Here is a 174,142-nt window from a genome sequence, read left to right as displayed (position 1 = left end):
ATGCCACGACGGCAGACGAGTCCAGTGAGCGCCTGGATTACACGTACACACGGTTGTCATCGCACGTCCCGCAGGTGAACGCGGGAGCGTACATCGACCCTTCCCAGTCACGCTCTCGCGGACTGGTGCATCAGTCTGACTCTACTCTTCGTTCCCCCGGAGCACACTTAACACGCACGATGTCGTTTCCCGGAGACCGGAGGGGCCGATCCCGCCTCGGCGTTCGGGTTCCGCGGCGTCCGCCTCTCGTCAACCGTGTGGCTCGTATCGGTCGACTCGAAGCGGTGCTGACGCCGTGGCTTCGAGGATGGGCCGTTAGCTTAACACACTACAGACCGTAGTTCGAGGCAGTTCTCGTGGAAGACGCGCACACGAATCCGGAACGTGGTCGGCGGGCTTTCCGAGAGGCCGTCGAGAGCACCGGTCACGCGATTTACTGGACGGACACGACGGCGACGATCGAGTACGTCAATCCCGCGTTCGAGGAGCAGACGGGCTACACGGCGGCGGAGGCGGTCGGAAGCGACGCCAGCATCCTCCAATCGGGCGTCCACGACGAGCGGTTTTACGAGCGGCTCTGGGACACGATCCTCGGCGGCGAGATCTGGGAGGGCGAGATCGTCAATCAGCGCGCGGACGGGGAGCGCTACGTCGTCGAGCAGACGATCTCCCCCATCGCCGACGACGGGGGCGAGATAGTCCGGTTCGTCGCGGTCAACGAGGACGTTACCGAGCGCCGGGAGTACCGGGACCGGCTCGAACGAGAGCGCGACCGGTTCGCGTCCCTACTCAACGCCGTGCCCGTCCCGCTCGTCCTCATCGCGTTCGACCGCGGGGACCCGTGCGTCGAGCAGGTCAACCGGGCGTTCGACGAGACGTTCGGGTTCGCGGCCGACGAGCTGGAGGGGGCGGCGCTCGACCCGCACATCGTCGACGACGCGAGACGGGAGCAGGCCCGCGAGATAAACGAACGCGTCCGGCGCGGCGAGCAGGTTCGACGGGAAGTCGTTCGCCGAACGGCGGCCGGCGAGGAGCGGACGTTCCTCCTCACGGCGACGGCGCTCGACGGCGAGTCGTCCACCGAGTGCCTCGCGACGTACTTGGACATCACCGAACGGGAGCGCGCTAGGGCGGAGCTCGAGCGGCGGACGGAGGATCTCGAAGACTTCGCCAACGTCGTCAGCCACGACCTCCGAAGCCCGCTCAACGTGGCGAGCGGGTATCTCGATCTCGTCGCCGACGAGCACGACAGCCCCCACATCGACACGGTCCGGAGCGCCCACGAGCGGATGCGAGAGCTCATCGAGAACGTCCTCACGCTCGCTCGACAGGGAAAGTCGGTCGACGAGACGTACCCCGTCTCCATCGCGGACGTCGCCACGGACAGTTGGTCCACGGTCGAGACGGCGGACGCGACGCTCGACGTCGAGACGACGCGAACGATCGACGCGGACGAGGCCCGGTTGCGACAGCTGTTCGGCAACCTCGTTCGGAACGCGGTCGAACACGGCGGAAGCGACGTGACGGTCACCGTCGGCGACCTCGCGGACGGCTCGGGGTTCTACGTCGCCGACGACGGTCCCGGCATCGACCCGGCCGAGCGCGAACGGGTATTCGACCGCGGGCACACGAGTACCGAAAGCGGCACCGGCCTCGGGCTCTCGATCGTCCAGGAGATCGTCGACGCCCACGGGTGGGAGATCGTCATCACCGAGAGCGCGGCCGGCGGCGCGCGCTTCGAGATCGCCGGCGTCGAACGCCCGGACCGTTGACGGTAGTGACACCGCAAACGGAGTCCCTCCCCGACCCCTTCTCTCGATGACCCTCGAAGGATCACACTCGACGCGACTGCCGGGGGTTCATACGCCAGCGCGCTCCCCGATAGACGTCGGACGCTGTACGCGCCGGCTTACTGGCCGACGACGTCGTCTTTCAGGGCCGCGACCTCGTCGATGACCGCATCGATATCCTCCTCGGGCACGCCGTTCTCGGCCATCGCGGCGGCGAGGTAGTCGGCGACGCGGTCGAACGCCTCTGCGGTGATACCCATTCCCTCGTGCGCGGTCTGCATGTCCGCGCCGTCGTACTCGACCGGCCCGCCGGCGACGGCGCTCACGAACTGTACCTGGTGTGCGAAGAGCTCGTTCATGTCGGTGTCCTCGAAGTACGGTTCGAGAACCGGATCGTCGAGAACACGGTCGTAGAAGTCGTCGACGACGGACTCGACGGCGTCCTTGCCACCGATCTCGTCGTAGATGGATTCGGCCTCAGACATCACCCGGTCGTTGTCGCCGGTGATGCATCCGCTCTTGGGCGAACGTGTTCGCCTACGTTTTGGCCGGAAACGCACTCAGCGTGACGGTCGTCGAGACGCGACGGAGTCGGTACATCGCTCGTGGGAGCCGTGGCCGCGGCTCCGACGAAGGTGTTCGTGAGTAGATAGATGTCCTTTACTGTATCCCCGCAGTAATGCCACCGAACCGGAGATAAAGCTCCGGTTCACTGGCCGCGGCCAGCGTTCCGACGGTGCGTCAGCCCTCCCCCCAGAGGAGCTGATCGCGTGGCCAGATTTCCGATCCACCGGGCTGTCTCCCCACGCGGGGAGGTCCGGTGGTCGTCGCCTCTAGCCGTGGGCACGTTCACCTTCCCACGTGGGACATAATGACCTTACGGCCTGGATATGACCGTGTCTCCGATCGACGAACGGACGCGTCGCCGGCAGGCAATCGATCGGGAACGGCGTGGCGAAACGACGCGGGCCACGCGGGAGTATCGCTGAGTGGTGTGGACGTGCGAGACAGAGTACGAACTACGTGTCAATCACCGACGCCGAAGCGAATCGCCGCTGAGTCGAAGCGAGTCGCTATCGAATTCGCGAACCGAGAGAAGTGCTCCGGCAGGGATTCGAACCCTGGTCCTTGCCGTGAGAGGCCTCGCTTTTCCGACTGGCGACCGCACGACTGGAGCACCCCCGGGCCCGCTCGATCAGCGGTCTGGGCTGCTACTGAGAGATACTATGTGCTCCCATGTACATAAAGCATCCAGCGCGTTGGCCACCGGGCAAAGCCGGTTCGAAGGATGATTCGCAACGATACGGTCGCATTCCGAGCTACGGGTACGATGGATCCCCTCGAACCCAGCACTAAAGAGGGAGCCGGTGCGCCATTCCGCAACCGAGAAGGTCCTGCCGGGGAGATAGCATCGTAGATGGCGAGCGACCTCCCGACCGCGCGTGACATCCTCGACACTCACGACGAGGTCGTCGACCACTGGGATCTGAAATATCCCGGAGCTCGCGTCGCAGCGCCGCGCCTGAAGTTCAAACGCCTCCTCGGAGACATCCCCGAAGCGAACACTGACGACGAGGCGTACCAGTCCGCGGCCCTCCTGCTGCGGAACATCACGACGTCGCACTACTTCGAGGACGGGAACAAACGGACGGCGTGGCTGACGATGCGGACCTACCTCGACCGGAAGGGCCTGGAGCCGGCGGAGCGGGGTGAGCGCGCGGAACGCGTGATGCGACGCATCCGCAGGTTCAGTCCGTCCGAGCTCGCGGACTGGTTGCAAACGGGCGATATCGACGAGGATCGTCTCACACCGTGACGCGAGGGGAAGACTGAAGCGCCTGGTGGTAGTAGTAGTCAACATGAGTCTGGAGCCAGAGGCAGACGACGCCGACCGAGAGCGTCACCGCGAGCGGGTTCGCCGGTTCATCGAGGAGGACGGAGACCTCCTCGACGCGCTGCACGACTGAGGTCGCCTTCAGCAGCTGGCACGTTACCGATCTCTCGTTGAGAGAGTGTATCGACGACCCGGAGCGTCAGCCGTGAGTTTCCTGCGCTACCCGTGACACCGCCGACGCGATATCTCGACTGTGCTGACCGCGTCGGTCTGGTTCCTCGGCCACCGGTATCGGAGCAGGGAGACGAGCATGTACAGGAACCCGCAGACGATCACGAGCGACAGGACCATCATCACGGCCTGTACCGGCCACGACGCGTTGTCGAGCGACGACGCGCCGGACAGGACGCCGATGACCCAGAAGACGCCGAACAGGACGAGAACGAGCGCGCCCATCCCGGAGACTTTCTCCTCGACGTCCAGATCCTCGTTCACGGCGACGAGCTCGCCGATACCGACGGCCGCAACGCCGACGACGAGAAGAGATAACACCGGATGCGCTTGGGTCACACCGGCAATCGCGTTGAAGACGTCGCGGAGGAGGTAGAGGACGCCGACGAAGACCAGCAGCCCGCCGAACAACAGCGCGATTTCCGGTGGGAGTGACGGCCCGTCACCGCTCCCGCGGCCCCAGAGATAGCCCGCCCAGAAATCACTCACCGCGACCACCCCGAGCCCCGCTCGCTCGACGGAGACGCTTTTCGCCGATGAACGCAGTCTCGTACAGGGTTCCACGATGGCAGCCATACTCGATAACGAGAATGCAGACAGGGAACCGTTAACAGAAGCTGAGAGGGTCCGTCTTCGTATGCTACAGAGAGAGGCGGAGGTAGAGGTCCACCGCGCGTATGGGCATCGGAATAGAGTTACGCCGGAAACATCGAAACAAGCTCGCTAACGCGGTTTCAGACGCGATCAGTGCGCTCGGATCGATAGTTCCCTGGTGATGAGCTTCTCTGGACCTAGCTGATGGCAACGACGGGAAGAGGGACGGGCAGTAAAACCGGCTCCGCCCGTCACAGGAGGCCGTTTGTTAGCCCATCCGGTCCAGTGCGTCCTGGCGGTCCTCGACGGGTGCTCGGTCGTACTTCATCGTGGTCTCGGAGCTCTTGTGTCGGAGTTGGGCTTGTGCGGCGGCGAGGTCCTCCTCGCGGGTCATGTAGGTGCCGACGGAGTGCCGGATGGCGTACCAGCTCATCGAGCGGTGCGTCGTGTCGATGTCGGCGATCTCGCAGAGCCGCTGGAGGAGATAGCGGAGCGACGAGGTCTGGTAGCGATTGGAGTTCCGGGTGAGCCAGACGGCGTCCGTGTCGTCGTACGCCGGGTACGCGTCGCGCTCGTCGAGCCACTTCGACAGCGCCTCGGCGGTGCGCGAGGAGAGCCCGACGACCCAGTGATCTCGGTTCTTCGAGCTGTCCTCCTTCGGGATGCGGAGGACCTCGTTGTCGGTGTCGATCCAGCTAACTGTCGCCCGCTCGACTTCGACGGGGCGGAGGCCCGCGTCGAGACTCGTCCAGACGAGCGAGGGGGTCTTCCAGCCGTTCGCGCGCTCCCAGTCGGCGGGGGCGACGTCCGATTTGGGCTTCTCGAATCGCTGGGCGAGGTACTGCTTCCAGCGGTCGCGTTCGGCCGGCGCGAGGTTGTTGTAGTTCGGGATCGCGCCGTACTCTAAGGCGGCTTCGCGGACTTTCCCGCGCTCCTCGCGGGTGAGGTAGTCGTGGGGGTTCGTACTGGAGTCCGGGGAGAAGGTGATCTCTGGGTCCCACTCGCCGAGGCCGTGTTCGTGGTGTCGCCACTTGAACAGCATCTTGATCGACTTCTGGCAGTTGCGCTTGTGGGTGGCGCCGACGTCGCGCTTTGCGAGGTGGGTCATCCACGCGTCGGCGTGGTCGTGGGTGACGTTGGCGGTGTAGCCGCCTTCGAGTTCCTCCCAGACGTACCGATAGAAGCGGTCCATGCGGTAGCAGCGCGGTTCGACGGTGCCCTCGGCGTAGCCGGTGGCCGTGTCTGGGTCTTTCCCGAAGGTGAGGAGCCACTCGATGCAGGATTCGCGTTCGGCCTCGTAGTCGAGTCGTTGGCGCGGGTTGAGGAACTCGTCTGCGGGTTGGGTGACGAGCGGGAACTCGTCGAGGTCGATCATCGATCCCGCTTCCGTCTACGGGTTTCCCCGCTTTTGGTGCGTCCCTCGAACCGGATTGGTGCGACAAACGGACTAATCGCAAGACGGCGTCGGGGTGGCCGAGTCCGTCTGACTTCGTTGCCCTGGAGCAATGGTGATCACACTCATTGTTCACAGACCAGAATCGCAAGACGGCGGGAGGGAAGGAGTGCTCCGGCAGGGATTCGAACCCTGGTCCTTGCCGTGAGAGGGCAAGATGATTGGCCGGACTACACCACCAGAGCACGGTGGCCGACGCATCACGCGTCTGCATTGATTCGAAGGAGCGGGTCGTATAAAAACTCGTTGAACCGGACCCGTCGTGGGAACCCCCATCACACGGACCTCGGCACGGTACACGGACGTGACGACTGTCCGATCGGTCCGTCTTGTCGGGTATGTGTAGTGAACACCGACGAGCGCCGACGACGTGGGTCCGTTCGACGCCGACGATTCCCTCGGGGTCGACGAGTGACGCGGCGGCAGAAACGGATCGGAACTCCGCGCGGTCGGGGCACGTGCGACGCGATGTGAGAGAGCGTATCGATCGCTGTCGCGGACCGCGGTGGCCGAAGCCGTCTCAGGGCGCGAGTCGGTTCTTGCGGTTCTTCATCGACGACTCGTACTCCTCGAAGGTGATGGGGCACCACTCCGCGGCGCGATCGAGGAGGTCCTCGGTGAATCCGCGGATCTCCCACTGGGCGTCGGCGGCGGCGCGCATGTCCGCGACGTGCATGAGCATGCGGGCGTTGAGGCTCATGACGACGTTGACCTTCGTGCCGATGGGGAGGACGAAGCGGGCGTCCTCCGGGGGCATCCCGAGATCGAGCAGTTCCTGGTAGTCCGCGACGGCGCGCTCGACGGAGTCCGCGAACACCTCGCGGCGCTTCTCGACCGTCTCCTCGTCGACGGCTCCGCCCTTCTGATTGCGGCCGATCCAGTCGGGGTCGGTGGCGGAGGGCGGCGTGACGACGAGTTCGCCCTCGCGGACGTCCGCGGGGTCGACGTCGTCGAAGGCGACGTAGCGCATCGACTGCACGTCGAAGGAGACGTGTCGGTGTCGCGTGATCTGTGCCATACAGGACCGGCTCATCTCCTTCACGTGGAAGGTGGCCTGGGCGTGCTCGAACGGTCCGAAGTGGCCGTGCGCCATCAGATTCGAGATGAGGGTGCGCTGTTTCTCTTCGGTCGTCTCGCCCTCGATTCCCGCCATGACCGCTTCGAGGGACTTCTCGGCCCCGTACTCGCTCATATAGTCGTTTCGCGCGGCGCGGCAGATCACCTCCTCCGGGTTCGGCGTCGCCTCCAGCAACTGAACGTCCATGCGTGGGCCGAGGACACCGGGCGTCAAAAAGGCGTCGCGGGGCCGGTCGCGTCGCCCGCGATGGCGGACACGTTGAAGTGAGCGGCGACGCCACACTGACACGTGACGTACACGAAAGCGACAGCCGCCGACGCGGAATCGGTGCTCCCGGACAGCGTCGCGGGCGAGATGTGGATGATGCGCGACGTCCTCGACGCGGAGACCCTCGGCTTCACCGTGCTCGCCCTCGAAGCCGGCGAGGAGACGATGAGCCACGACCACGTCGACGACGACCTCGAGGAGGTCTACTACGTCGTCGAGGGCGGCGTGGACGTCGACTTCGGCGACCGGACGGTTTCCCTCGACGCCGAGGAGGCGATCCGCATCAGCCCGGACGAGGAACGGATCATCCGCAACCGCGACTCCTTCTCGAAGCTCGTGCTCGTCAGCGCGCCGGTCTGAGCGCCCCGCGACCGCGCGCTTTTCACCCTCGCGCGCCGAGAACGGGCATGATCACGAACTGCTCGGCGGGCGTCAGCGCGTTCACGGCGAACGCGTATCTCGTCACCGGCGAGCGCACGGTCCTGATCGACGCGGGCGCGAACTACGACGTCGCGAGCGCCGTCCGCGAACACGTCGACGGCCTCGACGCGGTCGTCCTCACCCACACCCACTCGGATCACGTCGAGAACGTGCCGGCGCTCCGCGAGGCGTTCGGCGTCGAGACGTGGGGGTTCGATCCCGGGCACGAACGCGTCGATCACGGGATCGCGGACGCCGAATCGGTGACTATCGGCGACCACGAGTACGACGCGCTGCATACGCCCGGCCACAGGGACGACCACCTCGTCTTCCGCTCCCGCACGGCCGGCGTCGGCTTCGTCGGCGACCTCGTCTTCGCCGGGGGCTCCTTCGGCCGCACGGATCTGGAGGAGGGAGACGCGGAACGGCTCGTCGAGAGCGTCGAGCGCCTCCGGGCCGCACTCGATGACGGGGAGGTCGAGACGCTCTACGCGGGCCACGGACCCGCGATCGACGACCCGATCGACGGCGTCGCGGCGTCGCTCCGCGCGGCCCGATTCGCGCGCTGATCATCGGGCATCGCCTCAGACGTCGTCGCCGGTCTTCAGCCCGTAGTAGCCGGGGTCCTCGTCACTCGGTGGCTCGGCGACGACGAGCTCGTCGCCGTGGTAGAGCACCCACGGGATCGCCCAATCGAGGAGGACGTCCTCCGTCCCGGCCTCCAGTTCGGCGTCCGGATCGAGGTCTTGGAGGAGACGGGCGATCTCGTAGACGGTGTACATCGCGTCGTCGTCGAGCAGTTCCGCCGGCGCGTAGAAGTCACAGGGGTAGAGCGCGTCGAACTCGCTCTTCGGGCGCGGCATACCCGAACGACGGCCGCGGAGGGCAAAAGCGCCCGGTCTCGGACACGGCGCTCGAAACGGACTCAGTAGTTATACCCGACGGCGGGGAACCGTGTGGCCGATGGCAGTAGAGCACCGCCCGGACGGAACGAGCGACGGGGACGCACTCGTCGAAACCGCCCGGGAGTACGGCGCGGCATTGCGGGGCTGTTGGACCTTCGATACCGAGGGGTACGAGACGCGATACATCCGCAGCGACGTCGCCGACGGGGTGACGGCCACGGACGTGGAACGCTACGTCGAGAACGAGCGCTACGCCTTCGTCACGCACGACACCTACGATCGCGTACACCCCGCCCCCTTTCGTTACACCGTCCGGGGGTACGACGGCTTCGAGGTGTTCCGACTCGTCTTCGACGATCACGTCGGCGTCCTGTGTAGTTTCGACGGCACGAGCGGGCGGGACTACGGCGCGCTCGCGGACGCCATCGACGCGCTCGCGGACGGGCGACGCAATCGGCTCCGGCCGGCCTGAGCGGTCGCTCCACGACGCGTTCGAAAGAAAAACGGACGATCGCTACGACGCGGTGCTCGGCTCGTCGGTCGTCTGGTGCGACTTACTCGAAGCGCGCCACGGCCTCTTCGTAGCGGTCGGCGGGCGTCTCCCAGTCGACGACGTCGAAGAACGCGTCGATGAAGTCGCCGCGGGCCGGACCGTAGTCGTAGTAGTACGAGTGCTCCCAGACGTCGAGTGCGAGGATCGGCTGGGCGCCCCAGAGCGCACCCTGGTCGTGCTTGTCCACGACGAGGTTCCGCAGCTGGTTGCTGTGCGTGTCGTAGACGAGGAGCGCCCAGCCACCGGCCGCGGACGCCGCCGCCTCGAACTCGCCCTTCCACGCCTCGTAGGAGCCGAAGTCCTCCTGGATGCGCGCGGCGAGCGCGCCGGCGGGCTCGTCGCCGCCGTTCGGGCTCATCGACTCCCAGAACAGCGTGTGCAGCACGTGCCCGGAGCCGTTGTGCGTCACGTTCCGGATCGCACCCGCCGAATCCGAGAAGTCACCCTCCTCGCGGGCCTCTTCGAGGGTCTCCTCGGCCGCGTTCCACCCGTTTACGTATCCCTGATGGTGCGTGTCGTGATGCCAGTTCAGCACCTGCTCGCTGATCGATGGTTCCAGTGCGTCGTACTCGTACGGCAGCGCCGGCAGCTCGTAATCAGTCATGGTGAATCTCCTCGACTGGAACTCCGGCCGGCGTACTGTTAAAGGTTGAGGAGGGGGCGGATAGCGCGCGACACGGTGGGGTTTACGAGGGCGGGCCGCGAACTCGGACGACGTGTCGTACGCCGCCGCGTTCGTCGACCTCGACGGAACCGTCTGGCGCGGGCGAAGCGCCATCCCCGCCGCGAACGCGGGCCTGCGCGCGCTCCGTGATGCCGCCGTCCCGATCGTCTTCCTCACGAACAACACCGGCGTCCGCCGCGACGAGGTGACGAGCCGGCTCGACGCGATCGGCATCGACTACGAGGGCGAACCCGTCGTGACCGCGGCGTGGGCGACCGCCGCCTACCTCGCCGAGCACCGCCCGGACGCGGACGTCCACGTCATGGGGCAGGACACCGTCGAGGCCGAGATCGAGGACGCGGGTCTGACGCTCTCGACGGAGGGACGGGCGGACGTCGTCGTGGCCGGCTACGACGACCGCGTGGACTTCGCGCGCCTCACCGGCACGCTCCGCGCGTTCGGGCCGGGGACGGTGTTCGTGGCGACGAACCGCGACCGGACGACGCCCGAGGAGGACGGTCCCGTCCCGGGCGCGAACGCGTTCGTGAGCGCGATCGAGGGGATGGTGGACCAAGAGCCGGTCGTGGTGGGGAAGCCGGAGACGCGGATGGCGGATCTCGCCGCCGCCGAGGTCGGCGCGGACGTCCACGACTGTTTGATGATCGGCGACAACCTCGAAACGGACGTCTTGATGGGCGAGCGAGCGGGGATGGACACCGCGCTCGTCTGCTCGGGCGTCTCGGCGCGCGAGGACGTCGCCGCCTCCGAGATCGAGCCGACGTACGTCGTCGACGACCTCGGCGACGTCGCGTCCCTCCTCTGAGCGCGGGACGCGGACGACCGCTCGAGCCGGCGGCGCGGCGCGCTACTCCTCGCCGCGCGCGGTCTCGAAGGCCTCGATTGCGGCCTCGCGACGCTCGCCGTGATCGACGATCGGGGCCGGATAGTCGGGTGCGAGGTCGGCGCGTTCCGCGGCGTCGAGTTCGGGCCACTCGTGGATCTTCGCCGCGGGAACGTCCGCGAGCTCCGGGACGTAGTCGCGGATGTACGCCGCGTCGGGGTCGTACTTCTCGCCCTGCGTCTGGGGGTTGAAGATCCGGAAGTAGGGCTGGGCGTCCGTCCCCGTCGAGGCCGCCCACTGCCAGCCCCCGTTGTCGTTCGCCGTGTCGTGGTCCACGAGGTGTTCGCGGAAGTGCGCGTAGCCGACGCGCCAGTCGGTGAGGAGGTCTTTCGTCAGGAACGAGGCGACGATCATCCGCACGCGGTTGTGGACGTACCCCTCGCGTTTCAGTTGGCGCATCCCCGCGTCGACGATCGGGTAGCCCGTCTCGCCAGCCTTCCACGCCGCGATCTCGTCGGCGTCGTTTCTCCACGGGATCGGGCGTTCGTAGTCGTCGTAGTTCTCCGAGACCACCTCGGGGTTGAAGTAGAGGACCTGCGCGTAGAACTCGCGCCACGCGAGCTGGCTCTGGAACTCATCAACGCTCTCGCGTTCGCCCTCGTCGTCGGCACCGGTCATCGCCTCGGCGGTCCGCGCGTACGCCTCTCGCGGGCCGAGCGTCCCGTACGCGAGGTCCTGCGAGACGCGCGCCGTCCCCTCGCGCGCGGGGTACTCCCTGCCGTCGGTGTAGTCGTAGACGTCCGCGTCGCAGAAGCGATCGAGGCGCGCCGTCGCGGCGTCGTGACCGGCGCGCGGGAGGTCGATGTCCGGTTCGTCGAAGCCGAGCGCGTCGATCGCGGGGAGGTCGTCGCCCGCGACCGCGGCGAGCGAGTCGGCCCCCGGCGCGTCGAACGGGTCGGGCTTGTCCCGATCGCGCCACTTCTTCCAGAAGTAGGTGTAGACCTGATAGGGGTCGCCCGCGTTCGTCCGGATGTCGCCGGGCTCGTGGATCACCGCGTCGTGGTGCCGGTGAGTCTCGACGCCCGCCGCCGAGAGCGCGTCCGCGCCCGCCTCGTCGCGCTCCTGTGCCAACCCCGAGTAGTCCGCGTTCCAGTGGACCGCGTCGACGTCGCGTTCGAGTGCGAGGTCCGGGAGCACCCCGGAGGGATCGCCGCGGCGCACGAGCAGGTCGCTCCCGCGAGCCCGGTAGGCGTCGCGCAGTTCGGCGAGCGCCTCTAGCATGAACGCCACGCGCCGATCGCTCCCGTATGCGAGCACGTCGTCGTCGAAGACGAACACCGGAATGACCGCCTCGCCCTCGGCGGCGTCCGCGGCCGCCGCGAGCCCGCGGTTGTCGTGCAGGCGGAGATCCTGCCGGTGCCAGAACAGTTGCACGGGTGGGGAGTCGGCCGGCGTCGGCATAACGGTACTGTCCTCGGCTCAGCGATCGGGCACCTCGTACGTGTTCGGCGTCCCCGTGATGCGGACGGACTGGCCGTCGACGAACGAGGCCGCGTCGCTGGCGAGGAAGCGCACGAGGTCCGCGACCTCCGCGGGCGTCCCCCACTTCCGGTCCGCGTTCCCGCGATCGATCTCGGCGTCCAGCCCGAAGTTCTCACGGAGCTTCTCCGTGGCGATGAAGCCCGGCGAGACCGCGTTCGCGCGGACGTCCGCGTCCGCCCACTCGCGGGCGAGCGATCGCGTGAACGCGATGACGCCGGCCTTCGCGGCGCCGTACGGGCCCATGTTCTCGACGCCGTACTCGCCGGCCATGCTGGCGACGTTCACGACCGCGCTCGGTCCGCCCGCGCGCAGCGCGTCCGCGAAGGCGTGCGTGACGTTGTAGACGCCCGTGAGGTTGACCCCGATCGTCTCGTCCCAGAGTCCGGGTTCGTACTCCCCCGTGGGAGCCATCGCGGCGTTCCCGCCCGCGTTGTTCACGAGGACGTCGACGCCGCCGAACGCCCCTTCGGTGGCCTCGGCGAGCGCCGCGACGTCGTCGCGATCCGTTACGTCCGCCTCGACCGGTTCGACGTCGCCCGGGAGGGCCGCGAACGCGTCCGAGACGGCCTCGACGTCACCGAGCGTACGCGAGCAGACGACGACGTCCGCGCCGTCCGCCGCGAAGACCTCGGTGATCGCGCGTCCGATCCCCGCCGACGCGCCCGTGACGACCGCCGTCTTTCCGTCCAGACCGCTCCGCGATCGCACCGCGTCCGTGGTCTCGTTCACGTCCGAGTCGAAGCGCCGACCCGCGGTTAAAGCCCGAGACCGCGGAGAGGGTCACGGGTTCCGACGGTCAGGGGAGCCAGTCGAGGTCCCGGTGACCGTCGAGGATCGGATAGCGCTCGTCGCGGCGATCCTCCAGCCACGTGAGGAGGCGCGCCGCCCACCGGAGCTTGCGGCGTTTCGCGTCGTCCGGGGCGTCGTCGAAGTCCCAGCCGGCGAAGCGCAACCGCTCGGCGCCGACGGCGTCCGCGAGGAACGCCGCCCGGTCGCCGTCGGTGAAGCCGCCGAAGTTCCGGACGCCGTCGACGGGCCGGGCTTGCGTCGTGCCGAGGACGTTCGCGCCGTCGAGTTTCGGCACCCACTCGGCCACGAGGTCGCGGTTGTCGCCGTGGGCGTGCGCGGCGACCGGCGTCCCCTCGCGGGCGAGCTCGCGGCTCGTCTCGGGGTTCTTGTCGAGGTCGGTGACGTGGACGTCGACGGCGAGACCGCGTTCGCGCAGGACGTCCGCGGCGGTCGAGGCGGCGAAGACGCGATCGGCGTCCGCGACGGCGTCGAGGTCGTCCGGGAGCGCGGGCGCGGCGCCGACGACGGCGACCGTCTCGCCGGTCGCGTCGAGGCGCGAGACGTCGAAGTCACTCACGAGCGCGGCGAGCTCGTCACGCGCGGCCTCGTCGCCGTCGCGGTCGTAGCCGAAGTCGCGGAGGATCGCCTCGTAGGCTGGTTCCCACGTATGGAACTGCACGGGTGACTAGTCGGCGTGGGGGCGCGAGAAATTTTTCGGGTCGCGGTGGTTCGAGCCGAGCCCCCGCAGTTTGTAGTGTACTCCTACCAGCGCGGAGCCTCGGCCTCCAATCCGGGGTTGCGGGGCTTCCGGCATAAGCTTTCTCGTTACTCCACGCTCGACCGGATCTCCCCGGCAATCCCCGCGAGCGCCTTCGACGCGCTCGTTATCCGGTCCGCGAAGGCCTCCAATTCCGTCGTCGTGCCGGCGACGAAGAGCGTCTCGTGGCCCGTGCAGACGACGTCCGTGTCAGACGCGGCGCTGACAAGCGTGTGACGCATGTCCGCGGGTGGCCGAACCTCGTAGGCGTGCGCGACCGCGTCCTCGGCGGCCGCGGCGTTCCCGCCGAGACGGGCGATGTGGCGCTCGGCCTCCCGGACGGTCGTGACGTCGAGTTCCTCGACGGCCCGGTCGCGGTGGCGCTCGCGGGTGAAGGCGTGGCCGACGAGGGCGGCGTCGCGGGTCTCCGCGACGTCGTGCGTTCGGATCACGTGCGCGCCGCGCTCGACCGCCATCGACGTCGCGGCGAGCGAGACGGGGAGCGCCTCCTCCGTCGAACGACCGGCGATGTCGCGCAGGAAGTTCTTGCGGTTGATCGAGACGAGGATCGGGCGACCGTATCCGCGGAACTCCCGGAGGCGCTCGAAGGTCTCCCGATCGTCGGCCAGCGTTTTCGCTTCGCTCCACCCACCGAAGGCCGGATCGAGGATCGTCTTCTCCGTGAACCCGTTGCGCGCGAGCGCGTCGTAGATGTCGTCGACGTCCTCGATCGCGCCGGGGCGTTCGAGGTCGGGCGGCGACGCCATCTTCACGACCGCGGCGTCGTGTTTCTCGCAGACGGCGGGCATCTCGGGGTCCGCGAATCCGCAGACGTCGTTGACCATGTCGAACCCCGCTTCGAGGGCCGCGTCCGCGACCGCCGCGTAGCGCGTCTCGATGCTGAAGGTCACGTCGTCGGCGCCGTCGACGCGCTCGATCGTCTCGATGGCCGTGTCGAGGCGTTCGAGCTCCGACGCCTCGTCCAAGACGTCGAGGCGCTTGTTCGCGGATTCGAGGCCGACGTCCACGATGTCGGCCCCCTCCGCGACGAGCTCCGACTCGACGTAAGCGGCGGCCTCGTCGGGGTCGTCGAAGACGCTCGGCGAGTACGGAGACTCCTTCGAGACGTTCAACACCCCCATGATACGCGGGGGGTGGTCGTCGCCGATCCGCAGGCCGGCGGCGTCCACGGTGTGCATACGTGAGCCCGCGGCGGCCAACGCTATAGAACCCGCGGTCCATCGTGCCGGCGGTGCGCGCCCCTTTTGTCGACACGGCGGCTATCGGGTGGCGATGGGAGCCAGCCCCCCCGCCGTCGCCGTCGTGGACGCCGAGACGTCCGGGAACGTCGGCACGATCGCCCGCGCGATGAAGAACTTCGGCTTCGAGGACCTCTACCTCGTCGACCCGCCGGACCTCTCCCGGGGGTCGGAGGCCTACGGTTACGCCGGGCAGGCGCGAGAGGACGTCCTCCCCGAAGCCGAGGTGGTCGACCTCGACTTCCTCGTCGAGACCTTCCACACCGTGGGCTTCACCGCGATCACGAACGAGGACGCGACCAAGCACGTCCGCTTCCCGTTCCGAACGCCGGACGAGCTCGCGGGGAGCCTCCGCGACGTCGAGGCCCCGACGTGTCTCGTCTTCGGACGCGAGCGCGTCGGCCTCCACAACCGCGAGATCGAGCGCTTCGACGAGGTGTGTTCGATCCCCGCGAGCGCCGACTACCCCGTCCTGAACCTCGGGCAGGCCGCGACCATCGCGCTCTACGAACTCCGCGACCTCACCGTGGACGAGACCCAACTGCCGGACGTCGCCGTCCACCGCGCGACGGAAGACGAGATCGAGGCGTTCTACGATCACTTCGACGACTTCCTCTCGCTCGTTGACTACCCCGACGAGAAACAGGCGAAGACCGGCCGGATGCTGCGTCGGATCCTCGGGCGCGCGCACCCGACGGGCCGCGAAATCAACACCCTCCACGGGATCCTGCGCCGCGCACGCTGGCACATCGAGGGCAACGGCCGGAAGGACTCCGTCGACGACGACGGCTACTGACGTCGGGTCTCGCGCTTGACGCGTTCGCGATAGACGGAGAGACACCCCCAGACGACGAGCGCGACGGCGAAGCCGTACGCGGCGATCTTCGGGACGGTGTAGGGGTCGGGGACGCGCTCGGTGGCGACGGTGCGGACGAGCGCGTAGCCGTCGTCCGTCCGGAGGACGGCCGCGGGGTACGACTGCCTGCTCGTCGCGTTCCCGTCGAGGGCGTCGCGGATCGGCGCGGGAGCGTCGGCGGGCGCGACCGCGAGGTCGGCGGCGACGGCGCGCGCCGAGACCGGCGTCGCGTTCAGCGTGAACGTCTCGCCGTCGATGCGGGCATCGAGGCGGTAGTACTGGTCACCACGGTCGTCAGCGAGGAATCGGACCTCGGTGAGACGTTCGACCTCCGGCGGAACCTCGTCGACGGGCCGGGTGACGGTGTCGTTCGCGGCCTGTCGGACGACGGTTAGCTGCGAGTCGACGCCGTACCCGACCGCTGGAAGGTGGTAGAGTGAGTGGACGGCTTCGCCGTCGTCAGCGCCGAACGGCGTCGCTCCGTAGGTGTACTGCGTGTCGAGGCCGGGCGGGTCGCCGACGACGGGCTGCGTGAGGATCGCGAGGCCCACGAGGAGCGCGAGAAGGGTACGTGCGGAGACCATACCGAACCGAACGGGCGCGCGCCCGATAATACGATCGGCGTCGCCCCACACCACGCTCCGTTCGCGTCTCCGTGCCTCCGACGGGGCGGACGCGTCAGTCGTCGGCGCGCTCGTAGCCGTGCCGGCCGCTCGACGGGACGTGCTCGCTGTGGACGAGGCGGACGTAGGCGAGCCGGGCGCGCTCGCGGGCGTCGTCGAAGACGGCGAAGCGGTCGCGTTCGACGACGACGAAGCCGGTGAAGACCGCGAGGAAGCCGACGGCGGTCGTGGGGCCGACGCCTTGACCGAGCAGGGCGACGCTCATCACGGTGGCGACGACCGGTTCGAGGTAGCTGACGAGGTGAACGGTGCTCGGACCGGCCCGATCGAGGAGCTCGAAGTAGAGGAGGAAGGCGAGCACACCCGAGATGCCGGTGAGGTAGGCGAGGGAGGCGATCGATCCGGGGGTCCAGTGGATCGCGGCGAACGACTCGCCGCGGAGGCCCGCGCCGCCGAAGAGCAGCGCGGCGCCGACGAGCATCGTCCACGCCTGCATCGACCGGAGGGGGAGCGACGTGGCGAGCGGGCGAGTGAGCACGCCGCCGAGCGCGAAGGTCGCGGTACCGAGGACGACGAGGCCGACGGGCACGAGGCCGACGCCAGCGAGCGCGCCACCGCCGGGTGCGGCGATCGCGACGACGCCGAGGATCCCGAGGCCGAACCCGACGAGTTCGACGCCGCCGATCGAGTCCTCCGAGAGGACGAGGCTGGCGAAGACGGCGGTGAGGATGGGTGCGAGCGAGACGATGACGGCCGCGACGGCGCCGGGGACGTGACGCTCGCCGAGGTAGAGGAGCCCGTGATAGACGGCGATGACGAGGACGCCGCCGATGGTCACTTGGAGCCACTCGGCGCGCGTCCGCGGGAACCAGCGCGCGGTCGTGTAGGCGGCGTAGCCGAGGACGACGAGACCGGCGATCCCGAAGCGGAGGGCCGCGAAGAGCAGCGGCGGGAAGGCGTGGAGGCCGGTCTGGATGGCGACGAACGACGTCCCCCAGAACGCCGCGAGCGCCACGAACATCGTGGCGGTGGCGCGGGGGCCGTGGAGGGTATCTGCGAGAGACATCTGTCTACGAACGGGTAGTGGACGAGCGGTGTTAAACTTGTCTACAAAGACTTCAGTATAACTGGGATATTCCTCTAACCTAATGCATTACGATGAGAAATGTACGGTATCACGGCGCACGTCGGTGGCGCCTCCGGTCGGGTCGAGCGGTCGCGCCGTCCCGGTGGAGTATTACGGCGGTCGCGCGATCGGTCCCGTATGGACGAACGGGACGTGCGCCTCCTGAAGGCCATCTCCGACCTCGGTACCGGAAGCCCCGAGCGGCTCCACGAGGAGACGGATATCCCCGTCTCCACCATCCACTACCGGCTGAACAGTCTCCGCGAGGAGGGAATTATCGAAAACGACCTCTACGATCTCGACCTCGACGCGCTCGGTCTCGGCGTCACGGTCGTCATCGAGGTGTACACCTCTTACAGCGGGAGCTACCGCGGCGTCGCGGCCGAGCTCGAGGAGATCGAGGGCGTCACGCAGGTCTTCTTCACGATGGGCGAGTACGACTTCATGGTCCTCGCGCGCCTCCCCGACTCGGACGCCGTCGAGCGCCTCATCACCGACTTCGAGGCCATCGAGGAGGTCGACCGGACGAACTCGACGTTCGTCACCTCGCGGACGAAGGACACGCCGCGGCCCCTCCAGGCCTACTCGCTCGACACGCTCGTCGACGCGCTCGTCGACGAGTCGGAGTGATCTCTAAAACGCCGTCGGAACCTCGGGCTCGGTTCAGCTCCGCTTCTGTATCTCCTCGCGCAGCACCTCGCTGACGAGATCGCCCTCCGCCTTCCCGCGGAGCGCGCCCATGGCCTCACCCATCAGACCGGAGAACGCCCCCATGCCCTCCGCCTCGATCTGTTCGGCGTTTCGCTCGACGACGTCGACGACGGCCTCGCGCACGACATCCTCGTCCGCCGAGCCCAGACCCGCTTCCTCCGCGGCTTCCGCGGCCGTCCGATCCGGCTCCTCGGCGAGCGTTTCGAGCAGTTCGGGGACGCCCTCCTGGGTGATCTCGTCGTCGGCGACGAGATCGAAGACGCCGTGGAAGTGCTCGTCCGCGAGGTTTTTCACAGGTATGCCGTCGCGCCGGAGGCTCGTCACCGTCGACTCCACGGTGCGTGCCGCGAGGTTCGGGTCCACGCCGCGTTCCACCGCGTCCTCGAAGAGCCGCCATCGCCGCCCGTAAGCGACCTGCTCGGCGACGTCCTCGGTCAGGTCGAACTCCGCGACGTAGCGCTCGACCTTCTCCGTGAGGAGCTCGGGGACCTCGATCTCGCTCGGGTCGGGCTCGACGGGCGGGACGTCCGTCTCGGGATACATCCGCGCCGCGCCGGGGAGCGGACGGAGGTACTCCGTCGTCCCGTCCTCGTTCGCCCCGCGGGTCTCCTCCGGGACGCCCTCGATCGCGGTCCGCGCGCGGTCGGCCGCGGCCTCCGTCGCGCCGCGAGCCACGTCCGCCTCCGCGGCGACCATCGCCACGGCGTCCTCGGGGCCGGCGTCGACCGCCTCGCGCAGGGCCTCGACCTCGTCTTCGGTGACGCCGTACGCCGGCAGTTCGTCCGTGTGGAAGATGCCGCCCGCGCCGTGGCGTTTCGCGTGGTCGGAGAGCTCCGTCCCCAGCCGACGGTCCGGCTGGAGCTCCCGCCCGACGATCCCGTCGAAGCCGTAGAGTGGCACCGCGAAGACCAACCCACCGGCGTCGAGCGCCCCGCGGACCACCGAGGACTCCGTCTCCGCGAAGACGTCCGTGACGTCCTGGACCTCGCCGACGCTCGCGTCCCGCCCGTCGAGCTCGTCGGCGATCTCCAGGAGTCGGACCTGCCGTTGCACCTCGAAGCGCACCAGGTCGTCGATGTCGTCGAGGCTCTGGACGCCCTTCATCTCGACGCGCGCGCCCTCGGCGATGGAGACGTTCACGTCCTGTCGGATCGTCCCGAGGCCGCGTTTGACCTGTCCGGTCGAGCGCAGCAACATCCCGATGCGCTCGGCGGCCTCGCGGGCCTGCTCGGGGCTGCGGATGTCGGGCTCCGTGCCGATCTCGACGAGCGGGATGCCGAGCCGATCGAGCGCGAACGTCGCGCCCGAATCGCTCTCCTCGACGCGCGCTGCGGACTCCTCCTCCAGCATCATGTCCTCGATGCCGACGGGTCCCTCGCTCGTCTCGATCTCGCCGCTTTGCGCGACGAGCGACGAGCGCTGGAAGCCGCTCGTGTTCGACCCGTCGATGACGACCTTGCGCATCACGTGGGCCTGATCGAGCGGCGTCATGTCCATCAGCGCCGCGACCTCGAGGGCGACGTCGAGCGCCTCCCCGTCCATGCGGTGGGGGGGCTCGTCGTCCTCCTCGACGAGACACGTCGTGTCGAAGCCGAGGTACTCGAACTCGCGTTCGACCTGCGACTCCTCGAGGGCCGCCTCGTCGATCTCGCCGAGCTCGCTCTTCGTCGGGTGGAGGTAGCGCGTGAACGTCCGCGTGTGTTCTTCGGGTTCGCGTCGCGTCGTCGGGCACGCGCAGAAGAGCTTCGTCGCCGTATCGAGCTGCTGGTGGATCTCGAGGCCGGCGACCAGCCCCAGGTCCTCGTAGTCGAAGTCGCCGTCGGTCATTACGTCAGGATGTGCGGCCGAACCGTAAAAAACCGTTCAGTGCGAGTCGTCCGCGTCGCGTCGCGCACCGACGGCCGCCCACGCCCGTTCTACGACGCGATCCCGGATCTCCCTCGCGCGCGCGGCGTCGTAGTCGGGCGCCACCGCGTCGCCGCCCGCGGTGTCGATCGCCACCGACGCGAGGTCGCGCCGCCGCTGGAAGAGCGTCGCGCTCACCGCGGCCGTCTGAACCCGATCGTGCGGGAGGACGCGCGTCCGGCGCGTCCAGAACCCCCGGCGGACGACCGCGTGGTCGTCGGTGAGGGCGACGCCGACGTTCCGCCACTGCAGGTGCGCGGCGACCGGTGCGAGGACGAGGAGGAGCGCGGGCGCCCACGCGTACGGAACCGGCGTGAAGAGCGCGTCGACCGCCGCCGTGAGCGCGAGGAGACCGCCGACGCCGAGCGCGTAACGGATCGCGTACCGCTCTCGCGCGCGCGTCGGCGGGCGCTCCATCGCCACGTCCGCGAACGGTTCGAGGTCGCGGGCGAGCGAGAAGACGTCAGCCCGGGTCGCCAGGGGCACCGCGGCCGCCGACCCGCCGGTCGTGTTCGACCCCACGGATCCGGCGGTCACGACCGACAGCGACGCGTACCCGAACGCGCGTTCGAGCGCCGTCTCCTCGACGGCGAGCGTCTGGAGCTTCTCCAGCGGGATCGTCCCCGTGTAGCGTCGGCCGAGCCCGCGTTCGTACCGGAGGTCGTCGCCGGCGCGCACGAGGCGGAACGCGTAGTAGCGCGCGAACGTCCGGGCCGCGCTCGCCAGCCAGAGTCCGACGGCGGTGAGGAGCGCCACGAGGAGCGCGACGACGGTCGTGACGCCCGCGAGGTCGCCGACGAGCGGGGCCAACAGCGGCTGGACGACCGGCTGGGCGACGAAGACGACCGAGAGGAGCCGCACGTCGAAGGAGAGCGCGCTGGCGAGCAGCAGCCGACGGTGCCCGAGATCGAAGATCACTTCGCTCGCGTCGTCCATCGCGCCCCCCACCACGTCGCCCGTCGAACCCGCCGTCCCGCCGGCGCGCACGCCGTTCGAGCCCTCGGTCACCCCGTCCGCGTTCGCGGCCGCGGCCGCGCGCTTCAGCCGCCTGAGCTCGGTCTGGAGGTCCTCGGCCGCCGCGGCGCTCACGCACTCCAGCACGGCCTCCGTGTCCCCCCCGCCCGCCGTCTCGACACGGACGGTGGCGAGTCCGAGCACCCGCTGCCCGATCGTCCGCGAGACGTCCACGTTCTGGACGCGCTCGATCGGGATCTCGCGTTCGCGCCGCGACAGCACGCCCGATCGGAGTTCGAGCGTCGTCCCCGCGAGGGCGTACGTGAAGCGCCGGTAGCGTGCGACCTCGTAGCCGACGAGGACGAGGAGGGCGAGCGCGAGCGCGACCACGATGAGTCGCCGATCGACGAACGGGATCGAGGCCGCGCCCGCGAAGCCGACGACGACCCCCCAGCCGAGATTCACGGCCCGCCGGCCGATCCGATAGACGACGGTGAGCGGGTGGAGTCTCATACGGCGCCGGTGGGTTCGCTCTCGATGGCGAGATCGCGCAGGCGTTCCTGCAGGGTGGTCGCGCGCTCGGCGGCCAGCCCCGGGATCGAGACGTCCGCGCCGCGCGACCCCGCGGTGTAGACGACGACCGTTCCGAGCCCGAGGAGGCGTTCGAGGGGGCCGCGCTGGCTGTCGACGTGCTGGACGCGGACGTACGGGACGATCGTCTCGACGCGCGTGAGGACGCCGCGCTCGATGTAGAGCGTGTTCGTGCGGACCTCGTACCGCCACGAGCGATACCGGAGGCCCGCGTAGGCGACGCCGAGGACGAACACGACGCCGAAGGCGGCGCCCGCGACGACGAGCGGTGGGAGGGCGAGCGAGAACGGGTCGACGAACGCGATCGCACCGGCGACGACGGCGACGACGGCCGCGGTGACGAGCGCGCCGGCCGACCACTGCGCGAGGACGCGGGTGTGGAGGCGCTCCATACCTCGGCGTTCGGGCGCGCGATGAAAGAACTCGGGGGTCGCGACCGAGCGCGCCAGCCTGCTGTCGAGGTCGTCGTCCGTCGGCGTGTCACGCGGCCCCCTGAGGTGTTCCCCCGCTATCACGCGATGGCGCGGCCGTCTGACGGTCCGCGTGGCCTACTCGCGCCTTCGATCGATCAGCGCTCGTGTCCGGTCAGACCGGCCAGCGGTCGGTCTGACCTACTCCTCGTCGCCGAGGATCCCGCGGTGCGTCATCTTCTCCGGGTCGAGCACCTCATCGGCCTCCGCCTCGGTGAGGTAGCCCTCCTCGACGGCGACCTCACGGACGGTCTTGCCCTCCGCGATGGCCGTCTTGGCGACCTTGCTGGCCTTGTCGTAGCCGATCGCGGGGTTGAGCGCGGTGGCGAGGGCCATCGAGCGTTCGACCTGCGCCTCGCAGTGCGCCTCGTTCGCCTCCAGTTTCGCCACGAACTTCTCCGCGAACGCCTCGCTCCCGTTCGCGATCAGCGTCGCGGATTCGAGGAAGTCGAAGGCGAGCACGGGCTTATAGAGGTTGAGGTCGATCTGACCCTCCGCGGCCCCCGAAGAGATCGCGGCGTCGTGGCCGACGACCTGCTTGTGGACCTGATTGATCGACTCCGCGACGACCGGGTTGATCTTCCCCGGCATGATCGAGGAGCCGGGCTGATTCTCGGGCTGTTCGATCTCGCCCAAGCCGTTGCGCGGGCCGGAGGCGAGCAGTCGGAGGTCGTTCGCGATCTTGTTCAGGCTCCCCGCGACGGTGCGGAGGGCGCCGTGGGCCTCGTTCATCGCGTCGTGGGCGGCCTGCGCCTCGAAGTGGTTGTCCGCCTCGCGGAACTGGACGTCCGTCTCCTCGCTGATGTACTCGGCGGCGCGCTCGGGGAACTCGGGATGGGTGTTGAGCCCCGTCCCGACGGCGGTCCCGCCGAGGGCGAGCTCGCGGAGGTGCGTCTTCGTGTTCTCCACGCGAGCGAGCCCCTTCTCGATCTGGGCGCGATAGCCGCCGAACTCCTGACCGAGCCGGACCGGCGTGGCGTCCTGCAGGTGGGTGCGCCCGGTCTTGACGACGCCGTCGAACTCCTCCTCTTTGGCTTCCAGGGCGCCGACGAGCGTTTCGAGGGCCGGACCGACGTCCTTCTCGACGGCGACGAGCGCGGCGACGTGCATCGCGGTCGGGATGACGTCGTTCGAGGACTGCCCGAAGTTCACGTGGTCGTTCGGGTGGATCTCCCGCGTGCCGACCTCGCCACCGTAGATCTCCGTCGCGCGGTTGGCGATGACCTCGTTGGCGTTCATGTTCGTCGAGGTCCCGGAACCCGTCTGGAAGACGTCGACGGGGAACTGATCGTCGTGCTCGCCCGCGATGACCTCGTCCGCGGCCGCGATGATCGCCTCGGCCTTGTCCTCGGGGACAGTGCCGAGATCGCGGTTGGCCTGCGCGGCGGCCTTCTTCACGGCGCCGAGCGCGTGGACGAACGCGGGCTGAAAGCCCCGCCCGCTGATCGGGAAGTTCTCGACGGCGCGCTGGGTCTGTGCGCCCCAGTAGGCGTCCGCGGGGACTTCCATCTCGCCCAGGCTGTCCGACTCGATCCGGTAGTCTCCGTCGTCGCTCATGGGCGGTGGGTCGCGCGGCGGCGCGTAAAACCCACCGGTCCGCTCCGGCGTCGAAACCCACCGACGCGCTACGTCCGCTGTCATGACTGACTCGGACTGTTGTTAATAATAACTATTTTGTAGCTGAGCGACCCAGCTCCTAACGAGCACACCATGACAGAAAACGATTCGGACGAGCGGCTTTCGCGGCGACACTACCTGACGGCAGCGGGTGCGACGGGCGTGGCGGCGCTGGCGGGCTGTGCAAACGGCGGGGGCGGGGGCGGGAGCGGAGGCGGCGAAGGTGGCAGCGGCGGGTCGAACGAACTGGAGATCCTGCACGGATGGACGGGCGGTGACGGGCAAGCGGCCTTCCAGAGCATGCTGGAAGGGTTCAAGCAGGCGTACCCGGACGTCACGGTCAACGACAAGGCGATCGGCGGCGGCGGGAACACGAGCCTGAACACGCGTATCAACGTTCGGCTCGGCAACGACAACCCGCCGAGCTCGTGGGCGGAGTGGCCCGGGAAGAACCTCCTCCAGTTCACCGAAGCGGGCCTCCTCGGCGACATCGAGGAGTCCGTCTGGAGTCAGAACGACATGAAGGAGGCGTACGTCTCCGGGCCCCAGGAGGCCGCCAAGCCCGACGGTATGTACGTCGCCGTGCCGACGAACATCCACCGGATGAACAACCTCTTCTACAACCCCTCGGTCGTCGAAGAGGCCGGTGTCGACGTCAGCGCCATCGAGACGCCGAGCGACCTCACCGACGCCCTCGCGCAGGTCGAGGAGAACACCGACGCCGTCGGCATGGCCCAGTCCAGTCAGTCCCCGTGGACGACGCTGCAGCTCTGGGCGGCCATCTACCTCGGTCAGGCCGGCTGGGACACCTACCAGCGCTTCATGGCCGGCGAGGCCGACGTCGGCCCCATCGCCGACGCGTTCAAGACCCTCAACGCCTACAGCGACTACTTCAACTCGGACGCCGGCACCGTCGGCTGGCAGGAGGCCAACAACCTCATCATCAACGGCGGCGCCGCCTTCTTCCACCAGGGCGACTGGGCCGCCGGCATGTACGCCGGCACCGACGACTTCGAGTACGGCACCGACTGGGACTGCGTGACGTTCCCCGGGACGGACGGGCTGTACGCGCTGAACATGGACTCGTGGGTCTTCCCGTCGAACAACCCCTCGCCGGAGGCCACGGAGAAGTGGCTCACCTACGTCGGCACCAAGGACGCCCAGGTCCGTTTCAACACGGAGAAGGGCTCCATCCCGCCGCGCAGCGACGTCTCCATGGACGAGTTCGGCGAGTTCCAGACCAACCAGTACAGCGACTTCCAAGAGTCCACGGCCCAGCCCCCGAGCGTCGCGCACGGGCTGGCGACGACGGCGGAAGTCCTGAGCAACCTCCAGACCGCTATCAGCCAGAGCTACTCCGGCTACTCCGATTCGGCGGCCGAGGAGACCGCACAGGCCTTCGTCGACGCCTTCGACAACTGAGCGAGCGATGCGTGGAAAGCTCGCAGCGTATCTCGGCCGGCTCGTCCGCCGGAACCGGATTCGCGCCGACGGCGGCGAGGTGAACGCCACCCGCGACAGCGGGCTCGTGAGCGACGAGTTCACCTCGTCGCTCCCGTACTGGCTCCCGCCGTTCGTCGTGATGGGGCTGGCCGTCTACGGGGCGATCCTCTGGAACTTCTTCCTGAGCCTCACGGACTCCTCGGGGTTCGGCGCGCCGGACTACGCGAACCTCGACTTCGAGATGTACGCGAGGGCGTTCGCCGATCCCGTCTTCATCGGGGCGTTGCGAAACACCTTCGCGCTCCTCGTGGCGTTCACCGTCCTCTGTCTCGTCGTCGGCCTCGTCGTGGCCGTCCTCGTCGATCAGGGCATCCGCTACGAGAACACCTTCCGGACGATCTACCTGCTCCCGATGGCGCTCTCGTTCGTCGTCACCGCCCAGTTCTGGCTCTGGATGTACAACCAACAGAACGGGCTGGTGAACATCATCCTCGGCGTCGTCGGCCTCGGCCCCTACGAGTGGATCGGGAACCCCTCGCTCGTGCTCGGCGCGGTCGTCTTCGCGCTCATCTGGCAGTTCAGCGGCTACGCGATGGTCGTCTACCTCGCCGGCCTGCGCGCGATCCCGACCGAGCAGTTCGAGGCCGCGCGCGTCGACGGCGCGACCACCCTCCGCATGTACTGGCGGGTCATCATCCCGCAGCTGAAGGGTGCGACCATCTCGGCGTCCGTCGTCCTGATGGTGTTCGCGCTGAAGGCGTTCGACTTCCTCTACTCCCTCACCGGGAGCTACTACCCACCGAAGGGGTCGGACATTCTCGCGACGATGATGGTTCGGCAGGCGTTCGTCGCCAACAACCGGGCGTACGCCGCCGCGATCGGGATCATGCTGTTCGCGCTGGCGCTGGTCGTCGTCGCACCGTACCTCCTCTACCAGTACCGCGCAGGTGAACTATGACAGATACGAACACATCCTCCGGACGGAGTTGGCGCTCGACGGCGCTGTACGCCGTCCTCGTCCTCCTGGTGGTCTTCTACCTGCTGCCCCTCTGGACGGGGCTGATGACCTCCATCAAGGCGGACGTTCTCGCGACCGCACCGTTCCTCCCGCCCGCGCCCGCCGGTTTCACGAACATCCACTGGACGCGCGCGATCAACGCGCTCGCGGGCGGGTTGGTGAACAGTCTGATCCTCGCCATCCCGGCGACGATCCTCTCCGCCCTCCTCGGGAGCATGGCGGCCTACGGGCTGACGACCCTCGATTGGCGCCACCAGGTGCCGATCCTGATGCTGTTCATCGCCGGGATCTTCATCCCCTATCAGGCCGTCCTCATCCCGCTCTCGAAGTTCTGGGCGTCCGTCGTGCCCGTGAGCGACCTCGTCGGCTACGTCGGACTCGCCGGCTGGGTCGGCGATCTGATCGGCCTCATCCTCTCGCACGTCGCGTACGGGATCCCGATCTGTACGCTGCTCTTCCGGACCTACTACAAGGACTTCAACGGGGAGATGATCGAGGCCGCGCGGATCGACGGTGCGACGACGCACACGATCTACCGCCGGATCATCCTCCCGCTCTCCGTGCCGATGTTCGCGGTGACGCTCATCTATCAGTTCACCCAGGTCTGGAACGACCTCCTGTTCGCGCTGGTGCTCGTCGGCCCGGGGGCGGGTGCGCCCGTCACCGTCCCGCTCAGCCAACTCGGTGCGAGCCTCTCCGAGGTCGGCTTCGGGATCCGGATGGCCGGCGCGTTCGTCGCCGCGCTCCCCACGATCATCGTCTACGTCCTGTTCGGCGACCAGTTCGCAGAAGGGGTCTCCACCTAACACACTATGGCTAGACTCGAACTCGACGACATCACGAAGCACTTCGACGACGACGGCGAGACTATCGTCGCCGTCGACGACGCCAGCATCGACATCGACGACGGCGAGTTCCTCGTCCTCGTCGGCCCCTCCGGGTGTGGGAAGTCCACCACCCTCCGGATGATCGCCGGCCTCGAAACGATCACGGAGGGCGAACTCCGCATCGGCGGCCGACGCGTCAACGAGGCCAAACCCCGCGACCGGGACATCGCCATGGTGTTCCAGTCGTACGCGCTCTACCCGCACATGACGGTGCGGGAGAACATGAGCTTCGGTCTTGAGGAGTCCACCGACCTCTCCGAGGCCGAGATCACCGAGCGCGTCGAGTCCGCGACGGACACGATGGGCATCAGCGACCTCCTCGATCGGAAGCCCTCGGAGCTCTCCGGCGGCCAGCAACAACGCGTCGCGCTCGGGCGCGCGATCGTCCGCGAGCCCGAGGTCTTCCTCATGGACGAGCCGCTCTCGAACTTGGACGCGAAGCTCCGCGCGCAGATGCGCACGGAGCTCCAGCGTCTCCAGGAGGACCTCGACACCACAACCGTCTACGTCACGCACGACCAGACGGAGGCGATGACGATGGGCGATCGCATCGCCATCCTCAACGACGGGATCCTCCAGCAGGTCGCCACGCCGCTCGAAGCCTATCACGCGCCCGCGAACCAGTTCGTCGCGGGGTTCATCGGCGAGCCGTCGATGAACTTCTTCGACGTCGACCTCGAGGGCGACTCGGTCGTCGGCGACGGCCTCGACTACCCCGTGAGCGACGACGTCCGCGCCAAACTCGACACCGACGCGCTCGTCCTCGGCATCCGCCCGCAGGACATCGAGCTCGTCGACGCGGTCGAGTCGGGTCACGACGTCGCCGTCACCGTGGACGTGGTCGAGCCGATGGGCGACGAGAACAACGTCTACCTCACGTTCTCGGACACCGCGGGGAACGAGACGTTCATCGCCAACGTCGACGGCCGGACGCTCGTCGACGAGGGCGACGACATCGTCGCGCGCATTCCGGAGGAGGCGGTCCACTTCTTCGATCGTCGGAGCGGAGAGGCGCTACGCAACCGCGAGTTCGACGGCGACGCCGACGTCGACCTCTCGCTCTAAGCGCTCTCGTCTCCACGCGCCTCGACGGCCGGTATCGGTGTGACCTTGTACGGGCCGACCCGCGTCGTGGTTCGGAGACGACGCTCCCCGGCGCGTCTTGCCGACACATCGTCGCTTAGATCGGGAACGGTCGCCCCCGAGCCGACCCTGTTACCGTCCCGCACCGTGTGAATAGACCGGGAGCCATCGCCGATCCGAAGACCTCATCAAGTGAGAAAGACACCCCGCGATGCGGTCGCCCTTTTCGATGACGTGTGGTTCGTTCTCACCGCGGACGAGCCGATCTCGGGACACCGGCGGGGAACGGTGGCGATGAGACCGGCGTATCAGTCCTCTTCGGTGACCAAGCCGTTCTTGATGCCGCTGACTATCTCTTCGAGGTCCTCGGAGTCCGCGTCGATGTCGATGTCCAGTGAGAGCGCGTGAGGTTCGGACGCCGGACCCGATTCGTTCGCGGCGCCGTTACCGGTGACGCGCGCTGCCGCGTCCTGTGCCTGCTCTGCCGCCTCGCGGGCCTCGCGAGCGGCCTCTCTGGCTTCCTCGGCCGTCTCGGCGATTTCCGTGACGAGTTCCCCGACGGACTCGACGTCCGAGAGGTCTTCGAGTCCGCCCGCAGCCGCCTCTGCGGCCGCGTCCTCGGTTTCCGCCGCGACGGCTTCGGCTTCCGAGGCCGTCTCTTCGGTCCCGGCGGCTCCCTCCTCAGCAGCCGCTTCGACTCCGTCGGTCGTCTCTTCGACTGCTTCGTCGCTCGCCTCATCGGCCTCTTCGCCCGCCGCCGGCTCTGCCTCGCCGGCTCTCTCCGTGGCTTCTCCCTCCGTCGTCTCCGACCCCTCCTCGGCCACCGCCTCTTCTGACTCGTCGGACGGCGACTCCGCAGTCCCCTCGTCGGATTCCGCGGTCTCCTCCGCGGGCTCGGTCGCGTCCTCCGGTTCCTCGTCGAGGGAGATCGTGATTCCCGGGCCCGCGCCGATGTCGATCCGGACGGTGTCGTCCTCCTCGGAGAGCTCGACCGAACCGCCGTCGGGAACGGGGTCCCCGACACCACCGTCGGCCTGTAGGTCGTCGGACCCGGACGTTTCGCCGCCTTCGTGGCCCGAACTCCCTGTGTCGATTTGGATGCCGTCGGGAAGGTCGACGTCCCGTAAGTCGGCGTCGCTATCGAGGCTGATTTCGGTGCCGGACTCCTCGTCGACGGTTATCTCCACGCTCGGCTCGTCGCCGACCGAGATCTCGATCTTCCCGGCGTCCTCTAGGAGGTCACGCGTCACCTCCTCGGCTGCCTCCGCGACGTCCCCACCGGTCCCCTCCACGGCCTCGGTGAGCGCCTCTTCGGCCTGTGACGCGGGCTCAGGGACGTCCTCGGCCGCTGGCTCGTCAGCTTCGGCCTCCTCGGCACCGTCCTCCGCGGCTCGGGCGGCCGCCTCCGTGGCTGACTCGGCGGTCGTCGTCTGAGCGCTCTCGGCGAGGTCCTCGACGGTTTCGGCGGCGTTCGCCGCGGTCTCGGCGGCGCGTTCCACCTCGTCCGCGGCGTCCTCGACGACCTCGCGGGCGGTTTCGGCCGCGGTCTCCCGTGCCGACGTTCGAGCGACCTCACGCGCGGTCTCGCGGGCGGTTTCCGCCGCGGTCTCTTCGATCGACTCCTCATCGACGGTCTCCGACTCGACCCGCTCCGCGACCCGACGTGCCGTCTCGGCGGCCTCCTCGGCGGTCGTCGCGGTCGTCTGCAGGTCGTCGGCCGTCCTCTCGACCACGTCGGTCGCGGTTTCCTCCGCGAGGTCGCGAGCGACGTCCGTCGCCCGTTCCTCCGCGACGTCCGCGGCGGTGTCGGCCGCGACGTCCGTGGCGACCTCTTCGGCAGCCGACGCGGCGGTCTCTTCGACCACCTTCTCGGCCGTCTCCCTCGCCGCTCGGCTGGCCGCGGCCCGTGCGGTATCGGTCACGACCCGTTCGGCGATGTCCTCGATCGTCTGCTCGATCCGTTCGGACGCGTCCGCCGCCCCGGTTTCATCCGTCGCGTACTCGGCGGCAGAGGCCGCTCGATCGGCGACGCCGGCCGCCTCTTCGGCGGTTTCCCTGGCCGTCTCGACGTCGGCAGAGACGCGTTCGGGAGAAGCCTCCTCGGCGGACCCGACGGGCCCGTTCGCTTCGCTCCCGGCGACCTCCCCGCCGGGGGCTTCTCCGGACTCTCCCGTCGGCCGGTCCGTCGCCTCGACTGCGTCCTCGGACGTCTGGTCGGCCACCGCGGACGCGGAGGACTCAGGGAGTCGGAACCGGTCGTCCTCGTCGCGCTCCAACAGGCCCGCCCACTCGTAGAGATCCAGTAGCGTCGTCACCCCCGTCCTGACGCGGCTGGTCTCCAGATCCTGACCGGCCAGGTCGGCGACGATCGGTACGAGCTCCGCTGCCGTCGTGGGGTTCCTGTCGAGGACTCCCCGGACGTCCTCGGTGAGTTCCCAGTCGGACAGGAGATCCCGCATTCGCTCGCGGCTCCGCTCCCCCTCGCCCTCGGTCAGCGCTGCGGCGATCTCCTCGCCGGCGTCGGTCAGTCGGTGCTTCTGCCGATGGGGCTCGATGATCCCGAGCTCCTCCAGAAATCTGGTCTGGCGCCCGACTGCGTCGGAGACGCTGGTGACGTCCGCGACGTCCGAGGTGTAACGGGGCTCGTCGTCGGCGCCGGCCTCGGCCCACCCGCCGATGATCTCTCGGAGGGTGTCGAGACTGACGCCCTTCGGAATGTGGTGTTCGGTCATCGGCCGAACGTTTCTGAGGATTCATCAAAGATTCAACGGCCGGAACGGTCGGGGCGAATGGCCGGCCGTCGGTCCGCGAGACCGACACGGCGCTTCGAAAACGAAGCGCGGACCGGTCGCGTTCGCACGGAAGCGGCGGATCTGAACAGGCCCCCGCGTCTCGCCGCGGATCGCCGTCCCGCGGCCCTCGTCGACGCTACTCCTCGGGCGTCTTCGTCGTCAGTTCGAGCGCGTGGATCTCCGTCGTCATCGCGTCGCCGAGCGCGTCGTACACCTGCTGGTGTTGATCGACGATGGTCTCGCCCTCGAAGGACGGCGAGACGACGGTCGCGGCGAGGTGGTCGTCGTCGTGTTTCCCCCGCGCACGGGTGACGTCGGCGTCGCACTCGGGCAGCCCGTCCTCGATCCGTCGCTGGACTTCCTCTGGACTCATGGACGGAGAATGGGCGCGCGCGGACAAAAGGGACGCGGAGACGCGAGCGATCGGTCGTCGCCGGCCCGCGATTGCCTCAGGTCCAGCGGTCGAGGCCGGTCTGCGTCACGGACTCCTCGATACGCTCGAAGGCGCGCTCGATCTCGTCCGCGGCGATCCCCCAGTCGTCGACGAGGTAGTCGCGCGCGGCGTCGAGGTCCGGGTCGACGTCGTCGTCGTAGTCGTAGTCGTCGGTGACGTCGGGATCGAGGAAGAGCTCGCGGATGCGATCGGCGTCGTCGATGTACTCGTCTTCGTCATCGAGGACGGCCCAGAGGTCGCCGTGCTCTTTGACGGCCTTCAACGCGGTCTTCGGGCCGTAGCCGGAGAGTCCGTCGTTGAAGTCGGTGCCGCAGAGGATGCCGACGTCGACGAGTTGCTCCCACGTGACGTCGTGTTCGGCGAGAGTGGCCTCGAAGTCCATGCGCTCGACGTCGCCCGTGCTCGTGAGCTGGCGCAGCGTGAGGGGCGCGCCCAAGAGCAAGCAGTCGTAGTCGTCGCTGCCGACGTAGCGGACGTCCTCGTCCGTCCGGGCCATGTGGGAGGCCTGGGCTTCGCCCTCGGCAGGCGCCTCGATCATCGGGACGTCGAGCAGGCGGAGGAGTTCGCGCGTCGTCTCGTGGATGACGTCGGTGAGGCGCTGGGTCTGCGAGTCGAGGCGCGCGACTTCGAGGGCGTCGCCCGCCTCACGGGCTTCTTCGAGCTTCGCCTCGCGCTTCTCGCGCTCCTCGCGGCGCGACTCGACCTCCTCGTCCTTCAGGCCGACGACGCGGCCGTCGAAGACGAAGACCGGCGTGAGATCGTTCTCGAAGAACTTCGGGAGGCCCCGCACGACGCCGATCAGGTTCGGGACCTCGGTCCCGTCCGCGGTCGTGTACGCGTCGTCGCGGGTGAACCTGACGGTCGTCGTGAGGTACTTGTAAAGCCAGTTGTGGGCGTCGACGGCGACCGCCCCGTCGAGCTCGTCGAATCCGACCTCCTCGATGACGGCGAGCTGCCGGAGGTCCGCGTTTCCCATACCCGCCCTATCGGCGCGCGGGCCTTAACGCTCGCCTTCGCCGGCCGGCGCGTCGACGATCGGCGGCGGACCGTCGCGCGAGTTGACGAAGGCCCGCTCGTCGTCACTGAGGTCGCGTTCGCGGTAGACGTCGAGGCCGGCCGCGTAGCGCGCCTCCCGTTCCTCGCACGGCCGTTCGAGGACGAGCTCCGCCAGTCCCGCCCGCTCGCCCGTGTAGCCGAACCCCGCCTTGTGGAGCGCCTCGTAGGCGTAGGGGTTGTTGACGTCGATGCGGACGCGCGCGTAGTCGTCGCGGAGGTGGTCGGCGGCGAACGCACAGAGGCGCGCGCCGATCCCCTCGCCGCGCCGGTCGGCCCGAACGGTGACGTAGCGGAGGACGGCGGCGTCGGGATCGGCGTGGTGTCGATTGAACGAGACCGCGCCGAGCACGCCCTCGGCCTCGGCCTCCCGGGCGTCGGGCGGCCATCCCTCGCGGTCGAGCACCCCGTCCGCGACGGCGACGGCCGTCCCGGCGTCGCCCGTGACGAACTTCCCGGCGTAGGCGAAGCGCCGCCAATCGAGTCGGAGGCGGGGGGCGTCCGGGGGCCGTCCGAGCAGGGCGAACTCCATGCCCGTCGTGGGGGCCCGACGCCCTTGTGGGTGGCGTCGCTTCGGGCGAACCGATACGGGAAAGCCCCGACCGACCCAAGCGCGAGTATGTCGCTCCTCGACGTCGATCGCCGGACGGTCCGAACGTTCGCTCTCGCCGACCTCGTCGCCATCGTCGCGTTCGTGCTCGTGGGCGAGTACCAACACGGGATGCTCGTCTACACCGCGACGCACCCGCTTCGCTTCCTCGGCGTCCTCGCGCCGTTCCTCGTCGGCTGGATCGCCGCGGCACCGCTCCTCCGGGCGTACAGCGTGCGGACGCACGACCCCCGCGGACTCGTCGGCTGGACGCTCGCGTCGTGGCTCGCGGCCGACGTGCTCGGACAGGCCCTCCTCCTCTCGGGCGCGTTCCCGATCGGCTACGACCCGATCTTCGCGGTCGTGGTCGCCGTCTTCGGCTCGCTGTTCCTCCTGCTCACGCGCGGCGTGGCGTACGCGACGCTGCGCCGCTGAGCGCGTGCCGCTTCTCGTCGGTTTCGACCGATACTATCGAATCAGCCGATCTATAAGTTATAGGTTGCGTACCCAGTAGTAACAGATCAACTATTCAAAACACTTATATTTGATCTCTGCATAGTATGGAATACATTATGACGAGTTATTACGACCACATCTTGGGCCTGATCCCCCTCGCGTTCGTCGCCGTCGCCGCGGCGGTCACCATCTTCGGCTACTCGACGACGGTCGCGATACCCGCGGCGGGTGGTGTGGGCGTCGTACTCGTCGGTCACGCGCTCTTCGTCCGGGGTCCCACGGACGAGTCCGCGGGCGTCTCCGCGAGCGCGAGCGCGAGTACCCCCGTGGCACCGGGCGCGTCCCCGGACGACCGATCCCCGATGCCGGCCGCCGAGTAACCCCTCAACCCTTTTCCCCGCGGTCGTCTAACCGTCTCGTATGACCGACTGCCTCTACCTCGGGAGCGGCGACGTCGCCGACCTCGCAGAGCCCGCCGAGTACGTCGCCGCCGTCCGCGACGCCTACCGTCAGCGCGGCGAGGGCGCGCCCGCCGAACCCCGAACCAAGCTCGTCAGCGAGGAGCCGCCGGGGATGTTCACGACGTACGCCGCGGTGCTCCCCGAGACCGGCGCGATGGGCGGCTACATGTACGGCGCGGGCTTCGGCGAGCGCGACGCGTGGTTCGTGGCGCCGGTCTTCGACGCCGAGAGCGGCGAGCCGCTCGCGCTCCTCGATGGCGCGAGCATGAACCCCTTCAAGACCGGCGCGGTCGGTGCCGTCGGGACGGACGCGCTCGCGCGCCGCGACGCCACCTCGCTCGCCATCATCGGGAGCGGCGCGCAAGCCCGCGGGCAACTGCGCGCCATCGACACCGTCCGGGACTTAGAGACCGTGTGGGTCTACTCCCCGACGAAGGAGAACCGCGAGGACTTCGCGGGCGAGATGAACAAGCGCCTCGACGCCTCCGTCGCCGCCGTCGCTTCCTCCGCGGCCGCCGTCGAGGACGCCGACATCGTCGTCACCGCCACGAACGCGTCCGAACCGGTCTTCGACGGCGACCACCTCGAACCCGGGGCGCACGTCACCGCGATGGGACAGTACGACCCCGAGAAGCGCGAGCTCGACGCGCGCACCCTCGAACGCGGGACGTACGTCCTCGACCTCGCGGCGCGCGCCGAGACGGACGCCGGCTCGTTCATCCAGGCGAAAGCGGAGGACGCGGTCACCGACGCGGACGTCTACGGCGAGCTCGGGGACGTCCTCGTGAACCGACTGCCGGGGCGCGAGGACGACGAGGAGATCACGATCTTCGACTCCGGCGGCACCGCCATCGAGACCGTCGCGGCCGCGCACATGCTCTACGAGCGCGCCGCCGAGGCGGATCGCGGACAGACGATCGACTTCGCGCCCGCGAGCGAGGCGCTCACCGGCGAGTGACGATCACTCGTCGAGGCGAGCGACGACGCGCTCCCTGATCGACTCGCGCGTCCGGTGACTCCGTTCGGCGTCCGAGGTCACCTCGATCACTTGCGTCCCGTCGCTCGCGAGGCTCGCGCGATAGGCGTCCGCGAAGTCGTCGCCCGCCCCGACGCGAACGTAGTCGAAGCCGTAGAGCGCCGCGGTCGGCGCGAAGTCGAGGCCGTGGGGCGTCCTGAACTGCCCCTCGAACGGCGGATCGAAGGCCTCGATGGGGAGCATGTGGAAGATGCCGCCGCCGTCGTTGTTGACGAGGACGATCGTGGCGTCGACCCCGCAGCGTTCGAGCGCGAGCAGTCCGTTCGCGTCGTGGTAGTAGGCGAGGTCGCCGATCAGGAGGACGAGCGGCTCGTCCGTCGCGCTCCCCGCGCCGAGCGCCGTGGAGGTGATCCCGTCGATCCCCGACGCGCCGCGGTTGCCGAGGACGGTGAGAGCGGCGTCGCGGGGCGCGGCGAAGCGATCGACGTCGCGGACGGGCATGCTGTTCGAGACGACCAGCGTCGCGGGGTCCGGGGCGTCCGCGACGACGCGGCGCGCGATCGCGCCCTCGAAGCGTCCCTCCGCGGCCGTGACTTCGGCCGCGTGGACGCGTTCGGCGCGCTCGAACCCCGGCCAGTCGGCGCTCTCCGTATCGAGGCGTTCGGCGAGTTCGACGGCGAGCAGTCCGGGGTCCGCCGTGACGAGATCGGTCGCGTGGAACGTCGCCTCGCGCCACTCGCCGGCGGGGTCGACGACGAACTGTCGCGCGCCCTCCCGAGCGAGATAGCGACGCAGGGGCTTCGAGGTCGGCGACGCCCCGGTTCGAACGACGACGTCCGGGGCCGGCCAGGCCGCCGTGACGCGCTCGTCGAGGTAGCCGTCGTACGCGCCGTAGACGGGAACGTCAGCGGTGTGCGGCCCGTAGCGGAGCCCCGAGAGCGGATCGGCGAGGATCGGGAAGCCGCTCGCCTCGGCGAGCGCGACCAGCGCGGGCGCGTACCCCCGGTCGGTCGGCCCGGCGACGAGCAAGCCGCGCTCCGCGTTCGTGATCGCCTCCGAGAGGGCGGCGAGCGCGCTCTCGTCGAGCGCCATGCGTCCCGCGGTCGTCGTCACGAACGGACCGTCGCGCCCGCGGGCGGCCAGCGGGTGGTCGTCCGCCCACCCCTCGGGGACGGCGTGTGGCGAGTCGTCCGGCACCGCGGTCGGTTCGAGGGGTTTGGCGAACGGGACGTTCAGGTGGACCGGGCCGGGGTGCGTCCCCGTCGCGGCCGTCACGGCCCGATCGACGCGGACGCGCAGCGAGCGCAGCGTGCGGTCCTCGACGGCGGGCTCGGGGAGGTCGTCGTAGTAGCGGACGGCGTCGCCGTAGAGCTTCTCCTGATCGATCGTCTGGTTCGCGCCGCTGTCGCGGAGCTCGGGCGGGCGGTCCGCGGTCAGGGCGACGAGCGGCACGCGGGCCTGACTCGCCTCGATCACGGCCGGGTGGAAGTTCGCGGCCGCCGTCCCCGACGTGCAGACGAGCGCGACGGGGTCGCCCGCGCGCTTCGCGCGCCCGAGCGCGAAGAACGACGCCGAGCGTTCGTCGAGGTGAGAGAAGACGACGAGGTCGGGGTGCGCGTCGGCGGCGACGGTCAGCGGCGTGGATCGGCTCCCGGGCGCGACGCAGACGGACGACACGCCGGTCTTCGCGAGCTCGTCGACGAGGACGCGCGCGTGGAGCGTCGCGCGGTTGGGCGCGCTCACGCGTCGCCGCCCCCCGAGCGCGCGTCCGTTCCGTCGTCTCCGTCGTCCTCGAAGACGTCGAGAATCGGTCGGTACTTCAACTGGACCTCGTCCCACTCGGTGTCCGGGTCGGAGTCGGCGACGATGCCCGCGCCGGCGAACGGACGGACGCGCGTCTCGTCGGCGAGCGCGGAGCGGAGCGCGACCGCGAACGTCCCGTCGCCCGACCGGTCGAACCACCCGACCGGCGCGGCGTACCACCCGCGATCGAACGTCTCGGTCTCCCGGATCACGCGGAGCGCGGCGTCCGGCGGGAGCCCGCCCACCGCGGGCGTCGGGTGGAGCGCCTCCACGAGGGTGAGGACGTGCGCGTCGCTCGACGCCGTGATCGGCGTGAAGAGGTGCTGGACGGTTTCGAGCTTGCGGACGCGGCGCTCGCCCGTCTCGACGGCCGTCGCGACGTCGTCGAGCTGGTCGCGGATCCGCTCGGCGACGACCTCGTGCTCGTGGCGGTACTTCGACGACGAGCGGAGGTCGGCCGCGAGCTGCTGATCCTCGTCCGGCGTCCCGCCGCGCCCGACCGTCGCCGCGAGCGCGCCCGTCCGGAGCGCGTCGCCGTCGCGGGTGACGAGGCGCTCGGGCGACGCGCCGAAGAACGCCGCGCCGTCCGTCGGCCGGAGCGCGAAGCGAAAGCACGAGGGATAGGTGTCCCCGAGGCGCGCCATCGCGTCCGGGAGCGAGAACGCCCCGCCGAGCGTCACGTCGAGCGCCTGGGCGAGCACCACCTTCTCCAGTTCGCCCGAGCGAATGCGGCCGGTCGCGGCGCGCACCTGCTCGCGCCACTCGGCGCGCGACGTCGTGCGCTCCGTCGCGACGACGCCGGGGGGCGACGCGGCCGCGCGCTCGTCGGGCGCGAAGCGCTCGGTCACGTCCCGAAGCGTCCGCTCGACGGCCGACTCGCTCGCGTTCTCCCCGTGCGCGTTCACGGTCAGCCACGTCTCGCCGGCCCCGGTGACGACCTGCACGTGCGGGAGGACGAACGCGGCGGTCGGGAAGCCGTCCCACGGCCCCGTCCCCGCGTGGCCGTCGTGAAAGGCGAAGCCGCCGAGGAAGCGCGGCCGGGCCACCGCGGGGGCGTCCGCGGGGCGGTCCGGCGACGCGAGCACGTCGTCGGCGCGTTCGCGGACCGCTCCGAAGCGTTCCGCACCGTCGGCGGTCACCTGCGCCGCGGCCCCGTAGCCGACGACGCCGGGTTCGTCAGGCGCCGTCCACACGGCGTTCGGCCGCCCGAGCGTCCGCAGTACGCCCGTCAGCGACGCGTCCGGCAGGCGGACCGTCCGACTGACGAGCCGTGCGGTGTCGGCCCGTGCGATACCCTCGCGTGAATCCATCTACTACGGACTCGGAGTGCGCGCGCCTTAGCCCCTACGACCGACGACGCGTCGGCGCGCTCGACCGCGGGCGCCGCCGCCCGACGAACCGATCGAGGGCGGCAGCGTCACGAGTAGCGCTCCTCGCTCCACGGATCCGCGGTCACGGAGTACCCCCGCTGCTCCCAGTAGCCCCGCTCGGGCTCGGTGAGGAGCGTGACGCCGTCGACCCACTTCGCGCCCTTGTAGGCGTACTTGTGCGGAGTGACGACGCGCAGCGGTCCGCCGTGTTCTCGCGGGAGGGCGTCGCCGTCGTACCCCCACGCGAACAGCACCTCGTCGCGCGCGACGGCGTCGAGCGGGAGGTCGGTCGTGTAGCCGTCGAGGGCGTGGAACATGACGTGCACGGCGTCGGACTCGACGCCGACGGCGTCGAGGAGCGACGTCGCGGTGACGCCCGTGAACTCGCAGTCGAACTTGCTCCAGCCGGTGACGCAGTGGAAGTCCTGCCGTTGCGTCTCGCTCGGGAGCTCACGGAACTCCTCCCACGTGAACGACCGGGGCCGCTCGATCGCGCCGCCCACGTCGAACGACCACGTCTCCGGGCCCCAGTCGGGCGTGCCCCCCATCGAGAGCACGGGGAAGCGTTCGACTTCGCGCTGGCCCGGCGGGAGGCGCTCGTCGCCGAACTCCCGATAGAGGGCCGTGACGTCGCGCACGTCCGTTTCGTCCATACCGACCGACACGTCCCGAACGCCCCTGAGCGTACCGGTACCGGGAACCAGCGCAATACGGAGAGGAAACTATGTTTTCGGATACAGTAATGATAATTCCTCTAATAGTCAAATCGCCCCGCCAAGCTTATACCAAGCGACGCCAAACCTCGGAGTAGACGAATGCCAAAGGTCGAAATCAACATCCCCGACCACATCGAGATGCAGATCGCCCAGCTCGTCGAGCAGGGCGAGTTCCTCACGCGGGAGGACGCGATCAAGGACCTCCTCTCCGCCGGTATCAAAGCGTACAAGACCAGCGGGCCGATGGACGAGGACGAGCCGGGCCTCGAGGACGAGGGCATGATGGGCCACGACGACGAGTACGTCTTCTAACTCGCCTTTTCACGTGTGTGACCGGCTGGCGAGCAAGGTTTAACCCTCGCTGTGTCCAATTCGCGGTATGCACAAGGACGAACTGCTCGAACTCCACGAGGAGATGGTGGAGATCAAAGAGACGTTCTCGGGGTACGAGGGCGTCGACGCGAGCGTCTTCGAGCCGTACGAGGAGCTCGACATCGACCCCTCACACGTCCACAAGTCGAAGAGCGAACACAAGCACGCGGTCTTCGTCCTCGGTAACGCGCTGGCGGTCGCCATGAGCGAGGACGAGTTCTCCAACGCCGGTCGGATCTCCAAGCGCATGGAGGAGCTCGCGGACGACGCCGGCGGCAAGCTGTAGGTCTCCGGAAAACGTTTTACGTCGGTGCCGCCACGGGGGGCGTATGCAGACACGCACGGCCGAGCGCGTCGAGTCGTGGGACGCCCGTCCCTACGAGGGCGGTGCGGACGCGCTCGCCCAACTCGCGGCCGCGGACTTCTCCGGCGTCGTCGCCGTCGGCGGCGCGCACCTCTTCTTCGTCAACGGCCGCGCCGTCGCCGTCGCCGACGGCACCGTCGCGGACGTCGTCGAGGGGTCGGGCGAGTCCCGAAGCGCACCGGAACGGTCCCTCTCCCTCCTCTTGGCGATGCACGAATCGGACGGCGAGACGCGCGCACGCTACTACACGAACGAGACGCCGCTCGCAGAGACCGACGAGGCGCTCCGCGACGCGGGGTTCACGGGCTACGTCGAGCTCTCGGAGAACGTCCTGAGCGGCGACTATTACGTCGCCTACTACGGCGGTCGCTCGTTCCCCGTCGCCTTCGTCGGGAACGTGCCGACGGTGCTCACGGGCGAGGAGGCGTTCGAACGCGCGGCCGACGAAGTCGGCGTCTACGACGTCGTCTCGGTCGACTTCGACTTCCCGGACCTCCCGGAACCCGAGGAGTCGGTCGACGGGACCGACGGTGCGGCGGCCGGGGCCGGCGGCGACGACGCGACGAGGGCCGGAGCGGACACCGAGGTGCGCGGCGACGACGCGGCGACCGTCGGTGGCGCGGCGCTCGCGGACGAGAACGACAGGGTCGACGACGAGGACGCGCACGAGAGCGACGACGCCGGTGGAGAGGGAACTCGCGAGCGCGACGTCCCCGACGAGCTCGCCATCGCGGCCGCCGGACCCGCGGACGACGAAGGGGCCGACGCCGACGGTGGCGCAGGCGGAACCGGCGACGAGAGCCCGGGCGAGGCTGACGACGAGAGCCGGGACGGGACCAGCGACGAGGACGCGGACGACACCGACGCCGGGGATTCCGGTGGCGAATCGGACGCCGCGGCGCTGGAATCGCTCGGGGCCGGTAGCGACTCTCCGGTCGACGCCGACCGCGACGACGGAGCGAGCGATCGACGGGGGGACGTGACGAGCGAGCGTGACGCGCCGACGGCCGACGCCGAAGAGACCGACGCCGTGCAAAGCGACGGTGAAAGGACTGAGACCGCGGAAAGCGACGACGGGGTTGACGTCGGGGCGACGGCGGACGCGCGGACGACGGGACGCGACGCGCCGACGGCCGACGACAGACCCACGGGGGACGACGAACGCCCCGGCTCCGTCGGGGCCGACGAGACGTCTCCGGCGGATTCGGGGCCGGACGCCGATGACGCGGGCGCGGACGGCGACGGGGTCAGAACCGGAACGAAAGCCGACGACGACGCCGACGCCGACGCTGACGGACCGGCGCCGGAGAACGGGACGGAGCGCGTCGGGGTGGCCGAACGCGAGGTGCACGTCGCGGAACTGCGGGAGGCGATCGAGGAGCGAGAAGCGCGCATCGCCGACTACGAGGACCGCCTCGCCGAGCGTGCGGAGCGAGTCGAGACGCTGACGGAGCGGGCCGAGACGGCCGAGGCGGCGGTGGAGGAACGCGACGCGGAGCTCGATCGGCTCCGCGCGGAGCGCGACGACCTCCGCGAGACGGTAGCGACGCTGGAGGATCGCGTCGCGGAGCTGGAGTCGGCGCTCGACGCCGCGGGCGGGCGGGTCGATCCCGCGACCGAGCTCGACCCCGAGACGGCACTCGCGGGGACGAACCTCTTCGTGCGCTACGAGTCGAAGGCCGAGCCGACCCTGGACGCGCTCGGGGAGGCCGACCCCGAGGCGATCGACGCGAACCTCCGGCTCGAACACCACACGAGCTTCGACGCGGTTGACGCCACGGTGTCGGGCGACGACTATCGGACGTTCCTCGAAGCGTCCGCGCCCTATCGGTTCGTCTCGTGGGTCGTCCGCGACCTCCCGTTCGAGATAGACGAGACCGGGCACCGGACCGGCCTCGCGGAGCTCTACGAGGCGATCCCGGAGATCGACCGCGCGGAACTCGACGGGACGGTGGCGGTCGGGACCGAGAGCGGTGAGACGGTGACGGAGTCCTTCGACGTCGTGTTACGCGACGGCATGGGCGATCCGCTCGCCGTCGCGGCGCTGAACACCGGCCGCGGCCCCGTCGACGGCGACGAGATGGAGGCGTTGACGGCGGCGGCGTCGCGGATCAGCGAGGGCGTGGAGACGCTGACGGCGGCGTTCTACGTCACGGCGTCGTTCTTCGAACCGGACGCGCTGGAAGCGGCGAACGATGCGACGTCGGACGGCAGCTTCCTGCGGCGAAGCGAGAAGGAGAGTTACGTGAGAGTCGCTCGCAAACGCGGCTACCACCTCTGTCTCGTGGAGGATCGCGCGGGATCGTTCCACGTGACCGTGCCCGGGCTCTAGTTCTCCGCTTCGGCGGGGGCCTCGATCTTCATCGACTGGAGCTTCTGGACGGTCTCGTCGACCTTCTCGTCGAGTTCCTCGACGAACTCGTGGGTGTGGTCGGTCGTGATCGCGCCCTGACTGGAGGGCTCGATGAGGTTCTCCTCTTCGAGGACGCGGAGGGAGTAGCGGACCTTGTGGTGCGGGTAGCCCGTCTCGTTGGACATCTTGACGATCCCGATGGGCTCGTTCTCGATGACCATCCGGAGCACTTCGAGATGGCGTTCGAGCATATCGACCTCTTTCTCAAGCCGGTCTATCATGGCATTTGTTAACTCGTCGGGACAGCGTTTAAAGGTTGTCCTACGCCCCGGAGAGTGCGGGCGTGTCCCGTGGTTTCACACGGGGAGGGCTTACGTCTTTCTGCCCCGATTAGTGGGCCCGTACGTGGGTAGCCAAACGAGCTCGATACCGCGACGTGTCCACGTCTGTGTACATCTCGGGAACGGGGACCGTAACGAGTTTCACCGAGGGGGCGAAACGTCCGGCGTATGACCGTCACCATCGTCGGCTCGCAGTTGGGCGACGAGGGCAAAGGCGGCGTCGTCGACATCTTCGGCGACGCCGTCGACGTCGTCGCCCGCTATCAGGGCGGCGACAACGCCGGCCACACCGTCGTGCACGAAGGCGAGGAATACAAGCTCTCGCTCGTGCCAAGCGGTGCCGTCCGCGGCAAGACCGGCGTCCTCGGCAACGGCTGTGTCGTCAACCCCGCCACGCTCTTCGAGGAGATCGACGCCCTCCGCGAGCGCGGCCTCGACCCGGACGTCCGGGTCGCGCGTCGCGCACACGTCATTTTCCCGTACCACCGCGTCCTCGACGGCATCGAGGAGGAAGCCAAGAGCGAGGACGGCGAGGAGGTCGGCACCACCGGACGCGGCATCGGCCCGACCTACGAGGACAAGGCCGGCCGGCGCGGCATCCGGGTGGGCGACCTCGTCGACCCCGACCTGCTCCGCGAGAAACTGGAGTACGTCGTCCCGCAAAAGCGCGCGCTCGCCGAGGACGTCTTCGGCGTCGAAGTGGACGAGGCGTTCGATATCGACGCCCTCCACGCCGAGTATTCCGAGTACGCCGAGCGACTCGTCGAGGAGGGCATGCTCGTGAACGCCGGCGACTTCCTCGCCGACCGCCTCGACGACGACGCGAACGTCATGTTCGAGGGCGCGCAGGGCACCCTCATCGACATCGACCACGGGAACTACCCCTACGTCACGTCCTCGAATCCGACCGCGGGCGGCGCGTCGACGGGGACGGGTCTCGGCCCCGGCGTCGTCGGCGGCGACGACGGCGACGTCGTCGGCATCGTGAAGGCCTACCTGACGCGCGTCGGAAGCGGCCCGCTCCCCACCGAACTCGGCGGCGTCGAGGGCGACACGCCGGACTACACGCCGGGCGAGGGTCGCGAGGAGGAGCTCGCCACGTACATCCGAGACGAGGGCGGCGAGTACGGCACCGTGACCGGCAGACCGCGCCGCGTCGGGTGGCTCGACCTCCCGATGCTGCGTCACGCCACGCGCGCGAACGGCTTCACCGGCGTCGTCATCAACCACCTCGACGTGCTCGCGGGGTTGGACGAGGTGAAGGTCGGACGCGCCTACGAACTCGACGGCGAGACGGTGTCGACGATCCCCGCGACGACGGAGCGCTGGGCGGCGTGCGCTCCCGTCTTCGAGACCTTCGACGGCTGGGAGGCCTTCGACTCCGAGGTCGTCGCCGCGGAGGGATACGACGCCCTCCCCGCGAACGCGCGCGCCTACGTCGAGTACGTCGAGGACGAACTCGGCGTGCCCGCCTACGCGCTCGGCGTCGGACCCGGCCGCGAGGAGACGGTCGTGCGGACGAACCCCTTCGAGGCGTAACGCGCGCAGGAAGCGGCGGGCCGTCACCGACGACCGCGGAAAGTGAGGAAGGCTTTTGGGTGGCCGCCACCCACCCACGAGGCATGAAGCGGGACCTCATGGACATCATCTGCTGTCCGCTCGACAAACACGACCTCGACCTCGACGTCGAGTCCGAGGAGGACGACGAGGTCGTCGCCGGGACGCTGACGTGCACGGACTGCGGCGAGACCTACCCGATCGAGGACGGCATCCCGAACCTCCTCCCGCCGGACATGCGCGAGGAGACCCCGGCGTAGCCCGCCGAAGCGGACGAAGCTTTTTGCTGTCGGGCATCGTCTCCCCGGCCGCACGTGCCCCTGACGCTCACGGTCGACCTGAACGACGGCCGCGCGCACGCGTTGGCCGCCTCGCCGGTCCCGTTCGAGGCGGACGGGTCGTTCGACGTCGAGATCCGTAACCACGGCGCCGGGAGCCACGTCCACATCCACACCGACGAGGCTCTCTCGCGGGTCGCGCGTCCGGCGGGCGGCAACTACTACGTCCCGCCCGAGTCGCGCGAGCGGATCACCGTCTCCGTCGGAGAACCCGGCCCGCGTCCGGTCGAGGGGACGCTTCGGATCGCCGCAGGCTACGGGGCCGAACGCCTCGAGATCCCCGTGCGGATCGTCGAGCGCGACGCGCCGGACACGGTCGAGGTCGACGAGTCGCTGGGGGAGGTCACGACGCCGGAGGAGCGCGACGACGGACCGGACCCGCGGGCGTTCGTCCCCGCGGCGATCGCCGTGGTCGGCCTCGCGCTCGCGGTGCTCGCCGTGTTACTTCTGAGTGAACTCGTCGGGGTCGTGGTCGGCGCGCTCGCGCTCTGCTGTGGCGTCGCGGCCTGGTACGCGCTCCGCTAGGAGTCGATGCCGAGGTCGCGGCCGCGCTTCGCGCGCAAATAGCGCACGCGATAGCGGTTCGCACCGTCGTCGAGGTCGGCCTCGCGGACCTCGTCCACGCGGTCCTCCGCGACGGCGTCGACGAGATCGCCGAGGCCCTCGACCTCGCTCTCCGAGAGCGTCACCTCGTGGGTGTCCTCGGGCTCGCCTTCGAGTTTCGTGAACTCGCGGGCCGCCGCGACGAACAGCGAACACGGCTCCCGGCAGGGGAACTCGCCGTCGCCCCGCGGAACGTCGAGTTCGGTGCCGGCGTCGTGGTCCCACTCACGGCGCTTCAGACACTGACTGTCGACGCAACAGGCCTCGGCGGCCCACGTGAGCGCCTCGGTCGGGAGGTCGGAGACGAGGCCGTAGATGCCGGTCTGTCGCGCCGCCGTCTCGCGCCAGTGGGTGACGTCGAGGTCCCCCTCGCGCTCGCGGTGCCAGTTGGCCACCGTGGCCGGGTAGACGAAGTCGACGGTATCGACGAGGGCGTCGCCGTCGAGTTCGACGAACTGCCAGCCGTGCGGGAGCGAGGGCGCGGTGGAGAGCGGCCGGTAGCGCCCGCGGTCGTCGTACTTGACGAGGTCGTGGGCCGCCCCCGGATCGCGGAACGCGTCGAGGTCCCGCGGGTCGGCGGCGGCGTCGTCCCGGTGGCGGACGTCGTAGACGCGCTCGCCGCCCGCATCCGCGAGGCGAACGCGGATGCGGAGCTCGCCCCACGTCCGGGCGCGGCCGCCGTCGCGGAGAGCGGCGAGGCGCTCGCGGGCGTCGACGGTCGCGTCGTCGCCGCCTTCGTCCCCGTCGGTGTCCCCGCGCTGCGCGCCGTCGCCTCGTCCCGCGTCGCTGTCCCCCTCGGTGTCGTCGCCATTTTCGGCGTCGTCAGTCCCCGCGGCGTCCGCGCCCTCCAGCCACCGGAGGAACGCCCGCCGTGCGGTGCCGCGCCCGCCGACCGTCTCCGCCCAGTACCGCCAGTTGGCGACGTACGGATCCCCGTCGGCGAGCGCGGCGAGCTCGCTCGTGTCGATCCCGCGCTTCGAGACCTCGGGCGTCTCGAAGCGGTAGCCGTAGGCGGTGTCCTCAACGACGAGACCGTCGAAGTCGATCCCGTCGCCGGCCGCCTCGATCAGGGCGGCGACGTCGCCCGTCATCGCGATCGCCCCGTCGCCGTCCCGGTGGTCGCCTCCGGCCCGCTCCGCGTCCGTTCGCGCACGGCCGCGATGGCGTCGGCCACGTCCGCGCCCGCGTCGGCCGCGCGTTCGAGGACGACGTCCGCGACGAGCGGTTCGGTGCCGACCGCGCCGGCGTACCAGATCCGGACGCCATCGACGGCCGTCGGGACGTCGTACCCCCTCCGATAGTCGTCGGTGAGGCCCAGGTCCTCGGGGATGTCCTCGCGGGTGTGGAAGCCGTCCGCGACGAAGAGCGGCACGACGACGACATCGTCGGTCTCGAAGAGCGTCGCCACGTCGTCGACTTCTGGCTCCTCGTCCATGAACACGGCGCGGACCTCCGCGAACAGCCCGCTCCGGCGGAGGCGATCCGCGTGGTAGTGGATGGCCTTCGCGGAGTTCTCGTTTCGCTCGGTGCCGTGGCCGACGACGGCGAGGCCGAAATCGGCGAGGTCACGGTCCTCGGTGATCGAGCGCGCGCGCTCGACGATGACGTCGCCCATCGCGTCGTGCGTCCCGACCGGCCCGCAGTAGTGGACGGTCTTCTCGACGTCCGCGGCGCTCAGCGTGGCGTGGTCGGCGTCGGTGCCGTCCGACTCCCAGTCCGAGACGTTCCACCCCTCCAAGCGGAGCTCGCGCGGGATGACGCGCTCGGTGAAGTAGCCCTCGGAGACGAACAGCGGCACGACGTACACCTCGTCGGATTCGAGGGTTCGCAACACCTCGCGGAACGACGGTTCCTCCTTCCAGAACGCCTCGCGGACCTCGTCGAACGCGCCGGTGGCGCGAATCGTCTCGGCGTGCGCGAACGTCGGTTCGCTCGACCCCGGGTTGAGGTGCGAGCCGTGGGCCGCGATGACGAGCGCTTGCATGTCCCGCAGTTGGCTCGCGCCGACCTTAGGACCACCGTCTCTCCCGACCCTCGCCCGGGGACGTACCCGAGGCGGAATCGCCGCGGCGTCGTCCGGCGCGCGTCCGCACGAGAAGAGTTACCCCGTCGCCGTGTCTGCGGTGTGGGTATGACCGAGACGCTCGCCGAGCGCGCACGCGAAGCGCTCCGGGATCACCCGTTCCTCGTCACGGCGCTACGCGCCGGCGTCGTGAACTACGCCGCCGCGGCGCGGTTCCTCGACCTCGACTCCGACGCGGACGTCGAGGCGGCCGCGACGGCGCTCCGACGGTACGCCGACGACCGCGAGGCGTACGCCGTCGAATCGCGCGACGCCCGCGTCACCATGGAGAGCGGCCTCGGGCGCGCGGAAGACGCACCCGACGGCCTCCTCTCGGTGAACGGCGTCGGATTCGCGCCGGGGGAAGGGACGCTGACCGGCGTCATCGCCACCGGCGACGTGGACGCGGCCGCGCTCGGGTCCGTGCTCGGTCGTCTGGCGACTGACGGCATCGAAATCGAGGCCGCCGGCGTCGCGGGCGACGGCCTCCTCGTCGTCGTGAGCCGTCGCGACGGCCCGGACGCCCTGCGCGCGGTCGAGGCGGCGCTCGCCGCCGTACCGACGACGGCGTGACGGCAGCGAGAGCGATGGTTTAACCACCGGGGTCGCCCTATCCGGCGACCATGACGCTGCGCGTGCGCAACACGCTCTCCGGCGAGACCGAGGAGTTCGTCCCCCAGGACCCCGACGACGTCCGCCTCTACTACTGTGGGCTGACGACTTCCGACCCGCCGCATCTCGGCCACGCACGCTCGTGGGTGCACGTCGACGTGATGAGCCGGTGGCTCCGCCACCTCGGCTACGACGTCCACCACGTCGAGAACTTCACCGACGTGAACGAGAAGATCGTGGCGCGCGTCGGGCGCGACGGCGACGACGAGAACGACGTCGCCGAACACTACATCACGGAGATCCTCGACTCGATGCGCGCGCTCAACCTCGAACGCACCGAGGTCCGCCCGCGCGTCTCCGAGCACATCCCGGAGATCGTCGACCTCGTCGAGACGCTCGTCGAGACCGGCCACGCATACGAGTCGAACGGCTCCGTCTACTTCGACGTCACCACCTTCGACGACTACGGGAAACTCTCCAATCAGGACTTAGCGCACATCGAAGAACAGGGCGACCCCGACGAGCGCTCCGAGAAGCGCAACCCCGCGGACTTCGCGCTGTGGAAGGCAGGCGGCGTCGACACCGACGCCATCGAGCGCCACCGCGGGCACGACCACCCCGGGACGCCCGCTCACCCCGAGGGACAGACGTGGGAGTCACCGTGGGGCGAGGGCCGTCCCGGGTGGCACATCGAGTGCTCCGCGATGAGCATGACGCACCTCGGCGAGACCCTCGACATCCACGTCGGCGGGCGCGACCTCGTCTTCCCGCACCACGAGAACGAGATCGCCCAGTCGGAGGCCGCAACCGGCCACACGTTCGCGAACTACTGGCTCCACTGCGCGCTCTTCGAGATGGACGAGGAGAAGATGAGTTCGAGCCTCGGGAACTTCATCACGGTGCGAGACGCCGTCGACGAGTACGGCCCGAACGCCCTCCGCCTGTTCATGGTCTCGGGCACCTACAACAGCAGGCAGACGTACTCCGAGGCGGCCATCGACGAAGCCGTCGAGCGCTGGGAACGCCTCTCGCGGTCGTACGACGACGCGGTCGCCGCCCTCGACTCCGTCGACGCGCACACGAAGGCCGTCGACGACGAGCTTCGCGAGGCGGCCGAGACGGCGACGGCGGACTTCGAGGCCGCGATGAACGACGACTTCAACACCCGCGAGGCGCTGCGCGCGCTCTCCGATCTCGCCTCCGCGCTCAACGTTCACCTCGCCGAGCGCGACGACTACGACTATCGCGGACTCCGCGAGGCCGTCGAGGCCATCGAGACCTACGGCGGCGGCGTCCTCGGACTCTCCTTCGGCGACGAGCCCGGCGGCGACGTCACGCTCGCCGAGGACCTCGTCGAGCTCGTGGTGGACCTCCGGGAGGAAGCGCGCGACGCCGGCGAGTACGAGCGCGCCGATCGCCTCCGCGACGAACTCGACGCGCTCGGTGTGACCGTCGAGGACACCGACAGCGGGCCGACGTATCGTCTCTGACGGCCGATATCCTTTTTCCCGGATGGCGTGTAGGCGGGTTCGGACATGCGAGAACGTATCGTCGCGGTCGCGGGAGTGGTGTTGCTCGTCGCCTTCGCCGGCTGTTCGGCGCTCACCGGGGGACCGGTCACGTTCGGCGCCGATAAGGCCACGGTGAGCGAGCAGGCCCTCTCCCAGACCGGTTACGAGGAGCAGTCGGTGAACGAGTCCGTCATCACGCGGAACGTCAGCGCGGCCGACCAGTCGAAGACGGTGAAAGTGACGAACTGGATCGCGCAGTACGACCGGTCGATAGACCTCGGGCCGCTGGGCTCGCAGCGCGCCGCGGTGTTCAGTACCGTCGCCACCCCGCAGGTGAACGTCCTCGGCCAATCGTTCAACCCGATCGGCGACTACCCACGCGAGCAGCTCGTGATGATGCTCCAGTCGCGCTACGAGAGCATCGAGAACGTACAGCCCGTCGGGAACTACTCGACGACGATGCTCGGGCAGAACACCACCGTCGGGAAATTCAGCGCCGACGCCCAGCTCGTCGGCGGGGGGTCCGTCGACGTCTACGTCCACGTGACGCGCGTCCAGCACGGCGACGACTACGTCCTCGCGATCGCCGTCTATCCACAGCGTCTCGACGACAGCGAATCCGAGCACGTCCGGACGCTCCTCGACGCCGTCGAACACGCGACCGAGAGCGAGTAGCGAGGCGACGACAACGCTTTTGCTCGGCCCGGTCGACCCACGCGGTATGGATCGGATCGCCGGGGTCGGCCTCGCCCTCAGCGCGCTCGGCGCCCTCGGATACGTCGCGGGCGTCCTCTACGCCTACCCCGGCCGCGCGTTCACCATCACGGCGGTCATGGTCGGGATCACGCTCTGTGCGATCAGCGAGGGGCGTCTCGTCGGGGGCGGTGAATGACCGTCGAGGCCGTCGTCTACGCCGCCGGCGGGGTGACGACCTACGACGACATCGACGCCGCGAAGGCGGCCGCCGGGACGACGTGGGTGCGGTTGTTCGACCCGACGCCGGACGAACTCGAACACGTCGCGTCCGTCTACGGCCTCCATCCGCTCACCGTCGAGGACGTCCAGAAGGACATTCGACCGAAGGTCGAGGAGTTCGACGACCACACGTTCGTCCTCGTGAAGGCCGCCCGCCTCGCCAGCGGCGACACCTCGTTTCGCGGCGAGCTCCTCACGAACCCCATCGGACTCTTCCTCGGCGAGGACTGGCTCGTCACGTACGCGACCGACGACTGCGCGGCCGTCGAACGGACGTGGCGGTTCGTCCGCACCGAGGACGACCGCGTCCTTCAGCGCGGCCCGGACTTCACCGCCTATCGGATCGTCGACGCCGTCGTCGACGACTACTTCGGGGCGCTCGACGACGTCGAGGACCGCCTCGAATACGTCGAGGACACCGTGCTCGACGAGACGGAGGCCGACGTCCTGACGGAGATCAACGACGCCCGCCGCGAACTGCTCGCCCTCCGCAAGCTCCTGTGGCCGACCCGAGACGCCATCGGCGTGCTCTCCCGCGGTGACCCGCCACAGGTGCGCGCGGAGACGGAGAAGTACTACCGCGACGTCTACGATCACCTCGTCCAGCAGGTCGATCTCGTCGAAACGTACCGGGATCTCGCGGCCGGCGCGCGCGACATCTACCTCAACACGCTCTCGATGAGCACGAACGAGGTGATGAAGAAGCTCACCGTCGTGGCGACGATCGTCCTCCCGCTCACGCTCGTCGTCGGCGTCTTCGGGATGAACTTCGCCGACACGCCGTGGAACATGCCCGAGCTCGCGTGGCCGTACGGCTACCCCGCCGTCATGATCGGGATGGGACTCGTCTCCCTGATCCTCCTCTGGTACTTCCGCCGCGAGAGCTGGCTCTAAGCGACGAGGAGCGGGACGATGAGCACGCCCATCAGGTGGACGCGACGCGCGCCGAAGTGCGGCGGGACGAACCCGAGACCGGTCGCGCCGGCGAGCACCGCGAGTCCGGTGGGGCCGGCGAGAACGACGCTCAGTGCTGCGACGAGGACGCACGCACCCGCACAGACCCACGCGGTCGGGAGCGACGCCACGGCGGCGAGATAGCGTTCCCCGATAGCGACGACGAGGACGACGCCTACGGCGGCGGCGAGGAGGAGGCAGGCGACATAGAGCGAAAGGTCGAGCGGGGCCGCGCTCCGATCAAGCGCGACGACGACGCCGGTGTGCGCCTCGCCGAGGGCGACGAACGCGAAGAGAGCGAAGATCGTATTACTAGTATTGACGCCGCTCGTGGCGACGAGGAACGCCCGATCGCCGGTCTCCTCGTCGAGTCCGGGGAGCACAGCGAGCGCGACGACGGCCGCGACGGCGCTCGACACGCCGGCGACGTAGCTCACCGCGGCGCCGGCGACGGCCCCCGCGAGCGCCGCGAGCGACGTGATCGGTTTCGGTGCACGGATCGCGGCGTCCGTCTGCGCGGGCGGCCCGCGACCCCGCAGCGCCGCGAGCAGCACGGGCAGGCCGAACAGCCCCGCGAACGCCGGCATCAAGAGGTCCCCGTCACCGAGCAGCGGGTTCGTCTGGAGTCCGAGGGCGACGAGTCCGAAGGCCCCAGTGAGCGCGAACGCGAACGCGGCCCCGACCCGCCGGCGGCGCGTCGGCTCGGTGCACACGAGGAAGACGACGACGGCGGCGAGGAGGAGGGGGAGGTGCGCCCGGACGGCGGGCGCGAGCGGGCGAACGAGGAGCGTGATCGGCCACCCGAGGACGCACGCGAGCAGGGCGGCCGCGCCACTCCCGAGCGCCGAGAGCCGGAGCGCCTCGCGTCCCCGACCGTCGAGGACGAGGCGGTGACCCGGAAGCGTCGACGGCGCCATCGCGGCGTCGGGCACGCCGAGCGCGAGCGCCGGCACGACGTCGAGGATCGAGTGGACGACGCCGGCCACGAGTATCGCCACCGCGACGCCGCGTGCCGGCCCCGGTACGAGAGGCGCCGCGGCCGCGAGCAACACGGCGAGCGTGTTCACGTGCAGGCCGGGCGTCAGCCCCGAGCACGTCCCGAGGCCGATGCCGACCGCGACGCAGGCCAGCGCGGCCGCCGTCGACTGCGTTTCCAGACCGAGGCGGACGCCGAACGCGTACATCGGACCGGAGTGGGCGCGCCCTCGCACTTGAACGCGCGCCACCGCTGGCACCTTCGGGGCCGTAGAGCCGAGGTATCGCGCAGTCCCGTCGAGGTATCGATTGGACGCCGGGTACTCTCTCGATTGGACTGCACGACGCCGTCGCTACGCGGCGTGCCGTCGAAAGAAAGAACGTGATTCGAGTCGCGGACGGTTAGCCGAAGAGGTCGCCGAGACCCTCGCCGGAGGCCTCCTCGTCCTCTTCGTCGCCGCCTTCGTCCGCCTCGTCGGCGGCCTCTTCGTCCTCGGACTCCTCTTCGGTGTCCTCGGACTCCTCCGCGGAGCCGCCGGACGCGGCACCACCGGAGGCGCCGGCGGCCGGGACGGCCGCGGCGGACTCGATGGCCTCCTCGATGTCGACGTCCTCCAGCGCGGCGACGAGGGCCTTGACGCGGGACTCCTCGACATCGACACCGGCGGCCTCGAGAACGGCCGTGACGTTGTCCTCGTTGATCTCGTCGCCCGATTCGTTCAGGATGAGCGCAGCGTAAACGTATTCCATTGTTCTAGGGGTGTTGTGGGTGTGGTATAGTCAGTCACCGAACATGTTTCCGAGGCCTTCCGCGCCGTCGTCCTCGTCGCCCTCGTCGTCGGGCTCCGCGGAGTCGGAGTCGGCTTCGTCGGTCTCGGTCTCGTCGGCGTCCGATTCGTCGTCGTCGGGCTCCGCCGCGGGCTCCGCGGGCGCTTCGACGCCGCGGAGCTCCTCGGGGAGCGCGTCCTCGTCGTCGATGTTGGCGGCGAGCGCGCGAACCTGCGCGTCGGCCGTGCTGACGAGGTCGTCCATCAGGTCGGGGCTCTCGATCGCGGCCTCCAGACCGACGCTCTTCGCCTCGCCCGCGGCCGTCTGCAGCATGGCCGGGACGGTGGCGGCGGTCGGGTACTCGGCGTTGATCGAGAGGTTGCGCGCCGAGGCGACGGCGGACTGGATGTCCGCGCGGTACTCCTCGACGTCGATCGCGAGGTCCTCGGGATCGAAGAGGACGCCCTCGCTGTAGACGCTCCGGAGATCGAGACCGACCTCCTTGGGTTCGATACCGAGCTCGCCGAGGACGTTGGCGACGTCGTCCGAGACGACCTCGCCCTCCTCGGTGACGACCGAGTCGGAGAGCACCTGAATGGAGCCCTCCTGGATGCGCGCGTCGGCACCGATCTGCTGGAGTTCGCCGACGAACGGACCCGGATCGATCCCGGTGTCACCCTCGGGGATGACGATGTCATTCGGGGCGACCTCGCCCGCGTTGATCGGCGCGGGCGTCTTCGAGGCCTCGAGCTCCTTGTAGAGACCGAACGGGTTGTCGTTCGTCCCGACGAGCCCGACCTGGCCGGTGAGGAACTCGGAAAGCTGTTCGAGGCCGTCGTCGACCTCGTCGAGCGCGCGAGCGAGGAGCGTGTTCCGGCTCATCCGGAGTTCGGCGCTCCCGTGGAGCTCGCGGCGCATGTCCTGGAGCTGGCGCGAGGGGATGCCCGCGACGTTGACGACGCCGACGGAGTCGTAGGAGCGGAGGAACTCGGTGAGTGCCTCGACCTCCTCTTTCTTCCACTCGGGGATCGTCTCGGTGGTACGCTCGGATGCGGACATTTAGGCCACCTCTACGGACGGGCCCATCGTCGTCTTCACGTAGATGGAGTCGACGTTGAGCGGGCCCTTCTCGAGGTTCGCGTGCAGTCGGCGGACGATCACGTCGATGTTCGACGCGATCTCCTCCGCGCTCATGTCCTCCGCACCCACGCGGGTGTGGAAGGTGCGCCGGTCGCGCGAGCGGAGCTGCACGGTGTTTTTCATTCGATTGACGGTCTCGACGACGTCGTCGTCGGGCTGGAGCGGGGTCGGCATCTTCCCGCGGGGACCGAGGACGGTACCGAGGTAACGACCGATGTCCTGCATGAGGGAGGCTTCGGCGATGAAGAAGTCCGTCTCATCGGCGAGGTCCTTCGCAGCGTCATCGTCGTCGCCGAGGTCTTCGAGGTCGTCCCCACCGAGGACGTCGTCTGCGACGTCCTCGGCGCGAACGGCCGTCTCGCCTTCGGCGAATACCACGATGTTCGTCTCCTGTCCGGTGCCCGACGGCAGCACGACGCTCTCGTCGACGCGGTTCGACGGGTCGTTGAGGTCGAGGTCACGAAGGTTGATCGCGAGGTCGACCGTCTCGCGGAAGTTCCGCGGCGGTGCCTCGTCGATCGCGTTCGCAACTGCCTCTTCTATGTTGTCTGCCATCTTTCACCTCCGTAGTGTGTCTGCCCCCGTCAGGGGAGCTGCTACGGGTCAGTGAAACAGGCTACGCCTGTCTCCTCTGAAGGGAAGCGGATGCGACGCATAAAAGCGTCGTTTCAACGGCCCCGTGGGCCGGTCTCACGTCCGCACGGGACGGCGTCGCGAGGCGGTGAGCCTATGCGTCGCACCCCCGTTCGACGACACATGCGAACGCGACGCGACGTGCTGGCGACGGCGAGCGCACTCGGCGCGGGACTGCTCGCGGGTTGTACCTCTAGCGGCGACGGCGAGTCGACCGGGTCGGGCGGCTCGACCACGACGCGGGACCTGCTCGACGTCGACGTCCCCGACGACCCGGACGTCGAGACGGTGGACTCGCTCCCGACGCCGGTTCGGGGCGACCCGGACGCCGCCGTGACCGTCCAGGCCTTCGAGGATTACGCCTGCCCGCACTGTGCGACCTACTCGAACGAGGTCGTCCCGCGGCTCGTCGAGTCGTACGTCGATCCCGGCGAGGTCCGCTACGAGCACCACGACTTCCCGCTCCCGGTGAACGAAGAGTGGTCGTGGGCGGCGGCGAACGCGGCCCGCGCGGTGCAGGACGCCCTCGACGACGCGGCGTTCTTCGAGTACGCGGCGACGCTCTTCGCCCATCAGGACGCGTACGTCGGCGCGGGCGCGACCGGCTACGACTACCTCGGGACGGTCGCGGACGACCTCGGCGCGGACGCGACGACGGTCGTCCGGGCCGCGAAGGGCGGCGCGTACGATCCCGTACTGGAGGCCGACCGGCAGGCCGGCCGCGACATGGGCGTCCGGGGGACGCCGACGGTGTTCGTCGACGGCACCGCGACCGACGACCCGGGGTACGACGCGATCAGCTCGGCGATCGACGACGCGCGCTCGGCCTGACGGGCCGGCGCGAGACCCGAGAGCGATCACCGACCGACACGCGTTTTCTCGCGCGCGGGCTAGGGCGCGTGTGCGACGACGAACGTATCTGTCCGGCGTCGGTGCACTCGCCACGACCGGACTAGCCGGCTGTGGTAGCGATGCGTCTACGGCGTCGACATCGACGACGCCGCTCCCGCCCGACACCGTCCGGTGCGCGCTCGTCGACTACGCCTTTCGGCCGGGGACCGACGAGCCGTTGGTGATCGACGCGGGGACAACCGTCCGTTTCGTCTGGCGGAGCAACGGCCACAACGTCGTGCCGACGGAGAAGCCCGCCGGGGCCGACTGGACGGGCGAGCCCGAACTCCGCTCGCGCGGTCACACGTACGACCACGAGTTCACCGTCCCGGGCACCTACCACATCGTCTGCGAGCCCCACGTCAACCTCGGGATGGTGGGGGACATCGTCGTCACGGAGTCGGGGGGCGCGGCGACGACCGGCGGCGCGAACGACACGCGGGAGTGACTCACACCCGCGTGATGGCGGATCGGATGCGGAGATATCTACCGGAGACGCCCCGTACCACCGTTGTGTGCCGAAAGAGACCTATATCCGACTGGGCAAAGGGCTTAAATCTATCGGTGTCATTGGTCATCATACATGGCACGCCGCAGCCGCCAGCAGGAGCGAGACGTCGAGGCGGAGACGACCGACGGGGAGCAGGAGGAGACGCGCACCTGTCCGGAGTGCGAGTCTTCCAACCTCTCGGTGAGTGCGGACCAGGGTGAGCTCATCTGTGAGGACTGCGGCCTCGTACTAGAGGAGGACAACGTCGATCGGGGGCCGGAGTGGCGCGCGTTCAACCACTCCGAGCGCCAGCAGAAGAGTCGGGTGGGCGCGCCGACCACCCAGACGATGCACGACAAGGGGCTGACGACGCAGATCGACTGGAAGGACAAGGACGCCTACGGTCGCTCGATCTCCTCGAAGAAGCGATCGCAGATGCACCGTCTGCGAAAGTGGCAAGAACGCATCCGCACGAAGGACGCCGGCGAGCGAAACCTCCAGTTCGCGCTCTCCGAGATCGACCGGATGGCCTCGGCGCTCGGCGTCCCGCGCTCGGTCCGTGAGGTCGCGTCCGTCATCTACCGCCGCGCGCTCAAGGAGGACCTCATCCGCGGGCGCTCCATCGAGGGCGTCGCCACGTCCTGTCTCTACGCCGCCTGTCGAAAGGAAGGCATCCCGCGCTCGCTTGAGGAGGTGGCCGAGGTATCCCGCGTCGACCAGAAGGAGATCGGGCGCACCTATCGGTACGTCGCCCAAGAGCTCTCCTTGGAGATGGAGCCCGTCGACCCCAAACAGTTCGTGCCGCGCTTCGCCAGCGAGCTCGAACTCAACGAGGAGACGATCGCCAAGGCCAACGAGATCATCGACATCTCCGCCGAGCAGGGCCTCCTCTCTGGGAAGAGCCCGACCGGCTTCGCCGCCGCCGCGATCTACGCCGCCAGCCTCCTCTGCAACGAGAAGAAGACCCAGCGCGAGGTCGCCGACGTCGCGCAGGTGACCGAGGTCACCATCCGCAATCGCTACCAGGAGCAGATCGAAGCGATGGGCTTCGAGTAACGGCGCGGTCGAAACGGGGACGACGGGACCGACGCGTACGATCCGCCGAACTCCACAGGACACGGTCCTGCGTGCTCGACGGCTCTACGACCCGTCGAACGCGGCGAAATCTATCGTTCTCGCGTGCCCGGCGTTTACGCGTCGGACTCGGCCTCGACCCGCACCACCTGCTTTCCGACGTTCTCGCCCTCGAAGAGGCCGACGAAGGCGTCGGGTGCGTTCTCCAATCCGTCCACGACGGTCTCGCGGAACGCGACGTCGCCGCTCTGCACCCATCCGACGAGGCGTTCGGTCGCTTCGGCGAACCACGGGGCGTAGTCGCCGACGAGGAACCCTTCGACGCTCGCGCGCTTCTCGACGAGCGTGTGGAGTTTCCGCGGGCCGGTCGGGACGCCCTCGTCGTTGTAGAGGGCGATCTGTCCGCAGACGGCGACGGACGCGCGGACGTTCAGGTGGTCGAAGACCGCGTCCGTGATCGGGCCGCCGACGTTGTCGAAGTAGCCGTCGACGCCGTTCGGGGCGGCCTCGGCGAGCGCGTCGGCGACGTCCGCGTCGGCGTAGTTGATCCCGGCGTCGAAGCCGAGGTCGTCTTCGAGGTGCGCGACCTTCCCGTCGCTCCCGGCGATCCCGACGACGCGACAGCCGTTCAGTTTCGCCAGCTGGCCGACGACGCTTCCGACGGCCCCCGCGGCCGCGGAGACGACGACGGTGTCGCCGGGGTCGGGGTCGAGCACGTCAGTGACGCCGAAGTACGCGGTGCAGCCGGGCATCCCGAGGACGCCGAGCGCCGCGGAGTCCGAGACGTCACCCGTATCGACGCTGACGAGGTCGTCGCCGTCGGCGACGGCGTAGTCCGCCCACTGGAGGTTCCCGGTGACGGTGTCGCCCGCCGCGAAATCGGGGTGGTTCGACTCGACGACCTCGCCGACGACGGCACCCTGAAGCACGTCGCCGACGGCCCAGGGGTCGGCGTACGACTCGCCCGCGCGCATCCGGCCGCGCATGTAGGGGTCGACGCTGAGATAGCGGGTACGAACGAGCACCGCACGCGGGCCGGGGTCGGGGACGTCCGCCTCGACGAGTTCGAAGTCGTCGTCGGTCGGTTTCCCCTCGGGGCGACGCGCGAGTACGAACTGCCGGTTCGTCACCATACGTCGGTACTGGGTGTCGACCCGGACGTGCGTTGCGGTAGCGGCGCGATCCGTCGCGGGCCGGCCGACTCAGCGCTCCGCGGGCCGCCAGGTTCCGCCGTCCCACTCGACGCGCCCCTGCGTTTCGAGGCGGTTCAGACAGCGTTCACAGAGCTGCATTCCGAATCCGTCGGTCGTCACGTCCGCGTGTGCGGCCAGGTCGCGCAGTCCCCAATCGTCCTTCTCGGCTACCGCGAGCAGCGCCTCGTAGATGTCGTCCTCGACGTCCGAGCTCGGCATGCGTGTAGGTGACACCCCGATAACACATAAACGATGTGCCTGCTCCGCGGCTCAGAGCGTGACGCGCTCTCCGGTGGCGGCCGCCTCGGCGAGCGCGTCGATCGCGCGCATGTTGGCGAGCGCGTCCGCGCCGTCGGTGCGAGGCGTCATGCCGCTCTCCACGCAGTCGGCGAAGTGTTCGGCCTCGCGGGCGTACTGATCGACCGGCTCGAACGTCTCCGTGACGGTGCGCCCGTCGCGGCCGTAGCGGAGTTCGGCGGACGCGTCCGCGGGGACGTTGAACGCCGGGGTCGCCTCGATCCAGCCGTCGGTCGTCTCGATCCGGTAGCGCTGGTGTTCGGGGGCGTCGAACCAACAGCGGAGGGTGGCGCTCGCGCCGCCCTCGTACTCGAACGTCCCGGCGAGGCGGGTATCGACACCGCAGTCGCGGCTGTCGTACGTCGTCGCGGTGACGGCGTCGGGTTCGCCGAGGAAGGTCCGGAGGGCGTTGACGGGGTAGCACCCGACGTCCATGAGCGACCCGCCGGCGAGCCCGGGTTGGAGTCGGACGTCCGCGGGATCACCGCGGAGGGGGAAGCCGAACGACGCGGACGCGGAGACGACGTCGCCCATCGCGTCGAGGAGGCCGTGGACGCGTTCGGTGCGCGGGTGGTAGCGGTACATGAACGCCTCCATGAGGGTGACGCCCCGGTCGGCGCAGTAGTCGACGACGTCGCGGGCCTCGTTCGCGTCGCGCGTGAGGGGTTTCTCACAGAGCACGTGGAGTCCGGCGTCGGCGGCGCGCGTCGTCCACTCGGCGTGGAGGGCGTTCGGCAGGGGGTTGTAGACGGCGTCGATGTCCGCCTCGAGGAGTGCGTCGTAGCTCCCGTAAGCGTCGGGAATGTCGTGTGCGGTCGCGGCCGCGGCGGCGCGCTCGGCGTCGCGCGAGGCGATGGCCGCGACCTCGTGTTCGGTCCGGGCGACGCCGGGGACGAAGGAATCGAGCGCGATGTCCGCGGTGCTGAGGATACCGAAGCGCATACCGGCCCGTCGCGGGGCCGACACGAAAAGCTGTCCGTCGCCCCCGCCCTCAATCGCTCCCGGCGTCGAGGGCGTCGACGTCGTCCGCGACCTCGACCTCCCCGTCCCACTCGTCCATGCCGCCGGCGACGCTGTAGACGTCGTCCGCGTCGCCGTACTCCTCGACGAAGCGAGCGGCCTGCTGGGAGGACTTGCCGATGTAGCAGAGGAACGCGACGGTGTCGTTCCACTCGCGCTCCTCGACGGTCTCTTCGAGTTCCTCGAGGGTGAGGTTCTCCGCGCCGGGGACGTGGCCCTCTTCGTAGGCCTCGGGGTCGCGGATGTCGACGAGCGTGAAGTCCTCGTCGTCGAGTCGCTCGCTGGTCTCGGCGGGGCTGAGTTCTGCGGGCATGATCAGTTCTTCCGGAGGTAGATGCGGTAGACGCCGTCGCCGCTGCGCCAGACGGTCGCTTCGGCGTCGTCGCCGACGGCCTTCGGGACGTTCTCCGTGCAGGGGACGTGGTCCGTCTCCTGAACGAGGAGTTCGTCCGATTCGAGCTTCTGGAGGCCCTTCTGCGCCTCGACCTGCGGGTACGGGCAGACCTCGCCCATCATGTCTTGGGTGCGGTCGGCGTTCTCGTAGAGTTCCTGTGCGGTCTCGTCGTCCAGTTCGTCGGGGGAGTCAACGACGTCGTCGATGGATGGCATTGGTGTGTCGTAGTCGGTGGAGGGGTGTCTGTCTGACGGTTCCGTTAGATCGCGCAGCCGACCTCGCGGTAGATCCAGTGCGTCATCACGTAGACGCCGGCGATGATGCCGACCGTCGCGATGAACGAGTGGACGGAGAGCTCGGCGAGCCCGGAGTAGATGTTCCCGATGTTGCAACCGGGGGCGAGCCGGGAGCCGGCGCCCATGGCGAACCCGCCGAGGACGGCGTTCGGGAGCCGACGCTTGCGCGGCATGCGAAGCGAGAAGTCGCCGCTCCAGTACGCGGCGAGCGCGGAGCCGAGGACGAGGAAGGCGATCATCACCATGTCGACCGTGACGCCGACGCCGGCGCCGCGGAAGAGGACTGACCCCCAGTAGGCGAACGAGCCGGCGTCGACGCCGGCGAGCGAGAGCAGATAGCCGCTCCAGCGGGCCTCGGGACCGGTGACGCCGACGATCGAGACGCTCGTGAACCAGATGAGCGCGAAGACCGAGATGCCGAGCGCGGCGGTCCGCGGGTCCCACGGGCGCTTGCTCGCGGCGACCGGATCGGCCCACGCGTCGCGGAGGCCTGCGGCGTACGCGCGCGTGCCGGCGGCGAGGCGCTGGAGGCCGACGACCGGCGTCCCGACGATCGTCGCGGGACGGGCCTCGGCGGCCGTCGCGCGCTCGCTCCCGCCCGCGTGCTGGCGACCGAGGACGGTCGCGTAGGCGAGCGTGGCGACGACGGCGACGGCGATGGCGAGGAGGCCGGCCGGGACCGGGGAGATCTCGAACAGCGAGACGCCCTCACCGAACGTCAGCGAGGCGAAGTACGTGGACTGGAGCGACGGGAACGCGATCACGAAGGCGACGTACCCGACGCCCATGAACAGCAGGGTGAGCCAGTACTGGACGTACCCCTCGCCGGCGCGGTAGAGCGTCCCCGAGGCGCAGGCCCCGGCGTACGTCATCCCGACGCCGAAGACGAACCCACCGACGAGGCCGGTGAGCCCCCAGCCGGGGGTCCAAAAGCCCTGGAAGTAACCGAACTGATAGGCGGTGCCCCAGAACACCATCGTCACCAGGACGGCGGCGATGACGCCCTTCGTGACGCGGGTGTCCTTGTACGCGAAGAGGTCGCGGAAGGCGTTGACGAAGCAGAACCGGCCCTTCTGGAGGCAGGCGCCGATTCCGAGGCCGACAACGGCCGCGATGAGCAGTTGTGATACCACGGGTGACCCCCGCTATCGGTTTCAGTGGGATAACTGGCCGCATTACGGTACGACTGTACCGTCACCGGTGACGCTCCGTCGAGAGCGTCGGCAACGGATTCCGGTTATTCGATGACGATCGATGATGCGCTACGACGCCCGCGCGTGCCGGGCGTCCGACGCCGAGCGCGTCGCCAGCGAGACGACGCCCGCCGCGCCGCCACCGGTGCCCGCGGCGCGATCGGCGAGGACACCACCACTGACCGGGGTCACGTTGGCCACCGGAGTTAAACGGCGTTCGATCTTCCGTTTGGACACGCGATGCACGACCTCACCGGCTTTCAGCGCGACCTCCTCTTCGTTACCTGCGGGCTGGACGAACCCAACGGGCTCGACATCAAGGACGAACTCGAGGAGTACTACGGGACGGCGATCAATCACGGCCGACTCTACCCGAACCTCGATACGCTCTGCGAGAAGGGGCTCGTCGATAAGCGCAAGCAGGACGAACGGACGAACGCCTACTCGCTGACCAGACGGGGTCGGCGCGAGATCATCGACCGCGAGAGCTGGGAACACCAGTACATCTCCGCACTCCTCGAAGAGGAGGCGGAGCGCGCCCGGTGACGGCCCGTCCCTCTTTTCAGCGTCGGCGCAGCCGGTCCTCGGCGGCGTCGAGCGCCGCTCGCGTGTTCAGGTTCGTGAACGCGCCCGGAGCCGCGTGCGTCCCGATCGCGGCCTCCCGGACGGCGCTCGCGTCGAGGGCGTCGAGCGCCGCGTCCGCGCGGCGTCGCCCCCCGTCGAGCGCGCGCTCGATCGCGTCGAGGGCCGGTTCGACCTCGTAGACGGCGTGGAGCGGTTCGGGGTACCCCTCGCGGTACGGCACCGCGGCCTCGCGCGCCGCCGCCCGATCGAAGAGGTAGCGGACGAACGCGGGGTCGACGAACGGCACGTCGCAGGCGACGACGAACGCGCGCTCGGCGTCCGTCGCGCGCAACCCCGCCCCCATCCCGGCGAGCGGCCCCTCGCCCGCGCGGTCGGGCGCGTCGAGGGCGTACGTCACCGGCCGCGGGTAGTCGGCGAGCGCGTCCGCGATCGCGTCGCGCTGGGCGGGCCGGCAGTTCACGACGAGCGACTCGACGGGGCCGGCGAGCCGGTCGGCGACCCGGCGGATCAGCGGCGTTCCGGCGAGCGACGCGACGGCCTTATCGCGCTCACCGAACCGGGTCGAGCGACCGCCCGCGACGACGACGGCGGCGTGCACGCCACACCGTCGGTGCGCCGCGTACAAGAACGCTCTGACGGCCGAGGGGGTAAGGTTAACCCCACGCCGCGTCACACGGACACGTATGAACGAGGAAGCCGAGGCGTTCGTCGACGCGCTCCGGGACGCCGACGTGGGTCGGATCCGGCGTGCGATCGCGTACGACGGGGAGGCGTACGATCACCTCTACACCCGCGACGACGTCGCGGACGCCCAGACGCCCGAGGAGATCGAGGAGACCACGAAGAACCTCATCCTCAAGGGCTTCGACGACGAGCTCGATCAGCCCGAGTTCTCCCGCTTCGGCCACCTCGACCTGAGCGTCCGGTGGTTCCACGAGGTCGTCGTCCTCCAGGTGCCCCTCGGGCAGTGGAGCGGCGTCATCGTCTCCTTCGATCGCGACAGCGTCGTCGACACGGGCGCGTTCACCGACATCGCGCTCGACTACATCGAGAATCCGGCGAGCGAGCTCCGCGAGTCCGAGGGCGAACCGGAGGGCGAGGAACTCGACGACGCCGTCGAGGAGCAGTTCTCCTGACTCAGTAGGGGATCCACTCGGTCGGCGACGACGTCACGCCGACGACGCGGAGCTGGCGCTTGCCGTCCTCGTTCGTCCGCGTCTGCACCATCCCGTCGAAGAGCGGCGCGAACCGATCGAAGGCCTCCCGGTCGCCGAGTTCGATGAGCGCGAACCCGAGCTGTCCGGCCGACTGGATCCGGCCGGTGTAGACGTGGAGGAACCGGAAGAGCCGGCGCGGCTCCGTGTACATCAGCATCGTCGGGATGGAGACGAACCCGGAGCGGACGCGCTCGACGCCCCCTTCGTCGAGCGCCTGAAAGAGCCCCGCGGAGCGGATCCCGATGTCGGTCACGTCGCCCGGAGAGGACGCGTATCGGATCCACCGCTTGTCCCGGACGTCCTCGCCGCGCTCGCGCGTCACGCAGTCGACGACGCCCGCCCGTCCCTCCGCGACCGCGTCCGCGAGCGGTGCGGACTTATCGAGCAGCCGCTCCACGTCGTCGCGCATCGTGACGACGAGCGCGCCCTCGCCTCGACGGCAGCCCGACTCGACGAGCGAGAGCGCGAGGTCACGTTTCCCGGTCATCGGCGGCCCGCCGATCATCAGGTTCGTGCCCGCCGGGATCTCGTCGATCGGGAGGGCGTCGCCCACGTCGTAGCTGTCCCCCATCGGCCGACACGTTCGATCGACGGGCGTTAAAACGTACCGACCCCCGCGCCGGGCGCGACCCGTCCCCGCTCAGGCCTCGCGCTCCGCGCGTATCTCCGCCGCCAGCTGCTCGGTCGCTTTCCTGACCGCCTCGTCGCTCGACTGACTCGGCTCCCACCCCAGCGCCGCGAGCTTCTCGATCGAGAGGCGCATCTTCGGGACGTCGCCCGTCCAGCCCCGATCCCCGCCCGTGTACGCGTAGTCGGGGTCGCAATCGAGGACGTCCGCGACGACGTCCGCGATCCGATTGACCGACGTCGTCGTCCGCGTCCCGAGGTTGTACGTGTTCACGTCGCGATCTGCGTGCTCGACGACGTACTCGATGGCCTCGACGCACTCATCAACGTGCATGTAGGACTTCTGCTGGCGGCCGTTTCCGAGGATCTCCAGCTCCCTGGGGTCTTCGAGGAGCTTCTCGATGAAGTCCGGGACGACGGTCCCGCGCTGGCGCGGCCCGACGATGTTGGCGAACCGGAAGAGCCACACCTGGAAGTCGTAGGAGTGGCCGTAGACGGAGAGCAGTCCCTCGTCGGCGAGCTTCGACGCGCCGTAGATACTGATCGGTTCGAGGGGCGCGTAGTCCTCGGGCGTCGGCATCGGCGCCTCGCCGTAGACGGTCGATGAGGACGTGAACGCGATCTTCGAGGCCCCGACGTCCGCCATCCGTTCGAGGACGTTGTACGTCATCGCTTGGTTCTCCTCGAAGAGCGTCCGGTCGTCGTCGAAGTTCGTGTCCGTGTACGCCGCGAGGTGGAAGACGACGTCCGTGTCAGCGGGGATCGTGTCGGCGGTCTCCGCCGCGTCGCGGAGGTCGGCTTCGACGAAGTCGACGCCCTCGGGCACCGCCGCGCGCTCGCCCTTCGAGAGGTCGTCGACACCGATCACGCGGTTGTCAGCCGTCAGTCGCGCGGCGAGGTGCGAGCCAACGAGGCCCGCAACGCCCGTTACGACGACGGTCCGGTCCGTGAGGTCCATGGATCATCGAACGCGAGGCGGTGCAAGTGCCTTTTCCTTTCTCACCCCCCGCGCCGCGTTCCGTAAGCCGTTACCCACCCACGCCCCTCGAATGCGGTATGCAGGACGACCCCGAAGTCGCCGTGCTCCGGTTCGGCCACCGACCGGGACGCGACGACCGGATGACGACGCACGTCGGGCTCACGGCGCGCGCGCTCGGCGCGGACCGCGTGATCCTCCCGGACAACGCCGGCCAATCGCTGGAGACGATCCGCGACATCACGACGCGCTTCGGCGGCCCGTTCGACGCCGAACTCGACGACTCGCAGGCGGCGACGATCCGCGACTGGGATGGCCGGGTCGTCCACCTGACGATGTACGGCGAACGCGTGCAGGACGTCGAGGGCGAAGTCCGCGCGGCCCGCGAGGAGACCGACGAGCCCCTTCTGATCGTCGTCGGCGGCGAGAAGGTCCCCTTCGAGGTGTACGACGAGGCCGATTGGAACGTCGGCGTGACGAACCAACCCCACTCGGAGGTCGCCGGCCTCGCCGTCTTTCTCGATCGGCTCTTCGAGGGCGACGAACTCGAACGCGAGTGGACCGACGCCGAGCAGGTCGTCGTCCCGGAGGAGACGGGCAAGACAGTCGTCTCGCCCGACGAGCTAGAGGAGTGAGTACCGAAGGCGGGAGAGCGGGTCGGCGACGCGCTCGGCCAGTCGGACGGTGAGCGTGAACGGATCGAACGCGTCGCCCGCGAGCCGATATCGGCCGTCGTCGTCACGCTCGACGGTGCCGCGGGCGTCGAGGACGGCGAGCGCTTGCCGGACGCGTGCGGTCTCGACGCCGAGGCCGTCCGCGAGCGCGGCGGGCGCTCGGGGTTCGTCGCGGAGCGCGCGCAGGCACTCGCCCGCGAGGTCCGCGTCCGCGAAGGCGTCGGGATCGACGCCAGTCTCGTCGACCGCCCGGGGCTCGTGGGATCCGCGCGCGGTCTCGGTCGCGCGCGGCGTCGCGCCGGACCGCCGGGCAAGCGCGTCGAGGGCGAACCAACACGCGAGCGGGACGGCGACGAGGGCGACCCAGCGCGCGCCCCGCACGAGCGCGAGCGCGGCGAACGCACCCGATACGATGGCGAGCGTCGCGTGCCGGGCCGCCGTCGCGGCGTCGTACCGCTCGCCCGCGGCCTCGGCGAGGCCGACGGCGAGCGCGGCGAGGCCGACGGCGAGTGCTACCGGGTACTCGAAGCCGATGGCGAGCGCGAACCCGCCGAGGACGGCGGCCTCGGCGGCGCGCCAGCCGAGGGTGCGCGTCTGCATCACGGGCGGGTTTCGACGCGTCGCGCGAAAAGCGCCCCGGTCAGCGGCGGCGTGGCGTCACGCCGCGTCCGACCGGTCGCGGAGGGCGCGAACGGCGATCAGGGTCCCGGCGAGCACGAACCCGGCCGCGAGGAGCGTCATCAGCGGTGCCGACGAACCCGCGTACGCGTAGAGGCCGGCCGCACCGAACGCGACCGCACAACACCCCCCGACGACCGATCGGACCCACGCGGGAACGCCGAACGCGGCGGCGACGGCCGGTGCGATGGACGCCGCAATGAGGACGGTAAGGAGGAGAGCAAAGCCGGCGACGGACCACCCGATGAGGACGGTCAGCACGGCAGCCGTAACGACCCAGAACGCGACTCTACGGGCGAGTTCGCGTTCGTTCGCGGCCGTGCGGAACGACGGAGGGACATGTGAGAGACGTCTGCTCTCGAACGCTAAACCGTTTCGCCGTTCACACGGCGGTCCAGGTCTCGGAGGGCACGAAACAGCCCGCGCACGCCCACGACAGCGGCCCCGACGCCGACGAGCACCAAGAGGACGGCGTGCGCGTCGACCCCCCAGTCGGCGATAGCGACCCCGAGGGCACAGAGAGTGGCGCCACTGGCCGCCTTCCTGGACCGATACGGAACGTCGAACGCGTCCGCGAGGGCGGCCGAGAACGGGACGGCGACGCCCGACGCCGCGAGGACGGTGAAGCCGCCGAGCGACTCGCCGCTCCAGAACGTGACCGCGACGGCGACCACCAGCCAACCGGCGAGGACGCCCGCGTTCGTGTGCTCGCGAAGGGCGTCGGGGAACTCGTGAAGTGACACGGGCGAATGATTGGTCGCCTGACTGCTAAGCCGTTTTCGTCGGCGCCGTCACGTGGCGGCCACCGGCGAGTCGCGAAACGCGCTGGCGAGGCTCACGAGACCGAGGAGCACCAGCACGACGGAAGCGACCGTGGCGCCGAGGCCGGCGCTCCCCGCGTCGAGGAGGAGGGCGGCCGCGCCCATCGCGATCACGCAGATCCCGACGACCGCCTGTCGGATCCACCCGGGGACGCCGAGGACGACGGACGCGACAAAGAGGAGTTCGACCCCGAGCATCGCGGCGTAGCAGAGGACGAACCCGACGGGCGACCAATCGTTGACGACCGTAAGGGCGAGGGCGACGACCGCCCAGAGGAGGGCGTGGCGGACGAATCCGCGCTCGCGAGTGGCTTCTCGGAACTCTCGGAGGGACACGTTGACGAGTCGACACCGGGGCGTGATGAATCCTCGGTGCGCCTCGACGGCGTCTCAGGACTCGCGGCTCGGTCTCACTCCCCGCTCGTGTGTACCGAGACCTCGCTGCGCGCGGCTCACACATCGCTCACGGTCGTTCGCTCCCCGCTCGCTCTAAACGCGGCGTCACCGGAACGCACCGCGTTCCGGTTGGCGCACGAGACGCAGTGCGTCTCGTGAACGCCCTCGCCATCGCTCGGCCCCGCGTGCATCGTACCCGATGGTATTAAGGGTCGCTCGGCCCCGAGTTTCACGCATCATGGCTTTCGAGGGGTTGTTGGAGGACCCAGTCGTACAGAAATACCTCCACGAGCTTGTCGGACCGAAGGGGATGCCGGTAGCGGCGGCACCGCCGGACGGCGAGGTGACGGACGAGGAACTCGCGGAGCGCCTCGACCTCGAACTGAACGACGTCCGCCGGGCGCTGTTCATCCTCTACGAGAACGATCTGGCGACCTATCGGCGGGTGCGAGACGAGGACTCGGGGTGGCTCACCTACCTCTGGACGTTCCACTACGAGAACGTCCCGGGGAACCTCCACGAGGAGATGGAGCGACTGCGCGAGGCCTTAGCGGAGCGTCGGGAGTACGAGCGTGACAACGAGTTCTACCTCTGTGAGGTGGACTCGATCCGCTTCGAGTTCGACGAGGCGATGGACTTCGGCTTCGAGTGCCCCGAGTGCGGTTCGCCCCTGGAGGCGATGGAGAACGACGAGATGGCCGAGGCCATCGACGAGCGTCTCGAAGCGCTCGAAACCGAACTGGGTATCGTCTGAATGGTCGTTCTCGCGACGAAAGTCTACGTCGAGGGCGACGCCCGCGAGCGCGCGCTCGACTCCCTCGGATCGCTCGTCGGCAACGCCCTTGGCGACCTCGACGTCTCCTTCGACATCGGGCTGCGCCACGACGGGTTCCCGTCCGTGACGCTCGACGGGGACGACGCGCCCGTCGCCCGCAACGTCCTCCGCGAGGAGTGGGGGACGATCACGCCCGAGTTCGCCGACGGCGAGACGTACGTCGGTACCCTTGAGGCGTGGGACGACGACGGCTTCGTCCTCGACGCCGGTGAGGAGGTTCGGATCCCGGCCGACGGCATCGGCCTCGGTCCCGGGACGCCCGAGCAGGTCCGCACGCGCTTCGGGCTCGTCCAACACGTCCCCCTGCGCTTCGTCTACGACGCGACGGACGGCCACGAGCTCGCGGACGCGGAACGCGACCGACTCTACGACTGGACGCGCGCGGAGTCGGGGCGCGTGAACGTGAACTCGGCGACGCGCGCCGAAGTGCGCGCGACCGTCAACCGCGCGGGTCACGCCCGCGACATCGTGACCGTCGAGCGCCTCGGGCTCCTGGAGCAGAGCATCGTCTGCCGGGAGGACACGGACGCGCCGGGGCTGCTCGCCAGCATCGGTGAGTACGTCCCCGCGGAACTGCTCTGCGTGGTCCCCTGACGATGCGACGGCGCTGGCTCCTCCTGCTCGCGGCGGTCGGCCTGCTCGCGGTGAGCGCCGGCTGTCTCGGCACGAGCACGGTCAGCGATCAGCAGCTCAACCAGAACGCGACGTACGAGTGGAACGCGACCCAGGCGCAGAACGCCTCGGCGGTCGTGAACGCAACCGGCGGGCAGTACCGGGCGGTGTTGAACGTGACCGGAACGAACGGGAGCGCGATGCGCTTCTCGCAGACGAGCCAGTTCACCGGCGAGCGGCCGATCCCGATCCGCGCGATCCAGTTTCGCTACCCGAACGGAACGGTGGTGAACGCCACCGCCATCGACGTCTCGCAGTCGCGCGACGCGGTGACGGTGACGCCGCCCGGTGATCGCGGGCAGTTCGCGTACACCGCGCCGATGGGCGATCGGTCGCTCGACGTGCCCGTTGTCCTCCCGGAGCGGTCACACGAGGTGATCCTCCCCGCGGGGATGCGCGTTCGCGTCCCCGTCTTCGGGAGCGTCAGTCCCGGCGGGTACGAGCGGACCATCGTCGACGATCGCGTGCACGTCCGCTGGGACAGCGTGGACGCCGAGTCGCTCAGCCTCCAGTTCTTCTTGCTGCGCGACGTCTACCTCTTCGCGGGACTGCTCGCGCTCGGCGGACTCGTCGCCGTCGGCGGGATCGTCTACTATCGGCGTCAGATCCGTCGCCTCGAACGCGAGCGCGCGGAGAGCGGCCTCGACGTCCGCGAGGAGTGAAGGCAGGGCGGACCCGGTGATCGCCGCCCGGCTCCCCGTCCCCACCGGCGTCGACGACGGGCGCTTTTTTCCCACCGCGGTGCGGTGATCGGCTCATGGACGTGGCCGTGTTGACCGTCGGCGACGAAGTGCTCGCGGGAGAGACGACGAACACGAACGCGGCGTGGCTCGGCCGCCAACTCACCGAGCGGGGCGCGACGGTGGCGCGCGTCGTCGTCGTCCCCGACGAGCGCGAGACGATCGAGACGACCGTTCGCCTCCTCTCGACGGGCTACGACGCCGTGATCGTCACGGGCGGCCTCGGGCCGACGCCGGACGACGTGACGATGGCCGGGGTCGCGGCGGCGTTCGACCGCGATCTGATCGCACACCCCGACGCAGTCGCGTACTTCGAGACGCGCGACGGCTACTCGAACGCGGACGCGGACGCGACGGCCCTCCCCGAGGGGGCGCGGTTCTTGGCGAACGACGCGGGCGTCGCGCCGGGTGCGGTCGTGGCGAACTGCTACGTGCTCCCGGGGGTGCCCGACGAGATGCGAGCCGTCTTCGAGCGCGTCTCCGGGGAGTTCGGGGGCGAGACGCGCGTCGTCGAGACGGTGTACGCCGCCGAGCCGGAGAGCGCGCTCGTCGATCGGATCGAGGGCGTCCGCGAGCGCTTCGACGTCACCGTCGGGAGCTATCCGGGGGACGGCGTCCGGGTTCGGATCCGCGGCGCGGACGCGGGGGAAGTGAGCGAGGCGGCCGCGTGGCTCCGCGAGCGCGTCGACGGCGGCGAGGAGTAGCGGACGCGGTCAGCGGACCTCGTAGGCCCACCAGGCGGCGGCGAGGACGATGCCGAGCACGAGGACGATCCAGCTCACCGCACTGAGGGGGAGCGCGGTCTCCGCGAGGGGTGCGAACATACGCGATCGGTTCTGCGGGCGCGCCCTTAACCGTTTAGCATCGCCGTCGCGGTCGTGGCGAACGGGCTTTACGCGGGGCGCGCGAAGCGGGGGCGAATGCGCACGATCGGCGTCGTCGTCAACCCGATCGCCGGGATGGGTGGGCGCGTCGGCCTGAAGGGGACGGACGATCGGGTCGAAGAGGCGCGCGAACGCGGTGCGGAGCCGCGCGCACCGGAGCGCGCGCTCGCGGCGCTTCGAGCGCTCGCGGACGCGGCCGACGCGACGGACGCGGGGGACGGACACGGAATCGCCCTGCTCGCGTACGGCGACGCGATGGGCGAGAACGCGGCCCGGGAGGCCGGCTTCGCCCCGACGGTCGTCGGTCGACCAGCGGGTGCGGAGACGACGGCCACTGACACCCGCGACGCGGTGCGCGCGTTCGTCGAGCGCCGCGTCGATCTCGTCCTCTTCGTCGGCGGCGACGGGACCGCGACGGACGTCGCGGACGCGATCGATGAAGCGGGGAGTGAGACGCCGATGCTCGGCGTCCCCGCGGGCGTGAAGGTCTACTCGTCGGTGTTCGCGCGGACGCCGCGCGACGCCGGGCGGATCGCGGCGACGTTCGAGCGGACGGAGCGCCGCGAGGTGAACGACATCGACGAGGACGCGTACCGCGCGGGCGAGGTCCGCGCGGAACTGCGGGCGGTGGCGACGGTGCCGGTCGCCCCGGCGCTTCAGTCGGGCAAGCAGCGCACCTCGGGGAGCGTCGACACCCTCGCGGCCGGGTTCGCCGCGGACGCCGAGGCGGGCGTAACGTACCTCTTCGGGCCCGGCGGGACGGTCGGCGCCATCGAGCGCGCGCTCGGAATCGAGGGGTCCCCGCTCGGCGTCGACGCCTGGCGCGACGGCGAGCTGCTCGTCCGCGACGGGAGCGAGGCCGAGCTCCTCGACGCCCTCGGGGAGCGCACCGTCGTCGTCGTCTCGCCGATCGGCGGACAGGGGTTCGTCCTCGGACGGGGGAACCAACAGCTCAGCCCCGCGATCGTGCGCCGATCGGAGCTCGCGGTCGTCGCCTCGCCGGAGAAGCTCGCGGCGACCGGTGTCCTCCACGTCGATACGGGCGATACGGCCCTCGACGCGGACCTCCGAGGCTGGATCGAGGTCCGGACGGGTCGTCACACCCGCCGGCTCGTGAAGGTCGAATAACGTCCTTAAGGACGTAAGGCGATGGTATACACGGAGAGCACCGCGGCCGTGAGGCGTCTCTACGCGCATCGGTGCGGAATCGTCGAGTCGTTCGGGAGCCCTGTTCGGCGCATCGGGTATTCGAAGCAAGTTCCTTAGAGAATATAATGTGTCGAGCGCAAGATTAAGGTAGTGCAGTGGCTACGGTCGAGATATGGAGAGCCGAAAGGTGCAGCGACTCGGGCCGTCGACGCTGGCGATGACGCTTCCCGCGCAGTGGGCCCGATCGCAGAACGTCGAGAAGGGGGACGAGGTCACGGTCCGCGAGAGCGGGAAGGGGACGCTGACGGTGACGCCGGCGTCGGCGAGCGACGACGAGAGCGAGGCGACGATTCACGCCGAGACGTTCGACGCCGCGGCGGTGGAGCGCGCCATCGTCGGCCAGTACGTCCTCGGTCGACGCGTCATCCACGTCACGGACGAGGACACCCTCGACAGCGACCACATCAACGCCGTCTACAAGGCCGAGACGCAGCTGATGGGACTCGGCGTCGTCGAGGAGACCCCCGAGCGAATCACCATCCGCTGTTCGGTCGACCCCGAGGACTTCACGCTCGACAACCTCCTCCAGCGACTGGAGAACACGGGGAGCACGATGCGCGGAGAGGCCGTGAAGGCGCTCGCGCACGGCAACCCCGACCTCGCCGAGCGCGCGCTCAACCGCGAGCGGCAGGCGAACAAGATCTTCGTCCTCCTCCTCCGACTCATCTTCACGGCCTACGAGAACCCGAACCTCGCGCGCGCCGTCGGCCTCGACGACGGGTTCTCGCTCATCGGCTACCGGTCGGTGGCGAAGAACCTCGAACTCACCGCGGACAACGCCGAGGACATCGCGGAGATCGTCCTCGAATCCGACGGCCACACCCTCGACGTCGACAACGCGACGATGCGCCAGATCCGCGAGTTCACCGACGAGGTCGACGAGCTCACGCGCCTCGCCGTCGAGGCCGTCGTCGAGCGCGACTACGCGAAGCACGTCCAATGCCGCGAGCGCTTCGCGCAGGTCGCGGACCTCGAAACCGAGATGCTCGAAGCGCTCCCCGAGATGGAGAACCTCCGCCTGCTCCGCGTGCGGGACGTCCTCGTGAGCCTCCAACAGATCGCCGAGCTCGCCATGCGGAACGCGGAGATCGCCGCGAACCTCGCGCTCAACGAGCAGTCGGCACACACGACCCTGGAGTGATCAGGGCGCACCGAGGGCGAGCAGGCCGTCGGTCGTCGTACCTCTCGTCGTCGTACTCGTCGTATCCCCTCCCGCCGACGTCTCTCCCGCCGTCGACGTCCCTCCCGTCGTAGTCGTTCCTTCCGTCGTCACCGCCGTCGTGTTCTCCGTCGTCGTTCCTCCCGTCGTGCTCTCCGATGTCGTCGCCGTGTCGGTCTCCGTCGTACCGCCGTCGAGAACGCCGCTGAGACCGTCGCTGGTCGTCGCGTTCGGTCCGTCGGAAACGAAGCCGTCGCGAGAACTCCCGTCGGCGGATTCGTTCGCGGACGCGTTCGACGAGTCGGGCGCGCCCGTCCCGCCGGCCGATGCGTTCGCGCTCGCGTTCTTCGTCCCGAAGATGTCCGTCTCGATCGTCTCCCGGTACGTGAGCCCGTGCAACGGCACGCGTACCCCCTTCGCCCCGTCGACGGAGAGGCGCGCGTAGAAGTCGATGGCGACGTCCGTCTTTTGGTTCCGTCGGAGGTGCGTCACCCACCACTCGTCGATCCGCTCGGTGTCGATGACCGTCTCGGCGCGCACGGTCCGCGTCCCCCCGGGCGGGATGACGACGGTGTGCTCCGTCTCGCCGCTCCCCACCGCGACGTCGTTCATCGTCACGTCGTACCCGATTCCGCCGATGGCGACGGGGACGGGCTTCGGGTTGTGGACGACGAACGAGGTCTCCAGGGGCGTCGACTCGTTCGTCACGTTCCCCCAGTGCGCGCGCGTCTCGTCGACGACGAGGACGGGATCGCTCACGAGCGGGAGGCTGGCGTTCACCGGCCGGTCGGCCGTCGAGTTGAACTGATCGCTGATGTTCGTGGTCACGGTCCGCGTCACGGGAACGACGTGGACGGTGCGTCCGAGGGTGCCCGAGGTGACGTCCGCGGCCACGGAGACCGTCGTCTCCTCGCCGTTCCGGACGTGGCTCGTCCACCACGTCGGGATGCGCTCGTTGCGGATGTAGCTCTCGAAGCGCAGGGTCGTGTTCCCGGTGCTGACCGCGACGCCGCGCTTCTCCCCGCGCGCCAACCCGACGCCGTTCATCGAGACGGTGTAGTCGACGCTCACGCCGCCCAGACGGACCGCGAGCGGGTTCGGGTTGCGGATCGTTAGCGCGGTGTCGACGGTCGTCGTCGTCTCGTCGACGTCCGCGAAGGTGTTCTGCGTCGCCGCGACCGACGGCGCACCGATCCAGCCGAGGGCGACGGCCGCCGCGACGACGCCGACGACGGCGATGAGACCGACGGCGACCGAGCGGCGACGCGTCCCGAACGCGAGCGCGCGGATGTCCATGCGCCGTGAGCGGCCGCGACCGTCGAAAGCCTTGCGTCACGGGACGGGGACCGCAGGCGCTAAGTCGCGGGCGTCGGTATGCGGACGCGTGACAGAGACGACCACTGATGAGGGAATCGGAGTCGGACTGGTCTGCGGTGCGATCGCGACGCTCGGCGCGCTCGGCGTGCTCACGGGGGTCGCCGTCTCGACCGGGTTCGCCGTCGCGGTCGCGTTCGCCGCCCTCTCCGTCGCGGCGTTCCACGCGTTCGCCTGAGGGTCCCGGGACCGGAAACGGTTAAGCACGCGAGCCGTTTACACAGACCCATGACGGAGTACACCGAGGACGAACGCCGCATCCTCGCTTACCTCAACGAGAGCGTCGCGGCCGGCGAGCGGTACTTCCGGGCGAAGACGATCGCCGGCAACCTCGGCCTCACCGCCAAACAGGTCGGGGCGCGCCTCCCCCGGCTCGCCGAGAAATCGGAGGACGTCGACATCGAGAAGTGGGGGCGTTCGAAGTCGACGACCTGGCGCGTCGAACCGGCGTGAGTCGAACCGGCGGTTTTTTGCTCGCGCTGCTTCACCTCCACGTATGACTGTCCGGGTCGAACGGACGTTCGAGTTGGACGTCCCCGCGGCGGACGTCTGGGAGTTCATCGCCGACCCGACGAAGCGCGCGTCGGCCATCAGCGTCGTCACCGGCTACGAGCGCCGTGGTGACGTCACCGTCTGGTTCGTCGAACTCCCCGTCGTCCGGCGGACCATCGAAGTCGAGACGCGCGACGTCGATCGCCGCGAGGGCGAATACGTCGAGTTCGTCGGGAAGTCCTCCGTGCTGAACGTCACCGGAGAGCACGAGATCGAGCCGACCGAGGACGGCTGTCTGCTCCACAACACCTTCGTCGTCGAGGGGAAGTTCCCCGGCGTGGAGTCCTTCTTCAAGCGCAAGCTCGACGACGAGCTCGACAACCTCGAACGGGAGCTCGGCTCCCGGGAGTCGTAGCCCGCGATGCGCCTCGCACTCGCCCAGTTCGACCCCGCGGCGGGCGACGTCACGGCGAACGAGCGGGCGGCACGCGACGCCGTCGCGGCGGCGGCCGACCGCGGGGCGGACCTCGTAGCGCTCCCCGAGCTGTGGGACGTCGGGTACTTCTCGTTCGACGACTACCCGAGCGCCGCCCAGGGTCTCGACGGCCCTCGACTCGACGCCCTCGCCGACGCCGCCGCGGACCACGGGATCGCGGTTCTCGCGGGGAGCGTCGTCGAGGACCTCGAAGCGAGCGCCGCCGCCGGGTTCGAGACCCCCAGCGCCGACGGCTACGCGAACACGAGCGTGCTCTTCGACCGGACCGGCGAGCGCCGCCTCGTCTACCGTAAACGGCACCTGTTCGGGTACGACTCGCGCGAGGCCGACCTGCTCGCGCCGGGCGACCGACTCGACACCGCGGACGTCGGCGGCTTCACCGTCGCGGCGACGACGTGCTACGACCTCCGTTTCCCCGAACTCTACCGCGACCTCCTCGATCGGGGCGTCACGCTCGTCCTCGTTCCGTCGGCGTGGCCGTATCCGCGCGTCGAGCACTGGCGAACGCTCTCGCGGGCGCGCGCCGTCGAGAACCAGTGGTACCTCGGCGCGGTCAACGGCGTCGGCGAGCAGGGCGAGTCACGGCTGCTCGGGCGCTCGACCGTCTACGACCCGTGGGGGACGCCGGTGGCGAGCGCCGGCGACGAGGCGACGCTCGTTGTCACCGACATCGACCCCGAGCGCGTCCGATCGGTCCGCGACTCGTTCCCCGCGCTCGACGACCGACGGTCGTGAATCGGCCGTCGGTAGATAACTTTTTACGCGCGGAGGGCGAATGAAGGGATGCCGACGCGAGACGCTTTTCTCGTCGCGTGTTGGCACTAACGCCCGCACCTCGTCTCCACGCCGACCCCGAGTCGTCCGGAATCCCGCGCCGGACGACCACCGGCCCCTGCCGACAAGGTGGGGCCACCCCCATCGCCTCCCACCGTTCCCCGCATCCGACAGCTCAGTCCGACTCCTCGTCTACGTTCACGTCGATGAGGAGGTCCTGTAGCGCGCTCCGAAGCAGGTAGCGCGTTCGGTCGTTCTCGGCGTGCTCTAAGGCCTCCTCGAGTTTCTCCTGTACCGTCACGGACCGCTCGTCCCCCTCCATGGTCGTCGCGTTCCGAATCGGGACGTATAGGTATGGCGGAGGCTGCGGGAACCGCCGGGCCGAACGGGGGCACGTCGCTACCCGTCTCGATCGCTGGCCGCGCCTTCGAGTTCACCGCGGAGCGCGGCGGCGTCGAAGTCGTGATCGGGGCGGATGGCGACGAAGTCGAGGAACTCCCGGGCGGCGAGCAGCGCCTCGACGTCGAAGGCCGAGCGGGCCGCGCGCACGGCGACCTCCGCGCCGACGAGCGGTTCGAGGACGGCGAGCGCGCACGCGAGGTCGTACGCCTGCGCGGAGCGTTCGACGTCCGCGTCCTCGCGGACCCGCGTCGCATCGATGAAGTAGAGGTCGCCGCGGTGGACGAGGACGTTCTCGGCGCGGAGGTCGCCGTGTGCGAGGCCGTGGTCGTGCATCGTCCGCAACGCGGCGAACAGCTCGGGCGCGCGGGCCTCGATCCCCGCGGCCGGGAGGTCGTCGAGGGTCTCGAAGTCCGGGAGGTACTCCATGACGAGGACGCCGAGGTCGTCGACGGCGAACACCTCGATCGGCTCGGGGACGTTGAGGCCCGCCTCGCGCATCCGTCGCGTCGCCGCCAGTTCGTGTTCGGCCATCTCCACGGGACCGTCGAACGGCTCGAAGAACCCCTCCGCGCCCGCAGAGAAGATGCCGAGGTTCCGCATCCCCGTGAACAGCGAGTGGACGAAGGCGTTCTGCGGGGAGACGATCTTACAAAACCACCGGTCGTTCACGACGGCGGGCGTGGAGAACCAGTTGTCCGCCTCCAGGAACGTGACGCGCACGCGCTCCTGGTCGTAGCGCTCGGCCATCTCGCGGGCGACCGCTTCGAGCGACGACCACGGGACGGTGCCGCGGACGAACTGCCGGAGGCTCATACGCACTGCAACGCCGCTCCGCGTATAGTCCCTTTCGCCCCACACCCGTGGCCGCGACGGCTCGTCCGCGTCGCCCCCGGACTTTTCGGTCGGGCGGACACAGCCGATCGGGTAGGCGTCATGTCGAGCGAACGGGGCGGCTCGGAGACCGGACCGGCGTGGGGATCGAGCGCGATCGGTGACGCGATCGGTGGCGCGTTCGAGACGCTCGAAGCCGAGATCGAGAGCGCCGAAGCCGCCGCCGCGGACGCGCGAGCGATCGCGCTCTCGCGTTCTCGCGACCCGCTCGAACGCACGCTCAAGGAAACCGCGTGAGCGGCCTACCCGTTTTCCTTCCGTCGGGCGACTCCGCGGGCGCCGTGTCGGACTCCACCGACGGCGCTCGTGACGACGCGAACGCGGCCATCGACACGGTGGCCGACGGGTCGCGAACGCACGTCGACGAGGCGACGTACGACGCGACGGTCCGAGTAGGCACGAAGAAGGGAGCCGCCGGGCATGTCGCGCCCGGAAATGGACCTCAGGGCCAGTTCCCGTTGCCCGTGTAGGCGTCGACGACACGCTGGATGGCGACGACGTACGCGGCGACGCGGAAACTCGGGAGGTCGAGCGTCTCCACGGCCTCGACGAGGTCGTCGAACGCGTCGACGATGACGGTTTCGAGCTCGTCGTTGACGCGCTCCTCCGACCAGTAGAAGCGCTGGCGGTTCTGCACCCACTCGAAGTAGCTCACCGTCACGCCGCCGGCGTTGGCGAGGATGTCCGGGATCACCGGCACGTCGCGCGCTTGGAAGACGTCGTCGGCATCGGGAGTGAGAGGGCCGTTGGCGGCCTCGACGATGGCGTCGGCCTGCACGTCCGCGGCGAGATCACCGTCGACGGCGTTTTCGAGCGCGGCGGGGACGAGGAGGTCGACGTCGAGCGTGAGCAGGTCCTCGTTGGTGATGTTCTCGCTTCCCGCGTAGTCGGAGACGGTCCCGGTGTCGTTCTTGAACTCCTTGACCGCCCGCGGGTCGAGGCCGTCCGCGTCGCGGATACCGCCCGATGAGTCGGAGACGGCGACGACGGTCGCACCGAGGTCGGCGATGAGTTCGGCCGCGACGGAGCCGGCGTTGCCGTACCCCTGCACGGCGACGGTGGCGTCGTCGACGGGCGTATCGAGGTAACCGAAGAGCTCGCGCGCGGCGAGCATCACGGAGCGACCGGTGGCCTCCACGCGCCCTTCGCTCCCCCCGTTCTCGATGGACTTCCCGGTGACGACGCCGGGTGCGGTGGTGCGTTCGAGCGTCTCGTAGGTGCTCTTGATCCAGTTCATCTCGCGCTGGCCGGTATTGACGTCGGGGGCGGGGATGTCGCGGTCCTCGCCGACGAGCGGGCGGATCTCCTCGGCGAACGAGCGCGTGAGGCGTTCGAGTTCGGCGGCGCTGTACTCACCGGGATCGACGACGATGCCGCCTTTCGCCCCACCGTACGGGACGTCGACGACGGCGCACTTGTAGGCCATCCAGCCGGAGAGGGCCTTCACCTCGTCGCGCGAGACGTCGGGGTGATAGCGGACGCCGCCCTTGTACGGACCGCGATCGCCGTTGAACTGCGAGCGGTAGGCCGTGAACGTCTCGAGGGACCCGTCGTCCATGTCGACGGTGAGGTTCGTCTCGAGGACGCGCTCGGGGTGCTTGAGCCGCGTGAGGACGTCGTCGTTGACGGTGGAGGGGAGGTACGACGCCGCGTCGTCGATCTGTTCTTGGAGGTTCGTGAACGGGTTCTCGTCGGAGGCCATACCCGGACGTGTATCCGGTGACCGAAGAAAGATGCGGCCCGCCGATCAGGAGACGATGCGTTCCGCGCGATCGATGAGCGCGTCGTTGCCGAGGTAGATCGGCGTCCGCTCGTGGAGGGTGTCGGGTTCGACGTCGAGGAGGGAGCGCGTGCCGTCCGTGGACGCTCCGCCGGCGGCCTCGACGATGTACGCCATCGGGATGGCCTCGAACTGCGTGCGAAGCTTGCCCGTCGGCCGATCGCGGAGGCCGGGGTAAGCGAAGACGCCACCGTACGTGAGCACCTGATTGACGTCGGCGACCATCGCGCCGCTGTACCGGAGTTTCAGCTCGTCCTCGACGCGACGGGCGTAGTCGGTGAACGCCGCCGTCCAGTCGGGGACGCGACCGCCGAATCCGTAGACGGTCGGGTCGTCGGGGAGGACCGCGGGTTCGTCGTCCCGTCGCCCGTCGGAGGTGATCGCGTACCGCGTCGCGCCGTCGTCCGTTGCGGCCACCATCGTCGTGAGCGGGCCGTAGAGGACGTAAGCGGCGGCGACGAGATCGCGTCCGGCCGCGGGAAGCGGCGCGTCGTAGACGCCGACGATGGTGCCGGTCGGGTTGTTCGCGCTCAGGTTCGAGGAGCCGTCGAGGGGATCGACGCTGACCGAGAGCGGGCCGGATCCGACGTCGCTGACGTCCTCGGCCTCCTCGCTGGCGTACTGGCCGACGGCTTCGAGCCCGCCGAGACGCGCACGCAGGATGTCGTCGGCGTGGATGTCCGCGTGGAGCTGCCGGTCGCCGGTCGCGTTACGGTCGTCGGTCTCACCGGCGCGTCCCGCGAACCCCGCCCGTATCTCTGGCGCGGCCGCGGCGAGCGCGTCGAACACGTCCGCTACCGGCACCGCGTCGGACATCATCATCGGTTCACTATGGCCGTCCTATCGACTTAACCCTTTCCGACAAGACGGCGTTTTCGAGCGGTATAGCGCCCTATACGCAAGATTTGAAACTACACTCCGAGTTAATAATGCCGGGTCAGTCACTCGTCCAGCCGATAGGAGCGCGCGGAGTTGGCGACGACGAGGAGACTGGACGCCGCCATGGCGATCGCCGCGAGCAGCGGGTCGACGAGGCCGAGCGCGGCCAGCGGGAGCGTGATCACGTTGTAGCCGAGCGCCCACGCGAAGTTCTGCCGGACGCGCGAGCGCGTCGTCGTGGCGATCCCGAAGAGCCGCCGAACGGAGCGCAAGCCGCCCTCGGTGACGGTGGCGTCGGCGGCCTCCGTGGCGAGCTCGGTGCCGGAGGCGAACGCCACGCCGAGGTCGGCGGCGGCGAGCGCCGGCGCGTCGTTCGTCCCGTCGCCGACCATCGCCACCGTCCCCTCCGCGCCGCGCAGTCGTTCGACGACGGCGGCCTTCGCTTGCGGGAGGACGCCCGCGAAGACGTCGGCGACGTCGGGGTGCGCCTCGAACTGCGACACGCGAGACTGGTCGTCGCCCGTCACGACGACGATCTCCCGGCCGTCGCGGGCGAGCGCCTCGACCGTCTCCCGCCAGTCGTCGCGGGGGGTGTCGCGCGCCGCGAGCACGCCGCGCGCCCGTCCGCCCCAGCCGACGACCGTGGCGATCGCACCGTCGTCCTGCGCGCTCGTGACGGCGCGCGAGACGGCGCCGGGGACGGTCCAGTCCTCGCCCGCGAACAGGTCGGGGTGTCCGACGAGGACGCGCGCGCCGTCGACGGTCCCGATCGCCCCGCGTCGCCGCTCCTCGAAGTCCGCGACGCGGAGCGAGTCCGCCGCGGCGTCACCGTCGTCCGTCGCCCCGTCGGTGACGGCCGCCCCACCGTCGCTCGCGAGCGTGCGCTCGCCGGACGTGCGCACGCCGCGCTCGTCTGCGTGGCCGACGACGGCGTCCGCGACCGGATGGTTCGCCTCGCGCTCGATCGCGGCCGCGTACCGCAGGACGTCGCGCTCGGTCGCGTCGTCGACTGCGACGTCGGTGACGCGCATCCGCCCCTCGGTGAGCGTCCCGGTCTTGTCGAAGGCGACGACGTCGACGTCAGCGAGCGACGCCACGGCGTCCGTGTTCGTCACGAGCACGCCGTCGTCGGCGGCGCGACTCACGCCCGCGGCGACGGCGACGGGGGTAGCGAGGCCGAACGAGCACGGACATGAGACGACGAGGACCGAGACGCCGATCGTGAGCGCCTCGCGGACGGGCGCGCCCGTGAGGAGCCAGCCGCCGGCGACGACGAGCGCGAGCGCGAGCACGAACGGCACGAAGAGCGCGGCGATCGTGTCCGCGAGGCGCTGCGTGCCGCCCGAACCCGACTGGACGTTCCACAGTTGCGCGAGCAGGCGGTCGTACGTGCTCGCCGCGCGCTCGCCCACGCGGACGACGAGGCGGCCGTCCGTGGCGACCGACCCGCCGATGACCGCGTCGCCCGGTCCCCGCGTTTCGGGGACGGATTCGCCCGTGACGAGCGCCTCGTCGACCGCCGCCTCGCCGTCCACGACCGTCCCGTCGAGCGGGACGCGCTCGCCGCGCTTCACGACGACTTCGTCCCCGGGTTCGAGGGCGTCCACGTCCACCTCGTGCGTGCCCGCGGCGTCGCGGACGCGCGCGCTCCTCACGCGGTCGAAGTCGAGATCGCCGATCGAGCCGAGCGCGCGGCGCTTCACGCGGCGCTGGACGAAGTCGCCGAGCGTCACGACGGCAACGATGGCGACCGCGACGTCGAAGTAGATGACGACGCCGCCCGTGGCGACGACGTACATCGAGTAGGCGTACGAGGCGAGCGCGCCGCCGGCGATCAGCACGTCCATGCTCGGCGTTCCCGCGCGTAAACTGACGTACGCCGATCGGACGATCGGATAGCCGACGAGGAAGACGACGATGGTCGAGAGCAGCGGGATGGGGACGAAGACGATCACGTGCGTCGCCGGTTCGTAGAGGAAGGACTCCGAGTAGATGCCGAGGTAGCTCGGGTAGAGGAAGAGGACGTAGATCATCATCACCGACATCGCACCGAGGACGCCGAGAACGGTGCGCAGTTCGTCGCGCCCGAAGCGTTCCTCCTCGGCGGCGGCCGTCCCGACCTCCGGGACGCTCGCCCGATAGCCGAGGCGGCTCACCGACTCGGCGAGCGCCTCCTCGTCCGTCTTCGAGCCGTCGTAGGACACCTTCAGCATCTCCGTCGTGTAGCTCGCTTCGGCGTCGTAGACCCCCTCGCCGGCCCGCGCCGTGGTCTCCAGGAACGCCTCGCAGGCCGTGCAGTGCATCCCGTCGACGGCGAGGAACGCCGTCTCGGCGTCCTCGGGGACGTCGCGTCGGTCCGCGTCGCCGTCGCTCGCGTCTTCGAGGTCGTCTGCGGACACCGCCTCGGGGTCGGCGTCGCCGAGCGTGCGATACACCTCGAGACAGCCGCGACAGCAGAACGTCTCGCCGGCGGCGTCGGTCGCGTCCGTCTCCGACTGGCTCGCGGCGCCGTCGCCGTTCGCGTCGTCGTCGGCCGTCACGGGATCGCCGCGGATCGGGAGGTCGCAGAGGGTGCAGGTATCGGTCGTGTCGGTCATGGTGTCGTGTTACGGCGTCGCGGTGTAGTGTGGGATGTGGAGGTGCGGGACGGGGACGCCGAGCAGGCCGAGGCCCGCGAGGAGCGGGATGAGTCCCAGCAGGACGAACGCGCCGCCGAGGACGCGATGGGCGGCCGCGCGCCGCGCGGCCGGAACCGACCCGAGGACCGTCCCGTAGAGGAACAGCGTCGGAACGGTGCCGACGCCGAGCGCCGCGAGGTTCAGCGCGCCCGCGACGGGCCGTCCCTGCCCGAGCGCGTAGACGAACGCCGGGTAGAGGAGCGGGCAGGGGAGGAAGGCGTGGATCGCGCCGAGGAGGGCGATCCTCGGGCCGGTGGCGTAGTCGTCGATGCGCGAGCTCGCGTACCCGGCGACGCGCGAGAAGACCGCGCTCGTGCCGAGCGAGACCGGGAGGAGCCCGTGGAGCCGATCGCTGCCGAGGACGCGCGTCAGGCCGACGGCGATCACGACGACGCCGACGGCGACGCCGACGACGCCGCGCAAGAGGTCGCCCACACCGCCGAACGCCGCGCCCGCTCCCGCGTAGACGGTCGCGCCGACGAGGCCGAGCAGGCCGCCGACGAGCGCGTAGCTCGCCGTCCGTCCCGCGTTGAACAGCGCGTGTTGACGGAGCTCGAACCACGACGGCCCGCGATCGTCCGAGGGCATCCGCTCGGCGTACGTCGTGACGAGCGGCCCGCACATCCCGAGACAGTGTGCGCCGCCGAGCAACCCCACGAGCGCGAAGAGCGCGAGTTCGGTCGGCGCGACGAGCGGGGGCATCTGTGTACGCGGACCTACGGCGCTCGGGCCTAAACCCTCACCGGGTTCGGCGTCGGCGGTCGGCCGCGATCCCCGCGAGCCCGGTGGACTTTACACCGCCGCCGGCGGACGGACGAGTATGGACGCACTCTGTGTCTACTGCGGATCGAGTCCGGGCACCGACGACGCGTACCGCGCCGCCGCGGAGGCGCTCGGGCGCGAGCTCGCCGCGCGCGACGCGACGCTCGTCTACGGCGGCGGCCGCGTCGGCCTGATGGGCGCGCTCGCGGACGCGACGCTCGACGCCGGCGGCGAGGCCCACGGCGTCATCCCGGAGTCGCTCGAAGCGAAGGAGATCGCCCACCACGGGCTCACCGAACTCGACGTTGTCGACTCGATGCACGCGCGCAAGGCCCGGATGGCGGAGCTCGCGGACGGGTTCGTCGCGCTCCCCGGCGGCTTCGGCACGCTCGAAGAGATCGTCGAGGTGCTCACGTGGGCCCAGCTCGGCTTCCACGCGAAGCCGTGTGGCTTCCTCAACGTCGCGGGCTACTACGACGAGCTCGCGTCGTTCTTCGACCACCAGGTGTCGGCGGGGTTCGTCGAGTCGAAACACCGCGAGATGGTGACGGTCGCGGACGACGCCGCGGCCCTCCTCGACGCCTACGAGTCGTACGACGCCCCGTCGGTGAAGTCGGTGCTCTCCGAGGCCGAGGAGACGTGACGCACCGGACCGCGTCGCGACGCGCGAGCGGCGAGCCGACAGCCTCACTTACCGGGCGCGAGAACCGCCGACGATGACCGACACGGACGCCGACACCGCGGAGGCCGACGGTATCACGGCGCGCTACCGCGAGACCGACGCGGAGCGCGTGCTGGAGTTCGAGCGCGACGGCCGGAGCGCCTGTATCGCGCAGAACCGCGAGGGGTACGCGATGTTGAAGGTGCGCCCGAGCGTCGACGGCGACGAGCTCGAACGCTACTACGGCTTCGACATGGCGCTTGACCACACCGCCGAGCTCCTCGGTTGCGACCCGAACGACCTCCCGGTCCCCGAGCGCGCCGCGGACATGGGGATGTAGGCCGAGACGGGACGGCGACGCGGACGGGACGGCCGCGACGCGAAGCGTACAGGATAAGGCGCGCGCACGGCAATCCGGCGTATGAACGTACGCGGCGCGGTCCGCGCCCGCCCACGGTGGGTCACGGCCGTCGTCTCCGTCGTCGGCTACGCGCTCGTCATCGGGACGTTCGCCGGCGTCGTGCCGATCTTCCCCGAGATCAGTCGGGACACGGTGTTGCTCTTCTCCGACCTCATCGCCGTCGTCAACACCTGCGCGCTCACCGCGCTCCTCGTCGGCTACTACTGCATCCGAAACGGCAAGGTTCGCGCGCATCGGACGGCGATGTTGACGGCGTTCGCGCTCATCATGGCCTTCCTCGTGCTCTACCTCTGGAAGGTCGGGGGCGGCTTCGAGAAGCGCATCGTCATCGAACAGGGGCAGTTCCTCTGGCAGTACGCGGACGTCGTGCACGTCGCCTACCTCGCCATGCTCGCCGTCCACATCCTCCTGAGCGTCGTCTCCGTCCCGGTCGTCCTCCACGCGGTCGTCCTCGGGCTCACCCACGACACGGACGAACTGCCGAACACGTCGCACCCGACCGCGGGGAAGATCGCCGTCGTCGCGTGGACGCTCAGCCTCGGCCTCGGCGTCGTCACCTACTGGATGCTGAACCACGTCTACTCGTGGGTGCCGATGGCGCGCTAACGCTCGGTCCACGGGAGCAGCCACGCGCCGAGGGCGAACGCGACGACCGCGAGGACGAGCAACACCGCGTAGTCCGCACCGACGGAGCCCGGCCAGCCGGCGTGGTTCCCCGGGTAGGTCGCCGCGCGCACGCCGTACGCGAAGTAGCTGAGCGGCGAGAGGTCCGTCACCGGACGGAACCACGCGGGGAGCGACGCGGGCCCTAAGAAGGTGTTCGAGAGGAACAACAGCGGGAGCGCGACGCCGTTCGACGCCGTGATCGCGCCGTCCTGGCTGTCGGCGAGCGCGCCGAGGATCGCGCCGACCCCGCAGAACAACACCGAGCCGGTGAGGACGAAGGGAACGAGCCACGGGGAGAGGCGGAACTGCGCGCCCGTCGCGGCGAGGAGCGCGAGCAGCGCGGCACAGGCCACCGCGATGAGCGCGGTGTTGATGGCCGTCTGGGCGATGAGCCACTCCCAGCGGCGCATCGGCGACGCGGCGAGCTTCTCGAAGCGATTGCCCTCGCGGAAGCGCGCCACCTCGCTACCGAGGCGCGAGAGCGGCGTGAAGAGGACGACGACCGCGAGGTACGCGGGAACGTAGTAGCCCGGCGGCTGACTGAACAGGCCCGTGCCGCCCCCGCCGGTGCGGACGAGCCCCGCGAAGATGACGATCAGGAGGATCGGAAAGAAGAACGTGAAGAAGACCGCGACCCGCCGCCGGACGAACGACTTGTAGGCGGCGCGCGCCTCGGCGGCGATCCGCGCGGACCGACTCACGCGACCCACCTCGACGTGCGGGCGTCGGTCGGGTCGCGCGACGCGAGACGGCTCACGCCGTCACCTCCGTCTCGTCGGCCCCGGCGGCGCCCGGACCGTCGGCGAGCCGGAGGTAGACGTCCTCCAAGTCGGGCTCCGTCCACGAGAGGGCGTCGAACGGGACGCCGCGGGCGTCGAGCGCCGCGGCGACGTCGCCGATGGCCTCGGGCGGGACGCCCAGGACACGCAGTTCGTCGCCCGCGCGCGTGACTTCGTAGCCGAGGTCGTCCACCGCACCGGGGTCGGCGTCTGTCTCGACGGCGAGGTACTGCTCGCCGCCGTACGCGGCGATCAGATCGTCAGGCGTCCCGGTGGCGACGAGCGAGCCGTCGGCGAGGAGACCGACGCGGTCCGCGAGGCGCTCGGCCTCCGCCATGTAGTGCGTCGTGAGGAAGACCGTGGTGCCGGCGTCCGCGAGGTCCTCGAAGACGTCCCAGAGCGCGCGCCGCCCCGCGGGATCGATGCCCGTCGTCGGCTCGTCAACGAAGAGGACGTCGGGGTCGTTGGCGAGCGACGCCGCGACGCACGTGCGGCGCTGCTCGCCGCCGCTCATGTCGCCGTACCACGTGTCGGTGTCGGGGTCCATCCCGACCGTCCGGAGGAGGGAGTCGGGAGCGCGCGCGTCGTCGTAGAGCCCCGCGTAGTAGGCGACGAGCTCGCGCGCGCTCAGCCGATCCGGCGGGTCGAAGTCCTGCGGGAGCAGGCCGAGACGCTCCCTTGCGGCCTCGATCGGCGGGCTGCCGAGCAGTTCGACTCGCCCTCCGTCGGGCGTCCGCGTGCCCGTGAGACAGCGGGTGAGCGTCGTCTTTCCGGCGCCGTTCGGCCCGATCAGCGCGAACACCTCGCCCGCCTCGACGGCGAGCGAGACGCCGTCGAGCGCGACGGTGTCACCGTAGCTCTCGGAGACGTCGTCGGCGACCACAGCCGGAGCCATCACTACCCGAACGTGGGCGCGGCTGTGCGGTAAGGGTATCGCTCTCGCGTCAGCGCGTCGGCCGCCACGTCAGCGCGATGACCGAGACGACGAAGACGACCGTCGAGACGCCGTACGCCCGCGTCATGGCGATCGACGAGAGGGCCGACGCGCTCCCGAAGAGCCCGGTGGCGAGCGTGGCGAGCACCGGCCACGTACAGGAGACACAGGAGACGAGGCCGACGAGACCCGAGAGAGCGGACGCCGAGGCGTCCCGGACGGTGACGGAGACGAGGTAGGCGAGCGCGACGTACCCGACGACCTTGAACGGCATGAGGACGAGGGTGAACGCGGACGCGCTGTAGACCGGCGTCGGCCCCCACCCGGGCGGGAGCCAGTGCGTGGAGAACCCGAGCCCCGCACCCGAGAGGTGGTAGAGGCCGCCGGCGTAGCCGACCAGCAGGAAGTACGCGACGCCGACGATGGCGGCGGCCCAGCGGGCGCGCCGCGACGTCGGCGTCGGTCGGACGCGCAGGACCCCCCAAACGGCGACGTTCACCCACACCCACGGGTAGACGTAGATCAGGGGGTCCGTCGGGGTGTTCGGGGAGAGGACGACGTACGCGAGTGTCACCAGGATCTCCGCGTTCACCACCGCGGCCCAGCGGAGCAGCGTCGCGGCGTCGGGCGTCGGGACGGCGCGATCGATGAGCCGGTACATCGGTTTCAGAGTACGAGCGCGTCGACGAGGACGGCGACGAGCGTCGCGCCGAGGAACGCGTTCGAGGCGTGGAACGCGCGCATCGCGGCCGCCCGATCGCGCTCCTCGTGGAGACGGACGACCATCCAGAGGAAGACGCCGCCGAGGGCGACGACCGTCGCGGCGTACAGCCACCCGAGGTCAGTCACGGCGGCGAGGGCGGCCGCGCCGACGAGCGTCGCGCCGAGCCAGCCGACGATGTGCTTGCGCGTGACCGCGGCCCCGCGAACGACGGGCATCATCGGGAACCCCCCGCGCTCGTAGTCGTCGCGGTAGGCGAGCGCGAGGTTGTAGAAATGGGCGGGCGTCCAGAGGAAGATGAGGCCAGCGAGCGCGAGCGCGGGGAGCCCGATCGAGCCCGTGACGGCCGCCGAGCCGATGAGCGCCGGAAGCGCGCCCGCTATGCCGCCGATGACGGTGTTCTGGACCGTGTTCGGCTTCAGCACGAGCGTGTAGACGACGGAGTAGAAGACGATCGCGGTCAGCCCGAGGAAGGCTGTGAGGAGGCCGAGCTGAGAGAAGACCGCGAGCGAGGCGAGCGCGAGGAACGCACCGAAGGCGAGCGCGTTGCGCTTCGGGATCGCGTCGTTCGCGAGCGGGCGGTCCGCGGTGCGGTTCATCTTCCGGTCGACGTCGCGCTCCAAGACGTGGTTGAACGTCCCGCTCGCGCCGATCGAGAGGACGCCACCGAGGAGGGTGAGGACGACCGTTCGCACGGTGAGCGCGGGACCGGCCGAGAGCGCCATGCCCGCCGAAGCGACGAGACAGAGCAGCCACATCAGCCGCGGCTTCATCATCCGGAAATAGGCTCCCGCGAGCGCCCACCACCCGAGGTCGTCGGGCGACGACGCGGCCGACGCCGGCGCGGGATCGCTCCCGTCCTTCGGTTCGCCGTCCCACTCGGCGGAGGGCTTGTGGGCCGTCCGCGATTCGAGCGCCCACGCGAGCGCGACGACGAGCGCGGAGAAGATCGCGACTCCCAAGCCGAGGTGGATCGCCGGGACGTACGCGACGGAGTCGGTCGCGGCGAGCGCGCCGACCGCCACCTGGAGGGGATAGCAGACGAGCGCGACGCCGATCGCGGCGAGGACGCGGGTGTCGGCGTCTTGGACGTACGCGAGCCCGATCGTGCCCACGAGGAGGAGAGCGACGAGGGCCGCGAGGAGGCGGTGCGCCCAGACGACCTCCAGCGGGAAGGAGGTGAGTGCGAACCACTGACCGTCGCAGGCCGGCCACGTCTGGCAGGCTGCGGCGGCGTCCGTCAGCGCCGTCGTCGCGCCGACGACGAGGAGTGCGTAGACGCCAAGGACGGCGACGACGAGCACGTGAGAGAGACGGGGACGTATCGGTCGCACGATGACTCTATCGGAGGTTGGGTCGGGGCGTACTTATCCCCCCCGACTCCCGCCTACGGAGCCCGAGTCGGTAGTTACTTGTCCGGCACTTCCCAACGATCGGGTAGCAATGTCCCGGAAGCGGCTCTCGTCCGTCCTGACGATGGGGCTGATGGGGCTGGTGCCGTTCGTCGTCGCCGCACAACCGGCAGCCGCGGCGTCGTCCGTGACGAGCCAGTACATCGACAACGTCAGCAACCTGCTGCTCGCCGTCGCACTCCCCATCACGATCATCGTCGAGGGGGTCCTCTTCTACGCCATCTGGAAGTTCCGGAAGGCCGACGAAGCGAAGCCCACTCAGGAGAACCGTCGCCTCGAGATCACCTGGACCGCCGCGACCGCGGTCGTCCTGCTGTTCGTCGGCCTCGTCGCCTACGGCGCGATGGGGTCGCCGTACGTCCTCGCCTCTCAGGAGGACTCCCAGCAGATGATGGAACAACCCGACACGACCGTCGTCCACGTCGACTCCTACCAGTGGTCGTGGCAGTTCCACTACCAGCACAACGGGACGAACTTCACGTCCGAGAATCTCGTGCTCCCCGCCGAGAAACAGGTGGTGTTACGAATCACGTCACGCGACGTCCTCCACGCGGTCCACATCCCCGCGCTGGGGCTGAAGAAGGACGCCTTCCCCGCCCGGACGACGTACATCGCCACGGAGATCAACGAGGACTCCGTCCGCGAGGAGCCGTACGTGCTCTACTGTGCGGAGTTCTGTGGGGCCGGCCACTCCAACATGCTCGCCGACGTCATCGTGAAAGACCAGTCGGAATACGAGCAGTGGGCGAGCGAGCAGGCCCAACAGGCCCGAGAAGAAGCGAGCGGATCGAGTAGCGACGAGTCCTCGAACGCGACGGCGACGGCCACGAACGAGACCGCGATGAACGCCACGGCGACCGACGAGACGGCAGCGCTCGCGGCCCCGTCTGTCTAACGCCGCTCCCTTCCGTTCTCACCGTTTCCACCCGAGTCCGTAGCGATCGGTCTCGACGTCGCCGGCGGAGCCAGTTGGGAGGTTTTTTATCGTATCCCGCGTTACCCGCCAGTATATGGCTACGGAGGAAAGCGAAGACCACGGACACTTCTTGCCCGCCGTCCGCGACTGGCCGCGCGGCTACGGCGAGGCGAGCTGGTGGCCGTTCGTCACGGCCATCGGGCTCTTGGTCGTCTACACCGGCGCATCGCTCTACGTGATCGGACGCGGTACTGACCTCGTCTCGTCGAGCGTCGGCCTCGGTGCGTTCGTCGCGGGCTGGGCCGTCACGATCCTCGGGATGTTCGGCTGGATCTATCAGGCGTTCGTCGTCGACTTCTGGGACCGGGGCTCGCACAACGGCGGCGCGTCGCTCCGCCTCGGGATGTTGCTGTTCCTCGGGACCGACATCGCCACGTTCGGCGCCGGGTTCGCGTACTACTTCTTCATCCGCACCGGTGGCTGGCACACCGAATACCTCCCCGAGAGCGGCATCCTCACGAGCGTCCTCGTGATCAACACGGTCCTGCTCGTGTTCTCCAGTTTCACCATCCACTGGGCCGAGGGCCACCTCCAGAAGGGGAACCACCAGCGGTTCGTACAGGGGCTCCTCGTCACCTTGCTCTGCGGGATCGTCTTCATCGGGGGGCAGATCTACGAGTACTACGAGTTCATCGTCCACGAGGGATTCACTCTCACCTCTGGGGTCTTCGCCAGCGGCTTCTTCGGGCTCACCGGCATCCACGGGATCCACGTGTCCTTCGGCGTACTCCTGCTCGCCATCCTCCTCGTGCGCGGGCTTCGCGGGCACTACGACGCCGATCGGCACGTCTCCGTCACGACCGTCTCGTGGTACTGGCACTTCGTCGACGCCATCTGGCTGTTCCTCGTCGCCGTCGTCTACATCGGCTCCGTCTTCGGGACGGAGTTCAGTCCCTTCTGAGACGCGGCGATCCCGGAGCGATACGCTTCTTACGTCCGCGCCCCAACGCATCGGTATGGAAGAGCAACCGGGCCTGAGCGAACAGTACACTCGCGCGAGCCCGTGGCCGGTGTTCGTCGCGCTCGGACTCGTCCTCACCGAGTTCGGCGTGTTCCTCGGCAACTACCTCCTCCCCGTCGGGGTCGGTGGCGTCCTCCTCTTGGAGGCGAGCGTCGTCGGGATTCTCCGGGAGTCCGGGTACGTCGACTCGCTGTGGCCGTCGTCGCTCGGTGTCGGGCTGTTCGTCGGCGGGGTCGGCGCCGCGCTCCTCACCGTCGGACGGTTCAACCGCGGGGCCGCGCTCGCCGGCGCGGGCGGGATCGCGGTCCTCGCCGCCGTCGGGTTCTGCTGCTACGAGCGGGGCTACCTCTGAGGGAAACCCTCAACATATATTTGCTCGGGGACCGCACGCTCACGCAATGAAGGCGAAATCCAGCGTGTTCGAAAAAGAGGTCCTCCTCGACATCGCGGTGAACATCATCCCGCTCGCCGTGATCGTCGTCTTCGCGGCCGTCTTCCTTGTCGTCAACCCGTGGGCGAACGACACGACGTTCAGCCGCGTGCTTCAGTACGCACTGCTCGTCCTCCCGTTCATCGGACTCTCGATCCTGACGTACGCCGCCGCGCGCCGGATCGAGGTGGAAGAAGACATCGAAGTCGGGCCGTAATCGGCGGACAGTTCGTCGCCGTGCGACGGGCGAACCCGTACCTTTCTTTACCGTGGGACCCCCACTGCCGAACATGGCAGTCTCCCCCGAACTCGTATTCTCGGTGCTGATGGGGCTGCTGCTCCTGGTCGTGGCGGGGTGGCTGACCCGCCTCGAAGACTGGCAGGCGTACACGCCTGTCGGCGGGGGCGGCTACGGCGAAAGCACCGGGCACGGGCACGAAGAGAAACCGGCTGGACTGACTCGGTGGCTCACCACCGTTGACCACAAGGACCTCGGCATCCTCTACTCGCTCTTCGGCATCGTCGCGTTCGCCTGGGGCGGGATCACGGCGATGCTCATGCGCGTCGAGCTCACGACGCCGGGGATGGACTTCTTGGCCTCGTTCGGCGGGGTCGGGCTCTACAACGCCCTGCTCACCACGCACGGCATCACGATGCTGTTCCTGTTCGCCGCCCCGCTCATCTTCGGCTTCGCGAACTACATGGTGCCGCTGCTCGTCGACGCCGACGACATGGCGTTCCCGCGGATCAACGCCATCGCGTTCTGGATCCTCCCGTTCGCCACGATCCTGATGTGGGCGGGCTTCTTCCTGCCGCTCGTCGGAATCGACATCCAGGCCGCGAAGACGAGCTGGACGCTCTACACGCCCCTCTCCAGCACGATGCAGGGGACGGGCGTCGACGTCTTCCTCCTTGGGTTCCACCTCTCCGGGTTCTCGACGACGATGGGCGCGATCAACTTCATCGCCACCATCGTCGCCGAGCGCGACAGCGTGAACGTCCCGTGGAGCAAGCTCGACATCTTCAGCTGGACGATCCTCACGCAGGGTGGGCTCATCCTGTTCGCCTTCCCGATCCTGACCGCCGCGGTCACGATGCTGCTGCTCGATCGGAACTTCGGGACGATGTTCTTCGCCGGCGAAGGTGGGGGCGCGATGCTCTGGCAGCACCTCTTCTGGTTCTTCGGCCATCCGGAGGTGTACATCCTCGTCCTGCCGCCGATGGGGCTCGTTAGTCTCATCCTCCCGAAGTTCGCGGGCCGCAAGCTCTTCGGGTTCAAGTTCATCGTCTACTCGACGCTCGCCATCGGCATCCTCTCCTTCGGCGTGTGGGCGCACCACATGTTCACGACGGGGATGAACCCGCGACTCACCGCCTCGTTCATGGCGATCTCGTTGGCGATCGGGATACCCTCCGCGGTGAAGGTGTTCAACTGGATCACGACGCTGTGGAACGGGAAGCTGCGGATGACCGCACCGATGCTGTTCTCGGTCGGTTTCGTCCAGAACTTCATCATCGGCGGCGTCACCGGCGTCTTCCTCGCCGCCGTCCCGTTCGACCTCGTGATGCAGGACACCTACTACGTCGTCGGGCACTTCCACTTCATCGTCTTCGGCGCGATCGGCTTCGCGCTCTTCGCGGCGATGTACTACTGGTTCCCGATCATGACGGGTCGGATGTACGACCGGCGCCTCGCGCTCTGGCACTTCTGGCTTTCCATCATCGGCGGGAACGTCACGTTCATCGCCATGCTGATCCTCGGCTACGGCGGGATGCCCCGCCGGTACGCGACGTACCTGCCGAAGTTCATGACCTGGCACGCCGTCGCCACCGTCGGTGCGTTCATCATGACGTTCGGCGTGGTCGCCTTCGTCTGGAACATCTGGCAGTCGGCGCTGTACGGTAAGCGAGTCGACTCCGGCGACCCGTGGAACCTCAAGCAGTCCGATCAGTTCAGCAACGAGTGGAAGTGGTACGAGGGGAAGCGACAGACGATGCTCGCCGACGGCGGTGAGGAAGACGCGGACGACGCCGAGCGGAACGCGGCCGACTGACGGACGCGCGACTCGCCGTTTCGATTCCGGTCTCGGCTTCGGTCTTCAGTTCTCGAGTTCGACGTCGACTCGTCGTTCGTTACGTGATGACGACGAGGAACGTGGCGACCATCATCGCGGTGGCGACGCCGTACAGCGTGAGCAGCAGTTTCTCCTTCTCTTCCATACGGGGACGAACGGTCGGCGACGGCAAAGGCTAATCGCCTCCGGGACCGATGACGGGGTGTGAGTACGCTCGCGTCTATCGCCGGTCGTCGCGTCGTCTTCCTCATTGCCGCTGTCGCGGTAGTCGTCTCTGCGCTCTTCGGCTACATCCTCGGCTACGTCGTACAGCCGAACGCCCTCGACGGCACCGTCGGCTCGCTCGGGCCGATCACGTTCGCGCTGACGCCGCTGAACCTCGCGATCTACGGTGCGGTGATGGTCGGGCTGTCGTTCGGCGTGGTGTTGGCGCTCGTCGCGTACGCCTCCCGGTACGACGACGCGACGCCGGCGGACGCGGAGCCGAACGAGGAGGGATAACGGCGATCAGAGCACGTCGGCGAGCGCGACGAGGTCCTCGACGACCACGTCGGCGTCCCCGCCGACGCGCTCCGCGGGGTCGTTGTCGCGGTTCACCCACGCCGTCGCCATGCCGGCGGCGCTCGCGCCCGCGACGTCCCAGCCGTTCGAGGACACGAGCCGACAGGCGGGGAGCGGGCGATCGAGTTCGCTCGCGACGTGTTCGTACACCGCGGGGTCGGGTTTGAGCGCGCCGGCGTCGTCCGCACTCACGAGCCCGTCCACGCGCGCGTCGATCCCCGCGTTCGCCGCGAGCCGATCGAGCATCGCCGGCGTACCGTTCGAGAAGACGACGGCGTCGCGTTCGTCGGTGAGCCTATCGAGGGCGTCGAGCACGTCGGGATACGGATCGAGATCGTCGTACGCGGAGAGGAGGGCGTCCGTCGCGGCGACGTCGAGTCCGTAGTAGTCGAGGGCGTACCCGAGCGCGTCGCGCGTCACGACGTCGAACGGCTCGTAGCGATCCATCGCCCCACGGTGATACGCGTACTCGATCTGTTTCGAACGCCAGAGCGCGTCGACGTCCGCGGCGAGTCCGCCCGGAATATCGAGTTCGCGCTCAATCGCGTCCGCGACGCTGGAGACGTCGCAGAGCGTGCCGTACATGTCGAAACAGAGCGCCTCGTCGGCCATACTCAGAACAGTTGGACGGCCGGCTCCCTAAACCGTGTGGCCCGGACGGGGGCCGTGATCGCCGCGTCAGTCGTCGGACTTCGAGCGGATGTCGTCGACGATACCGGGGTTCTGAAGCGTCGAGGTGTCGCCCAGCTCCTCGTCGTTGGCGATGTCCTCGAGGAGGCGGCGCATGATCTTCCCGGATCGGGTCTTCGGGAGCTCGGGCGTGAAGACGACCTCCTCGGGGCGTGCGATGGGACCGATGGCGTCCTCGACGCCCTCGACGATGGCGGCGCGCATCTCGTCGTTTCCTTCGTAGCCGTCTTCGAGGATGACGTAGGCGTAGACCGCTTCGCCCTTCAAGTCGTGGTCGCCGCCGACGACGGCGGCCTCGGCGACGCCGTCGACGCCGACGATCGCGGACTCGATCTCCATGGTCCCGAGTCGGTGCCCGGAGACGTTGATCACGTCGTCGACGCGGCCGAGGACGGTGATGTAGTCCTCGTCGTCGACCTTCGCGCCGTCCTCGGGGAAGTAGACCCAGTCCTCGGGGTCGTCAGAGTCGGTGTCGGAGTACTCCGCCCAATACTCGTCGATGAACCGCTCGTCGTTCTTGTAGAGCGTGCGCAGCATCCCGGGCCACGGCTTCTGGACGGTCAGATAGCCGGCGCGGCCGGGCTCGACTTCCTCGGCGTTCGTGTCGACGATCTCGACGTCGAGGCCAGGGAGCGCGGGACCGGCGCTCCCGGGCTTCATGTCGTTAACGCCGGGGAGCGTCGTCACCATGTGACCGCCGGTCTCCGTCTGCCACCACGTGTCGACTACCGGGCACTCCTCGCCGCCGATGTGCTTGTAGTACCACTTCCACGCGCGGGGGTTGATCGGTTCGCCGACCGTCCCGAGCAACCGCAGCGAGGAGAGGTCGTTGTTCGCGGGGTATTCCGCGCCCCACTTCATGAACGATCGGATGGCGGTGGGGGCGGTGTAGAGTTGGTCGGCTTCGTACTCCTCGATGATCTGCCAGAGGCGCTCGCGCGTCGGGTAGTCCGGCGTCCCCTCGTACATCATCGACGTCGTCCCGAGGGCGAGGGGGCCGTAGACGATGTAGGAGTGGCCGGTGATCCACCCGATGTCCGCCGAGCAGAAGTAGGTGTCCTCGGGTTTGACGTCGAGGACGGCCTGCGAGGTCCACGCCGTCCACGCGAGATAGCCCGCCGTCGTGTGTTTCACCCCCTTCGGTTGGCCGGTGGTCCCGGAGGTGTACATGAGGAAGAGCATGTCCTCCGCGTCGCGCGCGACCGGCTCGACCGTCGCGCCGGCGTGGTCGGCCACGAGGTCGGCGTAGTCGTGCTGATCGGCGGCGAGGTCGTGGCCGAAGTCGTCGCCGTTCGGGCCGAGGCGATCGACCACGACCGTCTCGACGTCGTGATCGACGTCCGCGAGCCCCTCGTTGGTCTTGTCGAGGTGATCGAGGGGGTCGCCGCGCCGGTAGTAGCCGTCGCAGGTGACGAGGTACTCGGAGTCGGCGGCGTTCATCCGCGTGGCGAGCGCCTCGGCCGAGAAGCCGGCGAAGACGACCGAGTGGGGCGCGCCGATACGCGCGCAGGCGAGCATGGCGATGGGAAGTTGCGGGATCATCGGCATGTAGAGGGTGACGACGTCGTCCTCGCCGACCCCGAGATCGCGGAGAGCGGCGGCGGCCTCGTTGACCTCCCGGTGGAGCTCCTCGTAGGTGATCGAGCGATTGTCCTCCTCGACGGGCTCGCCGATCCATTCGAGGGCGGCCTCGTCGGCGCGCTCGGGCAAGTGTCGGTCGATACAGTTGTAGGAGGCGTTCAGCGTTCCGCCGGTGAACCACTCGTAGAACGGCGGGTTCGAGTCGTCGAGCACCTGATCGTAGTCGTCGTCCCACGAGAGGAGGTCCGCGGCGCCCTCCCAGCACTCGGGCCAGTTCTCCTCGAACTCCTCGTAGATTCCCGCGTCCGTGACGTTGGCCTGCTCGACGAACGATTCCGGCGGCTCGAAGACGCCCTGATCGGCCAGTCGTGCTTCGAGCTCCACGTCGTCCGCGGGATCCTCGTCAGCCATAGTTCGTGTGTACGATGAACTAATCTGAGTATAAAACTTACCAAAGGATCGTGAGGGTTTATAGGCCGTTTCGCGTCGCGGCTCGGGGAGCAGAAATGTATGATTATGGAGTGGCTGGAGACGGGCATACGCCCGCGGCCGCGGACCGACGGGGCTGAAGCTGTCGACGAGCATAGCGCGATCGACGTCCGTCCTCCGAGAAGAGACCGTCCCCCGCCGGGTGCGATGTGCACTGGACCGCGTCGTCGACAGACCGTAACTCGGCTCTCGACGCCCGCCGAAGTTACTGGAAGCGTTCGGTCGTCTCGACGAGCGGGTGGCGCGCGTAGTCGACGACGTTCACGTCCTCGACCGACTCCAAGCCCTCCTCGCTGGCCGTGCGCGCCATCCCGAGATCGACGCGCGTGCCGAGGACGATGACGTACGCGTCCATCGTCTCGACGTCCATCGTGTGTGCGGCCATCGCGCGGTGGTGGCCGTCCGCGAGCAGGAGGTCGCCGCCGTTATCGATGACGACGAGGGGTTCCGTGAGGCCGTGCTCGATCTCGTAGCGTCGCCCCTCCAGTTCGTCGGCGTACACTTTCCCCTGCGTCGGCACGAGGTCCGCGATCGCCACCTCGCGGCGCTCCTCGCTCGCGTCTACGTCGTGGATCGTCTCCAGCGTTCGCAGGAGCTTCCCGACCTTCTCGGGGGTCGCGCGTTCGATCTGGGAGCGGATGACGTCGGCGTTCGAGATGATGCCGACGAGCGTTCCCGCGTCGTCTACCACCGGGAGCTTCTGGATGCCCGAGCGGAGGATGACGCGCGCCGCGTCGTTGACGTCCATCTCCGGGTGCGCGACGAGCAGGTCGTCGGACATCACGCGGAACATCGGCGTGACGTCGTCGGCGAGGAGCAGATCGCGCGCCGTGACGAACCCCTCGACCTTCCGTCCCTGCGTCACCGGGAAGCCGTTGTGGCCGTCGCTCTCGACGATACGTCGCGAGACGTCGGCGACGGTGTCCTCCGGCGCGACGGTAGCGACGTCCCGCGTCATGTAATCTCGGACCCGTGGTTTCCCACCGGCGTCGACGTCGAGCGGTTCGTCCATCGTGTCGGTTCGATGCGGTCGACGGACAAAAACGCGTTGCCACATCGAGACCCCCGGCCGACCTCCGGCCCGTCGGCGTCGCCCGACGCTACTCCGCGGTCGCGTCGCCCACCGGCGCCAGCCCGTCCCCGCTCGCCGCGTCGCGCACCGCCTCGAAGAACCGCGGCGTGATCGCGCCCTCGAGCACCGACGCCAGCGTCTCCCCCTCGTCCTCCTGAACGGCGTCGAAGACGCCGAGCGGGAGCTGTGCGCCCGCCATGTCGGTGTGCCCGCCCGCGCTCCCGACGCCGTCGAACGCGACGCGGAGCACCTCACCGAGATCCACGTCGTTGCCCCGCCCGCGCGCCGAGGCGTAGATCGTCCCGTCCATGAAGCCGTAGACGAACGTGATCGTCACCCCCTGGATGGCGAGCAGGCGGTCGGCGGCCTGTGCGATCGCGTCCCGATCGGAGATCGCACCGACGCAGGACGTGAGCACGTCGCCTTCGACCTCGCGGTTCCGGATGCCGCGCGCGACGACCTCGAAGGTGTCCGCGCTGATCGACGGGCTCTCGATCCGCTCCAGGACGTCGACGGCCGCGTGGGGGAGGAGGGCGGCCGCCGCCGAGAAGTCCTGCTGTGTGATCTCGCGCTTGAAGTCCTTCGTGTCGATCCGGATGCCGTAGAGGAGCGCCGTCGACAGCGCCTCGGTGTACTCGATGCCGAACCAGTCGAGGTACTGCGTCATGATCGTGCTCGTCGCACCGATATCCTCGCGGATGTCCGCGAACGGCGCCGTCACGTCGCCCTTCGGCGGGTGGTGGTCGATCACGATGTCGACCGCGGTCTCGGGGTCGAGCTGGTCGTTCACACCGGGCGCCGAGTGATCGACGAGCGCGACCGCGTCGAAGTCGTGTGCCTCGTCCGGGTCGAGGCGCGTGAGATCGAGTTCGAGGAGATTGACGAACGCGCGGTTCTCCTGGTGGCTGATGTCACCGAAATAGCACGGTTCGGCGTCGATCCCGAGCGCTTCCGCGATCCGACAGAGCGCGATCGCGGCCGCGATCGCGTCCGGATCGGGATTGTCGTGAGCGAGCACCGTCAGTCGCCCGTCCACGGATTCGAGCGTCTCCCGGAGGTGACGCGCTCGGGCGTCCGTCCCGCGCTCGACGCCCGCCTCGACGTGGTCGACGACGGCGCCACCCGCCGAACACACCCGATCCGCGGCCGCCCCCAGCCGCGTCCGGTCATCGGCGGTCGCGCCGGTGCCGGTGTACGCGACGAGGTAGGCGTCGGGGAACGCCGTCGCCGCCGCCTCGGCCGCGCGGGCGTTCATCGCGGCGTCGTCGCTCGCGACGAAGACGACGTCGGGACCGTCCCCGTGTTCGAGGAGCGCGCCGGGGTCGGTGACGTCGGCCGTCTCCGCGGCGACCTTCTCGTTCCGTAGCGACTCGATGCGGCTCTCGTCGGGGTCGAGAACGAGCAGGTCGCCGGGGCGCTCGCGGATCGCTTCCAGGACGGTGTGCGCGACCGTCCCGCTGCCGAGCACCAGACGGGATACCATCTGCCCTAGCTCTGTGCCGACGGGCAGTAAAGCCTGCCGTCTCCGTCGCTTACGCGCTCACGAGCGCGCGTGCCGCCGCGTCCGCCCACGAGAAGACGAGGTCGGGGGCGACGAGGAGCACGACGGTGACGACGGTGGCGACGACGACGGCGGCGTAGATGCCCGTCGGGCGCTCGCGGGCGACGCCGGTCTCGTCGGGGGCGTCGACCCAGACGGCCTTGACGAGCCGACTGTAGTAGAACAGCGAGAGCGCGCTGTTGACGATCCCGACGGCGGCGAGCCACCAGAGACCGGACTGGACGGCGCCGAGGAAGAGCGCGTATTTCGTCCAGAAGCCACCGCCGACCGGGAGGCCGGCGAGGCCGAAGAGCAGGACGGCGAGCGCCGCCGAGGCGACCGGCGCGGAGCGCCCGAGACCGGCGTAGTCCTCGAAGGTGCGCCCGACGCCCCAGCGCTCGGCGAGCGCGACGACGAGGAACGCGCCGGTGTTCGTGAAGCCGTAGACGAACAGGTGAGCGAAGCTCGCCCCGACGACCGCGATGTCGCTCGACGCCGGCCCGGAGAGGGCCGCGAGACCGATGAGCGCGTAGCCCGCGTGCCCGATGCTGGAGTACGCGAGCATCCGCTTGACGTTCGTCTGCGTCGCCGCCGCGACGTTGCCGAGCGTCATCGTGAGGACGGCGAGCACGGCGAAGACGAGCGTCCACGGGATGCCGAGCGCCTCGAAGGCCGCGAGCGGGAAGGCGAGCAGGAAGACGCGGAACGCGAGCACGAAGCCGGCGGCCTTCGACGCCGACGAGAGGAACGCGCTGATCGGCGCGGGCGCCCCCTCGTAGGCCTCGGGGGCCCAGAAGTGGAAGGGCACGCTCGCGGTCTTGAACGCGAAGCCGCCGATCAGCATGACGACGCCGGCACCGAGCACGGTGACGTGTGCGTTCCCCTGTACGGCCGCCGCGAGCGCCTCGAAACCGAAGACGCCCGTCGCGGCATAGACGAGGCTGATCCCGTAGACGAGGATCCCCGAGGAGAGCGCGCCGACGACGAAGTACTTCAGCCCCGCCTCGGCGCTCCCCGCATTGCGCTTGAGGAACGCGACGAGCGCGTACGCCGGGAGGCTGACGAGTTCGAGCGCGAGGAACGCCGTAACGAGCGAGTTCGCGGCCGCCATGACGCTCATCCCGGCGGTGGCGAACAGGACGAGCGCGTAGTAGGCCGACTGATTGGGTTCGTCGCGGACGTAGTCGTAGCTCGCGGCGGCGACGAGCGCCGCGACACAGCCGAAGACGGCCGTGAAGAACGACGTCGAGGCGTCGACGGCGAGCGCGCCGTCGAAGAGCGTCGTCCGCCCCGTCCCGCCCGCGAAGAGCCACGCGGCGACGCCGGCGCTCACCACGCCCGCGAGCGCCGTGACGCCGGCGAGCAGGCCGTTCTTCCGCGACGTCGGCGCGAACGCGTCGACGACGAGGACGAGCAGTGCGGCGAGACCGAGGACGTACTGCGGGGTGAGTGCGGGAAGCGCCATTTAGAGACCACCTCCGAAGACCGCGACGAACGCACCGACAGCGTCCTGAATCGCCCCCATCAGCGTCCCGGGGGCGACCCCGAGGTAGATCGAGAGGAGGACGAGGGCGACCGCGGGCGCGAGGTCGCGCCGCGAACGCGGCGTGACCGTCGTCGGCGCCTCGAACGGACCCATGAGGACGCCCTGGAGGAGCCGCAGGAGGTAGCCGGCGACGACGACGATCCCGAACATCGCGGCCGCGGTGACGAGCTGCGCGTGCGGGTACGGCGCGGCGAACGAGCCCGTGAAGACGAAGAATTCGCCGGCGAAACCGGACATGAGCGGGAGGCCCATGTAGCCGAACGCGCCGGCGACGAGCACCGTCGCCGTCACCGGAAGCCGATCGGCGAGCCCGCTCAGCTTGTTGATCATGCGTGTGCCCGTCGCGTCCTCGACGTAGCCGACGGCGAGGAAGAGCACGCTCACGAGCAGGCCGTGGCTCACCATCTGGAACGTCGCGCCGGCGAGCCCGTAGTTCGTCGCGGCGACGCTTCCGAGGAGCACGAAGCCCATCGACGGGATCGACGTGTAGGCGACGAGCCGCTTGGCGTCGCGCTGTGCGAGCGCCGCGAGCGAGCCGTAGAGGACGGTGAGCACGGCGACGAGCGCGAGCGGGAGCGCCCACTGCCGGATCAGGTCTGGGAACATCGTGACGTTGAACCGCAACAGCGAGTACGTCCCCATCTTCGTGACGACGCCCGCGAGCAGCACGGTAACGGGCGTCGGAGCCTCCGTGTACGCGTCCGGGAGCCACGTGTGGAACGGGACGAACGCGCTCTTGACGGCGAAGCCGAAGAAGAGCGCGAGGAACGCGACACCGGTAAGCGTGCTCGCAGAGAGGCCGAACGCACCCGTGACCGCGCCCGATCGGACCGCCTCGGCGACGGCCGCGAGGCCGAAGCTCTCGACGGGCGTCGCCACGACGAGCATGACGAAGCCGACGAACAGCACGAGGCTCGCCACGTTCGTGTAGACGAAGAACTTGATCGCGGCGTAGCGCCGCCGCGGCCCGCCGTACACCGCGACGAGCAGATACATCGGCACGAGGACGAACTCCCAGAAGACGAACCAGAGGAAGAAGTCGAGCGCCGAGAAGACGCCGATCAGGCTCGCCTCCGTGAACAGGAGGAGCGCGTAGAACAGCGAGCGCCGCTCCCCGATCTCGCCCCGCGCCGCGACGATGGCGACCGTCGTCAGCACGGCGGTGAGCACGACGAGCGGGAGGCTGATGCCGTCGAGACCGACGTGCCAGTCGATGGCGTAGCCGCCGATGTCGACCCACGGGACGACCGTCTCGAAGGCGGGCGTTCCGCCGAGCAGCGCGTTCTCCGTCCCGTCGAACGCGGTGTAGGCGTAGAAAATCCCGACGAGCGGGACGAGACTGAGCACGGCCGCGAGGCGACCGGCGTACCGTGCCGGTGCGAGGAGGACGGCGAACGCGGCGACGAACGTGACGGCGAGTAGGGCTTCTACGAGCATGTCAGAACCACCCCCCGAGGAGGAGGACGATGAGGAGCAAGACGACGAGGCCGAAGACGAGCTGGGTCGTGTACGTCGTCACGACGCCGGTCTGGACGCGCCGCAGGCGATCGGACGCGACGAGGCTCGTCGAGGAGACGCCGTTCACGACGCCGTCGACGACGCTCGCGTCGAAGACGTCCACCGCGTTGGCGAGCGGTTCGGTGACGCCCGTCGCGAGCCACGTCTGGAACTCGTCTTGGTAGTAGTTGTTGTACAGGACCGTCTTCGCCGGACCGAGGGCGTCCGTCTTCTCGACGGGCTCGGGGACGTTGTACCACGTCCACGCGAGCGCGACGCCCGTGAGCGCGAAGACGAGCGACACGACGGCGGAGACGACGGGGCTGACGGTCGCACCGTGGAACCCCGCGACGTCGACGACGAGCTCATGATAGTGCTCGGCCGTCGCACCGGCGAGACCCGGTAGCGGCCCGTTCAGCCAGCGTTCGAGGAACAGCAGGCGTTCACCGACGACGCCCTTCAGCGGGTCGACGTTGACGAGCCCGACGACCGCGGCGAGGACGCCGAGGATCGCCACCGGAACGCGCATGTTCGCCGAGGCCGCGTCGGCGTCGCGCGCCGTCTCGGAACGCGGTTCGCCGTGGAAGGTGAGGAACACCATCCGGAAGGTGTAGAACCCCGTGAACGCGACGGCGACGAGCCCCATGAGGTACGCGAACAGCACGAGCGGCTGGCCGCCGAGACCGACGGTGAGCGCGTGATGGAGCACGGCGTCCTTCGACCAGAACCCCGCGAACGGCACGATGCCGGCGAGCGCGAGCGACCCGGAGAGGAACGCCCAGTAGACCGTCGGCATCCGATCCTTGAGCCCGCCCATCTTCCACATGTCCTCGTCGTGGTGCATGGCGATGATGACCGCGCCGGCGCCGAGGAACAAGAGCGCCTTGAACGTCGCGTGGGTCAGCAGGTGGAAGACGCCCGCGACGTAGCCGCCGGAGCCGAGGCCGAGCATGATATACCCGTATTGACTGATCGTCGAGTAAGCGAGCACCTGCTTGATCTCGCGCTTCACGAGCGCCATCGTCGCGGCGAACAGCGCCGTGAACCCGCCCACGAGGGCGATGACGGTGAGGGCCGTCGGCGTGAGCGCGTAGAAGCCGTACAGCCGGGCGACGAGGTAGACGCCCGCGGCGACCATCGTCGCGGCGTGGATGAGCGCAGAGACCGGCGTCGGGCCCTCCATCGCGTCGGGAAGCCACGTCTGGAGCGGGAACTGCGCGGACTTCCCGATCACGCCGCCGAGGATCAGGAGGCCGAGGATCGTGAACCACGTCGCGGGATCGACGCCGAACGTGTTCACGCTCGCCTCGCCTTCGAGGGCTGCGTGCGCGAGCGCCGGGAAGGACGCGTCGCCCGCGAACGCGGCCGTTCCGAACGTCCCGAGGACGCCGACGAGGCCGACGAGCAGGAAGTAGTCGCCGAAGCGCGTCACGAGGAACGCCTTCTTCGCGGCCGAGGCCGGGCCGGGCTCGCGGAACCAGTGGCCGATGAGCCACCACGAGCAGAAGCCGACGAGCTCGAAGAAGACGAAGGCCTGCAGGAGGTTCGACGCGAGCGCGAACGCGAGCATGCTCGCCGTGAACAGTCCGAGGCCGGCGTAGTACCGCGCGAGCCCGGTCTCGCCCTCGTCGTTCATGTAGCCGAGGCTGAAGACGTGGACGAGCAGGGAGACCCCGGAGACGGCGACGACCATCAGCGCCGACAGCGGATCGAGGAGGAGCCCGAACGTCAGCGCGAACGAGTCGTTCGCGGCCGGGACCCACGTCCAGACCTGCGAGACCGTCGCTCCGCCCGCGCCTACCGTGAGGAACGCCCACACGGAGAGCACGAGCGAGATCGCGGTCGCGGCGATCCCGGGAAGCGCGCCGCCCTTCGGAAGGGCGCGGGGCGCGTAGTGGCCGACGAGGAGCGCGACGAGGAACGCCGCGAACGGCACCAGTGGAATCGCGGTGACGGCTGCGGTTACGTCCGCCATCTTACCACCTCATACTCGTCGGATTCGTGATGTCGATGTCTTTGAACTTCCGGTACGCGACGAGGACGATCCCGACGCCGACGGCGACTTCCGCGGCGGCGAGGGCCATCGTGAACAGGCTGAAGACCTGCCCGCTGATCGTCCCGTAGTGCGCGCTCGACGCGACGAAGACGACGTTCGCGGCGTTGAGCATGAGCTCGACGCTCATGAGGTAGACGAGCGCGTTCCGGCGCGCGAGGACGCCGAAGACGCCGATGCAGAACATCGCCGCCGAGAACAGCAGGTAGTATTCGAGGGGGACCATCAGCGCTCACCTCCGTCCCTGCGCGCGAGCGTGATCGCGGCGACGACGGCCGCGACGAGCACGACGTCGACGATCTCGAACGCCGCGAGGAAGCCGTTCGAGAGGAGCGGCGTCTCCCCGGCGAGGCCGATGAGCGCGTAGCCGATCCCCTCGGTCATCGGGGCGTCCGCGGGGAACCACGCGGCGCTCCCGAAGTCGGCGGCGAGGAACGCGCCGGCGAGCACGACGAAGAGGGCGAGCGCACCCACACCGCGAGCGAGGTTCGCGTCCGTCGCCAGCTCGGGGCGAGACGTCATGCGACCACCTCCTCGTTCTCCTCGTCGCCCGCGTCGTCGGTGAGCATGACGGCGAACGCCAGCAGGACGAGCACGCCGCCGACGTAGACGAGCACCTGCATCGCGGCGACGAACGCCGCCTCGAGCATCACGTAGTGGACCGCGACGCTCAACAGCGCGCCGCCCAGCGAGAGCGCGGCGTGCCACGCGTGCTTCGAGAGGACGACGCCGGCGCTGAAGCCGAGCGTCACGAGCGCGAACGCCGCGAACGCCGCGAGTTCGAGCGTGCTCACTGGTAGTCGACCTCCCCGTCGCCCTCACCGACCCACGCGCCGCGATCCGGTTCGCGCGACGCGAGGGGGTCGATGTCCTTGTACCACGGGACGTTCCCGAGCTGTTCTTTGTTGTAGACGAGATCGTGTTTCGTGTCGCCCGTGAACTCGAAGTTCTCCGTGAGGAGGATGGCGTCCACTGGGCAGACCTCCTCGCAGAGCCGGCAGTAGATGCACTGCGCGACGTGGAGGTTGTACTGTTCGCCCTGCCGTTTGTCGTCGGTGACGATCTGGATGGTGTCGTTCGGACACACCTTCTCGCACTGGCGACACCAGATACAGCGCTCCTGGCTGAACTTGTGGATGCCGCGGAACCGCGGGGAGACGTCGGGGGCCTCCTCGGGGTACTCGACGGTGAACGTCTTGCCGTCCAGTGCGTGTTTCATCGTCGTCGCCATCGACTTGAGGAGTCCGATCATGCTATCACTCCCACGATGATGGCCGTGAGCACCAGGTTCGCGAAGGAGAGGACGAGGAGTCCTTTCCAGCCGATCTCGAGCATCTGGTCGATGCGGACGCGCGGGACGGCCGCGCGACACCACTGCGTGAAGAGGAAGACCGCCCAGATCTTCACGCCGAACCAGACGATGCCGAGCCACGCCGGGCCGGGCCCGGCGGGGCCGCCGAGGAACAGCGTCGTGAGCACCGCGGCGCTGAGGAAGATGTGGAGGAACTCGCCGAGGAAGAAGAGGACGAAGTAGATGCTTGAGTACTCGGTGATGTACCCGCCGACGATCTCGGTCGGCGCCTCGCCGATGTCGAAGGGGTTGCGCCCGACCTCCGCGAGGCTCGCCACGAGGAACAGCGCGAGCGCGAAGGGGTTGAGGAAACCGTACCACGCCGGGATGGCGATTGGGCCGAGCGAGACGAGCGTGCCCTGTTGGGCCGCGACGATGTCGCTCAGCCGCAGCGTCCCGGCGAGCAACACGACCGAGGCGGCCGTGATGACGAGGGGGATCTCGTAGGCGATGCTCTCCGCGACCGAGCGCATCGAGCCGAGCAGGGAGTACTTGTTCCCGGAGGCGTACCCGCCGACGACCATGCCGACGCTGGCGATGCTGGAGACGGCGAAGACGTAGACGAGGCCGATCTCCGGGTCCGCGAGCTGGAGGCCGCTCCCCATCGGGATGACGGCGAACCCGAGCAGCGCGGACAGCGGGAGGACGGCCGGCGCGATGTCGAACGCCGGCCGGTCCGCGCCGTCGGGGATGATGAGCTCCTTCGACATCAGCCGGACCGCGTCGGCGGCGATCGTGAAGATCCCCGCCGGACCGTTACGATTGATGGCGATCCGATCGGTGAACATCGCGGTGATCTTCCGTTTCGCCCACGGGCCCGCGAGCGCGGACGTCGTCAGCATGACCGTGACGACGACACCGGAGACGACGGCGGCGAGGACGATCTGCAGCCAGAGCGGCGCCGTCGCGTAGCCGAGCCACTCGGCGATCGAAACCGGCGTCGTCGCCATCAGCGGTCCACCTCACCGAGGATGATGTCGAGGCTCCCGAGCGTGGCGACGAGGTCCGGAACGTACTCGCCGCGCGCCATCTCCGGGAGCGCCTGGAGGTTGCTGAAACAGGGGCTCCGGATCTTGAAGCGCGCGGGCTTGTCCGTTCCGTCAGAGCGGATGTAGATGCCGAGTTCGCCCTTCGCGCCCTCGACGGCGCGGTAGACCTCGGCGTCGGGTTCGGGGTTGAGCGTCCGCGGGACGTTCGCCTGGATCTCGCGCTCGTCCTCCGGCCACTCCTCTAGGAGATCGACGCACTGCTGGATGATGCGCGCGGACTGCTCGACCTCGCGCATCCGGACGAGCAGGCGCGAGTAGTTGTCGCCGCCGTCGTCCGTGATCACGTCCCAGTCGAGGTGTTCGTAATACCCGTAGGGGTCGTCGCGCCGGAGGTCGTAGTCGATCCCGGAGGCGCGTGCGACGGGACCCGTGACGCCGTACTGCTTTGCGGTCTCGGCGTCGAGGACCCCCGTCCCGACCGTCCGGAGCTGGAAGAGTTCGTTCTCCGTGATGAGGTCGTGGTACTCGTCGACGCGGCTCGGGAGTTCAGTGAGGAACTCCCGGACCATCTCGAAGAACTCCTCGCGGGGTTCGGGGAGGTCCCAGACGACGCCTCCCAGACGGAGGTAGTTGAACATCATCCGCTGGCCCGTGAGCTCCTCGAGGATGTTCTGAACGACCTCCCGGTCCCGCATCGCGTACATGAAGATGGCGGTGAAGTCGCCGTAGATGTCGAGGCAGAACGTCCCGAGCGCCAGCAGGTGAGCGGCGATCCGACAGAGCTCGGCGCTCATCGTGCGGACGACCTGCGCGTACTCGGGGACCTCGATGTCGTTTAAGTCCTCGGCGACGCGCGCGTACGCCCACTCGTTTAGGATGCCGGCGGAGCCGTAGTCCCAGCGGTCGGGGTAGGGCATGATCTGGTGGCGATACGTGCCAGATTGGGCCATCTGCTCCTCGCAGCGATGCAGGTAGCCGATGTCGGGTTCGACGTCGAGGACGGTCTCGCCGTCGAGGACGGTCTCGAGGTGGAGGACGCCGTGCGTCGCCGGGTGGTGGGGGCCGATGTTGACGAGCATCGTGTCGGACTCCCGGTGGTCGTCGGCGAGCGGATTGACGTTCTCCTCGAACTCGACGATCTGGGGTTTGTCCTGGTTGTAGTCGCGCCCGAGCGGGTGGCCCTGCCACGTCTCCGGGAGGAGGATGCGACGGAGGTCGGGGTGCTCATCGTAGTCGATCCCCACCAGATCGTACGCCTCGCGCTCGTGCCAGTCGGCGGTTCGGAAGACCGGCTCCGCGCTCTGACTCACCGGGTCGTCCCGGGGCGTCGGCACGACGACGCTCACCTCCTGCGTCGGGTCGTCGTACTTCTTCAGGTGGTAGATCGACTCGAAGCGGTCGTGGTACTCCTGCGCGGAGACGTTCGAGAGGTGATCGAAGCCCGCCTCGACCTTGAGCGTCGAGAGGGCGTCCTGCACGCGGTCGGCGCGGACGACGAACGCCTCGGCGTTGAGGTGGCTCTCGCGGCGCACGACGGCGTCACCGAGCAGCGCCTCGAGCGCGTCGTAATCCACGGCGCCGACCGGCTCGGTCGCCTCCGGCTCGGCGTCCTCCGCCGGCTCTTCAGTCTTGCTCATGGCGAATCGGCCCAATTGTACCGCATGACGAGGGTCTCCTCGTCGATGTCGTCGGCGAGCTTCTCCACGAGTTCGTCCTTCTCGAGGTCGCCGAACTGTTCGAGTTCGTACGGCTTCACCGTCACGGGCGACGTCTCGCCGTTCTTGACGCGCTCTTGGAGTTTGGCGATGCCGTAGACGAGCGCCTCGGGGCGGGGCGGACAGCCCGGGATGTGGATGTCGACCGGGATGACCTCCTCGGCGCCCTTCACGACGTTGTACCCCTGCTGGAAGGGACCACCGGAGGTCGAACAGCTGCCCATGTTCACGACGAACTTCGGCTCGGGCATCTGATCGTAGACGCGCTTCATCCGCGGGGCGAACTTGGAGACGATCGTTCCGGGGACGATCATCACGTCCGCCTGGCGCGGCGACGCGCGCGGGACGCCGGAGCCGAAGCGGTCGAGGTCGTGTTTGACCGCGTACGTGTGCATCATCTCGATGCTACAACACGCGATCCCGAACTGGAGCATGAACATCGAGGAGCCCCGGACCCAGTCCATGAACGCGTCGAACTTCGTGAGGACGAACGGCGTCGAGCCGAAGGCCTCACGCAGGGTCGAGTTGAACCGCGAGTCGACCTCGGACATGCGGTCCTCGCGGGTCTTCGTCTGCGGTGCGGTCGTGTCGATGATGTCGTCGCGGGGGTGATCGCTACTCATGTGTTGAACTCCGTGTTTGCGCTCGACACCCAGCGGATGACGCCGGTGCGCCACGCCCAACCGAGCCCGACTACGAGGACGGCGATGAAGACCAGCATCGGGGCGAGCGCCGACCCGAGGCCGGCGGCGCCGACGGCGTCCTGATAGACGACGGTCCACGGGAAGATCAGGACGGTCTCGATGTCGAAGACGACGAAGAGGAGCGCGACCATGTAGTACTGGATGTTGAAGTTGAGCCGCGTTCCGCCCGTCGGGACCTCACCGCTCTCGTAGACGGTTTCCTTCCCTTTCTCCGGCACGCTCGGCCGCAGCAGCCTCGACGTGCTCACCATCACGGCGGGTATCGAGGCGGCGACGACGGCGAACACGCCGACGGCGATCCATTCGTTCATCGTTCCGTATCACGCCGGACTTCACCCCCCACGCGTATAAGCGTTGATTCTTTACGATACTGCCGAAACCCGATAATACGTGCCTTTCAGACTCTCTAATCGAATTTCTCGGTGCCGAGTTCGTGCAGGCGACGCGAGACGTCCGCGACGCCGTCGCGCCGGTCGTCGTGGAGGGCGACGAGTCGATCGCGCAGCTCGTCGTGTTCCCGTGACAATACTTGTGCGGCGGAGAGCGCGGCGTTGTAGGACTTCCCCGCGTCGACGGCCGTGAGGGGTGCGCCGGTCGGCATGCCGATGACGGAGTCGACGGACTTCTCCTGCACCGGCACGCCGATGACCGGGACCGGGAACGCGATCGAGGCCGTCATGTTCGGGAGGTCCGCGGACTTCCCGCCCGCGCCCGCGATGATCACGTCTAGGCCGCGCGCCTCGGCCGTTTCCGCGTACGCGTACAGCAGGTCGGGCGTCCGGTGTGCGGAGACGACGTACGACTCGAAGGTGAATCGTTCCTCGGGCGGGTCGTCGTAGTCCGTCACCTCGGCGAACCCCAACGCCGTGAGCGCCTCGGACGCGCCGCGCATCGCCGGGAGGTCGGAGTCGCTCCCCATCACGATTCCCACGTCGGGCGTCCGCTCGCGCTCGCGCTCGGCCTCCTCGTAGAACTCCTCGCAGAGCTGGGCCACCGCGTCCGTCTCGTCGTGGTCAGTCGTCGTCACGTTCGATCACTCGAATCCGAGGGCGTTACGCGCTTCGTTCGCGCGCTGGCTGGCCGCCTTGGCGTCCTCGCCGAGCGCGGTGACGTGTCCCATCTTCCGCAGCGGGCGCACGTCGTGCTTCCCGTACCAGTGGAGCGCGGCGGTCGGCACGGCGAGCGCCTCGGGAACGCCCAAGAGGTCCGCGGGCTTGGTCTCCGCGACGTCGCCGAGCACGTTCACCATCGCCGTCGGGTCCCGCAGGCTCGGATCGCCGAGCGGGAGACCGAGCACCGCGCGAACGTGCTGCTCGAACTGCGACGTGACCGCGCCCTCGATGGTGTAATGCCCTGAGTTGTGCGGGCGCGGCGCGATCTCGTTCACGAGCACGTCATCGTCGACCTCGAAGAGCTCGACGCCGTAGACGCCGCGTCCGCGGAGGACGTCGAGCACGTCGGAGACGATGCCGCGCGCCTCGGCCACGACGTCGTCGCCCGCCGCCGGGGGCACGCGCGTCTCCCGGAGGATCTCGTCCTCGTGGACGTTCTCGACGATCGGGAACTGCGTCTCCTCGCTCGCCCCCTTCGCGCCGATCGCGGAGAGCTCGCGCTCGAAATCGAGGAGCTCCTCGGCGACCAACCCCTCCAGGTCGTCGAAGTAGTCCTCCGCGTCCGCGACCGTCTCCGTGACGTGGTTCCCGCGGCCGTCGTAGCCGCCGTGGCGGGCTTTCAACATCAGCGGGGCACCGAGGTCGTCGAAGGCCTCCTCCAACGCCGCGGCGTCGTCCACGCGGCGATACGCGGGCACGGGCACGCCGGCCTCGTCGAGGGCCTCCTTCTCCGCGAGCTTGTCCTCGGTCGTCCGCAGCGTCCACGGCTTCGGGTGGACGGGGACGTCGACGTCGGCGAGCAGCTCCGGGTCCGCGAGCTCGATCTCGAAGGTGAGCGCGTCCGCGCGCTCGACGAGTTCGGCGAACGCCTCGGGGTCGTCGAAGTCGCCCAGGACGTGGTCGGCGGCGGGAGTCGCCGCGGGGCAGTCGGGCGTCGGGTCGAGGACGACCACGTCGACGCCGAGCGGCGAGGCGGCCTCCGCGAGCATTCTGCCGAGTTGGCCGCCGCCGACGACGCCGAGCGTGGTTCCGGGTGGCGTCTGCATACCCGATGGGTGTCGAGGGGAGTGCATAAGGGTTGCCGAATCACACGCCAAGTGTTCACGAACGTGCTGTCGTCGCGGCTGGCGACGTGCGCGTTACCGGCTCGCGGTCGTCGCCCTCGCCGGGGTCGCCTCGCCCGACGGCGACCGGACGGTCGCGGCGTCGACGCTCCCGGCCCCGCTCGCCGTGTCGTTGCGCACGAAGAACACCGTCGGCGTGTCCGTCGCGGTGAGCCGGTACGTCGTGGCCTCGTACCCCTCCAGCTTCGGGGCGACGACGTCGTAGTTCCGCGCACGCGTGACGACAACGGGCGCGGTCGTATCGTTCAGCGCGTCGGGATGACCGACGCTCGCCGTCTCGGCGCCCATGGCCTCGAAGTACCACGGGAGGGGAAGGCGTCGCGTCCAGTGGCCGGGCTCGGAGAACGACTCGTCCGGCGCCGCCGACGGCTCCGAAGCCGCGTAGAAGTGCCCGCCGTAGTAGAGGACGTCCGGACCCGCGGCGTTCGCGTTCGCCGCGACCGCGCCGTCGATCTCGGCGAGCGTGTCGGTCATCTCGGCGTTCGGCTGGCCGTACTGGACGAGCGGGCCGGGCTGTTGGGGGTGGACGAACGCCGCGCCGACGCCCGTGGCGACGCTCCAGCCGAGGAGGGCGACGATCAGGAGGACGGCGACGACCGCCCCGGCGTCGACGGCGCGCACCCGCCGCCTGACGTCTGCGTCCGCCGGCCACGAGAGCCCGGAGACGAGCAGGCCGCCGCCGACGGCGGCCGGGACGGCGAGCGGGACGACGACGTGAATCATCGCCCACGGCGCGGTGATGTCGGAGATGGCGGGGTAGATGACGAGCGACGCGCCGCCCCAGTAGCCCGCGAAGGCGACGAGCGGCCGCGGGCCGTCGCCCGTGTATCGGTCGTGGAGGAAGCCGACGACGGCGAGGCCGGAGAGCACGAGCGCGCCCCCGGCCAGCGTCCCGAGGTCGTGGACGAAGAAGTGGACGTAGCTGTGCGAGTGGCCGCCGACCCACGTGTCCGCGAACTTCCCGACGGACCCGACCGTCGCCCGCGCGATGACGTCGGGAAGCAACGCGGGGTTCGCGAGCGCGTGCCCGAACTCGGGGCGGGGGGCGTAGAAGACGACGAGGACGACGGAGAAACCGACGACGGCGCCGACGAGATGGCGCGTCCACGCCCGCAGGCCGCGCCCGACGGCGACGCCGCGCTCGGCGAGAACGGCGACGGCGCTCCGGTCGCGGACGCGCGCCCGGACGAGGACCCAGTCGAGCAGGAGGCCGAGCGCGCCGACCCAGCAGGCGGCGTAGACGAGGGCGTTCTCCTTGGTCGTGAAGGCGAGGCCCAAGGCGAGCGCGCCGGCGTACAGGTGTCGGCGCAGACCGGTGTCGTACGCGCGGACGAAGAACGCGAACGCGGCGAACGCGAACGCGGCGACGAGGACGTCGCTGCGCATGAACCGAGAGTAGTAGAGGAGGAGCGGGTTCGCGGCGAACGCGACGGCGAGCGTCACGGTCTCGGCCCCGGAGAGACGCTCGCGGAGGAGCCACGCCGTCAGGGGGAGGAGGCCGCCGGTGACGGCGACGACGGCGCGCATCGTGAGGTCGCTCGCGCCGAGCGTCTCGAAGACGACGCGGTTCACGTGGAAGAGGAACGGGCCGTGGACGATCGGGTGATAGGTGTACGCGCCGGTCTCGGCGTAGCGCAGCACCCAGTAGCCGACGCGCCCCTCGTCCCAGTGAGCGACGCGCGCGCCGAGCGAGGCGAATCGGGCGACGAGCGCGACCGCCGTCACGGCGAGGACGGTGACGGCGACGCGACGATCCGAGTCGGACATCTGTGCGGAGCCTCGTGGCGGGCCGGGGTAACTGTTTCTGAAGCCGACGGCGACGGGGGCGTGCGGGCGCGCCGCGCACGCGAGAACGGTACCGTTTTGCCGGCCCGGGTGGACGGTTCGCACATGGTGTCCCTGGGACTGGTCGTCGCCGAGTTCAACCGCAGCGTCACCGAGGGCATGGAGGAGGCCGCGCGCGACGCCGCCGCCGACGCGGGCGCGACGGTCGCGGAGACCGTTCACGTACCCGGCGCGTACGACGCGCCGCTGGCCGCGGACCGGCTCGCCCGGCGTGCCGACGTCGACGCCGTCGCGGTGCTCGGCGCCATCGTGACCGGTGACACCGACCACGACGAGGTGATCGGCCACGCCGTCGCCTCGACGCTCAGCGAGGTGAGCGTCGATCGCGACGTGCCCGTCACCCTCGGCGTCTCGGGCCCGGGGATGTCCGGTGCCGAGGCCAGAGAGCGGATCGAGAAGGGCGCCGAGGCCGTCGAGAGCGCCCTCGCACTCGCGGACACACTGGAGGACCTCTAACACATGGAATTCGCAGATCGAATCACGCGTGTCGAACCGAGCGCGACGCTCGCGGTGAGCAACCTCGCGAAGGAACTCGAAGCGGACGGGAAGGACGTCGTCGACCTCTCGGTCGGCGAACCCGACTTCGACACCCCGGCGAACATCGTGGAGGCGAGCGAGACGTCGCTCGAACGCGGCGATACGGGGTACGCGCCGTCGAACGGCGTGCCCGAACTCCGCGAGGCAATCGCGGCCAAGCTGCAGGACGACGGCCTCGGCTACGAGGCGGGGAACGTCATCGTCACGCCCGGCGCGAAGCAGGCGCTCTTCGAGACCTTCCAGACCGTCGTCGACGAGGGCGACGAGGTCGTCCTCCTCGATCCCGCGTGGGTCTCCTACGAGGCGATGGCGAAGATGGCCGGCGGGGACCTGACGCGCGTCGATCTCGCCGGACACGGCTTCCAGCTCGAACCCGCGCTCGACGACCTCGCGGACGCGGTGAGCGACGAGACGACGCTCCTCGTCGTCAACTCCCCGAACAACCCGACGGGCGCCGTCTACAGTCGGGAGGCGATGGAGGGCGTGCGCGATCTCGCCGTCGAGCACGACGTCACCGTCATCTCCGACGAGATCTACCAGCACATCAACTACGGTGCGGAGCACGTCAGCCTCGCCGGCCTCGACGGGATGTACGAGCGCACGGTCACGATCAACGGCTTCTCGAAGGCCTACTCGATGACCGGGTGGCGCCTCGGCTACCTCGCCGCGCCCGACGACATCGTCGACGAGGCGGGGAAGATCCAGTCGCACTCCGTCTCCTCCGCGACGCACTTCGTCCAGTACGCGGGCGTCGAGGCCCTGGAGAACACCGACACGGCCGTCGAGGAGATGGTCGAGGCGTTCAGCGAGCGCCGCGAGTTCCTCCTCGACCTCCTCGCCGAGCACGGCGTCGAACCCGCGACGCCCGACGGGGCGTTCTACATGATGCTCCCCGTCGACGACGACGACCAGTCGTGGTGTACGAACGCCCTGGAGGACGCGCACGTCGCCACCGTCCCCGGGTCCGCGTTCGGCGCGCCCGGGTTCGCCCGCGTCTCGTACGCGAACAGCAAGCAGCGCCTCGCCGAGGCCGTCGAGCGCCTCGACGCCGAGGGCTACCTCTGACCCCCGCGCTTTTGCCGCCGGCGTCCGTCCCCAGCGGGACGTGAGCCCCGGCACGTACACGCTTCTCCTCTCGCGTTCAGCACCCGCGACGATCGCCTTCGGCGCGGCCGGCGAGCGCCGCCTCGATCGGGGCTGGTACGCCTACACCGGCTCGGCGTTCGGCCCCGGCGGCCTCTCGCGCGTCGAGCGCCACCGCCGCGTCGCGTCGGGCGAGCACGACGTCCGCCACTGGCACGTGGACTACCTCACCGGCGACCCGGGGACGCGCCTCGACGCCGTCTTCGTCACCGAGGACGCGGACCGCGAGTGCGACGTCGCCCGGGCGCTGGCCGACGCGGGCGAGCCGGTCCCCGGCCTCGGGGCCTCGGACTGCGATTGCGGGACGCACGTCGCGTACGCGGCGGAGCGCGAGACGCTCGCGGCCGTCGCGAGCGAGGAACACGAGTCGGTGCGGTGAGACGCGGACCGGTGCGGTGTGCGGATCAGGACGGTTCGTCGGTCGCTCGACGTGACGCGGCGATCGCACTCGGCGGCAGAGAGGAGGAGAGAGGGAGTAGCCACGTCGGTCAGTCGAGCGCGATCCAGTCGGTGGGCGTGTCGGTGACGCCGCGGGCGCGTGCTTCGCGGCCGCCGCCGTCCGCGAGGCGGATCTCGATGATCCCGTCGAAGAGCTGGCTGATGGTGTTGACCTCCTGTTGGTCGTGGCTGTCCGGGTCGATGGCGAAGAGGCCGAGCCAATCGCGGCTCTGGATCTGACTGGTGAAGACGTGGAGGAAGCGGAAGAGCCGCTGGAGGTCGACGTACATGAGGAGCGGGGAGAGCGAGTCGAAGCCGACGCGGACGCGTCCGAGATCGGCCTCCTCGGCCTCGCGGGCGATCTCTGAGAACTCGATCCCGATACCGGTGAGGTCGCCGGGCGAGGAGACGTCGTGGACGCGTACGCCGTCGACGTTCGTCTCGGAGCCGACGCAGTCGATGATGCGGAAGAAGTCGTGGCCGTCGCTCGGTCGGACGCCCCGGTAGGCGTCGACGACGTCGTCGGCGGGGTTCCGCGAGGTGACGACGACGGAGCCCTCGCCCTCGCTCTCGCCGCGGGCGAGGAGCTTCAGCAGGAGCTGTCGCTTGCCCGACATCGCCGGGCCGCTGACGAGCAAGTTCGTGCCGGGTTCGACGTCCGTAAGCAACTCCGGCGGGAGGGCGCCGTCGATCTTGTATGGCATGTCTGCTGGGTGTACCGACATCTCCTCTCGATGCTGTCCTTGGGTCGTCTATGCCCAGCCAACATAAGTATGTGCGGGATAGCGGCCAAACGCTGGATGACTCAGTCGTCGACGATCGCTTCGGCGGCGCCGACGGAGCCGGCGAACTCGTTGAACGAGGCGACGTCCTCGTCGGTTCCGGCGACGATGAGGCGGTCGTCGGCGCGGAACTCGAAATCGGGCGGGAGGGCGGTCCGAACGTCGCCGTCGCGCTCGACGGCGATGACGGTGCAGCCGGTTCGATCGCGAACGTCCGCGCCGGCGAGCGTGCGCCCGGCGAGGTCGGGCGCGACCGTGTTGACGATCGTGACGCCGGTGTCGAGGCTCATGACGTTCTCGCCGAGAACGGTGTCCGCGAGCATCCGGCCGCTGACGGTGGCGAGCGCCATGACGTAGTCCGCGCCGGCGGCGTACACCTTCGGGGCGGCGTCGGCCTCGTCGACGCGGGCGACGATGTCGAGATCGATCTCCGCCTCGCGCGCGACGAGCGTGGCGAAGACGGTGTCCGCGTCCTCACCGAGTGCGAGAACGAGCGCGGCCGCCTCGTCGACGCCGGCCTCGTCGAGGACGCTCGGGTCCGAGACGTCACCGACGACGTCGACCGCGCGCGCGTCCTCGGCGTCGACGACGGTGTTCTCGACCCCGCGTCTGTCGAGGACGTTCTTGACGGTCGAGCCGACCTCACCGTGGCCGGCGATGACGACCGGGTTGTAGGCGTGCGATCGGTGCTCGGCGATCGTCTCCCCCTTCAGCGATTCGAGGTCCGACTCGGCGCCGGCGACCAGCAGGATCGTGTCGCGGCTGATGGACCGCTCGGGGTCGGGACCGCCGACGAACTCGCCCTCGAACCACGCGCCGACGACGTGGGCGCCGGCGCGCTCGCGGATCCCGCTCTCGGCGATCGTCACGCCGTCGAGGTCGCTCCCGGACTGGATCGGCATCTCGGCGATGACGAAGTCCTCCCCGATGGTGACGGTCTCGCCGAGGTCGGCGCTGACGGTCGCGGTCACCTTGTCCGCGAGCGAGCGCCCGAGGATGTCGTGCGGGCTGAGCACCTCGTCCGCGCCCGCGTATTCGAGGTACGTCTCGACGTCGGGGTCCTCGGCGAAGCTGACGATCCGCACGTCGTCGTCGACGGCGCGGACGGAGAGCGCCATCATCGCGTTCGCCTCGTCGGTGTCGTCGAGGACGACGCTGCGCGCGGCGCTGACGTTGGCGGCGGCGACCCCGTCGGTCGTCTCGGGGTCGGCGAAGACGACGGAGCGCCCGACCTCGTGGTGGCGGCGGGCGGCCTCACGGTCGTCGACGAGGAGGACGTACGGGACGCCGGCGGCGGCGAGCTCGTCGATGAGCGTCTCGCCGCGCGCGGAGAAGCCGGCGATGACGACGTGGTCGGTGAGGTCGCTCGACGTCGGCGGATCGACTTCGAGGCGGCGCTCGACCCACGGCGCGGCGAACAGCGGGAGCGTGAGCACGAGGAGGACGAGCCCGGCGAGCTGCATCAGTATGACGAGCACGTGCATCGGCGCTGTCGCCCATGGGGCGTCCTCGCCGTATCCCGTCGAGGTGAACGACTAGACGGTCACCTCGAGGGCGTGGATAAGCGTCACCGGGCGCCCCTCGAGGTACGCCATCCCCCACTGGTAGGCGAGGGTGAAAGTGACGGTGACGGTCACGAGCAGAGCGACGTAGCCCGCGGCCCGTCGCTGTTGGGCGTTCATCCGAACCGGAATAGCGGCGGCAGTCGTATAACTCCGTGCACTCGCCGCGGCCCACAACGCCCTAAGGGCTGCCGGTCCAAGCGGTGGTATGGTCACGAAACTCCGCGTCCGCGGAATGGGTTGCGACGGCTGTGTCGACATCGTCTCCGGCGCGCTCTCCGAGGCGTCGGGTGCGGGCGACGTCGACGTCGATCTGGCGTCGGGCGAGGCGACGGTCGAGGGCGACGTCGATCCCGACGAACTCGTCGGGAAGGTCGAGCGCGCCGGCTACGAGGCCGAGGTCACCGGCGCCGAGCCGGTCTCGGATGACGACGAGGAGTAGGGCGACCCGCGCCGCGACCGACCGCGATTTCTCGGAGGCACGACGCCCGCCCAGCGACGGCCATCCGGACCGCTCGATGCGGGGGTGGACGGGGGACGAGTCGCGGCGCGGCCGGCGGGACGCGCCACCCCAGATACCTGCAGGTAACCCCCTCACGCAGGCGTTACCGAGGTACTATAGTGGTGGCGCACCTTCCATCGAACACGATGAACGAAGAGACGGTCCAAGACCTCCCGCCGAGCGCGAAACTCGTTCTGAAGGTACTCGAGTACAACGGTGGGCTGACGCAGAAGGAGATCGTCGAGAAATCCCGTCTCTCCCAGCGGACCGTTCGAGACGCCCTCGAACGACTGCAGGAGAGCGACGTCGTCCAGAAGGACATCTACATCCCGGACGCTCGACAGAACCTCTATCAGCTCGACGTCGAGACGGAGGCGGACGCGGACGCGGCGGACGAACAGAGCGCGGCGCTCCTCGATTAAGGCGTCGCTTCGGTTCCGGCTTCGAGGTGTTCGTCGCCCCACTCGGCGAGCGCCAGCACGACCGTTTCGAGCGATTCGCCCGTCTCCGTGAGCGAGTAGCGCACGCGAACCGGCTTCTCCTCGATGACTTCCCGGTCGAGCAGGCCCTTCGCTTCGAGGTCGTCGAGGCTCTCGGAGAGCACCTTACTGGAGATCCCATCGACCTCGTCCTGTAGCTCGTTGAACCCCGCCGGCCCGTTGACGAGCAGGCGGTGGATGATGACCGGGTGCCACTTCTTGCCGATGAGCGTCGCGGTGGCGGTGATGGGACACCAGTCGTCCCCGGGACATTGGATCTCGAGCCGCTCGGTCTTGCTCACACGTACGCTGGAGACCCCGACGGGAAAAAAGGTTACCTCTAGAAAGGGGGTTACCCGTCCGTAGCCGACCGGGCGAAGCACATCGTTCTTATTCGCGCATCGCCACGTGTACGTATGGAGAACGTCACGGACCGGACGAGCAACCCGTTCGGGATGCGGCCGGACGCGGAAGCGTACGTCCCGGGCTACGGCGACGCGAACGCCGACTTCCACGTCGTCGGCGATCACCCGGGTGCGCACGGCGGCGCCGACACCGGCGTCCCGTTCACCGGGACCGACGCGGCCGTCCGCCTCCAACACGCCCTCGCGGCCGTCGACCTCGTCGCCGAACCGGGTGACGAACCGACCGTGGACGACCTCTTCGTCTCCTACCGCCACATGGGGGTGGTCGACGGCGAGCCGAGCGCCGCTGACTACGCCGAGATGGAGCCGTTCTTCGACGCGGAACTGCGCGCGATCACGGCCCACGTCCTCCTCCCGGTCGGCCGCGCGGCGACCGAGCACGTCCTCGCGGAGTACACGGCCCGCCTCGGGAAGGTGGACACGGACGACATGGCCGCGCGACACGGCGAGGAGATCCACGGTAGCGGCTTCCTCGTCGTCCCCGTCCGCGATCCCCGGGAGTGGGAAGAGGGGGACGACGAGGCGCTCGCGGCCGCGCTCGCTGACCTCAAGGCCCGCGACTACCGGCGCGAATCCGACCTCGGGCGCTTCCTCACCGGCCCCGACCCGTACCTGGTGCGATAGCCCGACCGGCCGGTTTTTTGTGCCGGCCCGCCGCAGGGCGTGGCGTGCAACGTGGGTACGCCGCGCTCTGTCTCGCCGTCGGCTGTGCGATAGCCGGCAGCCTCGCACTCGACGCCGGCGGCGCGCTCGCCGGCGCGATCGGCTACGGCTACACCTACGGCGAGCTCATCGGACGCGCGTTCCTCGCGTGCGCCGTCGGCTGCGGGTGCTATGGCGCGTACGTCCTCGTCGGCTCGTTCCTCGCCCACCGCACCGCCGATAAGGTCGAGCGACACAAGCTCCGCTCGATCCTCCGATTGGCCACCGCCGTCGTCGGGACGATCGCGGTGCTCGGCGTCGTCACCGACCGCTGGGTGCCGGCGCTCGTCTCACTCGGCGTCGCCGGCTTCGCCGTCACGTTCGCCCTCCAGCAGCCGCTGCTCTCGCTCTTCGGCTGGGTCTACATCATGGCGAAAGAGCCGTATCAGGTGGGCGATCGGGTCGCCATCGACGACGAGATGGGCGACGTGATCGACGTGGACTTCCTCGTCACGACGCTGTGGGAGATCGACGGCGGGCTCGTCACCTCGAATCAGCCCTCCGGGCGACACATCACCGTCCCGAACAGCGTCGTGCTCTCGACGGGCGTGACGAACTTCAGCCGCGAATCGTTCCCCTACGTCTGGAACGAGGTGTCGGTACAGGTCGCCTACGAGACCGATCTCGACTTCGCCAGCGGGGAGATGCGCGCCGTCGCCGAGGAGCTGCTCGGCGAGCAGATGGCGCGCGCCGTCGCCGACTACCGCGAACAGCTCGCCGAGACGCCGGTCGAGCTCGAAGTGAACGAGCGGCCGAGCGTCAACGTCGATCCGGAGGGGACGTTCGTCACGCTTCGTCTGCGGTATCTCGTCCCGCCCAAGCGCGGCCGACGGACGAAGAACGAGCTCTACCGGCGGATCATCGCGCGCTTCAACGAGAACCCGGAGCGCGTCGCGTTCCCGGTCGGTCGCAATCGCTAACGGGCGAGCGCGACGCCAAAAAAGCGGATCGGCGGGCGTTCGAGTCGTTAGCGCTCGCGGGCGGCGACGAGCGCCGCACCGGCGAGCGCGACGAGCGCGAGGCCGGCACCGAAGCCGGGCGAGGAGCCGCTACTCGTCTCCTCGGTGCTCTCCGTGGTCGTCGTGGACGTCTCCTCGGTCGTCGACGTCGTGCTGGTGGAAGTCGTGGAGGCGTTCGTGGACGTCTCCTCGGTCGTCGACGCCGTGGACGTCATCGTCGTCGTCTCCGTGGTCGTCGTGGACGTCGCCTCGGTCGTCGACGTCGTACTGGTGGTCGTCGTGGAGGCGTTCGTGGTCGTCGTGGTCGTCTCGTTCTCCGACGTCGCGTTCTCGACCGTCAGCGACGCGACGGCCTCGCTCCCGCTGGACTGCGGGTTGATGTCGGCCGTGACGTTGTGCGTCCCGGCGTCGGGGTTCGTGACGTTGCCGTAGACGAGGACGACCTCGTCACCCTCGTAGAGGCTGTAGGAGCCGCCGAGGCTGAACGTGACCGTGCCGCCGTTGTTGCTGACGGAGACGCCTTCGAGGTCGTCGGAGGCGTTCACGTCGACGGCCGCGCCGGAGCTGTTCCCGTCGCGGTCGATCCCGATCGTCTGCACGTCGGCGGCGCTGACGTTACTCGCGTCGGCGCTCGTGTTCGCGTAGTCGACGGCGAAGCCGGTCCAGGAGGACGTGTTGAGCGTGCTCCCGACGGTCTCGGTGACGGTGTGCGTCGAGGCGTCGCCGGGCGTGCTCGGCTCCGCGGAGATGGTTGCGGTGTTCGCGGCGGCGGCGAGGCCCGAGGCCCCGACGACGACGGTGAGTGCGAGGAGCGCAGCGATGAGACTGCGTGAGATGCGACTAGTCATACTGTGAGTTACGTTGACTATCGGCCGTAACAAAGTCGTTTCGAAGTACGAAAGGCGAGCGCGCGGCCATCGCGCGTCCGACCGGCCGGAAGCGTCAGTCCCGCCACTCCGCCGCGAGCGCCAGCGCGTCCGCTTCCGTCTCGCACGTCTCCCGACGGTACGCCTCGCCCTCAGGGGCCTGCCGGAGCCGGTCGTACGTCACCGCCCACTCACCGGTCGCCGTCTGACGGACCGACACGACCGCGTGACCGTCCCCGCGCTCCCAGCGCGTGCCCACGTCGGGAGCCGTCTCGTGCCACTCCATCTAGTAGCGGTACTCGGCCTCGCGCAGTTGCGTGTACTTGCCCTTCCGGTAGCGGAACTTCGCGCTCTTGTAGTTCTTGTAGAGGCGGAGCCCGTCGAGACCGACGCTCGCGTTCTTGCGCGTGACGATCTTCCCGGAGTCCGCCGAGTCGAGCATCTGTCGGCAGACGCGAAACGCGGTGTCCCAGTCGTCGGGCCCGTACTCCTCGACGACATCGGCGATGGCGACGTTCCGCAGGATCTCGTCGCCGATCGCGTCCTTCCACGCGTCGTTGTAGGCCTCCAGCCGATCGAGCGCGGCGAGCTCGCCCGCGATCTTGCCGGTCCGAATGGCGACGTGATCGCCGCCCTCGTGGAACGCGGAGGTGGTACCCATCGCACCGCCGACGACGGCGATGCCGGCCGCGGTCGGCGAGTCGATCGGCCGCGTCGAGGAGATCGAGTACGTTTCGGTCCCCTTCGACTTCCCGTAGCCCTCCTCGACGACCGGGAAGTCCGACTCGACGTCGTACTCGTCGCCGTAGAGCTCCTCGAGGAGCCGCCGGATGTACTCGCCCCCGTTCGGGATCGACTCGTCGTCCTCGTTGAGGAGTCGGTAGTCGCTCGTCTCGATCCCCTCCAGATCCATCCCGATCGGCATCGTGAGCCCGACGCGCGCGACGTTATCCGCGTTCGGGAACACCCACGGGTAGGCCGTCTCGCCCGGCATCCACCCCCACCAGAACTTGATGCTGCGCGAGTCGAGGACCCCCTCCGGGAACCGCCTGTACTCCTGGTAGGCGATGTGGTTCGTCTTCGGCGGGCTCAGCCGCTCGCTCGCCGACTCCCCGGCGGGGAGGAACCGATCGAGAACGGGGATGGTGACGCGGCGCTGCGGGCCGTCCGCGAGGATCACGAACTCCGCCGTCCACTCCTCGCCGTTCGAGAGCGTGAGCGTGTGCTCGTGGCCGTCCGAGAGGTCCGTCTCGACGTCCGTGACGCTGGTCCCGACGCGGTAGTCGGCGCCCGCGTCCTCCGCGCGCTCGCGGAGCCAGTCGTCGAGCTTCGCGCGCTGGAACGTGAACCCGAAGCCGTCGTACGACGACTCGATCCCGGTCCGGTCGACGGACACCGACTCCTCGGGGCCGATGAACTCCGCGTCGTCGAGCTCGCACTGGACGACGTCCTCCGGGAGGGCGTCCACGTCGAGGTCGGCGATGTCCACCCAGTAGTCGAGGAATCCGGCGGCGTCTGTCGAGTCCGGCCCGAGGCGATCCCGGTCCGCGCGCGGGACGCCGGTCTCGAAGACGACAGTCGAGGCCCCCTCGGCGGCCGCCCGTTCGGCGGCCGACGTGCCGGCGGGTCCGCCGCCGACGACGGCCACGTCTACGTGGTTCATACGCACCCCCACTGTGCGCGCTGACAAAAAGGCTTCAACTCACGACGGACCGATCGACGACTCGCGGGCGCGCGCTGCGTAGCACTCATACGCGTCCGCGACTACGGACCGATATGCGCGTCGAGAACTCCTTCATCGCGGTCGACGGCGTCGGCGAGCGCACCGAGCGGTCGCTCTGGGCGGACGGCGTCCGTCATTGGGACGACTTCGACCCCGACCACCTCGGCGAGAAGACCGGCCGGGCGGTCGAGGCCTACATCGGCGACGCCCGCGACCGCCTCGCGGCCGGTGACGCCGACTTCTTCGCCGAGACGCTCCCCGACGGCGAGCTCTGGCGGACCTACGAGAACTTCGCCGAGGACGCCTGCTTCTTCGACATCGAGACGACCGGCTTGGACGCCGCGACGAACGACGTGACGACGGTCAGCTTCCACCGGGACGGCGAGACGACGACGCTCGTCCGCGGCGACGACCTCACCGCCGGGAACGTCCGCGCCGAACTCGACGACGCGGCCCTCCTCGTTTCCTTCAACGGCAAGCGCTTCGACGCGCCCTTCCTGGAGGCGAGTTTCGACCTCGACGTCACCACCCCTCACCTCGATCTCATGTACCCCTGCAAGCGCCTCGACCTCACGGGCGGACTGAAAGCCATCGAGGCCGAACTCGGTCTCGACCGCGAGGGGGTCGAGGGCGTCGACGGCCGCGAAGCCGTCCGCCTCTGGCGGCGCTACGAGCGCGAGAACGACGAGGCCGCCCTCGATCGCCTCGTCGAGTACAACCGCTACGACGCCGTGAACCTCCGCGCGCTCGCCGAGCGCGTCACCGCGGGCCTCCACGAGCGGGCGTTCCCGACCGAATGAGTCGACCGTAGCGCTTTCGGAAGTAGCGTCCGTCAGGTCACTCCATGGCTGCTCGCCCGCCCCCGAGCGACGACACCGACGACGAACCGACGGTCGTAACGTTCGGTATCGCGGCCGTCGAGGAGTTCCTCGCCGGCGCGGATCTCTCCTATCCGGTCGACCGGCAGACGGTCGTCAACGCGACCGGCGACCCCGACGTCCCGATCGACACGGGCGGACGCACGCTCGCGCTCTCGACGGCGCTCGAACGCACCGATCAGCGGCGCTACGAGTCGCGCCGCGACCTCCTGAACGCCCTGCATCCCGTCTTCGAGGACGCGCGGCAGTCGGGGCCCGGCGGGATCGTCGGCTTCGTGCGCTCGCTCATCCCCTCGTTCTGACGCCGAACGCTTCACCTCTCTCCGACGCCGTCCCGAATCGACCCCGCGGCACCACGCCCGTCGGTCGATCGCTCGATCGAACCGTGAGACGACGGTGTCCGGCGAGCGCTCACCGGGCGCACCGGAGTCGGCGGCGTCGTCGACCGCGAGTCGATCAGCGAGAGGGGGTCACGCGGGTCGCCCTCTCGACGCGGGGTCGAAGGGAGCCGGGGGCGTCGTCAGACGCCCGCGTCCCGCTCGGCGAGCCACGCCGCGAGGCGTTCGGTGCCGGCGGTCTCGGCGTGGGAGACGTAGAACGTCGCGCAGGCGTTGGCGAGCGTCAACGCCTCGCCGAGCGTCCAGTCGGCCGCGAGCGCGTACGCCAACCCCGCGCTGAAACGGTCGCCGCCGCCCGTGTACCGCCGCGCGTCGACGGTGAGGTTCGGACACCGCGTCGTCCCGCTCGCGTCGCGCGCCACGGCCGCATCGGCGGCGTGGACCACTGCGAGGTCGAGGGAGCCGCGCTCGCGGACGAATTCGAGGCGCGCGGCGCGGACGTCGGTCCCGGCCACGCTCCCGCGGGCCGCGTCCGTCCCGCCGTCGATCGAGTCCGCGAGAAAGGCGAGCTCGTCGTCGTTGATGCTCAACGCGACGTCGAAGGGATCGAGCGCCGCGAGCGCGTCGAGGAACGGGCCGACGGCGTCGCGCTCGCACGCCGTCACGTCGCCGGGGTCGACGACGAGCCACCGGCGATCGCGGCCGCGCGTCGCTCCCTCGTCCGCAGTCCCGTCTTCGGCCGCGCGGTCGCGCTCCGCGAGCGCCCGCAACGCCGCCGTTCCGTTCCCCGTCGACGCCCAGTTCGTCCACACGACCGCGTCGGCGTCGAACGGATCGCCGCCGGCGACGGCGTCGAGGTCGTCGAGGTCCCAGTCGGCGATGGCCGACGACTCCTCCGTGAACATCACCGCGTCGTCGTCGAACTCGAAGACGGCGACGTCGGCCGGCCGGCCCATCGAGTGCGCGGCGAACGGGAGGCCGTCGAAGACCGCGTGACCGAGGTGGCCGTAGAGCGTCGTCGTCGCGCCGAGGGCGTGAAGCTGTCGTGCGGCGTTCACCGCCTGTCCGCCGGGGGCGGTCCCCTCGTGCTCGACGCGGAACGACTTCGCGTGGCCGGCCGCGATCCGTCGGCCGAGGTCGCGGCGCGTCTCGACGTCGCCCGCGGCGTCCTCGACCGCGTAGCGCCGGTCGACGCTCCCGTCCGGCAGGCACGTCACCGAGACGGCCGCCTCGCGCGCGAGCGCATTCGAGATGTCCTCCATCACCGACTACTCCGATCGCTCCGCGATGGCCTCTGCGGCCTCGACGAACCCGTCGGCGTACGACGCCTCGGTCACGTGGTCGGCCGCGCCGAGCGCGTGCTCGTCCGCGTTCGCCACCGCGTAGCTCACCCCCACCTCCTCGAACATGTGCGCGTCGTTCCGCGAGTCGCCGACCGCCGCGAACGCCGTCACGTCGTAGCCGAGGCGGTCCGCGACGTCGCGCAAGGCGCGCCCCTTGCTGATGTCCGGGGCCTTCACGTGGTAGGCGTAACCCGTGTCGACGACTTCGAGACCCTCGGCTTCCGCGAGGCGTCGCAGGGGCGCGAGCGGTCGGTCGCGGCTCACTGCCACCTCCGTCTCGCGCCACCGGTTCGTCAGGTCGATGCCGCCCCACCCGAGGTCGTACCCCTCGTCTCGGTAGGCGTCCGCGACGCGCTGTGCGCCCGCGCGATCGCCGTGCACGACGAGGTCGTCGCCGACGAGCGAGACGCCGCCGTTCTCCGCGATCACCGCGCGCTCGATCGCCAGGAAGTGCGCGAGCGCCACCGGGTACGGGAAGGCCTTCCCGGTCGCCACGACGACCGGCGACGCCCACGCCTGCAGGACGTCGAACACCCGCGGGTCGATCGCGCCCGCCCCGTCGGTCAGCGTGCCGTCGATGTCGACGGCGAGGGGTGGAACCATGGTCGAGTGACGGGCCCGCGCCGACAAAACCCCCGCGGATGCGTCGACGGGAGAGCACGCCCACGGGTCGCATTCGTCGTACGGGCGACCCCTGAGTCACCCGTACGGACACGCGGGACCGCCGGTCCCGCACGGCTCCCCGGTCGCCTAACGCGGTTCCTCGCTGCCGCTCGGAGCCGCGCTACTCCGCTTCCTTCTCCAGCGCCGCCGCGCGCAGCTCCTCGTCGCGCCCGCTCTCGACGTCGAGCGCCGGCACCGACGTCGGCCGGTTCTCCTCGTCGACGGCGACGTAGACGAACGAGGACTCGGTCGTCTGCTCGCGCTCGCCCGTCCGTGGGTCCTCGGCGAACGCCTGCAAGCGGACCTTCAGGCTCGTCGAGCCGACGTCGTAGACGTACGCCCGAATGACGACGATGTCGCCGACGGGGACGGGCCGGATGAAGTTCATCCGATCGATGCTCGCCGTCAGACAGGACTCGCCGGCGTGACGCATCGCACTCATCGCGCCGACCTCGTCCATCCACTTCATGACGTTTCCGCCGTGGACGGCGTCGTAGTTGTTCGCGTGGTTCGGCTGGACGCGGTTTCGGTTCTCGATGTAGGTCTCCGAGACGGTCGCCATACCCGTGCCGAGGGCGCGGTAGCCGTAAAAGCGCGGTCGCCGGTCAGATTCGCCACCCGCGCGGCGTGTCGTTCAGCCGCTCGCATCCCGTCTCGGTGACGACGACGAGGTCCTCGACGCGGACGCCCCACGCGCCCTCGACGTAGATCCCGGGTTCGACGCTGAAGACCATCCCCGCCTCTAAGGGCGTCGCGTTCCCCGCGACGATGGTCGGGGCCTCGTGGACGCCGAGGCCGACCCCGTGGCCGGTTCGGTGGACGAACGCGTCGCCGTACCCCGCGGCCTCGATGACGTCGCGCGCCGCGGCGTCGATCTCGTGCGCCGGAACGCCGGGTTCGACGGCGTCGACCGCCGCGCGCTGGGCGTCGCGGACGGTCTCGTGCGCCGCGGCGTACTCCGCCGGGGGGTCGCCGGCGAAGACGACGGTCCGGGTCTGATCGCTCGGATAGCCGTCGACGCGCGTGCCGAAATCGAGCGTGACGGGATCGCCCGCCTCGATCGCCCGTTCGCCGGGATCGTGGTGTGGGTTCGCGGCGTTCGGCCCCGACGCGACGATCGTCGGGAACGCCGTCCCGTGCCCGCCGTGTGCGTCCAGGCGCGCCGCGATCCGGCGCGCGAGTTCGCGCTCCGTGCGCCCGACGGCCTCGTCGCCCCACCCGCGGACGTCGCGCATCGCCCGGTCGGCCGCCCGGCCGGCGCGCCGTAAGGCGTCGATCTCCGCGTCGTCCTTCCGCGCCCGCAGCGGTCCGAGCGCGCCGTCCGCGAGGGCGAACTCGCACTCCGGTCTGAGCCCCTGGAGGTCGAGGACGAAGCGGGCGGCCATCTCGGGGTCGAGCAGGACCTCGCCGCCCGCGACGCCGCAGTCGTCGAGCGCGTCGCCCGCGACCGCGAGCGGGTCGTCCGCGTCGCCCCACGTCCGCACGTCGGCGACGGCCGCGTCGGTACGGGCTCGGGCCCCGTCGAGCTCGGGCACGACGAGGATCTCGCCGCGCGCCGGGAGGAAGAGGAAGGCGCGGCGCTCGCCGGCGTCGGCCGCGTAGTCCACGAGGTACGCGGTGTTCGCGCCCGGCGTGAGCGCGAACGCCGCCGCGCCGCGCTCGCGGAGGGCCGCCCGCGCGGCGCGCGTCCGCCGGTCGAAGGGGGATCGCATACGCCGCGCTTGGGCGGGTGCGGGCAAGAACCCCTCGACGCGCCCACCGCGCGAACCGCCCGACGACACCCGCTCAGGCGCGTCCCATCACGCTTTTGCTCCCGCCGGACCGATCGCGCACTGATGCGCTCTACGTTCGGCTCCCGGTTCTTCGAGGCGATCGGATCGCGCTCGCGCGAGTTCCTCGGCGGCGTCGTCGGCTGCGTCGGCCTCCTCCACTTCGCGGCGTGGGCCGCGGTCGGCGACGGGGCGGGCGCGCGAGCCGCGCTCGAAGCCGGCGACCCGGCGCTCGCCGCCGCCGGCGTCGGCGGGTACGTGAGCGCGCACCCCGCGTACGTCCTCGCGTTCGTCGCCGGAGTCGCCGTCCTCCTCTCGGCCCGGCGGTGAGCGACGAGCGCGGGTGGCGCGGCGTCCTCGTCGTCGCGCTCTGGCAGGTCGTCGCCAGCCTCTGTTACTACTCGGCGTTCCCCGCGACGGACGCCTTCCAGACGGACTTCCACCTCTCGGGCGTCGAAGTCGGGCTCGTCATCACGACGCTCACGCTCGGCTACACGCTCATGCTCTTCCCCGCGGGCGCGCTCGTCGACGCGTACGGCGACCGGCCGGCGATGGTCGCCGGCCTCGCCGGTCTCACCCTCGGGGCGTTCGGCGTCTCCCTCGCCACCAGTTACGCGACGCTGCTCGCCGCCGTCTTCGTCCTCGGCGCGGCCTACGCGACCGCGATGCCGTCGACGAACGTCGCGGTCGCCGAGCGCGCCCCGCGGGGGTCGTACAACCTCGCCGTCGGGATCAAGCAGGTCGGCGTCACGCTCGGCTCCGCGCTCGCGGCGTTCGTCGTCGCCGGCCTCGCCGCGTACGCGCTCGGATGGCAACTCGGCTTCCGCGTCGCCGCGGCCGCCGCGGCCGTCGTCGGCGTCGGCTTCCTCGTCTCCTACGAGGGGAGCGACGGCACCGGGTCGCTCTCCTTCCCGGACGTCGGCGCGCTCTGGGGGAACCGCCCCCTGATGGCGCTCGCCGCCGGCGGCTTCTTCGTCGGCGCCGGCGTCTTCACCACGACGGGGTACGCGGTCCCCTACTTAGAAGCGGACACGACCGCGACGGCGGCCGTCGCCAGCGTCGTTCTCGGCGTCACCCAGCTCACGGGGAGCGCCGGCCGGATCGGCGCGGGCGCGCTCGCCGATCGCGTGCGCGGGACGGCCGCCATCGCCTCCATCCGCGTCCTCGCCGCCCAGTCCGGCCTCGGTGCGGTGACGATGGCCGCGATCCCGTTCTTGGCGATGCCGGGCGCGGCCGTCGGGTTCGCCGTCCTCGGCCTCGGCGTCCTCGGCGTCACCGGCCTCTACCACGGCGCGCTCGTCGCCCTCGCCGGCGAGGGCGAGTCCGGCGCGGCGACCGCGGCCGGCCAGACGACGCTCAACTGTGGCGGCCTCGTCATTCCACCGGCTTTCGGCTACCTCGCGGACACGGCGGGCTACGCGGCCGGATGGGACCTCCTCGCCGTCTGCATCGCCCTCGGCGTCGGCTTCGCGCTCGTCGCCGGCCGCCTCGCCGCGGCGGAGTGACGCGCCGGATCGGACCCGGCGAGCCGCGCGACTTTTGCGCGTCGCCCCCGTCCCCTCGTCTGTGACACCCACGACGACCGGGACGTACCGCGTTCGCTCGCGGTCGTCCGACGGCCGCCTCCGCTGCGTCTCCCTCGACGACGGCGCGGTGGTCGACGTCGCGCCCACCGAGTCGCTACGCCCCGGCTACCGCTTCGACGGTGACCTCGCGTGGGACGACGGGGCCGCGCGCGTCGCCGCTCACGAGGTCACGGACCGCACGCTCTTCGCGTACGCGGACGGCGTCGCCAACCTCTTCGAGGCCGCCCTCGACACGTGGGAGGAAGCGCGTCACGAGAACAGCGGCGTCAACGCCCGCCCGACTTACGACCAGTCGGGCGAACCGAACGGCGCCGTCTACACCTTCGCCGAACAGGCCGGCGAGCGCGACGTCTACGCCGAACTCCGCGACGGCACCGCGCCGCTCGAACCCCTCCTCGAACGGTTCCGCGACGGCGAGGCGGGCTTCGACGCCCCGAACGAGGTCTTCGTCCTCCGCCCCGCGACGCACGGCTTCGTCCTCGTCTACCTCGTCGCCGAGAAGAGCGGCGTCCTCGCCGACACCGTCCGCGACACTTACGGGTGTCCGCGCTCCGACGCCGCCTGAGCGAGACGCACGAGATCCGCGAGCGTCCGATTCACCGGCGCGGGGAGGTCGTGCTCGGCCGCGCGCGCGACCACCGCGCCGTGGAGCGCCTCGATCTCCGTCTCGCGTCCCGCCTCGACGTCCTGGCGCATCGAGGAGACGTTCGACGCCGTCCGCTCGGCGACCGTCACCGCCTCCGCGATCGGATCGCCGACGTCGACGCCCTCGGCGCGGGCCACCCGCGCGGCCTCGGCGACGGCGCGCCGGAGGAGGCGACTGCCGGACGCGTGCTCCGCGAGCGCGCCGTTCTCGACGCGCGCGAGCGCCGTCGACGCGTTGATTCCGACGTTCACGAGCACCTTGTGCCAGAGCGCCGTCCGCGGGTCCGTGACGACTGCGGTGTCGATCCCCGCAACGGAGAGCGTCGCGGCGAGGCGAGCGGGCGCGTCGTCGGTGGGTCCGTCCCACCGACCGAGACGGGTGTCGCCGACGCCCGCGTGCCGGACGACGCCGGGGTCCGCCACGACCGCGCCGTGGCTCGTCGTCCCCGCGAGCACCGACTCGAAGCGGCCGGCCAGCGTCTCAGCGTTTCCGAGGCCGTTCTGGAGCGTGGCGACGTGCGCGTCCGCGAGCGCGCCGCGCCACTCGTCGGCGGCGTCGGCGGTCGCGTGGCTCTTGACGAACACCAGCGCGGCGTCGAGGGACGGCGCGGCCGCGGGGTCGGTGACGACCTCGACGTCGACGGCGGCGGACGGGCCGTCGACGCGCTCGATCCGGAGACCGCGCTCCCGGATCGCGTCGACGTGTGGTCCCTCGTGGGCGAGCAGGGTCGTCGCCGCCCCGTCCGCCGCGAGCAGACCCGCGAACAGCGATCCCATCGACCCCGCGCCGAGCACCCCGACGTGCATACCCGTCACCTCGCGGCGTCGGCGGGTGAGCCTTGCGGTGTCGCGCGTCCGACACCGAGGTCGGGTCGGCGGCGTCGACGTCGGGGCGGGAAGCTATTTCCCGGCGGGTCGACAACGGAGTGCACGAATGGACGAACCGCGCGGCGACGAGCGGGGCCAGCTCATCCTCATCGCCGGCATCGGCATCGCCGTCGCGCTCGTCGCGCTCGCACTCGTCCTCAACAGCCTCGTCTTCACGCAGTACCTGGCGACGAAACCGACCGCCGACGGGAGCGACGCCATCGCGTACGAACGCGCCGTCGAGGACGGCGTCCGCGGACTCGTCTCCGAGGCGAACTATCGGGAGTACGGTCCCGGAGTCGACGAGACCGTCGAGGACGGGATCGCCGGGAACTGGTCCGACTCGCTCACGAAGCAGTACGGGGCGCACGGGACGCTCGTGAACGTTTCGGTGCGCACCGTCGAGGAGGGGACGAGCGTTCACCAGGACGACGCGCGCCGCTTCACCAACGCCTCCGGGAGCGGCAACTGGACGCCGATCGAGAGCGCGGACGGCGTCCGCGGGTTCCGGCTGACGGTCACGAACGCGAGCGAGACGAGCGCCGACCGCCCGCTTCGCGTCAACGTGACCCTAGATGGGGGACTGACGACGCCGGTCGAGATCTACGACGACGGGACCGGCGTCGTCCTCAACGACACCACCGAGGAAGACACCGTGTCCGACGGCTTCTCGACTCCCGCGACGATCAACTTCTCGAACGGGAGCGTCGACGGCCGAGAGACGGACGAGCTCGCGTTCTACGACGGCCCGAACGTCACGCAAGTCTCGATCGCGAACGGCGATCGGGCGGTCGGGAAGTACGTCGCCGTCGCGAACGACACGGGTGCGGGCGGCGTCACGTCGGCGGACGACTACCAGACGACGACCGATCGCTCGCCGTACGCCGTCGACGCCGTCTACGCGACGACGCTGCACGCGACCTACGTCGGCCCGGACGTGACGTACGAGACCGGACTGCGCGTCGCGCCGGACGCGTTCGGCGCGGGGCCGAACGGACTGGCGTCCGAGTACGGCGTCTTCGGGCCCCCCGGGGGCATCGTCTTCACGTACAACGACGCGCCGACGAACCTCGCGGTGACGAACGCGACGGGCGTCGATCCGCGACGCTTCTCGCCGACGGACGCGACCGTGATCGGTCCGCGCGAGTACGACTTCACGGGCGACGACGTCCTCGATACCCCGTACGTCGATAGCTCCGGCGCGCTCTCCCTCACTAACGAAAGTGGGACGACGAGAATCGCGACCGACGTCGATCACACCAAGTCGCTACTCGCCGTCGGCTACTGGAACGGTACCGGGCCGTCGATATTCTACACGAAGCCCGGCGACGGACGGGTGTACCGAGTCGCCCCCAGCGAGAACCCGACCGTCGTGCTTGACAACAGCGCCAACGGTGGCGTCGACGGCGTCAGCGGAATCGGCGACGTCGACGGCGACGGGGAGAACGAACTGGTGTTCGTCGGCGGTAGCCAAGAGCAGTACGTCTACCAGCCGGAGGGCGGGAAAGCGACGCAGATCTCGAACGGGAAGGCGGCGCAGAATCAGGGTGTCGGCGCATCTCAACCGACGGATTTCGACGGCGACGGGGTCGCGCGGGTGCCCCGCGTCGACGGCTCGGGTAACCTCAATCTCGTCGACGTGCGTGACGGAACGAACGAGAAAATAGTCTCGGGCGGCGTCGCCAAATCGCCCATAACTGCCTACGACATCGACGGCGACCGCGCGCTTGAGATCGTCTACGTGAACACGAACAGTCACCTGATGTACGCGGACAACGTGACCGGGACGGCGATGACAGAGCCGCTACGCAATGCGACCGGGGAGGAAGTCCTCGGAAGCAAGGCGACCGGCGTCGCGTAACGCCTACCCTTCGATCTCGCGGAACGCGTCCTCGAAGTCTTGGACCTCCATCAGCGCCTCGTCGACGGTGTCCTTGAGTTCGTCCTTGCGTCGTTCGAGCCGCTGGTACTCGTCGCTGTCGGCGCGTTCCTCCGGGGAGAGTTCGGCTTCGAGGGTGGCGATCTTCTCGGAGACGGCGAAGTACTCCTGCACCTCGTCGTCGTAGTCGGCACGCGCGAGCAGGCGCTCGACGACGTTGACGACGTCCTGGCGCGTGACCGGCTTCACGAGGTATTCGTCGAACCCCATGTCGACGATGTCGACGTCCGGTTCGACGGCGGTGAGCATCGAGACGCGGACGTCGTAGCCGGCGTCGCGGATCGATTCGAGCACCTCGCCGCCGGACATGTCGGGCATCCGTCGATCGAGGAGGACGACGTCGACCGACTCGTCGATCGTCTCCATGGCGCTCTCGCCGTCGTACGCGGTGCGGACGTCGTAGTCGTCGCGGAGCCAGATGGCGTACGTGTCGGCGAGGTCCTGATCGTCGTCGACGGCGAGAACAGTCGGAGGACCGCGCTCGTCCGCGTCGGAGTCGGCGCCGTGGTCCGGGTCGTCGTCGGATGACATGGTGGGGGGAGTGAGGACGGGGGATACTGCGGTGGCTCTAGTGTGGCAGTCCCGAAGTATAGTCTTTAGGCTTTGGCGCGTGGCCGCGCGAGGAGAAACCCGGGTGTGCGCAGGCGACGCACGCGGACGGCGCGTGAGTCGTCGGCGCGACTTCACCCGTCACCGCGGAGCCGAACGGTCGAAACGGGTGTGACACGACGGGCGCCACAGAATTAACTCGGGACCGTGGCAATACTGGGAGAAGTCGGTGCTTTATAGGGATCACGCCGCGGACTACCGTGGCATGGAACTACACGGACGGAGCGTTCGACAGGACGTCCGCGAACTCGGAGAGTTGCTCGGCGACGCCGTCGAGCGACACGCCTCGTCGGCGGCGTTCGAGGCCGTCGAGGACGCCCGAACGGCGGCGATCGCCTATCGACGCGGAGAGGCGTCGAGCCGGGAGGCGCTCCAGCGGATCGTCGAGTCGAACGACGAGGACGTCAACGCCTCGGTCGCTCGCGCGTTCACCACCTATTTCGAGCTCGTGAACCTCGCCGAGGAGCGCGAACGTGTCCGCTCGCTCCGCGAGGGCGAGGACGCCGGGACGCTCGCGGACGGCCTCCCCGCCGCCGTCGAGACGCTCGCCGATCGGGGCGCGAGCGCGGACGACGTCGCCGACGTCCTCGACGCGGTCCGCGTCGTCCCCACCTTCACCGCCCACCCGACGGAGGCCCGTCGAAAGACCGTGAAGGCGACGCTCGTCCGCGTCACCGACCTCCTCGAAGAGCTCGATCAACACCGTCTCACCGAGCGCGAGCAGGCGAACAAGCTCGCGCGCCTCGGCGCGCTCGTCGAGAGCGTCTGGACCACCAAGCAGGTACGCGATCGCCGCCCCGAGCCCTTCGACGAGGCCCGGAACGTCCACTGGTACCTCGCGAACGTCATCTTCGATCAGGTCCCCGAGGTGTACGCGCGCATCGAGGACACGCTCGCCGAGCAGTACGACGATCCACCGGCCGTCCCCGAGATCCTCGACTTCCGCTCGTGGGCGGGGAGCGACCGCGACGGCAACCCCTACGTCACCCCCGAGGTGACGAGCAAGACCTTAGAGCGCCAGCGCCACATCGCCGTCGAGAAATACCGCGAGACGCTCGACGACGTCTCCGGCGTGCTCAGTCAGGACGCCTCGCGCATGGACCTCGGGAGCGTCGAGGCGTCGCTCAACCGCGATGCGGAACGCGTCCCGTCGCTCGTCGCCGAGACGCGCGAACGCTACCCGGACGAGCCGCTGCGCCAGAAGGTGCTCGTCATGTGGCGCCGCCTCGGGCGCATCGCGGACGTTCGTCCCGGAGGGTACGACGACGCCGACGAGTTCCTCGCCGACATCGACGTCGTCGAGGACGCGCTGCGCGCCAACGGCGCCGACCGCATCGCCGACGAGTACCTCGACCCCCTCGAACGACAGGTCCGGACCTTCCGGTTCCACCTCGCCAGCCTCGACCTCCGCGACCACCAGGAGATGCACACCGGCACCTTGGAGGAGGCCCTCGAACGCGAGGGCATCGATTACGCGGGGATGGACGAGGGCGAGCGCGTCGAGTTCCTCACCGAGGCGATGCTCCAGGCGGACCCCGTCCTCGATCTGGCCGACACCGAGGGGCTCTCCGAGGACGCGACGCGCGTCTGCTCGCGCTTCGACGCGCTCGCCGACTGGCACGCCGAGTACGGCGAGGCCGCCATCGACACCTACTGCATCAGCATGACCGAGCGTCCAAGCCACGTCCTCGAAGTGCTCTTCTTCGCGGATCAGGCGGGCGTCGTCGACCTCCCCGAGCACTGCGGGCTCGACGTCGTCCCGCTGCTCGAAACCGAATCCGCGCTCGGGAACGCCCGCGAGACGATGGAGACCCTCTTCGACAACGAGGCCTACAGCGCCGCCGTGGAGGCCCGCGGGAACGTCCAGGAGGTCATGCTCGGCTACTCGGACTCGAACAAGGAGAACGGCTTCCTCGCCGCGAACTGGGCGCTCAACGAGGCCCAGCGGAAACTCGCCGACATCACGGACGACCTCGGCGTCGAGTTACGGCTCTTCCACGGCCGCGGGGGCTCGATCTCCCGCGGCGGCGGCCCGATGAACGAGGCCCTCCTCGCCCTCCCGCCCGAGACCGTCACCGGCGAGGTGAAGTTCACCCAGCAGGGCGAGTCCATCGCCGACACGTACGGCAACCCCTACATCGCCGAGCGGAACCTCGAACAGATGCTGAACGCCCAGCTCCGCGCGCGCTACGACGCGGTCGACCGGGGCGAGCGCGACGCCGCGTCCGATCGGGGCGACGCCATCGATCCCGACTGGATCGAGGCGATGGAGACGATGGCACCCGCGGCCCACGAGGCCTATCGGGACCTCCTCGACACCGAGGGGTTCGTCTCCTACTTCGAGCAGGCGACGCCGATCACCGTCATCGAGGAACTGAACATGGGGTCGCGGCCCGCGAGTCGCTCCGCGGAGCGCAGCGTCGAGGACCTGCGCGCGATCCCGTGGGTGTTCTCGTGGACGCAATCGCGCTGCGTCGTCCCCGGCTGGTTCGGCCTCGGGACCGGTATCGAGGCCTATCTCGACGCGGGCGGCGACGTCTCGACGCTCCGCGAGATGTACGAGGCGTGGCCCTTCTTCCGCACGACGATCGACAACGCGTCGATGGCGCTCGCGCGCACCGAGATGGAGGTCGCCGCCGAGTACGCCGCGCTCGCCGAACCGGACCTCCGCGAGCGGATCTTCCCCACGATCGAGGCGGAGTACGAACGCGCGAGCGAGGGCGTCCTCGACGTGCTGGAGTCCGAGGAGCTCGTCGCGCGCGACTGGCTCGCCGAGAGCCTCGAACGCCGCAACCCCTACGTCGACCCGCTCAACGCCCTCCAGGTCTCGCTCCTCCGACAGACCCACCGTACGGAGGAGGCCGAGCGGACGCTGCGGCTCACCGTGAAGGGGATCGCGGCCGGCATGAAGAACACGGGGTAGGCGGGACCGAGCGGAGGGAGGCCCCGCCGAACGGCGAGCGGGGGCGGGGAGCGGCGAGCGGAGAGCACGGCGACCCGCGAGCGCCACCGAGCGCGGCGCGCGGTCCAGACGGTCCGACGGGACACCGTCTCGAACGCGACGGCCGAGTGCGTGTGACTCGGTCCCGCGGTTCTCGGCGTTATGCCCCGGGTTCCGCCGGTCTTAATCCGGCCCGTCGCCTCCATTCGGACACGAATGCCACCAGCCATCCGCGTCGAGGGTCTGGAGAAGGACTACGGCGACGTCCAGGCGCTCGACGGTCTCGACCTCACGGTCCCCGAGGGGTCGTTCTTCGGTCTCCTCGGGCCGAACGGCGCGGGGAAGACGACGTTCATCAACGTCCTCGTCGGCCTCGTCCGCAAGACCGGCGGCCGCGCGGAAGTCTTCGGCAACGACGTCGAGGAGGACTATCAGGGCGCACGCGACGCCATCGGGCTCGCCCCACAGGAGTTCAATGTCGATCGCTTCTTCCCCATCGAGGAGGTCCTCCACCACAAGGCCGGCTACCACGGGATCCCCGAGGCCGAGGCCGAGGAACGCGCCGCCGAGGCGCTCAAGCGCGTCGGCATCTACGACAAGCGCGACGTCCGCTTCGACTGGCTCTCGGGTGGGATGAAACGGCGCTTCATGCTCGCCCGCGCGCTCGTCACCGACCCCGACCTCCTCATCCTCGACGAACCGACCGCGGGCGTCGACGTCGAGTTGCGCCACGACCTCTGGGAGGTCATCACCGACCTGAACGACGAGGGGACGACGATCCTCCTCACCACGCACTACATCGAGGAGGCCGAACGCCTCTGCGACGAGGTCGCCATCATCGACTCGGGACGGAAGGTGACGGTCGCGACCCCGGACGAGCTCACCGAGAAGGGAAGCGACACCCTCACCGTCTACTGCGAGAGCGCGATCGGGGACGCGCCCGCCCTCGACGACGAGCGGATCGAGCGCGTCGCGGTCGAGGGCGACGCGATCCGCGTTCGCGCGACGAGCGCGAGCGAGGTCGTTCCGAGCGTCCTCCGGCAACTCGAAGCCGCGGGTCACACCCCGCTCGACATCGACATCGAGCGCACCTCGCTCGAAGAGGTGTTCGTCGACCTGACGCGCCGCGAGGCGGGCGCGGACGCCGACGCGGAGAGCCACGAAGCGGCGAGCGACAGCGCGGAGACCGGTGACGGCGACGACGGCGAAGGCGCGGGCGACCGCGTCACCGCGGAGGCGAGCCGATGAGCGAGAGCCGCCTGTTCTCAACGGGGACGAAGACGCTCACGAAGCGCGAGATCCTGCGTTTCCTCCGGCGGCCCTGGAACACCTTCCTCCCGCCCTTCATCACGAACGTCCTCTACTTCTCCGTCTTCGGCGTCATCCTCGGCTCGCGGATCCAGGAGATCCGCGGCGTCCCCTACATCCAGTTCATCCTCCCCGGCCTCGTCGTGCTGGGCGCGATCGGGAACGCCTTCGAGAACGCCTCGTTCTCGATCTTCCACGGCCGGTGGAACGAGTACATCCACGAGCCGCTGACGTCGCCGCTCTCCTACCGCTCGATGGTGTTCAGCTACGTCGCCTCCTCGGCGCTGCGCGGGATCATCATCGGCGTGCTCATCGCGGTCATCGGCGCGGTCTTCACGCCCGTCCACTCGCTCGCCAACCCCGCGTACGCCGTCGTCTTCCTGCTCGTGATCGCCACGCTGTTCGCGGGTCTCGGCGTCATCGGCGGCCTCGTCGCTGACGACTTCGATCACCTCACGGTGCTCAATCAGTTCATCCTCCGGCCGCTCGTCTTCTTCGGCGGGGTCTTCTACAGCCTCGACGCCCTCAGCGGCGCGGCGCTCACCGCCTCCTACCTCAACCCGATGGTCTACATGGTGAACGGCGTCCGCTACGGCGTGCTCGGCGTCTCGGACATCCCGGTCAACGAGGCGCTCGGCGTCCTCGTCGGTCTCACCGCCGTCGTGCTCGCCGTCGACGTCGCGCTGTTCAAGCGCGGCTACGGCCTCACGGACTGAGACCCGACGCGACGCGCACCCGCACGCACTCGTCGCCCGCATCGCCGTCGTCGCCTCCGGCTCCCTCCCCGATCGTCACGTCGACCCCGAACGCGTCGAGCAGGTCGGCGTGCGTCTCCAGGTGATCGCTCCGCTCGGGCGCGACGTACGCGCCGCCCGCGAACGCCGCGAACGGGAGGAGCTGATCCGCGAGGTGGGCGTCGACGCTCGCCGCCGTCGCGTCGAAGCCCTCGAAGGCGGCGACGGCCTCGCGGGCGACGTCTTCGGCGGATTTCCCCCGCTCACCGAGCGCCGAGAAGCCCGCGCGCGTCTCCGCGTACCGGGCGACGAGCGTCACCACCGATCCCGGGGAGTCCGTCTCCGCCGACGCGACCGTCGTCGAGACGTCGCCCGTCACCGCCTCGCTCGCGGCATCCGCCTGGCGCTGCGCCACGTCCGCGTCGGCCAGCGACGCGCTCGCCACCGAGCGGACGTCGATCGCCCGCCGGGGACCGCGCGAGGGGAGCACCAGCGGGTCGATCTCGGAGGGGCGAAGCGTCAGCGTCGCCGCGCCACCGCCCGCGGGGTAGAAGCCGCGGCGATCGGGGGTGACCGTGGCCTCGAGGCCGTGCGCTCGGAGGAGCGGGAGTTTCACGTGGGCGAGGTAATCGAGCGGCGGCGCCCAGCGGACGTCCGTTCCGCCGGTGACGGTCAGCTCGAAGGCGGAATCGAGGCGCGCGGCCAGCGGGAGGACGGCGTCGAAGACGAGCGGGACGCTCCCCGCCGTTCCGATCTCGACGCGCGCCGCGCCGCCCGTCACGGGCCCGGGATCGATCGTCACGCGTTCGGAGCCGACGCTCGCGCCGTCGAGATCGGCGTCGGTGATCGCGGCGAGGGCGTCCAGCGCCGCGACGTGCTGGCGTTTCAGGCCGGGCGACTCACGGGCGGCGCGGACGTCCGTCACCTCGACGGCGTGACCGCTCAGGCAGGCGAACGCGGCGGCGCTCCGGACGAGCTGGCCGCCGCCGTCGGCACCGGAGATCGAGCGCACGTCTCGCCGCTCGCGCGGGCGGGACAAAAGCGCGCCGCTACCGCACGCCTTACCGCGGCGGAGACGGTACGGAGCGTATGCCCGAATCCGACTTCGACGAGCGCGCGTGGCGCGAGCGCATCGCCGAGTACCGCGCGGAGAAAGACGAGTTCCTCGCCGAGCATCCCCAGTCGCCGATCCCGCCCGGCGAGCGCGACGCCTTCGACGGCCTCGACTACTACGCGCCCGATCCCGACTACCGCGTCGTCGGCCGGATCCAGGTCCCGAGCGAACGCGAGGAAATCGAGTTGGCGACGACGGCCGGCCCGGATCGGACCTACGAGCGCGCCGCGACGATCGGCTTCACGCTCGCGGACGAACACCACGTCCTCGAAGCGTACGCCGCGCCCGCGCAGGAGGGACTCTTCGTCCCGTTCACGGACCCGACGAACGGCGAGGCCACGTACGAGCGGGGACGATACCTCGAACTCGACGTCGAGGCGTTCGAGACCGAGGACGACGTGATAGTCGACTTCAACACCGCGTACAGTCCCTTCTGCGCGTACGACGACGGGTTCGCGTGCGTCGTGCCGCCCGCGGAGAACCGCGTGAGCGTCCCGGTCGAGGCGGGCGAGCGCACTCGGGAGTGAGAGTGGCGGTGAGTGAGTAAGAGGGAGAGAGCCGTCGCTACGCGCGATGGCGTCGGGAGAAGACGAATCGAACGCGTGCGACGAGCCGTCACACGGCGCGGGGCCGCGCGGAGGACACCGGAGATCCGCTTACGCCGCGTTCTCGGCGGCTTCGAGGAGCTCCTGGTAGCGGTTGCGGATCGTGACCTCGGAGACGTCCGTCACCTCGCTGACCTCGCTCTGCGTGACCTTCTGGTTGGCGAGCAGGCTCGCGGCGTAGATCGCGGCGGCGGCGAGGCCGACCGGGGACTTACCGCTTGTGACCCCCTGGTCGCCGGCGGTCTTCAGGAGGTCGCGGGCCTGACGCTCGACCTCGTCGCTGAGGTCGAGTTCGCTGACGAAGCGCGGGACGTAGCTCGCGGGGTCGGCGGGGGCGACTTCGAGGTTGAGCTCGCGGACGATGTAGCGGTAGGTCCGCTTGAACTCCATGTCGTCGATGCGCGAGACGGTGGCGACTTCGTCGAGCGAGCGCGGGGTCTGCATCTGACGCGCCGCCGCGTAGAGGGCGGCGGTGGCGACGCCCTCGATGGAGCGACCGGGGAGGAGGTCCTCGTCGAGCGCGCGGCGGTAGATGACCGACGCGGTCTCCCGGACCTCCTTGGGGAGGCCGAGGGCGCTGGCCATGCGCTCGATCTCGCCGAGCGCCTGCTTCAGGTTCCGCTCCTTGCTGTTGCGGGTGCGGAAGCGCTCGTTCCAGGTGCGCAGGCGCTGCATCTTCTGGCGCTGGCGGCTCGACAGCGAGTTGCCGTAGGCGTCCTTGTTCTGCCAGCCGATGTTGGTCGAGAGCCCCTTGTCGTGCATCATGTTCGTCGTCGGGGCGCCGACGCGCGATTTCTGGTCCTTCTCCTGGCTGTTGAACGCCCGCCACTCCGGCCCCCGGTCGATGCCGTCCTCCTCGACGACGAGACCACAGTCGGCGCAGACGGTCTCGCCGTGGGTCTCGTCGGTGCGGAGCGTGCCGCCACACTCGGGACAGACGTCGACGTCGGTTCGCTCGTCGGTCGTCTCCTCGGTCGTGCGCTCTGTTCGCTGACTGTCGCTGGTGTACGTGCGGATCGTGGTGTCGCTCATGATGGATACTCCGGATCCGGTAGGAGAAGAATGTATAAGTTCCTCCGACCGGCGGTTCCTAACCACAGATAAGGTCGACAAGTACTTAAACCCTTCGGTAATGGCAGCGGACAGTGGTATCTACTAACACCCACTACAGGTCCCTTAGAGTCGCCTGAGAGGCGTTTCGTCGTCTCGACGATCGCTGTCACTCGACCGGTATTCTTATATGTTTATCGTGGCAGACGGTCCCACGGTCAGCCGCCGCGCGAGGGAGAGCGGTAGGTCTGTCAAACCGGAAATCGCACCGGTGGCGATGAGCCGTATAGGTACGCCGAAAACGGGTTCGCAACGCTGGTGCGAAGAGCGCAGCGACGACACGGGAGTGGCCGTGACCGCCGGGACGCGGCGATCGGCGAGCGACGGCGCGCTCTCGACGCCGTCGCCACCGAGCTCACCCGCGACGACTACCGCGCGACCTTCCGCGACACCCCGATCCCTAGCCGTCGAGGTCCCGCGCGATGCTCGCCAACCCGTCGTCGGGGGCCTCCGTCGCTGCGTACGTCGCTCGCTCGCCCGGCGCGCGGACCCCGTACTTGTAGTCGGACGTCACGACGTCGAGGTGGATCGTCCGACCGTAGTCGAGATCGAGCGCGTGCAGCCACGCGCGCAGGTGGTTCTCGCCCTCGCCGGGCGTCCGCGCGAGCCGCGGCGACTCGAACGCCCCGCGAAGCACCGCGCTCCCGGAGGCGTCCTCCGCCACCCGCGTGCGGTACTCGGCGTCGTCGACGGCGAGGCGGACCACCTCGCCCACCGGCACCGCGTCGGAGTCGGTGACGCGGAGCTGGGGACGGTTCGTCGATCCGTAGCGTTCGAGGACGGTGTCGACCGTGCGGACGCCCTCGCTGGTGACGCGTTCGACCATACCCCCGGTAGGGTGGCCGGACCGAAGAACGGTTCGGCGGCGGACGGGAGCTACGTGGTCGCCGCCCGGGCCGCGGCGACGCGGGTCGCGGCGTAGCTGACGACGCCGAGGACGATCGCGCCCACGACCGTGAGCCACGTGATCGTCGTCGGCGACCCGATGGCGAGCTTGGCGACGACGTTCTGCGGGCTCTCGGGGAGGAGGCTCGCCGCGCCGAACGCGCCCAGCGCGCCGAAGGAGTAGACGAGCTGAGCCTCGCGGTGTTTCGGGACGGCGAGCGCTGCCGCGACACCGCCGACGACGAGGAGGCCGGTCAGCGCGGTGACGAACCCGAGCGCGGCGAGGGGCGCGTGGATCGGCGTGCCGTTGAGCGCGAGGAACGCGAACCAACACGCGACCTGCGCGGGCGCGATGGCGACGAACGCGAGCGCCTTCCCGTCGACGATCTCGGGGATCGAGAGCGGTGCGCTCCGCAGGAGGTCCCACGTCTCGCGCTCGCGCTCCTCCGCGATGCTGTCGGCGGCGATGGAGCCGCTGATGAACGCCGGCAGGAAGGCGAGCGCGGGGATGAGCACCGTGTAGGTGAACCCGTGATACGTGCTCCCGCCGCGCTCGGGCGGGAGGTCGAGGGGCTGGCGATCGAGGCGCGTCGAGAGGGCGGCGCGGCGCTGGCGCTCGTAGCGCGAGAGCGCCGCCTTCAGCCGACTGACGACGACGGTGGTGGCGAACGAGCCGTCGGGGACGGTGGCGTCGACGTACGTGCGACCGCTGTCGAGGCGATCGGCGACGAGGACGGCGTCGACGTCGCCGCGCTCGAAGCCGGCGCGCGCCGCCCTCTCCGCGTCGTAGTAGGTCGCGTACATGGCGTCGCCGCGATCGACGACCGGCCCGAGGTCGTCGGCGGCGTCGCCCGTCACGCCGACGTCGACGGCCACGGCACCGCCCGCGGCGCCCGGCGCGTAGAGGCTCACGAGGCCGACGACGAGGACGGACGAGAACGCCGCGACGAACAGCTGGATGGCGAGCGCGAGGACGATCGTCTTCTCGCGGCGCAGGGAGGCGAGTTCGCGGCGCGCGAGGACGAGGCGACTATCCAACGGTGGTCACCACCGTGTAGTTGTAGCCGAGGTGGAGGAGAACCGCCCCGGCGAGGGCGATCGCGTACCCCCGCGCGCTCCGGCGCGCCCCGAGCGCCGACACCGAGGCGGTGACCGCGTGGAGGACGAGCGGAGCGGCGAGGAGCGCGAGCGATCCCGCGCCGAGTTCCGCGTTGCCGAACGCCGCGCCGCCGACGGTGAGATCCGAGAGACCGACGAGGCGCGTGAGGAGGAGGAGTTTCTCGCCGAGGAAGAAGCCGACGCCGGAGGCGACGCCGAGCGCGAGCGCCGCCCGCGTGGCGCGCTCGAAGCGCGCGTTCGTGAAGCCGGCGTAGACGTGGACGCTCTTGGCGACCTCCTCGATGACGGCGACGAGTACGAGGACGATCGGCACGGCGAGGTCGGGCGGCGCGACGAACAGCGACGCGACGGCGAACAGTTCGGCGATGAGGACGAAGGGGACGAGCGCCACGGTCAGCAGACCGACGCGCCGGACGGACGTGAGGGGGGCCGCGAGCGCGTCGAGCGCCTTCGCGGGGAGGCGTTTCTGGGTGAAGAGGTCCTCCTCGCGGTAGACGCCGAGGCCGAGGCCGTAGCAGACGACCGCCGCGGTGGCGACCGGGACGGTGGCGAGGAGGAAGCCCCCGAGCTGGAAGGGATCGCCGCGGATGTCGCGGACGACGACGGAGAGCGGGCTGATAGCCGCGATGGGGTGGACCTCGGTGAACACCGCGGGGACGAAGGCGTAGGCCATCAGGACGACCGTGACGGTCACCGTGACGAACGTGAGCTCCTTGTACGAGCGCGCGAAGAGCGCGCCGAGGAAGGTGACGCCGAGGAAGAGCGCGGCGAGCGGGAGGACGGCGAGCACGGACGCGACGCCCGCACCGACCGCGTAGGCGATGGGGACCGTGACGAGCGCGGCCGCGGCGAGATACGGGAGGGTCTTCCCGGCCACGATGTCGGCGCGCGTCGCCGGGGAGACGAGGAGCGGTTCTCCCCGGCGGTCGACCCGTTCGTCGAGCACGCTGGAGCCGTAGGACTGGATGACGACGTTCAGCGGGAGGACGAAGACGAACGCGAGCAACAGCGACTCCAAGGGGAACGGCGGCGTGAGACCGCCGGGCATGTTCGCGGGCGCGCTCGCGTCGCCGCTCACGCTCGGTCCCGCGGTGCCCGCGGATGCGCCGCCTCCGACAGCCGTCGTCGTGCCGGTCCCGTCGCCCGTCGTCGCCCCACTGTCGGCAGTCGTCCCGCCGCCGACGGTCGTTCCGCCGTCGTCCGTCCGCGCGCCGGCCCCGTCGTCGGCGTCGATCGCTGCACTCCCGCCGGAGCCGCCGGCGACGCGCGTCCCGCGCTCGACGTACGAGACGTCGACGGTCACGGGGAACGCGGCGGCGACGTCGTTCTCCGTCGCCATCAGCCGGTCGTTGTACGCCTCGGTGGCGCTTCGCAGGGCGGCGAGCGCCGCGCGCCCCTTCGCGCTGTCGGCGACGACGAAGCCGCTCGTGCCGACGACGGCGACGTCCGCGCGGCCGCGTTCGACGGCGTTCGCGCCCGGCGGGACGGCGCTGAGTCGGTCGTTCAGCGCGACGGGCGCGCGGTAGGGGTTCGCGTCGTCGACCGCGACGCGGTAGACGCCCTGGCCGGGCGTCGGCGCGGACAGGACGAGCGCGGGCGCGACGAGCGCGACGACGAGGAGCGTGCACGCGAGGAGGATCGCCGTCCGTCGGTCGATCGTCCCGGCGTTGCGTCCCGCCTCCCAGCGCGCGATCCGGAGGACGCGTCGCGGGCTCACGCCGGCCCTCCCGTGACGGCGAGGAAGACGTCCTCCAGCGTGGACTCGCGCGTCCGGATGTCGAGGACGTCGCCGCCGGCCTCGGCGGCGCGCTCGCGGACGTCCTCGACGGCGGCCATCGAGTCGACGCGCACGCGGTACCGAGCGCCGTCCCCGCGCTCGGCGTCGAGGCGCTCCGCGCCCGGGACCCCGACGTCCGTGAAGACGCGGTACTCGACGCGGCCGTGCGCGGCGCGGATCTCGTCGAGCGTTCCCTCGGCCGCGATCGCCCCCTCGGAGACGATGGCGACGCGGTCGCAGACCGACTCGACGTGGTGGAGGTCGTGGGCGCTGAAGACGATCGTCTTGCCCCGCGCGGCGAGGTCGCGCGTGAACTCGATGACGACGTTCGTCGTCGTCGGATCGAGCCCCGAGGCGGGTTCGTCGTAGACGAGGACGTCGGGGTCGTTGACGAGCGAGCGCGCGATGGCGACCTTCCGCTTCATCCCCTTCGAGAAGTCACCGACGGGGCGGTCGCGGGCGTCGAGGTCGAGGCGGTCGAGCGCGGCGGCGATCCGCTCGTCCGCCGTCTCCCGATCCACGTCGTAGAGGTCGCCGAAGAACCGGAGGTACGATCGCGGCGTCATGTCCTCGTAGAGCGGCGACTCCTCGGGGAGGAAGCCGAGGGTGCGGCGCATCTCGGGATCGCCGGCGTCGTAGCCGTTCACGACCACCTCGCCCGACGTGGGTTCGAGCAGGCCGGCGAGGGTCTTGAGCGTCGTCGTCTTGCCCGCGCCGTTCGGGCCGACGAGACCGAACACCTCGCCGTCGGCGACCTCGAAGTCGATGCCGCGGACGGCCTCGACGTCGCCGTAGGTCTTCCGCAGACCGGACACGGAGAGCACGTTCGTCCGCGCGACCGGCACCGACAAGGGCGTTACGGCGCACTCGACGCGCGTGTCGCCCGGCCGGTGGACCGTAGTAGCTCGCGGTGATACGTCTCGGACGATGTCGTCACTCCCCTTCGATTGGTCGCCGAGCGGCGAGTCGGAAGTCGGCTTTCGCGGGTACGGAACGCGCGTCCGCCGACTCGTCGGGCGGTCCGTCGTCCTCGCCGCGGGCGTCGTCGCCTTCGGCCTCTCGGTCGGACTGACCTTCGTCGCGTACCTCACGGGCGTCGTCGCGGCGGGTCGGACGCGTCTGCTCTTCGCGCTCTACGTCGTCCTCGCGACGGTGTGGTACGCGCTGACGCTCGTGTGGGGGAACGTCGAACAGCGCCGGACGCGGCGCGCCGACGCCGCCCCCGAGATCGTCCTCGAAACGCGGGGCGGCACGCTCGTCGCCAGCAACGTCGGCGCCGGACCGGCCATCGACGCGCGGATCGCGGTGTCGGTGGGCGGCGAGCGCGTCTACGACGAGCTGTGTCCCGTCCTGCGCGCCGGCGAGCACCTGTCGGTCGCGTCGGCGGTTCGCGACGACGCGGCGGTCGCGCTCGGCGTCTGGTCGGCGACGCGGCTCTCGGACGTCGAGTACCGCGTCGAGCGGACGTACGAGGGCGCGACGCTCCGGACGTAGCCGCTCAGCGAAGAGGGCGGGCGGCCGCCGCGACGCGATCGAGGCGTTCGCGCGCCCACGAGAGGGCCTCGCGGGTGTCGTTGACGAGGAGGAGTGCGACACCGCGATCGCCGCAGGCGAGACAGACGACCCGCCTACCGTCCGGGAGGTGACAGAGCGCGAGGCCGAACGGGTAGGTCGGTTCGACCTCGAAGAGCGTGACCGTCTCCGCTTGGAGGACGGCTTCGATGGGCCCGCGGAAATCGACGAAGAGCGCGTCGAGGATGTCCGGGACGACGTACGCGTCGAGGACGAGTCCCGCGTCGACGCGCCGGCGGAGCGTGTCCATCGCCTCCGGGAGCACGCGCGTGGCGTACAGTTCGACGCGCACGGCCTCCGCCAAGAGGTCGGTCAAAACGGAGACGGGACGGTGCGGCGTCTTCGAATCGGCGTCGACGATCTCGGCGTTTCGCACGACGTCGAGCGTGACGGACGCGGTGGCGGGGAGGGCGGAGAGGGAGGCGGCGCCCGCGAGCGCGTCGACGTCGGCGCGGAAGGCGTCGTGCGCGGCGAGGCCGAGTCGCCCGATCAGCGTGAGAGCGACGGCGCCGTCGCGGCGCTCGACGGCCCCCGTGGCCTCCAGGTCGCGGACCGCGCGATCGACGGTGGAGCGTGAGACGTCGTGCGCGTCGGCGAGCACGCGCTTCGGGACGGCGCCGTCGGCCAGCGTCCGGAGGAACGGTGCACGATCGACGAGCAGTCGTGCGAACTGTTCGGGGTCGCTGGCCATACGCTCCGGTGGTGCGTTCTCGGCGTATAAGCTCGTTGGTACGATCGAAGCGCTGAACGGTATGAATGTACGAAGGATTTATTATCACGTATTGCCCGACGGGAGTCGATCCAACAGGTGAGTTAAACACCGGGCCGTCCCACTCGATACGTGCCGGTGGTTGTCACCGGTTGTGCCTCTGAGTCGTTCCGGGGTCACCGAGTGGTGACCGACGGAACGGCCTTCCGAACGGAGTTCGGCGGCTTTTTTACCACCGTTGCGGCGGTAGGTGTGTGATCGATAACGCCCGCGACGTCCCGTGGTGCGTGACGAGCGCGAGCGACACGGGCGACTATCGGCCGACGGCCGATCCCGCGACGACGAGTGTCGAACGACCGACGGCCGATCACGCGACTGACGGCGGCGAGGACGCGGACGATGTCGCCGCCCACCTGCTCGAACGGCGTGACGTTGTTGGCGAACGACGCGGCCGCGTAGACGAGGACGGAGTCGCCGTAGGGGAGCGTCGGACCGATCGCGCCGAGGACGAGGCGGAGGGCGAACGCCCACGCGCCGAGCCACGTGAGCGCCGCCACGCCGACGAGCGCGATCAGACCGAGGTCGGCGGCCGCGAGCTCCGCGGCCACCTCGCCCGCACCGGCGAGCCAGAAGGGGCCGGCGAGGACGAGCGCCGCGACGAGGAAGCCGACGACGGCCGCGCGGCGGCGGGAATCGAGCACCCCCGCCCCTCGGAATGAGGGACCTGAAACTCACGGCTCGGCCCGACGGCGATTGTGTATCGCGTCTTGTGGTTTACGACTTCGATAAGTGCCCGGCGCGCCTCGGTGCTCGCATGGCTACTCCCTTCGAGTACGGCGGCGGCAGCGTACCGCCCGGCGAGGTCCGACACGCGCGGTACGCGATCAGCGAGACGTTCCTCGGGGACCCCATCCGGGTGCCGGTGACCGTCGTCAACGGCGAGCGCGACGGGCCGAGCGTCTTCATCTCGGCGGCCGTCCACGGCGACGAACTCAACGGCGTGAAGGTCGCCCACGACGTCGCCGTCCGATACGACCCCGCCGACCTCGCCGGTACCCTCCTCATCGTTCACGTCGTCAATCCGCCGGGCTATCTCGCCCAGCAGCGCTACCTCCCGATCTACGATCAGGACCTGAACCGCTCGTTCCCGGGGAGCGAACGGTCGACGCCCGCCCAACGCATCGCCAACGAACTGTATCGGGGGCTCTTCTCGCACTGCGACTACGGGATCGACCTCCACACGTCGACGCGCGGGCGCACCACGATGTTCCACACCAGAGCGCAGACGGAACGCGAGGGGGCGGCCCGCCTCGCGGAGGCGTTCGGCGCGAACGTCGTGCTCGCGGGCATCGGCGAGGAGGACAACTCGATCCGCTCCTCGTGTACGAACCGGGGGACGCCGACCATCACCGTCGAGATGGGCGAGGCCCACCGCTTCCAGCGGGCGCACGTCGAGCGCGCGAGCGCCGGTATCGAGAGCGCGCTCACCGAACTCGAGATGTACGACGGCGAACGCCTCGAACCCACGTGGCGCCGCGTCGTCAACGCGCGCACGGAGAAGGCGTGGGTCCGGTCCGACGCCGGCGGCCTCGTCGACCTGCACGTCACGCGCGCGAGCGTCGTCGAGGACGGCGAGGCGATCTGCACCGTCCACGACCACTTCGGCACCGAGCGACACGTCGTTCGCGCGCCGTTCACCGGCCTCGTCGTCGGTCTCCTACAGAACCCGGTCGCCCAGCCCGGCCACCCGGTCTGTCACCTCGTCAGCGTCGACGAGGAGACCCGAGCGGCCATCGACGCGGAGAGCGCTTAGACCGTCTCGACGAGGTCGGGACGATCGTTCGCCGGATCGTTCACGGCCCGCGAGACGGGACGTGCGACGAGGTCGACGTCGTTGGCACGGTCGAGGAGCCCCGCGTACTCCGCGGAGAGCCAGCGCGACTCCTCCTCGGGCGCGAGGAGGACGGACTCGCGGTGGTGGTAGTCGGCGACGGTCCCGGTCGCATCACGCGTCAGGACGGCGAACGACCGCACGGGGTCGGCCGCACGGTCCGGCGAGCCCTCCGCCCCGAACGCGTCGAGACCCGTCTGCGTCGTCTCGGGTTCGTACATCGCCCAGATCCCGGCCATGGCGAACGGCTCGCCGTCGGGGCGGTGGAAGTAGTAGGGGCGTTTCGTCCCGCCCTCCTCGCGCCACTCGTAGAAGCCGTCACAGGGGACGAGACAGCGCCGCTCTTCGAGGCTCTCGGCGAACGTCGGTTTCTCGCGCACCGTCTCGACGCGGGCGTTGATCGGCCCGGGGCTCGCGTCGTCCGCCCACGGCGGCACGAGCCCCCACTGGAACGCCCTGAGGGTCCCGGGATCGTCGTCCGCGATCACGGGCAGGGACTGCGACGGCGCGGCGTTGTACGTCGGTTCGTAGCCCGACGTCTCGACGTCGAAGCGTCGCGCGAGCGTCTCGTGATCGCTGAACAGCGCGTAGCGGCCGCACATACGTCGAAGGTGGCGGCGCGGGGCCTTAACGACCGCCATCGGCGGTTCCCGATTCGAGGGATCGATAAATCACATCGTGCGATACGGAATCGCCTCGTGCCGGTGCGGTCACTCGGTTCGCGGATCGCGTCGCCTCGCGAGACATGCGGCGCGTAGAGGTGGCCGTGGGCGGTTTCACGCCGCGTCCAGCCGGACGCGGCGGTAGGCGAAACGGCGTACTGGAGGAGACGAGGTCGAGCGAAAGAGGGACGACGGTGGCGGTTCGCGTTACTCCGGCCGGACGGTCAGCACGGGCACGTCGGCGCTCCGGACGGTGCGCTCGGTGACGCTCCCGAGGAGGACGCGATCCAGGCCGCTTCGACCAGTCGTTCCCATGACGATCGCGTCGGCGTCGACCTCGCCCGCCCGGTCGCTGATGACGTCCGGGGGCGACCCGTGCGCGACGTGACCGTCGGCCTCGATTCCGCGCGCCTCGGCCTGCGCGACGGCGCTGGCGACGGTCTCGTCGGCCTGCGCTTCGAGCTCGTCGAGGATCACCGTCGAGCGGGTGTCGAGGCCGAGCGACGCCTCGTTCACGACGGAGAGGACGTCGACGTCGGCGTCCATCGACTCGGCGAGATCGAGGGCGTGGTCGATCGCCGTGTTCGCGGTCGTACTCCCGTCCGTCGGAACGAGGAGACGCTCGTAGGGGAAGTCGTAGCGCTCGTCGCGGCTGCGCGCCGTGAGCACGGGAACGTCGGCGTCGCGGACGACGGACTCCGTGACGCTGCCGAGGAAGAAGCGCGAGACCCCCGTCCGACCGTGCGTCGGCATGACGACGAGGTCGTGTCCCCTCTCGGTGGCCTGTTCCACGATCGCGTCGGCGGGACGACCTTGGACGACGGCGGTCTCGTAGCCGACGCCGTGGGCGTCGAACGTCTCGCCGGCCTCCGCGACGACCTCCTCGCCGTAGCGGACGAGCGCGTCGATCACGTCGTCGCCGAGGACGGTGACGCTGTCGCGCGTCGTGTCCGCGACGTAGAGGAGTTCGACGGTCGCATCGGCCCACTGGGCAAGCTCCGCGGCGTGACGCTGGACGATCTCCGCGTGAGCGCTACCGTCGACCGGCAGGAGTATCGAGTCGTACATACCGTCTCGTACGACAGAGGGTCCCTAAACCGTTCCCCCGGCGGGAGCTGAACTGCCTCCGGCCCACCGCGGTGACGAGCGGGACGGCTATACGGCGCGCTCTCGTACCCTCGCGCGTGCAGTTCGTCGGCTACCGCCCGCGCGATCAGCACGGCCCCGCGAGCCTCCAGCTCGCCGACGGCGGCGCGATAACGCGCGTCGCACTCGAACCCGGGCGCGAGCTCGCGTACACGCTCGGCGAGCGGCGGTGCGCGGGGACGATCACGGACGACGGTCACGTCGCGTGCGCGAACGCCGACGCCCCCTACTGCCCGCAACACACCTCGACGTGGGTGTGCGCGAAGTGCCGGGGGGACTGCCTCAAAGACGAGATGGACTGTCACGAGGCCCACGCCATCTACCTCGCGGCGTTCGCGCCCGACGCCGTGAAGGTCGGCGTCACGCGCGCGTGGCGGCTCGAAACCCGCCTGCGCGAGCAGGGAGCCGACCGGGCGGCGCACCTCGACACCGTCGAGAACGGCAGGATCGCCCGCGAGCGCGAGGCCGCCCTCGGCGCACGCTTCCCGGATCGCGTCCGCGTCCCGACGAAGATCGCGGGGCTCGACGCGGCCGTCGACGAGGAGACGTGGCGCGACGCGCTGGCCGACTTCGACCCGGTGGACACGTACGCCTTCGACTACGGTCTCGACCTCGACGACCGGCCGGTCTCGGAGGTGCTCGCCACGGGGACGGTCGTCGGCGCGCGCGGCCGCGTGCTCTGTCTCGAACGCGGGGGGACGGTGTACGCGGTCGACCTCCGCGACCTCGTGGGTCACGAGGTCCGGGCCGAAGCGGACGAGCGCGACCTGCAGGCGAGCCTCGGCGCGTTCGCCTGAGACACCCGAAGGCACTTATCGGCCGAGTGAGAGGTGCCGGCGTGAACGTCGAACGAGCCCTCCTCGGCGCCGCCGCGGCGATCGCGGCGCTCGCCGTCGTGGCGGCGCTCGCCGTCCCCGGCGCCGTCGCACCCCCGGAGCCCGATCGGCCGCCGGCGTACGTGGAGTACGCGGAGATGACCGTCTCGCCGTCGAGCGTCGCGGGCGACACCGTCACCCTCGACGTGACGAACTACCTCACCCACGAGGGAAGTCCCGCGCGGAACGTCACCGTCCGCACGCGCGCCGTCGACACCGATACCGGCTTCGTGGCGACGAGCGCGCGGGCGTCGCTCGGGACGCTGACCGGCGACGGCGAGCGCGAGGCGACGCTGTCCCTCACGGTCGAACGCGAGGGCGGCTATCGCCTCGAAACGGCGGTGTACGAGAACGGAAGCCGCGTCGCCGCGGGCCATCGGACGGTGCGCGGCGTCGGCGCGCTCGTCCCCGACTACGCGCGGAGCCCGGTACGCTTCCACGCGTTCGAGAGCGGCGCGATCCCGTCGGTGCGCGTCGGCGTCGCGGAGGCCGGCGCGGAGCGGACGGCGCTGGACGTCGGCGCGTACGTCACGAACGCGGGCGGCGAGAGCGAGCCGGTCCGCGTCGAGTACGTCGCCCGACAGGTGGAGTCGAACCTCGTCGCCGACCGCGCGACGGTCGAGGTCGCGAGCGTGGCCGCGGGGCAGACGGTGACGCCGAACGCGACGCTCGACGTGCCGGCGGGGTACAACTACTACGTCGACGCGATCCTCTGGAAGGACGGCGTGCTGATCGAGACGACGACCGCGGCGGCGAACCTCGATCCGACGCGGACGATCAGCGTGAACGAGACGCGCGAGGACGTGGGACTCGACGTCAGCGACTTCGAGGGCGGGAGCACGGGCGCGTCGACGACGACGCCGACGATGTCGGGAGGCTCGCCCGGCTTCGGCGCCCCGGTCGCGCTCGCGGCGCTCGGCGGCGCCGCGCTCCTCGCACGGCGGTGGTCGGCGTGAGCGACGACGAACACCCGACGACGGACGAGGCGACGGACACCGAGGAGACGATGGACACGAACGAGAACGCGGCCGCCGACGGTGAACGAGACGGAGAGAACGCGCGAACGGAGGACGACGGCGTCGCACTCCGACGCGGCGCGCGCGTGCTCGGCATCGCGATCGCCGGCCTCGTCGCGCTCGTCGCGTGCGTCTCGCTCTACGGCGCGGTCGGCACGCTGATCGCGCAGTGGGTCGCTCCGCGCTATCAGCCGCTGTACGAGGCGGGATTCGACCTCGCCGTCCTCCTGCTCGCGGCGGCCGTCGTCGCTCGCCTCGCTCGTGGGACCGAGGCGTTCTGAGGCGCCGCGTGCGCGGGGAGGAGGACACAGGGCTTTTCACACCGTCACGCGAAACGTGGGGCATGGCAGACGACGAACCCAGCGAGGACGAGGGAGAGGAGGAAACGAAGTCCTTCCGCGAGCGCGTCGAGGAGATCCGCGCGGAGCGAGAGGAGCGCGAGGACGGCGAGGGCGGGTCCCGCCGCGAGGAGCTCGAAGAGCGGATGGGCGGCGAGGCGGGCGGGATGGGCGGTGGCGGCGGCAACCCGTTCGCGCAGATGATGGGCGGCATGATGGGCGGTGGCGGCGGCCCCGGCGGCATGGGCGGTGGCCCCGGTGGCATGGGCGGCGGTCCCGGGGGCGCCGGCCCCGGCGCGCGGGGCGAGGACGGCGACTCGGGCGCGCGAAAGAAGATCGGCCGCGAGCTCGAGGAGCTTCGCAAGGAGATCGAGCGCACGAACAACAAGCTCGATCGGATCGCCAACGCGCTCGAAGACCGCGACTGATCGGTTAGCCGAGCAGTCGATCGTAGACCGCGGCCAAGCGATCGACGGCCCGCGAGACGCTCACTTCTTCACGCCTGTCGAGACACGTCTCCGCGAGCGCGTCGCGCTCGTCGAGGGCGCGCCGGATCGCGTCGCGGAAGGCCGCGGCGTCCCCGACCGGGTAGTGATAGCCGGTCTCGCCGTCGTCGACGGTCTCGATCAGCGCGCCGGCGTCGGCACCGACGACGGGCGTTCCGCAGGCGTTGGCCTCCAAGGCGACGAGGCCCTGCGTCTCGACGGGACTGGGGAACGCGAAGACGTCGAGGGCGCTGTAGAACGCCGGGAGTTCCTCGCGGGGAAGGAACCCGAGGAAGCGCGCGTCGATCCCGCGCCGGCGCGCGCGGGCTTCGAGGTCGTCGCGGGCGGGCCCGTCACCGCCGAGGACGAGCGTCGCGTCGAGGTCCGCGGCGGCGTCGACGAGATCTGAGAGGCGTTTCTCGTAGCCATGCCGGCCGGTGTAGCCGACGAGCGTCCCCGAGAGGCCGTAGCGCTCGCGGAAGTCGCTCGCGTCGGTGGGCGCGAAGAAGTCGACGTCGACGCCGTTCGGGAGCGAGTCGGCGGGCGTCGAGACGCCGAGATCGCGGACGCGGTCGCAGGCGCGCTCGCTCGGCGCGAGCACGAGGTCGGCTCGATCGAGGAACCACCGCTCCCACGCCGCGCTGACGCGCTCCAGGGAGGGCGTGAGCGCGTCCGGGGCGAGGTACTCGACGTACTCGCTCGTCGGCGTGTGGTAGGAAACGACGAGCGGGGCGTCGTGGCGGCGGGCGTAGCGGTAGCCCGCGACCCCGACGGCGAACGGCGAGTGAGCGTGGACGACGTCGGGCGTCACGACGCCGCGCGGCGTGTGCGGGGCGGCGAGACGGTACCCCTCGTAGAAGGGGAAGTCGACGCTGGCGACGGGGTGCTCGCCGGGGTCGGGGTCGTAGTCGGCGTCCGGGTAGACGACGTCCATGCGGCCGCCGCGGGCCTGCCAGCGCTCGCGCCACGTGCGGACGGTGTAGGTCGCGCCGTTGACGGTGGGGAGGTAGGTGTCGGTGAACGCCGCGACGCGCGGGTGATCGGCCATTCAGGTCGCCTCGACGAGGTCGTGGTAGACGTCAGCGAGCTCCGCGCCGACGCGATCGAGCGAGTGTTCGCGCGCCGTCTCGCGGGCGTTCGCACCCAGCTCGGAGCGGAGATCGGGGTCGGCCGCGAGGCGGTCGATCGCGTCGACGTACTCGGCCTCGCTCCCGCAGAGGAGGCAGTCCTCGCCGTCCGTGAAGTACTCGCGGAAGACCGGGAGGTCGCTGAGGACGCAGGCCTTCCCGCACGCCATCGCCTCCAGAGCGACGAGTCCCTGCGTCTCGCTCTTCGTCGGAAAGACGAACACGTCGCCGGCCCCGAAGGCCCCGCGTTTGTCCTCGACCCACCCCGTGAACGTGACGCTCTCCGGGGGATCGTTCACCCACCGCTTCACCGACTCCGAGGCGTGCGGGCCGGTGTCGTAGGGCCCGAACCAGACGAACTCGTACTCGGTGCGCTTGGCGAGTTCGCAGAACGTCGTCAACCCCTTGCGCTCGAAGACGTTACCGACGGTGAAGACGACGGTCCCCTCGAGATCGAAGCGCTCGCGGTAGGGCTCGCGGAACTCCTCGACGCCCACCAGGGAGTCGAGGTCGACGCCGTTCGTCAGGACGTCGATCGGCGCGTCGATCGGATACGTTTCGAGGCGCTCTTTCGCGTACGTCGAGGGTGCGATCACGCGGTCGGCGAGCGAGTAGAACCACCGGAGATACCGCTCCAGGGGGTCTGCGAGGAGTTCGACGCCGCGCCAACTCCCCATCGTGTTCTCGCGGAGCGTGTGCGCGTGGAGGACGAGCGGGGTGTCCGTACGGCGGGCGTGGCGCGCGACGGCGACCGAACCCGGCCCGAAGAGGTGGCAGTGCGCGAGGTCCACGTCCGCGAAGACGCCGTCGCCCCGGGCGACGGAGAGCGCGGTGTCGAGTGGGTCGTCACCCGCCCACGGCCGCGTTCGGACCGCGACGTCGGTCGGGGCGAGCGCGGCGTGCTGCTGGCGGGCGGCGGTGGCGATCCCGCTGCGTTCGAGCGGGCCCGCCAGCTCCAGATAGTTGAGCGCGCGCATCGGGTGGCGTCGACGGCCCGGGGGCGAAAAGGTGTATCGAAACGCTTTGCCCCGTCGGGCCCCGAGGGGGCGTGTGAGCGGAATCGCCGCGGAGCGGATCGATCGATTGGCGTCGCTGGCGGCGGCGGCCGCGCGCGACGGCGACGTCGACCGAGCGCGCGAGTACGTCCGGCTCGCTCGCCGGATCGCCGAACGCAACCGCCTGCGTCTCCCGCGGCGCCTCGTCCGGTTCACGTGCGACGACTGCGACGCCTACCTGATTCCGGGGCGGAACGCCCGAACGCGCCTGCAGGACGGTCACGTCGTCACGACGTGTGCGTGCGGTTCGCAGGCGCGACACCCCTACTGAGCCCCGTCCGGGGACAATAGATTCAAACCGCCGCCGCGAGATACGAGAACGTATGGCTAATCTACGTCGGAAGGCCCACGAAGCGGACGTAACGGTATGGGTCGGCAAGGGTGGCGTCGACGCCGTCGTCGACGAGCTCGACGACCAGCTCGCGGACAGGGAGGTCGTGAAGGTGAAGTTCCTCCGCTCGTCGCGGGGCGGGACGACGACCGAGGACCTCGCTGAAGAACTGTGCGACGCCGTGAACGCCGATCTCGTCGAGACCCGAGGGAACACGGCGGTATACACGCGATGACGGCCCTCCCGTTGCAGGCCGGCGGCGCGGGCGGCTTCATCGGCAACTGGCTCCAGTCGGCGATCGGTCTCGCGCCGAGTTACGCGGCCGCGATCGGCGCGGCCGTCACGTTCGTCGTCGTCGCCGTCGTCCTCTACGTCGTCGGGAAGGCGATCATCACGCCGCTCGCCAACCGCGTGATGGATCGCCGCGGCCTCGACGAGCACGCGAAGAGCCCGCTGCAGAAGGTGGTCTCGATCGGCATCGTCGCCGTCTCGGTCGGCGTCGCGTTCGCGTTCGCGGGCTACGGCAACATCCTGACGGCGCTGGCGACCGTCGCCGCGGCCGCGACGCTCGCCATCGGCTTCGCCATGCAGGACGTGATCGCGAACTTCGTCGCCGGCGTCTTCATCTACACGGACAAGCCGTTCCGCATCGGCGATTGGATCGAGTGGGACGGCAACTCGGGGGTCGTCGAGGACATCAGCCTCCGCGTCACCCGCGTCCGGACCTTCGACAACGAACTGCTCACCGTCCCGAACTCGAACCTCACGGACGGCGTCATCAAGAACCCCGTCGCCAAGGACAAACTCCGCGTGCAGTTCGAGTTCGGAATCGGCTACGACGACGACATCGACAAGGCGACCGAGATCATCGTCGAGGAGGCCGAGAAGCGCGACGACATCCTAGACGATCCCGGCGTCTCGGTCCGCCTCTCCGAGCTCGGGGGCTCCTACGTCGGCCTGAAGAGCCGCTTTTGGATCGCGGACCCCTCGCGCGCGGACTTCGTGAAGACCCGCGGCGAGTACGTTCAGGCGGTCAAAGAGCGCTTCGACGCCGAGGGCGTCAACATCCCGTACCCGACGCGCACGCTCGAAGGCGGTCTCACCATCGAGGGCGAGGCGATCAGTCCCGAAGCCTTCGACGCGGGCGACGAGCGGTAAGCGACCCGGATCGCTCGGTTCCGCCTTCTCGCGCTCCGGGGACGACGGCGCGCGCCGAAATCATCGAGGGACGAGTCGACGCGGCGCTCGAACGGGTCACGGTCGACGAGAACGCCGAGTGGGCGGAAACCGAGGGGCCCGTGAGACAGCGAGGAGCGCGGCCGCTCTCGGTGCGCGATCGGCGGTATGAATGGTGAACGGGCCGAGGTTGCCCGACCGTTCCGGACCGGATAGTCCCGGTCGCCTCCTCCACCCCGCGACCCTTCGAGCGACGGACGTCCGGTGCTCCGCTGCTCACTTCCGTGCCTGACGGGGTCGCACCGACGAGTCGCGCCGTGACGCCCCTGCAGGCGCACGAGCCGCGAGCCGTCGCCCCCGAAGGACGAGGTTTCTCTGTCGGCTTCCGGGGTCCGACCCGGGCGGGTCGGACGTCCTCGGTGTTCGGCCCCCGCTAATGACCGTGTCGCGGGTGAGGGCGGGGCCAAACCGCCCGGCCTAGTTCACCTCATCCTACTCGGGTGGGACGTAAGGGCCTTTCGTTAGGAAGTGCGAGGAGAACGCCCCGTGCTTTAGCGCGGGAATGAATCCGACAATCACTCACATAAACTACAGTCGATGGCATGGCCTGTTATTCCAATATATTTTTAAGACATCAAATCAAATTACATTTGTAATGGTCACGGTGACTGTCACCGCGAAGTTCCACAATCCATCTCTCACACGGCGTAAAGAGTGGCAACACGCTACTCGCCTCTACCGTGACACCAAACAGTTCTGCATTGACGGATGGGAGAACGGCGACTTCGGCAAATCCGTGACCACCGCCAGCATCGACAACGACCTCTACTCGGCCATCCAGAACCAAGCCATCCGAGAGGCGAAATCCGACCACAACAAGGACGGAGAGGTTCGGTATCGAGAGAGCCAACCGTTCGCCGTCAACAACCAGAACTGGGAACTCGACACAACCGAGAACGGCACGGTCGTCGTCGGCTTCCCGTGTATCTCTCAATGGTGGTACACCCCGATCGTGGTGTACGACGACATTGCCGACCCCGTAGACCGACTAGTCGAGGGTGACGCGAAGAAGACGCGATTGCAACTGTACCGTCGTGGCGACGACTGGTACTGCACGTTCAACATTGAATACGACACCGACCTGTCGGGTAAGACGCCCATCGGTGTCGATATTGGTGAACGCCACATCCTCGCTGCGACGGCCTACGGCGAAGACGAGTCGATGCTGGTGTCGGGTGGTGAGGCGAAGTACGTTCGACGCAAATATCGTTCCCTACGCGATTCGCTCCAACAGGCGGGTGCGCTTCGCGCACGCAACCGTGTGGGTGACAAAGAACAGCGTCGAATCAAAGACCTGAACCACAAACTCTCCCGTCGCCTCATCACGTTCGCGGAACAATTCGAAACCCCTGTCATTCGGATGGAAGGCCTCGAAGGCATCCGCGAGAACAGTTCGTGGTCGGGCGTCCACTCGTGGCATTTCCACCAACTCCAACGGTTCATCACGTACAAGGCTGAACGCGCTGGGATTCGCGTCGAGACGGTCGATCCAGAATATACCAGTCAACGGTGTTCAGCGTGTGGTTCGATGGGAACCCGTGATGGCGACCACTTTTCGTGTCCGGAGTGTGGTCGTGGACGCCACGCCGACCTGAACGCGTCGGAGAACATCGCACAACGGGAGGGAGAACCATGCACGGCGTAACAGTTCGGCTGACGCGACCCGTGCTCCCTCGCTGGGTGAAGAGCCAGCCATCTTTGATGCCCGCAGATTGCGGGGAGGAAGGCCCCTTTGACAGGGCTGTACGCGCTGGAAAGCACGTCCTTGGTCACAACTGGACGGCGACCTTCGACGGCCCACGCGAAAGCGTGCTTGAGGCCCGAGGAAACGCGCAACCTGAATATCCACTTCGTGGAATTCTCGCCCTGTAGGGCGGGGAGGATGTCAACCCGTGGGGAAGGCCTTTGCGTCCCGCCGTCCGAAGGAAAGCCATGGGACTCACGAGCACGGCGAACACGGTGAGCAAACTCTCCGATCTCGCGGAGAAGCTCTACAAGCGCGTCGAGGCCATCCGCAAGCGAGTCGAGGGGATGAGCGAGACCGTCGGTGACACGAACGAGCGCGTCGAGCGACTGGAGGGCGAACTCGCCGAGCAGCGCGCGCTCGTCGAGGCGCTCGCGGCGGAGAGCGGCGTCGACGTCAAGGCCACCCTGGAGGAGCTCGACGATCCGGGAGCGGACGTGGAGACCGACGACGCCGAGGCGTAAGCGCGGCGGAGAAGCGTCCGCGCTTCGGCGTCGCGTCAGCGCTTCAGTCGACCGTGTTCGACCTTCATACAGCGGTCTTGGACGACGGTGAGCCCCGCGTCCGTCGCGCGCCCCGCCGCGTCGTCGTCGCGGATGCCGAGCTGCGTCCAGATCGCCGTCACGTCGTCGCGTTCGATCGCCTCGTCGACGATCCCCGCGACCTCCTCGCTCGGTCGAAAGACGTTCACGACGTCGACCTCCGCCTCGACGTCCGCGAGCGTGTCGTAGGCGCGCTCACCGAGCACCTCGTCGGTCGTCGGGTTCACCGGGACGATCCGGTAACCGTGACGCTGGAGGTACTTCGGGACGTTGTGGGCGGCCTTCCCGGGCGTGCCCGAGCAGCCGACGACCGCGATGGTCTCGTAGCCGAGGACGCGTGACAACACCTCGTCGTCCGAGTCTGTCATACGCGAATCGACGGGTGCCACCGACAAAAAGCCGCCGCGCCGCTCAGGCGGCCGCGCGCCCGACGACGAACGCCGCCGCCGCGAGGAACATCCCGTACTTCAGGATCCCCTGCGCACGCGCCGGATCGTCGAACGCCACGTACGCCGCGTACGCCATCACGAGGTCCGCGGGGACGACGGCCGCGAGGTACGCGACGCCGAAGAGGTCGCGGAGGTACGGCACCGGACTGGCGAGCACGGCGACGACGAGCACCGTCGCCGCGAGGAGACACGCGTTTCGCTCTCCCACCGCGATCGGCAGCGTGTTGAGACCCTCCTCACGGTCGCCCGCGACGTCTTCGATGTCCTTGATAATCTCGCGCGCGAGCGTCGAGAGCGCCGCGAGCGCGAACAGGACGACCGCCGCGAGGGGTCGCCCGACCGCCGCCGCGCCGAAGAGGAACGTGCTCCCGCCGAGATACGCGACGACGGCGTTCCCCGCCCCCGGCAGGCCCTTGAAGACCTTCGTGTACGTGACGAGCGCGAGGAGGTTCACCACCGCGACCGCGATGGCGAACAGCGGGAGGGAGAGCGCGAGGACGATCGAGCCCGCGAAGAGGACGACGCTGAAGGCGAGCGCTCCCCGGGACGTGACCGCGCCGCGGGGGATCGGCCGCTCCGGATTATTGATCGCGTCAATGTCCCGATCGAAGTAGTCGTTGATCGCGTTCCCCGCCGCCGTCGCGAACACCGTCGCGACCGCCGCGACGAGCGCCGCGAGCGCGAACGGTCGCCCCGCGACGTACGCCCCGATGAGCGTCAGCACGCCCGAGACGACCGCGTTCGCCGGCCGACAGAGTTCGAAGAGCCCACGCACCCGCACACCGAGAGTCATACTCGCGTCACTCGCGCGCCGCCCGCAAGAAACGTTCGTGTCGCGGTCGACCAACGAATCGCGGGACTTAAGCGCCACCGCCGGGAACGATGAGTCGCGGGCGTTTAGCTCAGCTTGGACAGAGCACTTGGCTTCGGACCAAGACGCCGCGGGTTCAAATCCTGCAACGCCCACTCGCAAACCGCCCGAATCGAAGCCAAACCGATTATGGCGCGTCAGGGATTCTTTGTCTACTTCACGCCGCTTTAGCTTCATTTGAGAACGGCGCATATTCTGATCTAAACAGCGTAGCTTTCGCGCCCCTTCGCTGTCTGGCGATTACGTTCGCAAAGGCTGGTCCCTCGATCTGCGCGCGCGGTCAGAATCTCGTCGATTTCTGCTCGGCCAGCGCGAGCGCTGCGCCGCGAGCGCGGACGGTACTACCCGGCGGTAGGTGCTCGGTCCTCGACGGTCCACCGCATCAGTCCCGACCGCAGGGAGGGACCCCTCGTCGCGGTTCGCGTGGAGGTGATTCGCGTGTCTAATGCCTCCCACGGGTCCCACGGTTCGACCACACCGAGTAACCCGGAGACGCGCGCTACCGCCGCGGAGTTCCGCGCAGAGCTCAAGGCTCGTCTGACTGCCGATCTCGACGCCGACCAACGCTCGTACCAATGTCGGAACTGCCGACAGCTTTGTCTCAACCCCGCCGGGTCCATCCTCTTCCGCGCACGAGTCTGCCTCGACTGTCACGCGCGCTATCTCGCCGGTGAACCCCGGAGGTCGTCGAAATGACCGACTGGGATACCGTCGATCTGCTCTGTCATCGGCTCGCGGCCTCCCCCAAGTGGGACGACGTGGACGCCGCCACGCTTGCGTGGCTCGAAGCTGCACGCCACACCCGGGAGGCTGTCACCACCGTCCTTCTCGACGAGCGCCCGACGGTGTTCTCCGAATCGACCGCGTTCGACCTTCGGGCCAAATGAGCACGGCTGACACCTCCGGCGGTGCGGCTTGGCCAGCCAACAGGACTAACTCTGAAAAGTCGCCTCAGGCGCTCAGGACGGCCATCCGGCGATACGGTTTGCACGATCTCGACGTTGACTCGACGCGCGACCTTCCGCATCCCGCGCACCGGCTCGCAGAGATCTGGGCCGCGTACGGTGGCCGGCTGATGACGCCGCTCTCGGAAACGAACGGGCGGACGCTTCGCTCGGAAGTCGTCGAAGAGGACTGGGTCGAGTACCGGGTGAACGAACCGGGCCCGACCGGTGATACGTTCGACGTGAGCGAGGTTGAGGAGCGCCGCGCCTCAACGTGGTTGGACGCTATCGCTGCGATGCTCGCGTGGTACGAACGTGCCCGTGGACGTCGCGGCCGTCTCGCTCGCGGCTACCAGGGAGAACCAGAGTACGAGGAGTTCACCATCGACCTCGAAAACTCATGGCAACCGAGCTACTGTAAGCGCGAGGTTGCCCGGTTGAAGGCTCTCGAACGCGAAACCGTCGGTGGCGAACGTCCGTCCGGCGGCGAAACGAGCCCCGAGTACGAGAACCCGCATTCGGTGATACTCACTCTCTCCGGTACGTCCACACCGAACGGCGACCGGATCGGACCCGCCGACCACGACCGCGAGATCGCCGACTCGTGGACGGCCGGCGTGTACGATGCGCTTCGCTATCAGCTCGACAAGCTCGGTGTGTCCGACTACCTGTACCACAAGCAGGGAGAGCCACACCCCGGCGACGGACCGAACGTCGGGTACGGGCATCACCACGTGATGCTGATGGTCGATGCCGGCCCGCTTGGAGCGGGCGATCAGACGCCACGGCTTGAAGCTGCGTTCCGCGAAGTGATCGACAAGCACGTGGACGTGTGCGACCTCGCCGGATCGAGTGCGCACGGCGAGGGCGCTATCTCGGTACGGCGTGTCGGTGACGACGACGAGGAGATTGAGTCGTGGTCCGCCTACGCTGCCGAGTACATCGCGTCCGCCGAAGAGGACTTGCTCGAACGTTCGGACCAGTACGTGATGTGGGCCGCGACCCAGTGGGCGACCGGCTCGCAGAAGGCGACGCGCTCGATGACGGCGAACAGTGCGATAGCCGCTGACGCCTGTAAGCAGCGACACGAGTCGGAGCGGTCGCACCAAGATGTCGGGCACGGCGAGCGTATCGTTCGCTCGTCTCGTCGCGGCGTCGATTTCGAGTGTGCGTGTTGTGGCTCGCCCTGGCAGATTCCACAGCACTACGACACGCTGACCGAGGCTCGTCGAGAAACCGGCGCGCGAGTTCTCGCAGCCGACGGGTCAGGTGGCGATCTCGACGACGACGGGGACACCGACCGGTGGGACGATGGAGACATTGGTGACCGGTGGCCGTCTGCACGCGCAGCGGCGTCATTTGGGACGAAAGTTGATCCACACCACGGCGTCTGTACCGAGTTCGAGTCGGCTACCCGCCCGCCATCGTGGCGGATGGACGCGATCATCGAGTCGTCCGGCAAGGAGAAGCCCGCGACTGGTTCCGGCGTCGATATGCGTGAGCTACAGTTTCAGACACTTCCACGAACGCACGGTGAGATCGCGGCGTTTCTCTCCGACCCCGCGACGTACGTCGTCTGTACCTGTGACGTACTCTCCCGCTCCCTCGATGCGTGGCGAAACGGCGAGTGTCCGTCGCGCTGCGAATGTGACGGCGCTGAGCTACGGTTTGCGAACGCCGCTGAAAACTGGTCGCTCGGGTCGCTCTCGGTAGACGAGTGGCTATCGTTCCTGTCGCCCGATCCCGTCGTTCGGGAGCTGTCGTTCGAAGAGGAGCGCGAGCTTGCGAATGCGCTCGACCGCGCTCGCCGGCTCGGGGAGAATACGCAACTCTCACCGATGGGCGTCGTCGCGCAGGCTGGTGTCCCACCGGAGCACTTGGAAACGGCTTTCGAGGAGATAGAGGCGATCCGAGCGTAGGAGATTGTATTAAAGTATCGCACCCCCCATCGGGGGGTCGATAATCTAGTTCATGCACTTTGAATTGCCCGTGTATGTCGCAAGGCAAACAGCCGAGTTGGGACGACCTCTCCGAGGTCTCCTCCGGTAACGACGACGAAGAGTACGACGACGTGCTGAACCTTGACCCCGGTGATTCCGTGGTCGCTGAGGTCCGTGCTATCGAGCGCGACGCCGACCGGTACGGGCGTGATCGGTTCCACCTCACGCGCGTCGATGGCGAGGAGCCGCGGTACGTCTCCTACTTCGCGTCCGCGTCGGTCACGCGGCCGCTCGACAACGCGGACATCGGTCCGGGCGACGTGGTCGGTATCAAGAAGGACAACGACCCATACACCTTCGAGGACGACGACGGCGAGGAGCAGGAGGCGTACGGGTTCGAGGTCCGCGTGCGGGACGGTGGTGAGTGATGTCCACCTCCTCCGGCGGATTCGCCTCGACGATCCGCGCGTACAAGCGGATCAGTATTCTGTCCTCGGTCGGCCTGCTCGTGTTCGGGATCTGCGGACTCGTCATGACCGGGCTCGCCCAGGAAGCCATCGACCTCCTCACGCGGTACAAGTACCTCCCGTGGGGCGCGTCGATGGCTGCTCTCGCCATCGTGTTCATGTCGTCCTCGACCCGCGACCCACGGTACTACCACGCGAGCGAGTGGTTCATCGTCGCGGCGGTGATGCTTCTCCTCGGCGCGTACGCTTTCCTGCCCGCTGTACAGGAGATGATGGCCACGTACTCGCCGTGGTCTGATGGGATCGTGCTCGGACTTCAGATCGTCGTCGGAGCTATCGTAGCGAGGTAACAATGAGTGAGCACACATCTTCTCTCGCCCGTGTCGGGCGTGTCGTCCTCGTCGTCGCGCTCGTTTCGTCGATGGTCGCCGCGCCCGTCGCGGGCTCGATCGCCTCGCCGGCCGCCCCCGACGGTCCCGCCGCCACCGGCTCCGGGACGTGCTCGTTCGCCAGCGTCCTCCATTTCTTCGGCGTCGCTGACGACTGCGCGGCTCCCTCGACCACGAGCGACGTCCAAGAAGTCCGGCAGGCCGAGGACAACCAGACCGAGCTCGACATCTACCAGGCGCTTCGCACCCAGAAGTCCAGCGGCCAGCAGTTCCTCGACTCCACTCAGAACTTCGCCAACAGCTCCCAGAACGTCGCTTGGTCCAAGGGCGAAGTCGCCTACTACCGCGCCGTACAGAATGGCTCGGTCAAGGCCGTCGCCCGCGAAAAGGCCATGCGCGCTATCGAGGACTACTTCTCCAAGCGCCAGGTCTCCCTCTACCGGCACTTCACCACTCAGGTCGAAACCGCCCGCGCGATGCATCAGCGCGCCGTCAACGAGAGCGGCGTCGACAACCGGACCGTACGCATCGCACCCGAAGGCAGCCCGACAGACGACGATCTCGGAATGCGCTGGGGCTCCGGGCCTGAAACCTCCGAGTCGACTCTGACGCTGCTGAACGACACCGTCATCCAGAACGCCACCTATCTCGGCGGTCGGGCTGGCGTCTACACGCCTTCGGCCGACTGGAGTACGACCACCTGGCGGACGCTGAGCGGTCCCGATCACGACGACCGCCACAGCGGCCTCTACACCACCATCGTCGTCGGTGCCCCCGAGGGTGCCGACATTGATGGCTACGAGTTCCTCGACATCCGCGACTATCGCTCCGCGTGGAGTCACTACGAGAGCCTCTCCGCCGACACGAAAACCGAGTTCACCACCTACGTCAACAACACCTATCCCGCTATCGAGAACGGCCGTCTCAACGCCTCGACCGTTCTCTCTCGGGAAACTCGGATGTTCCAACTCGGCACCCAGGCGAAGACCAGCGGCTCGCTCTACGATTCCGTGGCCGCCCTCTCTATGATGGGCCTCGCTACTCCTAGCCTCGACGAGACTGGCACGATGACCGTCAGCTACCAGAACCGCCAGTACCAGGGGCTCCTCCTCGCTCCCGAAGTGCCGAATGGGACGTGGACCGCCGGAACGTCCTACAACGCGACCGCCGCACCTCTCAACGGCTCCGCCCTCCTCGCTACCACCACCGGCGAGACGATCTCCCTCGACTCCGGTACCTTCCGCCTCACCGCGATCAACGACCGGAACGGCGACGCCATAGAGAACGTCTCTACCACCCGCTCGAACTACCAGACCACCAACGTCACCAAGCTCACCGAGCAGCTGAACGAAACCCAGCAACTCATCGAAGACGTCGAGGCCAGACAGGCCGCCGGGTCGTCCCCGTCGAACCCATCGGATTCGTCGTCGGGTTCGCCCCTCGATGGTGACGGGCCGATCTACCTCGTAGTCGGCCTGTCGATCATCTCGCTGCTCGTCGTCGTCGCGCTCCAGAGGGATCGGTAACGATGGCTCGGCCACTCCTCTCGATCCTCCTGATGCTGTTGGCGGTCTTCGGACTCGTCGCCGCCGTCGGCATGGCGACGGGTGCGTTCGACCTCGGGCAGATTCTCACGAGTGCCCTCGGACAGACCGTACACGGACTCGTGGACGCGGCCGTCGGCGGTCTCAAATCCTTCCTCTCTGACGTGGTGTCGTCGAGCGTCCCCTGGTGACGCTCGGTAGCCATCCGTGGTCGGCTCGCGCCGGTTCGATTCCGGTGATGGCTCTATGAGACGTGTCCTACTGGTCGTCCTGTTCGTGGCTCTCGCTGCCACGAGTCCGGTAGCCGCAGCGAACGCGACGGCGAACAACTCGACAGCCTCGACGAACGCGACCTCGGCGAACGAAACCGTTGTCTCCGGTGGTCCGGTCCCCGTCGATGGCGTCACGACGATCACTGGCTGGTCGTATCAAGACGGCACGATGAGGGTGACGCTTGAGGCGAGTCAGTATCACGTCATCACGCTCTCCGGGTCGGCCCAACGGTCCGGGCGCGTGGCGCACTCTGCGTTCCGACGCGTCATCCTCCAGGGTGGCGAGACGCGAACCGTCACCGTGCCCGCGGATCGCGTCGACGGTCGTGCGTCCGTCGGTGCGACGACAAGCGCGTGTATTGCGTCGGGTTCGTGTCCAGCCGTCTACTCCCGCGAAGACTCCTCGATGTCGTTGCTTCCGGGTCGCCCGTCCGGGAGTGACTGGATCGTGACGTTCTTCGCCGCCGGCTTCGCCGCGCTACTCGGTGCGGCCGTCGCTGGCTTCGGCTACAAGCGGTACGTCGGAGGTCGTCGCCGTGTCTTCTGATCCCGAACCCAGCCCGACGCGCGAGACCGCTGAGTCCACCTCGTCGTGGCGTTCGAGTGTTACTGACGTTCTGCGTGTCGCCGCGATTCCCATCGTCGTCGGTCTGCTCGGTCTGCTCGCCGTGATCGTCGTCTGGGTCGCCGACGTTCCGTCCCGCTCGCTCGCGCTTACGACGCTCGTGCTGTCCGGGTTCGTGCCGTACTTCGCTACGCTCGTCTTCCTCGTGCTGTACGTTCTCGCCGGACGGATCTCTCGTCCCGTGCTGTACGCCGATCCCGATAGCGAGGAGATCGGACTAGAGTTCTTCAGCCCCTCGTTCTTCGCCAGCACCGAGGTAGACGGGTCGCTCGACCGGCGGCACTCTACCCGCGACGGTCGAACCGTCCACATCGCCGAAGGCCTGCACGCCGAGTCCCGCGACCGCGTGCAGGACGACGGTTCGGTGTCCCCGGAGAAGATCGTCGTGCTCGACGGGACGTGGTCCGGCTCGGTGAGCTACTGGCAGTTCCTCGAAGACAAGGACACGCTCGTCACCTGGCGCGACGAGCTCGTCCCCATCGTACAGTCCGCCCTCCAGGTGCGTGCGTCCGCCGACTCGAAGGTCGTTCGGAACTCCGTCTCCGTCGGTCGCTCGCTCATCGCCGGTGCCGAGGCGGACGAGTTCGCTGTCGGCCTGGAGGACATGAGTGACTTCGATCTTGGCGTACGCGAGGACACGCCGTCCCTGGACGACTTCGCGGACGGCGCGCCGTCGACAGACACCCGGCCGCTCGGCGACGATCTCGACGACCTCGACCTCTCCGCCGATCTCGACCAAGACCTCGGCGGCGACGTCGGAGGTGACGACGGTGGACAGTAGCGCCGACGGCGTGACCGCCGCGGAGTTCCGCGAAGTGAGCGAGGGGAAGCTGACGAGTAATCGTCGAACGCTCCCCCTCGCGCCCTTCCTCCAAGGCGAACCCCTGAAGCGGTACATCTGGTACAAGCAGCACTACGCGCAGATCCGAGACTACCACGCCGAAGCCGACGACTCAACGGGCGTCGATCTCCCGCCGACGTTCGAGGCGACGGCCTACTGTCGCCAGCTCGTCGAACGGTACGGTTCGGAGCTCGCTACATGGGCCGTCCGAAACGGCCACCTCGAAACGCTGAACTACCTCTCTGGGCTCACCTCGCGCGACACCGACGTCTCCTCTCTGCAGGCGTTCGTCCGTGTCGTCGAGCGGATGCGGACGGACGGATACCTCGCGCAGTTCGTCGGTGACACCGACGGCGGGAAGACGATGACCGCGCTCGTCATGGCCGAGCTCGGGTTGCGCGACGACGATAATCTCGTCCTCGCCACGAACGTTACCTCCCTCGTCTGGCAAGACGACTGGCTCCAAGAGCGCACCGTCTTCGTCGAATCGAAGAGCGAGCTACGTCGCGTCCTCGATGACCACGAGAAGGTCGCCGTCGTCCTCGACGAACTCTCGACCGTCCTCGACGGACAGACGAACAGCTACGCCGCAAACGAAAAGATGTACCCGCTGATCACTGGGAAGGCGAAGGACGGTGCGCGCTACATCCTGATCGGCCACCGGAAGGACGGCAAGGACATCATCAAGTCCGTCCGCGAGCACGCCGACGACTTCATCGTCCAACACCGCGAGCAGCGCCGCGGTGACGACGACATCTACTCCGCCGAGTTCTTCGCCGAGCTCGGCGAGTCCGGGGCGCGCGATCTCAACTTTCCCTTCGGGAACGTCCCCGCGATCACCGGCACCTACGAACCTGACGAGAAGTCCGTCTTCGACCTCGACGCCTGACCGTTCCGGTAGACTTCCCTTCGGCCCATCTTACCCGCGCGAGCGGCCGCGCCCGCGGCCCTCAACGGGCCCCGGCACGGACGCGGGGCGACTTTACTTTGACCGAGATACTATACAGTCACTTCAGTCCTAATATAATATTCAGCTTACGTTCTATATCCGATAATTTGCTATTTGATATTTCGCCCATCTTCCAAGCTCCCTCTCCTGCACCATGGTCATGGATTCGCTCAGGGATGGACACAGTCGTGACTAGGGGTAGAACCGCAATAGAGTTCTTCTCAACCCCGTCTGTTCCCGGTTTCAATTCGACGTTTCTAGCACGATCAACCCGGGTATAGCTACTTGTTACCGGTATGACCACCGTCGAATCCAACTCATTATTCAACCGATCACGCTGTAGAATAAGCGCAGGATGAGGGTCTTCGAACTCTCCATCCGGAGATTCATCTTTCGGGGTGAATGACACCCTCGCGATATCTCCTCGGGATGGATCGCTCACTTTTGAATCACTTCCGCGGATAGTGATGTCCAGCGCTCAATATAGGCTGTCTCTTCTGGCTCTATATCCCCAGCTCCGCTCTCGACCTCTTCTGGTGATAGATCAAATAGCTCTGCGCGGTTGCGGAGGGCAGTTAGCTCGCGCTCATAGGAATCTCGAATCTCCGTGAGGTCATCATCCGTACTGTTTCTCAACTGTGAGGCGTTATCCCCACGGATAGTATTTCTGGATATCAGTAGAGAGACGTATTTCCAAGCATAATTATAATAAAAGCCAACGATTCGGCTAATAAAGCGCTGTTGGCTTTGAGAAAGATCTTCCTTTTCGGTCGCTTCAGCAAGGATATCCTTAAGAACCCGAATATATTCTTGGAAGGGGCCGACTGCCTCTTCTAGCTCTGGGTAAAACTCAAGCTCAAATTCAAGCTCACCAATACGACGGTCTAACTTTTTATATATCTCATTCTTGTTAGCGTGCCAGCTAACACCATCACCCACCTGGTCAAGAGTTTGCTGTAGCTTCGCACTAGCCACGTACAGATCGGTGAATCGATCCGCCTTAGCATCTTTTGGACAATAAGTCTGGTAAAAATCAACTAGCATCTGTTTAGTTGAGTCAGATGTTATGATTTTATCAAACTCCTCCAGGTCCTTTAGGAAGTAATATGCATATCCCTCTGAGCTAAGATATCCGGAGTTTGGGATCCTTGACTCATTATGTGCCGCAATTTCGTTTGTCGGACGAGGATTCGCTAGATGTTGACCAGCGGTGTCCGTAGAGACAGTACCTACCGGTGCAGGACCGTATTTGAACCACCCAAAGGTGATATCCAAGTCTCGATCTTGTATAGCAAGATACGCTAGCTTATTCAGCCGAATTGAATCAACGAGAACATCCTCCTCGCTAAACCGGCCCTTCTGGATACCCTTGTAAATCGCAATATCGATCCCCTCTTTTATATCTTCGATCAGGGCGTTCTCATCTTCAAGGGTTAGCATCTCTACTTACCTCGGACTAATCGACCCAAGGGGTTTAGGTTTTGTGTACACCGCACTAGTTGATCTTCTCATGAGTGGTTGGCCCTCTATCTGCGGAATGTTCTCCGTCCGTTGTCCGGTGTTAGTCAGTATATCTCGCCTTAATACTCAAGGCGCTCGCCTTTCTTTGGTGGTTGTCTTTGCCTATTCCCATGGGAGGTGAACATCGTCGCCGTATTTCCGGCTATGCGAACTCCAAGTTCGAGTGCTTGTACGTGTAGAGTTTGACGTCCTGATCGTCGCAGTATGACGCCAGTTTCGCCGGGTGTATTGTCTCCCAGTCACCCGGCCCTTCCTCTAGATGACTCGGGAACGCGACGTTCACGGCTTCCTCCTCCATCGTGTTCCCGTAGATGCTCGCTTCCGTTTCAGGCGGAAGGACCTCCACGACGACAGCGGGATCACCACGGTGCCCCTCGACCTTCTCGACGCGATCTCCTGGCCCGAACGGGTTCTCCGGCATCTGGTTCAGATGCGCGGTGTTGGGTCCGAGGTCGATGAGTTCGTTCATCGGATTCGCCGCAATCGGTTCGAGCTTCGCCGGTGTCTCACCCGTGTACTCCTCCTCCATCTCAACCTTCGTTGTGAGGCTCTGTACCCACTCCCACCCGAGGAGGATCAGGGCGTCCTCGTTGTCGCGGTGCCACGCCATCACGATGATGTCGTCCTCGTCGTCGTTCTCCGCAAGCGCCTGCGGTGTGAACGCCGAGATGTCGCGCGAGGTCTTTACGTCCACCTCGTAGCCGAATATCTCGAAGTCGTGCCCCGAGAAACTCTCCGGGTTACAGCGGCGAATCGCTTCCTCGTTCTCCCACGTCCACATCTCTGCGGGAAGGTACTCACGACAGAACCGCTCGAACGCGATCTCCCCGAGGTTCCCGATGCGTTTCTGCTTCAGCTCCTCACCTTCGCACCCCTGTAAGAGGGCTTGGTGGTGCGCGCGTTCACTGTCGATCTCGTCGGGTTCGAATCGGTACATGTTATTTGAGTACGTATCCGGGCCGTGCCGCGTGTGGCTCTGGGTAGAGGCCGTCAGCACGGACTCGGCCATCAAGCCAACGCAGTCCCCAGTTTGTCAGTTCGTAGTTGCGGTGGTCTGGTCCGGGCTTGACGTAGCCGGCCTGCGCAAGGAGGCGAAGGCGTTCACGAACAACGGAGTCAGCGACAGATCGAGTGAGTGATTTTCGAATCTCACTGATGTTCCCCGTATCGTGGTCCCGTAGGTACTCCAGAATACGCTCGTCCTCGAACGCCTGCCATTCACCTTCCCACCGAATTGCCATCTTACGCTGTATTAGTGTCTGAAGCGCCGTTTTCGGAGCGCGGTTCTGAATCGGATAGGTAGACTTCGTTTTCTGCGTCGTACTCCTCGTTAAGATACGCCTTACCTTTGTCGGTAATCATATAAACGCCGTTGCCGCGCTCGCTTACCAGTCCGTGCGCAGCGAGATCGGAGAGGCGACGGGAAACTGTTGAGTGGGAAGAATGGATCGCACGGTGATCGTTAATGTACCCGACTCCACGGGGGCCTTCCTCGTCAAGGATTTCGAGGATTCTATCGTCCCATTTCTGCATCCATTCACCACTATAGCGCATTAGTACCTGCTATGGTCAGAGTATTCAATAGACTGGTGAATAGCCCACATTCAGGTATTTAGCTCATATATCAACCTACGATGCATTTATGGTCTAGTTTCCCATCTATGGGAACCAGATGGACGACCTCAAGTCAATCACGCCGTCGGAGGCGGTAGACCTCCACTTAGAGGCGATGAAGCAGGATTCGGCGGAGTGGACGCGAACTTCGCACGAAAGCCACCTTCGCGCGTTCGTCGAGTGGTGTCGAGAGCACGGCGGTGTAGACAACATGAACGACCTCGATGGACGCGACCTCTACGAGTTCCGCGTGTGGCGGCGCAACGGCGGCTACTCGAGGGGGAAAGACGGTGAGATCGCGCCGAAGACCATCCACTCGGTGCTGACGACGGTGCGCTCGTTCCTCCGGTTCTGCGCGCAGATTGAGGCGGTTCCTGAGGACTTATACGAGAAGGTGCCGCTGCCGAACCTCTCGACGGCGGACGAAGTGAGTGATTCGACGATTTCGCCCGACCGAGTGCCGCCGATCATCGAGTACCTGCGTCGCTACGAGTACGCGAGTCGAGACCACGTAATCTGGGTCCTCGTCTGGCATACGGGAGCGCGGCTCGGTGCTGTCCGGGCGCTCGACCTCCACGACTGCGAGCTTGAGGGCGAGAAGCCCGGCCTCGATTTCGTTCACCGGCCGAGTACCGGGACGCCGCTGAAGAACAACGAGGACGGCGAGCGGTTCAACCGAATCAGTCGAGACGTCGCGCAGACGCTCCAGGACTACATCGACGGTCCCCGGAAGGACGTCCAAGACGACACCGGTCGAACGCCGCTGGTGACGACGAAGTACGGCCGCGCCTCGCACACGGCGGTTCGGAATGCGTTCTACCGGTGGTCCCGTCCCTGCAAGGTCGGTATCGTCTGTCCGCATGACGAGGACCCGGACACCTGCGAGTACGCCCGAGACGACGGGATGACGCGCTGTCCGTCGTCGCGCTCGACGCACGACGTGCGGAAGGCGCGCGTGACGAAGTACCGCGACGACGGCGTGCCGCGCGGCGTCGTCTCCGACCGCCTCGATACCTCGGAGTCGATGATCGACAAGCACTACGACCGCGCTTCGAAGCGCGAGAAGGCTGACCGCCGGTGGGAGTTCCTATGACCGCCACCTGCCCGAACTGCGGAAGCGAGCACGTTCATGGGTCGGTGACTACGGAGAAAGACGCCGCCTGGTGTGGTGACTGTGGACTGAGGTGGACGCGATGACCGTAGAAACTTCGCGCGGCCGGGTGCGCGGCCGCTCCGGTTTCAGAGGCCTGCAACGCCCACTTCCTCGCGGCCCGGATCGGCGCAAAGCCGGTTCGTTCCGTGTACGTGTTTACCCCGAGGACGGAACAGCGGGTACAGCCTGGGCTCGTGAAATCATCTCGTTGTTTCGAGCGATTCGCTTGAACTCTTCGTAGGG

At 69.0% G+C, this 174,142-nt stretch carries 193 protein-coding genes, 2 tRNA genes, 1 other RNA gene and 1 pseudogene; 91 read left to right on the top strand and 106 right to left on the bottom strand.

The window, feature by feature from the left end:
* Nucleotides 1-356 precede the first annotated feature (356 nt).
* Nucleotides 357-1,772, top strand: a complete 1,416-nt coding sequence (locus J2754_RS16555) for a PAS domain-containing sensor histidine kinase (RefSeq protein WP_211086952.1) — start codon at nt 357-359, stop codon at nt 1,770-1,772.
* 137 nt (nt 1,773-1,909) lie between these two features.
* Here the strand turns inward: J2754_RS16555 and J2754_RS06250 are convergent, their stop codons facing one another.
* On the bottom strand, nt 1,910-2,275 hold the full coding sequence (locus J2754_RS06250) for a group I truncated hemoglobin (protein WP_188878952.1): 366 nt from the start codon (nt 2,273-2,275) through the stop codon (nt 1,910-1,912).
* A 932-nt stretch (nt 2,276-3,207) separates the two neighbouring features.
* Between J2754_RS06250 and J2754_RS06245 the strand changes: the two genes are divergently transcribed.
* Nucleotides 3,208-3,606 (top strand): Fic family protein, encoded by a 399-nt coding sequence (locus J2754_RS06245; protein WP_211086951.1) that lies wholly within the window; start codon nt 3,208-3,210, stop codon nt 3,604-3,606.
* Nucleotides 3,607-3,843: 237 nt separating this feature from the next.
* Here J2754_RS06245 and J2754_RS06240 read toward each other — a convergent pair whose 3' ends face one another.
* From J2754_RS06240 to thyX, 4 genes are all read right to left on the bottom strand, one after another.
* Nucleotides 3,844-4,344, bottom strand: a complete 501-nt coding sequence (locus J2754_RS06240) for a hypothetical protein (protein ID WP_188878948.1) — start codon at nt 4,342-4,344, stop codon at nt 3,844-3,846.
* A gap of 373 nt (nt 4,345-4,717) precedes the next feature.
* Nucleotides 4,718-5,824, bottom strand: a complete 1,107-nt coding sequence (locus tag J2754_RS06235; protein WP_188878946.1) for a tyrosine-type recombinase/integrase — start codon at nt 5,822-5,824, stop codon at nt 4,718-4,720.
* 188 nt (nt 5,825-6,012) lie between these two features.
* Nucleotides 6,013-6,087: transfer RNA gene (locus J2754_RS06230), tRNA-Glu, on the bottom strand.
* A 335-nt stretch (nt 6,088-6,422) separates the two neighbouring features.
* Nucleotides 6,423-7,166: an FAD-dependent thymidylate synthase gene (gene thyX, locus J2754_RS06225; protein WP_188878945.1), complete on the bottom strand. Its 744-nt coding sequence runs from the start codon at nt 7,164-7,166 to the stop codon at nt 6,423-6,425.
* 102 nt (nt 7,167-7,268) lie between these two features.
* Between thyX and J2754_RS16085 the strand changes: the two genes are divergently transcribed.
* Nucleotides 7,269-7,607, top strand: a complete 339-nt coding sequence (locus J2754_RS16085; protein ID WP_188878944.1) for a cupin domain-containing protein — start codon at nt 7,269-7,271, stop codon at nt 7,605-7,607.
* A 47-nt stretch (nt 7,608-7,654) separates the two neighbouring features.
* Nucleotides 7,655-8,236: an MBL fold metallo-hydrolase gene (locus tag J2754_RS06215; protein ID WP_211086950.1), complete on the top strand. Its 582-nt coding sequence runs from the start codon at nt 7,655-7,657 to the stop codon at nt 8,234-8,236.
* 15 nt (nt 8,237-8,251) lie between these two features.
* Here the strand turns inward: J2754_RS06215 and J2754_RS06210 are convergent, their stop codons facing one another.
* The gene (locus J2754_RS06210) at nt 8,252-8,530 is read right to left on the bottom strand and encodes a DUF5827 family protein (protein WP_188878942.1); all 279 of its coding nucleotides are present in this window, start codon (nt 8,528-8,530) and stop codon (nt 8,252-8,254) included.
* A gap of 100 nt (nt 8,531-8,630) precedes the next feature.
* Between J2754_RS06210 and J2754_RS06205 the strand changes: the two genes are divergently transcribed.
* Nucleotides 8,631-9,044: a DUF7522 family protein gene (locus J2754_RS06205; RefSeq protein WP_188878941.1), complete on the top strand. Its 414-nt coding sequence runs from the start codon at nt 8,631-8,633 to the stop codon at nt 9,042-9,044.
* 82 nt (nt 9,045-9,126) lie between these two features.
* Here J2754_RS06205 and sod read toward each other — a convergent pair whose 3' ends face one another.
* Nucleotides 9,127-9,729, bottom strand: a complete 603-nt coding sequence (sod, locus tag J2754_RS06200) for a superoxide dismutase (protein ID WP_188878940.1) — start codon at nt 9,727-9,729, stop codon at nt 9,127-9,129.
* Nucleotides 9,730-9,841: 112 nt separating this feature from the next.
* On the opposite strand from sod, the gene J2754_RS06195 reads away from it, so the two are divergent.
* Nucleotides 9,842-10,612 carry an HAD-IIA family hydrolase gene (locus J2754_RS06195; protein ID WP_211086949.1) on the top strand — a complete coding sequence of 257 codons (771 nt, stop codon included), beginning with the start codon at nt 9,842-9,844 and terminating at the stop codon, nt 10,610-10,612.
* Nucleotides 10,613-10,654: 42 nt separating this feature from the next.
* Here J2754_RS06195 and J2754_RS06190 read toward each other — a convergent pair whose 3' ends face one another.
* From J2754_RS06190 to folP, 4 genes are all read right to left on the bottom strand, one after another.
* Nucleotides 10,655-12,064 carry a cryptochrome/photolyase family protein gene (locus J2754_RS06190; RefSeq protein WP_211086948.1) on the bottom strand — a complete coding sequence of 470 codons (1,410 nt, stop codon included), beginning with the start codon at nt 12,062-12,064 and terminating at the stop codon, nt 10,655-10,657.
* 45 nt (nt 12,065-12,109) lie between these two features.
* Entirely contained in the window at nt 12,110-12,901 is a 792-nt protein-coding gene (locus J2754_RS06185; RefSeq protein ID WP_188878937.1) for an SDR family NAD(P)-dependent oxidoreductase, read from the bottom strand.
* A 67-nt stretch (nt 12,902-12,968) separates the two neighbouring features.
* Entirely contained in the window at nt 12,969-13,640 is a 672-nt protein-coding gene (locus J2754_RS06180; protein ID WP_188878936.1) for a 6-hydroxymethylpterin diphosphokinase MptE-like protein, read from the bottom strand.
* 146 nt (nt 13,641-13,786) lie between these two features.
* The gene (gene folP, locus J2754_RS06175) at nt 13,787-14,917 is read right to left on the bottom strand and encodes a dihydropteroate synthase (protein WP_211086947.1); all 1,131 of its coding nucleotides are present in this window, start codon (nt 14,915-14,917) and stop codon (nt 13,787-13,789) included.
* Between the two features lie 94 nt (nt 14,918-15,011).
* Here folP and J2754_RS06170 point away from each other — a divergent pair, with 94 nt between their 5' ends.
* Nucleotides 15,012-15,773 (top strand): RNA methyltransferase, encoded by a 762-nt coding sequence (locus tag J2754_RS06170; RefSeq protein ID WP_211086946.1) that lies wholly within the window; start codon nt 15,012-15,014, stop codon nt 15,771-15,773.
* Here J2754_RS06170 and J2754_RS06165 read toward each other — a convergent pair.
* The gene (locus J2754_RS06165) at nt 15,767-16,417 is read right to left on the bottom strand and encodes a DUF8127 domain-containing protein (protein WP_188878930.1); all 651 of its coding nucleotides are present in this window, start codon (nt 16,415-16,417) and stop codon (nt 15,767-15,769) included. The genes J2754_RS06170 and J2754_RS06165 overlap by 7 nt on opposite strands.
* A 94-nt stretch (nt 16,418-16,511) precedes the next feature.
* Nucleotides 16,512-17,522, bottom strand: a complete 1,011-nt coding sequence (locus J2754_RS06160; protein WP_211086945.1) for a DMT family transporter — start codon at nt 17,520-17,522, stop codon at nt 16,512-16,514.
* 198 nt (nt 17,523-17,720) lie between these two features.
* On the opposite strand from J2754_RS06160, the gene J2754_RS06155 reads away from it, so the two are divergent.
* A complete protein-coding gene (locus J2754_RS06155; protein WP_188878927.1) occupies nt 17,721-18,212 on the top strand; it encodes an Lrp/AsnC family transcriptional regulator in 492 nt (163 codons plus the stop codon).
* A 33-nt stretch (nt 18,213-18,245) separates the two neighbouring features.
* Here J2754_RS06155 and gatE read toward each other — a convergent pair whose 3' ends face one another.
* The 4 genes from gatE to J2754_RS06135 form a co-directional block, all read right to left on the bottom strand.
* Nucleotides 18,246-20,120, bottom strand: a complete 1,875-nt coding sequence (gatE, locus tag J2754_RS06150; protein ID WP_211086944.1) for a Glu-tRNA(Gln) amidotransferase subunit GatE — start codon at nt 20,118-20,120, stop codon at nt 18,246-18,248.
* A gap of 36 nt (nt 20,121-20,156) precedes the next feature.
* On the bottom strand, nt 20,157-21,665 hold the full coding sequence (locus J2754_RS06145) for a PH domain-containing protein (RefSeq protein ID WP_211086943.1): 1,509 nt from the start codon (nt 21,663-21,665) through the stop codon (nt 20,157-20,159).
* Nucleotides 21,662-22,135, bottom strand: coding sequence for a PH domain-containing protein (locus J2754_RS06140; protein ID WP_211086942.1), 474 nt, complete (start codon nt 22,133-22,135; stop codon nt 21,662-21,664). Before J2754_RS06140 ends, J2754_RS06145 begins: the two co-directional genes overlap by 4 nt.
* Nucleotides 22,136-22,354: 219 nt before the next feature.
* Nucleotides 22,355-23,770, bottom strand: coding sequence for a class II fumarate hydratase (locus J2754_RS06135; protein WP_211086941.1), 1,416 nt, complete (start codon nt 23,768-23,770; stop codon nt 22,355-22,357).
* Between the two features lie 153 nt (nt 23,771-23,923).
* Here J2754_RS06135 and J2754_RS06130 point away from each other — a divergent pair, with 153 nt between their 5' ends.
* Genes J2754_RS06130 through J2754_RS06115 form a run of 4 tightly spaced genes read left to right on the top strand, consistent with a single transcriptional unit; the run spans nt 23,924 to nt 28,243 of the window.
* Complete coding sequence (locus tag J2754_RS06130; protein WP_188878919.1) at nt 23,924-25,252, top strand: ABC transporter substrate-binding protein; 1,329 nt, start codon at nt 23,924-23,926, stop codon at nt 25,250-25,252.
* A 7-nt stretch (nt 25,253-25,259) separates the two neighbouring features.
* Nucleotides 25,260-26,231, top strand: coding sequence for a carbohydrate ABC transporter permease (locus J2754_RS06125; RefSeq protein ID WP_188878918.1), 972 nt, complete (start codon nt 25,260-25,262; stop codon nt 26,229-26,231).
* Complete coding sequence (locus J2754_RS06120; protein WP_188878917.1) at nt 26,228-27,097, top strand: carbohydrate ABC transporter permease; 870 nt, start codon at nt 26,228-26,230, stop codon at nt 27,095-27,097. The genes J2754_RS06125 and J2754_RS06120 overlap by 4 nt, the downstream gene beginning before the upstream one ends.
* Nucleotides 27,098-27,103: 6 nt before the next feature.
* Nucleotides 27,104-28,243 carry an ABC transporter ATP-binding protein gene (locus J2754_RS06115; protein ID WP_188878916.1) on the top strand — a complete coding sequence of 380 codons (1,140 nt, stop codon included), beginning with the start codon at nt 27,104-27,106 and terminating at the stop codon, nt 28,241-28,243.
* Between the two features lie 326 nt (nt 28,244-28,569).
* On the opposite strand, the gene J2754_RS06110 is transcribed toward J2754_RS06115, so the two are convergent.
* From J2754_RS06110 to J2754_RS06095, 4 genes are all read right to left on the bottom strand, one after another.
* Entirely contained in the window at nt 28,570-30,993 is a 2,424-nt protein-coding gene (locus J2754_RS06110) for a hypothetical protein (protein ID WP_211086940.1), read from the bottom strand.
* 196 nt (nt 30,994-31,189) lie between these two features.
* A complete protein-coding gene (locus J2754_RS06105; protein WP_211086939.1) occupies nt 31,190-31,426 on the bottom strand; it encodes a BolA family protein in 237 nt (78 codons plus the stop codon).
* 76 nt (nt 31,427-31,502) lie between these two features.
* Complete coding sequence (gene fen / locus J2754_RS06100; RefSeq protein WP_211086938.1) at nt 31,503-32,483, bottom strand: flap endonuclease-1; 981 nt, start codon at nt 32,481-32,483, stop codon at nt 31,503-31,505.
* A gap of 24 nt (nt 32,484-32,507) precedes the next feature.
* Nucleotides 32,508-33,092 (bottom strand): GNAT family N-acetyltransferase, encoded by a 585-nt coding sequence (locus tag J2754_RS06095; protein ID WP_211086937.1) that lies wholly within the window; start codon nt 33,090-33,092, stop codon nt 32,508-32,510.
* Between the two features lie 87 nt (nt 33,093-33,179).
* Between J2754_RS06095 and J2754_RS06090 the strand changes: the two genes are divergently transcribed.
* The 3 genes from J2754_RS06090 to J2754_RS06080 all read left to right on the top strand — a co-directional run bounded on the left by J2754_RS06090 (nt 33,180) and on the right by J2754_RS06080 (nt 35,024).
* Nucleotides 33,180-33,584, top strand: a complete 405-nt coding sequence (locus J2754_RS06090) for a DUF3054 domain-containing protein (protein ID WP_211086936.1) — start codon at nt 33,180-33,182, stop codon at nt 33,582-33,584.
* A gap of 137 nt (nt 33,585-33,721) precedes the next feature.
* A complete protein-coding gene (locus tag J2754_RS06085) occupies nt 33,722-33,985 on the top strand; it encodes a DUF8015 family protein (protein WP_211086935.1) in 264 nt (87 codons plus the stop codon).
* Nucleotides 33,986-34,025: 40 nt separating this feature from the next.
* Nucleotides 34,026-35,024 carry an ornithine cyclodeaminase family protein gene (locus tag J2754_RS06080; RefSeq protein WP_211086934.1) on the top strand — a complete coding sequence of 333 codons (999 nt, stop codon included), beginning with the start codon at nt 34,026-34,028 and terminating at the stop codon, nt 35,022-35,024.
* A gap of 3 nt (nt 35,025-35,027) precedes the next feature.
* Here the strand turns inward: J2754_RS06080 and menD are convergent, their stop codons facing one another.
* The 3 genes from menD to J2754_RS06065 form a co-directional block, all read right to left on the bottom strand.
* Nucleotides 35,028-36,785 (bottom strand): 2-succinyl-5-enolpyruvyl-6-hydroxy-3-cyclohexene-1-carboxylic-acid synthase, encoded by a 1,758-nt coding sequence (gene menD / locus J2754_RS06075; RefSeq protein ID WP_211086933.1) that lies wholly within the window; start codon nt 36,783-36,785, stop codon nt 35,028-35,030.
* Nucleotides 36,782-38,155 (bottom strand): isochorismate synthase, encoded by a 1,374-nt coding sequence (locus tag J2754_RS06070; RefSeq protein ID WP_211086932.1) that lies wholly within the window; start codon nt 38,153-38,155, stop codon nt 36,782-36,784. The genes menD and J2754_RS06070 overlap by 4 nt, the downstream gene beginning before the upstream one ends.
* Nucleotides 38,156-38,262: 107 nt before the next feature.
* The gene (locus J2754_RS06065) at nt 38,263-38,868 is read right to left on the bottom strand and encodes a sulfite oxidase-like oxidoreductase (protein WP_211086931.1); all 606 of its coding nucleotides are present in this window, start codon (nt 38,866-38,868) and stop codon (nt 38,263-38,265) included.
* 162 nt (nt 38,869-39,030) lie between these two features.
* Between J2754_RS06065 and J2754_RS06060 the strand changes: the two genes are divergently transcribed.
* From J2754_RS06060 to J2754_RS06050, 3 genes are all read left to right on the top strand, one after another.
* Entirely contained in the window at nt 39,031-39,243 is a 213-nt protein-coding gene (locus tag J2754_RS06060; RefSeq protein WP_188878898.1) for a DUF7120 family protein, read from the top strand.
* Between the two features lie 67 nt (nt 39,244-39,310).
* Nucleotides 39,311-39,589 (top strand): UPF0058 family protein, encoded by a 279-nt coding sequence (locus J2754_RS06055; RefSeq protein ID WP_188878897.1) that lies wholly within the window; start codon nt 39,311-39,313, stop codon nt 39,587-39,589.
* Between the two features lie 43 nt (nt 39,590-39,632).
* Entirely contained in the window at nt 39,633-41,999 is a 2,367-nt protein-coding gene (locus tag J2754_RS06050; RefSeq protein WP_211086930.1) for a DUF7527 domain-containing protein, read from the top strand.
* On the opposite strand, the gene J2754_RS06045 is transcribed toward J2754_RS06050, so the two are convergent.
* A complete protein-coding gene (locus J2754_RS06045; RefSeq protein WP_188878895.1) occupies nt 41,996-42,301 on the bottom strand; it encodes a hypothetical protein in 306 nt (101 codons plus the stop codon). The genes J2754_RS06050 and J2754_RS06045 overlap by 4 nt on opposite strands.
* Nucleotides 42,302-42,529: 228 nt before the next feature.
* Between J2754_RS06045 and J2754_RS06040 the strand changes: the two genes are divergently transcribed.
* The 3 genes from J2754_RS06040 to J2754_RS06030 all read left to right on the top strand — a co-directional run bounded on the left by J2754_RS06040 (nt 42,530) and on the right by J2754_RS06030 (nt 44,781).
* On the top strand, nt 42,530-43,900 hold the full coding sequence (locus J2754_RS06040) for an adenylosuccinate synthase (protein ID WP_188878894.1): 1,371 nt from the start codon (nt 42,530-42,532) through the stop codon (nt 43,898-43,900).
* Nucleotides 43,901-43,983: 83 nt separating this feature from the next.
* Nucleotides 43,984-44,178: a methytransferase partner Trm112 gene (locus J2754_RS06035; RefSeq protein ID WP_188872891.1), complete on the top strand. Its 195-nt coding sequence runs from the start codon at nt 43,984-43,986 to the stop codon at nt 44,176-44,178.
* 54 nt (nt 44,179-44,232) lie between these two features.
* Complete coding sequence (locus J2754_RS06030) at nt 44,233-44,781, top strand: DUF7524 family protein (protein WP_211086929.1); 549 nt, start codon at nt 44,233-44,235, stop codon at nt 44,779-44,781.
* On the opposite strand, the gene J2754_RS06025 is transcribed toward J2754_RS06030, so the two are convergent.
* Both J2754_RS06025 and J2754_RS06020 read right to left on the bottom strand, forming a co-directional pair.
* Complete coding sequence (locus J2754_RS06025; RefSeq protein ID WP_211086928.1) at nt 44,778-45,950, bottom strand: DR2241 family protein; 1,173 nt, start codon at nt 45,948-45,950, stop codon at nt 44,778-44,780. The two genes, J2754_RS06030 and J2754_RS06025, sit on opposite strands and share 4 nt — an antisense overlap.
* A complete protein-coding gene (locus J2754_RS06020) occupies nt 45,947-46,843 on the bottom strand; it encodes a CbiX/SirB N-terminal domain-containing protein (protein WP_188878891.1) in 897 nt (298 codons plus the stop codon). Before J2754_RS06020 ends, J2754_RS06025 begins: the two co-directional genes overlap by 4 nt.
* 147 nt (nt 46,844-46,990) lie before the next feature.
* Between J2754_RS06020 and J2754_RS06015 the strand changes: the two genes are divergently transcribed.
* The 5 genes from J2754_RS06015 to corA are packed head-to-tail and all read left to right on the top strand — an operon-like array spanning nt 46,991 to nt 50,913.
* Entirely contained in the window at nt 46,991-47,494 is a 504-nt protein-coding gene (locus J2754_RS06015) for a DUF7523 family protein (RefSeq protein WP_188878890.1), read from the top strand.
* Between the two features lie 50 nt (nt 47,495-47,544).
* On the top strand, nt 47,545-49,023 hold the full coding sequence (gene cysS / locus J2754_RS06010; RefSeq protein WP_188878889.1) for a cysteine--tRNA ligase: 1,479 nt from the start codon (nt 47,545-47,547) through the stop codon (nt 49,021-49,023).
* 45 nt (nt 49,024-49,068) lie between these two features.
* Entirely contained in the window at nt 49,069-49,719 is a 651-nt protein-coding gene (locus tag J2754_RS06005; protein WP_188878888.1) for a DUF6517 family protein, read from the top strand.
* Between the two features lie 46 nt (nt 49,720-49,765).
* Nucleotides 49,766-49,936, top strand: coding sequence for a hypothetical protein (locus tag J2754_RS06000; RefSeq protein ID WP_188878887.1), 171 nt, complete (start codon nt 49,766-49,768; stop codon nt 49,934-49,936).
* Nucleotides 49,933-50,913: a magnesium/cobalt transporter CorA gene (gene corA, locus J2754_RS05995; protein WP_188878886.1), complete on the top strand. Its 981-nt coding sequence runs from the start codon at nt 49,933-49,935 to the stop codon at nt 50,911-50,913. The genes J2754_RS06000 and corA overlap by 4 nt, the downstream gene beginning before the upstream one ends.
* On the opposite strand, the gene J2754_RS05990 is transcribed toward corA, so the two are convergent.
* From J2754_RS05990 to J2754_RS05975, 4 genes are all read right to left on the bottom strand, one after another.
* Nucleotides 50,910-52,157 (bottom strand): tripartite tricarboxylate transporter permease, encoded by a 1,248-nt coding sequence (locus tag J2754_RS05990; RefSeq protein WP_188878885.1) that lies wholly within the window; start codon nt 52,155-52,157, stop codon nt 50,910-50,912. The genes corA and J2754_RS05990 overlap by 4 nt on opposite strands.
* A 193-nt stretch (nt 52,158-52,350) precedes the next feature.
* Nucleotides 52,351-52,698, bottom strand: coding sequence for a 50S ribosomal protein P1 (rpl12p, locus tag J2754_RS05985; RefSeq protein WP_188878883.1), 348 nt, complete (start codon nt 52,696-52,698; stop codon nt 52,351-52,353).
* A gap of 30 nt (nt 52,699-52,728) precedes the next feature.
* The gene (locus tag J2754_RS05980) at nt 52,729-53,775 is read right to left on the bottom strand and encodes a 50S ribosomal protein L10 (RefSeq protein ID WP_188878881.1); all 1,047 of its coding nucleotides are present in this window, start codon (nt 53,773-53,775) and stop codon (nt 52,729-52,731) included.
* Nucleotides 53,776-54,411, bottom strand: a complete 636-nt coding sequence (locus J2754_RS05975) for a 50S ribosomal protein L1 (protein ID WP_188878880.1) — start codon at nt 54,409-54,411, stop codon at nt 53,776-53,778.
* A gap of 201 nt (nt 54,412-54,612) precedes the next feature.
* Between J2754_RS05975 and J2754_RS05970 the strand changes: the two genes are divergently transcribed.
* The 3 genes from J2754_RS05970 (at nt 54,613) to J2754_RS05960 (ending at nt 56,926) form a co-directional block, all read left to right on the top strand.
* Entirely contained in the window at nt 54,613-55,320 is a 708-nt protein-coding gene (locus tag J2754_RS05970; protein WP_188878879.1) for a thioredoxin domain-containing protein, read from the top strand.
* Between the two features lie 70 nt (nt 55,321-55,390).
* Complete coding sequence (locus J2754_RS05965; RefSeq protein WP_188878878.1) at nt 55,391-55,828, top strand: plastocyanin/azurin family copper-binding protein; 438 nt, start codon at nt 55,391-55,393, stop codon at nt 55,826-55,828.
* Nucleotides 55,829-55,963: 135 nt separating this feature from the next.
* Nucleotides 55,964-56,926 (top strand): transcription initiation factor IIB, encoded by a 963-nt coding sequence (locus J2754_RS05960; RefSeq protein WP_188878877.1) that lies wholly within the window; start codon nt 55,964-55,966, stop codon nt 56,924-56,926.
* A gap of 134 nt (nt 56,927-57,060) precedes the next feature.
* Here the strand turns inward: J2754_RS05960 and J2754_RS05955 are convergent, their stop codons facing one another.
* The 7 genes from J2754_RS05955 to J2754_RS16420 all read right to left on the bottom strand — a co-directional run bounded on the left by J2754_RS05955 (nt 57,061) and on the right by J2754_RS16420 (nt 61,529).
* Nucleotides 57,061-58,077 (bottom strand): NADP-dependent oxidoreductase, encoded by a 1,017-nt coding sequence (locus tag J2754_RS05955; protein WP_211086927.1) that lies wholly within the window; start codon nt 58,075-58,077, stop codon nt 57,061-57,063.
* A gap of 69 nt (nt 58,078-58,146) precedes the next feature.
* Nucleotides 58,147-58,356 (bottom strand): hypothetical protein, encoded by a 210-nt coding sequence (locus J2754_RS05950; protein WP_188878873.1) that lies wholly within the window; start codon nt 58,354-58,356, stop codon nt 58,147-58,149.
* Nucleotides 58,357-58,407: 51 nt separating this feature from the next.
* Nucleotides 58,408-59,376, bottom strand: a complete 969-nt coding sequence (locus J2754_RS05945) for a Gfo/Idh/MocA family protein (RefSeq protein WP_188878871.1) — start codon at nt 59,374-59,376, stop codon at nt 58,408-58,410.
* 49 nt (nt 59,377-59,425) lie between these two features.
* Entirely contained in the window at nt 59,426-59,767 is a 342-nt protein-coding gene (locus J2754_RS05940; protein WP_188878870.1) for a rhodanese-like domain-containing protein, read from the bottom strand.
* Between the two features lie 2 nt (nt 59,768-59,769).
* Nucleotides 59,770-60,063 (bottom strand): sulfurtransferase TusA family protein, encoded by a 294-nt coding sequence (locus tag J2754_RS05935; protein WP_188878869.1) that lies wholly within the window; start codon nt 60,061-60,063, stop codon nt 59,770-59,772.
* A 44-nt stretch (nt 60,064-60,107) separates the two neighbouring features.
* Nucleotides 60,108-61,277 carry a YeeE/YedE family protein gene (locus J2754_RS05930; protein WP_211086926.1) on the bottom strand — a complete coding sequence of 390 codons (1,170 nt, stop codon included), beginning with the start codon at nt 61,275-61,277 and terminating at the stop codon, nt 60,108-60,110.
* A gap of 129 nt (nt 61,278-61,406) precedes the next feature.
* Nucleotides 61,407-61,529, bottom strand: a complete 123-nt coding sequence (locus J2754_RS16420) for a hypothetical protein (RefSeq protein ID WP_281063861.1) — start codon at nt 61,527-61,529, stop codon at nt 61,407-61,409.
* A 48-nt stretch (nt 61,530-61,577) separates the two neighbouring features.
* On the opposite strand from J2754_RS16420, the gene J2754_RS05925 reads away from it, so the two are divergent.
* Nucleotides 61,578-61,883, top strand: coding sequence for a helix-turn-helix transcriptional regulator (locus tag J2754_RS05925; protein WP_188878867.1), 306 nt, complete (start codon nt 61,578-61,580; stop codon nt 61,881-61,883).
* A 16-nt stretch (nt 61,884-61,899) separates the two neighbouring features.
* On the opposite strand, the gene J2754_RS05920 is transcribed toward J2754_RS05925, so the two are convergent.
* Nucleotides 61,900-62,520 carry a molybdenum cofactor guanylyltransferase gene (locus tag J2754_RS05920; RefSeq protein ID WP_211086925.1) on the bottom strand — a complete coding sequence of 207 codons (621 nt, stop codon included), beginning with the start codon at nt 62,518-62,520 and terminating at the stop codon, nt 61,900-61,902.
* Nucleotides 62,521-62,605: 85 nt separating this feature from the next.
* Here J2754_RS05920 and J2754_RS05915 point away from each other — a divergent pair, with 85 nt between their 5' ends.
* Nucleotides 62,606-63,058 (top strand): DUF7522 family protein, encoded by a 453-nt coding sequence (locus J2754_RS05915; protein ID WP_188878865.1) that lies wholly within the window; start codon nt 62,606-62,608, stop codon nt 63,056-63,058.
* 1 nt (nt 63,059) lies between these two features.
* Here J2754_RS05915 and J2754_RS05910 read toward each other — a convergent pair whose 3' ends face one another.
* Complete coding sequence (locus J2754_RS05910) at nt 63,060-63,710, bottom strand: RAD55 family ATPase (protein WP_188878864.1); 651 nt, start codon at nt 63,708-63,710, stop codon at nt 63,060-63,062.
* A 69-nt stretch (nt 63,711-63,779) separates the two neighbouring features.
* Nucleotides 63,780-64,724: an NAD-dependent epimerase/dehydratase family protein gene (locus tag J2754_RS05905; RefSeq protein WP_211086924.1), complete on the bottom strand. Its 945-nt coding sequence runs from the start codon at nt 64,722-64,724 to the stop codon at nt 63,780-63,782.
* Nucleotides 64,725-64,822: 98 nt separating this feature from the next.
* On the opposite strand from J2754_RS05905, the gene J2754_RS05900 reads away from it, so the two are divergent.
* Nucleotides 64,823-65,377, top strand: coding sequence for a tRNA (cytidine(56)-2'-O)-methyltransferase (locus J2754_RS05900; RefSeq protein ID WP_188878862.1), 555 nt, complete (start codon nt 64,823-64,825; stop codon nt 65,375-65,377).
* On the opposite strand, the gene J2754_RS05895 is transcribed toward J2754_RS05900, so the two are convergent.
* From J2754_RS05895 to J2754_RS05880, 4 genes are all read right to left on the bottom strand, one after another.
* A complete protein-coding gene (locus J2754_RS05895; RefSeq protein WP_188878861.1) occupies nt 65,366-66,016 on the bottom strand; it encodes a helix-turn-helix domain-containing protein in 651 nt (216 codons plus the stop codon). The two genes, J2754_RS05900 and J2754_RS05895, sit on opposite strands and share 12 nt — an antisense overlap.
* A gap of 57 nt (nt 66,017-66,073) precedes the next feature.
* The gene (locus tag J2754_RS05890; RefSeq protein ID WP_188878860.1) at nt 66,074-66,355 is read right to left on the bottom strand and encodes a hypothetical protein; all 282 of its coding nucleotides are present in this window, start codon (nt 66,353-66,355) and stop codon (nt 66,074-66,076) included.
* Nucleotides 66,356-66,459: 104 nt separating this feature from the next.
* Nucleotides 66,460-66,837, bottom strand: coding sequence for a hypothetical protein (locus J2754_RS05885; RefSeq protein ID WP_211086923.1), 378 nt, complete (start codon nt 66,835-66,837; stop codon nt 66,460-66,462).
* A 48-nt stretch (nt 66,838-66,885) separates the two neighbouring features.
* Complete coding sequence (locus J2754_RS05880; RefSeq protein ID WP_188878857.1) at nt 66,886-67,251, bottom strand: hypothetical protein; 366 nt, start codon at nt 67,249-67,251, stop codon at nt 66,886-66,888.
* Nucleotides 67,252-67,549: 298 nt separating this feature from the next.
* On the opposite strand from J2754_RS05880, the gene J2754_RS05875 reads away from it, so the two are divergent.
* The 6 genes from J2754_RS05875 (at nt 67,550) to J2754_RS05850 (ending at nt 72,792) form a co-directional block, all read left to right on the top strand.
* A complete protein-coding gene (locus J2754_RS05875) occupies nt 67,550-68,065 on the top strand; it encodes a transcription factor (RefSeq protein ID WP_188878856.1) in 516 nt (171 codons plus the stop codon).
* Complete coding sequence (locus J2754_RS05870; RefSeq protein ID WP_188878855.1) at nt 68,066-68,740, top strand: DUF2110 family protein; 675 nt, start codon at nt 68,066-68,068, stop codon at nt 68,738-68,740. It begins immediately after the preceding gene.
* A 2-nt stretch (nt 68,741-68,742) separates the two neighbouring features.
* The gene (locus tag J2754_RS05865) at nt 68,743-69,480 is read left to right on the top strand and encodes a DUF5803 family protein (protein WP_211086922.1); all 738 of its coding nucleotides are present in this window, start codon (nt 68,743-68,745) and stop codon (nt 69,478-69,480) included.
* A 95-nt stretch (nt 69,481-69,575) separates the two neighbouring features.
* Nucleotides 69,576-70,262 carry a competence/damage-inducible protein A gene (locus J2754_RS05860; protein ID WP_188878853.1) on the top strand — a complete coding sequence of 229 codons (687 nt, stop codon included), beginning with the start codon at nt 69,576-69,578 and terminating at the stop codon, nt 70,260-70,262.
* A 216-nt stretch (nt 70,263-70,478) separates the two neighbouring features.
* Nucleotides 70,479-71,570, top strand: a complete 1,092-nt coding sequence (locus J2754_RS05855) for an ATP-NAD kinase family protein (protein WP_188878852.1) — start codon at nt 70,479-70,481, stop codon at nt 71,568-71,570.
* 193 nt (nt 71,571-71,763) lie between these two features.
* Nucleotides 71,764-72,792, top strand: a complete 1,029-nt coding sequence (locus J2754_RS05850; RefSeq protein WP_188878850.1) for a phosphate signaling complex PhoU family protein — start codon at nt 71,764-71,766, stop codon at nt 72,790-72,792.
* Here the strand turns inward: J2754_RS05850 and J2754_RS05845 are convergent, their stop codons facing one another.
* A complete protein-coding gene (locus tag J2754_RS05845) occupies nt 72,793-74,106 on the bottom strand; it encodes an LEA/WHy family protein (RefSeq protein ID WP_211086921.1) in 1,314 nt (437 codons plus the stop codon).
* An 88-nt stretch (nt 74,107-74,194) separates the two neighbouring features.
* Between J2754_RS05845 and J2754_RS05840 the strand changes: the two genes are divergently transcribed.
* From J2754_RS05840 to J2754_RS05825, 4 genes are read left to right on the top strand one after another with little or no spacing between them, the layout of a single operon-like run.
* Nucleotides 74,195-74,362 (top strand): DUF7525 family protein, encoded by a 168-nt coding sequence (locus J2754_RS05840; RefSeq protein ID WP_188878848.1) that lies wholly within the window; start codon nt 74,195-74,197, stop codon nt 74,360-74,362.
* A 50-nt stretch (nt 74,363-74,412) separates the two neighbouring features.
* Nucleotides 74,413-74,637, top strand: a complete 225-nt coding sequence (locus J2754_RS05835; RefSeq protein WP_188878847.1) for a DUF7123 family protein — start codon at nt 74,413-74,415, stop codon at nt 74,635-74,637.
* 43 nt (nt 74,638-74,680) lie between these two features.
* The gene (locus tag J2754_RS05830) at nt 74,681-75,091 is read left to right on the top strand and encodes an SRPBCC family protein (RefSeq protein ID WP_188878846.1); all 411 of its coding nucleotides are present in this window, start codon (nt 74,681-74,683) and stop codon (nt 75,089-75,091) included.
* Nucleotides 75,092-75,097: 6 nt separating this feature from the next.
* Nucleotides 75,098-75,907, top strand: coding sequence for a nitrilase-related carbon-nitrogen hydrolase (locus J2754_RS05825; RefSeq protein ID WP_188878844.1), 810 nt, complete (start codon nt 75,098-75,100; stop codon nt 75,905-75,907).
* A 214-nt stretch (nt 75,908-76,121) separates the two neighbouring features.
* On the opposite strand, the gene J2754_RS05820 is transcribed toward J2754_RS05825, so the two are convergent.
* Complete coding sequence (locus J2754_RS05820) at nt 76,122-76,268, bottom strand: hypothetical protein (protein WP_188878843.1); 147 nt, start codon at nt 76,266-76,268, stop codon at nt 76,122-76,124.
* Nucleotides 76,269-76,345: 77 nt separating this feature from the next.
* Nucleotides 76,346-77,161, bottom strand: coding sequence for an RIO1 family regulatory kinase/ATPase domain-containing protein (locus J2754_RS05815; RefSeq protein ID WP_188878842.1), 816 nt, complete (start codon nt 77,159-77,161; stop codon nt 76,346-76,348).
* Between the two features lie 120 nt (nt 77,162-77,281).
* Here J2754_RS05815 and J2754_RS05810 point away from each other — a divergent pair, with 120 nt between their 5' ends.
* Nucleotides 77,282-77,476 carry a hypothetical protein gene (locus J2754_RS05810; RefSeq protein ID WP_211086920.1) on the top strand — a complete coding sequence of 65 codons (195 nt, stop codon included), beginning with the start codon at nt 77,282-77,284 and terminating at the stop codon, nt 77,474-77,476.
* Nucleotides 77,477-77,681: 205 nt separating this feature from the next.
* Here the strand turns inward: J2754_RS05810 and J2754_RS05805 are convergent, their stop codons facing one another.
* The 4 genes from J2754_RS05805 to J2754_RS05790 all read right to left on the bottom strand — a co-directional run bounded on the left by J2754_RS05805 (nt 77,682) and on the right by J2754_RS05790 (nt 83,278).
* A complete protein-coding gene (locus J2754_RS05805; RefSeq protein ID WP_211086919.1) occupies nt 77,682-78,941 on the bottom strand; it encodes a Glu/Leu/Phe/Val family dehydrogenase in 1,260 nt (419 codons plus the stop codon).
* Between the two features lie 45 nt (nt 78,942-78,986).
* The gene (locus J2754_RS05800; RefSeq protein ID WP_211086957.1) at nt 78,987-79,835 is read right to left on the bottom strand and encodes a class 1 fructose-bisphosphatase; all 849 of its coding nucleotides are present in this window, start codon (nt 79,833-79,835) and stop codon (nt 78,987-78,989) included.
* Between the two features lie 125 nt (nt 79,836-79,960).
* Nucleotides 79,961-82,495: a heavy metal translocating P-type ATPase gene (locus tag J2754_RS05795; protein ID WP_211086918.1), complete on the bottom strand. Its 2,535-nt coding sequence runs from the start codon at nt 82,493-82,495 to the stop codon at nt 79,961-79,963.
* Between the two features lie 9 nt (nt 82,496-82,504).
* Entirely contained in the window at nt 82,505-83,278 is a 774-nt protein-coding gene (locus tag J2754_RS05790; RefSeq protein ID WP_188878839.1) for a sulfite exporter TauE/SafE family protein, read from the bottom strand.
* Nucleotides 83,279-83,396: 118 nt separating this feature from the next.
* On the opposite strand from J2754_RS05790, the gene J2754_RS05785 reads away from it, so the two are divergent.
* The 3 genes from J2754_RS05785 (at nt 83,397) to J2754_RS05775 (ending at nt 85,026) form a co-directional block, all read left to right on the top strand.
* Nucleotides 83,397-83,981, top strand: a complete 585-nt coding sequence (locus tag J2754_RS05785; RefSeq protein WP_188878838.1) for an LOG family protein — start codon at nt 83,397-83,399, stop codon at nt 83,979-83,981.
* Between the two features lie 73 nt (nt 83,982-84,054).
* Nucleotides 84,055-84,339, top strand: coding sequence for a DUF7111 family protein (locus tag J2754_RS05780; protein WP_211086917.1), 285 nt, complete (start codon nt 84,055-84,057; stop codon nt 84,337-84,339).
* Nucleotides 84,340-84,420: 81 nt separating this feature from the next.
* The gene (locus tag J2754_RS05775; RefSeq protein WP_211086916.1) at nt 84,421-85,026 is read left to right on the top strand and encodes a DUF420 domain-containing protein; all 606 of its coding nucleotides are present in this window, start codon (nt 84,421-84,423) and stop codon (nt 85,024-85,026) included.
* Here the strand turns inward: J2754_RS05775 and J2754_RS05770 are convergent.
* Genes J2754_RS05770 through cyoE form a run of 4 tightly spaced genes read right to left on the bottom strand, consistent with a single transcriptional unit; the run spans nt 85,023 to nt 88,824 of the window.
* Nucleotides 85,023-85,787: an ABC transporter permease gene (locus J2754_RS05770; protein WP_211086915.1), complete on the bottom strand. Its 765-nt coding sequence runs from the start codon at nt 85,785-85,787 to the stop codon at nt 85,023-85,025. The genes J2754_RS05775 and J2754_RS05770 overlap by 4 nt on opposite strands.
* A gap of 52 nt (nt 85,788-85,839) precedes the next feature.
* The gene (locus J2754_RS05765; RefSeq protein ID WP_188878833.1) at nt 85,840-86,760 is read right to left on the bottom strand and encodes an ABC transporter ATP-binding protein; all 921 of its coding nucleotides are present in this window, start codon (nt 86,758-86,760) and stop codon (nt 85,840-85,842) included.
* A 49-nt stretch (nt 86,761-86,809) separates the two neighbouring features.
* The gene (locus J2754_RS05760; protein ID WP_188878831.1) at nt 86,810-87,460 is read right to left on the bottom strand and encodes a DUF7546 family protein; all 651 of its coding nucleotides are present in this window, start codon (nt 87,458-87,460) and stop codon (nt 86,810-86,812) included.
* 5 nt (nt 87,461-87,465) lie between these two features.
* Complete coding sequence (gene cyoE, locus J2754_RS05755) at nt 87,466-88,824, bottom strand: heme o synthase (protein ID WP_342590105.1); 1,359 nt, start codon at nt 88,822-88,824, stop codon at nt 87,466-87,468.
* A 139-nt stretch (nt 88,825-88,963) separates the two neighbouring features.
* On the opposite strand from cyoE, the gene coxB reads away from it, so the two are divergent.
* The 6 genes from coxB to J2754_RS05725 all read left to right on the top strand — a co-directional run bounded on the left by coxB (nt 88,964) and on the right by J2754_RS05725 (nt 93,875).
* Nucleotides 88,964-89,827 carry a cytochrome c oxidase subunit II gene (gene coxB, locus J2754_RS05750; RefSeq protein WP_188878827.1) on the top strand — a complete coding sequence of 288 codons (864 nt, stop codon included), beginning with the start codon at nt 88,964-88,966 and terminating at the stop codon, nt 89,825-89,827.
* Between the two features lie 115 nt (nt 89,828-89,942).
* Nucleotides 89,943-90,809: a cytochrome c oxidase subunit 3 gene (locus tag J2754_RS05745; RefSeq protein ID WP_211086913.1), complete on the top strand. Its 867-nt coding sequence runs from the start codon at nt 89,943-89,945 to the stop codon at nt 90,807-90,809.
* Nucleotides 90,810-90,864: 55 nt separating this feature from the next.
* Nucleotides 90,865-91,221: a DUF7541 family protein gene (locus J2754_RS05740; RefSeq protein ID WP_188878824.1), complete on the top strand. Its 357-nt coding sequence runs from the start codon at nt 90,865-90,867 to the stop codon at nt 91,219-91,221.
* Between the two features lie 46 nt (nt 91,222-91,267).
* On the top strand, nt 91,268-91,516 hold the full coding sequence (locus J2754_RS05735) for a DUF6684 family protein (protein ID WP_188878822.1): 249 nt from the start codon (nt 91,268-91,270) through the stop codon (nt 91,514-91,516).
* A gap of 73 nt (nt 91,517-91,589) precedes the next feature.
* Nucleotides 91,590-93,353 carry a cbb3-type cytochrome c oxidase subunit I gene (locus J2754_RS05730; protein ID WP_188878820.1) on the top strand — a complete coding sequence of 588 codons (1,764 nt, stop codon included), beginning with the start codon at nt 91,590-91,592 and terminating at the stop codon, nt 93,351-93,353.
* 225 nt (nt 93,354-93,578) lie between these two features.
* A complete protein-coding gene (locus tag J2754_RS05725; RefSeq protein ID WP_188878818.1) occupies nt 93,579-93,875 on the top strand; it encodes a DUF7520 family protein in 297 nt (98 codons plus the stop codon).
* 6 nt (nt 93,876-93,881) lie between these two features.
* Here the strand turns inward: J2754_RS05725 and J2754_RS05720 are convergent, their stop codons facing one another.
* The 18 genes from J2754_RS05720 to J2754_RS05635 form a co-directional block, all read right to left on the bottom strand.
* On the bottom strand, nt 93,882-94,547 hold the full coding sequence (locus J2754_RS05720) for a haloacid dehalogenase type II (RefSeq protein ID WP_188878816.1): 666 nt from the start codon (nt 94,545-94,547) through the stop codon (nt 93,882-93,884).
* 66 nt (nt 94,548-94,613) lie between these two features.
* On the bottom strand, nt 94,614-96,617 hold the full coding sequence (gene acs, locus J2754_RS05715; protein ID WP_211086912.1) for an acetate--CoA ligase: 2,004 nt from the start codon (nt 96,615-96,617) through the stop codon (nt 94,614-94,616).
* Nucleotides 96,618-96,900: 283 nt separating this feature from the next.
* Nucleotides 96,901-97,707: a CBS domain-containing protein gene (locus J2754_RS05710; protein WP_188878813.1), complete on the bottom strand. Its 807-nt coding sequence runs from the start codon at nt 97,705-97,707 to the stop codon at nt 96,901-96,903.
* Nucleotides 97,708-97,795: 88 nt separating this feature from the next.
* The gene (locus tag J2754_RS05705; protein WP_188878811.1) at nt 97,796-99,250 is read right to left on the bottom strand and encodes a DHH family phosphoesterase; all 1,455 of its coding nucleotides are present in this window, start codon (nt 99,248-99,250) and stop codon (nt 97,796-97,798) included.
* Between the two features lie 49 nt (nt 99,251-99,299).
* On the bottom strand, nt 99,300-100,772 hold the full coding sequence (locus J2754_RS05700) for an NADH-quinone oxidoreductase subunit N (protein WP_211086911.1): 1,473 nt from the start codon (nt 100,770-100,772) through the stop codon (nt 99,300-99,302).
* Nucleotides 100,773-102,290 carry a complex I subunit 4 family protein gene (locus tag J2754_RS05695; protein WP_211086910.1) on the bottom strand — a complete coding sequence of 506 codons (1,518 nt, stop codon included), beginning with the start codon at nt 102,288-102,290 and terminating at the stop codon, nt 100,773-100,775. It abuts the gene before it with no gap.
* A gap of 1 nt (nt 102,291) precedes the next feature.
* Nucleotides 102,292-104,325 (bottom strand): NADH-quinone oxidoreductase subunit L, encoded by a 2,034-nt coding sequence (gene nuoL / locus J2754_RS05690; RefSeq protein ID WP_211086909.1) that lies wholly within the window; start codon nt 104,323-104,325, stop codon nt 102,292-102,294.
* Between the two features lies 1 nt (nt 104,326).
* On the bottom strand, nt 104,327-104,629 hold the full coding sequence (gene nuoK / locus J2754_RS05685; protein ID WP_188878804.1) for an NADH-quinone oxidoreductase subunit NuoK: 303 nt from the start codon (nt 104,627-104,629) through the stop codon (nt 104,327-104,329).
* Nucleotides 104,629-104,925, bottom strand: a complete 297-nt coding sequence (locus J2754_RS05680; protein ID WP_188878802.1) for a hypothetical protein — start codon at nt 104,923-104,925, stop codon at nt 104,629-104,631. Before J2754_RS05680 ends, nuoK begins: the two co-directional genes overlap by 1 nt.
* Nucleotides 104,922-105,197: an NADH-quinone oxidoreductase subunit J gene (locus J2754_RS05675; protein ID WP_188878800.1), complete on the bottom strand. Its 276-nt coding sequence runs from the start codon at nt 105,195-105,197 to the stop codon at nt 104,922-104,924. Before J2754_RS05675 ends, J2754_RS05680 begins: the two co-directional genes overlap by 4 nt.
* Complete coding sequence (locus tag J2754_RS05670) at nt 105,194-105,655, bottom strand: NuoI/complex I 23 kDa subunit family protein (RefSeq protein ID WP_188878799.1); 462 nt, start codon at nt 105,653-105,655, stop codon at nt 105,194-105,196. The genes J2754_RS05675 and J2754_RS05670 overlap by 4 nt, the downstream gene beginning before the upstream one ends.
* Nucleotides 105,652-106,704: a complex I subunit 1/NuoH family protein gene (locus tag J2754_RS05665; protein WP_188878798.1), complete on the bottom strand. Its 1,053-nt coding sequence runs from the start codon at nt 106,702-106,704 to the stop codon at nt 105,652-105,654. Before J2754_RS05665 ends, J2754_RS05670 begins: the two co-directional genes overlap by 4 nt.
* Nucleotides 106,704-108,380: an NADH-quinone oxidoreductase subunit D gene (locus J2754_RS05660; RefSeq protein WP_245332907.1), complete on the bottom strand. Its 1,677-nt coding sequence runs from the start codon at nt 108,378-108,380 to the stop codon at nt 106,704-106,706. Before J2754_RS05660 ends, J2754_RS05665 begins: the two co-directional genes overlap by 1 nt.
* Nucleotides 108,377-109,081 (bottom strand): NADH-quinone oxidoreductase subunit B, encoded by a 705-nt coding sequence (locus J2754_RS05655; RefSeq protein ID WP_188872812.1) that lies wholly within the window; start codon nt 109,079-109,081, stop codon nt 108,377-108,379. Before J2754_RS05655 ends, J2754_RS05660 begins: the two co-directional genes overlap by 4 nt.
* Complete coding sequence (locus J2754_RS05650; RefSeq protein ID WP_211086908.1) at nt 109,078-109,473, bottom strand: NADH-quinone oxidoreductase subunit A; 396 nt, start codon at nt 109,471-109,473, stop codon at nt 109,078-109,080. The genes J2754_RS05655 and J2754_RS05650 overlap by 4 nt, the downstream gene beginning before the upstream one ends.
* Before the next feature lie 95 nt (nt 109,474-109,568).
* Nucleotides 109,569-110,156, bottom strand: a complete 588-nt coding sequence (gene purE / locus J2754_RS05645) for a 5-(carboxyamino)imidazole ribonucleotide mutase (protein ID WP_342590106.1) — start codon at nt 110,154-110,156, stop codon at nt 109,569-109,571.
* Between the two features lie 39 nt (nt 110,157-110,195).
* Complete coding sequence (locus J2754_RS05640) at nt 110,196-111,320, bottom strand: 5-(carboxyamino)imidazole ribonucleotide synthase (protein WP_188878794.1); 1,125 nt, start codon at nt 111,318-111,320, stop codon at nt 110,196-110,198.
* Nucleotides 111,321-111,413: 93 nt separating this feature from the next.
* Entirely contained in the window at nt 111,414-113,165 is a 1,752-nt protein-coding gene (locus J2754_RS05635) for a flippase activity-associated protein Agl23 (RefSeq protein WP_188878792.1), read from the bottom strand.
* A gap of 123 nt (nt 113,166-113,288) precedes the next feature.
* On the opposite strand from J2754_RS05635, the gene ribH reads away from it, so the two are divergent.
* Genes ribH through J2754_RS05620 form a run of 3 tightly spaced genes read left to right on the top strand, consistent with a single transcriptional unit; the run spans nt 113,289 to nt 115,302 of the window.
* Nucleotides 113,289-113,699 (top strand): 6,7-dimethyl-8-ribityllumazine synthase, encoded by a 411-nt coding sequence (gene ribH / locus J2754_RS05630; protein WP_188878790.1) that lies wholly within the window; start codon nt 113,289-113,291, stop codon nt 113,697-113,699.
* Between the two features lie 3 nt (nt 113,700-113,702).
* Entirely contained in the window at nt 113,703-114,845 is a 1,143-nt protein-coding gene (locus J2754_RS05625; protein WP_211086906.1) for a pyridoxal phosphate-dependent aminotransferase, read from the top strand.
* Nucleotides 114,846-114,885: 40 nt separating this feature from the next.
* A complete protein-coding gene (locus tag J2754_RS05620) occupies nt 114,886-115,302 on the top strand; it encodes a GIY-YIG nuclease family protein (protein WP_188878786.1) in 417 nt (138 codons plus the stop codon).
* 109 nt (nt 115,303-115,411) lie between these two features.
* Here the strand turns inward: J2754_RS05620 and J2754_RS05615 are convergent, their stop codons facing one another.
* The 3 genes from J2754_RS05615 to J2754_RS16080 form a co-directional block, all read right to left on the bottom strand.
* The gene (locus tag J2754_RS05615; protein ID WP_188878784.1) at nt 115,412-116,065 is read right to left on the bottom strand and encodes an RAD55 family ATPase; all 654 of its coding nucleotides are present in this window, start codon (nt 116,063-116,065) and stop codon (nt 115,412-115,414) included.
* A 101-nt stretch (nt 116,066-116,166) separates the two neighbouring features.
* On the bottom strand, nt 116,167-117,627 hold the full coding sequence (locus J2754_RS05610; protein WP_245332906.1) for a potassium channel family protein: 1,461 nt from the start codon (nt 117,625-117,627) through the stop codon (nt 116,167-116,169).
* Nucleotides 117,628-117,678: 51 nt separating this feature from the next.
* Nucleotides 117,679-117,825 carry a hypothetical protein gene (locus J2754_RS16080; RefSeq protein ID WP_245332905.1) on the bottom strand — a complete coding sequence of 49 codons (147 nt, stop codon included), beginning with the start codon at nt 117,823-117,825 and terminating at the stop codon, nt 117,679-117,681.
* 88 nt (nt 117,826-117,913) lie between these two features.
* Between J2754_RS16080 and J2754_RS05605 the strand changes: the two genes are divergently transcribed.
* Together J2754_RS05605 and J2754_RS05600 are read left to right on the top strand one after the other, a co-directional pair.
* Entirely contained in the window at nt 117,914-118,147 is a 234-nt protein-coding gene (locus J2754_RS05605) for a heavy-metal-associated domain-containing protein (protein ID WP_188878781.1), read from the top strand.
* A gap of 206 nt (nt 118,148-118,353) precedes the next feature.
* Nucleotides 118,354-118,629, top strand: a complete 276-nt coding sequence (locus J2754_RS05600) for a MarR family transcriptional regulator (protein ID WP_211086905.1) — start codon at nt 118,354-118,356, stop codon at nt 118,627-118,629.
* Here J2754_RS05600 and J2754_RS05595 read toward each other — a convergent pair.
* Nucleotides 118,626-118,988, bottom strand: a complete 363-nt coding sequence (locus J2754_RS05595; protein ID WP_188878778.1) for a winged helix-turn-helix transcriptional regulator — start codon at nt 118,986-118,988, stop codon at nt 118,626-118,628. The two genes, J2754_RS05600 and J2754_RS05595, sit on opposite strands and share 4 nt — an antisense overlap.
* Before the next feature lie 114 nt (nt 118,989-119,102).
* Between J2754_RS05595 and J2754_RS05590 the strand changes: the two genes are divergently transcribed.
* A complete protein-coding gene (locus J2754_RS05590; protein WP_188878776.1) occupies nt 119,103-119,735 on the top strand; it encodes a uracil-DNA glycosylase family protein in 633 nt (210 codons plus the stop codon).
* Nucleotides 119,736-119,779: 44 nt separating this feature from the next.
* Nucleotides 119,780-120,733: a mechanosensitive ion channel family protein gene (locus J2754_RS05585; RefSeq protein ID WP_188878774.1), complete on the top strand. Its 954-nt coding sequence runs from the start codon at nt 119,780-119,782 to the stop codon at nt 120,731-120,733.
* A gap of 47 nt (nt 120,734-120,780) precedes the next feature.
* Here the strand turns inward: J2754_RS05585 and J2754_RS05580 are convergent, their stop codons facing one another.
* The 3 genes from J2754_RS05580 to J2754_RS05570 form a co-directional block, all read right to left on the bottom strand.
* Complete coding sequence (locus J2754_RS05580) at nt 120,781-121,620, bottom strand: PGF-CTERM sorting domain-containing protein (RefSeq protein WP_211086904.1); 840 nt, start codon at nt 121,618-121,620, stop codon at nt 120,781-120,783.
* A 94-nt stretch (nt 121,621-121,714) separates the two neighbouring features.
* A complete protein-coding gene (locus tag J2754_RS05575; protein WP_188878771.1) occupies nt 121,715-121,924 on the bottom strand; it encodes a DUF7543 family protein in 210 nt (69 codons plus the stop codon).
* On the bottom strand, nt 121,925-123,301 hold the full coding sequence (locus J2754_RS05570; RefSeq protein WP_188878770.1) for an NAD(P)/FAD-dependent oxidoreductase: 1,377 nt from the start codon (nt 123,299-123,301) through the stop codon (nt 121,925-121,927).
* 113 nt (nt 123,302-123,414) lie between these two features.
* Here J2754_RS05570 and J2754_RS05565 point away from each other — a divergent pair, with 113 nt between their 5' ends.
* Nucleotides 123,415-124,161 carry a ribonuclease H-like domain-containing protein gene (locus tag J2754_RS05565; RefSeq protein WP_211086903.1) on the top strand — a complete coding sequence of 249 codons (747 nt, stop codon included), beginning with the start codon at nt 123,415-123,417 and terminating at the stop codon, nt 124,159-124,161.
* A gap of 44 nt (nt 124,162-124,205) precedes the next feature.
* Nucleotides 124,206-124,541: a DUF5789 family protein gene (locus J2754_RS05560; protein ID WP_188878768.1), complete on the top strand. Its 336-nt coding sequence runs from the start codon at nt 124,206-124,208 to the stop codon at nt 124,539-124,541.
* A gap of 218 nt (nt 124,542-124,759) precedes the next feature.
* On the opposite strand, the gene J2754_RS05555 is transcribed toward J2754_RS05560, so the two are convergent.
* The 4 genes from J2754_RS05555 to J2754_RS05540 all read right to left on the bottom strand — a co-directional run bounded on the left by J2754_RS05555 (nt 124,760) and on the right by J2754_RS05540 (nt 128,295).
* Nucleotides 124,760-125,839 carry a PfkB family carbohydrate kinase gene (locus J2754_RS05555; RefSeq protein ID WP_211086902.1) on the bottom strand — a complete coding sequence of 360 codons (1,080 nt, stop codon included), beginning with the start codon at nt 125,837-125,839 and terminating at the stop codon, nt 124,760-124,762.
* 6 nt (nt 125,840-125,845) lie between these two features.
* On the bottom strand, nt 125,846-126,523 hold the full coding sequence (locus J2754_RS05550; RefSeq protein ID WP_211086901.1) for a phosphoglycolate phosphatase: 678 nt from the start codon (nt 126,521-126,523) through the stop codon (nt 125,846-125,848).
* Between the two features lie 181 nt (nt 126,524-126,704).
* Entirely contained in the window at nt 126,705-127,145 is a 441-nt protein-coding gene (locus J2754_RS05545; RefSeq protein ID WP_188878765.1) for an acyl-CoA thioesterase, read from the bottom strand.
* Between the two features lie 43 nt (nt 127,146-127,188).
* Nucleotides 127,189-128,295, bottom strand: coding sequence for a M24 family metallopeptidase (locus J2754_RS05540; protein WP_211086900.1), 1,107 nt, complete (start codon nt 128,293-128,295; stop codon nt 127,189-127,191).
* 123 nt (nt 128,296-128,418) lie between these two features.
* Here J2754_RS05540 and J2754_RS05535 point away from each other — a divergent pair, with 123 nt between their 5' ends.
* The 3 genes from J2754_RS05535 to J2754_RS05525 all read left to right on the top strand — a co-directional run bounded on the left by J2754_RS05535 (nt 128,419) and on the right by J2754_RS05525 (nt 130,503).
* A complete protein-coding gene (locus J2754_RS05535; RefSeq protein WP_211086899.1) occupies nt 128,419-128,682 on the top strand; it encodes a hypothetical protein in 264 nt (87 codons plus the stop codon).
* Nucleotides 128,679-129,857 (top strand): MFS transporter, encoded by a 1,179-nt coding sequence (locus tag J2754_RS05530; protein ID WP_211086898.1) that lies wholly within the window; start codon nt 128,679-128,681, stop codon nt 129,855-129,857. The genes J2754_RS05535 and J2754_RS05530 overlap by 4 nt, the downstream gene beginning before the upstream one ends.
* Nucleotides 129,858-129,918: 61 nt before the next feature.
* Nucleotides 129,919-130,503, top strand: a complete 585-nt coding sequence (locus J2754_RS05525; RefSeq protein WP_188878759.1) for a DUF6663 family protein — start codon at nt 129,919-129,921, stop codon at nt 130,501-130,503.
* Here the strand turns inward: J2754_RS05525 and J2754_RS05520 are convergent.
* On the bottom strand, nt 130,473-131,390 hold the full coding sequence (locus J2754_RS05520) for a ketopantoate reductase family protein (RefSeq protein ID WP_211086897.1): 918 nt from the start codon (nt 131,388-131,390) through the stop codon (nt 130,473-130,475). The genes J2754_RS05525 and J2754_RS05520 overlap by 31 nt on opposite strands.
* Before the next feature lie 127 nt (nt 131,391-131,517).
* Between J2754_RS05520 and J2754_RS05515 the strand changes: the two genes are divergently transcribed.
* Entirely contained in the window at nt 131,518-133,311 is a 1,794-nt protein-coding gene (locus tag J2754_RS05515; RefSeq protein ID WP_188878756.1) for a DUF7261 family protein, read from the top strand.
* Nucleotides 133,312-133,314: 3 nt separating this feature from the next.
* On the opposite strand, the gene J2754_RS05510 is transcribed toward J2754_RS05515, so the two are convergent.
* The gene (locus tag J2754_RS05510) at nt 133,315-133,920 is read right to left on the bottom strand and encodes a HalX domain-containing protein (RefSeq protein WP_211086896.1); all 606 of its coding nucleotides are present in this window, start codon (nt 133,918-133,920) and stop codon (nt 133,315-133,317) included.
* A gap of 283 nt (nt 133,921-134,203) precedes the next feature.
* Between J2754_RS05510 and ppc the strand changes: the two genes are divergently transcribed.
* From ppc to J2754_RS05495, 3 genes are all read left to right on the top strand, one after another.
* Nucleotides 134,204-136,921 (top strand): phosphoenolpyruvate carboxylase, encoded by a 2,718-nt coding sequence (ppc, locus tag J2754_RS05505; protein WP_211086895.1) that lies wholly within the window; start codon nt 134,204-134,206, stop codon nt 136,919-136,921.
* Between the two features lie 234 nt (nt 136,922-137,155).
* The gene (locus J2754_RS05500; RefSeq protein ID WP_188878751.1) at nt 137,156-138,187 is read left to right on the top strand and encodes an ABC transporter ATP-binding protein; all 1,032 of its coding nucleotides are present in this window, start codon (nt 137,156-137,158) and stop codon (nt 138,185-138,187) included.
* Nucleotides 138,184-138,963 carry an ABC transporter permease gene (locus J2754_RS05495; RefSeq protein ID WP_211086894.1) on the top strand — a complete coding sequence of 260 codons (780 nt, stop codon included), beginning with the start codon at nt 138,184-138,186 and terminating at the stop codon, nt 138,961-138,963. Before J2754_RS05500 ends, J2754_RS05495 begins: the two co-directional genes overlap by 4 nt.
* On the opposite strand, the gene rtcA is transcribed toward J2754_RS05495, so the two are convergent.
* Entirely contained in the window at nt 138,953-139,993 is a 1,041-nt protein-coding gene (gene rtcA / locus J2754_RS05490; protein WP_211086893.1) for an RNA 3'-terminal phosphate cyclase, read from the bottom strand. The two genes, J2754_RS05495 and rtcA, sit on opposite strands and share 11 nt — an antisense overlap.
* Before the next feature lie 77 nt (nt 139,994-140,070).
* Here rtcA and J2754_RS05485 point away from each other — a divergent pair, with 77 nt between their 5' ends.
* A complete protein-coding gene (locus tag J2754_RS05485; RefSeq protein WP_211086892.1) occupies nt 140,071-140,622 on the top strand; it encodes a DUF1684 domain-containing protein in 552 nt (183 codons plus the stop codon).
* 129 nt (nt 140,623-140,751) lie between these two features.
* On the opposite strand, the gene J2754_RS05480 is transcribed toward J2754_RS05485, so the two are convergent.
* From J2754_RS05480 to J2754_RS05460, 5 genes are all read right to left on the bottom strand, one after another.
* The gene (locus J2754_RS05480) at nt 140,752-141,732 is read right to left on the bottom strand and encodes a transcription initiation factor IIB (RefSeq protein WP_188878747.1); all 981 of its coding nucleotides are present in this window, start codon (nt 141,730-141,732) and stop codon (nt 140,752-140,754) included.
* A 478-nt stretch (nt 141,733-142,210) separates the two neighbouring features.
* A complete protein-coding gene (locus J2754_RS05475; protein ID WP_188878745.1) occupies nt 142,211-142,636 on the bottom strand; it encodes a DUF7112 family protein in 426 nt (141 codons plus the stop codon).
* Nucleotides 142,637-142,686: 50 nt separating this feature from the next.
* Nucleotides 142,687-143,733 carry an ABC transporter permease gene (locus J2754_RS05470; protein WP_188878743.1) on the bottom strand — a complete coding sequence of 349 codons (1,047 nt, stop codon included), beginning with the start codon at nt 143,731-143,733 and terminating at the stop codon, nt 142,687-142,689.
* Complete coding sequence (locus J2754_RS05465) at nt 143,726-145,531, bottom strand: ABC transporter permease (protein ID WP_211086891.1); 1,806 nt, start codon at nt 145,529-145,531, stop codon at nt 143,726-143,728. The genes J2754_RS05470 and J2754_RS05465 overlap by 8 nt, the downstream gene beginning before the upstream one ends.
* On the bottom strand, nt 145,528-146,415 hold the full coding sequence (locus tag J2754_RS05460; RefSeq protein WP_188878739.1) for an ABC transporter ATP-binding protein: 888 nt from the start codon (nt 146,413-146,415) through the stop codon (nt 145,528-145,530). Before J2754_RS05460 ends, J2754_RS05465 begins: the two co-directional genes overlap by 4 nt.
* A gap of 103 nt (nt 146,416-146,518) precedes the next feature.
* On the opposite strand from J2754_RS05460, the gene J2754_RS05455 reads away from it, so the two are divergent.
* Nucleotides 146,519-147,085, top strand: coding sequence for a hypothetical protein (locus J2754_RS05455; RefSeq protein WP_188878738.1), 567 nt, complete (start codon nt 146,519-146,521; stop codon nt 147,083-147,085).
* Between the two features lie 4 nt (nt 147,086-147,089).
* Here the strand turns inward: J2754_RS05455 and J2754_RS05450 are convergent, their stop codons facing one another.
* Together J2754_RS05450 and J2754_RS05445 are read right to left on the bottom strand one after the other, a co-directional pair.
* Nucleotides 147,090-147,854 (bottom strand): helix-turn-helix transcriptional regulator, encoded by a 765-nt coding sequence (locus J2754_RS05450; protein ID WP_211086890.1) that lies wholly within the window; start codon nt 147,852-147,854, stop codon nt 147,090-147,092.
* Nucleotides 147,855-148,048: 194 nt separating this feature from the next.
* Nucleotides 148,049-148,573, bottom strand: coding sequence for a lysylphosphatidylglycerol synthase domain-containing protein (locus J2754_RS05445; protein WP_211086889.1), 525 nt, complete (start codon nt 148,571-148,573; stop codon nt 148,049-148,051).
* 113 nt (nt 148,574-148,686) lie between these two features.
* Here J2754_RS05445 and J2754_RS05440 point away from each other — a divergent pair, with 113 nt between their 5' ends.
* On the top strand, nt 148,687-149,685 hold the full coding sequence (locus J2754_RS05440; protein ID WP_211086888.1) for a succinylglutamate desuccinylase/aspartoacylase family protein: 999 nt from the start codon (nt 148,687-148,689) through the stop codon (nt 149,683-149,685).
* Here the strand turns inward: J2754_RS05440 and J2754_RS05435 are convergent.
* Together J2754_RS05435 and J2754_RS05430 are read right to left on the bottom strand one after the other, a co-directional pair.
* Nucleotides 149,682-150,365, bottom strand: coding sequence for an SOS response-associated peptidase (locus J2754_RS05435; protein WP_211086887.1), 684 nt, complete (start codon nt 150,363-150,365; stop codon nt 149,682-149,684). The two genes, J2754_RS05440 and J2754_RS05435, sit on opposite strands and share 4 nt — an antisense overlap.
* A 267-nt stretch (nt 150,366-150,632) precedes the next feature.
* Nucleotides 150,633-151,493, bottom strand: a complete 861-nt coding sequence (locus J2754_RS05430; RefSeq protein WP_211086886.1) for a universal stress protein — start codon at nt 151,491-151,493, stop codon at nt 150,633-150,635.
* Between the two features lie 116 nt (nt 151,494-151,609).
* Between J2754_RS05430 and J2754_RS05425 the strand changes: the two genes are divergently transcribed.
* The 4 genes from J2754_RS05425 to J2754_RS05410 all read left to right on the top strand — a co-directional run bounded on the left by J2754_RS05425 (nt 151,610) and on the right by J2754_RS05410 (nt 154,228).
* A complete protein-coding gene (locus J2754_RS05425; RefSeq protein WP_211086885.1) occupies nt 151,610-152,368 on the top strand; it encodes a DUF2797 domain-containing protein in 759 nt (252 codons plus the stop codon).
* A gap of 41 nt (nt 152,369-152,409) precedes the next feature.
* A complete protein-coding gene (locus J2754_RS16550; protein ID WP_188878728.1) occupies nt 152,410-153,402 on the top strand; it encodes a DUF7490 domain-containing protein in 993 nt (330 codons plus the stop codon).
* The gene (locus J2754_RS05415) at nt 153,399-153,743 is read left to right on the top strand and encodes a DUF8060 family membrane protein (RefSeq protein WP_188878727.1); all 345 of its coding nucleotides are present in this window, start codon (nt 153,399-153,401) and stop codon (nt 153,741-153,743) included. The genes J2754_RS16550 and J2754_RS05415 overlap by 4 nt, the downstream gene beginning before the upstream one ends.
* 62 nt (nt 153,744-153,805) lie before the next feature.
* Nucleotides 153,806-154,228 carry a hypothetical protein gene (locus J2754_RS05410; RefSeq protein WP_188878726.1) on the top strand — a complete coding sequence of 141 codons (423 nt, stop codon included), beginning with the start codon at nt 153,806-153,808 and terminating at the stop codon, nt 154,226-154,228.
* Between the two features lie 4 nt (nt 154,229-154,232).
* Here J2754_RS05410 and J2754_RS05405 read toward each other — a convergent pair whose 3' ends face one another.
* Both J2754_RS05405 and J2754_RS05400 read right to left on the bottom strand, forming a co-directional pair.
* Nucleotides 154,233-155,333 carry a glycosyltransferase gene (locus tag J2754_RS05405; protein ID WP_211086884.1) on the bottom strand — a complete coding sequence of 367 codons (1,101 nt, stop codon included), beginning with the start codon at nt 155,331-155,333 and terminating at the stop codon, nt 154,233-154,235.
* Entirely contained in the window at nt 155,334-156,389 is a 1,056-nt protein-coding gene (locus J2754_RS05400) for a glycosyltransferase family 4 protein (RefSeq protein WP_211086883.1), read from the bottom strand. It abuts the gene before it with no gap.
* A gap of 73 nt (nt 156,390-156,462) precedes the next feature.
* Between J2754_RS05400 and J2754_RS05395 the strand changes: the two genes are divergently transcribed.
* The 3 genes from J2754_RS05395 to J2754_RS05385 are packed head-to-tail and all read left to right on the top strand — an operon-like array spanning nt 156,463 to nt 157,956.
* A complete protein-coding gene (locus tag J2754_RS05395) occupies nt 156,463-156,738 on the top strand; it encodes a ribonuclease P protein component 4 (RefSeq protein ID WP_188878723.1) in 276 nt (91 codons plus the stop codon).
* A gap of 52 nt (nt 156,739-156,790) precedes the next feature.
* The gene (locus tag J2754_RS05390) at nt 156,791-157,033 is read left to right on the top strand and encodes a YhbY family RNA-binding protein (RefSeq protein WP_188878722.1); all 243 of its coding nucleotides are present in this window, start codon (nt 156,791-156,793) and stop codon (nt 157,031-157,033) included.
* On the top strand, nt 157,030-157,956 hold the full coding sequence (locus tag J2754_RS05385) for a mechanosensitive ion channel family protein (protein ID WP_211086882.1): 927 nt from the start codon (nt 157,030-157,032) through the stop codon (nt 157,954-157,956). Before J2754_RS05390 ends, J2754_RS05385 begins: the two co-directional genes overlap by 4 nt.
* 191 nt (nt 157,957-158,147) lie before the next feature.
* Here J2754_RS05385 and ffs read toward each other — a convergent pair.
* Nucleotides 158,148-158,462, bottom strand: an RNA gene (ffs, locus tag J2754_RS05380) — signal recognition particle sRNA.
* A 167-nt stretch (nt 158,463-158,629) separates the two neighbouring features.
* Here ffs and J2754_RS05375 point away from each other — a divergent pair.
* Together J2754_RS05375 and J2754_RS05370 are read left to right on the top strand one after the other, a co-directional pair.
* Complete coding sequence (locus tag J2754_RS05375; protein WP_211086953.1) at nt 158,630-159,679, top strand: RNA-guided endonuclease TnpB family protein; 1,050 nt, start codon at nt 158,630-158,632, stop codon at nt 159,677-159,679.
* 287 nt (nt 159,680-159,966) lie between these two features.
* A complete protein-coding gene (locus J2754_RS05370) occupies nt 159,967-160,242 on the top strand; it encodes a DUF5798 family protein (RefSeq protein WP_211086881.1) in 276 nt (91 codons plus the stop codon).
* Nucleotides 160,243-160,277: 35 nt separating this feature from the next.
* On the opposite strand, the gene J2754_RS05365 is transcribed toward J2754_RS05370, so the two are convergent.
* Together J2754_RS05365 and J2754_RS05360 are read right to left on the bottom strand one after the other, a co-directional pair.
* A complete protein-coding gene (locus tag J2754_RS05365; protein ID WP_211086880.1) occupies nt 160,278-160,688 on the bottom strand; it encodes a CoA-binding protein in 411 nt (136 codons plus the stop codon).
* Nucleotides 160,689-160,731: 43 nt separating this feature from the next.
* Nucleotides 160,732-161,562: a geranylgeranylglycerol-phosphate geranylgeranyltransferase gene (locus tag J2754_RS05360; protein ID WP_211086879.1), complete on the bottom strand. Its 831-nt coding sequence runs from the start codon at nt 161,560-161,562 to the stop codon at nt 160,732-160,734.
* Between the two features lie 98 nt (nt 161,563-161,660).
* On the opposite strand from J2754_RS05360, the gene J2754_RS05355 reads away from it, so the two are divergent.
* The 10 genes from J2754_RS05355 (at nt 161,661) to J2754_RS05310 (ending at nt 169,551) form a co-directional block, all read left to right on the top strand.
* Nucleotides 161,661-161,735 (top strand) — tRNA-Arg (locus J2754_RS05355).
* A 597-nt stretch (nt 161,736-162,332) separates the two neighbouring features.
* Complete coding sequence (locus tag J2754_RS05350) at nt 162,333-162,527, top strand: hypothetical protein (RefSeq protein ID WP_211086878.1); 195 nt, start codon at nt 162,333-162,335, stop codon at nt 162,525-162,527.
* A gap of 98 nt (nt 162,528-162,625) precedes the next feature.
* On the top strand, nt 162,626-164,503 hold the full coding sequence (locus tag J2754_RS05345) for a hypothetical protein (RefSeq protein WP_211086877.1): 1,878 nt from the start codon (nt 162,626-162,628) through the stop codon (nt 164,501-164,503).
* 74 nt (nt 164,504-164,577) lie between these two features.
* Nucleotides 164,578-164,952 (top strand): hypothetical protein, encoded by a 375-nt coding sequence (locus J2754_RS05340; protein WP_211086876.1) that lies wholly within the window; start codon nt 164,578-164,580, stop codon nt 164,950-164,952.
* Entirely contained in the window at nt 164,952-165,341 is a 390-nt protein-coding gene (locus J2754_RS05335; protein ID WP_211086875.1) for a DUF8023 family protein, read from the top strand. The genes J2754_RS05340 and J2754_RS05335 overlap by 1 nt, the downstream gene beginning before the upstream one ends.
* Nucleotides 165,342-165,343: 2 nt before the next feature.
* Nucleotides 165,344-166,906 carry an Env/VP5 family phage fusion protein gene (locus J2754_RS05330; protein ID WP_211086874.1) on the top strand — a complete coding sequence of 521 codons (1,563 nt, stop codon included), beginning with the start codon at nt 165,344-165,346 and terminating at the stop codon, nt 166,904-166,906.
* A 2-nt stretch (nt 166,907-166,908) separates the two neighbouring features.
* A complete protein-coding gene (locus J2754_RS05325; RefSeq protein WP_211086873.1) occupies nt 166,909-167,115 on the top strand; it encodes a hypothetical protein in 207 nt (68 codons plus the stop codon).
* An 85-nt stretch (nt 167,116-167,200) separates the two neighbouring features.
* Nucleotides 167,201-167,743 (top strand): DUF8063 family protein, encoded by a 543-nt coding sequence (locus J2754_RS05320; protein ID WP_211086872.1) that lies wholly within the window; start codon nt 167,201-167,203, stop codon nt 167,741-167,743.
* Nucleotides 167,733-168,602, top strand: a complete 870-nt coding sequence (locus J2754_RS05315) for a hypothetical protein (protein WP_211086871.1) — start codon at nt 167,733-167,735, stop codon at nt 168,600-168,602. Before J2754_RS05320 ends, J2754_RS05315 begins: the two co-directional genes overlap by 11 nt.
* Nucleotides 168,592-169,551 carry a hypothetical protein gene (locus J2754_RS05310; RefSeq protein WP_211086870.1) on the top strand — a complete coding sequence of 320 codons (960 nt, stop codon included), beginning with the start codon at nt 168,592-168,594 and terminating at the stop codon, nt 169,549-169,551. Before J2754_RS05315 ends, J2754_RS05310 begins: the two co-directional genes overlap by 11 nt.
* A 118-nt stretch (nt 169,552-169,669) precedes the next feature.
* Here the strand turns inward: J2754_RS05310 and J2754_RS05305 are convergent, their stop codons facing one another.
* From J2754_RS05305 to J2754_RS05290, 4 genes and pseudogenes are all read right to left on the bottom strand, one after another.
* On the bottom strand, nt 169,670-170,053 hold the full coding sequence (locus J2754_RS05305; RefSeq protein ID WP_211086869.1) for a type II toxin-antitoxin system PemK/MazF family toxin: 384 nt from the start codon (nt 170,051-170,053) through the stop codon (nt 169,670-169,672).
* Entirely contained in the window at nt 170,050-171,051 is a 1,002-nt protein-coding gene (locus tag J2754_RS05300; RefSeq protein ID WP_211086868.1) for a DUF8098 family protein, read from the bottom strand. Before J2754_RS05300 ends, J2754_RS05305 begins: the two co-directional genes overlap by 4 nt.
* Before the next feature lie 226 nt (nt 171,052-171,277).
* Nucleotides 171,278-172,069 (bottom strand): annotated as a pseudogene (locus J2754_RS05295) (DUF7961 domain-containing protein); the annotation flags it as partial.
* 305 nt (nt 172,070-172,374) lie between these two features.
* Nucleotides 172,375-172,665 carry a MarR family transcriptional regulator gene (locus tag J2754_RS05290; RefSeq protein ID WP_245332901.1) on the bottom strand — a complete coding sequence of 97 codons (291 nt, stop codon included), beginning with the start codon at nt 172,663-172,665 and terminating at the stop codon, nt 172,375-172,377.
* 139 nt (nt 172,666-172,804) lie between these two features.
* Between J2754_RS05290 and J2754_RS05285 the strand changes: the two genes are divergently transcribed.
* On the top strand, nt 172,805-173,839 hold the full coding sequence (locus J2754_RS05285) for a tyrosine-type recombinase/integrase (RefSeq protein ID WP_211086865.1): 1,035 nt from the start codon (nt 172,805-172,807) through the stop codon (nt 173,837-173,839).
* Nucleotides 173,840-174,142 lie beyond the last annotated feature (303 nt).

Source organism: Halarchaeum nitratireducens (assembly GCF_017874695.1).
Taxonomy (GTDB): Archaea; Halobacteriota; Halobacteria; order Halobacteriales; family Halobacteriaceae; genus Halarchaeum; species Halarchaeum nitratireducens.
Note: the sequence above shows the minus strand (reverse complement) of the source record. Positions and strands in the feature narration are given on the sequence as shown.

Excerpts from the sequence above, each read along its gene's own strand:
- J2754_RS06250 (WP_188878952.1), bottom strand. The coding sequence starts at position 2,275 with ATGTCTGAGGCCGAATCCATCTACGACGAGATCGGTGGCAAGGACGCC.
- J2754_RS06245 (WP_211086951.1), top strand. The coding sequence starts at position 3,208 with ATGGCGAGCGACCTCCCGACCGCGCGTGACATCCTCGACACTCACGAC.
- J2754_RS06235 (WP_188878946.1), bottom strand. The coding sequence starts at position 5,824 with ATGATCGACCTCGACGAGTTCCCGCTCGTCACCCAACCCGCAGACGAG.
- thyX (WP_188878945.1), bottom strand. The coding sequence starts at position 7,166 with ATGGACGTTCAGTTGCTGGAGGCGACGCCGAACCCGGAGGAGGTGATC.
- J2754_RS06215 (WP_211086950.1), top strand. The coding sequence starts at position 7,655 with ATGATCACGAACTGCTCGGCGGGCGTCAGCGCGTTCACGGCGAACGCG.
- J2754_RS06210 (WP_188878942.1), bottom strand. The coding sequence starts at position 8,530 with ATGCCGCGCCCGAAGAGCGAGTTCGACGCGCTCTACCCCTGTGACTTC.
- J2754_RS06205 (WP_188878941.1), top strand. The coding sequence starts at position 8,631 with ATGGCAGTAGAGCACCGCCCGGACGGAACGAGCGACGGGGACGCACTC.
- sod (WP_188878940.1), bottom strand. The coding sequence starts at position 9,729 with ATGACTGATTACGAGCTGCCGGCGCTGCCGTACGAGTACGACGCACTG.
- folP (WP_211086947.1), bottom strand. The coding sequence starts at position 14,917 with ATGCACACCGTGGACGCCGCCGGCCTGCGGATCGGCGACGACCACCCC.
- J2754_RS06170 (WP_211086946.1), top strand. The coding sequence starts at position 15,012 with ATGGGAGCCAGCCCCCCCGCCGTCGCCGTCGTGGACGCCGAGACGTCC.
- J2754_RS06165 (WP_188878930.1), bottom strand. The coding sequence starts at position 16,417 with ATGGTCTCCGCACGTACCCTTCTCGCGCTCCTCGTGGGCCTCGCGATC.
- J2754_RS06160 (WP_211086945.1), bottom strand. The coding sequence starts at position 17,522 with ATGTCTCTCGCAGATACCCTCCACGGCCCCCGCGCCACCGCCACGATG.
- J2754_RS06155 (WP_188878927.1), top strand. The coding sequence starts at position 17,721 with ATGGACGAACGGGACGTGCGCCTCCTGAAGGCCATCTCCGACCTCGGT.
- gatE (WP_211086944.1), bottom strand. The coding sequence starts at position 20,120 with ATGACCGACGGCGACTTCGACTACGAGGACCTGGGGCTGGTCGCCGGC.
- J2754_RS06145 (WP_211086943.1), bottom strand. The coding sequence starts at position 21,665 with ATGAGACTCCACCCGCTCACCGTCGTCTATCGGATCGGCCGGCGGGCC.
- J2754_RS06140 (WP_211086942.1), bottom strand. The coding sequence starts at position 22,135 with ATGGAGCGCCTCCACACCCGCGTCCTCGCGCAGTGGTCGGCCGGCGCG.
- J2754_RS06135 (WP_211086941.1), bottom strand. The coding sequence starts at position 23,770 with ATGAGCGACGACGGAGACTACCGGATCGAGTCGGACAGCCTGGGCGAG.
- J2754_RS06130 (WP_188878919.1), top strand. The coding sequence starts at position 23,924 with ATGACAGAAAACGATTCGGACGAGCGGCTTTCGCGGCGACACTACCTG.
- J2754_RS06125 (WP_188878918.1), top strand. The coding sequence starts at position 25,260 with ATGCGTGGAAAGCTCGCAGCGTATCTCGGCCGGCTCGTCCGCCGGAAC.
- J2754_RS06120 (WP_188878917.1), top strand. The coding sequence starts at position 26,228 with ATGACAGATACGAACACATCCTCCGGACGGAGTTGGCGCTCGACGGCG.
- J2754_RS06115 (WP_188878916.1), top strand. The coding sequence starts at position 27,104 with ATGGCTAGACTCGAACTCGACGACATCACGAAGCACTTCGACGACGAC.
- J2754_RS06110 (WP_211086940.1), bottom strand. The coding sequence starts at position 30,993 with ATGACCGAACACCACATTCCGAAGGGCGTCAGTCTCGACACCCTCCGA.
- J2754_RS06105 (WP_211086939.1), bottom strand. The coding sequence starts at position 31,426 with ATGAGTCCAGAGGAAGTCCAGCGACGGATCGAGGACGGGCTGCCCGAG.
- fen (WP_211086938.1), bottom strand. The coding sequence starts at position 32,483 with ATGGGAAACGCGGACCTCCGGCAGCTCGCCGTCATCGAGGAGGTCGGA.
- J2754_RS06095 (WP_211086937.1), bottom strand. The coding sequence starts at position 33,092 with ATGGAGTTCGCCCTGCTCGGACGGCCCCCGGACGCCCCCCGCCTCCGA.
- J2754_RS06090 (WP_211086936.1), top strand. The coding sequence starts at position 33,180 with ATGTCGCTCCTCGACGTCGATCGCCGGACGGTCCGAACGTTCGCTCTC.
- J2754_RS06085 (WP_211086935.1), top strand. The coding sequence starts at position 33,722 with ATGACGAGTTATTACGACCACATCTTGGGCCTGATCCCCCTCGCGTTC.
- J2754_RS06080 (WP_211086934.1), top strand. The coding sequence starts at position 34,026 with ATGACCGACTGCCTCTACCTCGGGAGCGGCGACGTCGCCGACCTCGCA.
- J2754_RS06070 (WP_211086932.1), bottom strand. The coding sequence starts at position 38,155 with ATGGATTCACGCGAGGGTATCGCACGGGCCGACACCGCACGGCTCGTC.
- J2754_RS06065 (WP_211086931.1), bottom strand. The coding sequence starts at position 38,868 with ATGGACGAAACGGACGTGCGCGACGTCACGGCCCTCTATCGGGAGTTC.
- J2754_RS06060 (WP_188878898.1), top strand. The coding sequence starts at position 39,031 with ATGCCAAAGGTCGAAATCAACATCCCCGACCACATCGAGATGCAGATC.
- J2754_RS06055 (WP_188878897.1), top strand. The coding sequence starts at position 39,311 with ATGCACAAGGACGAACTGCTCGAACTCCACGAGGAGATGGTGGAGATC.
- J2754_RS06050 (WP_211086930.1), top strand. The coding sequence starts at position 39,633 with ATGCAGACACGCACGGCCGAGCGCGTCGAGTCGTGGGACGCCCGTCCC.
- J2754_RS06045 (WP_188878895.1), bottom strand. The coding sequence starts at position 42,301 with ATGATAGACCGGCTTGAGAAAGAGGTCGATATGCTCGAACGCCATCTC.
- J2754_RS06040 (WP_188878894.1), top strand. The coding sequence starts at position 42,530 with ATGACCGTCACCATCGTCGGCTCGCAGTTGGGCGACGAGGGCAAAGGC.
- J2754_RS06035 (WP_188872891.1), top strand. The coding sequence starts at position 43,984 with ATGAAGCGGGACCTCATGGACATCATCTGCTGTCCGCTCGACAAACAC.
- J2754_RS06025 (WP_211086928.1), bottom strand. The coding sequence starts at position 45,950 with ATGACGGGCGACGTCGCCGCCCTGATCGAGGCGGCCGGCGACGGGATC.
- J2754_RS06020 (WP_188878891.1), bottom strand. The coding sequence starts at position 46,843 with ATGCAAGCGCTCGTCATCGCGGCCCACGGCTCGCACCTCAACCCGGGG.
- J2754_RS06015 (WP_188878890.1), top strand. The coding sequence starts at position 46,991 with ATGACCGAGACGCTCGCCGAGCGCGCACGCGAAGCGCTCCGGGATCAC.
- cysS (WP_188878889.1), top strand. The coding sequence starts at position 47,545 with ATGACGCTGCGCGTGCGCAACACGCTCTCCGGCGAGACCGAGGAGTTC.
- J2754_RS06005 (WP_188878888.1), top strand. The coding sequence starts at position 49,069 with ATGCGAGAACGTATCGTCGCGGTCGCGGGAGTGGTGTTGCTCGTCGCC.
- J2754_RS06000 (WP_188878887.1), top strand. The coding sequence starts at position 49,766 with ATGGATCGGATCGCCGGGGTCGGCCTCGCCCTCAGCGCGCTCGGCGCC.
- corA (WP_188878886.1), top strand. The coding sequence starts at position 49,933 with ATGACCGTCGAGGCCGTCGTCTACGCCGCCGGCGGGGTGACGACCTAC.
- J2754_RS05990 (WP_188878885.1), bottom strand. The coding sequence starts at position 52,157 with ATGTACGCGTTCGGCGTCCGCCTCGGTCTGGAAACGCAGTCGACGGCG.
- rpl12p (WP_188878883.1), bottom strand. The coding sequence starts at position 52,698 with ATGGAATACGTTTACGCTGCGCTCATCCTGAACGAATCGGGCGACGAG.
- J2754_RS05980 (WP_188878881.1), bottom strand. The coding sequence starts at position 53,775 with ATGTCCGCATCCGAGCGTACCACCGAGACGATCCCCGAGTGGAAGAAA.
- J2754_RS05975 (WP_188878880.1), bottom strand. The coding sequence starts at position 54,411 with ATGGCAGACAACATAGAAGAGGCAGTTGCGAACGCGATCGACGAGGCA.
- J2754_RS05970 (WP_188878879.1), top strand. The coding sequence starts at position 54,613 with ATGCGAACGCGACGCGACGTGCTGGCGACGGCGAGCGCACTCGGCGCG.
- J2754_RS05960 (WP_188878877.1), top strand. The coding sequence starts at position 55,964 with ATGGCACGCCGCAGCCGCCAGCAGGAGCGAGACGTCGAGGCGGAGACG.
- J2754_RS05955 (WP_211086927.1), bottom strand. The coding sequence starts at position 58,077 with ATGGTGACGAACCGGCAGTTCGTACTCGCGCGTCGCCCCGAGGGGAAA.
- J2754_RS05950 (WP_188878873.1), bottom strand. The coding sequence starts at position 58,356 with ATGCCGAGCTCGGACGTCGAGGACGACATCTACGAGGCGCTGCTCGCG.
- J2754_RS05945 (WP_188878871.1), bottom strand. The coding sequence starts at position 59,376 with ATGCGCTTCGGTATCCTCAGCACCGCGGACATCGCGCTCGATTCCTTC.
- J2754_RS05940 (WP_188878870.1), bottom strand. The coding sequence starts at position 59,767 with ATGCCCGCAGAACTCAGCCCCGCCGAGACCAGCGAGCGACTCGACGAC.
- J2754_RS05935 (WP_188878869.1), bottom strand. The coding sequence starts at position 60,063 with ATGCCATCCATCGACGACGTCGTTGACTCCCCCGACGAACTGGACGAC.
- J2754_RS05925 (WP_188878867.1), top strand. The coding sequence starts at position 61,578 with ATGCACGACCTCACCGGCTTTCAGCGCGACCTCCTCTTCGTTACCTGC.
- J2754_RS05915 (WP_188878865.1), top strand. The coding sequence starts at position 62,606 with ATGAACGAGGAAGCCGAGGCGTTCGTCGACGCGCTCCGGGACGCCGAC.
- J2754_RS05910 (WP_188878864.1), bottom strand. The coding sequence starts at position 63,710 with ATGGGGGACAGCTACGACGTGGGCGACGCCCTCCCGATCGACGAGATC.
- J2754_RS05905 (WP_211086924.1), bottom strand. The coding sequence starts at position 64,724 with ATGGACCTCACGGACCGGACCGTCGTCGTAACGGGCGTTGCGGGCCTC.
- J2754_RS05900 (WP_188878862.1), top strand. The coding sequence starts at position 64,823 with ATGCAGGACGACCCCGAAGTCGCCGTGCTCCGGTTCGGCCACCGACCG.
- J2754_RS05895 (WP_188878861.1), bottom strand. The coding sequence starts at position 66,016 with ATGCAGACGCGCACCCTCGGCTGGCGCGCCGCCGAGGCCGCCGTCCTC.
- J2754_RS05875 (WP_188878856.1), top strand. The coding sequence starts at position 67,550 with ATGGCTTTCGAGGGGTTGTTGGAGGACCCAGTCGTACAGAAATACCTC.
- J2754_RS05870 (WP_188878855.1), top strand. The coding sequence starts at position 68,066 with ATGGTCGTTCTCGCGACGAAAGTCTACGTCGAGGGCGACGCCCGCGAG.
- J2754_RS05865 (WP_211086922.1), top strand. The coding sequence starts at position 68,743 with ATGCGACGGCGCTGGCTCCTCCTGCTCGCGGCGGTCGGCCTGCTCGCG.
- J2754_RS05860 (WP_188878853.1), top strand. The coding sequence starts at position 69,576 with ATGGACGTGGCCGTGTTGACCGTCGGCGACGAAGTGCTCGCGGGAGAG.
- J2754_RS05855 (WP_188878852.1), top strand. The coding sequence starts at position 70,479 with ATGCGCACGATCGGCGTCGTCGTCAACCCGATCGCCGGGATGGGTGGG.
- J2754_RS05850 (WP_188878850.1), top strand. The coding sequence starts at position 71,764 with ATGGAGAGCCGAAAGGTGCAGCGACTCGGGCCGTCGACGCTGGCGATG.
- J2754_RS05845 (WP_211086921.1), bottom strand. The coding sequence starts at position 74,106 with ATGGACATCCGCGCGCTCGCGTTCGGGACGCGTCGCCGCTCGGTCGCC.
- J2754_RS05835 (WP_188878847.1), top strand. The coding sequence starts at position 74,413 with ATGACGGAGTACACCGAGGACGAACGCCGCATCCTCGCTTACCTCAAC.
- J2754_RS05830 (WP_188878846.1), top strand. The coding sequence starts at position 74,681 with ATGACTGTCCGGGTCGAACGGACGTTCGAGTTGGACGTCCCCGCGGCG.
- J2754_RS05825 (WP_188878844.1), top strand. The coding sequence starts at position 75,098 with ATGCGCCTCGCACTCGCCCAGTTCGACCCCGCGGCGGGCGACGTCACG.
- J2754_RS05820 (WP_188878843.1), bottom strand. The coding sequence starts at position 76,268 with ATGGAGGGGGACGAGCGGTCCGTGACGGTACAGGAGAAACTCGAGGAG.
- J2754_RS05815 (WP_188878842.1), bottom strand. The coding sequence starts at position 77,161 with ATGAGCCTCCGGCAGTTCGTCCGCGGCACCGTCCCGTGGTCGTCGCTC.
- J2754_RS05810 (WP_211086920.1), top strand. The coding sequence starts at position 77,282 with ATGTCGAGCGAACGGGGCGGCTCGGAGACCGGACCGGCGTGGGGATCG.
- J2754_RS05805 (WP_211086919.1), bottom strand. The coding sequence starts at position 78,941 with ATGGCCTCCGACGAGAACCCGTTCACGAACCTCCAAGAACAGATCGAC.
- J2754_RS05800 (WP_211086957.1), bottom strand. The coding sequence starts at position 79,835 with ATGTCCGACGCGGTGCCGGTAGCGGACGTGTTCGACGCGCTCGCCGCG.
- J2754_RS05795 (WP_211086918.1), bottom strand. The coding sequence starts at position 82,495 with ATGACCGACACGACCGATACCTGCACCCTCTGCGACCTCCCGATCCGC.
- J2754_RS05790 (WP_188878839.1), bottom strand. The coding sequence starts at position 83,278 with ATGCCCCCGCTCGTCGCGCCGACCGAACTCGCGCTCTTCGCGCTCGTG.
- J2754_RS05785 (WP_188878838.1), top strand. The coding sequence starts at position 83,397 with ATGGACGCACTCTGTGTCTACTGCGGATCGAGTCCGGGCACCGACGAC.
- J2754_RS05780 (WP_211086917.1), top strand. The coding sequence starts at position 84,055 with ATGACCGACACGGACGCCGACACCGCGGAGGCCGACGGTATCACGGCG.
- J2754_RS05775 (WP_211086916.1), top strand. The coding sequence starts at position 84,421 with ATGAACGTACGCGGCGCGGTCCGCGCCCGCCCACGGTGGGTCACGGCC.
- J2754_RS05765 (WP_188878833.1), bottom strand. The coding sequence starts at position 86,760 with ATGGCTCCGGCTGTGGTCGCCGACGACGTCTCCGAGAGCTACGGTGAC.
- J2754_RS05760 (WP_188878831.1), bottom strand. The coding sequence starts at position 87,460 with ATGTACCGGCTCATCGATCGCGCCGTCCCGACGCCCGACGCCGCGACG.
- coxB (WP_188878827.1), top strand. The coding sequence starts at position 88,964 with ATGTCCCGGAAGCGGCTCTCGTCCGTCCTGACGATGGGGCTGATGGGG.
- J2754_RS05745 (WP_211086913.1), top strand. The coding sequence starts at position 89,943 with ATGGCTACGGAGGAAAGCGAAGACCACGGACACTTCTTGCCCGCCGTC.
- J2754_RS05740 (WP_188878824.1), top strand. The coding sequence starts at position 90,865 with ATGGAAGAGCAACCGGGCCTGAGCGAACAGTACACTCGCGCGAGCCCG.
- J2754_RS05735 (WP_188878822.1), top strand. The coding sequence starts at position 91,268 with ATGAAGGCGAAATCCAGCGTGTTCGAAAAAGAGGTCCTCCTCGACATC.
- J2754_RS05730 (WP_188878820.1), top strand. The coding sequence starts at position 91,590 with ATGGCAGTCTCCCCCGAACTCGTATTCTCGGTGCTGATGGGGCTGCTG.
- J2754_RS05720 (WP_188878816.1), bottom strand. The coding sequence starts at position 94,547 with ATGGCCGACGAGGCGCTCTGTTTCGACATGTACGGCACGCTCTGCGAC.
- acs (WP_211086912.1), bottom strand. The coding sequence starts at position 96,617 with ATGGCTGACGAGGATCCCGCGGACGACGTGGAGCTCGAAGCACGACTG.
- J2754_RS05710 (WP_188878813.1), bottom strand. The coding sequence starts at position 97,707 with ATGGACGAACCGCTCGACGTCGACGCCGGTGGGAAACCACGGGTCCGA.
- J2754_RS05705 (WP_188878811.1), bottom strand. The coding sequence starts at position 99,250 with ATGGTATCCCGTCTGGTGCTCGGCAGCGGGACGGTCGCGCACACCGTC.
- J2754_RS05700 (WP_211086911.1), bottom strand. The coding sequence starts at position 100,772 with ATGGCGCTTCCCGCACTCACCCCGCAGTACGTCCTCGGTCTCGCCGCA.
- J2754_RS05695 (WP_211086910.1), bottom strand. The coding sequence starts at position 102,290 with ATGCTCGTAGAAGCCCTACTCGCCGTCACGTTCGTCGCCGCGTTCGCC.
- nuoL (WP_211086909.1), bottom strand. The coding sequence starts at position 104,325 with ATGGCGGACGTAACCGCAGCCGTCACCGCGATTCCACTGGTGCCGTTC.
- nuoK (WP_188878804.1), bottom strand. The coding sequence starts at position 104,629 with ATGGTCCCCCTCGAATACTACCTGCTGTTCTCGGCGGCGATGTTCTGC.
- J2754_RS05680 (WP_188878802.1), bottom strand. The coding sequence starts at position 104,925 with ATGACGTCTCGCCCCGAGCTGGCGACGGACGCGAACCTCGCTCGCGGT.
- J2754_RS05670 (WP_188878799.1), bottom strand. The coding sequence starts at position 105,655 with ATGATCGGACTCCTCAAGTCGATGGCGACGACGATGAAACACGCACTG.
- J2754_RS05665 (WP_188878798.1), bottom strand. The coding sequence starts at position 106,704 with ATGGCGACGACGCCGGTTTCGATCGCCGAGTGGCTCGGCTACGCGACG.
- J2754_RS05660 (WP_245332907.1), bottom strand. The coding sequence starts at position 108,380 with ATGAGCAAGACTGAAGAGCCGGCGGAGGACGCCGAGCCGGAGGCGACC.
- J2754_RS05655 (WP_188872812.1), bottom strand. The coding sequence starts at position 109,081 with ATGAGTAGCGATCACCCCCGCGACGACATCATCGACACGACCGCACCG.
- J2754_RS05650 (WP_211086908.1), bottom strand. The coding sequence starts at position 109,473 with ATGAACGAATGGATCGCCGTCGGCGTGTTCGCCGTCGTCGCCGCCTCG.
- J2754_RS05640 (WP_188878794.1), bottom strand. The coding sequence starts at position 111,320 with ATGCAGACGCCACCCGGAACCACGCTCGGCGTCGTCGGCGGCGGCCAA.
- J2754_RS05635 (WP_188878792.1), bottom strand. The coding sequence starts at position 113,165 with ATGTCCGACTCGGATCGTCGCGTCGCCGTCACCGTCCTCGCCGTGACG.
- ribH (WP_188878790.1), top strand. The coding sequence starts at position 113,289 with ATGGTGTCCCTGGGACTGGTCGTCGCCGAGTTCAACCGCAGCGTCACC.
- J2754_RS05625 (WP_211086906.1), top strand. The coding sequence starts at position 113,703 with ATGGAATTCGCAGATCGAATCACGCGTGTCGAACCGAGCGCGACGCTC.
- J2754_RS05615 (WP_188878784.1), bottom strand. The coding sequence starts at position 116,065 with ATGCCATACAAGATCGACGGCGCCCTCCCGCCGGAGTTGCTTACGGAC.
- J2754_RS05610 (WP_245332906.1), bottom strand. The coding sequence starts at position 117,627 with ATGCACGTGCTCGTCATACTGATGCAGCTCGCCGGGCTCGTCCTCCTC.
- J2754_RS16080 (WP_245332905.1), bottom strand. The coding sequence starts at position 117,825 with ATGAACGCCCAACAGCGACGGGCCGCGGGCTACGTCGCTCTGCTCGTG.
- J2754_RS05605 (WP_188878781.1), top strand. The coding sequence starts at position 117,914 with ATGGTCACGAAACTCCGCGTCCGCGGAATGGGTTGCGACGGCTGTGTC.
- J2754_RS05600 (WP_211086905.1), top strand. The coding sequence starts at position 118,354 with ATGAACGAAGAGACGGTCCAAGACCTCCCGCCGAGCGCGAAACTCGTT.
- J2754_RS05590 (WP_188878776.1), top strand. The coding sequence starts at position 119,103 with ATGGAGAACGTCACGGACCGGACGAGCAACCCGTTCGGGATGCGGCCG.
- J2754_RS05580 (WP_211086904.1), bottom strand. The coding sequence starts at position 121,620 with ATGACTAGTCGCATCTCACGCAGTCTCATCGCTGCGCTCCTCGCACTC.
- J2754_RS05575 (WP_188878771.1), bottom strand. The coding sequence starts at position 121,924 with ATGGAGTGGCACGAGACGGCTCCCGACGTGGGCACGCGCTGGGAGCGC.
- J2754_RS05570 (WP_188878770.1), bottom strand. The coding sequence starts at position 123,301 with ATGAACCACGTAGACGTGGCCGTCGTCGGCGGCGGACCCGCCGGCACG.
- J2754_RS05565 (WP_211086903.1), top strand. The coding sequence starts at position 123,415 with ATGCGCGTCGAGAACTCCTTCATCGCGGTCGACGGCGTCGGCGAGCGC.
- J2754_RS05560 (WP_188878768.1), top strand. The coding sequence starts at position 124,206 with ATGGCTGCTCGCCCGCCCCCGAGCGACGACACCGACGACGAACCGACG.
- J2754_RS05555 (WP_211086902.1), bottom strand. The coding sequence starts at position 125,839 with ATGGAGGACATCTCGAATGCGCTCGCGCGCGAGGCGGCCGTCTCGGTG.
- J2754_RS05550 (WP_211086901.1), bottom strand. The coding sequence starts at position 126,523 with ATGGTTCCACCCCTCGCCGTCGACATCGACGGCACGCTGACCGACGGG.
- J2754_RS05545 (WP_188878765.1), bottom strand. The coding sequence starts at position 127,145 with ATGGCGACCGTCTCGGAGACCTACATCGAGAACCGAAACCGCGTCCAG.
- J2754_RS05540 (WP_211086900.1), bottom strand. The coding sequence starts at position 128,295 with ATGCGATCCCCCTTCGACCGGCGGACGCGCGCCGCGCGGGCGGCCCTC.
- J2754_RS05535 (WP_211086899.1), top strand. The coding sequence starts at position 128,419 with ATGCGCTCTACGTTCGGCTCCCGGTTCTTCGAGGCGATCGGATCGCGC.
- J2754_RS05520 (WP_211086897.1), bottom strand. The coding sequence starts at position 131,390 with ATGCACGTCGGGGTGCTCGGCGCGGGGTCGATGGGATCGCTGTTCGCG.
- J2754_RS05515 (WP_188878756.1), top strand. The coding sequence starts at position 131,518 with ATGGACGAACCGCGCGGCGACGAGCGGGGCCAGCTCATCCTCATCGCC.
- J2754_RS05510 (WP_211086896.1), bottom strand. The coding sequence starts at position 133,920 with ATGTCATCCGACGACGACCCGGACCACGGCGCCGACTCCGACGCGGAC.
- ppc (WP_211086895.1), top strand. The coding sequence starts at position 134,204 with ATGGAACTACACGGACGGAGCGTTCGACAGGACGTCCGCGAACTCGGA.
- J2754_RS05500 (WP_188878751.1), top strand. The coding sequence starts at position 137,156 with ATGCCACCAGCCATCCGCGTCGAGGGTCTGGAGAAGGACTACGGCGAC.
- J2754_RS05495 (WP_211086894.1), top strand. The coding sequence starts at position 138,184 with ATGAGCGAGAGCCGCCTGTTCTCAACGGGGACGAAGACGCTCACGAAG.
- J2754_RS05485 (WP_211086892.1), top strand. The coding sequence starts at position 140,071 with ATGCCCGAATCCGACTTCGACGAGCGCGCGTGGCGCGAGCGCATCGCC.
- J2754_RS05480 (WP_188878747.1), bottom strand. The coding sequence starts at position 141,732 with ATGAGCGACACCACGATCCGCACGTACACCAGCGACAGTCAGCGAACA.
- J2754_RS05475 (WP_188878745.1), bottom strand. The coding sequence starts at position 142,636 with ATGGTCGAACGCGTCACCAGCGAGGGCGTCCGCACGGTCGACACCGTC.
- J2754_RS05455 (WP_188878738.1), top strand. The coding sequence starts at position 146,519 with ATGTCGTCACTCCCCTTCGATTGGTCGCCGAGCGGCGAGTCGGAAGTC.
- J2754_RS05450 (WP_211086890.1), bottom strand. The coding sequence starts at position 147,854 with ATGGCCAGCGACCCCGAACAGTTCGCACGACTGCTCGTCGATCGTGCA.
- J2754_RS05440 (WP_211086888.1), top strand. The coding sequence starts at position 148,687 with ATGGCTACTCCCTTCGAGTACGGCGGCGGCAGCGTACCGCCCGGCGAG.
- J2754_RS05435 (WP_211086887.1), bottom strand. The coding sequence starts at position 150,365 with ATGTGCGGCCGCTACGCGCTGTTCAGCGATCACGAGACGCTCGCGCGA.
- J2754_RS05430 (WP_211086886.1), bottom strand. The coding sequence starts at position 151,493 with ATGTACGACTCGATACTCCTGCCGGTCGACGGTAGCGCTCACGCGGAG.
- J2754_RS05410 (WP_188878726.1), top strand. The coding sequence starts at position 153,806 with ATGGCAGACGACGAACCCAGCGAGGACGAGGGAGAGGAGGAAACGAAG.
- J2754_RS05405 (WP_211086884.1), bottom strand. The coding sequence starts at position 155,333 with ATGGCCGATCACCCGCGCGTCGCGGCGTTCACCGACACCTACCTCCCC.
- J2754_RS05400 (WP_211086883.1), bottom strand. The coding sequence starts at position 156,389 with ATGCGCGCGCTCAACTATCTGGAGCTGGCGGGCCCGCTCGAACGCAGC.
- J2754_RS05390 (WP_188878722.1), top strand. The coding sequence starts at position 156,791 with ATGGCTAATCTACGTCGGAAGGCCCACGAAGCGGACGTAACGGTATGG.
- J2754_RS05385 (WP_211086882.1), top strand. The coding sequence starts at position 157,030 with ATGACGGCCCTCCCGTTGCAGGCCGGCGGCGCGGGCGGCTTCATCGGC.
- J2754_RS05375 (WP_211086953.1), top strand. The coding sequence starts at position 158,630 with ATGGTCACGGTGACTGTCACCGCGAAGTTCCACAATCCATCTCTCACA.
- J2754_RS05370 (WP_211086881.1), top strand. The coding sequence starts at position 159,967 with ATGGGACTCACGAGCACGGCGAACACGGTGAGCAAACTCTCCGATCTC.
- J2754_RS05365 (WP_211086880.1), bottom strand. The coding sequence starts at position 160,688 with ATGACAGACTCGGACGACGAGGTGTTGTCACGCGTCCTCGGCTACGAG.
- J2754_RS05360 (WP_211086879.1), bottom strand. The coding sequence starts at position 161,562 with ATGACTCTCGGTGTGCGGGTGCGTGGGCTCTTCGAACTCTGTCGGCCG.
- J2754_RS05350 (WP_211086878.1), top strand. The coding sequence starts at position 162,333 with ATGACCGACTGGGATACCGTCGATCTGCTCTGTCATCGGCTCGCGGCC.
- J2754_RS05340 (WP_211086876.1), top strand. The coding sequence starts at position 164,578 with ATGTCGCAAGGCAAACAGCCGAGTTGGGACGACCTCTCCGAGGTCTCC.
- J2754_RS05335 (WP_211086875.1), top strand. The coding sequence starts at position 164,952 with ATGTCCACCTCCTCCGGCGGATTCGCCTCGACGATCCGCGCGTACAAG.
- J2754_RS05330 (WP_211086874.1), top strand. The coding sequence starts at position 165,344 with ATGAGTGAGCACACATCTTCTCTCGCCCGTGTCGGGCGTGTCGTCCTC.
- J2754_RS05325 (WP_211086873.1), top strand. The coding sequence starts at position 166,909 with ATGGCTCGGCCACTCCTCTCGATCCTCCTGATGCTGTTGGCGGTCTTC.
- J2754_RS05300 (WP_211086868.1), bottom strand. The coding sequence starts at position 171,051 with ATGCTAACCCTTGAAGATGAGAACGCCCTGATCGAAGATATAAAAGAG.
- J2754_RS05290 (WP_245332901.1), bottom strand. The coding sequence starts at position 172,665 with ATGCAGAAATGGGACGATAGAATCCTCGAAATCCTTGACGAGGAAGGC.
- J2754_RS05285 (WP_211086865.1), top strand. The coding sequence starts at position 172,805 with ATGGACGACCTCAAGTCAATCACGCCGTCGGAGGCGGTAGACCTCCAC.